This is a genomic window from Weissella koreensis KACC 15510 (assembly GCF_000219805.1).
GTDB classification, from domain to species: Bacteria; Bacillota; Bacilli; order Lactobacillales; family Lactobacillaceae; genus Weissella; species Weissella koreensis.
Genome location: NC_015759.1, coordinates 1,211,098 through 1,422,478 on the forward strand (window position 1 = coordinate 1,211,098; position 211,381 = coordinate 1,422,478).

192 protein-coding genes, 1 other RNA gene and 1 pseudogene (1 of these 194 cut by a window edge) are annotated in these 211,381 nt (G+C 34.7%); 176 read left to right on the forward strand and 18 right to left on the reverse strand.

Annotated features, from left to right (window positions below):
- The 26 genes from WKK_RS05925 to map form a co-directional block, all read left to right on the forward strand.
- A protein-coding gene (locus WKK_RS05925) for a YitT family protein (RefSeq protein ID WP_006845181.1) crosses the window boundary here: on the forward strand, nucleotides 1–879 show its 3' portion. It extends 3 nt beyond the left edge of the window; 879 of the gene's 882 nt are visible here — the last part of the coding sequence; the start codon falls outside the window, past its left edge; the stop codon is at nucleotides 877–879.
- 136 nt (nucleotides 880–1,015) lie between these two features.
- Nucleotides 1,016–1,201, forward strand: a complete 186-nt coding sequence (gene rpsU, locus WKK_RS05930; RefSeq protein ID WP_006845182.1) for a 30S ribosomal protein S21 — start codon at nucleotides 1,016–1,018, stop codon at nucleotides 1,199–1,201.
- Between the two features lie 259 nt (nucleotides 1,202–1,460).
- Nucleotides 1,461–1,904 (forward strand): GatB/YqeY domain-containing protein, encoded by a 444-nt coding sequence (locus tag WKK_RS05935; RefSeq protein WP_006845183.1) that lies wholly within the window; start codon nucleotides 1,461–1,463, stop codon nucleotides 1,902–1,904.
- A 356-nt stretch (nucleotides 1,905–2,260) separates the two neighbouring features.
- The gene (ybeY, locus tag WKK_RS05940) at nucleotides 2,261–2,743 is read left to right on the forward strand and encodes an rRNA maturation RNase YbeY (RefSeq protein WP_013989764.1); all 483 of its coding nucleotides are present in this window, start codon (nucleotides 2,261–2,263) and stop codon (nucleotides 2,741–2,743) included.
- Nucleotides 2,721–3,176, forward strand: a complete 456-nt coding sequence (locus WKK_RS05945) for a diacylglycerol kinase family protein (RefSeq protein ID WP_006845186.1) — start codon at nucleotides 2,721–2,723, stop codon at nucleotides 3,174–3,176. The genes ybeY and WKK_RS05945 overlap by 23 nt, the downstream gene beginning before the upstream one ends.
- An 89-nt stretch (nucleotides 3,177–3,265) precedes the next feature.
- Nucleotides 3,266–4,174, forward strand: coding sequence for a GTPase Era (era, locus tag WKK_RS05950; protein WP_013989765.1), 909 nt, complete (start codon nucleotides 3,266–3,268; stop codon nucleotides 4,172–4,174).
- A 27-nt stretch (nucleotides 4,175–4,201) separates the two neighbouring features.
- Entirely contained in the window at nucleotides 4,202–5,005 is an 804-nt protein-coding gene (recO, locus tag WKK_RS05955; RefSeq protein ID WP_013989766.1) for a DNA repair protein RecO, read from the forward strand.
- Nucleotides 5,006–5,009: 4 nt separating this feature from the next.
- Nucleotides 5,010–5,522, forward strand: a complete 513-nt coding sequence (locus WKK_RS05960) for a tRNA (cytidine(34)-2'-O)-methyltransferase (RefSeq protein ID WP_006845189.1) — start codon at nucleotides 5,010–5,012, stop codon at nucleotides 5,520–5,522.
- 175 nt (nucleotides 5,523–5,697) lie between these two features.
- Complete coding sequence (gene truB, locus WKK_RS05965; protein ID WP_006845190.1) at nucleotides 5,698–6,603, forward strand: tRNA pseudouridine(55) synthase TruB; 906 nt, start codon at nucleotides 5,698–5,700, stop codon at nucleotides 6,601–6,603.
- A 35-nt stretch (nucleotides 6,604–6,638) separates the two neighbouring features.
- On the forward strand, nucleotides 6,639–7,577 hold the full coding sequence (ribF, locus tag WKK_RS05970; RefSeq protein ID WP_013989767.1) for a riboflavin biosynthesis protein RibF: 939 nt from the start codon (nucleotides 6,639–6,641) through the stop codon (nucleotides 7,575–7,577).
- Between the two features lie 51 nt (nucleotides 7,578–7,628).
- Nucleotides 7,629–9,326 (forward strand): NFACT RNA binding domain-containing protein, encoded by a 1,698-nt coding sequence (locus WKK_RS05975; protein WP_006845192.1) that lies wholly within the window; start codon nucleotides 7,629–7,631, stop codon nucleotides 9,324–9,326.
- Nucleotides 9,327–9,516: 190 nt separating this feature from the next.
- Nucleotides 9,517–10,494 carry an ABC transporter ATP-binding protein gene (locus WKK_RS05980; protein WP_006845193.1) on the forward strand — a complete coding sequence of 326 codons (978 nt, stop codon included), beginning with the start codon at nucleotides 9,517–9,519 and terminating at the stop codon, nucleotides 10,492–10,494.
- A gap of 5 nt (nucleotides 10,495–10,499) precedes the next feature.
- A complete protein-coding gene (locus tag WKK_RS05985) occupies nucleotides 10,500–11,327 on the forward strand; it encodes an ABC transporter permease (protein WP_006845194.1) in 828 nt (275 codons plus the stop codon).
- 25 nt (nucleotides 11,328–11,352) lie between these two features.
- A complete protein-coding gene (locus tag WKK_RS05990) occupies nucleotides 11,353–12,471 on the forward strand; it encodes a glycosyltransferase family 2 protein (RefSeq protein WP_006845195.1) in 1,119 nt (372 codons plus the stop codon).
- Nucleotides 12,472–12,745: 274 nt separating this feature from the next.
- Nucleotides 12,746–14,275 carry a gluconokinase gene (gntK, locus tag WKK_RS05995; protein WP_006845196.1) on the forward strand — a complete coding sequence of 510 codons (1,530 nt, stop codon included), beginning with the start codon at nucleotides 12,746–12,748 and terminating at the stop codon, nucleotides 14,273–14,275.
- 46 nt (nucleotides 14,276–14,321) lie between these two features.
- A complete protein-coding gene (locus WKK_RS06000) occupies nucleotides 14,322–15,809 on the forward strand; it encodes a gluconate:H+ symporter (RefSeq protein WP_006845197.1) in 1,488 nt (495 codons plus the stop codon).
- A gap of 105 nt (nucleotides 15,810–15,914) precedes the next feature.
- The gene (gene cls, locus WKK_RS06005; RefSeq protein WP_006845198.1) at nucleotides 15,915–17,372 is read left to right on the forward strand and encodes a cardiolipin synthase; all 1,458 of its coding nucleotides are present in this window, start codon (nucleotides 15,915–15,917) and stop codon (nucleotides 17,370–17,372) included.
- A gap of 52 nt (nucleotides 17,373–17,424) precedes the next feature.
- Nucleotides 17,425–18,684: an EF-P 5-aminopentanol modification-associated protein YfmF gene (yfmF, locus tag WKK_RS06010; RefSeq protein ID WP_013989768.1), complete on the forward strand. Its 1,260-nt coding sequence runs from the start codon at nucleotides 17,425–17,427 to the stop codon at nucleotides 18,682–18,684.
- 1 nt (nucleotide 18,685) lies between these two features.
- Complete coding sequence (gene yfmH, locus WKK_RS06015) at nucleotides 18,686–19,963, forward strand: EF-P 5-aminopentanol modification-associated protein YfmH (protein WP_013989769.1); 1,278 nt, start codon at nucleotides 18,686–18,688, stop codon at nucleotides 19,961–19,963.
- 54 nt (nucleotides 19,964–20,017) lie between these two features.
- Nucleotides 20,018–20,929, forward strand: coding sequence for a helix-turn-helix domain-containing protein (locus tag WKK_RS06020; protein WP_006845201.1), 912 nt, complete (start codon nucleotides 20,018–20,020; stop codon nucleotides 20,927–20,929).
- Nucleotides 20,930–20,947: 18 nt separating this feature from the next.
- Entirely contained in the window at nucleotides 20,948–21,523 is a 576-nt protein-coding gene (gene pgsA / locus WKK_RS06025) for a CDP-diacylglycerol--glycerol-3-phosphate 3-phosphatidyltransferase (RefSeq protein WP_013989770.1), read from the forward strand.
- A 149-nt stretch (nucleotides 21,524–21,672) separates the two neighbouring features.
- Nucleotides 21,673–22,158, forward strand: a complete 486-nt coding sequence (locus WKK_RS06030; protein ID WP_013989771.1) for a nicotinamide-nucleotide amidohydrolase family protein — start codon at nucleotides 21,673–21,675, stop codon at nucleotides 22,156–22,158.
- Between the two features lie 51 nt (nucleotides 22,159–22,209).
- On the forward strand, nucleotides 22,210–23,355 hold the full coding sequence (gene recA / locus WKK_RS06035) for a recombinase RecA (protein WP_006845204.1): 1,146 nt from the start codon (nucleotides 22,210–22,212) through the stop codon (nucleotides 23,353–23,355).
- A 131-nt stretch (nucleotides 23,356–23,486) separates the two neighbouring features.
- Nucleotides 23,487–24,179, forward strand: a complete 693-nt coding sequence (locus WKK_RS06040; protein WP_006845205.1) for a VIT1/CCC1 transporter family protein — start codon at nucleotides 23,487–23,489, stop codon at nucleotides 24,177–24,179.
- A 1-nt stretch (nucleotide 24,180) separates the two neighbouring features.
- Nucleotides 24,181–24,903 carry a VIT1/CCC1 transporter family protein gene (locus tag WKK_RS06045; protein ID WP_006845206.1) on the forward strand — a complete coding sequence of 241 codons (723 nt, stop codon included), beginning with the start codon at nucleotides 24,181–24,183 and terminating at the stop codon, nucleotides 24,901–24,903.
- Nucleotides 24,904–25,005: 102 nt separating this feature from the next.
- Entirely contained in the window at nucleotides 25,006–25,794 is a 789-nt protein-coding gene (map, locus tag WKK_RS06050; protein ID WP_006845207.1) for a type I methionyl aminopeptidase, read from the forward strand.
- A 53-nt stretch (nucleotides 25,795–25,847) separates the two neighbouring features.
- Here map and WKK_RS06055 read toward each other — a convergent pair whose 3' ends face one another.
- Nucleotides 25,848–26,261 carry a DUF2507 domain-containing protein gene (locus WKK_RS06055; RefSeq protein WP_006845208.1) on the reverse strand — a complete coding sequence of 138 codons (414 nt, stop codon included), beginning with the start codon at nucleotides 26,259–26,261 and terminating at the stop codon, nucleotides 25,848–25,850.
- A 105-nt stretch (nucleotides 26,262–26,366) separates the two neighbouring features.
- On the opposite strand from WKK_RS06055, the gene WKK_RS06060 reads away from it, so the two are divergent.
- The 7 genes from WKK_RS06060 to WKK_RS06090 all read left to right on the forward strand — a co-directional run bounded on the left by WKK_RS06060 (nucleotide 26,367) and on the right by WKK_RS06090 (nucleotide 32,988).
- Nucleotides 26,367–27,284: an ADP-ribosylglycohydrolase family protein gene (locus WKK_RS06060; RefSeq protein WP_013989772.1), complete on the forward strand. Its 918-nt coding sequence runs from the start codon at nucleotides 26,367–26,369 to the stop codon at nucleotides 27,282–27,284.
- A 445-nt stretch (nucleotides 27,285–27,729) separates the two neighbouring features.
- Nucleotides 27,730–28,371, forward strand: a complete 642-nt coding sequence (gene plsY / locus WKK_RS06065; RefSeq protein WP_013989773.1) for a glycerol-3-phosphate 1-O-acyltransferase PlsY — start codon at nucleotides 27,730–27,732, stop codon at nucleotides 28,369–28,371.
- 47 nt (nucleotides 28,372–28,418) lie between these two features.
- Entirely contained in the window at nucleotides 28,419–29,405 is a 987-nt protein-coding gene (gene rnz / locus WKK_RS06070; protein ID WP_013989774.1) for a ribonuclease Z, read from the forward strand.
- Between the two features lie 3 nt (nucleotides 29,406–29,408).
- Nucleotides 29,409–31,715, forward strand: coding sequence for a single-stranded-DNA-specific exonuclease RecJ (gene recJ / locus WKK_RS06075; protein WP_013989775.1), 2,307 nt, complete (start codon nucleotides 29,409–29,411; stop codon nucleotides 31,713–31,715).
- Between the two features lie 27 nt (nucleotides 31,716–31,742).
- A complete protein-coding gene (locus WKK_RS06080) occupies nucleotides 31,743–32,270 on the forward strand; it encodes an adenine phosphoribosyltransferase (RefSeq protein WP_006845213.1) in 528 nt (175 codons plus the stop codon).
- Nucleotides 32,271–32,424: 154 nt separating this feature from the next.
- On the forward strand, nucleotides 32,425–32,679 hold the full coding sequence (locus tag WKK_RS06085) for a DUF896 domain-containing protein (protein WP_006845214.1): 255 nt from the start codon (nucleotides 32,425–32,427) through the stop codon (nucleotides 32,677–32,679).
- A 90-nt stretch (nucleotides 32,680–32,769) separates the two neighbouring features.
- A complete protein-coding gene (locus WKK_RS06090; RefSeq protein ID WP_006845215.1) occupies nucleotides 32,770–32,988 on the forward strand; it encodes a YneF family protein in 219 nt (72 codons plus the stop codon).
- A 162-nt stretch (nucleotides 32,989–33,150) separates the two neighbouring features.
- On the opposite strand, the gene WKK_RS06095 is transcribed toward WKK_RS06090, so the two are convergent.
- The gene (locus WKK_RS06095; protein WP_006845216.1) at nucleotides 33,151–33,774 is read right to left on the reverse strand and encodes a lysophospholipid acyltransferase family protein; all 624 of its coding nucleotides are present in this window, start codon (nucleotides 33,772–33,774) and stop codon (nucleotides 33,151–33,153) included.
- 123 nt (nucleotides 33,775–33,897) lie between these two features.
- On the opposite strand from WKK_RS06095, the gene WKK_RS06100 reads away from it, so the two are divergent.
- The 35 genes from WKK_RS06100 to WKK_RS06265 all read left to right on the forward strand — a co-directional run bounded on the left by WKK_RS06100 (nucleotide 33,898) and on the right by WKK_RS06265 (nucleotide 68,308).
- Nucleotides 33,898–34,650, forward strand: coding sequence for a tRNA1(Val) (adenine(37)-N6)-methyltransferase (locus tag WKK_RS06100; protein WP_013989777.1), 753 nt, complete (start codon nucleotides 33,898–33,900; stop codon nucleotides 34,648–34,650).
- Nucleotides 34,651–34,652: 2 nt separating this feature from the next.
- Nucleotides 34,653–34,940, forward strand: coding sequence for a GIY-YIG nuclease family protein (locus tag WKK_RS06105; RefSeq protein WP_013989778.1), 288 nt, complete (start codon nucleotides 34,653–34,655; stop codon nucleotides 34,938–34,940).
- Between the two features lie 143 nt (nucleotides 34,941–35,083).
- Complete coding sequence (rpsB, locus tag WKK_RS06110) at nucleotides 35,084–35,863, forward strand: 30S ribosomal protein S2 (protein ID WP_006845219.1); 780 nt, start codon at nucleotides 35,084–35,086, stop codon at nucleotides 35,861–35,863.
- 149 nt (nucleotides 35,864–36,012) lie between these two features.
- Nucleotides 36,013–36,885, forward strand: a complete 873-nt coding sequence (tsf, locus tag WKK_RS06115) for a translation elongation factor Ts (protein WP_006845220.1) — start codon at nucleotides 36,013–36,015, stop codon at nucleotides 36,883–36,885.
- Nucleotides 36,886–36,907: 22 nt separating this feature from the next.
- Nucleotides 36,908–37,630: a UMP kinase gene (gene pyrH, locus WKK_RS06120; protein ID WP_006845221.1), complete on the forward strand. Its 723-nt coding sequence runs from the start codon at nucleotides 36,908–36,910 to the stop codon at nucleotides 37,628–37,630.
- A gap of 3 nt (nucleotides 37,631–37,633) precedes the next feature.
- Nucleotides 37,634–38,179, forward strand: coding sequence for a ribosome recycling factor (gene frr / locus WKK_RS06125; protein WP_006845222.1), 546 nt, complete (start codon nucleotides 37,634–37,636; stop codon nucleotides 38,177–38,179).
- Between the two features lie 359 nt (nucleotides 38,180–38,538).
- Entirely contained in the window at nucleotides 38,539–40,359 is a 1,821-nt protein-coding gene (gene glmS, locus WKK_RS06130; protein WP_006845223.1) for a glutamine--fructose-6-phosphate transaminase (isomerizing), read from the forward strand.
- A gap of 382 nt (nucleotides 40,360–40,741) precedes the next feature.
- Nucleotides 40,742–41,380 carry a deoxynucleoside kinase gene (locus tag WKK_RS06135; RefSeq protein ID WP_006845224.1) on the forward strand — a complete coding sequence of 213 codons (639 nt, stop codon included), beginning with the start codon at nucleotides 40,742–40,744 and terminating at the stop codon, nucleotides 41,378–41,380.
- A gap of 172 nt (nucleotides 41,381–41,552) precedes the next feature.
- Nucleotides 41,553–42,176, forward strand: a complete 624-nt coding sequence (locus tag WKK_RS06140) for an HAD family hydrolase (RefSeq protein WP_013989779.1) — start codon at nucleotides 41,553–41,555, stop codon at nucleotides 42,174–42,176.
- 15 nt (nucleotides 42,177–42,191) lie between these two features.
- Complete coding sequence (gene murI, locus WKK_RS06145; protein WP_013989780.1) at nucleotides 42,192–43,022, forward strand: glutamate racemase; 831 nt, start codon at nucleotides 42,192–42,194, stop codon at nucleotides 43,020–43,022.
- 9 nt (nucleotides 43,023–43,031) lie between these two features.
- The gene (locus WKK_RS06150) at nucleotides 43,032–43,622 is read left to right on the forward strand and encodes an XTP/dITP diphosphatase (protein WP_013989781.1); all 591 of its coding nucleotides are present in this window, start codon (nucleotides 43,032–43,034) and stop codon (nucleotides 43,620–43,622) included.
- A gap of 162 nt (nucleotides 43,623–43,784) precedes the next feature.
- Nucleotides 43,785–44,309 (forward strand): YfcE family phosphodiesterase, encoded by a 525-nt coding sequence (locus tag WKK_RS06155; RefSeq protein WP_013989782.1) that lies wholly within the window; start codon nucleotides 43,785–43,787, stop codon nucleotides 44,307–44,309.
- A gap of 16 nt (nucleotides 44,310–44,325) precedes the next feature.
- Nucleotides 44,326–44,667: a DUF1831 domain-containing protein gene (locus tag WKK_RS06160; protein ID WP_013989783.1), complete on the forward strand. Its 342-nt coding sequence runs from the start codon at nucleotides 44,326–44,328 to the stop codon at nucleotides 44,665–44,667.
- A 204-nt stretch (nucleotides 44,668–44,871) separates the two neighbouring features.
- Nucleotides 44,872–46,206, forward strand: a complete 1,335-nt coding sequence (purB, locus tag WKK_RS06165) for an adenylosuccinate lyase (protein WP_013989784.1) — start codon at nucleotides 44,872–44,874, stop codon at nucleotides 46,204–46,206.
- 156 nt (nucleotides 46,207–46,362) lie between these two features.
- Nucleotides 46,363–47,025 carry a histidine phosphatase family protein gene (locus WKK_RS06170; RefSeq protein ID WP_006845231.1) on the forward strand — a complete coding sequence of 221 codons (663 nt, stop codon included), beginning with the start codon at nucleotides 46,363–46,365 and terminating at the stop codon, nucleotides 47,023–47,025.
- A 23-nt stretch (nucleotides 47,026–47,048) separates the two neighbouring features.
- Nucleotides 47,049–47,714: a tetratricopeptide repeat protein gene (locus tag WKK_RS06175; protein WP_013989785.1), complete on the forward strand. Its 666-nt coding sequence runs from the start codon at nucleotides 47,049–47,051 to the stop codon at nucleotides 47,712–47,714.
- A complete protein-coding gene (gene recD2, locus WKK_RS06180; protein WP_013989786.1) occupies nucleotides 47,707–50,244 on the forward strand; it encodes an SF1B family DNA helicase RecD2 in 2,538 nt (845 codons plus the stop codon). Before WKK_RS06175 ends, recD2 begins: the two co-directional genes overlap by 8 nt.
- 94 nt (nucleotides 50,245–50,338) lie before the next feature.
- The gene (locus WKK_RS06185; protein ID WP_013989788.1) at nucleotides 50,339–51,559 is read left to right on the forward strand and encodes a CCA tRNA nucleotidyltransferase; all 1,221 of its coding nucleotides are present in this window, start codon (nucleotides 50,339–50,341) and stop codon (nucleotides 51,557–51,559) included.
- A 78-nt stretch (nucleotides 51,560–51,637) separates the two neighbouring features.
- Complete coding sequence (locus WKK_RS06190; RefSeq protein WP_013989789.1) at nucleotides 51,638–52,480, forward strand: YitT family protein; 843 nt, start codon at nucleotides 51,638–51,640, stop codon at nucleotides 52,478–52,480.
- Between the two features lie 48 nt (nucleotides 52,481–52,528).
- Complete coding sequence (locus tag WKK_RS06195) at nucleotides 52,529–53,278, forward strand: DnaD domain protein (protein WP_013989790.1); 750 nt, start codon at nucleotides 52,529–52,531, stop codon at nucleotides 53,276–53,278.
- Between the two features lie 19 nt (nucleotides 53,279–53,297).
- Complete coding sequence (locus WKK_RS06200; protein ID WP_006845237.1) at nucleotides 53,298–53,801, forward strand: MscL family protein; 504 nt, start codon at nucleotides 53,298–53,300, stop codon at nucleotides 53,799–53,801.
- 45 nt (nucleotides 53,802–53,846) lie between these two features.
- Nucleotides 53,847–53,990, forward strand: coding sequence for a hypothetical protein (locus WKK_RS07220; protein ID WP_006845238.1), 144 nt, complete (start codon nucleotides 53,847–53,849; stop codon nucleotides 53,988–53,990).
- 63 nt (nucleotides 53,991–54,053) lie between these two features.
- Entirely contained in the window at nucleotides 54,054–54,773 is a 720-nt protein-coding gene (locus WKK_RS06205) for an adaptor protein MecA (protein ID WP_081461284.1), read from the forward strand.
- Nucleotides 54,774–54,944: 171 nt separating this feature from the next.
- Nucleotides 54,945–55,952, forward strand: a complete 1,008-nt coding sequence (locus tag WKK_RS06210) for a competence protein CoiA (protein ID WP_081461285.1) — start codon at nucleotides 54,945–54,947, stop codon at nucleotides 55,950–55,952.
- A gap of 19 nt (nucleotides 55,953–55,971) precedes the next feature.
- On the forward strand, nucleotides 55,972–57,777 hold the full coding sequence (pepF, locus tag WKK_RS06215; protein WP_013989793.1) for an oligoendopeptidase F: 1,806 nt from the start codon (nucleotides 55,972–55,974) through the stop codon (nucleotides 57,775–57,777).
- 349 nt (nucleotides 57,778–58,126) lie between these two features.
- Entirely contained in the window at nucleotides 58,127–59,053 is a 927-nt protein-coding gene (gene glyQ / locus WKK_RS06220) for a glycine--tRNA ligase subunit alpha (RefSeq protein WP_013989794.1), read from the forward strand.
- Nucleotide 59,054: 1 nt separating this feature from the next.
- The gene (glyS, locus tag WKK_RS06225; RefSeq protein WP_013989795.1) at nucleotides 59,055–61,127 is read left to right on the forward strand and encodes a glycine--tRNA ligase subunit beta; all 2,073 of its coding nucleotides are present in this window, start codon (nucleotides 59,055–59,057) and stop codon (nucleotides 61,125–61,127) included.
- A gap of 157 nt (nucleotides 61,128–61,284) precedes the next feature.
- Complete coding sequence (locus WKK_RS06230) at nucleotides 61,285–61,752, forward strand: MarR family winged helix-turn-helix transcriptional regulator (RefSeq protein WP_242821437.1); 468 nt, start codon at nucleotides 61,285–61,287, stop codon at nucleotides 61,750–61,752.
- Nucleotides 61,753–61,855: 103 nt separating this feature from the next.
- Nucleotides 61,856–62,395, forward strand: a complete 540-nt coding sequence (locus WKK_RS06235) for an NADPH-dependent FMN reductase (protein WP_006845246.1) — start codon at nucleotides 61,856–61,858, stop codon at nucleotides 62,393–62,395.
- Nucleotides 62,396–62,588: 193 nt separating this feature from the next.
- Nucleotides 62,589–63,812, forward strand: a complete 1,224-nt coding sequence (locus tag WKK_RS06240; protein WP_041942391.1) for a multidrug efflux MFS transporter — start codon at nucleotides 62,589–62,591, stop codon at nucleotides 63,810–63,812.
- 151 nt (nucleotides 63,813–63,963) lie between these two features.
- A complete protein-coding gene (gene mreD / locus WKK_RS06245) occupies nucleotides 63,964–64,575 on the forward strand; it encodes a rod shape-determining protein MreD (protein WP_006845248.1) in 612 nt (203 codons plus the stop codon).
- 337 nt (nucleotides 64,576–64,912) lie between these two features.
- Nucleotides 64,913–65,566 carry an amino acid ABC transporter permease gene (locus WKK_RS06250; protein ID WP_006845249.1) on the forward strand — a complete coding sequence of 218 codons (654 nt, stop codon included), beginning with the start codon at nucleotides 64,913–64,915 and terminating at the stop codon, nucleotides 65,564–65,566.
- Nucleotides 65,567–65,578: 12 nt separating this feature from the next.
- Nucleotides 65,579–66,217 carry an amino acid ABC transporter ATP-binding protein gene (locus tag WKK_RS06255; protein WP_013989798.1) on the forward strand — a complete coding sequence of 213 codons (639 nt, stop codon included), beginning with the start codon at nucleotides 65,579–65,581 and terminating at the stop codon, nucleotides 66,215–66,217.
- On the forward strand, nucleotides 66,214–67,017 hold the full coding sequence (locus WKK_RS06260) for an amino acid ABC transporter substrate-binding protein (RefSeq protein ID WP_013989799.1): 804 nt from the start codon (nucleotides 66,214–66,216) through the stop codon (nucleotides 67,015–67,017). The genes WKK_RS06255 and WKK_RS06260 overlap by 4 nt, the downstream gene beginning before the upstream one ends.
- Nucleotides 67,018–67,117: 100 nt before the next feature.
- The gene (locus tag WKK_RS06265) at nucleotides 67,118–68,308 is read left to right on the forward strand and encodes an MDR family MFS transporter (protein WP_013989800.1); all 1,191 of its coding nucleotides are present in this window, start codon (nucleotides 67,118–67,120) and stop codon (nucleotides 68,306–68,308) included.
- A gap of 72 nt (nucleotides 68,309–68,380) precedes the next feature.
- Here WKK_RS06265 and WKK_RS06270 read toward each other — a convergent pair whose 3' ends face one another.
- Nucleotides 68,381–70,729 carry a transglycosylase domain-containing protein gene (locus WKK_RS06270; RefSeq protein ID WP_013989801.1) on the reverse strand — a complete coding sequence of 783 codons (2,349 nt, stop codon included), beginning with the start codon at nucleotides 70,727–70,729 and terminating at the stop codon, nucleotides 68,381–68,383.
- Nucleotides 70,730–70,757: 28 nt separating this feature from the next.
- A complete protein-coding gene (gene recU, locus WKK_RS06275) occupies nucleotides 70,758–71,357 on the reverse strand; it encodes a Holliday junction resolvase RecU (RefSeq protein ID WP_006845254.1) in 600 nt (199 codons plus the stop codon).
- A gap of 360 nt (nucleotides 71,358–71,717) precedes the next feature.
- Here recU and WKK_RS06280 point away from each other — a divergent pair, with 360 nt between their 5' ends.
- From WKK_RS06280 to WKK_RS06370, 20 genes are all read left to right on the forward strand, one after another.
- On the forward strand, nucleotides 71,718–72,278 hold the full coding sequence (locus WKK_RS06280; RefSeq protein WP_013989802.1) for an SLOG family protein: 561 nt from the start codon (nucleotides 71,718–71,720) through the stop codon (nucleotides 72,276–72,278).
- Between the two features lie 74 nt (nucleotides 72,279–72,352).
- Complete coding sequence (gene gpsB / locus WKK_RS06285; protein WP_006845256.1) at nucleotides 72,353–72,688, forward strand: cell division regulator GpsB; 336 nt, start codon at nucleotides 72,353–72,355, stop codon at nucleotides 72,686–72,688.
- A gap of 49 nt (nucleotides 72,689–72,737) precedes the next feature.
- Nucleotides 72,738–73,110, forward strand: an RNA gene (gene rnpB, locus WKK_RS07105) — RNase P RNA component class B.
- A 235-nt stretch (nucleotides 73,111–73,345) separates the two neighbouring features.
- On the forward strand, nucleotides 73,346–74,482 hold the full coding sequence (locus tag WKK_RS06290) for a THUMP domain-containing class I SAM-dependent RNA methyltransferase (protein ID WP_013989803.1): 1,137 nt from the start codon (nucleotides 73,346–73,348) through the stop codon (nucleotides 74,480–74,482).
- A gap of 3 nt (nucleotides 74,483–74,485) precedes the next feature.
- On the forward strand, nucleotides 74,486–76,795 hold the full coding sequence (gene pcrA, locus WKK_RS06295) for a DNA helicase PcrA (RefSeq protein WP_013989804.1): 2,310 nt from the start codon (nucleotides 74,486–74,488) through the stop codon (nucleotides 76,793–76,795).
- Nucleotides 76,796–76,806: 11 nt separating this feature from the next.
- On the forward strand, nucleotides 76,807–78,828 hold the full coding sequence (gene ligA, locus WKK_RS06300; protein ID WP_013989805.1) for an NAD-dependent DNA ligase LigA: 2,022 nt from the start codon (nucleotides 76,807–76,809) through the stop codon (nucleotides 78,826–78,828).
- Between the two features lie 55 nt (nucleotides 78,829–78,883).
- Nucleotides 78,884–80,071, forward strand: coding sequence for a CamS family sex pheromone protein (locus tag WKK_RS06305; protein WP_013989806.1), 1,188 nt, complete (start codon nucleotides 78,884–78,886; stop codon nucleotides 80,069–80,071).
- Nucleotides 80,072–80,285: 214 nt separating this feature from the next.
- Complete coding sequence (locus WKK_RS06310) at nucleotides 80,286–80,933, forward strand: YfbR-like 5'-deoxynucleotidase (RefSeq protein WP_006845261.1); 648 nt, start codon at nucleotides 80,286–80,288, stop codon at nucleotides 80,931–80,933.
- A gap of 193 nt (nucleotides 80,934–81,126) precedes the next feature.
- A complete protein-coding gene (locus WKK_RS06315; RefSeq protein ID WP_013989807.1) occupies nucleotides 81,127–81,708 on the forward strand; it encodes a MarR family winged helix-turn-helix transcriptional regulator in 582 nt (193 codons plus the stop codon).
- 23 nt (nucleotides 81,709–81,731) lie between these two features.
- Nucleotides 81,732–83,498, forward strand: coding sequence for an ABC transporter ATP-binding protein (locus WKK_RS06320; protein WP_013989808.1), 1,767 nt, complete (start codon nucleotides 81,732–81,734; stop codon nucleotides 83,496–83,498).
- Between the two features lie 239 nt (nucleotides 83,499–83,737).
- A complete protein-coding gene (gene uvrB, locus WKK_RS06325) occupies nucleotides 83,738–85,753 on the forward strand; it encodes an excinuclease ABC subunit UvrB (RefSeq protein ID WP_013989809.1) in 2,016 nt (671 codons plus the stop codon).
- A gap of 691 nt (nucleotides 85,754–86,444) precedes the next feature.
- Nucleotides 86,445–86,819 (forward strand): EbsA family protein, encoded by a 375-nt coding sequence (locus tag WKK_RS06330; RefSeq protein WP_006845265.1) that lies wholly within the window; start codon nucleotides 86,445–86,447, stop codon nucleotides 86,817–86,819.
- A complete protein-coding gene (locus tag WKK_RS06335; protein ID WP_013989810.1) occupies nucleotides 86,816–87,736 on the forward strand; it encodes an RluA family pseudouridine synthase in 921 nt (306 codons plus the stop codon). The genes WKK_RS06330 and WKK_RS06335 overlap by 4 nt, the downstream gene beginning before the upstream one ends.
- Nucleotides 87,737–87,739: 3 nt before the next feature.
- Nucleotides 87,740–88,255: a bifunctional pyr operon transcriptional regulator/uracil phosphoribosyltransferase PyrR gene (pyrR, locus tag WKK_RS06340; protein WP_013989811.1), complete on the forward strand. Its 516-nt coding sequence runs from the start codon at nucleotides 87,740–87,742 to the stop codon at nucleotides 88,253–88,255.
- 48 nt (nucleotides 88,256–88,303) lie between these two features.
- Nucleotides 88,304–89,389, forward strand: coding sequence for a carbamoyl phosphate synthase small subunit (locus tag WKK_RS06345; protein WP_013989812.1), 1,086 nt, complete (start codon nucleotides 88,304–88,306; stop codon nucleotides 89,387–89,389).
- Entirely contained in the window at nucleotides 89,386–91,866 is a 2,481-nt protein-coding gene (locus WKK_RS06350; RefSeq protein ID WP_013989813.1) for an ATP-binding protein, read from the forward strand. Before WKK_RS06345 ends, WKK_RS06350 begins: the two co-directional genes overlap by 4 nt.
- 19 nt (nucleotides 91,867–91,885) lie before the next feature.
- The gene (locus tag WKK_RS06355) at nucleotides 91,886–92,809 is read left to right on the forward strand and encodes a peptidylprolyl isomerase (RefSeq protein ID WP_006845270.1); all 924 of its coding nucleotides are present in this window, start codon (nucleotides 91,886–91,888) and stop codon (nucleotides 92,807–92,809) included.
- A 462-nt stretch (nucleotides 92,810–93,271) separates the two neighbouring features.
- On the forward strand, nucleotides 93,272–93,829 hold the full coding sequence (gene amaP / locus WKK_RS06360) for an alkaline shock response membrane anchor protein AmaP (RefSeq protein WP_006845271.1): 558 nt from the start codon (nucleotides 93,272–93,274) through the stop codon (nucleotides 93,827–93,829).
- A 17-nt stretch (nucleotides 93,830–93,846) separates the two neighbouring features.
- Nucleotides 93,847–94,044 carry a DUF2273 domain-containing protein gene (locus WKK_RS06365; protein ID WP_006845272.1) on the forward strand — a complete coding sequence of 66 codons (198 nt, stop codon included), beginning with the start codon at nucleotides 93,847–93,849 and terminating at the stop codon, nucleotides 94,042–94,044.
- A 16-nt stretch (nucleotides 94,045–94,060) separates the two neighbouring features.
- A complete protein-coding gene (locus tag WKK_RS06370; RefSeq protein WP_006845273.1) occupies nucleotides 94,061–94,567 on the forward strand; it encodes an Asp23/Gls24 family envelope stress response protein in 507 nt (168 codons plus the stop codon).
- A gap of 107 nt (nucleotides 94,568–94,674) precedes the next feature.
- Here WKK_RS06370 and WKK_RS06375 read toward each other — a convergent pair whose 3' ends face one another.
- The 5 genes from WKK_RS06375 to mvk all read right to left on the reverse strand — a co-directional run bounded on the left by WKK_RS06375 (nucleotide 94,675) and on the right by mvk (nucleotide 99,386).
- On the reverse strand, nucleotides 94,675–95,226 hold the full coding sequence (locus tag WKK_RS06375) for a TetR/AcrR family transcriptional regulator (RefSeq protein WP_006845274.1): 552 nt from the start codon (nucleotides 95,224–95,226) through the stop codon (nucleotides 94,675–94,677).
- A gap of 105 nt (nucleotides 95,227–95,331) precedes the next feature.
- Nucleotides 95,332–96,375 carry a type 2 isopentenyl-diphosphate Delta-isomerase gene (gene fni, locus WKK_RS06380; protein WP_006845275.1) on the reverse strand — a complete coding sequence of 348 codons (1,044 nt, stop codon included), beginning with the start codon at nucleotides 96,373–96,375 and terminating at the stop codon, nucleotides 95,332–95,334.
- Nucleotides 96,365–97,447 (reverse strand): phosphomevalonate kinase, encoded by a 1,083-nt coding sequence (locus WKK_RS06385; RefSeq protein WP_006845276.1) that lies wholly within the window; start codon nucleotides 97,445–97,447, stop codon nucleotides 96,365–96,367. Before WKK_RS06385 ends, fni begins: the two co-directional genes overlap by 11 nt.
- Nucleotides 97,440–98,432 (reverse strand): diphosphomevalonate decarboxylase, encoded by a 993-nt coding sequence (gene mvaD, locus WKK_RS06390; RefSeq protein WP_013989814.1) that lies wholly within the window; start codon nucleotides 98,430–98,432, stop codon nucleotides 97,440–97,442. Before mvaD ends, WKK_RS06385 begins: the two co-directional genes overlap by 8 nt.
- 18 nt (nucleotides 98,433–98,450) lie before the next feature.
- Nucleotides 98,451–99,386: a mevalonate kinase gene (mvk, locus tag WKK_RS06395; protein WP_006845278.1), complete on the reverse strand. Its 936-nt coding sequence runs from the start codon at nucleotides 99,384–99,386 to the stop codon at nucleotides 98,451–98,453.
- 261 nt (nucleotides 99,387–99,647) lie between these two features.
- On the opposite strand from mvk, the gene WKK_RS06400 reads away from it, so the two are divergent.
- The 33 genes from WKK_RS06400 to WKK_RS06560 all read left to right on the forward strand — a co-directional run bounded on the left by WKK_RS06400 (nucleotide 99,648) and on the right by WKK_RS06560 (nucleotide 138,706).
- On the forward strand, nucleotides 99,648–102,497 hold the full coding sequence (locus tag WKK_RS06400; RefSeq protein WP_013989815.1) for a helicase C-terminal domain-containing protein: 2,850 nt from the start codon (nucleotides 99,648–99,650) through the stop codon (nucleotides 102,495–102,497).
- Nucleotides 102,498–102,663: 166 nt separating this feature from the next.
- Nucleotides 102,664–103,170, forward strand: a complete 507-nt coding sequence (locus tag WKK_RS06405; RefSeq protein ID WP_006845280.1) for a cell wall elongation regulator TseB-like domain-containing protein — start codon at nucleotides 102,664–102,666, stop codon at nucleotides 103,168–103,170.
- Nucleotides 103,171–103,207: 37 nt separating this feature from the next.
- Nucleotides 103,208–104,503: an asparagine--tRNA ligase gene (gene asnS, locus WKK_RS06410; protein ID WP_006845281.1), complete on the forward strand. Its 1,296-nt coding sequence runs from the start codon at nucleotides 103,208–103,210 to the stop codon at nucleotides 104,501–104,503.
- A gap of 340 nt (nucleotides 104,504–104,843) precedes the next feature.
- The gene (locus WKK_RS06415) at nucleotides 104,844–106,748 is read left to right on the forward strand and encodes an ABC-F family ATP-binding cassette domain-containing protein (RefSeq protein ID WP_006845282.1); all 1,905 of its coding nucleotides are present in this window, start codon (nucleotides 104,844–104,846) and stop codon (nucleotides 106,746–106,748) included.
- A gap of 14 nt (nucleotides 106,749–106,762) precedes the next feature.
- Nucleotides 106,763–107,266, forward strand: a complete 504-nt coding sequence (locus WKK_RS06420; protein WP_006845283.1) for a dihydrofolate reductase — start codon at nucleotides 106,763–106,765, stop codon at nucleotides 107,264–107,266.
- 81 nt (nucleotides 107,267–107,347) lie between these two features.
- Complete coding sequence (locus WKK_RS06425; RefSeq protein ID WP_013989816.1) at nucleotides 107,348–107,563, forward strand: YjzD family protein; 216 nt, start codon at nucleotides 107,348–107,350, stop codon at nucleotides 107,561–107,563.
- A gap of 127 nt (nucleotides 107,564–107,690) precedes the next feature.
- Entirely contained in the window at nucleotides 107,691–111,062 is a 3,372-nt protein-coding gene (locus tag WKK_RS06430; RefSeq protein ID WP_013989817.1) for a DNA polymerase III subunit alpha, read from the forward strand.
- A 349-nt stretch (nucleotides 111,063–111,411) separates the two neighbouring features.
- Nucleotides 111,412–113,646 carry a RelA/SpoT family protein gene (locus WKK_RS06435; RefSeq protein WP_013989818.1) on the forward strand — a complete coding sequence of 745 codons (2,235 nt, stop codon included), beginning with the start codon at nucleotides 111,412–111,414 and terminating at the stop codon, nucleotides 113,644–113,646.
- A 420-nt stretch (nucleotides 113,647–114,066) separates the two neighbouring features.
- The gene (locus WKK_RS06440) at nucleotides 114,067–114,240 is read left to right on the forward strand and encodes a type II toxin-antitoxin system RelB/DinJ family antitoxin (RefSeq protein WP_006845287.1); all 174 of its coding nucleotides are present in this window, start codon (nucleotides 114,067–114,069) and stop codon (nucleotides 114,238–114,240) included.
- A 186-nt stretch (nucleotides 114,241–114,426) separates the two neighbouring features.
- On the forward strand, nucleotides 114,427–115,320 hold the full coding sequence (locus tag WKK_RS06445) for a CvfB family protein (RefSeq protein WP_006845288.1): 894 nt from the start codon (nucleotides 114,427–114,429) through the stop codon (nucleotides 115,318–115,320).
- A gap of 35 nt (nucleotides 115,321–115,355) precedes the next feature.
- Nucleotides 115,356–115,745: a hypothetical protein gene (locus WKK_RS06450; protein ID WP_006845289.1), complete on the forward strand. Its 390-nt coding sequence runs from the start codon at nucleotides 115,356–115,358 to the stop codon at nucleotides 115,743–115,745.
- A 13-nt stretch (nucleotides 115,746–115,758) separates the two neighbouring features.
- Nucleotides 115,759–116,505: a pseudouridine synthase gene (locus WKK_RS06455; protein WP_013989819.1), complete on the forward strand. Its 747-nt coding sequence runs from the start codon at nucleotides 115,759–115,761 to the stop codon at nucleotides 116,503–116,505.
- A gap of 179 nt (nucleotides 116,506–116,684) precedes the next feature.
- Nucleotides 116,685–117,746, forward strand: coding sequence for a YpbB family protein (locus WKK_RS06460; RefSeq protein ID WP_013989820.1), 1,062 nt, complete (start codon nucleotides 116,685–116,687; stop codon nucleotides 117,744–117,746).
- Nucleotides 117,747–117,786: 40 nt separating this feature from the next.
- Entirely contained in the window at nucleotides 117,787–119,223 is a 1,437-nt protein-coding gene (locus WKK_RS06465; RefSeq protein ID WP_013989821.1) for a RecQ family ATP-dependent DNA helicase, read from the forward strand.
- Nucleotides 119,224–119,306: 83 nt separating this feature from the next.
- A complete protein-coding gene (locus WKK_RS06470; RefSeq protein WP_006845294.1) occupies nucleotides 119,307–119,921 on the forward strand; it encodes a LysM peptidoglycan-binding domain-containing protein in 615 nt (204 codons plus the stop codon).
- Nucleotides 119,922–120,134: 213 nt separating this feature from the next.
- A complete protein-coding gene (cmk, locus tag WKK_RS06475) occupies nucleotides 120,135–120,827 on the forward strand; it encodes a (d)CMP kinase (RefSeq protein ID WP_006845295.1) in 693 nt (230 codons plus the stop codon).
- 184 nt (nucleotides 120,828–121,011) lie between these two features.
- Nucleotides 121,012–122,310 (forward strand): 30S ribosomal protein S1, encoded by a 1,299-nt coding sequence (rpsA, locus tag WKK_RS06480; protein WP_006845296.1) that lies wholly within the window; start codon nucleotides 121,012–121,014, stop codon nucleotides 122,308–122,310.
- Nucleotides 122,311–122,492: 182 nt separating this feature from the next.
- Nucleotides 122,493–123,803: a ribosome biogenesis GTPase Der gene (gene der / locus WKK_RS06485; protein ID WP_006845297.1), complete on the forward strand. Its 1,311-nt coding sequence runs from the start codon at nucleotides 122,493–122,495 to the stop codon at nucleotides 123,801–123,803.
- A 200-nt stretch (nucleotides 123,804–124,003) separates the two neighbouring features.
- Nucleotides 124,004–124,276 carry an HU family DNA-binding protein gene (locus WKK_RS06490; protein ID WP_006845298.1) on the forward strand — a complete coding sequence of 91 codons (273 nt, stop codon included), beginning with the start codon at nucleotides 124,004–124,006 and terminating at the stop codon, nucleotides 124,274–124,276.
- 312 nt (nucleotides 124,277–124,588) lie between these two features.
- Nucleotides 124,589–125,554 (forward strand): GRP family sugar transporter, encoded by a 966-nt coding sequence (locus tag WKK_RS06495; RefSeq protein ID WP_006845299.1) that lies wholly within the window; start codon nucleotides 124,589–124,591, stop codon nucleotides 125,552–125,554.
- 74 nt (nucleotides 125,555–125,628) lie between these two features.
- Entirely contained in the window at nucleotides 125,629–126,444 is an 816-nt protein-coding gene (locus tag WKK_RS06500; RefSeq protein WP_006845300.1) for a Cof-type HAD-IIB family hydrolase, read from the forward strand.
- A gap of 273 nt (nucleotides 126,445–126,717) precedes the next feature.
- Nucleotides 126,718–127,716: a lipoate--protein ligase gene (gene lplA, locus WKK_RS06505; protein WP_006845301.1), complete on the forward strand. Its 999-nt coding sequence runs from the start codon at nucleotides 126,718–126,720 to the stop codon at nucleotides 127,714–127,716.
- Between the two features lie 13 nt (nucleotides 127,717–127,729).
- A complete protein-coding gene (locus WKK_RS06510) occupies nucleotides 127,730–128,866 on the forward strand; it encodes a thiamine pyrophosphate-dependent dehydrogenase E1 component subunit alpha (protein ID WP_013989822.1) in 1,137 nt (378 codons plus the stop codon).
- A 2-nt stretch (nucleotides 128,867–128,868) separates the two neighbouring features.
- On the forward strand, nucleotides 128,869–129,849 hold the full coding sequence (locus WKK_RS06515) for an alpha-ketoacid dehydrogenase subunit beta (protein WP_013989823.1): 981 nt from the start codon (nucleotides 128,869–128,871) through the stop codon (nucleotides 129,847–129,849).
- Nucleotides 129,842–131,158 (forward strand): 2-oxo acid dehydrogenase subunit E2, encoded by a 1,317-nt coding sequence (locus WKK_RS06520; protein WP_013989824.1) that lies wholly within the window; start codon nucleotides 129,842–129,844, stop codon nucleotides 131,156–131,158. The genes WKK_RS06515 and WKK_RS06520 overlap by 8 nt, the downstream gene beginning before the upstream one ends.
- 4 nt (nucleotides 131,159–131,162) lie before the next feature.
- Entirely contained in the window at nucleotides 131,163–132,569 is a 1,407-nt protein-coding gene (lpdA, locus tag WKK_RS06525) for a dihydrolipoyl dehydrogenase (RefSeq protein WP_013989825.1), read from the forward strand.
- A gap of 272 nt (nucleotides 132,570–132,841) precedes the next feature.
- Entirely contained in the window at nucleotides 132,842–133,642 is an 801-nt protein-coding gene (locus tag WKK_RS06530) for an alpha/beta fold hydrolase (protein ID WP_013989826.1), read from the forward strand.
- A gap of 109 nt (nucleotides 133,643–133,751) precedes the next feature.
- Entirely contained in the window at nucleotides 133,752–134,645 is an 894-nt protein-coding gene (locus WKK_RS06535; protein WP_013989827.1) for an LCP family glycopolymer transferase, read from the forward strand.
- 242 nt (nucleotides 134,646–134,887) lie between these two features.
- On the forward strand, nucleotides 134,888–135,688 hold the full coding sequence (locus WKK_RS06540) for a YveK family protein (protein WP_013989828.1): 801 nt from the start codon (nucleotides 134,888–134,890) through the stop codon (nucleotides 135,686–135,688).
- A 50-nt stretch (nucleotides 135,689–135,738) separates the two neighbouring features.
- On the forward strand, nucleotides 135,739–136,482 hold the full coding sequence (locus tag WKK_RS06545) for a CpsD/CapB family tyrosine-protein kinase (RefSeq protein ID WP_013989829.1): 744 nt from the start codon (nucleotides 135,739–135,741) through the stop codon (nucleotides 136,480–136,482).
- 36 nt (nucleotides 136,483–136,518) lie between these two features.
- The gene (locus WKK_RS06550) at nucleotides 136,519–137,130 is read left to right on the forward strand and encodes a sugar transferase (RefSeq protein ID WP_006845310.1); all 612 of its coding nucleotides are present in this window, start codon (nucleotides 136,519–136,521) and stop codon (nucleotides 137,128–137,130) included.
- A gap of 115 nt (nucleotides 137,131–137,245) precedes the next feature.
- Nucleotides 137,246–138,013 carry a tyrosine-protein phosphatase gene (locus WKK_RS06555; RefSeq protein WP_013989830.1) on the forward strand — a complete coding sequence of 256 codons (768 nt, stop codon included), beginning with the start codon at nucleotides 137,246–137,248 and terminating at the stop codon, nucleotides 138,011–138,013.
- Between the two features lie 24 nt (nucleotides 138,014–138,037).
- On the forward strand, nucleotides 138,038–138,706 hold the full coding sequence (locus WKK_RS06560; protein WP_013989831.1) for a hypothetical protein: 669 nt from the start codon (nucleotides 138,038–138,040) through the stop codon (nucleotides 138,704–138,706).
- Nucleotides 138,707–138,910: 204 nt separating this feature from the next.
- Here the strand turns inward: WKK_RS06560 and WKK_RS06565 are convergent, their stop codons facing one another.
- On the reverse strand, nucleotides 138,911–139,729 hold the full coding sequence (locus tag WKK_RS06565; protein WP_013989832.1) for a LysR family transcriptional regulator: 819 nt from the start codon (nucleotides 139,727–139,729) through the stop codon (nucleotides 138,911–138,913).
- A gap of 124 nt (nucleotides 139,730–139,853) precedes the next feature.
- Between WKK_RS06565 and WKK_RS06570 the strand changes: the two genes are divergently transcribed.
- Nucleotides 139,854–140,870: a YeiH family protein gene (locus WKK_RS06570; RefSeq protein ID WP_013989833.1), complete on the forward strand. Its 1,017-nt coding sequence runs from the start codon at nucleotides 139,854–139,856 to the stop codon at nucleotides 140,868–140,870.
- A 198-nt stretch (nucleotides 140,871–141,068) separates the two neighbouring features.
- Nucleotides 141,069–142,277, forward strand: a complete 1,209-nt coding sequence (locus WKK_RS06575; protein ID WP_013989834.1) for a GGDEF domain-containing protein — start codon at nucleotides 141,069–141,071, stop codon at nucleotides 142,275–142,277.
- Nucleotides 142,278–142,354: 77 nt separating this feature from the next.
- Here the strand turns inward: WKK_RS06575 and WKK_RS06580 are convergent, their stop codons facing one another.
- On the reverse strand, nucleotides 142,355–143,227 hold the full coding sequence (locus WKK_RS06580) for a C40 family peptidase (RefSeq protein WP_013989835.1): 873 nt from the start codon (nucleotides 143,225–143,227) through the stop codon (nucleotides 142,355–142,357).
- A 207-nt stretch (nucleotides 143,228–143,434) separates the two neighbouring features.
- Nucleotides 143,435–143,768: pseudogene (locus tag WKK_RS06585) on the reverse strand (heavy metal-binding domain-containing protein).
- Nucleotides 143,769–144,039: 271 nt separating this feature from the next.
- On the opposite strand from WKK_RS06585, the gene WKK_RS07015 reads away from it, so the two are divergent.
- The 25 genes from WKK_RS07015 to WKK_RS06705 all read left to right on the forward strand — a co-directional run bounded on the left by WKK_RS07015 (nucleotide 144,040) and on the right by WKK_RS06705 (nucleotide 168,689).
- Nucleotides 144,040–144,459 carry a hypothetical protein gene (locus tag WKK_RS07015; protein ID WP_013989837.1) on the forward strand — a complete coding sequence of 140 codons (420 nt, stop codon included), beginning with the start codon at nucleotides 144,040–144,042 and terminating at the stop codon, nucleotides 144,457–144,459.
- Nucleotides 144,460–144,738: 279 nt separating this feature from the next.
- A complete protein-coding gene (gene dnaG / locus WKK_RS06590; protein ID WP_081461286.1) occupies nucleotides 144,739–146,589 on the forward strand; it encodes a DNA primase in 1,851 nt (616 codons plus the stop codon).
- 26 nt (nucleotides 146,590–146,615) lie between these two features.
- Nucleotides 146,616–147,749 carry an RNA polymerase sigma factor RpoD gene (gene rpoD / locus WKK_RS06595; RefSeq protein ID WP_006845320.1) on the forward strand — a complete coding sequence of 378 codons (1,134 nt, stop codon included), beginning with the start codon at nucleotides 146,616–146,618 and terminating at the stop codon, nucleotides 147,747–147,749.
- Between the two features lie 410 nt (nucleotides 147,750–148,159).
- Nucleotides 148,160–149,182 carry a heat-inducible transcriptional repressor HrcA gene (hrcA, locus tag WKK_RS06600; RefSeq protein WP_013989839.1) on the forward strand — a complete coding sequence of 341 codons (1,023 nt, stop codon included), beginning with the start codon at nucleotides 148,160–148,162 and terminating at the stop codon, nucleotides 149,180–149,182.
- 15 nt (nucleotides 149,183–149,197) lie between these two features.
- Entirely contained in the window at nucleotides 149,198–149,788 is a 591-nt protein-coding gene (gene grpE / locus WKK_RS06605; RefSeq protein WP_013989840.1) for a nucleotide exchange factor GrpE, read from the forward strand.
- 42 nt (nucleotides 149,789–149,830) lie between these two features.
- Complete coding sequence (gene dnaK / locus WKK_RS06610; protein ID WP_013989841.1) at nucleotides 149,831–151,654, forward strand: molecular chaperone DnaK; 1,824 nt, start codon at nucleotides 149,831–149,833, stop codon at nucleotides 151,652–151,654.
- A 96-nt stretch (nucleotides 151,655–151,750) separates the two neighbouring features.
- Complete coding sequence (locus tag WKK_RS06615) at nucleotides 151,751–152,671, forward strand: DnaJ C-terminal domain-containing protein (RefSeq protein ID WP_006845324.1); 921 nt, start codon at nucleotides 151,751–151,753, stop codon at nucleotides 152,669–152,671.
- A gap of 231 nt (nucleotides 152,672–152,902) precedes the next feature.
- Nucleotides 152,903–153,175 (forward strand): hypothetical protein, encoded by a 273-nt coding sequence (locus tag WKK_RS06620; RefSeq protein ID WP_013989842.1) that lies wholly within the window; start codon nucleotides 152,903–152,905, stop codon nucleotides 153,173–153,175.
- Nucleotides 153,176–153,185: 10 nt separating this feature from the next.
- Nucleotides 153,186–153,959, forward strand: a complete 774-nt coding sequence (locus tag WKK_RS06625) for a hypothetical protein (protein ID WP_013989843.1) — start codon at nucleotides 153,186–153,188, stop codon at nucleotides 153,957–153,959.
- Between the two features lie 53 nt (nucleotides 153,960–154,012).
- Nucleotides 154,013–154,645: a sugar transferase gene (locus WKK_RS06630; protein ID WP_013989844.1), complete on the forward strand. Its 633-nt coding sequence runs from the start codon at nucleotides 154,013–154,015 to the stop codon at nucleotides 154,643–154,645.
- 84 nt (nucleotides 154,646–154,729) lie between these two features.
- The gene (locus WKK_RS06635; protein ID WP_238530583.1) at nucleotides 154,730–155,932 is read left to right on the forward strand and encodes an MFS transporter; all 1,203 of its coding nucleotides are present in this window, start codon (nucleotides 154,730–154,732) and stop codon (nucleotides 155,930–155,932) included.
- Between the two features lie 209 nt (nucleotides 155,933–156,141).
- Nucleotides 156,142–156,879 carry a response regulator transcription factor gene (locus WKK_RS06640; RefSeq protein WP_013989845.1) on the forward strand — a complete coding sequence of 246 codons (738 nt, stop codon included), beginning with the start codon at nucleotides 156,142–156,144 and terminating at the stop codon, nucleotides 156,877–156,879.
- Nucleotide 156,880: 1 nt separating this feature from the next.
- The gene (locus tag WKK_RS06645) at nucleotides 156,881–158,242 is read left to right on the forward strand and encodes a sensor histidine kinase (protein ID WP_013989846.1); all 1,362 of its coding nucleotides are present in this window, start codon (nucleotides 156,881–156,883) and stop codon (nucleotides 158,240–158,242) included.
- Between the two features lie 23 nt (nucleotides 158,243–158,265).
- Entirely contained in the window at nucleotides 158,266–158,895 is a 630-nt protein-coding gene (gene udk, locus WKK_RS06650; RefSeq protein ID WP_006845331.1) for a uridine kinase, read from the forward strand.
- Nucleotides 158,896–158,960: 65 nt separating this feature from the next.
- The gene (gene pepA / locus WKK_RS06655) at nucleotides 158,961–160,037 is read left to right on the forward strand and encodes a glutamyl aminopeptidase (RefSeq protein WP_013989847.1); all 1,077 of its coding nucleotides are present in this window, start codon (nucleotides 158,961–158,963) and stop codon (nucleotides 160,035–160,037) included.
- Nucleotides 160,038–160,039: 2 nt separating this feature from the next.
- Nucleotides 160,040–160,693 carry a YtpR family tRNA-binding protein gene (gene ytpR, locus WKK_RS06660; protein WP_006845333.1) on the forward strand — a complete coding sequence of 218 codons (654 nt, stop codon included), beginning with the start codon at nucleotides 160,040–160,042 and terminating at the stop codon, nucleotides 160,691–160,693.
- A gap of 9 nt (nucleotides 160,694–160,702) precedes the next feature.
- The gene (locus WKK_RS06665) at nucleotides 160,703–161,008 is read left to right on the forward strand and encodes a hypothetical protein (protein WP_013989848.1); all 306 of its coding nucleotides are present in this window, start codon (nucleotides 160,703–160,705) and stop codon (nucleotides 161,006–161,008) included.
- A 33-nt stretch (nucleotides 161,009–161,041) separates the two neighbouring features.
- The gene (gene murC / locus WKK_RS06670; RefSeq protein ID WP_006845335.1) at nucleotides 161,042–162,382 is read left to right on the forward strand and encodes a UDP-N-acetylmuramate--L-alanine ligase; all 1,341 of its coding nucleotides are present in this window, start codon (nucleotides 161,042–161,044) and stop codon (nucleotides 162,380–162,382) included.
- Nucleotides 162,383–162,478: 96 nt separating this feature from the next.
- Nucleotides 162,479–163,195 carry a Bax inhibitor-1/YccA family protein gene (locus WKK_RS06675; RefSeq protein WP_006845336.1) on the forward strand — a complete coding sequence of 239 codons (717 nt, stop codon included), beginning with the start codon at nucleotides 162,479–162,481 and terminating at the stop codon, nucleotides 163,193–163,195.
- 136 nt (nucleotides 163,196–163,331) lie between these two features.
- The gene (locus WKK_RS06680; protein ID WP_006845337.1) at nucleotides 163,332–163,973 is read left to right on the forward strand and encodes an SDR family oxidoreductase; all 642 of its coding nucleotides are present in this window, start codon (nucleotides 163,332–163,334) and stop codon (nucleotides 163,971–163,973) included.
- Nucleotides 163,974–164,116: 143 nt separating this feature from the next.
- On the forward strand, nucleotides 164,117–164,551 hold the full coding sequence (locus WKK_RS06685; RefSeq protein WP_006845338.1) for a hypothetical protein: 435 nt from the start codon (nucleotides 164,117–164,119) through the stop codon (nucleotides 164,549–164,551).
- A gap of 41 nt (nucleotides 164,552–164,592) precedes the next feature.
- Complete coding sequence (locus tag WKK_RS06690; RefSeq protein WP_006845339.1) at nucleotides 164,593–165,777, forward strand: thiolase family protein; 1,185 nt, start codon at nucleotides 164,593–164,595, stop codon at nucleotides 165,775–165,777.
- A gap of 183 nt (nucleotides 165,778–165,960) precedes the next feature.
- Complete coding sequence (locus WKK_RS06695; RefSeq protein WP_006845340.1) at nucleotides 165,961–166,665, forward strand: EAL domain-containing protein; 705 nt, start codon at nucleotides 165,961–165,963, stop codon at nucleotides 166,663–166,665.
- Nucleotides 166,666–166,707: 42 nt separating this feature from the next.
- Nucleotides 166,708–167,439, forward strand: a complete 732-nt coding sequence (locus tag WKK_RS06700) for an EAL domain-containing protein (protein WP_006845341.1) — start codon at nucleotides 166,708–166,710, stop codon at nucleotides 167,437–167,439.
- Nucleotides 167,440–167,504: 65 nt separating this feature from the next.
- The gene (locus tag WKK_RS06705) at nucleotides 167,505–168,689 is read left to right on the forward strand and encodes a GGDEF domain-containing protein (RefSeq protein ID WP_013989849.1); all 1,185 of its coding nucleotides are present in this window, start codon (nucleotides 167,505–167,507) and stop codon (nucleotides 168,687–168,689) included.
- A gap of 54 nt (nucleotides 168,690–168,743) precedes the next feature.
- On the opposite strand, the gene wecB is transcribed toward WKK_RS06705, so the two are convergent.
- Nucleotides 168,744–169,862 carry a non-hydrolyzing UDP-N-acetylglucosamine 2-epimerase gene (gene wecB, locus WKK_RS06710; protein ID WP_013989850.1) on the reverse strand — a complete coding sequence of 373 codons (1,119 nt, stop codon included), beginning with the start codon at nucleotides 169,860–169,862 and terminating at the stop codon, nucleotides 168,744–168,746.
- Between the two features lie 158 nt (nucleotides 169,863–170,020).
- Here wecB and WKK_RS06715 point away from each other — a divergent pair, with 158 nt between their 5' ends.
- The 6 genes from WKK_RS06715 to WKK_RS06740 all read left to right on the forward strand — a co-directional run bounded on the left by WKK_RS06715 (nucleotide 170,021) and on the right by WKK_RS06740 (nucleotide 178,415).
- The gene (locus WKK_RS06715) at nucleotides 170,021–171,124 is read left to right on the forward strand and encodes a hypothetical protein (protein ID WP_242821438.1); all 1,104 of its coding nucleotides are present in this window, start codon (nucleotides 170,021–170,023) and stop codon (nucleotides 171,122–171,124) included.
- A 75-nt stretch (nucleotides 171,125–171,199) separates the two neighbouring features.
- On the forward strand, nucleotides 171,200–172,633 hold the full coding sequence (wsfD, locus tag WKK_RS06720) for a glycan biosynthesis hexose transferase WsfD (RefSeq protein WP_013989852.1): 1,434 nt from the start codon (nucleotides 171,200–171,202) through the stop codon (nucleotides 172,631–172,633).
- Between the two features lie 3 nt (nucleotides 172,634–172,636).
- Nucleotides 172,637–174,223 (forward strand): hypothetical protein, encoded by a 1,587-nt coding sequence (locus WKK_RS06725; RefSeq protein WP_013989853.1) that lies wholly within the window; start codon nucleotides 172,637–172,639, stop codon nucleotides 174,221–174,223.
- Nucleotides 174,224–174,246: 23 nt separating this feature from the next.
- On the forward strand, nucleotides 174,247–175,500 hold the full coding sequence (locus WKK_RS06730; protein WP_193387218.1) for a glycosyltransferase family 2 protein: 1,254 nt from the start codon (nucleotides 174,247–174,249) through the stop codon (nucleotides 175,498–175,500).
- On the forward strand, nucleotides 175,439–177,568 hold the full coding sequence (locus WKK_RS06735) for a cellulose biosynthesis cyclic di-GMP-binding regulatory protein BcsB (RefSeq protein ID WP_242821439.1): 2,130 nt from the start codon (nucleotides 175,439–175,441) through the stop codon (nucleotides 177,566–177,568). The genes WKK_RS06730 and WKK_RS06735 overlap by 62 nt, the downstream gene beginning before the upstream one ends.
- Entirely contained in the window at nucleotides 177,558–178,415 is an 858-nt protein-coding gene (locus tag WKK_RS06740; protein WP_013989856.1) for a GGDEF domain-containing protein, read from the forward strand. Before WKK_RS06735 ends, WKK_RS06740 begins: the two co-directional genes overlap by 11 nt.
- A gap of 141 nt (nucleotides 178,416–178,556) precedes the next feature.
- On the opposite strand, the gene WKK_RS06745 is transcribed toward WKK_RS06740, so the two are convergent.
- Complete coding sequence (locus WKK_RS06745) at nucleotides 178,557–179,471, reverse strand: LysR family transcriptional regulator (protein WP_006845351.1); 915 nt, start codon at nucleotides 179,469–179,471, stop codon at nucleotides 178,557–178,559.
- A 139-nt stretch (nucleotides 179,472–179,610) separates the two neighbouring features.
- On the opposite strand from WKK_RS06745, the gene WKK_RS06750 reads away from it, so the two are divergent.
- Nucleotides 179,611–181,242, forward strand: a complete 1,632-nt coding sequence (locus tag WKK_RS06750) for a malolactic enzyme (protein WP_278244474.1) — start codon at nucleotides 179,611–179,613, stop codon at nucleotides 181,240–181,242.
- A 15-nt stretch (nucleotides 181,243–181,257) separates the two neighbouring features.
- Entirely contained in the window at nucleotides 181,258–182,529 is a 1,272-nt protein-coding gene (locus tag WKK_RS06755) for a 2-hydroxycarboxylate transporter family protein (protein WP_013989858.1), read from the forward strand.
- 490 nt (nucleotides 182,530–183,019) lie between these two features.
- Here WKK_RS06755 and WKK_RS06760 read toward each other — a convergent pair whose 3' ends face one another.
- Complete coding sequence (locus tag WKK_RS06760) at nucleotides 183,020–184,567, reverse strand: helix-turn-helix domain-containing protein (protein WP_013989859.1); 1,548 nt, start codon at nucleotides 184,565–184,567, stop codon at nucleotides 183,020–183,022.
- 175 nt (nucleotides 184,568–184,742) lie between these two features.
- Between WKK_RS06760 and larD the strand changes: the two genes are divergently transcribed.
- The 10 genes from larD (at nucleotide 184,743) to WKK_RS06810 (ending at nucleotide 199,334) form a co-directional block, all read left to right on the forward strand.
- Nucleotides 184,743–185,456 (forward strand): D/L-lactic acid transporter LarD, encoded by a 714-nt coding sequence (gene larD / locus WKK_RS06765; protein ID WP_006845357.1) that lies wholly within the window; start codon nucleotides 184,743–184,745, stop codon nucleotides 185,454–185,456.
- A 396-nt stretch (nucleotides 185,457–185,852) separates the two neighbouring features.
- Nucleotides 185,853–187,310 carry a glycosyltransferase gene (locus WKK_RS06770; protein WP_013989860.1) on the forward strand — a complete coding sequence of 486 codons (1,458 nt, stop codon included), beginning with the start codon at nucleotides 185,853–185,855 and terminating at the stop codon, nucleotides 187,308–187,310.
- The gene (locus WKK_RS06775; RefSeq protein ID WP_013989861.1) at nucleotides 187,307–188,152 is read left to right on the forward strand and encodes a hypothetical protein; all 846 of its coding nucleotides are present in this window, start codon (nucleotides 187,307–187,309) and stop codon (nucleotides 188,150–188,152) included. Before WKK_RS06770 ends, WKK_RS06775 begins: the two co-directional genes overlap by 4 nt.
- Before the next feature lie 70 nt (nucleotides 188,153–188,222).
- Nucleotides 188,223–191,861, forward strand: coding sequence for a hypothetical protein (locus tag WKK_RS07020; protein ID WP_013989862.1), 3,639 nt, complete (start codon nucleotides 188,223–188,225; stop codon nucleotides 191,859–191,861).
- Between the two features lie 331 nt (nucleotides 191,862–192,192).
- On the forward strand, nucleotides 192,193–194,493 hold the full coding sequence (locus WKK_RS06785; protein WP_013989863.1) for a preprotein translocase subunit SecA: 2,301 nt from the start codon (nucleotides 192,193–192,195) through the stop codon (nucleotides 194,491–194,493).
- Nucleotides 194,494–194,513: 20 nt separating this feature from the next.
- A complete protein-coding gene (locus WKK_RS07180) occupies nucleotides 194,514–194,696 on the forward strand; it encodes a hypothetical protein (RefSeq protein ID WP_013989864.1) in 183 nt (60 codons plus the stop codon).
- 14 nt (nucleotides 194,697–194,710) lie between these two features.
- Nucleotides 194,711–196,153 (forward strand): accessory Sec system glycosyltransferase Asp1, encoded by a 1,443-nt coding sequence (gene asp1 / locus WKK_RS06795; RefSeq protein ID WP_013989865.1) that lies wholly within the window; start codon nucleotides 194,711–194,713, stop codon nucleotides 196,151–196,153.
- Complete coding sequence (gene asp2, locus WKK_RS06800; RefSeq protein ID WP_013989866.1) at nucleotides 196,150–197,661, forward strand: accessory Sec system protein Asp2; 1,512 nt, start codon at nucleotides 196,150–196,152, stop codon at nucleotides 197,659–197,661. Before asp1 ends, asp2 begins: the two co-directional genes overlap by 4 nt.
- Nucleotides 197,654–198,133 carry an accessory Sec system protein Asp3 gene (locus WKK_RS06805; protein ID WP_013989867.1) on the forward strand — a complete coding sequence of 160 codons (480 nt, stop codon included), beginning with the start codon at nucleotides 197,654–197,656 and terminating at the stop codon, nucleotides 198,131–198,133. The genes asp2 and WKK_RS06805 overlap by 8 nt, the downstream gene beginning before the upstream one ends.
- Entirely contained in the window at nucleotides 198,126–199,334 is a 1,209-nt protein-coding gene (locus WKK_RS06810) for a preprotein translocase subunit SecY (protein ID WP_013989868.1), read from the forward strand. The genes WKK_RS06805 and WKK_RS06810 overlap by 8 nt, the downstream gene beginning before the upstream one ends.
- 117 nt (nucleotides 199,335–199,451) lie before the next feature.
- Here WKK_RS06810 and WKK_RS06815 read toward each other — a convergent pair whose 3' ends face one another.
- The 3 genes from WKK_RS06815 to WKK_RS06825 all read right to left on the reverse strand — a co-directional run bounded on the left by WKK_RS06815 (nucleotide 199,452) and on the right by WKK_RS06825 (nucleotide 202,687).
- Nucleotides 199,452–200,969, reverse strand: a complete 1,518-nt coding sequence (locus tag WKK_RS06815) for a helix-turn-helix domain-containing protein (RefSeq protein ID WP_013989869.1) — start codon at nucleotides 200,967–200,969, stop codon at nucleotides 199,452–199,454.
- A 381-nt stretch (nucleotides 200,970–201,350) separates the two neighbouring features.
- The gene (locus WKK_RS06820; RefSeq protein WP_013989870.1) at nucleotides 201,351–201,677 is read right to left on the reverse strand and encodes a hypothetical protein; all 327 of its coding nucleotides are present in this window, start codon (nucleotides 201,675–201,677) and stop codon (nucleotides 201,351–201,353) included.
- A gap of 26 nt (nucleotides 201,678–201,703) precedes the next feature.
- Complete coding sequence (locus WKK_RS06825) at nucleotides 201,704–202,687, reverse strand: VOC family protein (RefSeq protein ID WP_013989053.1); 984 nt, start codon at nucleotides 202,685–202,687, stop codon at nucleotides 201,704–201,706.
- Between the two features lie 275 nt (nucleotides 202,688–202,962).
- Between WKK_RS06825 and WKK_RS06830 the strand changes: the two genes are divergently transcribed.
- The 10 genes from WKK_RS06830 to WKK_RS06875 all read left to right on the forward strand — a co-directional run bounded on the left by WKK_RS06830 (nucleotide 202,963) and on the right by WKK_RS06875 (nucleotide 210,665).
- A complete protein-coding gene (locus WKK_RS06830; protein ID WP_013989052.1) occupies nucleotides 202,963–204,807 on the forward strand; it encodes a heavy metal translocating P-type ATPase in 1,845 nt (614 codons plus the stop codon).
- Nucleotides 204,808–204,830: 23 nt separating this feature from the next.
- Complete coding sequence (locus WKK_RS06835) at nucleotides 204,831–205,061, forward strand: heavy-metal-associated domain-containing protein (protein ID WP_013989051.1); 231 nt, start codon at nucleotides 204,831–204,833, stop codon at nucleotides 205,059–205,061.
- Nucleotides 205,062–205,064: 3 nt separating this feature from the next.
- A complete protein-coding gene (locus WKK_RS06840; protein WP_006844804.1) occupies nucleotides 205,065–205,619 on the forward strand; it encodes a hypothetical protein in 555 nt (184 codons plus the stop codon).
- The gene (locus WKK_RS06845) at nucleotides 205,609–206,253 is read left to right on the forward strand and encodes a Crp/Fnr family transcriptional regulator (RefSeq protein WP_041942379.1); all 645 of its coding nucleotides are present in this window, start codon (nucleotides 205,609–205,611) and stop codon (nucleotides 206,251–206,253) included. The genes WKK_RS06840 and WKK_RS06845 overlap by 11 nt, the downstream gene beginning before the upstream one ends.
- 367 nt (nucleotides 206,254–206,620) lie before the next feature.
- Complete coding sequence (locus WKK_RS06850; RefSeq protein ID WP_242821440.1) at nucleotides 206,621–207,349, forward strand: hypothetical protein; 729 nt, start codon at nucleotides 206,621–206,623, stop codon at nucleotides 207,347–207,349.
- The gene (locus WKK_RS06855) at nucleotides 207,325–207,870 is read left to right on the forward strand and encodes a RusA family crossover junction endodeoxyribonuclease (protein WP_013989048.1); all 546 of its coding nucleotides are present in this window, start codon (nucleotides 207,325–207,327) and stop codon (nucleotides 207,868–207,870) included. Before WKK_RS06850 ends, WKK_RS06855 begins: the two co-directional genes overlap by 25 nt.
- On the forward strand, nucleotides 207,870–208,400 hold the full coding sequence (locus tag WKK_RS06860) for a hypothetical protein (protein ID WP_006844799.1): 531 nt from the start codon (nucleotides 207,870–207,872) through the stop codon (nucleotides 208,398–208,400). The genes WKK_RS06855 and WKK_RS06860 overlap by 1 nt, the downstream gene beginning before the upstream one ends.
- Nucleotide 208,401: 1 nt before the next feature.
- Nucleotides 208,402–209,274, forward strand: a complete 873-nt coding sequence (locus tag WKK_RS06865; RefSeq protein WP_013989047.1) for a hypothetical protein — start codon at nucleotides 208,402–208,404, stop codon at nucleotides 209,272–209,274.
- A gap of 275 nt (nucleotides 209,275–209,549) precedes the next feature.
- Nucleotides 209,550–210,173 (forward strand): hypothetical protein, encoded by a 624-nt coding sequence (locus tag WKK_RS07025; RefSeq protein ID WP_013989046.1) that lies wholly within the window; start codon nucleotides 209,550–209,552, stop codon nucleotides 210,171–210,173.
- A gap of 84 nt (nucleotides 210,174–210,257) precedes the next feature.
- A complete protein-coding gene (locus WKK_RS06875; RefSeq protein WP_013989045.1) occupies nucleotides 210,258–210,665 on the forward strand; it encodes a hypothetical protein in 408 nt (135 codons plus the stop codon).
- Nucleotides 210,666–211,381: the final 716 nt, after the last annotated feature.

A 211,381-nucleotide genomic window follows, 5' to 3' on the forward strand; every position in this document is an offset into this window, starting at 1 on the left:
CAAACAGTAAAAGACTATATGCGAGGCCATGAATACACAAGTCGTTTAACGGCGGCTGTTGTTTACGCAGTGTGTGCGGCGATTGCTTTGAACTTCTTTTGGACTAACGGGCATATTTATTCTTCAGGTTTTACTGGGTTAGCTCAGTTGCTTAACACGGTTTTAACTAAAGCTTTTGGCGTTCCGCTACCAATTTATATTATTTTTGTCCTATTAAATATTCCTTTGTTATTATTTTCAATTAAAAATATTGGAGGACGGTTTACTTTCTTTACAGCTGTGGCTATTTTCCTAGCATCATTTGCGATGCGGTTTGTTGTTGGACCAGAGCACCCTTGGACTCAAGATCCATTGATGGACGCCATTTTTGGGGGATTGATCAATGGATTTGGAACTGGATTTGCTTTACGTAATGGCTTATCAACTGGTGGCTTAGATATCATTGGAATTGTATTGCGCCGTAAATATGGGATTAATATGGGGAATGCCAATTTAATCTTTAATTTCTTTATTTTGTTAGGAGCAGGTTTCTTATTTGGACCTAAATATGCTTTATATACAGCGATTGGATTAGTTGTTAATGCACGAATGATTGATGCGTTATATACTCGTCAACAGAAGATGCAAGTGATGATTATTACAGAACGTCCTCAGGAAGTAGCTGATTCGTTACAGAATAATTTACGTCGCGGAATTACAATTATTCATCACGCAGAGGGTGCATATAATCATCGACCAAAAGAAATTTTGTTCACAGTAATTTCTTTGTATGAAGAAATTGATGCATATCATGCTATTGATCAAGCTGATCCTAAGGCATGGTCATCGATGTGGAAAATTGAACGAACCTTCGGACGGTTCTATGAACCACGATTATAGTAGTTTGGTAAATATCGTTTAATTTGTTACTAGTTATAAAAACCTTGCTTTGAGGGTGAAGGTTTGGTAATATTTATTATTGAACATAGTGTGGGTCTTATTGACTAATTAAACACGAGAAAGGAGGGAATTTATCATGACAAAGACTGTTGTTCGTAAGAATGAGTCTCTTGATGATGCTCTCCGTCGTTTCAAACGTGGTGTGTCAAAAGATGGTACTTTGCAAGAATACCGTAAGCGCGAATACTACATCAAGCCATCAGTTCAACGTAAGTTGAAAGCTGAAGCTGCACGTAAGCGTAAGAACAAGAAGAGCCGTTAATAGGTTCAGGACCGAACTATCAATATATTGATAGTTCGGTTTTCTTTTATAAATTACGCTAAATATGGAATGCTTTAATTAAATTCGCAAGTTGAAAATTAACTAGATTTAATATTTCAATTTCATTTTTGGATTTTGTAATATTTAGCCATTAAGATTAGTGAGATATTTAATTTTTAAATTAGTAGTCGGCAGTATACATTAAGGTGTTATATGCCGTATAATTAAGTTAGAAAGAAAAAGAAATGAGGCTCTAAAGATGACATTGTTAGATACGTTAACTGCTGATATGAAAACGGCCATGAAAGCTAAAGACAAGGCAACTTTATCAGTTATTAGGATGCTAAAGGCATCAGTTTCGAATGAACAAATTAAACTTGGACATGATTTGAGTAATGAAGAAGAAGTCGCTGTGTTGTCTCGTGAATTGAAGCAACGAGTAGAAGAACGTGACTCATATCAAGCAGGCGATCGACCAGAATTGGCAGCTGCAATTGATGAACAAATGGATGTGGTAAAACGTTACATGCCTGCACAAATGTCTGAAGAAGAAGTAGAGGCTATTGTAAAAGAAACGGTGGCTAGTGTTGGGGCTACTCAAAAAAGTGATATGGGTAAAGTTATGGGCGCTTTGATGCCAAAGGTTAAAGGAAAAGCTGATGGTAAGTTAGTGAATGACTTAGTCCAAAAGTATCTCAATTAATTTTGATATAAATAGTGAGTTTGAACGGTTGATTGGCAAAAAGATAAGTTATTTTTCTTGGAGCATAAATGAATCATTCAAACTTTTTTATTAAATCTATAAAAATTGAGCAAACGTTAGGTGTCTTATTTAATGTGCGGTATAATATATAAGATATTGTACGTGATAATGGTTAATTATTTTGGTCGATACACAGAATGTGTGGCCTTTATAAACCAAAATTAAGATAGGATACTTATCTTGATTTCAATGCTGATCTAAATGATGTAGTATATTCACTCGACTATGGGTGCAATTATATGAGAATATAATTGATATGAAATGAAAATTATAAAAGATTCAGGAGATGAATGATAATGGATTTGGCGATTTATGATCAAACGAAGCTAGGGGTGCCTAGTGACCAAATAGATTTGGTTAAAAACGTTTTAGAATTTGCAGGTAATTATCTAGAACTACCCGTAAATACTGAGATGTCAGTAACGTTTGTCAATAATGATGAGATTCAACGAATTAATCGGGAATATCGAGATTTGGACAAACCAACGGATGTGATTTCTTTCGCATTGGAAGATGATGATGATGATTTACCAATTATTATGGATTCGGAAATGATGTCCGAATTACCTAAAAACATTGGCGATATTTTTATTTCTGTGGATAAAGTTAAAGAACAAGCTGACTTTTTAGAACATCCTTTTGAACGTGAATTAGGATTCTTATCTGTTCATGGCTTCCTGCATTTAAATAATTATGATCATATGCGTAGTGCTGAGGATGAAAAAATAATGTTTCGTTTGCAACGGGAGATTTTAGATGACTTTGGACTCAAACGATAATAAAAAAATCAAGCCAATAACACCCCTTGATGAGCAACAAGTGACCAAGAATTCTCATTTCTTGCAATCTTTTGGACATGCTGTGGAAGGAATTGGACAACTATTAGTACGTGAAAGAAATATGCGATTTCATTTTTTTGCGTCAGTTATAGTGATTTATTTAGGATTTCATCTTCGAATCGGGCGTCAAGACTGGCTCTGGACAGCTATGGCTATTTTTGCCGTAGTGATGTCAGAGTTCGTTAATACAATGATTGAGACTATGGTTGATTTGATCGTTGGGTATGAATATCATCCTTTGGCTAAAATTGCTAAAGATGTTGCAGCAGGGGCTGTTGTGTTTGCTGTGATGTTTGCAATGGCCGTTGGTGTTATTGTTTTTTATCCTTACGTGCTTCCAATTATTGAACAATTATTAAATTTAAAATTTTAAAATAAAAATTTAGTTTTTATAATAACTAACTTACGTATAACTAATGACAATGAAAAGTTGTCACTAACAGTGAAAAAAAGAGGAAAATAATGAGCGAGCAAGAATTTAAGTCAGGCTTTATTGCCTTAGTTGGACGTCCTAATGTTGGAAAGTCTACTTTATTGAATCAAATGATTGGTGAAAAAATCGCCATTATGTCACCAAAAGCACAAACAACACGTAACAAAATTCAAGGGATTTATACTACGACGCAAGGACAAATTGTTTTCTTGGATACGCCTGGTATTCACAAACCTCAAAATTCATTGGGTGACTATATGGTTAAAACGGCTATGTCAGCAATTCGTGAATCTGATATGGTATGGTTTTTAGTTGATGCTGAAACACCACGAGGCCGCGGAGATGATTTCATTATTAACCGCTTAAAAGAAACGAAGACGCCAGTTTACTTAATCATAAATAAAATTGATTTGGTGAAGCCTGAAGCTCTGCTAACTATGATTGCAGATTATCAATCTCAAATGGACTTTGCAGAAATATTCCCTATTTCAGCTCGTAATGGAGATGGCGTGCAAAGCTTGTTAGATTTTGCAATGCCAAAGATGGAAGTAGGACCACAATACTATCCAGCTGATCAAATTACAGATCACCCTGAACGCTTTATTATGGCCGAATTAATTCGGGAAAAGGTTCTTCAACTAACACGCCAAGAGGTACCGCATTCAGTAGCAGTCGTTATTGATAAAATTGAACGTAAAGATGAAAAGCATTTGCATATTCAAGCTACAATTATCGTTGAGCGTCCGACTCAAAAGAATATTGTCATTGGAAAACAAGGTGCGATGATTAAAGAAATCGGAATTCGAGCTCGGCGGGATATTGAACGTTTATTGGGGGACAAAGTCTTCTTAGAGACCTGGGTAAAGGTAGAAGAACGTTGGCGTGACAGGCCTCAAGCGCTTCAATCATATGGTTATAAAGAGGATTCTGATATCTAATTAAAATGATTTTTTGAGGGGGCTAACATGGTTGAGACCCGATTAAGTACTTTTCATGGGATTGTCATGTATCAGCGGGAACATAAAGAACGAGATCTACTGGTAAAAATACTCACCCGTGAATTTGGTAAAAAAATGTTTTTTGTCAAAAATGGTAAATCTAAAAAAAATCGCTTAACAGCTGATCTTCAGCCCTTAATGCAGGCGACTTATGAAGGAACAATTAATTATAGCGGTTTGAGTTTCATTGATGATGTTAAGGCCACTCGTTTGGCGCGAATATTTATGAATGATATTGAATTAAATGCCTATGGAACATACATTCTAGGTCTTATTGATTCGGCATTTGTTGATAATAAAAATCTAGTTAAGTGGTTTGACTTGGCACAGTTGGGGTTGGAGAAGCTTGAACAGGGATTTGAACCTCAAGGAATCGCTAATTATTTTGAATTGGCTTTATTACCGTCATTTGGATTAGAGATGACCTGGAATAAATGTGTAATTTGCGGGCGTAGCGATTTACCTTTAGACTTTTCAGACCAGTATAGTGGAGTTCTATGTCAGAATCATTTTAAAGCTGATGAACAACGATGGCATATCGATCCAAGAGCGGTGCTGATTTTATCTAAATTATCACAAACACCACTAAAGCAGTTAGGATCTTTAAAATTAAAAGCCGAAACTAAGCAAGAAATGGCACGTTTAATGAATCATATTTATGATGATCAGGTTGGTGTCCATTTAAAAAGTAAATCTTTTATTCAACAATTAGAAAATTGGCAAGGTCGCTTACAAACACGGCAAGTACCACCATTAGAAAAAGGAATATAAAAACATGACTAATCATATTGTTTTATTTGAGCCTTTAATGCCTGCTAACACAGGTAATATTGCACGGACGGCTACAGGAACTAATACAAAGTTACATCTAATTGAACCTTTGGGGTTTCAATTAGATGACAAGCATTTAAAAAGAGCCGGCTTGGATTATTGGGATACTGTTGATATTACAATTCACCCAGATCTACCTAGTTTTATGGAAAGTTTAAAGGATAATGATGAATTGTTTTTAATTTCAAAATTTGCGGAGCGAAGCTATCATGAGGTCGATTATACTCAGCCAGAACGTGATTATTACTTCATGTTTGGTAAAGAAACGACCGGATTACCGGAAGAATTTATGCGTAAACATTCTGATTTGGCTTTACGTATTCCTCAAAATGATCAACATATTCGTGCTTTGAACTTATCAAACACAGCTGCAATTGTGATTTATGAAGCGTTACGTCAACAAAGTTTTCCTGATTTGGACTTAGTGCACACTTATGAACATGATAAATTAAAGTAGGCAGCAGTGAGGCTGGGGCAAATAATTGTCCTAGCCTCTTTAAAAACGTGCTTCAAAACTTAATATGGTTAGTATTAATGATATTTTCAATGTCTTCCTTGCAAACCAAGGTATGGAAATTTTATTAAAATAACAATTTTTACTACACTCTTATTTATTTATTCGGAGGATCAAGATGGACGGAATTATTGCAGTTAATAAGCCAAGTGGTATGACTTCACATGATGTAGTTTTTAGATTACGTAAAATTTTACAGATGAAAAAGATCGGTCATGCTGGTACCTTGGATCCTTCAGTTGATGGTGTTTTACCAGTTGCATTGGGACGGGCGACTAAAACGATCGAATTTTTACAAAATAGCGGTAAAGTTTATACGGGTGAAATAATTTTCGGATTTTCAACAGAAACGGAAGATTTAGATGGCGAAGTAGTGGAGAAAAAGCCTCTATCTAACCCCTTTGATACGGCGACAATTACTACAGCCATGGAGCAAATGACTGGTGAAATCACCCAGATTCCGCCAATGTATTCAGCGGTCAAAGTGAATGGTCGACGATTATATCAATATGCGCGGGCTGGTGAGACAGTTGAACGACCAGAGCGTCAAGTTATGATATACGACTTTGAGATGACAAATGATCCATCTTTTGATTTAAGTGCTGGGACGCAAACTTTTACATTCACCGCTCGTGTTTCAAAAGGGACATATATTCGAACTTTGGCTGTTGATTTAGGTAAACATTTAGGTGTACCAGCAGTTATGAGCCGTTTGACTCGGGTAGAGGCAGGTGGCTTTAAATTAGAACAGGCTCACTCTTTAGAAGAAATCGCAGCTCAACCAGTGGAAAAAATTATGGAAATAATTTATCCACTTGATTATGCTTTAAATGAATTACCGCATGTTGAATTAACGCATGCCCAATGGGTTGAGGTTAAGGATGGAAAAGGCCTCTCGGCAGAAGAAATGCCATATCAAAGTGATCAATTAGTATATGTCTACGATGGAGAGGTTAAGTCGGTCGTTGCTTGGAACCAAGATAAAAATCAATATCGGCCGTATCGGACTTTTAAGATTCATTAAATTGACGAGAAAGGTTATAAAGAGGTACTAAACGTATGCAAGTTATTAAATTACATCATCCTTATCAAATGGAACAAATTTTATTAGAACCAGTCGTTTTAGCGATGGGATTTTTTGACGGTGTCCACATTGGACATCAAGCAGTAATTAAAAAAGCTGCTCAAAAAGCACGTCAAGAAAATGTAAAGTTAGCGGTGTTAACGTATAATCAACATGCTTCGGTGGTTTTTAGTAAGCAACCACAACCCTTTAAATACCTTACACCAACGCCACAAAAATTAAATATGTTTGCTGACTTAGGTGTTGAGATTGTCTACTTAATAGAATTCACATCAGCTTTAGCTCGACTTTCACCAGTAAAATTTGTTCAACAATATATGGTGGACTTACATGCGGTGGCTGTTGTTGCTGGTTTCGATCATACTTTTGGCCCAGCTAAAACTGCTAATATGCAAACTTTGCCACAATTAGCGCAGAATAGGTTTGAAGTCATTGAGGTTCAGCCAGTTTTAGTTAAAGGAGTTGAAGCTGCTTCCACAGAAATTCGTGCTCTGTTAGATGCGGGTCAGGTAGACTTATTACCACCCATTTTAAATCGACTTTATACGACAACTGGACTAGTGGTGCATGGAGATGCGCGTGGGCGTGAGATGGGCTTTCCAACTTTAAACTTAGTGACACCTAGTGATGAAAGATTACCTAAAGATGGAGTCTATATTGTTGAAGTCCAAGTAAATGAGAAATGGTACGGTGGTATGGCACAAATCGGGTATAATGTTACCTTTGGTCATGGAAGAGCACAGACATTGGAAATCAATCTTTTTGATTTTAAAGATCTAGTTTATGGAGAACACGTGACCGTTCGCTGGCATCGTTATCTTCGAGCTGAAGTTGAGTTTTCTGGCATGGATGCTTTAATTGAACAATTGAACCAAGATCGGCAACAAAGTGAAGATTATTTAAATAATAAATAAAATATTTGAACTAAGAATTAATAAAAAGCTAATAGATAAAGGAGGTGTCTCATGGCATTTGATGGATTATTCACACATGCAATGGTACATGAATTAAATACAACCTTGGCTGGTGGAAGAATTACTAAAATTCATCAACCGTACCCAAATGAAATTTTTTTAGTGGTCAGAAATGATCGTAAAAATTATCCGGTTCTATTGAGTGCTCATCCTAGTTTTGCTCGAGCCCAAATTTCACAAATTAAATATACTAATCCGCAAACAGCGCCTAATTTTGTTATGATGCTTCGAAAACATCTTGAAGGGGCACAGTTATTAGGAGTTGAACAAATTGAAAATGATCGGATTATTAAATTATCTACGACCGGTCGAAATGAATTGGGTGACGAGGAAAAAACTTCATTATACCTTGAAATGATGGGACGCCATTCTAATTTGTTTTTGGTAGATGAAGCAGAACAAAAGATTATTGATTTAATTAAACATGTTTCACCAGATCAAAATCGGGTACGTTCACTTATTCCTGGTGGACGTTATATCATGCCGCCCAAGCAAGATGTTTTAAATCCTTTTGAATCACTACAAGGATTAGCAAAATTAGTGTTAGATATCCCTGAAATTCCGGAATTAGCTAACGCGCTACAACAGCATTTTCAAGGAATGGCTAAGGATTCAGCTTTAGAGTTTGCGACTGTTTTACATAATCCTGGAGATACTTTGGCAAATGCACAAACTTGGCTAAACCAATTTAATACTCCTAAACCACAAATTATTGAACAAGAGCGTGGTATTAAATTTGCACCGTTTGACTGGCAAACTTTGCCAGGAGATGCTACAAATTATGCAACATTGTCTGAAATGCTGGATCAATATTTTTCTGAGAAGTCTGAACGTGATCGGGTAAATCAGCAGGCTAATGTGGTTCTTCGTGTAATTAAAAATGAGTTAAAGAAAAATAAAAATAAGGTCAAAAAATTTCAACAAGAATTAGTTAAGGCTAGTCAAGCCGATGAATATAAGGTTAAGGGAGAACTCTTAACTACCTACATGCATGAAGTTGAACGTGGGATGACAACGATTGATTTACCAAACTACTATGATGATAATCAACCATTAACGATTGAACTATCTAATCAAATTAGTCCTTCACGAAATGCACAAAAATATTTCACACGGTACAATAAATTGAAAGTTTCTGTTAAGTATATTGATGAACAGATGCGTTTGGCTAATTTAGAAATTGACTATTTTGAAAATCTACAGGCCCAGGTTAACCTTGCTGCACCTAAAGATATAGAAGAAATTAAGCAAGAGTTGATCCAAGAAGGATATTTGCGAATTCAAACCAAGAAAAAGCAAAAGCCAAAAGTTAGTGCACCCGAAAAATTCTATGCAACCGATGGAACATTAATCGAAGTTGGTAAAAACAATTTGCAAAATGAACGTTTATCAATGAAGACAGCTGCACGGAATGATATTTGGCTACATACAAAAGATATTCCTGGATCTCACGTAGTTATTCACTCTAATGATCCAAGCGATGAAACTTTACAAGAAGGAGCAATGTTAGCGGCTTACTTTTCTAAAGCCCGTGATTCTTCTAACGTTCCAGTAGACTATTTGCCGATTCGTCGTTTACGTAAACCAAATGGCTCTAAGCCTGGTTTCGTTATTTTTGAAGGACAACAAACTTTGACAATTACACCACAACGTTCCAAAGTAGAAGCATTAAGAAAGAATCACGAATAGTAAATCTAAGTAAAAAAGTATGATATAAATTTATAAGGCAAATTCTAATTTTAAGTATATGCCTGTGCTAATTAGACTATTCATTATTAAGAAGCAGCGATAATTCTGCGTTTAACTTGAAAAGATAAACTTTTTTCGATACCATAGTTAAAGCGATTGAATTGATACTTTAAATATAAAGGTGAAAATAATGCTTGATGAAGCGAAACAATATACGGTGCGAGCAAAGGGAATAACCAAAAACTTTCAATTATTTTCAACTCAATCCGAAAAATTAAAATCAATATTTAAAGGAAACACCGATGGAGCTAATTTTTGGGCTTTGAGAGGTTTAACTTTTGATATTGAACCTGGTGATGTTGTTGGAATCGTAGGAACAAATGGTTCTGGTAAGTCTACTTTATTAAACGTATTGAGCGGTGTTATTCCACAAACTTCAGGTACCTTAGAAATCAATGGATCCATTGGGGTCGTGGCAATTAATGAAGGTTTAAATTGGGATTTAACTGGACGTGAAAATATTCGGTTGAAGCAGTTAATGATGGGGATGAATAATCACCAAATTGATTTGGCAATGCCTGATATAATTGAATTTTCTGAATTAGGAGAATTTATAGATCAACCAGTTAAAGACTATTCTTCTGGAATGCGATCAAAGTTAGGATTTTCGATCGTAACGCATAATGACCCTGATATTTTAGTTGTGGATGAGGCCTTATCAGTTGGAGATCAAAACTTTTCAAAAAAGGCACTTACTAAAATTCGTGAATTTATTGCGGATGGTAAAACGATTTTCTTCGTTTCCCATGATCTAGAGCAGGTTCGTGAATTTACGAATAAAGTAATGTGGATTCAATATGGTCAAATGCTTGATTTTGGTCCAACAAAAAAAGTTGCTGACGAATACCAAGCATTTACTCAAAAATTAGACCATATGGGTGAAGATGAACGGACATCGTTTGTTAATCATGAAAAACAACAACAACAATTATTTACGCTTGAACAATTAAAAGATAAATACATTCAGTCTGGCATGTCAGAAGATGAGATGTATCAAATAACTAAATTACGTAGTTTTGAGGGATTTAGTCGTTTTAGTTTATGGTTCACAATTGTCTTAATCGTAGTACTGGTAGTGCTAGTGATTTGGTTTGGATATGGTAGGTAAATTAGATGTGGATTATTATTAAATCAATGTTTCAACTTATGATGGAACAAATTAAAAATATTGGATTAACTGTCCGGCTAGCTATTTATGATACGCGTGCCAATAACGCTCATAAGTATTTAGGTAGTTTGTGGGAAATTTTGGATCCGTTATTTCAAGTTTTAACGTATGCGGTAATTTTCGGTGGTGGATTTCAAACTCGAGCACCACAAGACGGAATGCCATATTTCACTTGGATGGCGGTTGGATTTTCAGCATGGTATTTAGTCAATCAAGGTTTTTCTGATACAATTCGTTCAATTCAAACTCAGTTGTATATGGTAAAAAATGTTAAATTTCCAGTCGTCATATTACCAATGATTCGAGTGGTTCAGGTTATTCCTGCGGTTCTATCAATTTCTGGGATTGCGATGATTGCGATGATTGTTACTGGACATTTCCATCCAAGTATTTATTGGTTCCAGATTATTTATTACTTATTTGCAGCTTTTGTTATGTTATTCTTTTTGGGAATTTTTAATGCGACGATTAATATTTTGATTCCAGATTATGACTTAGCAATTCGTCAAGTATTGCGGTTACTTTTCTTTGTTTCAGGAATTCTATCGGAGCCAGTACAAGGTAATGGGTTTAATAATTTTATTTACTTTATTTCACGAGTAAATCCTTTTTATTATATCGTGAATGGTTGGCGAGCAACCTTTTTGAATAATCAGTGGTTCTGGGATTCACCAACAATGATGGCTATTTTCTGGTTAGAAATTGCATTTTTTGCAGTGATCGGAACTCACTTATATTTGAAATTTAAAGATCAATTAATTGATTTTGTATAATTTATAATTAAATTTGGAGATTAAAATGACAAACAAGAAGGTCACGGCAGCCATTGTTACGTATAATCGGTTGGCATTGTTGAAAGAATCATTGCAAGCGGTTTTAGATCAAACAGATTATCTTAGTCATGTGATTGTGGTTAATAATAAATCAAATGATGGAACGGCAGAATATTTAGCTACGATTGAAGACCCCCGAGTGGTGGTATACAATTCACCAGACAATCTAGGTGGAGCTGGCGGATTTAATAAAGCGGTTCGTTTATTTGCCGAGGAATTAGATGATAATTATGTATGGTTAATGGACGATGATACGATTGTTGAGCCAGATGCTTTAAAGTATTTAGTTGAGTTCATGGAAGAAAATGAAAATGTTGGTTTTGTTAATTCCGTAGTACGTTGGGGTTCTCGAAATGGAAACCCATCATGGATGAATGTTCCTGCTCCCCGTGGATTCACTTGGCAAAGTCATTTAAATGTTGAAAATAATGGAATAGAAGTTGTTAATTCAACTTTTGTTTCGGTCATGTTTTCCCGTGATATGGTTGCCATGGTTGGATTACCACAAAAAGAGTACTTTATTTGGGGCGATGATATGGAATATACCAATCGAATTGCAGACGTGAACCGTGGATATACAGTTTTGAATTCTATTGTCGTGCATAAGTCAAAAGAAAATTCGATGCCTGGTGATGTTATTCGTGAAAAAGATGAAAGCCGTCTTTGGCGATATGGCTATGAATTTAGAAACCGTATTTTAACTGGCCGGCGAATTAACAAACGTGATGCAAAAAATCTTGCTAAAGGGGCGTTTAGATACGAGCTGCCTCGGGTATTGTTGAAGCGAAATGTTAAATTTAGGATTAAAAAAGCTAAGATGATCATTGGTGGTGTTTTCCGTGGACTAAGTTTTAATCCGCAAATTGAATATGCCAATATTCCGCGTAAACAAAAACGTTCAATCAATGCCATTCTTCGGGCTTATCAATTGGCAAATCCGGAGGAACGAGTGACTTTAGATCGCGAAATTGAAATTATTAAAAGTATTCAATTAGATGATTTGAAGGGAATTACTAATAAGGCAGATAAGTTTATCGCAAATTATGAACGTGAACAAGCAAAAGCACAACAAGATTCAAAATAAGAGACTTTTTGCTAATTGTTAGTTTTTAGCTAATCTGAATTTATTATTAAAAAGGCTGTGGATTTAGTTCCACAGCTTTTTTAATAATAAATTCATGAAAACGCTTGCAATATTAAATCGTTTTAATTATAATAAATCATGTACTTAATTTACTTATGTATTTATATGTAAAACTCTTACATGCAAAACGCTTGCATTGTTAAAAAGATTTACATATAATGGTTAATAATTAATATAAAATAATGCGATTTTTTCATATTGGAGGATTGAGCGAATGGATTATTTAATTGGTGTTGATATGGGTACGACCTCAACTAAGGCCGTACTATTTGATAAGGCAGGACATGTTATTACTTCTGCAAACAAAGGATATAACCTTTATCGGGATGCACCAGATATGGCGGAAGAAGATTTAGATGAAATTTTTGAAGCCTTCTCAGATGCAATTAGAGAAGTGGTGCGGTTTGATCGGGATGCAAACATTTTAGCCGTTTCATTCTCATCAGCGATGCATTCATTGATTGCCTTTGACGGTGATTGGAACCCATTAACGCGAGTGATCACTTGGGCTGACACACGAGCTGTTAAGTATACTGAAGAGCTAAAGGCAAATGGACTAGGAGCTGAAATTTATGCTCATACTGGAACTCCCATTCATCCAATGGCACCTTTGTCAAAGTTACTTTGGTTGAAAAATGAACATGCAGATATCTATAATAAAGCAGAACATTATTTGGGAATTAAAGAATATATTTTCCATCGTTTGTTCGGAGCCAATAAGATGGACATTTCAATTGCATCAGGAACTGGGATGTTTAACATTTTCGATTTAGATTGGGATAAACAAGCTCTTGAAGTTACTGGTGTAAGTCGTGAACAAATGCCAACTCCAGTTGATCCATATACAATGGAAACTGAAATGCTAGAAGAATATTCAGCTTTGTTGGGATTGCCAAAGGATACACCATTTGTTTATGGAGCTGGAGATGGTCCATTATCAAACTTGGGAGTTAATGCTGTTCAACCAGGTGTTGCCGCAGTTACAATTGGAACTTCTGGGGCCATTCGGGTCGTGACAGATGCACCAAAGATTGATCCAAAGGGGCGTACCTTTACTTATGCTTTGGATAAAGATCACTGGGTTGTTGGTGGTCCGGTTAATAATGGTGGAGATGTATTCCGATGGGTCCGGAACAATTTGTTTGATTCAGAGAAGTCAACCGCATCATTGTTGAATATGGATTCATATGATTTGATTACTGAGATTGCAAGTCAAGTACCAGCTGGAGCCAATGGATTGTTGTTCCACCCATATCTAGGTGGTGAACGTGCCCCAATTTGGGATGCTAATGCTCGTGGATCATTCTTCGGACTGACCCACAGTCATACACGTGCCCACATGGCTCGTTCAGTCCTTGAAGGAATTATTTTTAATATTTATATGGTTGAACTAGCTTTGGAAGAAGTTGTTGGTGATTTGAAGTCAATTCAAGCGACTGGTGGATTTGTTCGTTCAGCGCTTTGGCGTCAAATGTTAGCAGACATCTTTGAACAGTCTGTAACTGTTCCTGAGGCCTTTGAATCTGGGGCATTAGCTGCAACTGTTATGGCACAAAAAGCCTTGGGACTTGTTGATTCTTTGGAGGTTATTGGAGATATGGTTGGAGAAGCCAACACATATGAGCCAAATCCAGAAAATTATACTGTTTATCGTGAACTTGCTCCAATCTTTATTCGTTTAAGCCGTCAACTACAGACGGAATACAAGAATATTGCGGACTTCCAACGTTCACACACGAAATAGCTAACCAAATTTATTATGCGGTGAAAAAAATTAGGAGTGTTTTGTTATGTTTAATCTTGCTGCTGGGGCTGCACCTAGCTTTTATTCATGGATGGTTAATGGGGTCAATGTTTGGCCTTTCTTGATTCTAATCCTTGGAATTGCCTTATTATTAGTATTTATTTTGAAGCTAAAAGTTAACACTTTTGTTTCTTTGATTATTATTTCAATCTTGGTTGCTCTTGGACTTGGAATGGGTCCTGCTTCGATTGCCGACGCCTTAAAGTCGGGAATTGGTGGTACGATGGGAGAACTGGTCGTGGTCTTTGGATTCGGTTCAATGATTGGTCGATTGGTTGCTGATTCAGGTGGATCATACCGAATTGCGTCAACGTTAATTACTTTATTTGGTAAGAAACGATTGCAATGGGCTGTGGCTATCGCTTCATTCATCATTGGAATTTCTCTTTTGTTTGAAGTTGGACTTGTAGTTTTGATTCCTATCGTCTTCTCAATTGCCTTGGAAGTTAATGTTCCATTGCTCTACCTTGGAATTCCAATGGCTGCTGCTTTGTCAGCTGCGCAAGGATACTTGCCTCCACAACCATCACCAACAGCTGTTACGAACATCTTGGGTGCTAACATTGGTGTTGTCTTGATGTACGGAGTGATTGTTGCCTTAGTTGCATTAATCATAGCTGGTCCAATCTTTACTCGCTTTGCTCAAAAAATAGAACCAAGTGCCTTTAAAGTTACTAAGAAATTAGATGCTTTGGGTGAAGTTAAGAAATTTGATTTGAAGGATACACCAAGCTTTGCGATGGCCATTGTCACTTCATTGATGCCTGTTTTCTTCATGTTGATTGCTACTGCTTACACGATGATTAAAAATGGTGGAAAGCAAGTTTATGCTGGATCTATTGGTGATACCGCATGGAAGGCAATGACACATGCCGCTCAGAATGGTTACTTGCACAATCCATCAACTTTTGATCAAATTATGGCGATGTTGGGTAACCCAATGATCGCAATGGTTATTGCGATGGCCTTTGCCATCTGGTCAATGGGACCTAAGCAAGGTCGTACGATGACCGAAGTTGGAAAGACAATGTCTGATGCATTGAGTTCAATCGCTAACTTATTGATGGTTATCGGTGGTGGTGCAGCCTTTAAAGGTATTTTGACTTCAGGTGGGATTTCTGATGCCATTGCTCAAGCCTTCCAACACACATCATTGTCACCAATCATCTTTGCATGGTTGATCGCCTTGATTATTCGTGTGTCAGTTGGTTCAGCTACAGTTGCTGGATTGACTGCTGCTGGAATTGTTGCTCCATTAGTTGCCGGACAAACTGCTGTTAATCCAGCATTCGTTGTTCTTGCTATCGGTGCCGGTTCAATTGGTTTGTCTCACGTGAACGACGCTGGATTCTGGATGTTTAAAGAATTCTTTGATTTGACGGTTACACAAACTTTGAAAATTTGGACCGTTTTGGAAACCATTCTTTCAATCGTTGGTTTGATTGTTATCTTAATCTTAAGCGCAATCTTCTAAAAATTAATTGTAAGTTTAAAAGCTCCTTTTGACGAAGGGGCTTTTATGTTAAAATCTAATAAATACTTGCTACTACAGCAACGATAGGAGTATTCATTTAATACTATGCCATTTTTATATCTACATATTAATGTTTTCGCAGATATTGTGGTTTTATTGAACACAATTGCAGCTATTGCCATTGTATTTCGAGGTGAACGAGAAGTTTCCTCGATGTGGGCTTGGCTAATGGTTTTAATTACTTTGCCAGGAATTGGACTAATAATTTATATGTTCTTGGGACGTAATCTAAATAGTAAGAAAATCTTCAGTCTACAAACCCAAAAAGTATTAGGGATTGATAAGATTGTCAAAAATCAAAAAAAGTTGGCGCATGAAATTGATACCGCTGAACATTTGGAAGAAGAAGGTAGTTTTGTACGCTTGTTTTTACAAAATGATGCGGCTCTTTTAACTTTTCAAAATTCAGTGCATATTTTTACAGATGGTCATGATAAATTTGATCAATTGTTTGCAGATATTAAAAAAGCGAAACATCATATTAATCTTGAATATTTTACAATTTATGATGATGAAATTGGTAATCAATTGGTGGATTTGTTAACTCAACGTGCACAAGCAGGGGTCCGAGTTCGAGTGTTATTTGATCAATGGGGTTCAAAAGGACGGCATGATAAAATGTGGCGTCGTCTTCGTGATGCGGGGGGACAAGTTGTTCCGTTTTTATCACCACGTTATGTGGCGATTACTTTTCGAATTAATTTCCGAGATCACCGTAAAATAGCGGTAATTGATGGCAGCATCGGTTACATTGGGGGATTTAACGTCGGTGATCAGTATTTGGGGCGCTTTAAAAAATTTGGTCATTGGCGGGACACGCATGTTCGAATTGAAGGGGACGCAGTTTTGGCCATTCAATCTCGTTTCTTTACTGATTGGAATGCGACAACTAAGAAACAACAATTAAATTTTTCAGATGACTATTTTCCAAGTCAACAAGCATCTAATAATCGAACAACCGCTATTCAAATTGTTTCATCCGGACCAGATGATACGAAAAAACAAATCCAAACTGGTTACTTAAAGATGTTTGCATCAGCTACGGAAAGTATTTATATTCAAACCCCATATTTTATTCCTGATCAAGCTGTTTTAGAGGTTTTAAGAATGGCCGTTTTATCAGGTGTTAAAGTTAAAATTATGATCCCAGCATTTCCTGATCACCCATTTGTTTATCGGGCAACTGAGTGGTATGTAAAACAACTTATACAGGTAGGAGCTGAAATTTATCGTTATGATAAAGGATTTATGCATGCTAAGACTGTGACTATTGACGGCCGCATAAGCTCCATTGGATCTGCTAATATGGATATTCGTTCGTTTATTTTGAACTTTGAAGCTAATGCCTTTATGTATGATCGAAATTTAGCAAAACAGCTTGAAAATATTTACCATGCTGATATTTTAGAATCAACCAAATTAGATTTGGCTTACTTTGAGCATCAATCTGTTTGGAAAAAAGCGCTTCAACGGATGTCACGCTTATTGGGACCAATTTTATAAAAACATTTTTTGAATTGGAATTAATTCAGCATGGATTAAGAAAGAAGGCAAAATGACGGATCAAATAAAATTGACTGATGGGGTTCACCTACAGGTTGAAACAACGAAGCAGTTTACAACAACACAAATTAGTATAAATTTTGCAACGCCCAAATTAAACGCGGATTTAGCTGGGCGTTTTTTAACTTCAAATTTTTTAGAAACAGTTTCTAAAAAATACCCTAGTCAACAAAAATTTGCTCAAATCTTAAATCAATTATATGGGGCAAGTTTTAGTGTAGAAGTTAGTAATATTGGAGGAGTTCATAATTTTTGTGTAAATTTGGAAATTGTAGATCCTAAACTACTGAATAGTAGTGAAGATCTTCTAACAGAAGCCTTTAAATTTTTACAAACGGTAATGTTTGAGCCATTAGGTGATGATATAACAGGTTTTGATCCTACGATTTTTATGCGACAAAAGGAAATTGCTTTAGATGAAATTGAAGGACTTAATGAAGATCGAGAATATCAAATTGTTCGTACAACAATTGAAGATAGTTTTGTTGACCATAAATTAGGTTTAGCTGCCTATGGAAATCAAGCATTAGTCCAAAATGTTACAGAAATGTCAGCGTGGGCAACCTATCAAAAATTATTACAAACAGATCAAATTGACATTGTGGTAGTGGGGGGAGTTACTGCTGATCAAATAAAGCAATTGATTCAAAAATATTTGCCTTTTAATGCCCGTAAAGTTAGTTTACCAGTTAAGCAAACTCCAGTTTTTGTAGAACCCCAAATTAAAGAAATTTATGAACCCGTACAACAGGCACAGATTGTATTAAGCTGGAAATTATCATTAGATTGGTCTGAACGTTTTACAGGCTATGTTTTAAATTCATTACTTGGTGGAACTGGAATTTCACGTTTGTTTTTAAATGTGCGTGAACAGGCCGGATTAGCCTATACAGTTTATTCTGATTTCAATTTCTATACTGATTTAATGTTTGTAGTGGCAGGTGTTAAGGTTGATCAAGTTGAATCAGCACAATCAATGATCTTAGGGGAGGTTAAACGTCTTAAAAAAGAACTTATTACCGATACAGAGTTACAACAAGTAAAACAATTAATGTTGAATGAGTATCGGTTAGGTCAAGATCAAATCAGAACGCGGACTGAACGTGGCTTGAGTCAAGCAATCACACACAGAAGATTAACCTCAGATGAATGGCAAGCTCAAATAGAACAGGTAACCAAAGAAGATATTCAAAGAGCAGCACTTCGTTTAAACTTACAGATACAAATGATTTTACGTCGAAAGGAGGGATGAAATGAACCGACAAATTCCAAAAGGACAACATTATAAACTTGAAAATGGACTACGTGTTCATTTGATTCAACGGCCGGAATTTCATCAAATTGTGAGCTTATTAACGGTTGATTACGGAGCACGTGATTTATATGTTAATCAAATTGATGAAAAATTAAATGTTGGAACACCTAAATTAGGGATTGCTCATTTTTTGGAGCATCAATTATTTAAGCAACCTGGGTATGATGCCATGGTTAAAATTAATCAGGCAGGCGATACGGTGAATGCATATACTTCTCCCACCCGAACTAGTTATTTTACTGTCTCATTAGCTGAACGATATCAAAGTCTTGAAGAATTGTTGACCTTTACTCAGGAACCATACTTTGATCAAACTGCGGTAACCCGAGAAGCTAATATTATTAGCCAAGAAATAGATATGTATCAGGATGATCCTGCCTCACAACTTTATCAATCCATTCTGGGGCAGCTTTATCCCAATGATCCTCTTTCTTTTGATATTGCTGGTACAGTTGAGAGTGTTCATGAAATTACGCCATCAGATTTAGAATCAGCTTATGCCGTAGCTTATCGACCTGATCAAATGGATTTAGTAGTCGTAGGTGCCTTTGATTTTTTAACCGTTCAGAATTTGATTGAAAATTCTCCGGCCGGAAAACGTCCATCTGCCCAAAGAATATCAAAACCATCAGATCAAATGTTATCGAATGTTACACAGGTTAAAGAAGATACGTTATATCTTGAGGCAGATATTCATCGTAATCGGATTGCAGTAGGTCAAAGAATTATCTTACCCCAGGCTACAGGAAGAGCTGGTTTGAAAAATGGTGTGGCGCTAGATTTAGCCTTAGACTTAGTTTTCAGTGAAAATTCCCCTAATTATCGAACATGGTATGATATGGGCTTGATTGATGATAATTTGAGTGTGGAATTAACTTGGGAAAGAAATTTATCTTATCTAGTATTGCTAGGTGAAACACCGGAACCAGAAGAATTAATCGCAGTACTAAAACAAGAATTACAATCTCTTCCGGAACGGTTAGCTGAGTTATCTATAGAATTTGAACAAATTAAACGTGGGGCTATTGGTCGCTTGATTAATAAGTTTAATTCGCTTGAAGAGTGGGCTACTCAATTTGAAGGGACCACCTTTGACGCAGCTTTTTTGCCAGATGAGTTAGACTTGCTGCAAAGTTTAACGTTTGAAGAAATGCAAACGATTACGCAACAAACTAAAACAAGTGAAATAGCGAGCGTAATTATCCAACCGGAATGATAAAATTATGGTAAAATAATCATATAAATATATGTAGTAAAGGGATTAAGTGATATGGCAGACATGGGACAAAAGGGAATTGGTGAGGAACTTCAAGCTGCCCGCATTGATAAAGGGCTAACCTTAGATGATGTACAAGCACAGACGAAGATTCAAAAACGTTATTTACAAGCGATTGAAAATAATCAATTTGATCAATTGCCAGGCAAATTTTACGAGCGCGCTTTTACGCGTCAATATGCAGCAGCAGTTGGAATTGATGCTGATGATTTATTAGAACGATATGATTTAGTAGCGCCAGCTGAAAATCCAAATATGGAACAAGTTCGAGTAGATGAAGATAATGTTACTCGAGTTGGGATGCGTAGCGAAGAAAATTTACAAAAGAAACAATTGGTAAATGCTATGCCTAAAATAATCATGGGTGTTGTTGCTTTGGCGGTTGTGATCGTGGTTTGGGCGTTAGTTGCAAACTTTGCAGGTCATTCGAAATCTTCAACAGAAGATTCACATGTTTCTATCAGTAGCTCTTCTGTAGCAAATAGTTCATCAAAACAATCTTCAGATTCATCAAATGAAAAGTCTTCATCTTCTGAAGATAAGAAAAAGTCCGAAGATAAAAAGAAGTCTGATAATAAGAAAACAGAAATATCAGAACCTGCTATTGCGGGAACCACTACTACTTTTGAAGCTAAGGTACCAGCTGATACTGATCGTAAGTTGACTCTAACTGGTCAAAATGGTGATTCATGGGTATTAGTGAAATCAAATACAGGGGTGGTTTTGTATTCAGGAACCGTTAAGTCTGGTGTGAATCAGGAGTTTAATTTGAATAGTGATGTTACAAGTGTCAATATTCAAACTGGAAATGCTAATAATTTGAAGGTTAATTTCAATGATAATGATCTAAATTTGAGTAATACAACCTTAGTTTGGCATGCCTTGATTAATATCACTCAAAAATAGGAGTAAGTTAGTAAAATTATGAATTTACCAAATAAATTAACCGTTTTTAGAATCATTTTGATCCCAATTTTTGCAATTGTTTTAATGTTACCAGTTGATATATGGGGTGGTTTATCGCAATTACCTATGACGCATTTAGTGGCTGCAATTATTTTTATTGTCGCTTCGTTAACTGATACGGCTGATGGTCAAATAGCCCGTCGACAACATCTTGTAACTAATTTTGGGAAGTTTGCAGACCCATTAGCGGATAAGCTTCTTGTAATGACAGCGTTGATTTTTTTCGTCCAATTTCAATGGTTACCTGCTTGGATGATTGCTTTAATTGTGATTCGTGAATTAGCGGTAACTGGTTTAAGAACGTTAATCGTAGAAAATAACGGTGAAGTTATGGCTGCTGCAATGCCCGGTAAAATAAAAACTACTACGCAAATGTTGGCAATCATCTTTTTCTTATTACATGATTTAGGTTTTAACTTAATTCATGTTCCATTCGCGCAAATTATGATCTGGATTGCGTTATTCTTTACAATTTATTCAGGGATTGAATATTTTTGGAAAGCGCGTTTTGTTTTTAGTGATGGTTTTAAATAATTATAATATCAATTAGATACTAAACGGAGTTATCTAACATTGATTTTTCGTTTATAAAGGACTGGAAGTTTATTCCAGTCTTTTTCTTTGAAAAATATTATAATTAATTTATTAGTTAGGTGGATCCTTATTAGTTAGGAGCAATTAAAATGAAAAAGATTGAACAACTAGGTCGGTTATTAATTGAGAAAAAGCAGAGTATTACGGCTGCTGAAAGCTTAACAGCAGGAATGTTCGCTAGTGAATTAGCCAATGTCAGTGGTATTTCAACCGTTTTTTCTGGTTCCTTTGTTACCTATAGTGCCGTAGCTAAAGAGCAATTGGTGAATGTACCCATGGCTTTAGTTGAAGAATATGGAGTAGTTTCAGCACAAGTAGCTCAAGCTATGGCTAAGGGGGCGCAAGCACGGTTAAAAACAGATTGGGCCATTGGATTAACAGGGGTTGCAGGTCCCGACGGATTAGAAAACCATCCGGCTGGGACGGTTTATATTGGTGTGTCACAACCGAATGGACAAGTTAAAACTAAATTATTTAATTTAGTTGGAGATCGAATGTCTGTTCGACAGCAGGCTGTTGAATGCGGGGCGCAATTAATTTTAGAATTAATTGGGAAAGACGTTACAAAAGATTAAAATTAGGTTATACTTAATATATTGATTTTCAAATGAACGGAGAAATTAAATATGGCAACGAGTGGAAAAAATATTAATCCTAATAAAAGAATTGAAGGCAAAATTACGGATCCAAAAGCGCGACAAAAAGCCTTGGATGAAGCACTGAAAAAAATCGAAAAAAACTTTGGAAAAGGTTCAATTATGCGAATGGGCGATTCTAAATTCTCACAAATTGAAGCTTCTTCTACTGGTTCACTAAAATTGGATATTGCACTTGGAATTGGTGGTTATCCAAAGGGACGAATTATTGAAATTTATGGACCTGAATCATCTGGTAAAACTACTTTGGCTCTACATGCTGCTGCAGAAATGCAAAAAACAGGAGGAAATGTAGCTTATATTGATGCGGAAAATGCGATGGACGTGGAATATGCTAAGGCATTGGGCGTTAATATTGATGACCTTTTACTTTCACAACCAGACACTGGAGAACAAGGTCTATCAATTGCTGATGCGTTGATACAGTCATCTGCGATTGACTTGATTGTTATTGATTCCGTGGCTGCTTTAACACCTAAGGCAGAAATAGATGGTGAAATTGGTGATGCGTCTATGGGATTGCAAGCCCGAATGATGTCATCTGCCTTAAGAAAGCTTTCAGGCTCAATTTTGAAAACGGAAACTACAGTTATCTTTATTAATCAATTGCGGGAAAAAATTGGAGTTATGTTTGGAAATCCTGAGACTACACCTGGAGGTCGTGCTCTTCGTTTCTATTCAACGGTTCGTTTAGATGTTAGACGTCGAGGTGGGATTGATGGAACTAAACAAGACGGTGAAGATGTTAAGTCAGTTGGTAATTTAACTAAGATTAAAGTTGTCAAAAATAAGGTTGCAGCTCCGTTTAGAGAAGTTGAAATTGAGATTATGTTTGGAAAGGGAATTTCTAAAACTGGTGAGATGATTGATCTAGCTGTAGACAAAGATATCATTAAAAAAGCTGGTTCTTGGTTCTCATATGAAGGAGAGAAGATTGGCCAAGGTAAGGTCAATGTGATGCGATGGTTAGATGATCCAGAAAATAAAGCTATTTATGATGAAATTATGAAGCGAGTTTTGGATGAATACTTTAAGAAACCAACGGATGAATCACCTGAAGAAAATAATACAGATACATCAGAATCAGATGAGGCTGAATTAGAGATTGAAGAATAATAAATTATTTTAATCATTGTTGATTAAAGCGGGATGAATTTGTCCTGCTTTTTTTATGTTATTCGTTTTTTAACCCCATTTTTGGTATACTGGTTTTAGTTTAAAATGATTATAAACTAGGAGTGAATAATATGAGTAAGAAAAAACAAAGCTTAGCGCAACGAAGTAATATTGTCCGAGCAGCGGTGATGGGTGCTAATGATGGCATTTTATCAGTTTCTGGTATTGTGATCGGGGTTGCAGGAGCTACAACTAATTCTTTCGCCATTTTTATTGCTGGTTTTGCCGGAGCATTAGCTGGGACGGTCTCAATGGCGATGGGTGAATATGTTTCAGTTCATTCGCAAAATGATGCGCAAAAAAAAGCGGAAGAAACCCAGTCACAACGTTTAGAAAATGATTGGCAATCTGAATTTGATTATGTTCAAAATAAATATGTAGTCGCAGGGATTAAGCCAGAATTAGCTCACCAAGCAACTAAAGAAATGATGGCCCAGGATGCTTTAGGAACAACCGTTCGAGAGCGATATGGGTTTACTTTGAACCAAGAGATGGATGCTATTTCGGCTGGGCTAGCCTCGATGGTTTCTTTTCCATTAGGATCCATTTTACCTATGATAGCAATTACACTTTTACCAGCTAAGATGCATCTTAACATCTTGGGTACGGGTGTAGCTGTGGCGCTTGCTTTAGCTATTACTGGTTCTTTGGCGGCTCGACTTTCAGGAGCTAATTTAAAGCGTGCGACATTCAGGAATGTAATAGCTGGGATTTTTACTATGATTATAACGTTCGTAATTGGAACTTTGATGGGGGAGATTTAATATGAATTTGTCAGCAGATGAAGAACGCCTAATGCAGTCGGGTGTACAAAAACGTGAAAAACTTACATTAGAGGAACGTTTAAACGTGGTTCGAGCTGGAGTTTTAGGAGCTAATGATGGGGTATTGACCGTTGTTGGGGTTTTATTTTCAGTGGGAGCTGCGACTAATAATTCATTTACCCTTTTAATTGCTGGAGTTTCAGACCTCTTGGCTTGTGCATTATCCATGGCGTCGGGAGAATATGCATCAGTGAGCTCTCAATCAGATGCTGAAAAAGTTGTGGTTCAAAAAGAAGCACAACGTATTAAAGAGCAACCCGAACTGGTTGAAAATGATTTGCAAGAATTTTATGAAGGTCGGGGAGTGGCTAAACAAACAGCTAATTTAATTGCTAAGGATTTAATGAATAAACAGCCATTAACAGCTATTTTGGGAACCAAATATGATGTGCAGCTAGGACATTATGTCAATCCATGGGAAGCGGCCTTTTCGTCAATGATCTGTGCAGCTCTGGCAGGTTTAGTGCCACTGCTATCAATGGTTTTATTAAGTCGAACAAAGGGGATGTTAGTAGCTATTTTAGCCACTACGATTGCTTCGGCTATTATTGGCTGGGCTAGTGCTAAATTAGGCAAAGGTTTCGTTAGAAAGTCGGTTATCCGGAATATCATTATTGGACTTTTAACAATTACGATTCATTATGGAATTGGATTGTTGTTCTAATGGTTGGTATGAGCGGAACTAGACAGAATAAAGTCATTGATTTTAACTTAAATTAACCTTTTAGCGTTATAATAATAGTTAGTATAATAACGGAGGAAAATTATGATAACTTTAAAATCAAAACGTGAATTAGTGGCGATGGAGAAATCTGGAGCAATTATTGCTGGAATGCACCAAGGAATGAAAAAATTAATCAAACCTGGTCTATCGACTTGGGAAATTGAGGAATTTGGTCGGCAATATATTGAAAGTCATGGTGGTCGCGCCGCACAAATTGGTTTTGAGGGATTCAAATATGCAACCACTGTTTCTGTCAATGATGAAGTGGCACACGCCTTTCCAAGAAAAGGATTAATTCTTAAAGATGGTGACTTGGTTAAAGTTGACACTGTAGTTGAATTAGATGGAGCTTATTCTGATTCTGCTTGGAGTTATGCTGTGGGGAATGTTTCACCAGAAGTTCAAAAATTGATGGATGTCACACTAGAGGCCCTTTATATTGGAATTGACCAAGCTCAGGTTGGGAATAGATTAGGTGATATTGGGGCAGCAATTAATCACTTTGTTGAAGATGAACATGGTTATGGAAATGTTCGTGATTACATTGGCCATGGAATTGGTCCAACGATGCACGAAGAACCAGCTGTGCCTCATTATGGAGTAGCAGGACGTGGCTTGCGGTTGAAGCCTGGAATGACGATTACAATTGAACCTATGGTAAACATGGGTGGCTTTGAAGTTGAAACTTCAAAGGAAGATGGTTGGACTGTTCGGACGATTGATGGTTCATGGTCAGCTCAGTATGAACATGTTGTAGCAATTACAGAAGATGGGCCTAAGATTTTAACTTCACAAGATCCAATCTTTGATGCTAAATATTTATTAAAATAAATTAAAAAAATCATCTTATCAGTTTTAGTACTGACTAAGATGATTTTTTAATTTTATTCATCCATGTGGGCGGATTCGATAGTCAAAACGGTAAAAATAACTGTGTCTTTGTCGAATTCAACTTGGGCTTCTGCGCTTGAACCAATTTGTTGCTCTGTTTGTTGAGCTAGAAAGCCAGCTTCTAAGAAGAAATCAGGCTTTGATGATTCAGTCATCCGGGTTTCTACTAATGATCCAGTTAAAAACCATTTTTGACTAGTTGCTTTTTGAGATTCGATGTTTAGAGTCCCAAAGCCAGCATCATTGAAGAAATTAATCACTGCACTAATTCCTTTTAGCGGAAATTCACGCGCTAAATTTTTACCAGCCCAGTACGTAATATCACTAAGATCATCGGTTAACAGATCTGGTAGTAAATGATCTCTTAACAACGTAATTGGAAAAATATTATTATTTTGATCAGCCATATGACGCTCCTTTTTATACTTCTTATTATAACGAACAGAATTCAATTTGCCAAATAGGTTGCAAAAATGTTACAATTTTTTAATGGAAAGGATGGGTAATTAAATATGGACTTACCAAATAATCCATTAATTAATAGCACCCTTGGGATGCTTGATGGTGATTTATTAACACAAAAGCATCTACCATTAGAGCAAAGACGTTGGAGTAGTGGTAGTTCGTTAGCCCTTGCAACGATCGATGCTTTATCAATCAGTTATGATATTAATAAGATAATGCAGGCTTTTGAAGCATGGTATGAACACGGTAAGTATACAGTGGATGGTCATATTCAGATTGCAGGTAAGACAACAAAAAAAGCTTTAGATGATTATTTAATTAAACAGGATCCTTTTTCATCAGGTGGATCTTTAGAGGATGATAATGGTAGTGGAGCCTTAGCTCGAATTCTGCCGATGGTCATTTATATTTATAGCCATTATGGGTCAGATTTTGTAAATAACGAAACGGCCATGTTGACATTACATCAAGTAGCGGGTTTAACGCATAATCATCCTCGTGGACTGATGGGGATTGGTTTATATGCTATTTTAGTTGGGCAAATTTTAGATGGGTTTGATTTTGAAAATGCTTTAGATCGAGCAGTTGGAATTTCATATGAATATTATTCAGAACATGGTTTATTTGCTGGTTTCTTAAAGGAGCTAGATAATTTAAATACTCCTGATTTTAGTAGCCAACCGCAAAGCGCCTTAAACGGTAGTGGTTACATTATTGATACACTGGAAAATTTGGTGTGGATTTTATTAAATACTCATTCATATCAAGAGGCGATTCAAGCTGCTGACCAAGTTAAAGGTCCTTCTAAAAAAATTGTACCAATTGTGGGATCAGTAGCAGCTTTGATGTACGGAAGACCTAATGATATTAACGTTATGAAACGCCTTGATGCTGCTTTTGACGTTAAAAATATGCTATTTAAAGCTAATCAAAGTGGTGAATTTGTCATTAAAGTGCATGCTTAATTAAAATAATAGATTAAAACATACATTGATGAGAACAGTTGAAATAATTGTTCTTATCTTTTTTATTTTATAATTATATGTAATCTATTTTAAATAATTTATTATAATCTTTTATTATATATGGTTAAAAAGATTAAATTCATTGCTAGATTATCAGTAAGCCTCAATAAATAATGGTAAATTAAAAAATATTGCTAACTTGATAGCGTTATAATATTGCTAAACAGTCTAATTAATTGATAAACTAGGTAAGAAAATGGTAAAATTATCTAGTTTTTTGAATTTAAACTTATTTTCAATAACGAGCGTTTAATTTTATTAAAAATACAATGTGATTATTATGGATCAAATATTTAAGTGATTTGGTACTTAAAAAGGCTGATACATTGGCATAGTTCAAAGAATTTTAGTTTTATGCCACACATAATAAAGCATAGGAGAAAAAATGCAAATATTTAAAATTATTGTCGGTATTTTGGCGGCTTATTTTTTAGGGTCAATTCCTTTTGGATACCTCATTGGTAAGTACGTTTATCATAAGGATATTATGCAAGTTGGTTCAGGAAATATTGGAACAACCAATACTTTTCGCGTTTTAGGCATGTTTCCGGGGTTAATAGTATTTATTCTAGATGTTTTAAAGGGGACTGTTGGTGGGCTTTTAGCTTACTTAATATGGTCACCATTGCCAGATAATCGTCACTATTTGATTTTGGCAGCTGGAGTGATTGCTGTTTTGGGGCATACTTTTTCAGTTTGGTTAAATTTTAAGGGTGGTAAGGGTGTAGCAAGTTCATTGGGAATTTTATTGGCTTATTCACCCAAGTTATTTGTAATTTCATTAGGTATATTTTTAATTTGTTTATTACTAACCAGTATTGTTTCAATTAGCTCACTTTTGAATTTTTTCTTTAGCACTATTGTTTTTTGGTATTATGATGAAAAATTTTTAGCTTTAGTGGCGGCTATTTTGATGGTCTATGTTACTTATCTACACCGTAGTAATTTAGTACGTATGGTACATGGCAAAGAAAATACTGTTAAATTTGGAATCCCATATTGGATCAGGCAAGCGAAGGTAAAGTAAATCAATTTAAATGATCTAGGCTAATTAGAAAGTAGGCAATAAATTTTATGCAATTGGAATTTTTAGGAACGGGAGCTGGTTCTCCTGCACGTTATCGCAACGTGACCAGTGTGGCTTTAAGGCTATTAGAAGAATTAAATGAAGTGTGGTTATTTGATGCAGGCGAAGGAACTCAACATCAGATGCTTCGTTCAACAATTCGGCCACGCAAAATAACCAAAATTTTTGTTACTCATTTACATGGGGATCATATTTTTGGGTTACCAGGATTATTGTCTTCACGCTCTTTTCAAGGCGGTGATGATCGTTTAGATTTGTATGGGCCACATGGGATTAAGCAATATGTTGAAACCAGCTTGAGGCTTTCGCAAACGCACCTAACTTACCGAATTAACTATCATGAAATTAGCGATGACGGTGGAGTAGTTTTTGAGAATGAAAAATTCCGTGTTTTTGCTTTGCCACTTGATCATCGAATTTTATCATTTGGTTATCGTATCGTTGAAGCTGATCATGAAGGTGAATTATTGGTCGATCGATTAAAGGAGTTAGAAGTGCCAGCTGGTCCTCTTTATGGAAAGTTGAAGCATGGTGAAGATATTACTTTGTCGGACGGAAGAATAATTTATGCTAAAGATGTAGTTGGAAAACCTAAAATTGGGCGGATTGTGACGATTCTGGGAGACACGCGAAGGACACCTAATATTGATGTTTTGATGGATCAGGCTTCAGTTGTAGTACATGAATCAACTTATGGCAAAGATGAAGCTAAATTAGCGCGGTCATACCATCACTCAACGAATTTGCAAGCTGCACAAGCAGCTACGAATCAACATGTAGGGCGTTTATTATTGACTCATATTTCAGCGCGTTACCCTGGACGTTTAGCAAATGAATTAGCTTATTCAGCACAATCAGTGTTTAAAAATACACGGGTAGTTAATGATTTTGATGTCTATGAAATTCCGATGGGTAAGCAAGATAACTCGGGACCAATTAAAATTCAAATTGAACCAGATGAAAAAGAGGAATAAACAATGATTGAACCACAGTATCAGTGGCAGCTTGATCAACTGCCTCAAGATGAGCGGGTGTCTCAATTACAAAAGCAGATTGGAGCACAGCCTTTAATCGCACAATTGTTGGTATCACGAGGATATGAAACGCCAGAGGCAGTTCAAACTTTCTTAAATCCAACTTTGGATGATTTAATTGATCCATACGAGTTACATGACATGCAAAAAGCTGTTGATCGAATTTTTTCGGCCATTGATCAAGGCGAAAAAATTGTTGTTTATGGTGATTATGATGTTGATGGAATTACTGCTACCACAATCATGGTTTCAGCTTTAGAAGTATTGGGAGCTGAAGTTGATTATTATGTTCCAAACCGTTTTAAAGATGGATATGGTCCGAATGTAGAAGTCTATAAAAATTTGGCTGAACAGGGGATGCAACTACTGATTACAGTGGATAACGGAATTAGTGGTAAAGCAGCGATTGAAACGTTGATGCAATATGATGTTGATGTGATTGTAACGGATCATCATGAACTTCCTACTGAATTGCCGTCAGCTTTAGCTATTGTACATCCGCAATTTCCAGAACATCCATATCCTTTTACTGGCTTATCAGGAGCTGGAGTAGCCTTTAAGGTTGCCTCTGCTTTATTAGATGCTCCAGCAGATGAATGGCTAGATTTGGCAGCTTTAGGAACGGTTGCTGATGTAATGCCGCTAACGGGTGAAAATCGAACCATCGTTAAACTGGGCCTAGCTAATCTCAATGAGATGCAACGTCCTGGAATCGCGGCGTTACTTCAGCTAGCTAAAATATCAGTTGATAAATTAGATGCTAAAACAATTGGCTTTCAAATCGCCCCCCGTTTAAATGCGATTGGTCGAATGGATGATGCTAAGCTCGGGGTACAACTATTATTAGCTGAAGCTGAGAAACCGGCGTTAGAATTGGCTCAGACCATTGATCAAGCTAATCAAGAACGCAAAAAATTAGTTGAATCGATCGCTGAAGCTGCTTTAGAACAAGCTAAAAACCAATTTTATTCAGATTCAGTTTTGGTATTAATGGGTGAAAACTGGCACGAGGGTGTACTAGGAATTGTTGCGGCTCGGATATTAGAGGCAACTGGTAAGCCAACGATTGTCCTAAATCAAACAGGCGCAATCGCTAAAGGATCAGGCCGTTCACTTGCTGCTTTCGATTTGTTTTCGGCGATGGATCCTCATCGTGATTTGTATTTGAGTTTTGGAGGACATGCTTTAGCCGCGGGGATGACCATCTCGGTGGACCAAGTTCCTACTGTTCGTAAAATGCTAAATGAAGCCGCGGTTGAACAAGCATTTGATTACCAGCAAAAAAAGGTTATAACATTAGCTGGTAACATTAATAGTAGAAATTTCAATTCTGATTTTTATGAACAATTACAACTACTTGGCCCGTTTGGGGAAGGTAACCCAGAACCAGTTTTTGCATTGGAATTAGATGGTGTTCAGAATGTCAAAACGATGTCAGAGGGTAAACATTTACGATTTACAGGGATGGATAAGCGACAATTGATTCCTGTAGTGGCATGGCAAAAAGGCGCCCTGGCAAATGAATTACAAGGCCATTTTAAGAAAATGACGGTTGTTGGAACCTTAGATCAAAATACATATCGAGGATCAACCAGCTATCAATTAATGTTTAAAGATATTGAAGCTTCTGGGTCAGCATTGATTGATGCAAGGACTACACATTTAACTAAGCCCATGTTTAGCAAGCCTGCTACTTACTTGTTTTTTAATCATAATCTACAAAAACAATTGACTCCTTTAATTTCAAGTGCTGGGCAAGCGATGTGGTGGGAAGATGCTTTCAATGTAACACAAATTGATCGGGCCATTTTTGTCGATTTACCACACACTTTAGATGAATTACATCAAGTTTTGGCATATGTCGAAATTGGTAGCTGGGAAACGATTTTTTATACTAAAAATCCTGCCTATTTACAAAAAATTCCAACTCGAAATGATTTTTCGAAATTCTTCAAATTTATTCAGCAACAAAATTATATCGATCTTAAAAATCAATTTCAGGCGATGGAACAATATTTAAATATGGACGAATTAATGTTGAAATTGTTAATTAAAGTGTTTTTGGACGCAAAATTTGTTACAATTGAAGACGATTTCTTAAAAAAAGTAGAAAAACCGGATAATGTTGATTTAACAACTATGCCGTCTTATCATAATTTTTTACAAAAAAGGGAAGTGGAAGCTAAATTAATTTATAGTACCACGGCCGAATTAGAACAATTGCTAAATGAATTAGCACAAGGTGATTAATTTAAATCATCGACATAGGAGCTTAAAATGACAATGGACTTGCATGAATATATTGCATCTATTCCCGATTTCCCAAAACCAGGAATAACTTTTCGAGATATTACCCCTTTGTTAGCTGATACTAAGGCTTTCAAATTTACAATACATGAATTAGCCGCTTATGCTAAAGAAAAAGGAGCAACCGTAATTGTTGCTCCAGAATCTCGAGGCTTTTTGTTGGGAACCCCAATGGCTTTTGAATTAGGGGTTGGATTTGTTCCAGCTCGTAAGCCTGGAAAATTACCACGTGGAACGGTTTCAGAGAGTTATACTTTAGAATATGGTTCAGCAACCTTGGAGATGAACTCTGACTCGATTAAGCCAGGGGATAAAGTCGTGGTTGTTGATGACTTATTGGCAACTGGTGGTACTATCGCAGCAACTAATAAGTTAATTGAACGTTTGGGGGGTGAAGTGGTAGGTTTAGCTTTCCTCATTGAACTAACTGAATTGCAAGGCCGTGAAGTCCTCAAGGATTACGATATTAAGACCTTGTTAACTTATGAAGGTGAATAATAAAGATACAAATGACCATTTAAGCGAGATAAATCTCATTAATTGGTCATTTTTTTGATAATTTTGATGATAAATATTTATTATGACAATATTTTAATAAAATATAATAAAAATGGTATAATTATAAAAATATTAAAATTGGAGGCCAAATGATATGAGTGAAGATAATCATATGTTAGCAGTGCGCGAAAGAATTAATGAATTAGCAGCTAAGGCTAAAACCCCCGCAGGATTAACGAAGGAAGAAATGGAAGAACGACGGGCTTTACGGGCTGAATTTTTAGAAAATTTCCGGTCATCGTTCCGTTCTCAAGTGGAAATGTTACAAGTCTTTGATAAAGATGGTAAAGAAGTCACTCCCGATAAAGTTAAAAATATTCAACGCGAAAAAGGCTTACGTGATAACTAGTTAATATTTTATGGATCTTAACTAGTATTCTAGGCTAGATTTGATACAATTAAATATGATTAAAAAAATAAGTTAGGTTAAGGTAAAGACATGAGTACGTCAATTTGGATCGTTATTGTTGTTATTGCATTAATTGTAGGAGCCGTTTTTGGTTTCTTCATGGCACGTCGTTCGATGGAAACTTATTTGAAGAAGAATCCACCAATTTCTGAAGAAATGATGAAGTCTATGATGACTTCAATGGGTCAAAAGCCTTCACAAAAGAAATTGGCTCAAATGATGGCTCAAATGAAAAACCAACAAAAATAAGTAAACATATAAAAAAGCTGAGACACTTTTGCCTCAGCTTTTTTGATTAAATTTATTTTCCCGATTGGTGTCGATGATTAATGTGTTAAAACATTGTATGAATTATCAAAAATAAAACGATCAGGCATTGGATATGCAAAGCTTGATCGTTATGAGATTAAATTATTTTTTATGTTGATCGATGTATTTAAAGTCCGGATTAATACTTTGATCTAAGGCGTTGAAAGAATCCTTTAAAATTTGATCAAACTCTTGACTAGCAAGTTCTTTATTTTTTGAAAAACTTAAAGGGTCGATTGGATCACCATATGCTAAAGTGACATTATTGCGCTTGAAGAGTCCGCTAAACTTCAAAGGACCTTGATAAACAAGTGGAACAATGGGCTTTTTTGCCATTCTTGCAATGAGGAGTGCTCCGTCCTTCATGTCAGATGAGTGTCGAGAACCAGAAGGGAAAATGATTAAACTCATATTGCCTTTTTTTAAACCCTTAACTGGAATCTTTATTACAGATGGGCCAGGATTATCACGATCTACTGAGAAACCATTTGCATGGCGGATAATCCAACCAATAATTGGATTTTTGAATAATTCTTTTTTAGCCATAAACATATAAACTGTGGGATAACCCACTGCAGCGAAGAATAGGGGATCCCACCAAGTGCGGTGTGGACCGACGAGAACATATTCGCTATCGGGAACTTTATCCTGATTTAATACGGTGACTTTTCCGTTAATTAACCAAATTAGACCCCGAACAATATGGGCCGCAAATTGATAGAACATATTAAAAATACCTCTTATTTTCTTAAATCATAACTTTTATTATCCCACAAAATGGAATTGGTTGACAATTAATAAATCGAATTGGAAAATAAATAAGACATAAAAATGGACGGAGAAATTAAAATGACGATTGAGTTACGAGCTGATGAGCGATTGGATATGCTATATCGGGATGAAATTCAAATTATTCAAAGCCATTCAGTGTTTTCATTTTCACTGGATGCGGTTTTATTAGCCCATTTTGCTAATCCGCGAAATGGTGGACGTGGAACTACTGTAGACTTAGGTACAGGTAACGGAGCTATTCCATTATTTATGGCTCACAAGGTAACTGGTCAGATCATTGGGGTTGAAATTCAACCACGGTTAGCTGATATGGCTCAACGTTCGGTTCAATTGAATGAATTATCAGATAAAATTAAAATTATTAATAAGGATATGCGTGATGTTTTTTTTGATATTAAACCTGGTTCAGTCGAAAATGTGGTTTCAAACCCACCTTATTTTGAAGCAACGGAAAAATCACATAAGAATCCAAATCAACACTATGCCATTGCACGTCATGAAATTAAGGCTGATTTGAATTTAGTGACCCATACAGCTAAAAAATTACTTAAATCTGGGGGCCATTTTTTTATGGTTCATCGACCTGATCGATTATTTGAAATTTTAGATGCTTTAAGGGACAATAATTTAATTCCAAAAAGAATTCAATTTGTTTATCCTAAGGTGGGAAAGGAAGCTAATATTGTTTTAATAGAATCAATCAAAAATGGTAAATTAACTGGAGCGCAAATTCTACCACCAATCATTACGCATCAAGATAACGATGAATATCGAGATGAAGTTTTAGCTATTTATGAAGGCCGGGCTTAAAAATGCCGGATAAAAAATATTATATGTATGTGCTCCTAACTGCTGATAATACATTTTATGGGGGTTTCACTGATAATGTATTACGAAGATTAGCGGTGCATGAAGCTGGCAAAGGGGCGAAATATACTCGACCCAAAAAAAGACATCCATTACATTTAATTTATTCTGAAAAATTTGAGACTAAAGGGGATGCTTTGAGAGCGGAGGCTGCTTTTAAAAAACTAACCCGGTTAAAAAAAGAGACTTTTTTACTTGATCATGGTGTGGATTGGAAAAAATTAAATAATTGACAACTTTAATGCTTCAGCGTAAAATTTGTTATTGGTTTAATAACCAAAAATACTCACTAAATCTAATAGTTGAACGGGTGCCGTTTCGGTCGTCGAACTACATGCGGATTTAGGTGGAAAAACAATTTGGAGGAATTTTACTCATGGCAGTAATCTCAATGAAGCAATTGCTTGAAGCTGGTGTCCACTTCGGTCACCAAACTCGTCGTTGGAACCCAAAGATGGGTGAATATATCTTTACAGAACGTAATGGTATTTACATCATCGACTTACAAAAGACAGTTAAGATGGTTGACCAAGCATATAACTATGTTCGTGATGCCGCTGCTGATGGTGCAATTGTTTTGTTCGTTGGAACAAAGAAGCAAGCACAAGATGCAGTTGCTGAAGAAGCTACACGTGCAAACATGTACTTCGTGAACCATCGTTGGCTTGGTGGAACTTTGACTAACTGGACAACAATCCAAAAGCGTATTTCACGTTTGAAGGAATTGCGTTCTTGGTCAGAAGATGGAACTTTCGATCGTTTGCCTAAGAAGGAAGTTGCATTGTTGACAAAGCAACGTGAAAAGTTGGAAAAGTTCTTGGGTGGAATCGCTGATATGCCACGCATCCCAGATGTATTGTATATCGTTGATCCACACAAGGAACAATTGGCTGTGCAAGAAGCAAGCAAGTTGAATATTCCAATCGTTGCTATGGTTGATACAAATGCTGATCCTGATCAAATCGACGTTAAGATTCCATCAAACGATGATGCAATCCGTGCCGTTCGTTTGATCACTGCTAAGATGGCAGATGCAATCATCGAAGGTAATCAAGGTGAAGATGCTGTTGCTGAAGAAGCCTTTTCTGAAGAAGGAGCTGAAAAAGCTGCTTCTATTGAAGAATTGACTGAAATCGTTGAAGGCGACAACAAGTAATTATCTGCTTTAAATCAAGCTGAGGACATTAGGACTCGGCTTTTTTTATAGCTTGATCAAAAATCACTGGTGTAACAGTGTTAAAACACTGTTAAATTGTGTATAATTAACTAGATAAAAACTTATATATTTAAAGGAGACCATTTACAATGGCAATCAAAGCTGCACAAGTTAAAGAATTACGTGAAAAGACAAACGTGGGAATGATGGACGCAAAAAAGGCGTTGGTAGAAACTGACGGTGATATGGAAAAGGCAATTGATTTCCTTCGTGAAAAGGGAATGGCTAAGGCTGCTAAGAAAGCCGGAGCTATCGCTGCTGAAGGAATGACTTATGTTGCTGTTAAGGGCAACTTTGCTGCAATTATCGAATTGAACTCACAAACTGACTTCGTGGCTGGCAATAAAGAATTTAATGATTTGTTGCATGCCGTTGCGGAAACAATTGTTGACGCAAAGCCAGCTACTGTTGAAGAAGCGCTTGAATTGCCAATGGCCGGTAAGACTATGAACGAAGAAATCATCCACACTACGCAAATTACTGGTGAAAAGATTACTCTTCGTCGTTTTGCAGTTATCGAAGCTAAAGATGGTCAAGTTTTGGGAGCCTACTCACACATGGGTGGACGTATTTCTTCATTAGTTTTGCTTGATGGAGCAAATGCTGAAGTGGCTAAGGATGTTGCAATGCACGTTGCTGCTATTAACCCACAATATGTTTCACGCGAAGAAGTCCCTGCTGATACTTTGAGTCACGAAAAGGAAATTCAATTAGCTGCTGAAGACTTGAACGGTAAGCCAGATGCAATCAAAGAAAAGATCGTTGAAGGACGTTTGAACAAGTTCTTGTCAGAAATTTCATTGGTTGACCAAGCTTTCGTTAAGGGAGATGGTGAAACTGTAGCAGCTTATGTTGAAGGACAAAATGGTAAAGTTCTTTCATTCGTTCGTTATGAAGTTGGTGAAGGAATCGAAAAGGCAGAAAATGATTTTGCGGCTGAAGTTGCAGCACAAATTAAGTAAGATTTGATAGGGGTGCATAAACATGGCAGACGTAAAGTATAAGCGCATTTTATTAAAGCTATCAGGGGAAGCCATGGCTGGTGATAAGGGTTTTGGAATTGATCCTGAAACAGTTAATAGTATTGCTGCTGAAATTAAAGAAGTTTATGAGTTAGGGATTGAAATTGCTATTGTTATTGGTGGTGGAAATCTTTGGCGTGGTGAAAATGGTGCTCAGCTAGGAATGGAACGTGCCCAAGCTGATTATGTTGGGATGCTTGGAACTGTGATGAACGCTCTTTCTTTGCAAGATTCATTGGAAAATATGGATGTTCCTACACGCGTACAAACCGCAATTGAAATGCGTCAAGTCGCGGAACCATATGTTCGTCGTAAAGCAGTTAGGCATCTTGAAAAAGGGCGCGTTGTTATTTTTGGAGCTGGAACGGGTTCACCGTACTTTTCAACCGATACGACTTCTGCCTTACGTGCCGCTGAAGTTAATGCCGATGCGATTTTGATGGGTAAAAACGGGGTGGATGGTGTCTATAACGATGATCCACGTAATAACCCAAATGCAGTTAAGTATGATAAATTAACGCACATGGACGTTTTGTCGCAAGGTCTTAAAATCATGGATTCAACGGCTTCAACGCTCTCAATGGACAATGATATTGATCTTGTGGTCTTTAATTTGAATACGCACGGCAATATTAAACGCGTTGTTTTGGGTGAGAACATCGGAACAACAGTTGGAGGAAAATAAAGCATGGCAAATCAAATTTTAGAAAACACTAAAGAACGAATGGAAAAAGCCGGTATGGCTTTGCAAACTCAACTTGGTAAAATTAGAGCTGGAGTTGCTAATCCATCAATTTTAAGAGATGTTAAAGTTATGTATTATGGAGCCGAAACACCTTTGAATCAAGTTGCTTCAGTTTCAGTACCAGAAGCACGGATCCTTTTGATTACTCCATTTGATAAGACAGCATTAAAGGATATTGAACAAGCTATTTTTGCTTCTGATTTAGGATTAACTCCTACAAATGATGGTTCAGTTATTCGTTTGGTTATCCCTGCTTTAACTGAGGAAACTCGTAAGGATTTGACGAAAGAAGTTAAAGCTGAAGCTGAAAAAGCTAAGGTTGCAGTTCGTAATGTTCGTCGGGATGCTTTGGATCAAGCTAAAAAAGAAGAATTATCAGAAGATGAGTTGCGTAAGATCGATAAAGATATTCAAGGCTTAACTGATGATGGAGTTAAAAATATCGAAAAAATTGCCGCTTCTAAGGAAGCCGAACTTTTGAAGATTTAATATAACTTGTATGTTTTTATAATTATATTGAATTAATTTATATAATTTAATGCATAAAAATGATAAAATAACCTTACTTTAAATTTAAGTAAGGTTATTTTTTTACCTATAAACTAATAAATTATATGTAAAAAATTGGATAAAGTGAATTGGTTATACTAATAAAAAGTGAGTGTTTATAACATTTCTGAGTTAAAATAGCATTATTTTTATGTAATCAATGTATACCAATTTATACCATTTATAAAAAATAAACATTTTAATTAGTTGACTTGATGCGATCCGAAGGTATAATTATACTTATAATTTAAAAAATAAAAAACTATACCAATTTATAAAAGGTATGAGGGAGAATTTAAATGTATTATTGCGGAATTGTTGGTTATACAGGAACACAAAAAGAATCAGCGCCAATCTTATTAAAGGGCTTGGAGAAATTAGAGTACCGTGGATATGATTCAGCTGGTGTTTTTATCCCTAATCAAGATGCGACTGGTGATGAATTAGTCCGTCAAAAGGGACGTGTAGCTGATCTTGAAGCCTTATTGGCTGACAAAAATGTAAATGGTAAAGCTGGAATTGCGCATACCCGTTGGGCAACTCATGGTGAACCTTCTGTTAGAAATTCACACCCACAATACTCTGAAGATGAAAAATTTTATTTGGTTCACAATGGAGTGATTGAAAACTTCATGGAATTAAAAGAACAATATCTTTCAGATGTAACTTTCCAATCTGATACTGATACAGAAGTGGCTGTTCAATTGATTAGTAAGTTTGCTCGTGAAGACAATTTATCAACTTTTGATGCTTTCAAAAAAGCCATTAATTTATTTGGCGATTCAGCTTACGGTTTCCTTTTGATGGATCAATCAGAACCAGATCGGATGTATGTTGCAAAGCGTAAGTCACCATTGTTGATTGGGGTTGGATCTGACTTTAATGTAGTGACTTCTGATGCGGTTGCAATGTTGGATGAAACACATGACTTTATTGAGTTGCTTGATGGTGAAGTTGCAATCATTGATCCAAAGCAAATTCAACTTTTTAATGCTGACGGAGAAGCGGTTGAACGTGAACCATTCCATTTGGATATTGATGCTTCAGAAACTGATAAGGGAATTTATCCTTACTACATGTTAAAGGAAGTTGATGAGCAACCGGTTGTAATGCGTCGTTTGATGGAACGTTATTTTGATGATCAAGGAAATGCTTTGATTGGAAAAGCTATCTTAGATGAAATTAACGCTGCTGATCGAGTTTACATCATCGCTGCTGGGACTTCATACCATGCTGGACTAGCAGGAGCTCGCTTGTTTGAACAATGGGCTAACAAGCCAACCAGTGTCTTTATCTCATCTGAATTTGCTTATGAGGAACCTTTGTTGTCAGAGAAGCCATTCTTTATTTTCTTGAGTCAATCTGGTGAAACTGCTGATTCACGTGAAGTTTTGCAAAATATCAATGAAGCTGGATACCACTCATTGACGTTGACCAACGTTGAAAAGTCAACGCTTTGGCGTGAAGCAACGTACGCTTTGCCATTATTGGCTGGACCTGAAATTGCGGTGGCTTCAACAAAAGCTTATATCGCACAAATTACTTTGGAAGCAATCTTGGCTTATGCTTTGGCAGGTAAGCAAGACCTTAATTTGATGGAAGAATTATCAAATATTGCGGTTGCAATTCAAGCTATTGTTGATGATAAGGATACTTTTAAGCAAGTTGCTAATGAAATGTTAGTGCCAGCATCGACAAATAGTGCATTTTACATTGGTCGTGGTGTCGATTCAAGCGTAGCCTTAGAAGCGGCATTGAAGTTGAAGGAAATTTCATATGTTCAAGCAGAAGGCTTTGCAGCTGGAGAATTGAAGCATGGAACTTTGGCTTTGATTGAAGAGGGAACTCCTGTGATTGCCTTAATTACTCAACCAAAGACGGCAGGTCTTGTTCGTGGGAACTTATCAGAGACGACAGCACGTGGATCACGTTCTTATACCATTGTTTCGAAGTCTTTGGCAAAGGAAGGCGATGGTTATGTTTTGCCAGATGTTGATCCTTTGCTAGCACCATTAGTTGAAGTTGTTCCAACACAATTATTGGCTTATTACACTTCACTTGGTCGTGGATTGGATGTTGATCGTCCACGTAACTTGGCTAAGTCAGTTACTGTTCAATAGATAAAAAATTTGTATTGAAAAGCCCGATCACATTTAGTTGTGGTTGAGCTTTTTTGCGTTATCTTTTTATTTAAATAATGTTGGATATCATTTAAACGCAATAAATTTGTTATTGAAATTTTAAGTTTATGCTAATAATAGGATTTAATCTAATCTATTTAAAAGTGCCTTATCATGAACTCATATTTATAAATGAAATATTTACAAATGGATATAATGACTGAGGTAAAGCCATTTTAGTACATTCAAACCGTTGGTCATAACATAACTAATTTAATAAATGAAGTATTGTATTTAAAGTTTTATTTGGGTAATATAGTTATAGCAAGTTTCCTAACGCTATGTTAGGTTAAAGATAAAATTTAATGAAAGAAGGACAATCATGGTGATTATTACGGCAGGCATGATTGGGGTTGGTAAGACAACCTTGACAGACTTAATTGCAAAACATAAGGGGACACAAGCTTTTTTTGAGCCAGTGGGAGAAAATCCAGTTCTACCATTATATTATGCTGATCCTAAGCAGTATGGTTTCTTACTGCAAATTTATTTTTTGAATAAGCGTTTTGCCATGATTAAAAAGGCGTTAGTAGACGATAATAATGTCTTAGATCGTTCCATTTATGAAGATGCTCTTTTCACACAAGAAAATCATAGTTCAGGTAATATTTCTGATGCTGAATTAGATGTTTATATGAAATTATTAGATAATATGATGAATGAATTGAGTGGTATGCAAAAAGGTCGTCCAGACTTGATGGTTTTCGCTGATGCTGACTTTGATACGATATTATATCGAATTAAAAAGCGAGGTCGTGATTACGAACAATTTGATGATAATGCTGACTTAAGAGATTATTATTTTAAAATGTGGAGTGCTTACCAACAATGGTATAAAGATTACGATGCATCTCCGAAGATGCGAGTAGATCTTCAAAAGTATGACTTGGAAGATCCAGAGAGTCAAAAAATAGTATTAAAGATGATTGACGATTATTTGGAAGAGTTAGAAGTACAATAAATAATATAAAGCTGGGCCTTAATTTTAATATAAGAGCTACGGCTTTTTTTCATGGAAAAATTTATGATAGCATATCTTAGAAGTGGATCATTACTTATGTATAAATAAGTAAACGCTCTTTTGATTTGATCATGGTAAAATAGAGTTATTATTATAGATGGGGGAATGAAGCATGAAATCTATTATTTTTGATGTTGATGGAACGCTATTATCGACGGAAAGTATGTATATTACGGCCTTAGCGGAAACATTAAAAGATCATAAAATTACACGGTCAGATGCTGAATTGCATCATGTTTTTGGATTGCCTGGGCCAGAGTCATTAGAATATTTAAAAATTCCTAATCCTGAACTCATTCAGGCAGATTGGATCGCACGTTTAGATGATTTTCGCGATAGTATTTTCTTATACCCTGAAGTTCTAAATATGTTAGAGCAATTAAAAAAAGGACAATATAAAATGGGAATTGTGACCTCGAACACACCAGCCGAGTTTGCAGCACACCATGATCGATTTGGAATTGAACAATTCTTTACTGATTTTGTTTTTGCAGGAATGACTAAAAATATGAAGCCAGCCGCAGATCCAATTTTATTAGCAATGAATAATTTAGTGAGTGATCCAAGTCAGACAATTTATATTGGTGATTCTATCCATGACATGCAAGCAGCTCATAATGCTGGAATTGCATATGGAATGGCAGGCTGGGGTGTAAAAGATCGAACTGTCTTTAAAGATCAAGCAGATTATATTTTTGAAACCCCTAATGACTTAGTGGAATGGGCTAAGCAGTAGAAAGTAGGCAGTGTAATGGACAATCGAGCTATCGGTTATATTGATTCAGGTCTAGGCGGATTAACCGTAGTTAAAGCGGCGTTAGCTAAGTTACCGAATGAAGCGATTTATTATCTAGGAGATACCGCCCGGATGCCATATGGACCACGACCGCAAGCAGAAGTAGTAACTTTTACGCGCCAAATGATTCAATTTTTAGTCGACCAACAGGTTAAGATGGTAGTGATTGCTTGTAATACTGCTACTGCGGCAGCATTACCTACAATGCAACAAGAATTTGATATCCCTATTATTGGAGTGATTGAATCAGGAGCAGCAACAGCAGCAACTCTAACCAATAATAAGATCGTTGGGGTAATTGCAACACAGGGAACGATAAATTCAGGTAGTTATGTTAAGGCATTACATCAAAACAATGCTGATTTATCAGTTTATCAATTGGCAGTTCCTGAATTTGTTACTTTAGTTGAAAGTGGAACGACAGATTCAATTGAAATCCAAGCGGTTGTTGATCGAAATATGGCTAATTTTCCAAGTTCAGAAATTGATACTTTGATTTTAGGATGTACCCATTTTCCACTATTAGAAAATAGCATTCAAAAAGGACTTGGAAGTAAAGTTAAGATCGTCGATGCGGGAGCAGAAACGATAACGATGGTAGCAACACAATTAAAATCACTAAACATTATGCATCAAGAAAGTTTGCAAGTTGATCATCATGCTGATCGATATTATACAACTGGTGATGCAGCTCAGTTTAAAATGTTGGGTGAACGTTGGTTAGAACGAGACGATTTACAAGTTAGTACTTTAACGATTGGTGCTGAAAAGTTATATTTAAAATGAGGTTAATTCATGAAACAACTAATTGTTGCTACTAAAAATTCAGGTAAAGTGTCAGAAATAAAGACCTTTTTAGAGCCTTTTTCAATTGAGGTAATTTCATTAAATGATTTACCAGAAATGCCAAAGATTATTGAAAATGGTCATTCTTTTGCTGAAAATGCGTTAATTAAGGCTCGGACAATCTGTCAGGCACTACAAGTTCCAGTTTTAGCGGATGATTCTGGATTGACAATTCCAGCCTTAAACGATGAGCCTGGAATTTATTCAGCACGGTATGCTGGTGACCATAATGATACAGCTAATAATCAAAAAGTTTTGCTGAAGTTAAAAGGTGTACCAATTGATCAACGGCAAGCATCTTTCCATACGGTCATGGTTGGGATAAAACCGGATGGTAGTCAAATTATGGCTGAAGGTCAGGTGGATGGATTGATTTTGGAAACTCCTCGAGGATCTAATGGGTTTGGTTATGATCCATTATTTTATTATGAACCATATCAAAAAACGCTTGCTGAAATGAGCCCATCAGAAAAAAATACCATTTCGCATCGAGGAAGAGCTTTAAAGGTATTATCACAAAAATTTAATGAATGGTGGTAAAAAGCAAGACAAAAATGCTCTATATTTTGCTTTGATAGTTTTGTCTTGCTTTTGCCGAAAAATTGAAAGAAAAAAATATCAGTAGATAAGATTGACTGATTTGTAAAAATGTTTTTATAGAGGACGGTGATATCTTATCCGACCTCTAAGAAGGAGGACAGAATGGATTATTTAATCGTTTCAGATATTCACGGTGATCGCTCTATTTTAGAAAAAATTGTGAACCATTATGTTGATCAAGTGCAGGCAATGTTTTTCAATGGTGATTCAGAATTGAAAGCTGATGATGAACTGTTTCAGCAAATTCAACCAGTTATTGGGAACATGGACTTCGATTCATTGTTTCCTGATGATCGATTATATGGTGACCGTTGGATTAAAATTTATCAAACGCACGGTCATTTATACCATACTGAATCAGATTTAAATCTGATTCGAGAACATGTAGCACCCTTGGATGCCAATGTTGTAACATTGGGACATACACATCAATTAGGGGCCGAAATGATTGATGGAAAATTATTTATTAACCCTGGATCTATTTCACTTCCTCGAGGACCTTATGCCTATTTAAAGGGGACTTATGCTATTTTATCGGTTCAACCAAAACAGTTAGACGTACAATTTTATAATCGAGAATTAGAGCCAGTGGAAGAAATGAGTTTTAGTTTTAATCGTCAAAAGTAAGAATGGAGTAGCTATTATGGCTTTTACAAAAGAGGTAACAATTTTAGGGGATGATATTACATATGAAATCAATCCAACCTTGAAAAAATATGCTCTTACGGATGTTGGGTTTGTTAAAAGTAATGCGGGAACTTATGTTATGCAACGTGCACTGCAACCGGATAAAGGATTAGAAAATTCGGTTAAATTAAAAGTAGCCATAAATGGAAGTGTTGATGGTTTTAAAATGAAGGTTGTGAATGCTTCTGGAAATACCAATATTAATATTTTTAAGTCAAATAATCAGTCCGATTTAGTGGAATTGTTGCGATACTATCTCGATGAATTGGTTAGTCGTGAAATTATAAAAATAAAATAATATAGATAAAGGCCGGAACGTTTTGTTCTAGCTTTTTTTGTAAGCATTAATTAAATTATTATATTGAATTTTTAAGCTAAAAAGGAATGGTTAATACACTTATCTTTTTTAAGTTCGTGATTTAAATAAAAAAGTAAAAATAATTTGCTTTTTGTTAATAAATTGCGGTAAAATTTAAATATAATAAAAAAAGGCGGAACGGAAATGATTGAACGATATACGCGGGCGGCGATGCAGAAAGTATGGTCATTAGAACAACAATACCAATCATGGCTGGAAGTGGAAATTGCAGTTATGGATGGCTTGGTACAAGAAGGTGGACGAGTTTCTGAATTGCGATCGATCCGACCAACAGCTACTGAATTGGCGTTAGTTGAGCAAAATGCAAAATTTAATGTTGAAGAAATCGCTGATTTAGAAAAAGTTACAAAACATGATATGGTTGCGTTTACCCGAAATATATCAGCTTCATTAGGGCCTGAAAAAAAGTGGATTCATTATGGATTAACAAGTACTGACGTAGTAGATACCGCACAAGCTCTTCGTTTGCGAGATGCTAATAAAATTATTCGGAAAGAATTAATCGCATATAGCGATGTCTTACGTCGTTTAACTTTGAAATATAAGACAACGGTTATGATGGGTAGAACTCATGGTGTTCATGCTGAACCAACCACGTTTGGGTTGGTTTTGGCCCGTTACTACCAAGCATCATTACGAAATTTAGAACGTTTTGATCGAGTGGCATCTGAAATGGAAACAGGAAAATTGTCGGGGTCCGTTGGTACTTTTGCAAATATTTCGCCTGAAGTCGAGATGGCAGCGATGAAACGATTAAAGCTGCAACCACAACCGGTTGGTTCACAAGTTTTACCAAGAGATTTGCATGCTGATTATATTTCGACTTTGGCTTTAATTGGAACTTCATTAGAGGAAGTTGCTGTTGAAATTCGAGGACTGCAACGTTCAGAAATTCATGAAGTCGAGGAGGGGTTTGCTGGAGGACAAAAAGGTTCTTCTTCAATGCCGCATAAACGTAATCCAATTGGCTCAGAAAATATTGTTGGTCTTTCACGAGTTTTACGGGGGATGACAATTCCGGCCTATGAGAATGTTCCGTTATGGCATGAACGAGATATTTCGCATTCTTCAGCAGAACGGGTCATTTTACCTGAGGCAACGTCGACATTAGACTATATGTTACATCGGATGACCAATATTCTTGATAATTTACAAGTATTTCCAGAACAAATGAAAAAGAATATGAATAGAACTTATGGTTTAATTTATTCACAACGATTGATGTATTCACTAATGGATGATGCTGATTTTTCAAGAGAGCAAGCATATGATGTAGTACAACCATTAACTGCACGTGCCTGGGATGAACAAATTCAATTTAGAAGTTTAGTTGATGCTGATCCAGTGATTCAAGAAAAATTAAGTAAGAAGCAAGTTGATGATGCATTTGATTATCATTGGCATTTACGTCATGTTGACGATGTGTTTGCTCGTCTTAATTTGAATGATGGTGAGTAAAAAAAGTAATAACGATTATAAAAATAAAAAACAATAAATAAAACTGGGGCATAATTTGTCTCAGTTTTTTTCTATAGGTGGGAATCATAAGTTAAAGTTAACTTTCAAGGTTTTCTTGTTATATAATGTAAGTAACACACAATAAGGGAGTAAGGCATGACAAAATTATATTTTATTCGTCACGGTAAAACAGAATGGAACAACGAGGGACGCTTCCAAGGAGCGCAAGGAGACTCACCATTGTTACCGGAGTCATACGAACAAATTGAAAAATTGGGAAACTATCTACAAGATATTGAATTTAAACATGCTTTTATTTCACCACTAAGGCGGGCACGTCTAACAGCTGAGGGAACATTAAGCCTACTTAAGAATCGACCATCAATGACTTTGAATTCTGGGTTAATTGAATTTAAATTGGGTGCTTGGGAAGGGCAGACTTTTGCTGCTGTGAAGAAAAATCAAGCAGAACAATATGAGGCCTGGCGTAATCATCCCGACCAATATGATGCCACCCAAGTTCCTGGAGCAGAGACATTTGAAGCCGTTCAAAAACGGTTTAAATATGCAGTTGATGAAGCAGTTCGAGCTTACGGCGGAGAAGATGTCAATTTGATTTTCTTTGCGCATGGTATGTTGTTGACAATTGGAATTGAAACTTTGTTAGAAAAGCCGTTAGCCCAATTACGGGCACGAGGTGGCTTAAGCAATACTTCAACATCTATTTTAGAGACCAATGATGGACAGACTTATCATGAAATTTCACGAAACGATACAAGCTATTTAGGAGTCATTGACGATCCAAGTAATACGATATAAATTGACAGGAGGTACAATTACATATGGTAGAAGAAAAAGATGAAGAAAACAAACTACAAGCCGATATGCATCAATTGGTCGAACTAATTCAAAAAGATGAGAATAATTGGCGTGCTTATGTTGATTTAGTCAATTTATTGGCAACAAGTGAAAATTTAGTTGAGGCTGAGGAACTGGGGCTTAAAAGTTTAGCGCTATTTAAGGAAGATCAAGTTGCACAAGACAATTTACATTATACGTTGGGTAACGTCTATTATTTAGCTGGTAGCTACGAACGCGCGAATGAATTCTTTCAATTAGTTACTGATGAGCAATTAAAGTATGATGCTGTTATGATGCAGGCTCAAACTTGGTATAATCAACAAAATTATCAAAAAGCTCTCGTTTATGCACTAACCGGGACGGAAATGCCGGAAACTGATTTAGCTGGTTTTATTTTACTAGGTAATATTTGGTTAAGCTTAGAAAATATGGAACAAGCAGCATCTGCTTTTGAACAGGCATTAAGCTTTGATGAAAATAATTTTGATGCCAATTTTGGCCGGGGATTAATTGCAACTGTTTTAAAAGAGGCCTCGAACCCTTGGTTTAAACGAGCACAAGCTCTTGATGAAAAACATTTTGAACAACAAGCAGGGCAATTAGATGCTTTAACGCAAATTATGATGGGAAATGATACCAATGAATGATATTCGCGATTTAATGGTGGATGATGCACCAGCGATGATTGCTCAGGTTCAAGGAATTATTTTTTCAGCAACAGATAGCTTTTATAAAGTGATTGCAGTTAAGATTGATGAAAAGAACTTTGAATATGATGTGGATGAAATTACAGTCACTGGTTCTTTTGGAGATCTTCAAATTGGATCAAATTATCAATTCACTGGTCAACTTAAAAATCATGCTCGTTTTGGACAACAGTTTGCGAGTGAACATTATCAACGGTTAGATACCAGTTCAGCAGCAGGATTAGTGCAATACCTTTCTGGAGCTGATTTTACGGGAATTGGTGCTAAAACAGCTGAAAAAATTGTCGATAGTTTAGGTACAGATGCAATTGACCAAATTTTAGATAATCCGGCTGTGTTAAATAATATTGGGTTGAGTGAAAAGCAAAGTTCCACGCTTGTAGAACAGTTAAAACAATCCGATGGGATGGAACGTTCAATTATTGCTTTGAACCAATTTGGCTTTGGATCGGCTTTAGCAACTACTATTTATGAGCACTATGAAAATGAAACCTTAGAAATCCTTAAAAATGATCCATATCGAATGGTGTGGGAAATTGACGGAGTTTCATTTAATCGAATTGATCAAATTGTTTTACAAGAAGGTTTGGATCCCCTTGATCCCAGACGCATTCAAGCAGGGGTTGTCGCAGCTATGAATAAAGCGACTTTTGAACAAGGGGACACATATGTTGAATTAAGTGTTCTAAGTTATGCTGCTAAACGGTCGTTAGAACGAAATGACCATACACAAATTGAACCGGAAGTAATACAAAATGCTTTGCTGGATTTAGTAGAGCAAGAAATTGTTGTTGCAGATGATGATCGGTTATTTATGACCAACTTATACTATGCAGAAGTTGGAATTGCTCAACGAATTGTGGAACTAAATTCGCAAAAAGGTATCTTTCCAAGACGTGACGTTGAAAAAGTCCTTAAGCAGGTAGAAAAGCAACATCAACTGCAATATACTGATGAGCAGCATGAAGCAATGCTAGCCGCTTTAACAAGTAAATTGTTTATTTTAACGGGAGGACCTGGGACCGGTAAAACTACCATTATTAATGGGGTTGTCGATGCCTTTGGCCGTTTGTTACAACAAGATGGTTTAGATGAAGATAAAATTGAGTCAGCAATTAAGTTAGCAGCACCTACCGGACGAGCAGCTAAGCGTTTATCCGAAGCGACTGGGAAACCAGCGGCGACAATTCACCGTTTGCTAGGTGTTTCAGGACGTGAAAGTTTAGCCGATTTAGATTTAGATCCATTAGAAGGGCAACTTTTAATAATTGATGAGATGTCAATGGTAGATACTGAACTATTTAGCTTCTTGTTAGAAAACACCCCTAATTCAATGCAAATTATTTTAGTAGGAGATAAAGATCAACTGCCATCAGTAGGTCCGGGTCGAGTTTTCTATGATTTGCTAAGTAGTGGAAAGTTAAATTATCGCGAATTGGCAACAATTCATCGACAAGACGCAGATTCTACGATTATTGAATTAGCTAATGAAGTTAAACGTGGGCAACTACCTAGTGATTTAATGCAGCGTCAGCCCGATCGTTCATTTTTCCCCGCACACGTTCAACAAATTCCGGATGCGATGGAAAAAATCATTATGAGTTGGATTGAACGAGGCAATTCAGTTCGCGATATGCAAATTTTAGCGCCGATGTATAAAACTGATGCAGGAGTAAACCGGTTAAATCTATTAGCGCAAGATCTTTTTAATCCTAAGACAAAACAGAAGCGTGAGATAATGTGGCGTGAAGGCGATTTTGAATTTGGCTTTAGAATTGGCGATAAAGTCATGCAAAAAGCCAATGATCCAGAACACGATGTTTTTAATGGTGATATTGGTTATATCAAAACGATTATGTTTGCGAAAGATCCTGAAAATGAAATGAAAGTTGATTACATTGAAGTTGATTTTGACAATAATTATGTTTTGTATCAAAGAACTGATTTTATGAATCTTACTTTAGCTTATGCAACCACAATTCATAAAGCTCAAGGCGGTGAATATTCATTAGTTATTATGCCGTTAGTACAGGCTTTTAACCGAATGCTACAACGCAATTTGCTTTACACTGGCCTTACACGAGCGAAGGATTCGTTGGTTCTATTGGGCGAACCAGGGGCATATCAACAGGCTGCTCAAACTGAGGGAGCTAAACGGAAAACGATGCTACCTACGCGTTTGGAAAAAGCTTTAGTGGGAATTTTACCTAAAGGCCCAACACAAAAGGTGGAAGTTTCCGATCAAGATGTAGCAGTAGATTGGGATAATAAAGTTATATCAGAAAAGGGTTCTAAAACTGAATCGATCGATGACGTAACTGAGCCTGGTTTAAACCATGAGCAACAATCTATAGCGATTAAAGAGGAAGTACCAGTTAATAAAAATCAGCTTAAACTCGCCATGATTCAAGCACAAACGATAGACCCCAATGTGGGGATGATGGGGGTGTCACCTTATGACTTTATGTAAATTAAATGCAACTCAGCGTAAATTTATTTTAGGGTTGGGGGCGCTGTTAATCGGCTTAAAAGTCCATCATCGGACTGCTGAATAGGAGGATTTTATGCAATTACAAAAATTACCATTAGAATTTGAAAATGCTTTGCCAATCGTACAAAAACTTGAGGATGCTGGATATGAAGCGTATTTTGTTGGCGGTTCGGTCCGGGATACTTTATTAAAAAAGCCAATTCATGATGTCGATATTGCAACTTCAGCCTATCCAGAAGAAGTTAAAACTATTTTTAATAAAACTGTTGATACTGGAATTGAGCATGGGACTGTGATGGTATTAGATCATGGAAATGGTTACGAAATTACTACATTTCGAACAGAATCATCTTACACTGATTTTAGACGTCCAGATGAAGTTAAATTTGTGCGGCAACTGGCTGATGATTTAAAGCGTCGTGATTTTACCGTAAATGCTTTAGCAGTTAAAAGTAATGGTGAAATTGTGGATTTATTTGATGGATTAACTGATCTAAGGCAACAAACTTTACGAGCAGTTGGAAGTGCTGATGAACGATTTCATGAGGATGCTTTACGAATGATGCGTGCTGTTCGTTTTGCTGCCCAATTAGATTTTAATTTGGATCCTGAAACGAAATTGGCTATTAAAAATAATGCAGAATTATTGCAAAATATATCAGTTGAACGAATTAATGTTGAATTCACTAAATTATTGCAAGGTAAGAATGCCCAATTTGGATTATTAGCATTGCTAAGTACGGGTCTAAATGAATATATGCCAGGGCTCAATCATACAGAAATTGATTTATGGGGATATGCAGAATTATTGGCCGTTGATCAAGCACATACGGATGCTGAAGCTTGGACTTTGCTGGCTTTTGAATTAGGATTAACCGCTGTGGATGTGAAGGACTTTTTGAAATTGTGGAAGCAAAGTAATGAATTAATTCAAACCATTCAGCGTTCGTTAGATCTTTTGAATCAATTGCGCTTAGATGATGCAAGTAATTGGCAATTATACGTAACTGGTTCAGCAATAGACAATGCACTATCGGTTCTAAAATTAAGTGAATTGACTATTGATTCAGAGCGATTAAGAGAACGGTATCAAAATTTAGCAATTCATCAACGCAATGACCTAAAAGTGAATGGTAAAATTTTGAAAGATAAACTTAATTTAAATCCAGGACCAATTCTAGGTAAATTATTAACTGTCTTAGAACAAGCGGTGGTTGCGGGACAAGTTAAAAACGATGAGACAATTTTATTGAAATATGCTGCTGATTATCTTCAAAAACATCCAAAAGTATAATTTAACCTAAGTTTAAATTATGGATGGTATGATAAATGATATAAATATAAAATATTAGGAAGATAGTGGGGATAGTATATGAATAGAAAACGACTAACTCAGCAAGGCTGGTTTCGAGTTTTAGCCATGGTAATTGCATTGGAAATGGTAGCTATCGCTATAAATTTCTTTTATGCACCAATTCATGTTGCAGCAGGTGGTGCAACTGGAGTTGCAATTTTATTGGATACGGCCTTTGGCATTAATCGCTCATTAACCGTTTTGATTTTTAATATTGCGATGATTATTTTATCGATTATTTTCTTAGACCGAAAAAGTGTTCGTAATATCACAGTTGGTAGTTTTCTACTGCCACTCTTGATGTACATAACTCCTAGCTATAAATTAGTTAATGACGCTGTTTTAGCGGTTATTATTGGCGGAGGAATTTTTGCAACTGGGGTGGCTTTATTATACCGCTTGGAAGCTTCAGCAGGTGGGACCACTGTGCCACCTATGATTTTAAAGAAATTCTTTGGAATCAATACTGCTGTTTCATTACTTTGTATTGATTTAACTATTACGTTATTTAATTTAATTGTCTCAAGTACGAATGCTTTCTTTTTAGCGGCTTTTTCATTGGTTGTGACGATCATTGTAATGCGTTATATTGAAACTGGGTTTGATTTAAAGCGCCAAGTTCAAATTATGAGCAATGATCATTTATCAGAAATTCACAAAATGTTATTGGATGAGAAATTGAGTTTGACGATTTATGAAGCCAGAGGTGGTTATACTAATGATGCCCGTGAGATGATTATGGTTATGTTAAATGGTAATGAATATGCTCACCTTTTACGTAAAATTCATGATATTGATCCCGATGCTTTTATTACCACCACCAACGTAACAGAAGTTCATGGTGGAAGTTTGGGATATTAATTTGAAAGAAGATAGTAATTCAAGAAAGTTCAGAAAGGACGTTGATTCATGAGCGATCAATATCAATTTAATCAGTATCTTGATGCGGGAAATATTGATATTAGTTTAGTTTTATTGCAAAGATATCATGAAATCGGTTTGACAGATCAAGAATTGATCATATATTTACAAATTAAAGCTATGCTAGATCGAGGGTATGTTGAACCAAGTACGGAAAAAATCGCTAAATATATGGGCTTGCAGCCAACGCAAGTTTTCTCAGGAATTGAAAATATGCGTGCTAAGAATTTAGTAGTTTTTGAAACTAAACGTGATGAAAACAAACGATTGATAACTACTCTGAATTTTCATCAGTTATATCAAAAACTATTGAAATTACCGGATGAATCAGCTGTTCGAGCAGTTGATCGACAGTCGAATAATAATAATAGTTTTCGACAAATTAAAGATGAGCCAACACGAGCAGAAATTTTCACTATGTTGGAACAGGAATTTGGCCGATCGCTTTCACCAATTGATTTAGAAATTGTTAGTAATTGGTTTGATGTTGATCATTTCTTACCAGTATTAATTCAAGAAGCGATTAAGGAAGCTGTGGCGAATCAAGCTTTGAATTTACGATATATTGAATCAATTTTGGTGAATTGGACTAAGCAAAATTATCATTCTAAACAGGATGTTTTAAAAAATTCAAAAAGGCGTAAGAACTTTCAAAATAAGCAAAATGGTATTAAAAAAGACACGCCTAAGATTCCTTTGGATGTTGACCTGTTAAGTTTGGACCCCAAACAATTATAAAAATTAAAGGGAACAATTAATGAAAAAGTGGAAAAAAAGTAAAATAAATGGTGTTTTACCTGAACAATTATCGGCGACAGTAAATCGGGTAAATGATTTAGGCGATATTGTCATGGATAGTGCTCTGGCTGGTGATTTTCGTTCCTTTTTAACAGGTGATCGAGTGACTGGTTTTGCTATTGGTGTGGTCGTTGGAAACGCCTTTTCCAATTTTGTGAAGGATTTTGTTAATTTAATCAGTGGGATGTTACATTTTTTAGGTATTTGGATCCAAAAAGGTATCTGGCAATTTAACGTTATCCCTTGGGCTGATTTTGGCAAATCTTTTTTGACAATGATTTTGATTGCTGGTTCTGTGTTTTTCTTTATTCGGATCCTAAATACTTTCGTTGCAAGAAATCCTACAGAAAAATTTGGATATAATGTTAATTTAATGGAAATTAAAGCTTTACGTAAAGAACAGCAGGAAACAAATCAATTATTGTCAGAATTAATATCGTTAGAGAAAAAACGGCAAAATTAGGTTAAAATGTTATAATGGATTTATTAAATAAATGGGGTTAAAATAATGAAAAAATATGATAAATTAGCAAAAAAGCAAGCAACTAAGATGACAAAAGATATTGAACTACAACTCAAGCGGGGACAAATTCATGTAGAACTGGTTGATTCACCAGAAGAAATGGATGAATTCTTAGCTGGATTACATTAATTTTTTAACAGTAAATCGAAAGATCTTCGCGTTTGCTAAAAATTTAATGTAAAGGAGGTATGCATGATGGAGATGGAACGAATTAATGAGGATACTATTCGGGTTCTAGTTACTAAAGAAGATTTAGATGAACGTAGTATTTCGTTGGTGGATTTACTTAGTAACCAAGACGAAGTTGAAAAATTCTTTTATAGTATTTTAGCTGAGGTCGATGTGGAACATGATTTTGAGCAAAATGAAGCGGTCTCTTTCCAGGTGATGCCTAGTAAAAAGGGATTAGAAATTTTTATTACTAAAAATATGACCGACGATCAGGTACCAAAAGAGATTTTGGATAAGCTGATGGGATCTGAAAAAAATGAAGTTAATGAAACTCGTGATGAAGTATCAGATGATACTTTGCACGAATTGTTAGAAACTGACCAAAATGAGCAACGTAACAAAACTGATGATAGTGCAGCATTGTCTGGCAACGAAAAAGCGGGTCAAATTGCTAAGACTCCACAAAGCTTAACTTTTAAATTTAATGATTTCGAGTCATTGATTCAATTATCACAGGTCTTGGAGATTGAGGCAGCTAATAAGTTGGTTCAATATGATGGTGCTTATTATCTTGAATTACTATTTGACGAAACTTATCAATTAAATGAGATTAAAAATATTACTGCAATCGCCCGCGAATTTGGAAAACTTTCTGCAGTCGCAACGGCAGTTTTGGCTGAACATGGTAAAATTATTTTTGAAACCAAAGCGCTTAGTGAAATTGTAGAATATTTCAAATAAATTATTTTTAATAAACAAAAGCTAAAATTTAATTTAATAGTAGTTAATGTTTTACGTTAAAATGGGTCCTTACTTGTTGTAGGGACTTTTTTTATTGGAGATATAAAAATATTATTCGCAATTAATCAACATACAAACCAAGTTACAAGTGCTAAATGTGCTAATCGAGATATAGAGTATCGATGCTTAGACTGTCATCAGTTGGTGCTTTTAAGATTTGGACAGATTAGGCTACCATATTTTGCACACCAAGCACTAGCATCATGTCAAATTTTTAGCGACAATGAAAGTAAAGAGCATGTTTCTGGAAAATATCAATTAGCTACTTATTTTACTGAACGGGGTTATCAGGTAGAATTAGAACAATATTTACCAAAAATCAAACAACGACCAGACATGATGCTCTTGTATCCTGAGAAAAAGCAAAAATTTATGATTGAATATCAATGTTCACCAATTACTATAGAATATATAAAGGCACGTAATATGGGATATCAACAAATGGAATTGTTAGTCCGATGGATTTTAGGAAAGCCATATCAGAAAAAACAATTACAGGATGGGACTTTGGCTAAATTTGCTCAGCCCATCGGAGCAAATCAAATTGGGATATGTTTTTGGAATACCCAAAAGAAACAGTTATTTAAAATTCCATGGTTAAAATTAGATGGTCAAAGGTCAATAAAAAATTATGTAAAGCTGAAAAAATTAGCAGATTTACAAATCAAGCAATTATTGAGACAGAGCAAATCATTTAATATTATAAATAATCAACTTTATCAAATGCATCGTTCGCTATGGGGAATTCCATGGGAGTTGCATAATTTTAAACATTTAACTGGTGGGCTAAAATGTTCTAATACCTTGGCATTAGTTCAATTATATTTATTTATTGAAGAACAGCGACGATGTACAAAAGATACACTGTTTGATTTTACTAAAACTTTACCTTGGTATGAATTTTGTAGTATGGATCAAGGAGTTGTCCAAAGGCTTTGGTTGGATCAAGTATTAAGTGAGTGGACTAATTTAAAGTTGGTTTCATGGGAATCAAATTATTGGTTTTTATTACGAGAACCAACTTGGTTTAATCATTTAGATTTAAAAATAATGTCATTGCATCAACATAATGAAACCCTTATTGGAAAGGATAGTGGTAGAATTAAATACATAAATTAAAGAGAGATGGAGAAAATTAATGGTAAAAGAAATTCCAATCCGTTCAGAAGTGCCTACAAGCCAAACTTGGGACTTAACAACGATTTTTAAAGATGATCAAGCTTTTGACGCTGCTGTTGAAGATTTGAATCTACGACTTGAATTATCAGATGCTTTGGCTGAAAAGGTGTCTAATTCTGGTCAAGATTTATATCAAGCTCTACAATATGGTTTAAGCTTGATGCGTGATTTAGAAAAAGTATATGTGTATGCATCAATGAAGTCTGATCAAGATACTGGTAATCAATATTATCAAGGCTTAAATGCAATTGCTGGAAATTTAGCGGCACAAGTATCAAGTGCAATTGCCTTCTTTGATCCAGCAGTATTAAGTCTTTCGGATCAACAATTAGCTGAAATGTTTGAGACTGAGCCTAGATTAAAGGACTATCAACATTATTTTGAAACGATTCTAACGCAAAAAGGGCATGTTCTATCACGGGAAAGCGAAGAACTTTTGGCTGGGGCTTCTGAAGTCTTTAATGCTTCGCAAAATACATTTAGTATTTTAGATAATGCGGATATGGAATTTGGAGCAGTTGAAAATGAAGATGGTGAATTCGAACAATTGACGAATGGTGTTTATAGCCGCTTGTTAGAGTCGTCTAATCCAACAGTCCGTAAAAATGCTTTTCAAACTTTCTATCAATCTTATGCGCAATTAGAGAATACGTTTGGAACACTTATTAGTGGAAATGTTAAACAACAAAATTTTCAAGCGCAAGTTCGAAACTATCAATCAGCACGTGAAGCGGCCTTGGCACAAAATCATATTCCAGAAGTTGTTTATGATAATTTGGTTGAAACTACACATCAAGCCTTGCCTCTGTTACATCGTTATGTAGCACTTCGTAAAAAAATGTTGAAGTTACCTGAATTACATTCATATGATTTGTATACACCTATTTTAGGAACACCTGATTTTGATATCGACTATGAATCAGCTAAGGCGATGGCTTTGGAAGCTCTGAAGCCTATGGGTGATGAATATCTATCAATTATGAATGATGCCTTTGATGAACGTTGGATTGACGTTGTTGAAAATAAAGGGAAACGTAGTGGAGCATATTCGGGAGGATCGTATGATACCAATCCTTTCATGCTATTAAATTGGGTGGATAATTTAAATAATTTGTACACCCTGGTTCATGAAATGGGACATTCGGTTCATAGTTATCAAACTCGAAATAATCAACCTTATCAATATGGAGATTACCCAATCTTTTTAGCTGAGATCGCTTCAACTACCAATGAGAATCTATTAACTGATTATTTGTTAAAGACAATTACGGATCCACAAATTCGAGCTTATATCTTGAATCAATACCTAGATGGATTTAAGGGAACTATGTTTAGGCAAACTCAATTTGCTGAATTTGAGCAATGGATGCACGAACAGGATGCAAGTGGGGTACCTTTAACGGCAGAAGTTCTTGATGATGCGTATCTGGATTTGAATCAAGAATATTATGGTCCAGCGTTGACCGTTGATCCAGAAATTGCATATGAGTGGGCTCGTATTCCACACTTCTATTACAATTTCTATGTATTTCAATATTCGACTGGCTTCGCTGCAGCGACGGCCTTAGCAAAGCAAATTTTGCATGGAGGAACTGAAGGAGTGGCTGCTTATATGAGCTATCTACAAGCTGGTTCATCAGATTTTCCATTGGAAGTTATTAAAAAAGCTGGCGTTGATATGGCTAAAACGGATTATTTACAAGCAACCTTTGACGTCTTTGAACAACGTCTAAATGAATTTGAATCTATTATTGATACGCTTTAATAATTATATTTTAGCGATGTTATTCTAATTGTTTTAGATTGAATTAGGTCTTGCTGAAAGATAAGTTTAGGCATATAATTTTCTAGTACGCTAAGATCGTAGAAAAAATAAAGTTAGATGCATTCAGCAAGTTATCGTTAATGTGAGGATAATTGTATCTTTTTATGGGGAGCTACGGGAGCGCTTTAAAATTTAAATGAAGCTGTCAAATGATGATCTTAACATTATCGTTTGGAAGCAGGGTGGAACCGCGTTAAAAACGTCCCTGCATCAATCATGTTTAATTTGATTGGTGCAGGGATTTTTATTTTGAAATCAATCAAAAAACTAGTTGGAGAAAGGAATTAAAATGAGTAATACTTTATCAGTTCAAGATATTATTTTAAAATTGCAAGGCTTTTGGGCCAAGCAAGGGGCGATGTTGATGCAATCATATGACACAGAAAAAGGGGCGGGGACTATGTCGCCGTACACTTTTTTGCGCGCTAATGGTCCAGAACCATGGCATGCCGCTTATGTTGAGCCCTCACGCCGTCCAGCAGATGGTCGGTATGGAGATAATCCAAACCGTCTTTATCAACATCACCAGTTTCAAGTAGTTATGAAGCCTTCTCCTGATAATATTCAAGAACTATATTTAGCTTCTCTTGAAGAATTGGGAATTGACCCACTTGAACACGATATTCGTTTCGTGGAAGATAACTGGGAAAACCCTTCAATGGGTGCAGCTGGGATTGGTTGGGAAATCTGGCTTGATGGAATGGAAGTGACGCAATTTACATACTTCCAACAAGTTGGAGGAATCCAAGTTGACGCTGTGACTTCTGAAATCACCTATGGTTTGGAGCGTTTAGCATCATACATTCAAAATGTTCCAACAGTCTATGATTTGGAGTGGGGAAATGGGGTTTTGTATGGTGATATCTTCAAAGAACCTGAATTTGAACATTCAACCTACTCATTTGAACAATCTGATCAAAAAATGTTATTACGGCATTTTGATGAATATGAAGCAGAAGCACAACGTTTATTGGATCAAGGGTTAGTTCACCCTGCATACGATTATATTTTAAAGTCTTCACATACCTTTAATCTGTTAGATGCTCGGGGAACTGTTTCAGTTACGGAACGAGCTAAATATTTGAGCCGGATTCGTAAGATGGCGCGCCAAGTTGCACGGGCCTTTATTGATGAGCGTAAAAAGTTAGGATTCCCATTATTAAAGGATGAAGTACTGCGAAATAAATATTTACCAGATGAAACGGAGGAAAACTAAAATGGCTGACTTTTTGATGGAAATTGGTTTAGAAGAAGTACCTGCACATTTAGTAACCCCAGCCATTAACCAACTGGTTGAGCGAACCGCAGCTTTTTTTGATGAACATCGCTTAGAACATGGAGAAATTCAACCATATTCTACACCGCGACGGTTAGCTGTTTTGGTACATGATGTTGCAAATCAAGCTTCTGATATTGAAGAAGAAATGAAGGGCCCAATCAAGCGGGCTGCTTTAGATGCAGATGGAAATTTCACCAAGGCGGCACAAGGTTTCGCACGTGGAAAAGGAATGACCACTGATGACATTATTTTTAAAGAATTTAATGGACAAGAGTTTGTTACATTAAGCCGACATGAAGTAGGTAAATCAGCACAAGAAGTATTAAGTCATTTTGATGAAGTTGTGACAAAAATGACCTTTTCAACAACTATGAAATGGTCACGACATACCTTTGAATATGTTCGTCCAATTCGTTGGATGGTAGCCTTGTTGGACGCCGATTTAATCGAATTTGAAGTTTTAGATGTAAAAACTGATCGAACATCTCGTGGACATCGTTTCTTAGGTCATGATGTTGAAATTAGACATGCAAAAGATTATGTAGATAGTTTGAAAAACGAATCAGTGATTGTTGATGCTCAAATGCGAAAAAATATGATCAAAGATCAAATTAAGCAATTAGGAATTGATAATAATTGGCATGTTGTAGTTGATGCTGGATTACTTGAAGAAGTGAATAATATTGTTGAATTCCCAACGGCCTTTGCAGGACAATTCTCTGATGATTATTTGGAACTACCAGATGAAGTTTTGATTACTTCAATGAAAGAACACCAAAGATTCTTCCACGTTCAAAATCAAGCAGGGCAATTACTACCATTCTTTATTTCAGTTCGAAATGGTAATCAAGAGCACCTTGAAAATGTGATTGCTGGAAATGAAAAAGTTTTGGTAGCCCGTTTAGAAGATGCTAAATTCTTCTATCAAGAAGATCAAAAGCATGACATTAATTTCTATAATGAAAAATTAGAAGTAGTCTCATTCCATGAAAAATTAGGTTCAGTTGCTGCACATACTCGCCGAGTACGGGTACTAGCTGATATTATTTCTGCTCATTTATCATTTAATGAGGAGACGAAGCAACTTTTGAGCCGTGCTAGTTCAATTTATAAATTTGATTTGATGACAGGAATGGTTGGCGAATTTGATGAATTGCAAGGTGTCATGGGTGAAATTTATGCTCAACACTTTGGAGAAGAATCAGCTGTAGCCCAAGCCATTCGTGAACACTACATGCCTATTTCCGCGGATGGAGTATTACCAACTTCTGAACTAGGTAAGGTTTTGGCAGTGGCAGATAAGTTAGAATCATTAATGGCCTTTTTTGCTGGTGATATGATCCCATCTGGTTCAAATGATCCATATGCATTGCGTCGAGCTGCTTCTGGATTAGTGGCTATCTTGGCATATAATCAATGGCATCTTGATTTGAATCAAATTTTGGATGAATTTATTGTAGCCATGCAAAAGCAAGATGATCAATCTGGATTGCCAGCACCAATTCTAGATCAATTACCAGCTCAAATTAATAATGTAATCCACTTCTTAACGGATCGAGTAGTTAAAGAATTACAAGATCAACAAATTCGACGTGATATTATCGATGCAGTTACTAAAAATGATAGCTCCGATATGGTATCAATGTTGGCTAATGCTAAAATGTTACAGGTTGAAAGCCAAACTCCAGCTTTCCGAAGTGGGATGGAAGCGTTAAGTCGGGTGGCTCGTCTGGTAGTTAAGAACCCAACATCAGCACAAGTCGATCCTGCTTTATTTGAAAATGAGGTTGAGATGGATTTGAATCGCGGAATGAAGCGATTCCAAGAGGATCAAACACAGGATCGTTTGCAACAATTGCTGAATTTGGAGCCATTGATTTCAGCTTATTTTGATCAAACGATGGTTATGGTCGATGATGAAGCTGTTAAAAATAACCGTTTGGCAACTTTGGCACAGGTTCAAACTGAAACTACTAAAATTGCGAATGTTTTGGAATTACAATTAAAATAATTTACTGTTATTTTAATCATCGATAATTATTATCGAAAAGGTTAGACCGATTTTTTTGGGGTCTAGCCTTTTATTGTGAACTGGTAAAAGTAAAACCAGGATTGGTATTAACGTTATTGACACTTAATCAAAAGCGAGTTAACATAATCTATGTCGCATGCGACCTATATTATGTTATGAGGTAATTATCGATATGATGTTGAACGATATTGGCGGGAAAATTAAGGCAGCATCATTACTGACTGACCGTGAATTTACGCGAAGAGTTGAAAATAAAAAATTATCGGCGACTCAGCTACGATTTTTAAAATTTATAGTATTGAATCGTGATAATAATTTGACAACGAAACAGATTGAACGAGCTAGTTTACAAGGGCATGCCACAGTAAGTGGTGTTTTAAGAAGATTGATTAGAGATGGTTATACCATTGAATCGGTTAATATACATGATCGCCGAGAAAAATTTATCGAACCAACGGAAAAAGGGATACAACTAGTTGTTGCAAATGATAAATATCTTGAAATTATTGATACTATGATGTTAAAAGATGTTTCAGAAGATGAGTTAGAACTTTTGAATAGGATATTAGATAAAATTGTTACGAATTTAAGCAGTCAGATATAGTAAAAGATGTGTTCATATATATTGAATTTTTATTTTATTGATATATATAATATAGGTAAATGTCAGATGTTAAAAAATGAAATAAAGAAAGAAGATTAAGTTCATGAAATATGTTGCTATTGTAGGAAGTATTAGTAAAGATTCTATAAATATGCGTTTAGCTCAATTTGTAGCTAAACGGTATAGTAATGAAAATAATGAAATTGAAGTATTACATCTTGATAAACTACCAATGTACAATCGTGATGATGAACAAAATATGGTTCCAGAAGTTATAGCATTTAAAAATGCTATTAAAGCCGCCGATGGTGTGATTTGGGTAACACCAGAATATAATCAATCAATTCCAGGAGTATTGAAGAATGCTATTGACTGGATATCGCGTGTTGATAACGTGATTAATAATAAGCCATCAATGATGATGGGAACCACTCCAGGATTCTTAGGAACAGTTCATGCGCAATTACATTTGCGGGATATTTTATCTGCACTAGGCTCTCCTGTTTTGATTGGCAATGATGTGTTAATTGGCGGAGGACATAAAAAATTAACGTTAGATAATAATTTAAATGACGAGAGCACAGTTAATTGGTTAGATATAGTTATGAATAATTTTGAAAATTTTGTTAATAATAAAAAATAATGGCTATAAGATGCATTTTTAATAATTAAAAAAAGGCGGGCTTTTAAGCTCGTTTTTTTAATTTCTTATAAAAAAGTATTAACCAACAAGGTTAAAAAATGATAGGCTTGTTTAAGTGGAATTTTAAATTGCAATTATATTATTAAGATATTGCAGAAAATAAAGAGTGATCTAAGAGGAGGTTATTTTAGTTGTGAATAAAATAAAAACAATGCCAGTATGGCAACGCAATATGTATATTTTGTGGATAGGAGTCTTTTTAACCGGAATTGGATTAAGTATGGTAACACCATTTCTTTCCCTGTACATAAACACATTAGGGCATTATTCTAAAAGTATGTTGAGCTTATATTCAAGCCTAGCATTTTCAGGAAGTTACTTAACGATGGCAATTGCCTCACCATTTTGGGGCCGTTTAGCTGATACCAAGGGTCGTAAGAAAATGATTGTTCGTGCAGGTTTGGCGATGGGTGTAGCTTTTTTCTTAATGGGCTTAGTAACAAATGTTTGGCAATTAATCTTGCTGCGTGCTATTCAAGGAGCATTAGGTGGCTTTACTTCTAATGCTAATGCTTTGATTGCTTCAGAAACACCAATTGATCGATCAGGATATAGTATGGGAATTATGATGACTGGTTCTACAGCTGGAACATTGCTTGGACCGTTAATTGGAGGTGTTTTAGCAGACACAGTTGGTTATCGTTTTTCATTTACTTTGACTGGTGGTTTGATCTTAGCGGCAACGGTATTGGTTATATTTTGGGTTAAAGAAGAATTTTCCCCTAAAGCTAAAGAAGAACAGCAAACGTTATCACGAAAAGAAGTATTTGCGATGTTACCATATCCAAGAGTTATGTGGGGCTTCTTTATTACAACCATGATGATTATGGCTGTAAATCAATCAATTAATCCAATTCTGGCCCTCTTTGTGCAAGAATTGACGCACAATGCCAATAATACGGCATTTTTGGCTGGATTAGTGGCTGCAACACCTGGTGTGGCATCTCTTATTTTTGCTCCTCAATTAGGTCGATTGGGTGATAAATATGGAACCTCAAAAGTGATGTTAAGCGGATTTATTTTAGGAGTGATTGTATTCTTACCAATGGGTTGGGTAAGTGCTGTGTGGCAACTAGCAGCATTACGTTTTTTCGTTGGAATTACTGATTCAACAATGATGCCATCCATTCAAACTTTGATTACTAAGACGACACCACATGAGGTGGTGAGCCGGATGTTTGCTTATAATCAAAGTTTTCAATCATTAGGATCCGTTGCAGGTCCAATTATTGGGGCTGTAGCCACTGGATTATTTGATTATCAAGGAGTCTTTATTATTTCCGCTTTGATTATTGGAATTAATGGGCTATGGTTCCATCATAATACCAAAGTTTTGCGACAAGATGGGATTGCTTAAATTGATTGTGTGATTCTGCATAATGAATTAAAATGCCAGCGAAGATAGACTGGTTGAGAACGATGAAGATAAATAGTAAATTGTTTCGTTTGATAGTATAATAATAAAGTTATATGTAAATTAAACTTATTGAGAATGGCTGGTTACAATTATGTCAAAATATTTTAAAATATCATGGGTTCATCCAGTTTTAGTGTTTTTAGCACTAATCTTAGATGGCGTTATTGCTTTAAATTGGGCCCCAGTTTTATATAAATTACCAATGTCGGCTAGTCCGTTATTGGTTTTACTAGTCTTGTTGATGCCTATCCTAGTTAAAGTTGATAATAATTTAAATGAACATATTAATTTATATGTTTTAGCTGGGATTGTCGGATTAGTTTACGATTTTTATTATACGGGGTATGTTGGAGTATCATTGATTGGTTTCCCGTTAATGGTTGGTTTAGCTGTGTGGGCTCAAAAATATTTTGAATATTCATATTTCTGGGAAATGTTAATTTTCTTTGTGGTTATTAGTATCTATTTGATTTTTGATTATCTAGCATTTGGAATTATTAATGTGGCGAAAGCTAACTTACAAGAGTTTATTATTTTTCATATGTTCCCATCAATTTTGATCAATTTAATATTTTTTATTGTGTTTTTTCCAGCATTAAGTATCTTATATCGTTGGCTAGAGTCACCTAATTTAGTTGACTACCAAGTTGAAAATAAGCAAATAAATAATCGCCTGATTTTTAAGCGTTCTGATCGAATGTAACCAAAAATTATTTGACATTTAGTATTAAAACGCTTATTCTTACAACATAAATTAAATTCACATAGAAGAGTAGGTCGTTTAATTTGCTCAGAGAGTTGCGCTGAAGTTGAGAAGCAATCAAATTGATGATTCGAACCACACCTATGTTTGTTTGAAAATTGTAATGATTTTTCGGCTGATCGCGTTATAGATTCCCGCCATTATGTTAATAGTGGTGGCAGAGTGTGCGTTAGTAATAGCGTACAAAAATTGAGGTGGAACCACGAATTCGATCGTCCTCAAGATATGTTAATCATATCTTGAGGGCTTTTTTTATTAATAAAGGATGGGGAGAATTATGGATTATTTATGGTCAATCTTACCTAGTATGTTAAATGGTTTGAAAATGACTTTTGGGGTGTTTGGATTAACCTTAGTTGGTGCCATTCCATTAGGTGTTTTAGTTGCAATGGCTCTACGTTCTGAAATTGGACTATTGAAATTGTTGATGAACTTCTATATTTGGATAATGCGGGGAACACCATTGCTATTACAAATTGTCTTTGTTTACTATGGACTTAGCTTGGCACAGATTGTAACTTTCCCTCGTTTTGAAGCGGCTGTTGTCACCTTTATATTGAATTATGCGGCTTATTTTGCTGAAATTTTTCGAGGTGGATTACAAAGTGTACCTCAAGGACAATATGAAGGGGCTCAGGTTTTAGGATTTTCCAAATGGCAAACTATGAAAAAAATCATCTTACCACAAGTAGTTAAAATCGTGATGCCATCAGTTGGAAATGAAGTGGTTAATTTGGTTAAAGATTCATCATTGGTTTATGTCATTGGATTAGGAGACTTAATGCGAGCTGGAAACATTGCTGCAGCACGGGATGTTACTCTAGTGCCATATTTATTAGTTGGAGCTCTATATTTGATCCTAACTGTTGCTGCAACATTGATTATGCGAAAAATTGAAAATTCATTAGATTTTGATCGTTTGGATCGTTAGAAAGGATTGAATATGTTAGAAATTAAAGATTTACAAAAAAAATACGCTGACCATCTTATCTTTAAAAATTTAGCTTTGACGATCCCAACTGGAAAAATCATGGCGATAGTAGGACCATCTGGAATTGGGAAGACGACATTTTTAAAAATTATTGCCGGACTATTACCAGCTGATCAAGGTACGATGGAATTGAATGGAGAAAGACTGGATTTAACTGGTAATCGTAAAGGTGCTCAAGTTGGAGTTATTTTCCAAGACTTTAACCTTTTCCCCCAGTATACAGTCCAGGAAAATATTACTTTGGCCCCAATTAACGTTTTAAAAGATTCAAAATCGGCGGCAAATAAAAAAGCTGAAGAACTTTTAAAGGAATTAGGATTGTTTGATCAAGCTCATCAGTATCCTAATCAATTATCTGGTGGTCAGAAACAACGAGTTGCGATTGCGCGTGCTCTAGCTATGCAACCGGGTATGTTGGCTTATGATGAACCAACCTCAGGGTTAGATGCAGCTTCAACGCAGCAAGTTGTTCATGTGATGCAACAAATGAAATCCCAAGGGGTTACACAGTTGGTTGTTACTCATGACTTACCATTTGCTGAAGCTGTGGCAGATTTAACGTTTGATTTTGGAAAAGAGGTTCAACGTTGAGACATAAAAAACAAATTTGGGGTAATTTAATTGTTTTTGTAATATTAATAGGAATTATTGGTGGGTTAACTTGGAAAGTTAATCACCCCAAAGACCAATGGGGTAAAACACAACAGAAAAAGGTGATCGTTATTGGAGTCGATGATACGTTCGTTCCAATGGGTTTTCGAAATTCCAAAGGCGAGTTAGTTGGTTACGATGTTGATCTTGCACGAAAAACTTTTCAAGCGATGGGATTAAAAGTTAAATTTCAAGTAATTGATTGGTCAATGAAAGAAACAGAACTTAAATCTAAGCATATTGATGCAATTTGGAATGGTTATACTGAGACACCCGAGCGAGCAAAACATGTTGCCTTTTCAGAATCATATCACCAAGATGAGCAAGTTATTTTAACTTTAAAAGATCATAACTTTAAGCAAGCTAAAGATTTAAAAAATCACGATTTAGGGATTCAAACGGGTTCTTCTGGAGCAGCAAGTTATGATGGACAACCACATATTTTGAAAAGCATCATTCGTGATACCGTTCAGTATGATGATTTTTCAAAGGCGCTGAACGATTTACAAGTAGATCGAATTCAAGGGGTCTTAATTGATAGTGATTATGCGCGTTATTATATAGCTCATTCGACTCAAGGTAATCAATTTCAGATGCTTCAAACGAGATTTCCAAAGGAACAATTTGTAGTTGGTTTCCGGAAATCAGATGTTAAATTAAGATTAGCCGTAAATAAACAGTTGGCAAAATTTGAAAAAGATAGTACTATAAGTGAGTTGACGGAAAAATATTTTAATTAATACGGCAACATCAATCAAATAATATTTACTAAAAAATGAGGTCGTTCACGCGCCTTCATTTTTTATTTTTATAAATTATTTTTAGGGGAGGTAGAATTGGATGCAAACAACAAAAGGTATGTCTTTAAAATGGCTGTTAATAGCGAGTTTTATTAATAATTTTGCTTTAGGGTTTATTTGGCCATTAACTTCTATTTATTTACATAATCAATTAGGTCAAACATTGATTACTGTTGGATGGGTTATGTTAATGAACGCTGTAGGTCAAATGGTCGGTAGCGTTATTTCGGGGCGGCTTTTTGACCGGATGCAACCATTTAACCTCATTCGAATTGGGATTGGAGTCATGGCACTTTCACAAGTTGCTTTTATTCTTTGGCATGGTTGGCCAGCTTACCCAATTATTTTAGCTGTTACGGGAATTTTTAGTGGTTGGAATACAGCAACAATTAATTCATATGGGACTCAGGTTAGAGGTCATGATGGCCGATATGTTTTTAATATGTTATATTTTATTGCTAATTTTGGTATGGTTTTTGCTACTGCCATGGTTGGTACAATTTATAACTATGGTATTGTTTGGCTTTTTATTATTTCATTTATCATGTACAGTGCTCTTTTTATTATTATTCAAAAATTCTTTAACTTTAAGCTAGAACAAGCGCAAGTAGATGATAATCAAAGTATGGAGAAAATTAAATTGCCAACCTGGAATTTACGTATTATTTGGACGGTGATTTTAGGACTGAGCGTTCTTTGGATTTCTTATGCTCAGTGGCAAGGGAATTTGTCTGTCTATATGTCTGATGTTTTACATTTACCATTGTGGCAATATTCAATGCTTTGGACGATTAATGGCCTTTTGGTAGCGGTTGTGCAACTAACCATTAATTTTTTGAATCTTTCCACTAATCGTAAAATGATGTGGATCCAAATTTATGGAGGTATTGCTTGCTTTGGCTTGGCATTCTTGATTTTGCCATTTGTTGATGATTTTAAAGGATTTGCTTTGGCAATGGTTATCACAACTTTGGGCGAAGCAACTGCGTTCCCAATGATCCCTGCCTTGGTAAATGAGTTAACACCATTGAACTTTAAAGGACAATTCCAAGGATTAGTGGCGGCAGCACCATCAGCAGGAAAAGCGATTGGCCCATTGATGGGAGGATTCTTTATTGAGCGTCTCGGATATCATTCAATGTTTTATTTAGCTGCAGGGCTAGTTGCAATAACATTGGTATTTGTTATCTTAATTATTATGATTGGGTTTAAGAAAACGACACTTTATTAAAACATATAAAACGGTAATGATCTTAATTTATGTAAATAAAAAACGTATTCAATATTTGAATACGTTTTTTATTTAGTCATTTTTACTATCTGTACCGCTTGGTTCAGGAGTAGGAGTCGGTGTTTGACTAGTACTTGAAGACGTAGCTGAACTACTTGTGCTTGGCGTTGTATTTGAATTTGAAGTAGTAGTAGAATTAGTACTATTTTGACTCTGTTGTTGTGTTGATGATGATTCTTTAGTCGTTGAGAAAATCGTAGAAGATCGTGCAATGGAAGAAGAAGAAGATCCACTAACAGCAGTAGTTGAACCAAATACACGATGAGCAAACGGATCCTTAAAGTCGGCATCCTTGACCTCATATTCAGTTTGACCGTACTTGGTAACTTTCGTAACTGATGACGGAACTCGCCAGTTAGAACCGTCACCATCATTTTTATCCATAACATATTGCATCAAAGTGTCATAAATTTCACTTGGCAATTGCGAAGTTGAACTTAATGGAGTATCAACTTGCATGGGTTGATCATATCCCGTCCAAACTGAAATAGCAGCAGATTTAGTGAAACCAGTAAACCAAAGATCTTGAGCACTATTACTAGGGAATTTTGAGTCAGAAGGGTAAGCAACGGTTCCAGATTTAGCAGCTTGCTTATAATCAGAATGAATGTACTTGTCATAACCTAAGTTCCAAGGAGCTTTAGCAGTGAATACGGATTGTAGCATATTATTGATCATAAATGCAGTTGATTCTTTCATCGCTCTGGTTCCCTTGCTACTCATATCAGTAACTTTACCTTCTCTTGTTGTAATAGACTTAACATAAGAAGGCTTATAATAAGTACCACCATTAGCAAAGGCAGAGAATGCTGCTGCTTCTTGTTCAGTTGAGATGTTAAATCCAATTGCAGAACCACCAGTTAACTTTTGATTGATGCCTAATTTTTTAAGGAAGTCACCAGCCCGCGTATAGCCAACGTACTCATCTTTTTTACCATTTGGTAGTGTACTTTGTCCCTCTAAGGTATGCAAAGCCGGTACATTCAATGAACGTGAAAGAGCGTTACGCATTGTCACATATTGTTGTCCACTTTGTTTAGAGTAAGGTAAGTTGTTTGTCATACCAGCGTCACCAACATTGAGGTCAGTTCCAGCATATTTAAATGATGAAGAATCGTCTACGGCTCGATAAGTTGGCCAGTTAAATTCTTCAATTGCAGGAGCATAATCAATTAAAGGCTTAACCGTTGAACCACCAGATCGTTGAGTAGAAGTAGCTAGATTGAGGCCTTGCAAACTGTCCTGATTACGACCACCAATTTGTGCAATGACGTCCCCTGATTGTGGATCCGTAATGGTTACAGCAGTTTGAATTTCGTCATCAGGGAAGTTAATCCCATATGAATTACCATTTGATGAATTAATTATATCGTAAGCTTTGTTTTGAACATCACCATCCAAATTGGTTTTAATGGTTAAACCATCACGATTAACATCGTATTTTGCTTTTTTGACTTGAGCTAAAACAGAAGTTACATAAGAGTCTGATATTTTTTCTTTCTCTGCTTCTTCATCATTTTCAGGGTGAGAAGAAACTAATCCATCATCAATTGGGGTGTTTTTATAAGTCTGAGCTTCATTTTTGGAAATTGTGCCATACTCAGCCATCGCATTTAAGACTTGATCTCGGCGATATTTAGCACCTTTTGGATTAGTATATGGATCATAGCCCGAAGGAGACTGAGGTAATCCAGCGATCAAAGCAGTCTGTGGGATGGTCAAATCTTCCATGTCTTTATCATAGTAGAATTTAGCGGCGGTCTTCATTCCATAGACCCCATTACCCATGTAAACTTTGTTCATATAAAGAGTCAAAATTTGAGCTTTTGAATATTGTTTTTCGACTTTAATTGACATCCAAGCTTCTTGAACTTTACGCTTTAGGGTTTGATCACTTGTGGCTGATGAAAAGGCTGTTTGTTTGATCAATTGTTGAGTTAAGGTAGATCCACCTTGTAGACCAAGTGATGAACCAGTTAGATTAGCGAAAGCAGCGCCAACGATTCGACGAATATCAATACCACCATGCTTATAAAATCGTCGATCTTCAATAGCTACGACCGCATTTTTCATGGTATCAGTATATTCACTTTGACGTGCAATTTCACGTCGTTCGTTACCACTTGTCCAAACGGTATTTCCATCTTTATCTAAAATAGTAGATTGAGATGAACCGGCTAAACCGGCATTAGTGACTTTTGGAGCAGTGATGGACCAGTAAGAAACCAAAGCAATCACAATAATGGCAATGATTCCGATCACACTTGCAACAATGAATAAGATTCGCTTTTTAAGCGGATGGTTGGCACGCTTCTTTTTAGGATGTGTGCGATTAGCTCTAGAAAGATTTTGATCAGGCATTTGATCGTTCTCCTTGAATAATATAAATTTAATGTATTGCAATTAATTGATCAACTGCATTGAGATAAGGTAGGGAAGGTCTTAAACCAGTTGGGATTAAGATTCCTTGTTCGACAATTTCGGTATATGGAACTGACTTACGGTTTTCTTGCCGATTTTTCCAATAAGTGATTAAGAGACTACTATCAATCAGGTAGGTTTCATTACGTTTTGTAAAACGAATAATAAAAAAGCTTAGGCCACCAAGCCGTTTAATATCATCTAAATGATCAATTTGATGTTGATGGACATTACTAAGTGGAAATGAGGTTTGGTTGGCTGTTTCCTTGGCATCAAAATCCAGATAGCGTCCTTGATAAATTCCATTATAATCAGTCGTTGAAGCTTGACGAAAGTAAGCTTCTGTTATTTTGGCGGCTGATCTTTTTGGATACTCAACATTTACAATTTGAATAGGGGTTGGCTTTTTATGAATGTTAGCCAAACCATTTTGTAGATAAAATTGATTGGCTTGATTTAATTCGCTTTCTAAAGACATTCCACGATGACCTTGATTAGGACGTTTTATGTCATTTTTTGTTGATCGCGATGGTTCAAATGGTTGTCCATTTGGGTATTTAATGGTCATCGCAACACCTCCATATGAAAGATAATCGTTATTATTATACCAAAATTACCCAGACTAGTCCTATATTGAGGGGATTTAATTTATTAATTGAGGTATATTTTTATCAGCAATTTATAATTTTTGTTTCTAGATGATAGAAATAAACTAGATTATAGGATGATCTAGTTTAGATAAAATAATCTCATAAAATGTGATATGAACCGATTGAATCTTGATTTTCTGCTATAATTAATAGGAAGAATTATCAGCAATTGAGGGATGGATGGATTATTTTTTAATTTTAATCTAAGAAAATTGTGGTTAAAATATTATTGTTTATATAATATTTAGGATTATTACGTTGAAAGAGGAATTTTACGTATGACAAGACTGTGGATCACTGGTTTTAGAAGTTTTGAATTAGGCATTTTTGGAAATCAAGATCCTAAAGTCGCTGTTATTAAATTTGCTCTTGAAAAGTTGCTGAAGAGAGCATTAGATGAAGGATTAGAGTGGGTTATAACGGGTGGACAATTAGGTATAGATCAATATGCATTAGAAACCGCAAATGCGTTGAGATTGGATAACCCGCTGTTAAAAACAGCCCTAATGACTCCATTTATTGATTTTGGAGGACAGTGGAATGAAAACAATCAGGCTCAACTTCAGCAATTAAAAACAGCAGTGGATTTTACACAAAGCGTCAGTCCAGAACCTTATAAAAATCCTCAGCAATTCAAAAATTATCAAAATTTTATGCTAAAGCATACAGATGGAGTAATTCTATTCTATGATCCACAAGCAGATGAAAGTAAGGTTCGTTTCCTGTATGCCGCTATGCAACAATATCAGCAAAATCGTTCATATTCGATTACTTTAGTTGATTTTGACCGTTTACAAGAATATGCCGATGAATATGCTGAAAGTATTCGAGAATGGTAAAAATTATTTTTTCAGATGAAATAAGTTAGATAAACTGGTAAACTTGAAACAAGATTAAATAAAGGAGCTCCACTATGGAACAAGTACGGCACACCGTTGAAGAAATTTTTAATAAAGATTTTAAGAAAACTGCAATTCAAGGTTACAATACTAATGATGTTGATAGTTATCTTGATGAATTAATGGCGGATTATCAAATATTTGAAAGTAATATTAGTGAATTAGAAGAAACCATTGAGAAACAAAAGTTGGAAATTGCTGAGTTAACACGTCGAGCTAATTCAGTTACAGCAACAACCAGTACTAGTAATCCGGCAACTCCTTCAGCAAATGCAAATATGGATATCTTAAAGCGGCTCTCTAATTTAGAACGGCGTGTCTTTGGAACAGCTAATGAAAAAACAGAATAATAAAACACTATAAATTGCGAAGCATTTGGTGTATAATTTAGGATGTTGTGTTAGTGGGTAATTGCGTATCATTTTTATGGTATGAGGAAAGTCCATGCTCGCACTGGCTGTGATGCCAGTAGTGTTCGCGCTAGCTGAAAAAATAAGGCTAGGCAGCCATGTAAATGGTTGACGGCCAACGAATGACCTAAAGGAAACCACGGTTTAATAGTTGTGAAAGTGCCACAGTGACGAACCTTTTTAGAAATGGAAAGGCTGGAACGCGGTAAACCCCACGAGCGGGCAACCCAAACTTTGGTAGGGGCGCTTGATCTAACAAATTGAAGTGATGATCGGGGAGATATTTTTAATATCTGAGATAGATGATTGCCACCAAACAAAGCCTGCCAAGCTCTGTTTGGAACAAAACATGGCTTACAGCTAACACATCCGGCAGCCGACACTTTAGGGTGTCGGCTTTTATTTTTGTATTTTTTATAAAAATAAAAGTAATAAACAAGTTTGCTCACTAAATTGATATAATTTAAATTGAAGTGAGGTTACTTGTTGAAACATATAAAATATAGTTTTTAATGATTTAAAGAAAATGAACTAGCATTAAGTTGATACTCAGTTATTGAAGGAGACAGCTTAATATTTACGAATGAGGAGTATAGGATGACCGAACCAACTTTTAAATTAATGGCTGTCATGGGCGCTGGGATGGAAGCAATTGTTGCTAAAGAACTAAAAAATTTAGGTTATCAAGTTAGAACTGAAAATGGTCGAGTGTTCTTTGAAGGAACTTTGACTGATATTTATCGAGCTAACCTGTGGTTAAGAGTAGCGGATCGAATTAAAATTGTTTTGACTGAATTTGAAGCCAAAACTTTTGAGGATTTATTTCAAGGAGTTAAAGCTTATCCTTTTGAAGAAATTTTGCCTTATGACGCGGAATTCCCCGTCAATGGTCGGTCAAAAGGGTCAATCTTACATTCCGTTCCAACAGTCCAAAGTATTACAAAAAAGGCAATTGTTGAACGTTTATCTGAAACGTATAATACACGAGGACATTTACCTGAAACCGGTGCTCGGTATCTAATTGAGGCAGCAATTGATAAAAATCATGTCATGATTACCTTAGATACTACTGGAGACTCCCTCTTTAAACGAGGTTATCGAACTGAAAAGGGAGGAGCGCCATTGAAAGAAACTATGGCAGCAGCTCTTGTAGATTTGGCTCATTGGTTTACTGATAATCCGTTTGTCGATCCCGTTACTGGATCTGGGACCATTCCAATTGAAGCTGCTTTAATTGGTCGAAATATCGCACCAGGACTTAATCGCGAATTTGATATTTCTGATTGGGAAATGTTTGATCCATCAATTGGGAAAGAATTGAAAGAAACCGCCCGAGGTATGATTGATTTTAATGTTGAATTAAACATCAAAGGTTATGATATCGATGAAAATATGATTGATATTGCTAAAGATAATGCGAATAAAGCTGGCGTTGGGGAAGATATTGAATTTAAGCAATTAGCAGCTAAAGATTGGGTCCCTGAAGATAAAAATGGAATTATTGTCGCTAATCCTCCCTATGGAGAACGATTAGGTGATGAAGAAACCGTCCGTCGTTTATATGGCGAAATGGGTGATATTTATAAAAATATGCCAACTTGGTCAAAATATATTTTGACTAGTGATGAAGAATTTGAAAGGGCATATGGAGAAAAAGCAACGAAGAAACGTAAACTCTATAATGGAGCGTTAAAGGTTGATTTGTATCAATATTGGGGAAAAAAGGAGCGTTAATTAATGAGTCAAGAAATGTTAAGGGGCATGAATCCACAACAGGCTGAGGCTGTGACGACAACGGAAGGTCCGTTGTTAATTATGGCTGGGGCGGGATCTGGTAAAACTCGGGTTTTAACACATCGGGTTGCACATTTAATTAAAGACAAAAATGTGGCGCCTTGGCGGATTTTGGCTATTACTTTTACCAATAAGGCTGCACGAGAAATGAAAGAACGGATTGCTGATTTAATTGGGGCTGAGGATGCTGATCGAGTTTGGGTTTCGACTTTTCACGCCATGGCCGTTCGAATTTTACGACGCGATATTGATAAATTAGGTTATAAACGTGATTTTACGATCATTGATGCCGGAACTCAAAGAACGCTGGTTAAGCGAATTTTAAAAGATCAAAATGTTGATATTGAAAAGTTTGACCCTCGGAGTGTTTTGAGTGCAATTTCAAATGCTAAAAATGCCATGGAAACTCCCGTCGATTATGCTAAAACGGCTAATGACCTATTTGGTAAAATTGTGGCGAAAGCCTATGCTGCTTATCAAAAACAATTAGGCTTATCTCAATCTGTGGATTTTGATGATTTAATTATGTTGACGATCGAGCTCTTAGAACAAGAACCAGAAGTTTTACAGTATTACCAAGATAAGTTCCAATATATTCATGTCGATGAGTATCAAGATACTAATGATGCTCAATATCGATTAATTCAATTATTGGCTGATGGTTGGAAAAATTTAGCTGTTGTAGGTGATTCTGATCAGAGTATTTATGGATGGCGTGGTGCTAATTTAGAAATTATTTTGAATTTCGAAAAAGATTATGTAGGGGCTAAAAAAGTCCTTTTGGAACAAAATTATCGTTCGACTCAAACGATTTTAAATGCAGCTAATGAGGTAATTGCTAATAATAATGGGCGAATTACTAAAAATTTGTGGACTGAGAATGGTGATGGTGAAAAAATAACTTATCATCGTTCAAATTCAGACCGAGATGAGGCTGTTTATATTTTAGGTGAAATTGCGAATCAAGTTAAAAATGAGAAACGACAATATCGAGACTTTGCAATCCTTTATCGGACAAATGCCCAATCACGTGGGATAGAAGAGGCGTTAGTTAAAGCTAATATTCCATATACAATGGTTGGTGGTTCAAAATTCTATGATCGAAAAGAAATTCGTGATATTTTAGCGTACTTCTCACTCCTTACGAATCCTGCTGATGATGAAAGCTTTTTACGAGTAGTCAATGAACCTAAACGGGGGCTTGGTGATACGTCAATTATTAAGTTACGGGCATTTGCTAGTGAGCATAATTGGCCTCTTCTAGAGGCAGCGGCTAATGCTAATTTAATGAATGATTTACAAAGTCGGGCGCAAAATAAATTTATGGATTTTGCAGCATTGATGCAAAATCTAATTCAACAAGAACAATTTGATGTTTCAATTACTGATTTAGCACGGGTGATTTATAAAGAAACGAATTATGTGGAAACATTAAAAGCTAGTCCTACGCCTGAAAACGAAAACCGTTTAGAAAATTTGGATGAATTTTTGACGGTGACCGAACAATTTGATAAAAATTACGTTCCAGATGAAGAAAGCGTTTCTAAATATGTAGACTTTATGAGTGAATTGGCTTTGGTTTCCGATATTGATAATGTTGATGAGGATGATAATAATGTAACCTTGATGACTTTGCATGCAGCCAAAGGGCTTGAATTTCCAGTTGTCTTTTTGGTAGGGATGGAAGAATCAATTTTCCCATCATTCCGGGCTATTATTGATCCAAAACAGTTGGATGAAGAACGTCGTCTGGCCTATGTTGGTATTACTCGGGCTAAGGAAAAACTTTATTTGACAAACGCTTACACACGCATGCTTTACGGTAAGATGAATAACAATATGCCTTCACGGTTTATTGATGAAATTTCACCAAAATATTTGGATCTTTCCACTGTAGGTCAGTTAGATAGTTATAGAGCGCGGGAAGCTAGTTTACCTTTTGCACAACGAACGCAATCAGTAACTGGTACAACCTTTCAAGGACGTCAGGCCCAGCCTAATCAAAGAACAAATTCAAGTACAAGCCGGAATTTAACTTCAACGCGGCAAGTACATCAAGCACCAAATAATACTACATCTGACGAACAATCCAACTGGGCGGTTGGTGATTTGGTTTCTCATAAAAAGTGGGGAACTGGAACAGTTGTTAAGGTTAATGGGTTGGGTGAAAATATGGAATTAGATGTTGCCTTTGCATCACAAGGAATTAAACGACTATTGGCAGCATTTGCACCCATCAAAAAGCAAAGCTAAAGGAGTAATGTATGGTCGAAGATCAATTGACATTAGCGGAAGCAAAAGAAAAGTTAGCTATTCGGCAAGCTCAGTTAAAAAAATGGGCAGTAGAATATTATCAAAACGATGCACCCACAGTGGAAGATAGTGATTACGACCTTGTCTATCAAGAAGTAATTGATTTAGAATATCAATTTCCTGAATTGATTACACCTGATTCAATTACGCAAAAAGTTGGGGATCAAACGAAAGATGATCTGCCAAAGGTTGAACATTTGCAACCTATGTTATCTTTAGGCGATGTTTTTTCTATTGAAGCTTTAGATGATTGGATGAATACAACGCAGCAGAGTACTTCGGATTTTTTGGAATATAATGCAGAATTGAAGATTGATGGATTAGCGATTAGTTTACAATATACAAATGGCCAATTAACACAAGCTTCGACCCGAGGTAATGGGCAAATTGGTGAAGATGTTACCGCGAATGTTTTAAACATTAAGAATATTCCACATCAATTAACCGAGCCTTTAAATTTGGAAGTTCGGGGCGAAATTTATATGCCTAAGGCAGCTTTTGTCAGCTTAAATGAACAACGAGATCGAGATGGATTGGCGCCCTTTGCTAATCCTCGAAATGCGGCGGCGGGTTCTTTGCGTCAACTTGATCCACAAATTACTAAACAGCGTCAATTGGCAGGCTTTATATATCAAGTTGTTGATTTACAGAACCAATTAGAGGTCAAAACCCAATCAGAATTGTTAATACGTTTAGCTAATTTAGGGCTTCCAGTTAATCTTACGAATCAAGTCGTTGATAATATAAATACGTTAAAGAATTATATTGAAGAAAAGACGGCTAAAAGAGACGATTTAGCATATGGAATTGACGGAATTGTGGTTAAAGTTAATAATTTAGATCTACATGAAGCATTAGGCGCAACAGTTAAAGTCCCTAAATGGGCAATTGCTTATAAATTTCCAGCGGAAGAAAAACAAACGATTTTAAAAGATATTGAATGGACAGTTGGACGCACGGGGGCTGTCACACCAACGGCAGTTATGGATCCTGTTCAATTAGCTGGGACGACAGTGTCGCGAGCTTCATTACATAATCCAGAATATTTAAAAGCAAAAGATTTGCGAATTGGTGATACAGTTACATTGCATAAAGCTGGCGATATTATTCCGGAGGTGGGGATGGCCGTTTTAGACCAACGTCCTAAGGATAGTGTCCCATATGACATTCCAAATCATTGCCCTGTTTGTGGGGATGAATTGGTGCATGTAAATGGTGAGATTGCCTTACGATGCTTGAACCCCTTTTGCCCTGCTCAAATTAAAGAACGATTGACACATTTTGCATCGCGGAATGCCATGAATATTGATGGATTAGGTCCTAAAATCGTCGAACAGTTATTGGATCGTGGATTAATTAAAACAATTGCAGATTTATATCAATTGGATGAAGTAGAACTTTTGGAATTGGATAAATTTGGTCCAAAAGCGACCCAAAACCTATTACAAGCTGTGGAACAGTCTAAACAAAATTCGGCTGAACGACTTTTGTTTGGATTTGGAATTAGAACGGTCGGAGCTAAAGTGGCTCGACAAATCATGCAAAAATTTAAAACAATTGATCAATTAGCGAAGGCTAGTGTGGAAGAAATTGCTAACATACAAGGGCTAGGTTTAGTTATTGCTGAAAATGTTGTTCAATATTTTCAAGAATCGCTGGTACAAGAGCTCTTAACTCAGTTGCAACAATTGGGAGTTAATTTTGCTTATCAAGCCGAAGCACCAGTGACAGTTTTGCCTGAGTTTGCTGATCAAAAAATTGTTTTGACCGGTAAATTGACAATGTTTAGTCGATCAGAAGCAGAAAAATGGTTGGAACAACACGGTGCACAAGTTGTGGGAAGTGTTTCTAAAAAGACCAATCTTCTCATAGCAGGTGCTGATGCTGGAAGTAAACTCGCTAAAGCTCAAGATTTAGGCATTACCATCTGGTCTGAACAAGATTTTCAAGATATTATGCAAAAGCAACCGTAATTTGTTAGAATATACAGTATATAAATAATATTAAAAATGTAAAAGGGGCGGACAAATGCGCTATATAAAATGGATTGGGGCCGTGGTTGGTGTAGTGCTCTTGGGCGGCGCTTTAATCTTTTTTGGTAATTTTTATTCTAAAAATTCATCAAAGGTTGAATCTCAAAAAAGCAAAACCACCGTTAATAATAAAATCACCACTAAAAAAGGGATTAAATTAACGGGATCAAACTCCGATGATCAATATAAGTCGGTTATTAAAGATGGAAATTATTTGGTTGGAAAGGCTCGAGGAGTCACAGCAAATCAAAATGGAAATCAATATAACACAGTTAATTTTGAAAATGGATTGTTAGATGTGGCTAGGAAGCATTTCTCGCCTAAATCTTATATTTTTCAAGAAGGTCAATATTTAGATACCAAAACGGCCCAATCTTGGTTAAAACGAAAGTCGCATGATAATCCATCTGGATTAAACCCTGAAGATAATGGTAAAACCGATGATGGGCGGAATCCTTATTATTTACAGTCAATTGAAGAACAAGACTTTATGACTCAAGAAGATAGTACTTTGAAATTAAAGGGAATTGTCTTAGGATTGGCTATGAATACCGAAGATATTTATCAAAAGGAAGAATATGGAGTTAATTTCACTCAAAAAATAGAGGATAGTACTCGAATTGCCAAGGGTAAAGAGATTGCTGCTGAGGTTGTTGCTCGCTATCGTAAAATGGAAGGCATAAGCAACAATACGCCCATTGTTGTAGCTATGTTTAGCCAATCTTCTGATGATAGTCTAGCGGGTGGGAGCTTTTACAGCTATGTAGAATCTAAATCTGGAACTAAATTGGGCAACTTTAAGTCAATTAATGAAAAAAATGTTGTTTTGCCAATGCAAGAGAACACAAAAAATTATCAAGATATGGCAAGTGGCTTGAATACCCAATTTGTAAATTTCCAAAACAATATTCAAGGCTTCTTCCCCAATGTGTCTTATGTGACAGGAACTGCTAAGTATAATGATAAGGATGTTAAAAGCTTAAAAGTTGATATCACTACGCAATTCTATTCACAAACCGAGATGGATAGTTTTTCAAATTATGTAGCACAAACGGCACCAAGCTTTTTGCCAACGAATTTGTCAGTCCAAATCCGCATAAAAACTGTTGAAGGAGTTCAAACGGTCTTGGTTCAAAAATCAAATAGTAAAACCTATGATATTACGCGCTTAGAAAGTGATTAATAAATATTAGGTTGAAGATGTTTATTATATTTTTGGAAGAAGAGTACAACCTATATGGTTGCGCTCTTCTTTTGTTTTTAGATCCAATATTTGATGATGTGATATGAATAAATACATTTTTTTGAAAACCCTTGCATCAAGCAATTGTATTGTGTATAGTTTATATCAATTAAACCGTTGGATTGATTGTTTTCAGAAAATGGAGGATGTTAAGATGGGATTTAATCAGTATTTATCAGGATTAACCGAGTTGGAGATGATTAATCGAGCTCCAGGGTACTTTAAATATTTCCCTCATTCTGTGGCTGCGCATTCATGGAAAGTCACGCAAGTTGCCCAATTTCTAGGCGATATTGAAGAACAGCATGGCGAAGAAGTTAATTGGAAATTGTTATATGAAAAAGCTTTAAACCATGACATCAATGAACGGTTTATTGGTGATATTCGCACACCGGTAAAGTATGCATCTTCTGAATTACGCCATATGTTGGCTGATGTTGAGGAGTCTTTAGCAGATAATTTTATTCGGGTAGAAATTCCAGAAGAATACCGTGATAGTTATCATCGACGACTTACTGAAGGTAAGGATGATACCTTAGAAGGACGGATTTTATCTGTATCAGATAAAATTGATTTATTGTATGAAGCATTTGGTGAATTACAAAAGGGTAATCCAGAACCGGTTTTCATGGAAATATATAAAGAAAGTTTAGAAACTATTTATGCGTTTCGGGATATGAAAAGTACGGATTATTTCATACATGAGGTTTTACCAGAAATGCTAGCGGAAGAATTTCCTGGCTCTGAACGGTTACAAAGAATTTACATCGGTATTTTTAACCGCGGTAGTAATGAAAAATAATTAATGAGATGAAGTATGCTAAAACTGGGGGAACTTAGTTAGGGCGTACTTTTTATTTTGTGATTTATTATAGATTAAGATGTAATTATTTGAAATTTATTTAGTTTTAATTTGACAAAACTAAATAAACATCTATAATTAATATTTGTTAGTTAACTAAAACAAAAACTAAATATTTAACGAGGTATTTCTAATGGAGCAAAAAGATATTTTAATCAACTTAACTGAATTAATGCGACAACCAAGTTTGTGGTTTACAATGATGTCACATGGTCAGGAACACCGTCAACGGCCGAATAACCAGCGCCGTTTATTACGGATTTTAAGCACTAGTAGCCAACCAATTACTGCGGGAACAATTGCGGATATATTAGATATCCGTCCAGCGTCAGTAACCCAAATTATTAAAAAGCTTGAAGAAGGAGGGAGGGTTGAACGAATTAAGGACCAGCAGGATGCTCGGATTGTCTTAATTAAAATTACTCAAAATGGATTAGACTTTTTAAATGAATTAGACTCGACACGCAATAAACTTGAGAATGAAATTTTTGATGTTTTCACTGATTCAGAGCAACAACAATTCGGTGAACAATTGGAACAACTCAATGCTCATTTAAATGATGAAAAATTTAATGAACAATTTGTAAATCACTTGAATCCACAACAACGTGAACAATTTGAGGAGCTTACAAATAGAAGAAATAATATTGGACGGCATTTTAACCATCCACATAATCATCCACGGGGAAACTTTAATGATCCACACTGGTTTTAAATCTAAAGGAAAGAGAAAACATAATGCAACGGAAACAAGGACAATCACAATTTGAAAAACGCCCCCAAGGTGGGACAAAAAGTTTAGTTAAAATCATTAAAATGGCTCACCCACAATGGGGATATATGATCACGGGATTACTATTATCGCTAGTTGGGGTCTTTGCTAATTTGTTAGCACCCAAGTATTCTGGAAATTTGATTAATTCATTCATTGGTAAGCAAGGCGCAGATTATAAATTGATAGGAATCGTCTTAGCTCTTTTCATGGGTGGTGCTTTAATTTCGGCTTTGGGAAGTTTTTTAACATCAGTTGCAGGGGAGCAATTAGTTAAAAACTTACGGTCAATTATATGGGAACGTTTGGCCATACTAAAAGTACGTTATTTTGATCAAACAAAATCTGGCGAGATCACATCACGTTTAACAAATGATACAACACAAGTGAAACGGTTAGTAGCTAATGATTTACCAAATTTTGTGACGAGCTTTTTACAAATGTTGGGAGCAATTGTGTTAATGTTTTCAACCGATTGGCATTTAGCGCTCTGGATTCTTTTGGCAGCACCTGTTACCTTACTATTTCTAATGCCTATTATGATGTTTTCACGAAAAGTGGGACATGCAACACAAGACGCAATGGCCGATTTCTCAGGGGTGGCACAAGAAATTTTAGCTGAAATGAGATTAGTTAAATCTTTTGGTGCTGAAGAACAGATCAAAACAACGGGGAATCAATCCATTGAGCGCCTTTTCCACTTCGGACGAAAAGAAGCAGTAATTGATGGAACAGTTGGGCCAGTAATGAATTTAGTCATGATGGGTCTCTTTGTAGTAATTCTATTTGTAGGAGCCTTGCGAATTGCTCATGGGCAATCAACTATGGGAACTTTATTTAGTTTCTTAATGTATCTATTCCAAATTATGCCAGCATTTATGTCGATTGGAACTTTTTCGACTACCTACGCAAAGACACAAGGTTCAACTCAACGCTTAACTGAAATTTTAGATGAATCGGCAGAAGATTTTGAAAAAGGTCAAGTTGTCGAATTAGAAGGCAAAACTTTATCAATGCAGAATGTTAATTTTGGTTATTCGGACTCTGAAGAAATTCTGCATAATATTACCATGGAAGCAAAGCCAAATACCATTGTGGCCTTTGTTGGACCATCTGGTGGTGGTAAAACCACTATTTTCCAACTCTTAGAAAGGTTTTATGATCCCAATTCAGGAGTTATAAAAATTGGAAATCAATCCATTGAAAACATCAATTTGAAAAACTGGCGTCAGCAGATTGGTTTTGTTTCCCAGGATTCTGCCATCATGGCCGGGATTATTCGTGATAATTTAACATATGGATCAGATGCAACTTACACGGATGATCAGTTATGGCATGTTTTACAATTAGCTTATGCTGATAAATTTGTAAAGAAAATGCCAAATCAATTAGAAACGCAAGTTGGTGAGCGTGGAATTATGATTTCGGGTGGTCAACGACAACGATTGGCGATTGCTCGGGCCTTCCTTCGTGATCCAAAGATCTTGATGTTGGATGAAGCTACAGCCTCACTTGATTCTGAATCTGAAGCCATGGTACAAAAGGCGTTGGAACAATTAATGAAAAATCGAACGACTTTGGTAATTGCTCATCGTTTAGCTACCATTGTTGATGCTGATCAAATTTATTTTGTCGAGCAAGGGACAATTACTGGATCAGGGTCACATGCTGAACTCTTAAAAACACATCCGCTTTATAAAGAATATGTACAAGAACAATTAGTAACACAATAGATAGTAGAAATTATGTTACTTTAAACTGAACTCTTTATCAGGGGATGTATGTAATTTGATAATAATTTTAAAATGAGGTGAGGACAAAGATTGTCCCGACCTCATTTTTATTTAAATATTGATGCCTAAATAAGTTAATATAATCAACTTAAGTTAGTTTAAACTGAACTTCGAATAGCGTATAATAAAAAGGTGGATAATAGAACGGATATTTTAAATAAATATAATGGGGGCTGTTGATGATTACACGACAAGCAGATCGTAAATATGAAGTAGTATCGAAGTATCAACCCACTGGAGATCAACCCAAGGCGATTGATAAATTAGTTAAAGGACTCGCCAACGGTGTTAAAGAACAAATCTTATTGGGGGCGACAGGAACAGGAAAAACATTCACGATTTCTGAAGTGATTGCCCATGCCAATAAGCCAGTTTTAGTGCTTTCACATAATAAAACTTTGGCTGGACAATTGTATGGTGAATTCAAAGAATTTTTTCCAAATAATGCCGTAGAATATTTTGTTTCTTATTATGATTATTATCAACCAGAAGCTTATGTTCCCTCATCAGATACCTATATTGAAAAAGATTCATCCATTAATGATGAGATTGATAAATTACGTAATTCGGCTACTTCGTCATTGCTTTCACGAAATGATACCATTGTTGTGGCTTCGGTTTCATCAATTTTTGGATTAGGAGATCCTTATCAATATCGGGACCATGTGATCTCAATTCGGGTAGGGGATGAATTAGAGCGAAATACATTGATGCGTGACTTGATTGATATCCAATTTCAACGCAATGATATTGATTTCCAACGTGGACGTTTTCGGGCTCGAGGGGATGTAGTCGAAATTTTCCCTGCATCTTCTGATGCGAAAGCTTTACGTATTGAATTTTTTGGAGATGAAGTTGATCGAATTCGGGAAATAGATAGCTTAACCGGAGAAATTGTGGCTGATTTAGATACAATCACCATTTTCCCTGCAACTCATTTTATGACGAATGAGAAAATTCGAGAAAGAGCCTTGAAAACTATTCAAGCCGAGTTGGACGAGCAATTAAAAAATCTAGAAGACTCTGGTAAATTGTTAGAAGCACAGCGATTAAAGCAACGGACTGAATATGATATTGAAATGATTCGAGAAATGGGCTTTACCACAGGAATTGAAAATTATTCAAGACATATGGATGGAAGAAAACCTGGTGAACCACCATTTACTTTAATTGATTTTTTTCCAGATGATTTTTTAATTGTTGTAGATGAATCGCACGTTACGATGCCCCAGATTCGAGGAATGTATAATGGTGACAGGGCTCGTAAGCAAACGTTGGTTGATTTTGGATTCCGGCTACCATCAGCTCTTGATAATCGTCCATTGAAGTTGCAAGAGTTTGAAGAGCATGTCAATCAAGTCATCTATATGTCAGCAACACCAGGTGACTATGAAAATGAACGAGTACCAGAATCAGAGGTTGTTCAACAAATTATTAGACCAACAGGGTTACTTGATCCAACAGTGGAAGTTCGTCCTGTAAATGGACAAATTGATGATTTATTGGGTGAAATTAATGAGCGCGCAGCTAAAGATGAACGGGTCTTTGTAACAACATTGACTAAGAAGATGGCTGAAGATTTAACTGATTATTTGGAAGATGTGGGAGTGAAAGTTAAATACTTACATTCTGATATTAAGACGTTAGAACGTACTGAAATAATTCGTGATTTAAGATTAGGTAAGTTTGATGTGTTGATTGGAATTAATTTGTTACGAGAGGGTATTGATGTCCCTGAAGTTTCATTAGTGGCAATTTTAGACGCAGACAAAGAAGGGTTTCTTAGAAATACCCGTTCGTTAATTCAAAGTATGGGACGAGCTGCCCGAAATGAAAATGGACACGTAATTATGTATGCGGATCATGAGACTGGTTCAATGCGATCAGCAATTGATGAAACGGCCCGAAGGCGTCAATTACAAATTGAATATAATGAGGAACACGGGATAGTTCCTCATACGATTATTAAACCCGTTCGTGATTTGATTGCCGTATCACATGATTCAGATGATACTTCTAATAATGAGGGATCATTCACAGAAGTGGCGTTCCGTGATATGGCTCGTGATGATCAGGAGAAGATGATTAAAAATTTGGAAGAGCAAATGCGAGCTGCTGCTAAACGCATGGATTTCGAAGATGCTGCTAGTTTGCGTGATTCAGTAATGGAGTTAAAATTGCAACTTGGTAAATGAAATTAAAGGTAATTTAATTAAATTAAAATTATGTTCGGACGTTTTTTCAGAATTAAAATTAATAAAGTAGTTTATTTACAATCCAAATATTTCATAAAAAGTCGGAATATTTTCCGGCTTTTTTTGTGAAATAAATTAAAGAAATATTAAGTGATATGATTATTACTTTTGCATTGTAAATCGATTTGTGTATAACAATATTGGGTTTGGTATATACAAACGTGCCTTTTTAGCCTTATTATGAGCTTTTAAAAGATTCGTTTTTTTAAAACATTGTGAAATTGAGAGGCTTAATTTGCTATTTAATAGCTACATTTAAACTTATTAATTTGGAAAAACATTTGAAATTAATTCAGCTATTTTGTTACTTGATAATAATAGACATAAATTATAATTGAAATATTTTTCATGGTAGAAGAAATTTATGTAGTAAATCAAAACATGAAATAATTTAATAGGTCGGATAGTCAAAAAAATTTTAGAACAGATTATAAATATTTGTTAATAAAGTATCAATTTTTTTATTACAGCACAAATTAATTTTATCATCGGTTTAACAACAATCTTATAAGAAGAAGCCATAGTTTGTTTTAAGTTGCTTTAACTGAGTGATATTAACTAGTTTTTTGGCATAAATAGCCATTTCTCTGGTATACTTATGAATAATTATAATGTGAAAAAGGAGGGTATCATGCGAAGCTATTATCAAACAGGAGGCCTATCAGGCTTGGTGATTTGGGCATGGGTCTTAATGATTGGACTTTTAGCATTAACATTACAGTTGGAATTTATTACATTTAATGTTTGGACATACCTAGTAGCAAGTATTTTTGTGGTGGCAGTTGTATTTATGGTTCTTCGCCACAAAGTAGAATTGACTGATGATTATATTCATTTGAAGCAAATTCTTAGTTTCAATCGGTTATCAATTCGTTTGGATGGGATTAAACATGTTCAAATGACTAAGCATGGTATTATCTTTGATTACAATGATAATTCATATGATCTTTTATTAACTAAAAAAATGCGCAGTGCGATTGAACAGAAAATAGGGGCAAAGAAATGACGTTGGAAAAATTTGTGGTAACTGAAACAACCGGACGCTTGGATAAGATTATTGCGGAATATTTACCGCAATATTCACGTTCACAGGCTAATGAATGGATTAAAAATGAGTTAGTGCGTGTCAATGGTGAAATTAAGAAGGCTAAGTATCACGCTAAGCAAGACGAAGTTATTACTATTGAGGTACCAGCACCGGTGACTTTGGACCTTAAACCACAAGATATTCCTTTGGATATTGTTTATGAAGATGATGATGTTTTGGTTGTTAATAAGCCTCAAGGAATGGTTGTTCATCCTTCGCTTGGCCATGAAGATGGAACGCTGGTTAATGCTCTAATGTTCCACACTCCTCTTTCAAATATTAATGGGGTATTTCGCCCTGGGATTGTACATCGGATTGATAAGGACACCTCAGGGCTCTTGATGATAGCCAAAAATGATAAAGCTCATGAAGCCTTATCAGCTAATTTAAAAGCGAAGAAAAATTTGCGTGAATATTTAGTTTTGGTCCATGGTGAATTTAAAGAAAATATTGGAACAATTAAGGCTCCATTAGGACGATCAAGTAAGGATCGCAAGAAACAAGCAGTTGTTTCAGGTGGACGTGAAGCAGTGACTCATTTTAAAGTTATAAAACGCTTTGTTGGTTATACTTTATTATCAGCGACTCTTGAAACAGGTCGAACTCATCAGATTCGTGTGCATTTAGCATATATTGGTCATCCGGTTGCAGGTGATCCATTATACGGTCCAAAGAAAACCTTGCCAGGTAATGGACAGTATTTACATGCCCATACATTGGGACTTACACAACCTACCACAGGTCAAGAATTAGAATTTGAAGCACCATTACCAGAACACTTTACAAAGATGCTTGATCAATTGGAACCATATAGTAATCAGGGGAGTGAGGAATAAGAAATGGCAGCTAAAAAAATTGTTGATGCAATGTCGATGCAACGGGCTTTAACTCGAATTACTTATGAAATTATTGAACGAAATAAAGGAATTGATAATTTAGTTCTCGTGGGAATTAAAACACGTGGCGTTTATTTGGCGCGGCGAATCGGGGAACGATTGCAACAATTGGAAAATGCTCAAGTGCCAGTCTTAGAACTTGATATCTCAAATTATCGCGACGATCGAGATAATACGGCACAAATTGATAATAGTTTTGACCTTAATTTGGATCATAAGCGAGTTATCTTAGTGGATGACGTGCTTTATACCGGTCGGACAATTCGAGCAGCCTTGGATGCCTTGATGGATAATGGACGCCCAGCAGCAGTTAATTTAGCAGTTTTAGTGGATCGAGGTCATCGTGAATTGCCTATTCGTGCTGATTTCGTCGGTAAAAATATTCCAACGGCAGCTTCGGAAAGAATTAAAGTTCATGTACGAGAATTAGATCAACAAGATTCTGTTGAAATTGTTTAAAAAATATATCAAGAAGTTTAAAATTAAAAGCATTAAGGGGATCAATTCATGACCCAGCGATATTTAATACTACAAGACCAAACGGTGTTCAAAGGGGAAGCTTTTGGATCACCCGCAACAACTTTTGGTGAAATTGTCTTTAATACAGCCATGTCGGGGTATCAAGAGATTATTACCAATCCAATTTATCATAATCAAATTGTAATGTTTACAACACCAACTATTGGAGCTACAGGGATTAATCATCGAGCAGATGAGGCAATCGTTCCTACAATTAAAGGAGTCGTTGCTCGTGAAATTTCAGACGTTTCAACCAATCGTCTGCAACAAATGAGTTTAGACTCTTTTTTGAGGCGTCACAATATACCTGGAATTTCACAGATTGATACACGGGCTTTAGCTCGACATTTGAGAAAAACGGGAACACAAAAAGCTAGTATTGTTGATGTTCCAGACGACCACGCTTTTGATCAATTAAGAGCAATGGTTTTGCCAACAAATCAAGTGGCACAGGCTTCAACACCTAAACCTTATGCAAATCCTGGTCGAGGTGCTGATGTAGTCATATTAGATTTTGGTTTGAAGAATGGAATTTTACGTAGTTTAAGAGATTATGATGCTAATATCACGGTTTTACCATACGACGCGACATTAGAACAAATTGTTAATTTGGATCCAGATGGGATTGTTTTATCATCAGGACCTGGGAATCCTTTGAAGCTAAATGAGTCGATTTTAAAATTGATTCGAATGGTTCAAACGGAAATGCCCTTGCTAGGAATTGGACTAGGTCATGAATTATTTGCCCTTGCAAATGGTGCTGAATTAGAACCATTGACTTTTGAACATCATGGAATGAATCATCCAATTCGAGAGCAAATTACAGGTGAGATCATCTTTGCAAATCAAGGGAGTGGTTATGCTGTCAATCGAGAATCTTTGAAAGAAACGGAATTAATGGTCACTCACTTGGATTTGATGGACAAATCAATTTTAGGGATAAGGCATCGAGACTATCCAGCATTTAGTGTTCAGTTTTTCCCAGACGGTGCACCTGGACCGTATGAAGCAACTGATATTTTTGCAGAATTTATGGAAATGGTGACAGCTCGGAAAGGGGGGAACTTACGATGAATGAAAACGTTTTAATCGTTGGTGGCTCCGCGAATGATTTTAACCACGAAACAGAGAGTGATTTTGCTAGCTATCAAGCTGTTTCCGTATTAAAAGCTAAAGGAGCAAATGTCTTTTTAGTTGATGATAATCCTTATAATTTTACAATTGAACGTTCTGATATTACGCCCGTTATTGCTGATTTGACGGTTGAAAATTTAATCGAAATTATTGAAAAATATGATATTGCCAGTGTGATGGCCAATATTGGCGGGACACCTGGGGTACAGATTATTTACCAACTTGTTAATACAATGGGAGATGCTACACCTAAGATGCTCGGTCTTTCAATGGCTGCTTTGGAAGCAACTCAAAACACCGAACTTTTGCGTAGAAATTTGGAAGATTTAGGTGAAACAGGGGTTAAAACAAAGTTAGCTACAAACGTCACTGAAGCCTTTGATGCTGCTCGGGATATTAATTTTCCAGTGGTGGTTAGACCTGTAACTTCAAGTTCTGGAACTCTACGTCTAAATGCAAATAGTCCAGAGCAATTGGAGGAGGCGGTTCAACTAGCATTAGAACGCTCCCCAACGAAACAGGTGAACATTGATCAAGGAATTAGTGGATATCAAGAAATTACATTGGTTGTGCTTCGCGATCATTCAGATCACATGATTTTGGTAGGAGGAATCGAAGATATGGATCCAGTTGGTATTCATACATCAGATTCAATTGCCCTAACACCAATTCAAACTCTGTCTGACCCAGTTTTACAAAAATTGCGTAGATCAGCTTTTAATTTGATGCGAGGATTTAACATTATTGGCTTGGCTCAGGTCCGATTTGCGGTTAATTCCGAGACTGAAGAATATGTTGTAACTCGGTTAAATCCATATTTTGATCGTCAATCAGCATTTATTGCAGTTTCAACGGGTTATCCTTTATTGCCAGTTATGGTTAGCTTGGTAATGGGTGAGAATTTGACTGAAGTGAAGTTACCATCTAACTTCACTGACAATACGGCCCTATTAGAACCAGTTATGGATCATATTGTGACACGTTTTCCAGTTTTTAGCTTTGGTGAGTTTGAAGCCTCGTGGGTGGTTACAGATCATCGGCTAAATACGATTCAAAAATCAGTTGGTGCTACGATTGGAGTTGGACGTAGTGTGGAAGAGGCACTCGAAAAGGCCTTACGAGCAGCGCACTTTAATAGTCGTGATTTCTCACCAACAATTATGAATACGTTATCTGAAGATGATCTAATCGAACGTATTATTCATCCACGCGATAATCGAATACTTGTACTGATGGAGGCGTTGCGTCGTGGATATACTGTTGACGAATTGGCGGAGATGACTAAAATTAATCCGTTCTATTTTTATAAATTACAACGGATCATGCGTATTGAAGAAGATGTTGCCTCTCATCCGTGGAATACGGATATTTTACGGGAAGCCAAGTATTATGGGCTAAGTGATGGATTGATGGCTAAGTTGTGGGATGAAGAGTATGAAAAAATTAGGCGTTTCCGTTGGGACAAAAATATCTTACCAACGTTTAAAGCTTTTGATCCGTCGGCTGGAGAATTTGATGAAAACAATCCACATTTCTATAGCACATTTGAAAAAGAAAACGAAACAAGCCGGCTTTCACAGAATTCCGCATTGGTTGTCGGAACTGGGGCATTTCGCTTAGGGGATGGCGCTGCTGGATCATATACTATGTCGATGGTTAGTTCAGAGCTGCGACGTTTAGGTATTCCAACGATTGTTATGAATAATAATCCTAATGATCTATTATTCATTCCGCAAATTGCTGATAAACATTACTATGAGCCTTTAGAATTATCTGACGTGATGAGTATTCTAGAAGTTGAAAATCCTCAGTATGTTTTTATTCCGGGAAATCGAATTAAATTAATTACTAAATTAAGAGAAATGGGTGTATCAGTTAATGTCATTGCCAAAGATAAATATTTACCAACAAGCTTATCTGAAAACAATGAACAAACAATTGTAAATTATTTCTGGGATGGTCAAATATTGACGCCAATTTCAATGGCACAACAAGATAATTCTCAGATAATTATTGATCAAAAGGTAATGACTGAATCGCTCTATAAATCATTACCACGGCCTAAATTAAAGGTGGCTCATCCAGGCTTATATCAATTGGTTGTTGACCATTGGCCTTTTGAACAAGAAGTGCAGGCAGATGATTTAAGACCAATGCCGTTTACACATTTAGCATTTTTAAATAAAATTACTGGCGTCAACTGGATTAGAATGATGGTAAGATATATGACAGATCAGGTAACCTCAGATGATGAAGTGTTGCTCCAAAATTGGCGAAACCAAAGTTGGGCAATCCCAGCAGGTCGGCTTTCATATTCTAATCCAGATTTTGCAGCCCATCTGAAGATTCGAGAATCCCAAATTGATAATGGTCAATTTGCAATGGGTGCTCGGATGAACAAAATTGAGAACGATTAATAAAGGAGTGTTATTTTTTATGAAAAAAGGTTTATTAGTATTTGGTGGATTAATAATTATTGCAGGTGGTTTGGTAGCTTTTGGATTGTCAAGCGGAAAAAATGTTGCAACTTCAAATGCAGGTTCAATTTCAGAACAGAAATTATATGAAAATTTGAAGAAAACACCAGAGGGTAAGCAAACATTTGCGAACTTGATGATTAAGCAAGTTTTACAAAAAGATTATGGGGATAAGGTAAATCAAAAAGATGTTGATAAGCAATATGCTGATGCAAAGAAGCAATATGGTTCATCATTTGAGACAACCTTGCAAAGTAGTGGAATGACAACTGAATCGTATAAGGATAGCCTTTATCTTTCAGCTTTGGAAAAAGCCGCTTATCAAGCTAATCAAAAATTTACAAATAAAGAATTGAAGCAGACTTATGACGCTTATACACCAAATGTTAGTGCTTCAATCATTAAAACTGATTCAGAAGATGATGCTAAAAAGGTGATTAGTGATATTAAAGACGGTACTAGCTTTGAGGATGAAGCAAAAGATAAGTCAACTGATACCGCTACGAAGGATAAGGGCGGAAAACTAGATAAATTTGATTCAACCGTTAGTTCTTCTGTTGTGAATAGTACAGTGCGTGATGCTGCTTTTAATTTGAAAGTTGGTGATATGTCAGAAACACCAGTGAAGGTAACAGCTGATGGAACTACTAGCACCAGCGATAGTTATTATGTTATCAAATTAAATTCAAAGGATAAAAAAGATAGCTTTGCCAAGTCAAAGGCAAAGATGAAGGATATTATTGTTGAAGATAAATTAAATTCTGATTCAAAGGCAATGCAAACCTTTATTGGAAAGCAATTAGATAAGGCTGATGTTCATATTGCTGATAGTGATTTAAAGACGGCACTTTCGTCTTATACAGAAGCAGCTAATCAAAAATAATTAACAATACAAATGGTGGACATAAGAGAGAATAAAATTCTTTTTTATGCCCATCATTTTTTGTTTAAAATCTTTTATAGACAAATGGAAAAATAATGTCATTTAGGAGTCACAAAAGGTTATATTCTTTTTGATATTTGAGACATTTACATTTTTTAATCTAATTATAATGTAATCGTTTGCTAAATATAATAAAAATTGTTAGAATATAATTATAGCAACAATGTAAACGTATACAAAAAGGAGGTGATTCTATTCGAGTTTAATTATTGGAATGTTAGCCATTAGGATTATGTGGCATTATTAGTATCTTTTATAATATTGTTGGTTTGTGATTAGGATAAATATTTAAGGGCCAACATTGTCTGGTATAGTTTTAATTCTATTGCTATTGAGGGTAATTATATTAGTATTAATTATTTCATTGGTTATTAATAGAATGAAATAAAGGCGGTTGATAATATGAAAAAATGGAAAAAAATATTAATGGCTATTGTTACTATATTGTATATATTCCCTTTCATATCAATGATTAAACCTCATGAAAGTAAAATGATAGGGAATCAAATTAATGCATGGTTAATTCAAAACAATATTAATAATTTTACCGTTGAAACAATTATCGAAATTTATCTGATAATTTGTGTTGTTTTTTTGATTATTATGTTATTTACGATTATTTTCTGGCCATCGGCTAAGAATAATGTTGTATTAACCAATCAGAAGAGTGGAAAATTGGCTCTTGATAATCGCGGGATTAGTAGTTTTATTAATCAAAGATTTAAAGATGAAAATTTGGAAAATATCAATATTAAAATAAAAAACCAAGTTCATTCAATTAAGATTAAGGTATCTGCCGAATCAAAATATCAACAAGATAAAGTACAAAAAATCATAAGATTACAAGACCAAATTAACAAGGATTTAAATGAATTACTTAAAAATACTGATATAAATAAAATTAATACAAATATTGTTATAAATCGCCCAAAAAATAGTAAGAATATTCGCGTCCTTTAGTAGAAGGAGGTAAGGAGATGCAAAATTTAAAATTAGAAGCATCTAAAATTGGACTAGTCATTGGCTTATTACTAGCAATTTTGATTCTAGTTTTTGGATTCTGGAATTCTGTTTTAGTTATTTTATTTGGTGGAATTGGTTGGTTTATTGGTTGGATCATTCAAAATTGGAATATATCATTTGAAAAAATCAAACAAATATTTACTGAATCATAAAAAAGGAGATATTATTATGGAAAAGGGAAGTAATAAAAATCAAGTAATTAAAGGCGATTTAACTTTTGATGATAAAGTTATTCAAAAAATTGTGGGTTATTCAATTGAGAAAATTGATGGACTACTTGGAATTGACGCTGGATTTATTGCAAATGTTAAAAACAAGTTGGTTAATAGTTCAAATCCCACAGAAGGTGTAGAAGTTGAAGTTGGTAAAGAGCAAGTTGCGGTAGATCTCGATATCATTACCGAATTTGGAAAGGATGCTCGTACCATCTATCAAAAGATTCAAGAATTGGTTAAGACTAAAATCATGGAAATGACAGGTCTTGAGTTGATCGAGTTGAATGTAAAGGTAGTAGATATTCAAACTGCTCGTGAATTCAACAAAAATCAAGTAACTTTGCAAGACAAAGCGGGTGATATGGGTCAAACTATTAAGGATAAAACAAAGGATGGCTATGATTCAGTGAAAGATAATTTAGCTGATAATAGCGAAAATCAAGGAGAACGGGTCAAATAAATTAGAATGTATTTACGACAATTACTCAATATAATTAGAATTAAAAAAGATTGAACCTAAACAGAGATGTTAGGTTCAATCTTTTATTTTGGAATGGTATTAAATTTTTATAGAAATGATCCTTGTGCATCTGTCATTTCTTTTGCCATCTCTGCTAAACTTTCAATTGAATCGTGCATTCCTGTTGAAATCCAACGAATCGCAATTGCTAGCATACCAGAAGCAGTGAAGTCTGAAATATAATCGACAATTGCAGCATTAGTAGCATGATTACGTAAAATATCAGAATACAAGTCATGCAAGATATCTCGCAAAGGCGGGTAGAATTGTTCGCGGAGACCTGCATTTAAAAGAATGGCAATCTCAACCGCGTTAGCTTGGATGAATTCAAAAAATGCTTGCGCTACCGCTCTTGAATCTTGCGGGAGGTGCTGGGCATCATGTGAAAAATCATTGGTTAATTGTTCAATGATCGTGTGAATAATATTTTCTTTTGTCCCGAAATGTCGATAGAAAGCCATTCTAGACACGCCTGCCTTACGGGTGATTTCAGTTACCGCAAGTTGGTCATACGACTGGCTTTGAAGTAGTGTTAAAGTTGCATCAATAATTTGATCATCCGTTTGTTGGCGAATGGTTTCAGTTTGTAAATTTCTCATAGCTTAAGTATATAAATAAAAAGCGAACTTGTTTAGCAAGTTCGCTTTTTTGACGTAATAGTTTATTAAATCGCAACTTCTATTAATAAAAATTTAAAAATTAGGCTAATCTAAATGACGTTGTTGAGCATAACTATTTAACTCAGGGCTTAAAATATATGGAACATTTGGTAAATCATTCTGTCCATTTGCACCTACTAGAGCATAAAGTTTAGGCAGATGAGATTGCCATAATTGAATGGTTTCAATTAAGTGATCCGGACCATATTTAAGTAGGTCATGTAAAAAGTAACCGGCAACCCCCACTGCCTTAGCGCCTAAGACCTGAGCCTTAACAACATCAAGGGGAGAGGTGATGCCACCAGTAGCCAAAATCTTAGCATGGCTATCTTTAGTTTCTAATAGCGATTCTGCTGTAGTTTGACCCCAATCGTATAAATATTGATGACTTTGCTTAGTTACAGTAGTGCGGTTTCTTCGATCTTCAATTATTGCGAAATTAGTACCAGAACGGCCACCGACATTAATATATTGAGCACCCATTTGTTCAAGTTGCTTAATAGTTTGTTGATCCATTCCAAAGCCAACTTCTTTAATGATTACTGGAACGTGAATCGTATTAATGATTTCCCCAATTGATTCCATCCAATGAAAATCACGATCCCCTTCAGCCATTACAATTTCTTGGGCTACATTTACATGGATTTCAAGCGCGTTAGCGCCAATCATATCAACTACTTGTTGAGCTTCATGAGCAGTATGTCCTGCTCCTAAGTTGGCAATTAAAAAACCATCAGGATTGGATTTACGAGCAACTTCAAAAGAAGAAATAGCATTATGATCTTTGAGAGCGATACTTTGTGAACCGACAGCCATGGCTAATCCGGTTATTTTTGCGATTTTAGCTAGCTGTTCATTAATCTCACCTGTCTTTTGACTTCCACCGGTCATAGCTTCAATGTAGAAAGGATAATCCCAACCCAAAGCTGAATCTTGAACCTGTAGATTGATTTCTTGGACATTTGTTTCTGGCAAAGATCGATGAATTAAGCGGATTTGCTCAAGTGATGAAATCGGGGGATTTTTTTTAAATTCAGCTTCCGCTAAAGCTAAGTGTTCATCTTTACGATGTGCGTGTTCAGATTCCATAATAAGTTCCTTTCACCGGTGCAATGTTAAGAGGGAGATTTTGAATACCATGAGTTTTCCAAGTATCTAATAGTTTAGGATCGGGAATACGATTTAATGTAAAAGCAATACCGTTGTCGCCATTTCCAGCCCCTGATATTTTACTAGGAAGATTAAATAACTTTGCATCGGATAAAAAGTGCTGTAAAGCTGGTGTTTGATAAGGTATATTTTGATTAATAGTGTAATTAATTAATGTCTTCTGAATTGAAGTTATTGCCAAATTAAAAGCAGACCAATCATTTTGTGCAAGTGATTTTTGTATTTTTAAGACATCTCGATCAGAATCTATTAAAAATTCTGATTCTAATTCTTGTGATTTACTTTGATTGATTTGTTTTAAACTAGTTTGGGTATCAGCAGGACTTTTAGTCCAACCCACAAGAAGGTGCCAATTATTTGGTAAATGGGCATTTTCTAATTTTAATAAAGGCCATTCCATATTAATTAAATTGAGAAGTGAAGTTTGGCGTTTTTCTTTTTCCACCCAAGCTTGATCAAATTTTTGATAAAAGACAATTCCGCCAAAACATGCTGCTGCGATATCACCCATTGATCCTTTTTTGAATTTAGGGAGTTGGAGGAGAGCTAAAGATGCTAATTTAAAAAGCTTTGTTTTAGAGAAAGAGATCTGATGAAATTGTAACAAACTAGCCAATACTCCGACCACCGTTGCGCCAGATGATCCCAAACCGATTTTAATGTGATCGATGCTCAGATGGCTTTCAATTTCTAAACTGAAAGGCTTTAGTGCAGGTGATTTTTCTAAATCTTTCCGAAATTCCTCAAAGATATTCAGTGCTGATTGAATTAGTTGCCATTGTTCATCAAGAGTATTAGGTAAATTTTTTAATTGATTATTAGGAATGGAATATGCTCCTAAGAGATCGCTTTGGATTTCTATTTGTGAAGCTGGTTTAATTTTAAAGTCAATGTATCGATCAATCGCCATCACTAAACTAGAGTGACCACTATGAGTAACTGCAAATTCACCTGCTAAAAATAATTTACCCGGAATCTGAAGCTTAAGCATGTGTGGCCCCATTCTGCCAGATTTTTAACCCTGGGCCCGGCGTAGCTACTTGAATTGTTATTTCAGGTAAGATTGTATGCAAAGCATCTTCAATTTTTTCAGTGTCATCTGGATGTGAGATTATTTTTACATTAGGTCCTGCATCCATAGTCGCATAGACTTTTAGACCATTTTCTCGTAATTCTTGAACCAAATTGATGATCTTCCATGAAATATCAGTTAAGTAAAAGAATGGAGGGTTAGCTACCATATTTTGGGCATGCATCTCTAATGCATTTTGTTCAGCAATTTTTCCTAAGGTGGCTAGGTCATGTTGATTGATCGCTGTTTGCATTGGTTTAACAAGCGCGTTGGAACGTTCAACCCAACTTTGATAAAAGGGAGAATTTTGCATGGCGTTCTGCATTCCACCACGAGAATTTATTTTTTTAGGTTGATCTGAAACAATTACTGTCAAGAGCTGAATGGGCCAATCGACTTGTTCCTGAAGCGGATGGGCAACAGAAGTTTGATGATCAGTTCCTCGATCCCACTGAACGAAGCCGCCAAAGATCGAACGGCTGGCAGAACCTGAACCTTGACGTGCTAAGCGAGAAAGGTCAGCAGGTGTTAGGTCAAGACCAGCGGCTGCAGCAGACGCACCAGCTAAAGCTGCAAATGCAGAGGCAGACGATGCTAAGCCAGCAGCGGTTGGAACATGATTAAATGATTCAACCTTGGCGTATGTATTGATATTGGCTTGTGCGCGAATTAAATCCAGAAAGTTAATGATTTTTTTCTGATCCTTTGCTTTTAAGGATTGGTGATCTAAAGTTATTTGATCATTTGCTAAATCATCATTAAATTCAACGGTGGTTTCTGTATAAAATTCATTTAAAGTTAGGCTAATCGAGGTGGTGGTGGGGATTATTAATTTTTGATCTGCTTTCCCCCAATATTTCAACAGGGCAATATTTGTATGTGCACGCGCTGTAAAAGCCACCATGATTAAGTTCTCCTTTTTTTAATGAGTAGGGTAGGTTTGAGTCCAAACTTCATTGGCCCCCGCAGCCTCTAATGATGCAATAATTTTGTTGGCTACTTCTTGATTGGGCGCCAGAGCTAACATTGTTCCGCCAATCCCGCCACCGGTCAACTTAGCACCAAGGGCTCCGGCTTTTTTAGCAGCATTAATTAGAATATCTAATTTGGGATGTGATACTTCAAGAGCTGTTAATTCTAGTTGGGCTTGATTCATTAAATTACCCAATTCTTTCAAATTATTAGTTTGTAGGGCTTGTTGCGCTTGAGTGGCTAACGAACCCAATTCTTTAATATGTTGCTTAGCTTCAACAGGGTTTTCTTCCAATAGGCTGCGGACTACGGAAACTGCTAAACCAGTTTGACCTTTGATCCCAGTATCGGCTAGGACAATCACCCCTTGTAAATTCAACGAGAACGATTGGGTTATTTTATGTTTAATAAACCAGATGGGAGAATTACTTGAGACTGTTGCGGCATCTAAACCAGATGGTGTTCCATGTGTGATTCTTTCTTCAATGGCCGTCCATTTTTGTAATGTAACAGCATCAAGGCTAGTATCAAAAAAATCGTAAAAAGCGCGAATAATTGCAGTGGCACTAGCGGCTGAAGAACCCATCCCTCGTTCTTGAGGAATATCGGAGCGAAGACGTAAGGTAAATGGTTGCTTGATTGCGTTGAAATTGATAAGTAGTCGATTGACTAACTGTCGAATTCCCTCATAACCTTCAGCCAAACCAGAGAAAGGTCCTTGATACGTTGGAGTAAAAATAATTTGACCAGCTAGTCGTTCTTCAATTGTGGCAGTAAAAGTAATATCGGGAAGCGGTAAAGCAATCGCTGGTTGGCCATAGACGACCGAGTGTTCACCCATTAAAATTACTTTGGCGTGACTTTTACCGATTGATGTTTTTTTCAAGACATTGAACCACCATTTCTAAAAATATTATTAATCAATACATTTTACCAACTTTTTAGCTAATATTGAAGCATTTAAAGATTCTATACCTTAATAATAGCGATAATTTAAGAAAGTCAAATGAATTTATAGCTATTTTATAATTTATGGCAGAATGATATTTTCATGATTTAAATGGGTTAAAACGGTAATTTTAAACCACCTAAAATGTAAACTCATGGTACAATTGGAAGGACATTATGGAACATGTGAGGTTAGATTGTGGATGCAAAAACGATTTATGCCGTCGTTGATTTAGAAACAACGAGTAATCAAAATCAGGCCGGCCGAATAATGCAGGTAGCGGTTGCTTTTGTGCGGAACCAAAAAATTATAAACCATTTTTCAACATTGGTTAATCCGGGACAATCAATCCCGATTGGAATTCAAAAATTAACACATATTAATGATGCAATGGTGAAAAAAATGCCATATTTTGAGGATGTGGCACAAACTTTGCATGCTATGCTCAGCGAGACGGTCTTTGTTGCGCATAATGTTAATTTTGATCTTCCTTTTTTAAATGCTGAATTTGAACGAGTAGGACTAACACCGTTAACAAATCTAGCTTTAGACACTGTAGCTTTAGCACAGATTTTGTGGCCTACTGCTTCAAGTTATCGATTAGGTGATCTTACGCAACAACTAGGAATTGACCATTTGAACCCGCATAGAGCTGATAGTGATGCTAAAGCAACGGGTGAATTATTGATTGCTGCCCAACGGAAAGCATTGGGATTGCCGATGATCACGCTTCAACAACTAAATGATTTACCTTTGGCATTACCACGGGAAACAAAACAAATTTTTGCTTGGGCGTTGGCGGAAAACAGGCGACATCCTCAACCACTTGCTAATAATTTAGAAGTTGTTGATCGTTTGGTTTTAAGACGCTTTTCAGTCCCATCAGCTTATAAGCAACACCAACCGGAATTACATTATCCTAAAAAAGAAGAAGAGCAGAAAACATTATTAGCTCCCGATTTAGACTATCGCCATCAACAAGCACGCCTTATGAATCAGATTTATGAACATTATTGTAGAACTGATGATTTATCAACTAATCCTGGTGAAAATGCAATGGTTGTTGAAGCCCCAACGGGAATGGGTAAAACTTTAGGCTATTTGGTTCCACTTGCGTATTTGGTGCTACAACAAGGGCGTCAAGTTGTCTTATCAGTACCGACTAAGGCGCTACAAAAGCAAGTTAACACTACAATTAATCAAACACTTAAATCTTTACTACCGTTTGAGGTACGTGGGGTTCAACTAAAAGGTCAGCAAAATTATTTGAACTTACAAAGTTTTAAGCGCTCGTTAGTGCGCGATGAAGGTTCGATCGCCATGCAATTTGTGAAAGCACAAATTTTAGTATGGTTGACAGAGACGTTAACTGGAGATTTTGATGAATTGAATTTGAATAACGTTAGTCCTGATTTTTTACGGCAATTGACGCAAACGGCCAATAATCCAGAAGCATCAAAATTTTATCAACATGAATTTGTACATCGCCAATTAATTTTGAGTAGTCAAGCTACGTTCTTAGTTGTTAATCATGCCTACTTGACTCGCCAAATTAACCAAATTACTCAACAAGAGAAGAAACCTTTTTTGGTTATTGATGAGGCCCAGAATTTACCAGATGTTGTTCTGCAACATAGCCGGCACCAAGTTAATTGGTCTAGTTTAATCGCGCAAACGGAATTATTGCAACATTCCTTAACAACTAATAAAAATAATGATTTGCAATTGATATTGGAACGTCTGCCAAAAGGGCATCAATTGGAAAAAAATTTTATAGAAAGCTTTGCACAATTGTTGATTCATCTAACAAATATTCAACAAAGTCTATATCGACAATTTATTTTGAGTGTCAAGATGCCTGCGACGGTAGGAAAAGATGAGTATTTAGTTACATCTGATAACTTAACTCGTTTTTGGGTTGAACATCAAAATGATTTTAGCCAGGTAAAACAGTTAATTCAGACTTTACAAGTGACTTTGAATGAAATGATGGAAGCCTTTATTCAGGTAGGGACGCCTTTTAGTATTAGTGAGCGTCAAAGTTTGGCCGATTTTCGTTATTTAGTGGAAAAAATTGGTCAAACGATAAATACTCTACAAACTTTCCAAGATTCTATGATCGATTATGCTGAGACTAGTGTCTTTTGGTTAACAGACTATCATGGTCAGAATGGACCTAGTATCCAATTAACAGGAGCTTTATTACATACAAAGGACTATTTTAAAAACAATCTTTATCCATCTTTCTTACCACCATTGATGATTGGCGCCACACTATTTAATAGTGCTAAGTCAACTTACTTGTACACGCGTCTGAATTTAGATGCTAAAACTGCACAAGTTGAGAAGTTTAAAGAATCATTCAATTGGTCTAAACAAGCAGAAATGTTATTGATTGAAGATGGTGTAGTTCCTAGTGCACCTGATTATGGTAATTATTTAGCAAAGCAGATTTTAGCAATCTTGGGAAAATTATCAAAAAACACTTTAGTACTGTTTACTTCACTGGAATTAATGGATCGCGTTTATCGCTTAGTAACGGAAAATAAAATTTATCATGAAAGCAAAATGACTGTTTTGGCTCAAGGAATTTCCGGAAATAAGTCGAAAATTTTAAAACGTTTGCAAAATGAAAAAGAATTGATGGTTTTTGGTGCACTTAGTTTTTGGGAAGGAATTGATTTACCTAAACAGCAATTAGAACTTTTGATTCTGACTAGATTGCCCTTTGAACAACCAGATACGATTTTACAAAAGGTTGAAGAACAGCAGTTTACAGCTAGTAAGCAAAGCTTTTTCCATCAGATTACTTTACCCAAGGCTACACTTAAGTTACGTCAAGGAGTGGGACGTCTGATTCGTTCAGATCAAGATTATGGGGCTATTGTTATTTTGGATTCACGTATTGTTCATAAACAATATGGGAAAACGATGCTTAAAATGTTGCCAGATGAATTACCAAGTCAAGTAATTCCAGCTAGTCAGATGGTAGAACAATTAGTTCATTTTTTTGATCAGCAAGATTTAGATAACAAAGATAAAGAATAATAATTCATGTCTGATCTTAATAAAAACAACAATTTTAAAAATGGTTGTGACAATATTTTTAGAATTGAGATCAAACCACGGATCAGGCTTTAAAATTGACTTTAAGTTTGCTACACTTAGCTAAGTGCAAAATGAAAGATTAATAAAAATATTGGGGTAAAATAGCATGCAAATGCGACAACTGAATCGGCGAAAATCACATACTCATTGGGTTTTGTGGATAATTCTAGGTGTAATTTTATTGGCAATTATTGGCTATAGTGTCTTGGTTGCGGCTACAAAACCAATTAATCACGCTAATCAAGAATACAGTAATTTAGTTATTAAAAAGCATAAATTAAAGTCGGTTCAAAATTTTTATTGGAGCAATCGATCAGGTGATTATTATACTTTGATTGGTAAAAACGATAAGAATAAAAAGACAGGCGTAATTGTGAATGCGAAGACTAAAGATATGACGGTTTTGGCGATGAATGAGGGAAAGTCTTATCAAACCGTTAAAAAACAAGTCGAACAAAAATATCAACCAAAAAAGATCACTAATATTGGAATGGGTATTTATAAAAAAGTGCCGGTTTGGGAAGTTAAATTTATTGACCAAAATGGAAATTTGAATTTTATCACCGTTCAATTTACTAATGGTAAAGTGGTACGGTCGATTAATAATTTATAAATGTAACAATGATTAAAATAATTAGAGGAGAAACAAGATGGATACAATTCGATTAGAGGATGTCAAAAACTACGTGGGGCAGGAAGTTAGAATTGGGGCTTGGTTACGTAATAAACGTGGCTCAGGTAAACTACAATTTCTACAATTGCGTGATGGAACGGCTTTTATGCAAGCCGTTGTAGTTAAGGCTGAAGTGGGTGACGAAATTTTTGCCAAAGCTAAAGAGTTAAAGCAAGAAACAAGTATGTACTTAGTTGGAACTATTAAAGAAGATGCTCGTTCTGATTTTGGATACGAAATGGATGTCAAGGATTTGGTAGTAGTTGGTGCTTCTGAAGATTATCCAATTACTCCTAAAGAACATGGAACAGATTTCTTGATGGATCGTCGTCATCTATATCTTCGTCACATCCAACCGTTTGCTGTGTTGCGTATCCGAAATACTATGATTGCAGCAACTTATGAATTTTTCAATAAAGAAGGGTTCATCAAAGTCGATGCACCGTTCTTAACTGGTTCAGCACCTGAGGGAACGACTGAATTATTCTCTACAGAGTATTTTGATACAGAAGCATATTTATCACAGACTGGTCAATTATATGCTGAAGCGGGAGCTATGGCGTTTGGAAAGGTCTTTACTTTTGGTCCAACTTTCCGAGCAGAAAAGTCAAAAACACGCCGTCATTTGACTGAATTCTGGATGATTGAACCAGAAATGGCTTGGATGGATCAAGATGCATCCTTAGAAATACAAGAGCGTTATATTGCTTATCTAATTAATTCTGTCTTAGAACGTAATTCATATGAATTAGACCTTTTGGGACGCGACAAGGAGCTATTAGCTTCGTATACGAAGTTGCCATATCCACGGGTTTCATATGATGATGCTATTAAGTTGCTACAAGAAAATGACTTTGATGTCGAATGGGGTGTAGATTTCGGTTCACCAGAAGAAACATTCTTGGCTAATCATTTTGCTAGTCCGGTCTTTATTACTAATTTCCCAAAGAAGATCAAGGCTTTCTATATGAAACGCCATCCAACACGGGATGATGTGGTTATTTCAGCAGACTTATTAGCACCTGAAGGTTATGGTGAAATTATTGGTGGTTCTGAGCGTGATACTGATTATGATTACTTAGCTCAACGTATTGAAGAGCAGGGACTTGATATGGATGAATATGCTTGGTATCTAGATCTTCGTAAATACGGTTCAGTTCCACATTCTGGATTTGGACTTGGCTTGGAACGAGCTGTTACTTGGATCACGGGTGAAGAACATATTCGTGAAGCAATTCCATTCCCAAGAACTATGACGCGTTTGCGCCCATAGAATGTTATTAAGTCGCTATTGTTGGCTCTATGTCAACGGTTAGCGACTTTTTGTTATTCGTCATAATTAGTCAAAAACGGAAACCATTTGAGAACAATTTAAAAAAACGGGCACCAAATTCGCACCAAATTTATATGATATTATGTAACATATTGAGTGCTTTGGGGATATTGGTTACGAGGATTATTACTGAATGGTTTTGGCAATTAAAATACCAAATAAATAGTGATCGTGTGCTATTTTAAATATCAGTAAAAATACAACGAGGCTAGCTTAAAACAAAAATCTTAATGTTATAATGTTAAATAAAGATATTTTAGGAAATACGAGATAATAATAAATGAAACAGCTACGGGCAATAAAATTGCAGAGTGTGTATGGTGAAAAAACGTTATTAGATAAGATCTCTTTCTTGATTGAAACAGGTGATCGAATTGGAATTGTAGGTGTGAATGGGACTGGTAAAACAACTTTGTTAAATGCTTTAGCCCAGACAGTTCCAGCCGATAATGGTGAAATTGAGACCCCTAATGATTATTCAGTCGGTTATCTAACACAAGATCCAGATCTGGACCCAGAAAAATTAGTTTTGGAGGCTGTTTTTGCAGGAGCTCAGCCGGTTTTCGAATTAATTCGCGATTATGAAAAAGCGGTGACAACATATGCTGAAAATCCTTTAGATGAAAAGGCTCAGGATCGCTATACTAAATTAGAACAACGGATGACCCAAGAGGATGCTTGGACGGCCGAGTCAGAAGTTAAAACGATTCTTTCGCAGCTTCATTTACCAGATTTGAATTTACCAATTAAAGCATTGTCTGGGGGTCAAAAAAAGCGAGTGGGGTTAGCTCAAGTTCTAATCCAAGCACCTGATCTTTTGTTGTTGGATGAACCAACGAATCATCTTGATTTTGATTCCATAGAATGGTTGGAGAAATATTTGGCAACTTATTCAGGATCAGTTATGACGGTCACCCATGATCGTTATTTTTTGGATCACGTTGCTAACCGTGTTTTCGAACTATCCTTTGGAAAGTTGTATGAATATACCGGTAATTATCAAGATTATGTTTTGGCTAAGGCTGAACGTGTGGCAGCAGAGGAAATTGCTGATCACAAGAGTTCCCAGCTTTATAAAAAAGAATTAGCTTGGATGAAAACTTCAGCCCGAGCTCGAAGTACAAAGCAAAAGGCGCGTGAAACTCGTTTTTCTGATTTACAAGAACAGCAAGGTACGCTTCAAATTGATGGGACTGTTGAAGTTAATTTAGGTCAAAAGCGGTTGGGTAAGAAAGTTATTGAAATCAATGAGGCTCAATTGAGTTTTGATGATATGACGATTTTAAAAGATTTTAATGAATTAATTCAAGCAAATCAAAGAATCGGAATAACAGGACCAAATGGGACCGGTAAATCAACATTATTAAATGTAATTAGTGGTAAGACTCCTTTGGATCAGGGAACAATTGATATTGGTGAGACTGTTCAGCTTGGATACTACACTCAACAAACTGAACCTATTCCAGAGGACAAGCGGGTGATTGCATATCTTTCTGAAGTGGCCCAGTCTGTAACTACTAGTGATGGCGAGAAGGTTTCAGTTGCTGATTTACTTGAACAGTTTTTGTTTCCGAGCTTCATGCACGGAACCTTAATTCGAAAGTTATCAGGTGGTGAAAAGCGTCGTCTCTTCTTACTAAAAATTTTATTGCAACAACCAAATGTTTTGTTGCTGGATGAACCGACCAACGATCTTGATATTGGGACATTAACTGTCTTAGAAGAATACTTGAAGCATTTTGCAGGGACGGTTATTACGGTTTCCCATGATCGCTATTTCTTAGATAAAGTTGCTGATCATTTGCTTATATTTAAAGGACAAGGTACCATTGATCGATTTACTGGTTCTTTTTCAGACTATTTAGATCAATATGGTGCTCCAACACTTACGGATTCTGATATTATAAAATCTGAAGAAAAATCAACATTAGTCGAAACTCCATTGGCCGCAACGCCTGTTGAATCGGCTAAAAAGAAGCTTACTTATAAAGAGCAACGTGAATTTGAAACTATTGAAGATCGAATTAATGAGTTTGAATTAAAAATTGATCAAATCACTAACGATATGAATGAAGCCGGCGATGATTTTGGTAAATTAGCAGACTTACAAAAAGAACTCGATGAAAATAATCAAAAATTAGAAGAGACGATGGATCGTTGGGCTGATTTGTCCGAGCGGGCTTAAAAAGGAGTTTGTAAATGGCAGAAAAAGTATTGATTTGGGCGCAAACAAAGGACGGGACGATTGCTAAAGATGGATCCATTCCATGGCACGTTCAAGGAGATATGAAATTTTTTGCGCAAAAAACCAAAAATCAGGTTGTTTTGATGGGCCGAAATACGATGATGTCCTTGCACGGACAACCATTGCCTAACCGAATTAATTTAGTTTTAACACACCAAAAAGATTTGGAAGTTCCTGTTGGATTTAAAAAGGTTTATTCAATTGAAACGGCAGAAGCGATTGCTGATGAAGAACAGAAGCAATTAATGGTGATTGGTGGTAAAGGAATTTATGATTCATATTTGCCGATTGCAGATCGGCTATTAGTTACTTATTTAGCTACTGACTACCATGGTGATGTTATGTTAGATCCAATTGAGGGTGCCTGGAAAAAAGAGCTTTTGACTGAAGGCGAAGCTGATGAAAATAATGATTATGCCTATCAAATTTGGAATTATTATCGGCCAACATTTAGATAAATAAAAGGTGGTAATTATTTAATAAAGGCGTAAAATGAAACTAAGTTAAATTAAAGATTTTTGAAGAGTGGAGAAAAAATAATGAAGTATTTTACGACTTTCTTTTGGACCGCCATTTTAGGGGCAGTAATCGGATATATTGGTAGTGCATTACAAAATGTACCAGCCGATTATACTCAAGCAATGGTTTCGGCCTTAGTTGCTGGATCAATAGGAACTTTTTTGGTTTATTATATTTCTCGTAGTTTTGCTCCTAAAACGAGCCAAGCTGAAGAAGATGAATCAAAAGAGAATTAATGTAATTAATTTAAATTAAGGCTGAGTAACTTACTATGTAGTTATTCGGTCTTTTGTTTTTAAAGTATGTTTTTTAAATTTGTTATACTAAAATATAATTAATTTCTGATGAAAGGGGGGATCTAAAATGGTGCCATTAAATGTTCGAAGTGCGTATAGTTTATTAAAAAGTCCGATGCTACCTAATGTATATACTGAATATGCTAAATATTTAGGTTATTCAGCCGTGGGTCTAGCTGATGAACAAAATTTATATGCAATGGTTAATTTTTATCAACAAGCTAAAAAGAATGGTCTAACACCTATTTTAGGAATAACTATTGAAGCTCAAGGCTTAATCAATAAGGGCATGACTTTTCCTCTGCATGTATATGTTCAAAATGAAGCAGGTTATCAAAATTTATTGATACTAGCTAGTCAACAACGAACACAGCAAAAAGCTTTAGATTTAACAACTTTAACGCAGCAAAATCATTTATCTGGACTTTTAATTGTGATCCCACCAACAAGTGAGTTGTCACTTAATTTAATGAATGATTTTAATCAAGGGCGTCTATTAATTGATCGGTTTAAAATATTACTAAATAGCGCACAACTTTGGCTTGGAATTGATTTACAGATGGATGCTGAATTATTGAGAGCAGAAACTAAACTAAGTCAAGAAATGAATGTGCCATTACTGGCCTTTGATGAAATTAGATATGCAAAATCACAAGATCATTTTGCATATAAGGTTTTAACCTATTTAAAAGCTGGTGAGACCATTACTAATGTGGGTGCGGCTAAAAAAGAATCAGGTGAACAAGCCTTAAGGCAAAGGGATGATTGGTACCAGTCCTATGTTGATTCAGGACTTCAAAGCGCGGCGGATGAAACAGATGTTTTGGCAAAAAAAGTTGACTTTACATTGCCACAAAGAAAAATTGAGTTACCTCGTTTTTACGAAAGTAAGCAAGAAGCCAAACAAAAGTTATTGAAATTAACTCAATCAGGGCTTGAAAGTTTAGCGATTTCATCAATTCAATATCATCAATATCAAGAACGTTTAGAGTATGAATTGAAAATTATTGACGAGCTAGATTTTGATGATTATTTTTTAATTGTTTGGGATGTAATTAATTTTGCAAAAACCCATGAGATTATGACTGGACCCGGGCGCGGATCGGTAGCGGGTTCTTTGGTGGCATATTGTTTAGGCATTACGGAAGTAGATCCGATTGCTTATGATCTATTGTTTGAACGTTTTTTAAATCCTAAACGAGCACAAATGCCAGATATTGATATCGATATTCCGGATAATAAACGAGAAGTAGTCCTAGACTATTTACATACAAAATATGGGCATGATAAAATTGCGCAAATTATTACTTTTTCAACGATGGGGATGAAGCAAAGTTTACGGGATGTAGCTCGAGTGTTCGGACTTAAACCAACTGAGATCGATAAATTAGCACGCAGCTTGCCTAAAGATGCTATTAATTTAGAAGAAGCTTATCAAAAATCACAAAGTTTCCAAAATGAAATTTTAGATCTTCCTGTTGACGGAGATTTATTGTGGAAAACAGCCTTACAGTTAACAGGAATACCGCGAAACAGTTCGTTACATGCGGCTGGAGTAGTTATTGCGAATAATCCTTTAGTGGAGTCTATTCCAGTACAATTAGGTGAGGATGGACGCTTAGTGACCCAATTAACGAAAAATCCGGTAGAGCAATTGGGTTTGTTAAAAATTGATTTTCTGGCATTATCTAATTTGAATATCTTAGCGATCGCATTGCGAGAAGTACACAAAATTGAACCAACGTTTGATTTGAAAACAATTGATTTAAATGATCCAGAAACATTAGCTTTATTTGGCCTTGGTCAAACAAATGGTATCTTTCAGTTTGAATCAAATGGGATGAAACAAATGTTGCAGCAGATGAAACCAGATCAATTTAATGATTTAGTTGCGGCTAATGCTCTATATCGGCCCGGTCCCATGGCCAATATTCCACATTTTATTGCGCGGAAGCATCAACAAGAAATGATTCCTAAAATTGCGGAAACTATTGATCAACTATTAGCACCAACTTATGGGGTAATTGTGTATCAAGAACAGGTGATGCGCGTTGCCGAAGAATTTGCTGGATTTAGTTTGGCTGAAGCCGATTTGTTACGTCGTGCAATTTCTAAAAAAGATACCATTCAGATGGAAAAAGTTAAGAAACAATTTTTGACAGGAGCTCAAAAACTGGGTCAATCTGATTTAGTAGCTGAAGAAGTCTATCAATATATTGAACGATTTGGATCATACGGATTTAATAAATCGCATGCGGTTGCATATTCTAAATTAGCTTTTGAATTGGCCTTTTTAAAGGTACATTATCCGTTGGCTTTTTATAAAGCAGTCTTGAACTTAGAAATTAGTAATCAAGATAAGGTGCGTATTTATATAAATGAGGCTCGAATGCGGGGCGTTAAAGTTTTAGGACCGCAAATTAATCAGAGCTTTTCTGGTTACTCCGTGACAAATGATTATTTACAGATGGGTCTAGCTAGCATTAAAGGTTTGCGTAAGGATTTTCGTGATCATTTAATTTTTTCACGTCAAACGAATGGACCATTTAAGAACTTGGGTGATTTATTATTACGAATTGATCAACCTTTTCGGCAAATGAAATTTTTGGAACCCTTGATTATGGCGGGAGGGTTAGATGCTTTACAACCCAATCGAAGGATGGTAAGTTTCATCTTACCTGGATATTTAGATGCAGTACAACTGGCTGGTAATTCATTGGATTTATTGAATAGATTGAAACCTAAACAAGTAGTAATGGATGATTATACGAAAATCGAAAAATTAAATCAAGAATTTGCAGTTCTTGGAATTTATTTAAGTGGGCATCCTTTGGAAAAAATTATTCAAGAAGTTGATTCTAGTGTTTATACCAATGTAAGTGAGTTGATAGCAGGTCAAAATGGGGTGAAACTTATTTTGATGATCGATAAGGTTAAAGTAATTCGGACTAAAAAAGGAACTCAGATGGCATTTGTTGATACAACGGATTTAACAGGAAAGTTATCATTAACCGTTTTTCCAAAACAATATCAGCAATATCAGACTCATTTAGTTAACGGCGGATTGATTGCTGTTTATGGAAATGTGGAGTATCAAAGAAATCAAATTGACTTACAAGTTGTGGTTGATCAAATGATCCCAGCCAATAGTTTGATTCAAAATGATAAGCAAGCAGGGGTTGAGAAAATTAGTCAAGGAATTTGGTATATTCGGCCCCATGTTTGGCCAATTCCAGAAGCAAGACTTAAAAATCTTGCTCAAATTGCACAAAATCATCCAGGGGCGAACGTAGTAATATTAATAAATCCTAAAAATAAAAAACAGGCCCTTAAATTATCTAGTGGTTATCAATTATCAGCTGGGCTTGAAGTAGAACAAAAATTAGTTCGAATTTTTGGGCAACAAAATATTTCATTTAAAGCAGTGAAGGTTGATTAACATAAACCAATTTGCAATGATCTTTATAGGTTCAAATAGGTTTGAATCTTTAATCCGTTATATTTATTAAGTTGACTTTCAAAATGTTTACAAATTGTTGAAAGAGGCCTTAGTCAAGATATAAGAAATGATTTTAAGACGAAGTTTTTTTGTTTTAAAAGAACAGATCCAACGAGTCTTGATATAAATTTGTAGTATTATAAAAATTATTAATTAGGATTGGTTTTTAAACGTTGCAGGTCGTGGTTTGTCAGGTAGCTTATTTTTAGTTACAATGATATTATCAAAACCGATTAAATGCTGCGGGTGAAAATCCCTATCGGCAATCAATCGAGAAATCAGGTTTAATATGACAGAAGCAAAAGTATATACACAAACAGAAGTACATGATATTTACACTAGCTATATGAATGCAAATCATGTTGCCGTAGTAGATCGTGCCTTTGAGTATGCCAACGGACTACATAAAGAACAACGACGACGGTCTGGCGAACCATATATTATTCATCCCATTCAAGTGGCAGGGATTTTAGCTGATTTACATATGGATCCGGATACAGTTATTGCTGGTTATTTACATGATGTTGTAGAGGATACGCCTGCTGAATTAGAGGATATTGTGGACCGGTTTGGGGAAGATGTCGCAGCCATTGTTGATGGTGTTTCGAAAATTTCTAAAATAGAATATAAATCTGATTCAGAACGTTTAGCAGAAAATCATCGTAAGTTGCTCTTGGCGATGTCCCATGACATTCGTGTAATTTTTGTTAAATTGGCTGACCGGTTGCATAATATTCGAACGTTGGATGCTTTGAACCCAGCAAAACAAAAGCGTATTGCAGGGGAAACTTTGGAAATCTATGCACCATTAGCTGATCGTTTAGGAATTATGACAATTAAATGGGAATTAGAAGATACTTCTCTTCGTTATCTAGATTATGAAGCATATCATGCTATTGCACAGGACATGCAGCTTCGTCGAAATGAACGCTTAGAGATTGTTGCAACGGCTGTTGATGAAATTAAGGTTACAATTGATAATTTGAAATTGAAGAATGTTTCAGTTTACGGAAGACCTAAACATATTTATTCTATTTACCGTAAGATGCAAAAGAAACAAAAAGCATTTGAAGAAATTTATGATTTGTTGGCAATTCGAGTTATTGTAAATTCAATTGGAGACTGTTATGCCGTTTTAGGGGCAATTCATTCCCATTGGACACCGATGCCTGGTAGATTTAAGGATTATATTGCTTTGCCTAAAGCGAATGGGTATCAATCTCTTCATACTTCTGTAATTGGTCCTGAAGGTCGTCCGTTGGAAATTCAAATCAGAACACATGATATGCATGAGGTGGCTGAATTTGGTGTAGCAGCTCACTGGGCTTATAAAGAAGGTAAGTTCGATGGAGCAGATGTTCAAAATTCAGATCAACAACAATTAAATATGATTCAAAGCATTTTAGAATTACAAACAGAGTCGAAAGATTCTGGTGATTTCATGGAAACAGTCAAAAGTGATCTTTTCACAGATCGAGTCTATGCGTTTACACCTTTAGGCGATGTAGTTGAACTGACCCAAGGGGCGGGTCCATTAGATATGGCTTATTCGATTCACACAAAGGTTGGAAATTCTACAACTGGAGCAAAAGTAAATGGTAAGATTGTTCCTTTAGATTATGAAATTAAGACGGGTGATATTGTTGAAATCATTACTAGTGCAATAGCTAAGCCGAATCGTGATTGGCTTAAATTAGTTAAGACGCGAAGAGCACGTAATAAAATACGACAATATTTTAAAAAGCAAAACCATTCAGAAAATTCAATTGCTGGAAAACAGGAATTGATGAATTATTTAATTTCTCAAGGATATAATCTCGATGAATTAATAACAAATAAAAATACTGAACAAGTGATGGAACGTCTACATTATCAATCAATCGGAGATATGTATGCAGCGATTGGCTACGGTGATCAATCAGTCCAAGGGGTGACGAATAAGTTAACAGAAGACCTCCGCAAACGAATGGAAGAACAACGCTTGTCTGAAGAGGAAGCTTTGGTCTTTGAACAACATGAAACAGTTGCAAAAGATGAAGAAGATCATAAAACTAAGCATCATCATGGTGATGATCCAATTGTGATTCAAGGGATTGATTCAATGCTTGTACGCTTAGGGCGCTGCTGTACGCCTGTTCCAGGAGATGATGTTGTTGGATATATTACCAAGGGTCGAGGTGTTTCGGTACATCGAGTGGGTTGCCCTAATTTAGCAAGTGAAGCTGAATTAAGTCAACGATTGGTTGATGTCAAATGGGATGAAGACTCAGATAATAGTAAACGTGAATATGTAACAGATCTAGTGGTAACTGGAGAAAGTCGAGCACGCTTGTTGAATGACGTTATCAGAATGATCGGAAACCATGCACAGACCTTGAATTCAATTAATGGTCGGGTTGATGGTAACAATCAAGCGATTATATCGTTGACGGTTGAGGTGCACAACTTAGCTCAATTAGAACGGGTGATGGATTCGATTAAAAATGTTAAGGATGTTAGTTCCGTTAAAAGGGCATTTAAGTAAGTTAAAATAGTATTACGCTGATACGTGAATCAAAAATAAAAATGGTTCGCGAAATTTTTGATGATATTCAAAGAAGATTGGGGTTTTATTTATCCTGGTCTCTTTTTTTATGGGCTTTAAATTATAAAAAAAGAGATTTAATTTATATTTTAAAATATTTTTGCATGATTAAAAAAATCATAGTATTCAATATTTAAGGCTTTCTTTAAGTTTTAAGTGTTGTAATAGGGCTGTTATAACAGGTAATTTTGAGACTAAATATTAATATTTGATGAAAAATTACGTCATTAAATGCCTCAATTTATCAAAATATCGTGAATTTTGGTAATATAAGTGAACAAATTCTTTTGACAGTCGTAATTTAAGCATGTTAATCTAATAACACATTTGAAATTTATATAAAAACGAGAGGAAGAACTTATGGCAGAAAAATTAATTCAATTAAGAGTTGAAGAGGGTGTTAAAGACGCCGCTGATGAAATTTTTAAGACACAAGGGCTAACTACCCAAACAGCAATTAAAATTTTCCTAACGCAAGTTGCCAATACTGGTGACTCACCATTTTCAAACTTGTTCACAAAAAAAGAACAATAAAAATTTAATTAAAGAATGACTTAAAAAAGACGTGGTTTTTAAAGCTTTTTAGCAATTAATAACAATCACGTCTTTTTTTATGGCATAATAGAGTTTAACCTTAAGAACCAGATGGATTTAAGTTAGTAGACGAATTATGTAATTTGGTTACACGATTTAAATAATAAATTAATGAGAGAGTTTAAGATGGAAAAAAAAGTCGGTATAATTATTACAGCTAAAGTAACTGATGAAAATGAGCAATCTTTCTTTGCACAAATTGATGGAGTTACTTATGAAATTGATAAAAGTGAGCTTCAAAAGCCCCTCCATATCGGGGGATTAGTGACTGGCTTTGCTTATGAAAACCAATCTAATCAGCTTCAAATTACCAAAAACATTCCAGATGTTCGTTTGGGACATTATGCTTTTGGAACGGTCACTGATGTAAGACGAGACCTTGGGGTGTTCGTGGATATAGGATTGCCAAATAAGGACTTAGTGGTTTCTTTGGATGAATTACCTACAATTAAAGAATTATGGCCACAACGTGGGGATCGACTCATGATTACTCTACGGATCGATAATAAAGATCGTTTATGGGGTGAGTTGGCCACTAATGAAATTTTGAATGCAGTTCGAATTCCAGCTAAGACCAGTATGAAAGGCCAAAAGCATGTAAAGGCAACGGTCTATCGTTTGAAGATGGTAGGAACTTTGGTCTTAACAGAAGATTTTAATATGGGATTTATCCATCCTAGTGAACGTTATCATGAACCACGGATGGGTGAACAGCTGGATACACGAGTCATTGGAGTAAGACCTGATGGAATTTTGAACCTATCATTAAAACCAATGGCTTATCAAGCTATTGATGGAGATGCCAAAATGATATTGACACTTCTACAACGATCACGGACAGGGCGTTTGCCATACAATGATAAATCTGAACCAGAGTCAATCACAAATTATTTTGGGATGTCAAAGGGGCAGTTCAAGCGGGCTTTAGGTCACTTATATAAAGAACATCTGATTCAACAAGATGAAGAAGGAATTTTATTAGTAGTTGATCAATCGACTAATGATGAACAAGAAGATTAAAATAATTTGTCAATTAAGATGAGGAGAGCAACAGCATGTTAGTGATGGTTTCAGAAACGCAACCTAAAATTGCGATGGGACTGATGTCACATGTTGATAATCTACCAACTTTTGTGGAGATCCAACGTGAAGTGAATTGGTACCATGCTAATTCGAATAGACATTTAATGTTATGGAAAGATCCAAAAACAAGACATTTCACAGCGGTTATCGGCGTTGAAGAAATGGAAGAAATTCTAATTTTGCAGCTCGTGGCATTTAGCCCAGAAGTCGTAAACTATGAACGTAAATTAGTTGGTGGTGAAATTTACACGGCATTAACTAATTGGTTTCCTAATACTATTTTAATGGGTACTATTCGTACACAAAAGATCTTAAATAAATGGCAAAAACAACAATTATCAGATTTAGATTTATCTGATTAGAAGTGAGGATTAAATGGCAGAAAGATTACAAAAGGTAATGGCACAAGCTGGTGTTGCTTCAAGACGAGCCTCTGAAAAGCTTATTGCTGAAGGACATGTTACCGTTAATGGAAAGACCGTGACTGAATTAGGAACACGCGTAGAACCAGGTAATAAGATTGAAGTCGATGGTAGTCCCATTGAAGGCTCTGAAAAATTGGTTTATTATCTCTTAAATAAGCCACGTGGTGTTGTCACTACGGCTTCAGATGAAAAGGGACGGACTACTGTTATTGATGTTTTAGATGAAGTCAAAGAACGAGTTTACCCTGTAGGAAGACTGGATTATGACACCACCGGAGCTCTGTTACTAACTAATGATGGGGAATTGGCGAACCAATTAATGCACCCGCGTTATAAAATAGATAAGGTTTATGTGGCTAAAGTAAAAGGTGTACCCACTAATGACGAATTGAAAGCACTACGACTAGGTGTGGTTGTAGATGGTAAGAAAACTGCCGAGGCGCGTGCTGATATTCTTCGTACTGATCGAAAAAAAGGTACTTCAACAATTCAGTTAACAATTCATGAGGGCCGTTATCACCAGGTCAAAGAAATGTTAAAAACAGTTGGGCATCCGGTTATTAAGTTACATCGTGAACGTTATGGAATGTTAGAAGTCACTGATTTAGCATCAGGTGAATATCGAGCACTTCGACATGACGAAGTACAATATCTTAAAAACGGACGGCAAATGCGGAAGAGTTCAGGTCGCTTGTAATACTTTAACGGATTTGTAGCTATTATTTCAGATAATAGGTATAGATCTTTTTTTATTTGAGGAATGTATTTATTTAACAAAAACAATAGCTAATAAAGAAGTATAACGGTATATTTGATAAGGACAAATTAGTTGTTGCTAATTTATTAAGTAATTCCATGAAGAGAGGGGCAGATTGAATGACACCAGAATTTTTATTAATGTGTTTTGACATGAAGCAACCTCGACGCCAACGTGTCATTTTTGGCCTATTAACTAATCATTTGACGGTCTCGACATCTTTTAATGGTTTGGCGTATCAATTATTTGCACTGATTAATTTTCAACCGCAATTAACCAAAGAACAATATGATCTTTTAATACAGAAATTAATTAAACAGAATGCTTTACAAGAAGTTGAGCCTGGGATGTTTATCAAAACTGATCAAGGGCAAAAAATTTTAGAAGAAGCACAATTAGATCATTATTATCCGCGATTTTTTTTGTATAGTGGGGAAACGAATTTGTTTGAGTTTCGAGAAATGTTCTTATTGGCTAATCAAGCGGTATCAGAATATTCTTTTCAAAATAATAAATATTATCCCATATCAAATCGTTTAAAATTACGAGGGTTGGTTAAACAATGGTTTCAATCTCAAAAGCAAAACGACTTAACTTTTAACTGGGTCCAAGAATTACAAAGGTTTTTAAGGACATTAACGGATTGGGACGCGGATCGATTGGTTAATACTTGGACAGGGTATCAACAACCTGGATTACGTGCTGATCAATTACAGTTTCCAATGTCTTGGAATGATCAAGATGTATATTTTTGGGAATTAGATCAGTATGCTAAATTAGTTAAATTTTTAGAACAGGCTGGTAATCAGTATTTATTAAAGCAACTTTGGAATTTATTGAAGCAAACTCAACAATTGTTAAGTTCATCGATGTTACAGACGTATCAGGCTTACGAAAATGGCATAGCACTTGATAAAATTAGTCAAATACGCCGTTTGAAGTTGGGGACAGTTCGTGAACATTTACTTTCAGCTGCTATTTTTATGCCCTTTGAGCAATTTGATTATCAACAGTTATTGACGCCAGAATTGATTGCTTATTTTGAAGAAAAGTTAGTCGGTGCGCCAGAATCATGGTCGTTTCAACAGGTGCGAGTTACAGGTGCACCAGATGAGTTCTTTTATTTCAGACTATATCAAATTCAACAAGTAAAAAAAGAATTATTATCTGAAGTAGAATGAATCTGGTATGACTGTGTTTTGTTAGATGAGGATTTTAAGCATGATAGACTTACAAGTAGCATTGAATAAATATTTTGGTTATAGTCATTTTCGACCTGGTCAGGAAGAAATTCTGACGGCTTTGTTGGATCAACGTAATACATTGGCGATATTACCTACTGGTGGTGGTAAAAGTCTTCTTTATCAAATGACGGGGCATTTACGTACTGGTTTAGTTGTAATCGTCTCACCATTACTTTCTTTGATGCAAGACCAGGTTTCTAGCTTGAATTATATGGGCGAGAAACGGGTTGTGGCACTCAATTCTACTTTATCTCGTGCGGAGCGACAACAAGCCTTACAACAATTAAATACATTTAAATTTTTATTTATATCACCAGAAATGTTGGCAGATGAACAAGTTCAATCGCGCTTAAAACAAATCGATTTAAACCTATTAGTAATTGATGAAGCTCATACTATGTTAAGTTGGGGGCCAGATTTTCGACCTGAATATTTGAGATTACCAGAACTATATCAAGGATTGAATAGACCACAATTATTATTGCTGACAGCAACAGCAACACCAAAGATGGGGCAACAAATGCTGAACTTATTTGATATTAATAATTCAGACACATTTGTGTATGAAACTTCGATAGACCGACCTAATATATTTTTGAATACCGAACAATTAGCAAATGAGCAAGAAAAAGAAAGTCGTTTGATACAATTAGTACATGGATTACAAGGGCCGGGCATTGTTTATGTTTCCTCTCGTAAATTAGCAAATTCTTTAGCTCGTAGTTTAACTGATGCAACGGGATTGACCGCGGTAGCTTATCATGCAGGCTTAGATTATTACACGCGTTACCGAATTCAACGACAGTTTATGTTAGATCAAATTGATGTCATAATTGCCACATCTGCTTTCGGGATGGGATTAAATAAATCTGATGTCAGATATGTGATTCATTATCAATTAAGTAGTGATTTAACCAATTATCTACAAGAATTCGGTCGAGCAGGGCGTGACAATAAGGCGGCGGTTGCAATATTATTGTATGCGCCAGGAGATGAATTATTACAATCATATTTGATTGATCTAACTCTACCCGAACCATCAACTGTTGATTTAGTGGCTAAAGAAAGAGATCAGGTATCAGGAATAAATGAAAACCAAGTTAACTTAATTAATTATTATTTGGAGCAAGGACAAACGCCGGATCAATTGAAGATTCAGTTTGATCAACGACGGAAACAAAGATTGAGGGCTTTAAGCCAATTATTAACGTATGTTAAGTTGGAACAAGGACTGCGGAAATTTATTTTAACGACTTTCCAAGATGAAAATCCTTTTGATTCAAAATATGAAGCAGCGAATCAGCCTTTGGATTTGCAAAAATTTGCACGTAAAAATTCAATCGTAAAGGCAAAAAAGGATAATAAAATACCCTCTTGGTCAGATAAAATGCAGCAACTGTTTAATATAAAGTAAAGACCGACATAAAAGGCTTCCCTTTTTATTGAAATTTATGGTAATTTAGTAACATTAAAACTGTTGTGGAGGTTTCCAGCGAAATGGATGATCAAAATAAGCCTTGGGAAACGTCATTTGACAACCAAGAAGAAACTGTTAAAAAATACTCACGTACTGCAAATCGCAAGAAGACTAAGCGAGTTAGTTTTGTTGTGGGATTATTAGTGACATTAATTTTAGTTCTTTCGTTTGTACCTGTTTATAGTTATTTGAAAGAATTAAATAACCCAAATCAAGCTAGTCAAGGTACAGCAGTATCAGGATTGAGTAATAATCAAACAAAAACATCGACTTCTAAGGTGGATGGTCAAACAAAGTCAGAAAAAGATAAATTGAAGAAACAAAAGGCTTCAGAAGCTAAGGCTGCTTCAGAAAAGAAAGCTGCCAAAGCCAAATCTGATTCTGAAGAAAAAGCTGCAAAAGATTCAGAAGAACAGGCTGCTAAGGCCAAATCTTCTTCAGAAGAGGAAGCAGCTAAAGAGTCATCTGATAAGGCTGAGAGTACCGTTAAAATGGAACTACCTTCGAACCGTCCAACTTTGTATGGATTTGCTGCCGCGAATAATATTTCTGTGGATCAATTATATGCATTAAATCCAGGATTAACTGCTGATAATTATACGCAATGGATCGGTAAAGACGTTAAGGTTAAATAAAGCATAATATATTGATGAAATTTTATTTTTATAATTAGTAGGATGGCTTATTAATTTGCTGGAACTAACGGGGTTCCAGCTTTTTTATTTTCTGAAAAATGAAATAAGGTAATTCAGACATAATTGCCTGGTTTATGATAATATGGAAAATTGAAATGGAATTATTTTTTAAATAATAATTCCAAATGATTAAAGATGATTAGGTGAGATATGATGAATGAAATACAAATTGCAATTGATGGGCCAGCGTCAGCAGGTAAATCAACTATTGCGAAGATTTTAGCAAACGATTTAAAATACGTCTACGTTGATACTGGGGCTATGTATCGAGCAATTACTGTGGCTGTTTTAAGATCAGGAATTGCCCCAGAAGATGAGTCGTCAGTTTCAGCGTTGGTTCCAAGCTTGGAAATTAGTTTTGCTCCAGGTGAACCGGTCCAAAAAGTATTCTTGAATCAAAAAGAAATTACACAAGAAATTCGTAGCATTGAGGTTACCGCAAATGTTTCTGAGATTTCATCATATGCTGCTGTACGTGATTTGATGACACAATTACAACGGAAGATTGCCAATAATGGTGGAGTGGTGATGGATGGACGTGATATAGGAACTACTGTTTTACCAAAAGCTGAAGTTAAAATATTTTTGATAGCTTCGGTACATGAACGGGCATTACGCCGTTATAAGGAAAATCAAGCTAAAGGGATGACCGAAAGTTTAGCTGAAATTGAAGCTGCTGTTCAAAAACGCGATTATTTAGATTCTACCCGATTAATTAGCCCATTAAAAAAGGCTTCTGATGCCATTGAAGTTGATACGACAGGCTTATCTATTTCAGAAGTAGTTAAGATTATTAAACAAATAATTAATGAAAAGCATGCTAATAATGAGCTGAACTTAGTCTAATTAAAATCAATGATCGCAAAAAAGAATAAAATAGTGTAAAATAAAGAGGTTAAATGTTTAATAACTTTTGACAGCTTTAAATTAAAAAAATTAAAAAGTCACACGAAAACACTGGAAATTGATGGCTGTTTATTTTATAATGGACTTTATTATCACATTCGTGTGACCAGGAGGAATTATTGTAATGAATGAAGAAAACAACGAGCTATTGGCTGCACTTGACGCACAACCTGATGTGAAGGTTGGCGATGTTGTCACTGGTGAAGTTTTAACGATTGATGATGCTCATCAAGTTGTAGTTGGAATTGATGGTGCTGGAGTTGAAGGTGTAATCCCTGCCCGCGAGTTGACTAGTGATCGTGATGCTGATGTTAACGACCTTGTTAAGGTTGGAGACAAGATTGAAGCTGTAGTTAAGATGCCTATTACTTCAGAAAAAGAAGGATACTCATGGATCCTTTCAAAGCGTCAATTAGAAGCTCGTCGTGCTTGGGAAGAAATCGCAAGCAAGTACAACGAAGATGACATTGTTGAAGCTCCTGTTACGCAAGTCGTTAAGGGTGGATTAGTTGTTGATGTTGCAGGCGTACGTGGATTTATTCCTGCCTCAATGATCGAGAACCGCTTTGTTCAAGACTTGAACCAATACAAGGGACAAACTGTTAAGGCACAAATCATTGAGATTAATGTTGCTGAATCACGTTTGATCTTGTCACGTAAGGCTGTTTTGTCAGCTGAGCGTTCAGAAGCTTTGAAGCGTGTCTTTGAAGAACTTACTGTTGGTGATATTGTTGAAGGTAAGGTTGCTCGTATGACTAACTTTGGTGCTTTCATTGACCTTGGTGGTGTTGACGGATTGGTTCACGTTTCTGAAATTTCATACGAACGTGTTTCACAACCATCAGATGTTTTGTCAGTTGGTGAAGACGTTAAGGTTAAGGTTTTGGGATTGGATCCTGAAAAGGAACGTATCTCATTGTCAATCAAGGCTACTCAACCTGGACCTTGGGACTCAGCTGCTCAAAATGCTCCTGAAGGAACTGTTCTTGAAGGAACTGTTCGACGTGTCGTTGACTTTGGTGCCTTTGTGGAAGTATTCCCTGGTGTTGAAGGATTAGTTCACGTTTCACAAATTTCACACCAACACGTTGAAAACCCTTCAGATGTTTTGAAGGCTGGAGATAAGGTTCAAGTTAAGGTTCTTGATGTTAACCCTGAACGCCAACGTTTGTCATTGTCAATCAAGGCTTTGACTGAAGCCCCTGCCCGTGAAGGTGGAGACAATAACGATGGTGAACAACGTCGTAGCAACAATAACAACAACTCAAATAGCTCAAATAACAACAGCCGTCGTAGTAACAATAACGGTGGTGGTCGTCGTAACAACAGCCGTCGTGAATCAGCTCCTATGAACTATTCAACGACTGAAGAAGAAGGAAATGCAACTTTGGGTGACTTGTTCAACTTGAAGGACTTCGACTAAAATTAATTATATTTTAAAATGTTAGATAGAAAGGCTGGGACTTTTGTTCCAGCCTTTTTTCATTCGACAATTAGTAACTGAATTATATACTTACTATAATATGTCTACAGTTTATCTAAGTTTTAATGGTATAATTGATGTTATTATATGAAAAAGCAAATTAGTAGAAAAGAGGTGGCGAAATGGCCTACCCAGTTGTAGCAATTGTAGGACGCCCTAACGTTGGTAAATCAACGATTTTTAATCGAATTGCGGGTGATAGAATCTCGATTGTTGAAGATACACCCGGTGTGACTCGTGATCGGATATATACACGCGCTGAATGGTTGACTCATGAGTTCCGGTTAATTGATACTGGTGGAATTGAAATGAGTGACGAACCATTCATGAGTGAAATTAAGCAACAAGCCGAAATAGCAATGGATGAAGCTGATGTAATCGTCTTTATGGTTTCTGGTCGTGAAGGCCTAGCTGAAGCAGATGAGCAAGTTGCTAAAATGCTTTATAAGACTAATAAACCAGTTGTTTTGGCGGTTAATAAAGTTGATAATTTTGAAATGCGTAGTGAAATTTTTGATTTTTATGCGCTTGGATTTGGTGAACCATTCCCAATCTCTGGTTCGCATGGAACTGGATTAGGTGATTTACTTGATGAAATCATAAGTAAATTCCCAACTGATGCAGGAGTTCCAGATGATGATACTATTCGATTCTCGTTTATTGGGCGACCAAATGTTGGAAAGTCTTCATTAGTGAACGCTTTGCTAGGAGAAGAACGAGTAATTGTTTCAGATATAGCGGGAACGACTCGTGATGCAATTGATACTAAATTCGTCACTGATAGCGGTGACCAATTTACAATGGTTGACACGGCTGGAATTCGTAAGCGCGGTAAAGTCTATGAGAACACTGAAAAGTATTCTGTTATGCGGGCGATGCGAGCAATTGATGATTCAAATGTCGTATTAATGGTTTTGAATGCTGAAGAAGGAATTCGGGATCAAGATAAGCACGTTGCTGGATATGCACACGAGGCTGGTAGAGCAGTAATTATCGTTGTTAACAAGTGGGATACACTTGAAAAAGATAATCACACAATGCATGAATTTGAAGAGTTGATTCGTGCAGAGTTCCAGTATTTGGCATATGCACCAATTGTCTTCGTATCAGCTAAGACTAAACAACGTTTGGACAAGTTACCTGAGATGATTAAGAAAGTTAATGAAAATCATCAACGTCGTATTCAATCTGCAACCTTAAATGAGGTGGTGATGGATGCGTTGGCCTTGAATCCGGCACCAAATCGCAATGGTAAACGATTGCGTGTTTATTACGCTACGCAAGTTTCAATTCAACCACCAACGTTTGTAGTCTTTGTGAATGATCCAGAATTGATGCACTTTTCATATGAACGATTTTTGGAAAATAAGATCAGAAAATCCTTTGATTTTGAAGGAACTCCAATTCATATTATCAAGCGAGCAAGAACATAAAATTGCTTGAATAATGTATTTTTTAAAATTATAAGTGGATTAAATATTAAAAAAGTGTTATAAAAGGCGCTGTTACGGCATTTGTTTCATGAAAACGCTTGTTATTGCGCTCAAATTATGATAAATTTAATATCGACATAAAGTTAGCTTAACTTTATGATTCAAAAAATTATGATCGAACATATCAGGAGGATAGTCGCATGGCTAACAAGCAAGACTTGATCAACAAGGTAGCGGAAGCTGGTTTCTCAAAGAAGGATGCAACAACTGCTGTTGATGCTACTTTTGCCGCAATTCAAGAAGAATTGAGCACTGGTGAAAAGGTTCAATTAATTGGATTTGGAACTTTTGAAGTACGTACACGTGCAGCCCGTAAGGGTCGCAACCCACGTACAAATGCTGAAATTGATATTCCAGCATCAAAGATTCCAGCATTCAAGCCTGGAAAGGGATTGAAGGACGCGGTTAAGTAAATTAATCCACCTACAAATCTTTAAGAGAGCGAATTTCGATTCGCTCTTTTTTTTGCCATTTTTAAGAAAGTATTTATAAAATTTTTAAGCATTAAATTAGTTAATTTTATATCTGATAAACCAATTTTAAAAAATATAGGATAAATGGTTAAACGATTTAACTATAGACATATGTACCAATTTGCAATTAATTTACAAAAAATATTAAATTTACAAAAAATAATGTAATTAATTTACAAAAAGGTAACGCTTTCATTGTTTTATGTGATACAATTCTTAACATAATATATATTTGGAAATGGGGAAATAAAAATGCAAGCATCATTATTAATTGCATTAATTCCAGCTTTAGCTTGGGGTGCAACTGGAATTGTGACAACCAAAATGGGAGGATCTGCAGGGCAACAAAGTTTGGGTATGACTTTTGGAGCATTGATCTTTGGAATATTAACTTTAGTATTGTATGTTATTCCATCCGCTGGATTTGATTTTGCAATGAATCCACGGTTATGGGTTGTTGGATTTGTTTCAGGTCTTTTTTGGGCGGTTGGAACGGCCGGACAATTTATCGGGTTCAAAAAAATGGGAGTTTCAGTTGGAAATCCTATTTCAACGGGAGGCCAAATTGTTGCTAATGCTTTGATGGCAGCAGCGGTCTTGGGTGAATGGTCAACTGGAAAAATGTGGTTGTTTGGTTCATTGGCTATTTTGAGTGTGGTAGTAGGAGCTATTTTGACGTCGTTACCAGATTCAAAAACTCCTAAGGTAGAAAACCCAGATTATAATTTTAAATCTGGTTTATTAGCAATGCTTGTATCTACATTAGGCTTCATGATGTATTTCGTTTTGCCTAACTTACTATTTAAATTAGGATATATTTCGGATGCAGTTCATGGTGCGCCCAATGGAAATGGCTTGTATTATATGACGGCAGTTGTCGGACCACAATCGATTGGACAAGTTCTAGGTGCATTCATTATTGTTATTTTCTTCTTAAAAGAACGTTCAATTATGTTTGAGTTACCAACTTGGCGTAATATTATAACTGGTTTAGTTTGGGCAGTTGGAAATGTCTTTATGTTCGTTTCAGCTGCAAATCCTGCCGTTGGTCAAGCAGTTGCTACAACGTTGTCACAAATGGGAGTTGTTGTTGGAGTATTTGGCGGAATATTCATTTTGGGCGAAAAGAAATCTAAACGTCAATTAATCTATGCCATTGTTGGATCACTTTTGGTAGTGTTTGGTGGAATTATGATTTCTAATCTCGGATCATTTTAAATGAAATGATATAATATTAACTGGATTAAACTACTTAATAATTTTGTGGTGATGGTAAAGTAAAGGATGACAGTATGAATAATATAAAAATTATATCAATTGATATTGATGGTACTTTGTTAAATGATCAGCATGAGGTTACATCCTCTGTTAAGGCAGCTATTCGCGATGCATTAGATCAAGGCATCAAAATTGTCATCACGACTGGTCGCCCGTTATCAGGTGTTAAGCCTCTGTTGAATGAATTGGGAATTGATGGTGGTGATCAATATGTCATTACGCATAATGGTGGATTAATGCAGACTGCTGATGGTCAAAAGATTCTTTTTTCCTCAGCTTTAACTTTGGATGAATGGACTGAAATTAATCAATTTATGCATGACCAGCGTATTTATCTTCAAGCAGAGGATCAAGATCAAGCTTATACGACAACTACTTTGATTGATCCGTGGGCTAGTTATGAAAATTACCTAGTTAACTTACCACTACATGTTTTGGAAAAAGATATTGATTTAGAAGATACTAACTTAATTAAGGCAATTGCCAATGCTGATTCTGAAAAGTTAGATCGAATTCAGAGGATTATTCCAACATCGATTGAAGAACAAGTTACGGTAATTCGTTCGACTGCAAATAATTTAGAATTTGTTAACAAAGAAACTTCTAAAGGGAATGCTTTACTTGCGTTAGCTGATTATCTTAATGTTGCTGTGGAAGAAACCATGGCGATCGGAGACCAGGCTAATGATGTAACGATGATTAAAGCTGCTGGCTTGGGAGTTGCAATGGGTAATTCAATTCCTGAGATTAAGGATTTGGCTAATGTCATGACGGATGATAATAATCATTCCGGAGTAGCGAAGGCGATTCAAAAGTATGCTTTGAATTAGAAAATTAAAATTATGAAGCCAAGTTAGTTTAAAAACTAGCTTGGCTTTTTTGATTAAAAATAGATGTTTTTATTATTTAAGCATGTAGTGTTTACAACAATAGTTAATATTAAAAACATTAGATATAAAGAAAATGATCAATAAAATTTAATATATAAATTATATAGCTTGAAACGTTACATTTTATCGTAACGTACCTATTTAATATGTGATATACTGAAATTGTAGGAAAGAGTAAGCGCTTTCATTAGTATATGCAAAGGGGTTGAAATTATGAGGTACATCAATTATTTGGGCCAAGATGCCTATGATAATATCGCGATGGATAGCTGGTTATTAGATAATCTAAAGCCAACTGAGCCAGTATTCGCTTTATGGCAAAATAAACGTGCCGTGATTGTAGGACAAAATCAAAATACTTTTGGTGAAATTAATCAAGACTATATTGATAAAAACCATGTTCAAGTTGTTCGTCGCGTTTCCGGCGGTGGTGCGGTCTATCATGATTTAGGTAATATTTGTTTTACCTTTTTTGTTCCAGTCGAAAAGAGTAGTTCCGTTAATTTTAAACAGTTTGTTCAACCAATGTATGAGGCTTTACATTCATTGGGGATTGATGCCAAAATCACGGGGCGTAATGATCTAGAAGTGGATGGTAAAAAAATTTCTGGAAATGCTCAACGTTATGCTGGTGGGTACCTAATGCATCATGGAACCTTACTTTGGAATACTGATGTTGATGCAATGGTGCATGCATTGAATGTTGCTGACGAAAAATTCATTTCAAAGGCAGCTAAGTCAGTACGTGCACGTGTCGGTAATATTAAAGACTATGCTCCTAAAGACCTCACAATTGAAAAATTTATTGATGAGTTACGTTATTTTCTAACGAATAGAGGTCAAGATGATGAAATTGTATTATCACCAGCACAATTAGAAGGAATTAAAAATTTACGAGATCAAAAATTTGCGACTTGGGATTGGAACTATGGAAATAGTCCAAAATTTGATTTTGAAAACCATGCTAAGTTTACGGGCGGTAGTATTGATGTTCAAGTCAATGTGACGCAAGGTATTATCCAAGATATTAACTTTAAAGGTGATTTCTTAGGGGTACGTGATTGGCGTGAAATCAAAGACCTTTTCGTTGGGGTACCCTTTGAAAAAAAAGCGGTTGAAAAGGTCTTAGCGACTAATCAAGATGGTCAGTATTTTGGCGGAATTACAAATCAAGAACTGACAAACCTCTTTGTTGGTGACAATGTAGATTAGAAAGGAGCCCGAAATGGCAAATATAACAGAAAAGAATGCAAAAATATTAGATTTTGATTACCAACTTCAGCAGCAAGATGAGGCTTTTCCGACTCTCCAGTTATTGAATAATGATGGAAAGATCATCGATGAAGAAACATTTCAACAAGCGGATATTAGTGATGAAGATTTAATTGCAATTATGCAACGGATGATTTTGAGCCGTCAATTAGATATTCGCTCAACCAAATTAGCTAAACAAGGACGTTTCGGGTTCTTCGCTCCGACTGCTGGTCAAGAAGCATCACAAATGGCATCTTCGTATGCTTTTAAAGATGAAGATTGGCTTTTCCCAGGATATCGTGATATTCCAGAAATCATTGTAAAGGGTTGGCCAATTTGGAAAGCGATACTTTGGTCACGAGGACATGTTAAGGGAAATGAAATGACCACTGAAGATGGTCAACCAGTTAATGCTTGGATGCCACAGATTATTATAGGAGCTCAATATGTTGAAGCGGCTGGAACGGCACTTGGACTTAAGAAACGCAAACAGGACGCTGTAGCATATGCCTACACCGGTGATGGAGGTTCATCACAGGGTGATTTCTACGAAGGAATTAATTTTGCATCTGCGTATAAGGCTAATGCAGTCTTCTTTGTTCAAAATAACGGATATGCTATATCTACACCACGTAAATTACAAACGGCAGCCCAGCATTTGGCAGCTAAAGGTTGGGCTTCAGGACTACCAAGTATGGTGGTCGATGGAAACGATCCACTCGCCATGTACTTAGCTACTAAGAAAGCCCGAGCCTGGACAGTTGCTGGAAACGGCCCAGTTTTGATAGAAACTTTAACAAATCGTTTGGAGCCACATTCAACGGCTGGGGATGATCCATTACGTTATCGTGATCAATCAGATATTGATGACTGGTGGAAGCGTGAGCCATTGATTCGGATGCGACAGTTTATGACTGAAAAGGGTATTTGGGATGAAAATAAGGAACAGGCTTATGTAGATGAAGTTAATGCATTAATTGATGACCAAATTAAAATTGCTGACAATATTGAAAAGCAAAAAATTTCGGACTTTATTAAAAACACCTTAGAAGTTCCAAGCCAAGCAATGCAAGAACAGATTGAAAAGTTTGAAAGCGAGGGAAAGTAATTATGGCTAATAAAACATATATTGCGGCAATTCAAGAGGCCTTGGATCTAGCCCTAGCAAAGGACGAAAATACATTAATCTTTGGAGAAGATGTTGGTAAAAATGGTGGAGTTTTCCGAGCAACTGACGGACTACAGGCAAAATTTGGAGAGGATCGTGTATTTAATACACCATTGGCTGAATCAGGAATTGGTGGATTAGCAATGGGATTGGCTATACAAAATTATCGACCAATTATGGAAATTCAATTCTTTGGATTCGTCTATGAGGTAATGGATTCAATCGCAGGACAAATGGCTCGAACTCGTTATCGCTTTAATAATACGCGTAATATGCCAATTGTGGTCCGTTCACCATACGGTGGTGGAACGAAGACCCCAGAGATGCACGCAGATAACTTGGAGGGGATGGTTGCTCAGGTCCCCGGAATTCGAGTTGTTATGCCTGCTAATCCGGCAGATGCGAAGGGACTTTTGTTAAGTTCAATCGAATCAAACGATCCCGTTGTTTTCTTGGAAAACCTACACTTGTATCGTTCATTAAAAGGCGAGGTTCCTGAAGGCTATTACACCACGCCACTTGATCAAGCTGCTATTGCACGCGAGGGCGATGACATTACGATTATTGCTTATGGTGGTTCAGTGCCAGTATCATTGAAAGCGGCTGATGAACTAGCTAAGCAGGGGATTAATGCAGAGGTAGTTGATTTGAGGACAGTTTCACCTATTGATATTAAAACGATTGGTGAATCGGTTCAAAAGACTGGCCGCGTCTTGGTAGTACAAGAAGCGCAGCGAATGGCCGGAATCGGTGCAACGGTTATGGCTGAAATTTCAGAAAGATTTATCCTTAGCTTAAAAGCTCCCATTGGCCGTGTTGCAGCACCTGATTCCGTTTATCCCTTTGGGCAAGCCGAGAATGATTGGATGATTAAAGCAGATGATGTAGTAGCCAAAGCTAAGGAGGTAGTAAATTATGACTGAAATTTTTAAAATGCCCGATATTGGTGAAGGAATGGCTGAAGGTGATATTACCAATTGGCTTGTTGAAGTGGGTGATCAGGTCGCAGTTGATGATTCAGTGGCCGAAGTCCAAAATGATAAGTTAATGCAAGAAATATTATCACCATATGCAGGGAAGGTGACAAAACTATTTGTTGATCCCAATACTACGGTTTCCGTTGGAGATCCATTGATTGAATTTGATGGGGACGGAACAGGTGGAAGTTCAGATGTAAAACCAAAACAAGAACAAGTGTCAAAACAAGATGAGGCTACGACAGTTAATGTCACAGAAGCTACGCCAACTTCAAATCAAGTGGAAGTTAAAAGTCCGGTTATGGCATCAAATGGTCAAATTTTAGCAATGCCATCTGTTCGTCATTATGCAGCAGAACATCAAATAGACTTGAACCAAGTGTTAGCAACAGGACGACATGGGCATATTACTTTGCAGGATGTTCAGAATTTTTCTGGATCAACTGTATCTCAAAATCAAACATCGTCAACAGAAACTAAAAATGTTCCAATATCAAATCCTATAGCTGAAGTGGAAGCTAAACCAACTCCGATTGTTCATGCACCTGAAACAAAAGAAGGACGTCAGCCAATGACTGGTGTTCGTAAGGCAATTGCTAAGGCTATGGCACACCAGAATGAAACAATCCCGACTGTTACTAACTTCGATAGTGTTGAAGTTTCTAAGTTGGTCCAGCATCGAAAAGCTTTCAAAGATCAGATGAAGGAACAGGGAATACACCTAACTTATTTAGCTTATGCCGTTAAAGCAATGGCTGCTGTAGGGAAAAAATTCCCTGAATTAAATTCTTCATTAGATATGAATACTAAGGAAATTGTATATCATAACACTGTTAATATGGGAATTGCTGTTAATGCGCCCGCTGGATTATATGTACCAGTAATTGCCCATGCTGAAAGTAAATCAATTCAAGCAATCGCACAAGAAATTAGTGAATTAGCAGAAGCAGTTCGTAATAATTCGATTAAGCCTGCACAAATGCAAGGTGGTACAATGACTATTTCAAATCTGGGTTCTGCTCGCGGAACTTGGTTTACACCAATCATTAATGGACAAGAAGTTATGATTCTTGGCTTAGGTTCAATTTTGAAGGAGCCAATTGTTGACGCAGAAGGTGAACTAAGTATTGGACAAAATATGAAGCTTTCCTTAAGTTATGATCATCGGTTGATTGACGGTATGTTAGCACAAAATGCCATGAATTATTTAAAGCAATTGTTATCTGATCCAGCATTTATGTTAATGGAGGTGTAGTGAAATGGTTGTAGGAGCACAGGCAACAGAAGTAGGAACCGTTATTATTGGTTCAGGCCCAGGCGGTTACGTAGCTGCTATTCGGGCAGCTGAATTAGGTCAAAACGTGACGCTAATTGAGCGGGACCAAATTGGTGGAGTTTGTCTTAATATTGGTTGTATTCCATCAAAAGCGTTGATTAACGTAGGTCATCATTATCGAGAAACACAGGAAGAAAATCCATTTGGGTTAACAATGACTGGTAAATTAGATTGGCAAAAAACACAAGCTTGGAAACAACATCAAGTCGTTGAAAAATTGACAGGTGGTGTAGCAATGTTATTGAAAAAGCATCATGTTAATATTATTAAAGGTGAGGCAAGTTTCAATGATAATGAAACTTTAAATGTGGTCCAAGAAGATGGACATCAACTTTTACAGTTTGATGATTGTATTATCTCAACTGGATCAAGGCCTATTGAGATCCCGAGTTTTAAATTTGGAGGACGTATTGTTGATTCAACTGGAGCATTGAGTCTTCCAGAAATCCCAAAGCATTTAATTGTTATTGGGGGTGGGGTGATTGGTTCTGAATTAGGTGGTGCATATGCTAATTTAGGATCTAAAGTAACTATCATTGAAGGATTAGACCATACGTTAAATGGATTTGATGCTGAAATGACTAAACCAGTCATTAAGGACTTTAAAGAGCACGGTGGTGAAATTTTTACATCAGCAATGGCAAAATCAGCAACACAAACGGATCAAGATGTAACTTTGACCTTTGAAGTTGATGGTCAAGAACAAACGGTGACTGGTGATTATTTGCTCGTATCTGTTGGTCGAAAAGCTAATACTGATACTTTGGGCTTAAATAATACAGATATTAAGCAAGGTGAACATGGTTTATTAGAGACTGATGACAGTATGCGTACCAGTGTTCCACATATTTATGCTATTGGTGATATCGTGGCTGGACCGGCTTTGGCACATAAGGCTAGCTTTGAAGGTAAAGTTGCAGCTGCAGCTATTAGTGGTGCTGATAATGCCCATGATATACATTATTCATTGCCATCTGTTGCTTATACGCATATTGAATTAGCTTCAACTGGAGAAACACCGGATTCTGTTGCAGCCAATCAACTTGATGCGCAAATTATTAAGTTTCCTTTTGCAGCTAACGGGCGAGCTTTAGCTATGGATGCAGGTGTTGGTTTTATCCGTTTGATTACAGATAAAACTACTAAAGCAATGTTGGGAGCACAAATTGTAGGTCCTGGTGCTTCAGATTTGATTTCAGAACTATCATTGGCAATTGAGAATGGCTTGACTTCTGAAGATATTTCACTAACTATCCATCCGCATCCCACTTTGGGTGAGGCGATTATGGATGCAGCAGAAGTCGCAGATGGAATGGGAATTCATATTTGAAGGCTATGGGAAGAGTAAAACCTATTCTTATATAAATTTAAATCTGATATCAAGTGTTTAAAATTAGGGAGCCACTACATCAAAGTTTTGAGATGCAGTGACTTTTTTTATTATCGGATACTTTTAAATAGGTATATCTATAATGTTAATAAATTTAATTTAATACTATTTGTAAGTTTTAAAAATTTAGACTAAGATAATTTTTAGTTTTATAGTTGGAATCAATAATAAAATAAAAAGAACTATGTAATGTAGACTGGGAGGGTTAATTAATGTCATTTTTCAAAACTAATGATGGAATTAGAATTCATTATCAGTGGGATGGACCATTTGATGGTCAGGTTGTATTGCTCCTTGGTGGATATTCTAGTAATATTTCAACTTGGTTACCACAAGTTGAGGCATTAAATACTGCTGGATATCGGACTTTACGGATGGACTACCGTAGCCATGGAAATAGTGATAAAACGCTTCAAGGATTGCGAATTGCTCGCTTAGCTATGGACGTGCAAGAATTGATAAAAACAGTTAATGTTAAAAAATTTCATGTTGTTGGACACTCAATGGGCGCTAGTGTTGCTGAAATTTATGTATCTCTCTTCGGTAACCAAAAGGTGATTAGTTTAACTACAGAAGATCAGCCACCCAAATTGCTCAATGAGGGAACCTGGACGACTGGGTTGAAGGAATCATCTATGACACAATTAGCGAGCTTTACAGACCGTTTTCCACGTATTAAATTAACAAAAAAGCATTTAACAGATGAAATTAAAAGAAATTTATCAGATTACTATACTCCGTTCGATTTTAAGTTAACGCGTCCCTTATTATTAGATGGACTTGTACAAGATTGGCGAGATGTTTTGCCGCTTGAATATCGTCCGCATTTGTTTTTGTCGGGGGATGACTCACCTTTATATCCATCAGATTATCCTGAAGTTGCCTTGAAATTGCAAGGTGATGCTAAATCGATTGGGTATCATTTTATGGGAGTTGGACATGTGCCACATTTAGAATCATTCGATGAATTTAATAAAATTTTATTAGTTTTTTTAAAACAAGGTCATAATTAAATTGTGGCCTTAAAAATATGGTATAGGATCATGATAATGCTAAATTATTTTTGTAATATTTTAACATTAGGTTATAATAAGTCTAATTCAAAAAGAATTGGGGAAAATCATGAAAAAATTTTTGTTAAGTATTTTAGGAATTATTGTAGTCTTAGGAGCTGGATTTGGTGGGTATGCATTCTACCAATTACACAATACAACTTCTAAAATTAATTCCTTAGATAGTGACTTGAGTAAGACCTCCGACAAAAAAACTGGTGCTAGTCAGTCTGTTTCATATTTGTTACTTGGAACTGATACAGGAGCACTCGGTCGTAGTGAAAAAGGTCGGACAGATACAATGATGGTCATGACCGTTAATCCAAAATCACAAAAAACTACCTTGGTTTCTATTGAACGAGATACTAAAATTCAATTAAATGGTCATACAGCTAAGCTTAATGCTGCTTATGCTGAAGGTAACTCAGAATCAGCAATCAGTGCTGTTGAAGATTTATTGGATATTAAACTTGATGGTTACTTATTGGTAAATATGAATGGTTTGAAACAATTAGTTAATTCCGTTGGTGGAGTGAATGTAACTGCACCTTTGACGTTCGATTATGAAGGATATTCATTTGCCAACGGTCAAAGTTATAGCATGGATGGAGCAGAAGCACTGGCATTTTCACGGATGCGTCATGAAGACCCTCAAGGTGATTATGGACGTCAACAACGTCAACAATTAGTGGTTGAAGCAGTTATTAATAAATTAAAGAAAAATCCAACCTCTGTATTATCAAGTGATTTCTTGGCATCTGTTTCAGATAACGTGCGATCAAATATCTCTCAATCATCATTACAAAACCTTGCTTTGAAGTATAACAAGGCAGCTAATACTATTAAAACTGATCAAATTATGGGTCAGGGAATTATGGAAAATGGTGTTTCGTATCAAGTGATTCCACAGAGTGAGATTACACGAGTTCATGATGAAATTGAAACAGCAATGAATGAAAATTAAAATGATAATTTAATGATTCAATTCACTGGAATCGTCTTTAGAATCTAATAAAATGATATGTAAAAATTATCAAAATAACCTAAAAAAGGACAATCATCTTTATGAATGATTGTCCTTTTTCATTTGAATGGGGAAACAGCATTCTAGTTTATTTCTATTTTTATATTGGATTAGATTTTATTTAGTGTATAATTAATATTAATTTTGGTATAAATTATAAAACTATAGTAGGGTGGATTTACATGAATAACACAATTGATTTAACTCGTATTTGGGTAATTATTCGTCGTCATATGGAATTGATGATTGTAATGGGTGTCGTTTTTGGTGCGATTGCATTTGGAGTTTCAAAATTTATGATTCAACCAGAATATAGCTCATCAGCTTCATTGCTGGTTAATCGGAAACAGGATGGTCAGAATGGTGGAACACAATATGCAGACCAGCAAGCTGACGTCCAGTTGATTAATACATATAAAGACATTATTACTAGACCTATCATTTTAAATGAAGTTGTGGACAGTTTAACAAAAACTCAACAAATTCAAACTAAAAAAGGGTCTGATGATACTCCGGATGAATATAAAGAAGTTCCGGGTAAATATACGACAAAAGAAATTAATGCTGATACTTTGGGATCGATGATTTCTGTTTCAAATCAACAAAACTCACAAATTTTCTCAATAACAGTAAAGTCTGATAATGCAAAGATGTCAAAAGATATTGCTAACGCAATTGCTAAAACTTTTAAAAATAAAGTGGCTTCTATTATGAGTATTTCTAATGTTTCGATTGTGTCGAAAGCAACTGTTAAAAATACACCTGTTTCACCTAATGTTAAATTAATAACGTTAGCTGGTTTGATTTTAGGTGTTTTGATTGGATTTATCTGGGGAGTGATTAGAGAATTAACTGATCGAACCGTTAAAGATGTTGATTTCTTAACTGATGAACTTCAATTAATTAATTTGGGAAAGATTAGCTATGTAGAAGGCCGATTAGATATTGAGGATGGAATAGCCATTCAAAATGAGATGCACTAGTGCTTAACTTACATGTAGCTAATTTTTTTGAGGCTTGAAAGGAGTCATTTATGAGTTTTTTAAATTTTAATAAAAATAAAAAAGTAGATAATGAAACGCAAAACAATGGCGCACGATTAATTACCTTCGTGGAACCAAAAAATGTTATTTCTGAACAATTCAGAACGTTAAGAACGAATATTGAATTTTCAGGAGAATTAGTCGACAACTTTCAAATTATTATGATAACGTCCCCTGAAATGTCGGATGGTAAGACAATGGTGTCAAGTAATTTAGCGGTAACTTGGGCTCAGGCTGGCAAAAAAGTCTTATATGTAGATGCTGATTTACGTCGTCCAACGGCTCATTCAACATTTGATCTATGGAATACGAATGGGTTGACGACGATCTTAGCTAAAGGCGATCAACCTCGAGAGATTGTCAAAAAAACTTTCATTGAAAATTTGGAAGTTTTGACATCAGGACCGGTGCCACCGAATCCTTCAGAATTACTAGGTTCTAATCGTATGACTCCCTTAGTTAAATGGATGCGTAATAATTATGATATTATTATCTTTGATGTTCCTCCGGTTTTGGCAGTGACTGATGCTATGGTCTTGCGTCAGCATACTGATGGAGTAGTGATTACTGTTAAGATTGGTAAAACTTTGAAAGCAAATATCAAGCGAACGGTTGAAAATTTAAAAATGGCTGATACTAAAATTTTGGGTGTCGTAGAACGTGTTGACCGTAAAGAAGAGAAAGATAGTGCTTATGGTTATGGTTATGGTTATGGATACGGGGAGACGAAGTAAAATATAAATTTTTAAGGGTTAGGTTGGGAGTTTATTATGTATAGGCGGGCAAAACGTTTTCTAGATACAATAATTGCTTTGTGTATGTTGGTGATCTTGATTATTCCAATGATAATTGAGGCATTATGTATTAAAATGACATCGAATGGACCGGTATTTTTTGCACAAAAGAGATATGGAATAAATTCAAAAATTTTTACGATGTATAAATTTCGTTCAATGAGAGTAGATACGCCTGAGATATCAAACCAAGAATTTAAAAATATTGGTGATTACGTAACTCCAGTTGGACGTTTTTTACGTAAAACGTCATTAGACGAACTACCACAATTATGGAATATTGTTAAAGGTGAAATGAGTATTGTAGGTCCAAGGCCACTTTCTGATAGTGATTTGTATGTAGTTAAGCTTCGTGAAAAAAATGGAGCTAATTTAGTTCGACCAGGTATTACTGGGTTAGCTCAAATTAATGGTAGGAATAATATTTCGGACGAAACAAAAGCAGCACTTGATAATGCTTATGCAAATCATATAACTCTCTTAGGGGATTTAACTATTTTATTACGTACGGTGCTCAATGTTTTGATGGTAAAAGATATTAATAAAGATATTGAAGACGATGTAAATAATGATATTAATAATTTGTAATTAAGTTAACTAACGCTTTTATTAAGTTGATGTAACAGAAATGTATTTTTCATTTCATACTACTTTTTTCTGTCTGAATGTGATATATATAGTAATAAGTTTAAAGGAGAAAATCATGATAGATGTACATAGTCATTTATTACCAAATATCGATGATGGTTCGAAGAGTTTGGCTGATTCTTTGGATTTGGCTAGGGCCGCAGTTGAGGACGGTATTACAGATGCTCTGATGACCCCGCATCACATGAATGGGCGATACATAAATCATGCAAAGGATGTCGTTGATTTAACGGCGCAATTCCAAGTAGCTTTGCAAGAGGCTAATATTCCATTGAATGTTTTTCCTTCTCAAGAGGTTAGAATCAATGGAAACTTACTGAGAGCTATTGAACACAATGATATTTTGTCAACCGATCCAGAAGGACGATATATTTTGATAGAGTTTCCTTCAGATGATGTTCCAAGTTATACGATGGATTTGTTATTTAAGTTACAACAAATGGGTAAAATTCCGGTGGTCGTTCATCCCGAGCGTAATACGCAATTTATGAAAAAGCCAGAACTGTTGTATCAAATTGTTTCTTCGGGTGCTTATGCTCAGGTTACTGCTAATTCTTATATGGGTACTTTTGGGAAAGCAGTCATGAAATTTAGTGAAGATATAATTGATGCTGGTTTGGCTCATGTCTTTGCATCAGACGCACATCATATTTCAGGACGACAGTATCAAATGGCTGCCGCGTTTGAAAAATTAGGTAAAAAATCGGGCGATCAAATGCCTGTTCTATTTGAAAAAAATGCTAAAGCATTGATGAACGGGAATAAGCTGGTTCGCTTTGAAGAATCTAAAATACATAAGAAAAAGTTATTTTCTGCATATTAGCATATTATAGTGAGGTATGTAACATTGAGTATAGGTAAGAAATTTACAATTGGATTGTTAGTTGCAATTATTGTTATTGGTGCTGGTGGTGGATATTTCAAGATTACAAGTGATCGATCATCAAATCAAGATTCAACGGTGGAGACACCAAATAAAGATTTTGTTAAGGTTAATAATACCGAACTATCCTTGAAGGATGGTAAAGCTAAACTAAAAGTAACTTTATCAGCTAATACGTCGGCTAATGTGACTGGTGATGATGATGTGATTAAGCCGATTGATTGGACAACATCTACCGAAGAACGTCGTTACATCTTAGTTCTAAAAAATAATGGTACTTATTATGTTGAAGCTAAGAATGGTAATGAAACTAAGAAAATTAAAATTGTAGTTGGTGATGGTGAAGATGATAATTCGGAATCATCATCTTCAGAGGAAAACTCCAGTGAAGCAGAAAGTGAATCGGAAGTAGAATCTGTGTCTTCATCTACTGTAACGCCAGCATATACTACTAGGACAACAACACCTGCTACTGTTCAACAACCAGTAGCATCATCTACCGCTCCTTCGTCTACAGCCAATAATACTCTAACTGGTAGTAATGATGGAACATCTTCAAATCAAGATGATGTTGACACTAATAGTGGCGATAATAGTGTTGGTGGAACTACAGGCGCAACTGTGGGAAGATAATATTTCACTAAATAGCTTTTATTTATAATTAATGGTAAAAATTGAATCATCTTATGTTAAAGAGGTATTTAGTGATAATACCTCTTTTTCATTTTTATTAAGTTATAGTTGGAATTTAATTTAGGGAATTGAGTCTAAAAGATACAGGCGACATCATGTTTGTTGTATAAATATAATTTTTATATCAAACACTTATATCGGTAATTATATATTTTTGGTTTTCCTAATATCATCGATAATTTTTAATACGAGAGGGTCACGCTCATCTAGATAAGCTAGACCGTAAAAGACACGTTGATATTGAGCATTCAATTCTTGAAAAATAGTATCTTGATCCACGAATCGCTTAGAAATAAGTGAAACACCTAATCCTGCTTTAATATGTGCGACGATCATATCATTGCTATTCATACTAATTAAATGATCAATTTGTAAAGAAGAAGATTTTAGATATTGTTTTGTATAGTGGCTGACTCCAGAACCTTCTTCACGAATAAAGAAATTACCGGTGTTTTGAGGACCAGCCAAAACAAGCTCATCTTGGAACAGAGCGAAACTTTGTGTTTGATCTCCTCGAATAGGCTTTTCAATAATACCAAATTGAATATTATGATTACAGACTAATTTAAAAACCTCTTCTGAATTTTGCATCTCGATGGTTAGATCAAGATTATCTAGATATGGTTCTAGGACTTTGAATATAATTGGCATAATGCTAGTGGCCGCACTGTGTGAAACTGCAATTTTAAAAGGCATTTTATTCGCCGAACGTTGATGCATATTAGCTTTAAATTGCTGCCAATCTTTTAATTGGGCAATGGCTTGAGGATAGAATAAAGTTGCTGCTTCTGTTGGAATAATTTGATGATTTTGATCTCTTAAAAATAGAGTAGCCTTTAATTCTTTTTCTAATTTTTGAATGCGAACAGTTACTGTAGGTTGTGAGATAAATAGATTTTGGGCGGCATGGGTAAAGCTTTTTGTTTCATAAACAGTTATGAATGTTTTAAAAAGATCAAACATGATTTATTTCCAATCGTTATTATAAATATTAATGATAATCATTATAACAATCTATTTTACTAATAGCACTAAGAAGCTTAAAGTAAGTAATGTTAAACAGCATTATTGTGAGGAGAAGGAGTAAATGAGAATTAAACAGAATATGTGGTGGGGAATTTTAGTAACTATTTTGGTATCAATAGTATCAGAATTTTTAAGTACATTTTTGCCAAGTTTAGGGGCAGAAGCAATTGCATTAATTTTAGGAATTATTTTAGGAAATACTTTGTTTAATAAGCCACAATTAGCAGCAGGAATTAAATGGTCCGAGAAATATCCGATTGAAATTGGAATTGCTCTTTTGGGGATTGAAGTCACTTTACAAACTATACAATCTTTAGGTTGGCAAGGAATTTTGTATATAATTATATTAATGCCTGCTACGATCTTGTTTGTTATGTGGATTGGAAAATGGATTTTCAAAGTAGACCAACAGTCGGGAATGTTGATGGGAGCTGGTAATGCAGTCTGTGGGTCTAGTGCTATTGCAGCAGTGGCACCAGAGATCGGGGCTACTGATACGCAGCGTAGAACAGCGGTAGCCACTGTATCACTTTCAGGTGTTGTTCTATTGTTTGTGTTGCCGGTTATTGGACCAGCTATTTTTCATGGCAACAACCTATTAATAGGTGCCTTGATTGGTGGGACAGTTCAATCGGTTGGACAGGTAATTGGAACGGCATCGTTAGTTAATCCGCAGGTAATTGATTATGCAACATTGTATAAAATGTTACGAGTTATTATGTTGGCAGTGGTTGTTTTAACCATGTCAACGATTGTGAAAAGAGATAGTTTAAAGAACCAGTCTAATACTATGAAAAAAGATACCAATCACCTAAAGATATATAAGCTAGTGCCTTGGTTTATTTATACTTTCATCGCTTTATTAATTATTAGTTCTTTAATTAATATTCCTAATTCTGTAGTAACAGGAGCAAAATCAATTACTGGATTCTTTGGAGTAATTAATTTAGCAGGAATTGGTCTCAATCTAAAATGGAAAACGATTGCTAATTCGGGGTTAAAGTATTTAGGATATGGATTTATGACGATTATTTTTCAAGTCTTGCTGGCTTTGTTATTAATTAAAATCATTTATTGATATATTTATGATGATGGGTGAAATTCGCCTGTCGTCATTTTTTTGACTTTAGTTATTACGAAAAGTAAGCTAGTGGCAAAAAATGCATTAATTTATGCAAAAACAGAAAAATATATACTGTTAATTAATTTATAATGAACTGTTGTGTAATTTTTATAATTAAATAAATAAATATAAAAAAGGAGAATAGATAAATGTATGTTGAATAGTATACTAAACACAATTGATCAATTTTTGGATGTGTTTATTCATGTTTTTTATGCTTCTAGTTTTGAAGGCCTTTTTATTGTCTTTGGGCTAATTCTAATTTGTTATATTGCTGTTGGAATGTTAGATGAAAACTTTATTCAAAATCGAAAATTGCAACGAAAGACAGCTGTGATTGCAGGCTTTATTCCATTAATGGCGGTCCTTTCGCTCCAAATGTATTGGAGATTAACAAGAGTTGATAATTTTGGGTTATATGAATCGAATTTACAATTGATACTAATGTTTTATTTTTTGCTAATGTTTAATACTAAGGTTCAAGTTTATGTAGATAGTGGATTGGCCATTGTACTCGCAGTCTTCTTTATATGCGATGGGGCTTATAAATTGCCCATAGCACATTTGATCCTTGGTGTTTTTGGATTAATATTAGCAATTATTGTAATGTTTCTAATTCAACGAAATGCTAAAAAGATTGTTAGTAGTTGGTATTTGAAAATAATATCAGTTTTATGTTTTGCTAATGCTTGGTGGTTAATGTTGATTTTATCAAAAGATTTAACTGTTATGATGTATATAGCCTTAGTTTTGAAATTTATAGTTTTCATAAGTGTAGTTTTGATTATTAATCAAATTGTTTTAAAGCGATGGAATAATTATCATAAAATGATGGATGAAATAAACAGGGACTTTTTAACGGGGACCTTTAATCGTGAGGCATTTAACGAAGATTTTACAACATTATTTATGGAAAGTATTGAAAATAATTTTAGTTTGGCTTTTGTCATGTTCGATATTGATAATTTTAAATCGTTCAATGATACATATGGACATTTAATGGGTGATGAAGTTCTAAAAGAAGTTACTAAGGCGGTACAAGATGAATTAAATCGTAGTTATTTAGGTGGTAAATTGTATCGTTTAGGTGGTGAAGAATTTGGAATGTTGATTCGGAAACATGAGAATGAACGGACAGAGACTCTAGTGAGAAAAATTGGTTCACGTATTCATCAAATAGATATTAAGAAAGATAATTCTGATATACATTTGTCTATCTCGATGGGGATGACGATGGTTCATGTTGATTCGGATGTTAATGCTCGGCAAATTTATGATCGTGCAGATGGATTTGTTTATTATTCTAAGCAGCATGGTAAAGATGCCCTTACAAATGAAGGCGAATTAAGTCATTTTGAATAAAAATGATCATATTAAAATAAAAGCTCTTATCCTAGCGCTAACTGAGGATAAGAGTTTTTTAGTTTATATTTAAGAAACTAAACTTCGCGTTGGACGTAACCTGGTTTAAATAGTTTTTCCCAAGTCAATGTTTTTGAAGTTTTTGGATTAACTAATTGATCTAAACGAGTAATAGTTACTCCATTTTGAGAAGCAGCATCATGCAAAATAAAATTATCACCGAGATAAATAGCTACGTGTTGACGTTCTTCAGGATATCCATCAGGGGTGACTAAAAGGTCGCCACGCTCTTTTGTGTACCAAGTATATGAAGTCCCTGTTGTAGCTAATAGTGAGGTCCTAGTATAGGCTTGAACTACGAGTGGTTGACCTGCCTGACGGTAAAACCAAGAAACAAACGAAGAACAATCAAACCGGTTTTTCTTAATATCAGATTCAGTTCGACCACCACCATAGACGTAGGGACTTTTACCAATTAATTTTGAACCAGAAGAGATAGCTTTTTCGATAATGGGATTATCGGATTTTAAATTATTAGATACATGCTCGTATGCTTGAATGGCATCATCAGAACCATCTTTAGTGAAGTAATAGTAGTTGTTATCAATTTTCTTTAACCCATAAACCATTTCATTAGTTTTAGGATCAAAATAATATTGTTTATTATTTAAAGTTTGAAGTCCAGTGATTTTTTTATTAGTATTGGTTGCAGTTAAATATGTTTTGAAGTTTGTTTTTTGTAATTGGACACTCTGGCCATTGGAGAGCTGATAGGTCTTAGCTTCTCCGTGAATGACGAAAATTTGTAATTTAAATAGGCAACCAACCGTGATGATTATTATTAAGAGGAATCCAAACCATTTAAGTAAAAGATGTTTGTTTTTAGATTGCTTTTTAATTGATTTTTTATTATGTTTTTCGTTTCGTGAGGGAAGTTTTTGATTGGTCATATGTGACCTCCACTAGATTTATAAATGTTATTATGCCAAAGAATAGCCTAAATATGTTAATTAAAGCTTAATTTTAATTGATAATGCCTGATTATACAGTAAAATTGTTACCACTTAAATAAATTATTTTAAGCAACGTATTACAATTTAACGATTTTTTGGTTAAGCGTTATTTCATAATATTACATATTATGATAAGTTGATATTTTATTCGTTGGTTGGTTTAATTTTAACGGCAGTACCATAAGCAATGACTGAGTCGCCAATTGTTGCAGATGAAGAATCAAATCGGAACATAATGATTGCATTAGCACCAAGTGATTGGGCATGGTCACGCATTCTTTGAATTGCTTCTTCACGGGCAATATCTTGGAGCTTAGTATAACCTTTGATCTCGCCATCAATAATTATTTTCATATCTTGGCCGAAACTAGAAAATAAATTTCGTGAACGTGTTGTTAGATCGAATACCTCCCCCTAATGTTACGATTACCTCATAATTTGCGATATTTTCAGATGTAACGACAATAATACTATCCATAAGAGACACCTTTTGTATCGAAGATTGCTGATGTTGAATATTGTAGTATAGCGATAAAAATTTAATGCCAACAATTAGAAGCTTATTATACAGTGATACACATTTTCTGCAATGGCAAATGATACAGGAAACTATTGATTATGATGATATTGTGGTTCGGTTATTTTTGCTGAAATTAGTAAAATTAAAATATTGTTTATTCATAAAGATTGGCTATAATAAAGCCGTATCATATACATAATTATAAAATTTAAATAATGGAGATTAAATAATGAATAAAAGAATTTTAGGGATTGTGATTTTACCAGTTTTATTGGTATCAATGCACACAACTCCGCATATAACACCTCATGTTACTACTCATACGATAAATCATATTAGCTCAAGAAAATCAGTCCGGAGTGGTAATAGTAGAACTAATGATCGTTCAAAAATTAGTCAACATAATAATAATCGCAGACAATCTATACATTATCGCCATAATCAATCCAGCTTTTTCAGAAATTTGATATTTTGGAACTTGCTTACTCATCATAGTCGAAATGATAAAGAGTTTATAAGGGTAAAAGATAAAACCGGAAAATGGCATAAGGTCGAACTGTCAAAAAAACAATTAAAAACAATTGAGCATAAGGATAAATTGATTTATTCTAAAGGCCATGTTTATGAAGGGGAAAAACGCATTAATTAAATGATTAATCCATTCTTGTGCTATGTATATTTTTGTTTGTAATATTGACATATAGTGTAGTATTAATAAACAGAAAGTACCTATTAAATTTCTTGAATTTAGGGTAGAATTCATCAATCATTATTGTTACTTATAACTATAAATAGGAGTGATGATAAATTAAGGTTTGACAACGGATTTAAGCTCTTAAAATCATTGACAAAGTATGATGATAAATGTCATACTTAAGGTTGCTTATTTGGTGTAAAAAAATGAGGAGGGGTCATCATCGCAATCTCAATTCCAGATGAATTAGTCGAAAATATTCGGCAAAGTGTGAATATTGTTGATGTGGTTAGCCCTTATGTGGCTTTAAAAAAACAAGGACGGAACCTCTTCGGCCGTTGTCCATGGCATGAAGAACGAACACCATCGTTTTCAGTTAATGAAGAAAAACAGATTTTTCATTGTTTTTCGTGTGGACGTGGTGGAAATGCTTTTACTTTTTTAATGGAAAAAGAAGAATTATCTTTCCCGCAAGCTGTTGCTAAAGTGGCAAGTATGACAGGGATAGAACTTGACTCAACTTACACAGTGAGTTCAGATGAGAAACGCCAAATTTCACAACATCAACGCGATCTTCTAGCATTGTATGATGAAGCGACTAAATTTTATCATTATTTATTGGTTAATGCCGAAATTGGGGATGATGCCTTACAGTATCTGCATCAACGGGGGCTTGATGATACGACGATTGATGCTTACATGCTTGGATACGCGCCGGAAGGTGATGCTTTATATAATTATTTTAATGAAAAAAAAGTAGATTATCAGTTGATGCGTGAATCAGAACTATTTATTGTTTGGGATGATGGAACGCTGCATGATCGGTTTGTTGATCGCATATTGTTTACGATTAGAAATCGTGAAGGCGCACCAATTGCTTTTTCCGGTCGTCGAATGTCAAACGATACGACGATCGCTAAGTACATGAATAGTCCCGAAAGTGCTTTGTTTGATAAATCAGAAGAGTTATTTAATTTTGATCTAGCTAAGACAACAATTAAAAAAAGTAAGGTTGTCATTCTTTTTGAAGGCTTTATGGATGTTATTGCCGCTTTTCAGGCAGGAATTCATAATGGAGTTGCTTCAATGGGGACAAGTCTTACTAAAACTCAGGTTCGCCGATTAGGTCAAAGCGCCGAAGAAATTAATATTGCTTATGATGCGGATACAGCTGGACAAGCAGCTACTTATCGAGCAATTGACCTAATTAACAAAAATAGTTCATTAAAAATTAAAATTATTAATATTCCTGATGGACAAGATCCTGATGAATATTTACGTAGTCAAGGAATCGACGCTTTGCGAGAAGTTTTGACTCGTAATTTAAAAGATCCGGTTGAGTTTAATTTGAACTATCTTCGTAAGGACTATGACTTAAGCAATCAAAGTGATATTTTCAATTATATTGAGCAAGTTTTACCAGTACTTGCACAAGTGAAAGAACCATTAGTGCGTCAAACCTATATGCAACAGTTAGCAACAGAGTTTAATGTAAGCAGTTCTGGCTTAGAAGAGCAATTGCGCAACTTAATGATGCAGCAACAAGTCTCCAGGCAGACAGAAAATACTCGGGTAAAAGATAATTACGTTCCAATATTAGAAACGCCAAACCTGGTCGAAAAACCGGTTTTATCTCAGGTGGAGCAGGCTGAACAAATTTTATTAACTTGGATGTTAAAACATCAAGATGCTTGGTTAAAGGTTACTAGTAGGCTTGATTTTCATTTTGTTGATGTGGTTTATGAAACTTTGTTTATGCTAGCTGATGGCTATAAACAAAAGAATCAGATTCAAGAAATTGATAATTGGGCTGATTTTATGGATTTTGTAAAGGAACCGGATTTAGTTAGAGTGCTTTCACAATTAGATCAAATTGATGATGCTATGATGCAGGAATTAGATCAAGTGGACGAGTATATTGGTGTGTTATTAAATCGAGCGCCGCTTGAAGAAAAAATTAAACAAAAACAACGTGAGTTGTTGGAGGCTAAGCAAGTTAATAATGAAGTTTTAGCGACTCAATTAAGCTTTGAAGTTTTATCTTTATTACGAGAAAAGCAAGCAGCACAATCTAATCAACAGTAATTTTTAAACAATTAAGGAGCGATAGTATGCCTAAAAAAGTAGAGCAAACTGATGTAGATTTTGATCAAAAAGGTTTTGACAAAGCGATTAAGGATCTTGTAAAAGAATACAAAAAATCAACGACAATTAAAGAAGATGAATTGCATGAAACATTGGTTAAACGTTGGAATTTAAATGCTAACCAAATTGATGAACTATATGATAAGGTCGAAGCAGCTGGGATTGCCATTGTTGATGAACAAGGTGAACCAGCTATGCGTGCTTTGAATAATAAAAAGACGGCTTTAAGTGAAAAAGAATTAAAGCAAGCAGCTGAAGCACCATCTGGGATTAAAATTAATGATCCTGTACGTATGTATTTAAAAGAGATTGGCCGTGTTAGCTTATTGACAGGTCCAGAAGAAGTTGCATTGGCCGAACGTATTGAAGAGGGTGATGCATCTGCTAAGCAAGAATTGGCTGAGGCTAATTTGCGTTTGGTGGTTTCAATTGCAAAACGTTATGTTGGTCGTGGAATGCAATTCTTGGATTTGATTCAAGAAGGAAATATGGGCTTGATGAAGGCAGTTGAGAAGTTCGATTACCGTAAGGGGTTCAAATTTTCAACTTATGCCACATGGTGGATTCGTCAAGCGATCACTCGCGCAATTGCCGACCAAGCTCGTACAATTAGAATTCCAGTGCATATGGTGGAAACGATTAATAAATTAATCCGAATCCAACGATCATTGCTTTCTGATTTGGGACGAGAACCAACTCCTGAGGAAATTGGGGCTGAGATGGATATTGCGACAGAAAAAGTTCGTGATATTCTTAAAATTGCGCAAGAACCAGTTTCCTTAGAAACGCCAATTGGTGAAGAAGATGATTCACATCTAGGTGATTTCATTGAAGACAATGAAGCTGTTTCACCAGCTGATTCCGCCGCATATCAAATGTTGAAGGAACAGCTAGAATCAGTACTAGATACTCTAACTGATCGTGAAGAGAACGTCTTACGTTTGCGCTTTGGATTAGAAGATGGCCGGACTCGAACATTAGAAGAAGTTGGTAAAGTCTTTGGTGTGACGCGAGAACGAATTCGTCAAATCGAAGCCAAGGCGCTTCGGAAACTTCGCCATCCAACGCGTTCAAAGCAATTACGTGATTTCTTGGACTAAAATTAATTGAAAGTTTTTTATAATTAAGATTAACTTTGATAAGTAAAAAGAATTATCTTGTAAGTAATATGATGAATGGGTTTCAAAATCTCATGATTTTTTATTCTTACATTAGATAATTCTTTTTTATTTTTTATTTTAAATTTTAATAATAGTGAATTATTTTATACTTTTGGTACGAAAGCCGATATTGATGATAACTTTAATTTGGTATTTTAATGGATAAAAGCCCTTATTTATCAAGTAAGAACGTTAAAATTAGCATAATATGTATTGAACTATTCTAAGTGTTTTGGCACTCCATAAAATCAAGTGCCAAAATAGTTGACATTTATTTTTTTGAGTGTATTATTATAGATGTTAGCAATAAGAAAGTAAGAGTGCTAATAACCAAGAAAGGAAAAATTGAGATGTTAACAGAACGGCAAAGAATCATTTTAAATGCGATTATTGCTGATTACATCCGATTTGGAAAAGCTGTTGGCTCAAAAGCTTTGTTGGTTGATGTAGATCTACCGGTTAGTTCGGCGACAATTCGAAATGAGATGGCACATTTAGAGGATCAAGGATTGATTCAGAAGGAGCACGCTTCTTCTGGTCGTATTCCTTCTCAACAGGGTTATCGTTTCTATGTTGATTATTTAATGAGAACTCACCGTCCTTCAAAAGAGGAGCGACAACAAATTTATCGCACTTTTAGTCGAAGATTTCAACAAGTTGATGATTTGTTAATTCAGGTCACTAAATTTATGGCAAATATCACAGGATATACAGCCATTGCGTTAAAACCAGCGACTAATGACGTAAAGCTCTCGGGTTTTCAACTAATTCCAATTGATGGACAGCAAATTATGGCAGTGTTAGTGACTAGTAATGGTCAAACTGCCAGTCAAAGTTTCCGTCTTCCTAAGGAAACATCAATTGAAGAACTAAAGATAATTGTCACATATATTAATCATCAATTAGTTGGACGTCCAATTCGTGAAGCTTTACAAAGTCTGAGTGGTGATTTTCCATTAGATTTGGAGCGAACTATTCGGTCACCTCAAGCTTTCTTGCAATTGTTTGGAGATATGCTCTCACAGGCAATTCAGGATAAGGTTTTCATTGGGGGAAGTTTGAATATAATGGACTTTACTACTGATAGTGATTTAGGAGATATTAAGGCCTTATATCAATTGTTAGATGATCCTGAAGAAATGCATAAAATTATTGGTTCTGCGAATGAAGGAGTCTTTGTACAAATTGGCGAAGAAAATTCAGATGAGATTTTAAAACCTTATAGTTTAGTCTCAACGCGTTACCAAATACCGATGCATGGATTTGGAGAGCTAGCGATATTAGGGCCAACTAATATGCCGTATCCTAAGATTGTTACGATTCTAAATGAAGTTCGACAAGCCGTAGTAGAAGAATTACAAGAATATTATTAGAAAAGAGGTGTTGGTATGGCCGATAATAAGGCGGAGCAAACAGAGTCAGTTGACGAAGAGTTATTAGAACCAGTTGATGAAACAGACCATCAAACTGATAGTGAAACAGTTGCAACCGATGCTGATGTTTCTAATGATGAAGATTCAGTGGAAGTGGATCCATTGCAAGAATTGCAAGTAAAGTACGATGCATTAGAAGACAAATATTTGCGTACCAATGCAGAAATGCAAAATATGCAAACTCGTTTCGCAAAAGAACAGGCAACTTCATTAAAGTACGCCAATCAAAAGCTAGCTAAATCAATTTTGCCAGCTTTAGATAATTTAGAACGGGCCATTGACGTTGAAGCCAATGATGAGTCCGCTCAAAAAATTAAGAGTGGTGTAGAAATAGTCTACAAGAGTTTGAACAGCGCCTTGGGAGATAATGACATCAAGGCTGTCGGTGTGGTTGGTGAACCATTTGATCCTGAAATGCATCAATCAGTTCAAACTCAACCAGCGGATGACCAACATCCGGCTGATACGATTGCTCAAGTTTTGCAAAAGGGATACTTACTAGCTGATCGGGTTGTACGACCAGCAATGGTTGTTGTTTATAACTAATTTAAATAAAAAATTAAAAAATATAAGTCGAGGTAAATTAATATGTCAAAGATTATTGGTATTGATTTAGGAACTACAAATTCTGCTGTTGCTGTTATGGAAGGTGGAACTCCAAAAGTTATCACTAACCCAAACGGTGGACGGACAACTCCATCAGTTGTTTCATTTAAGAATGGTGAGAGCCAAGTTGGTGATACAGCTAAGCGTCAAGCAATGACAAACCCAGATACAATTGTATCAATTAAGTCACATATGGGTGAAGATGGTTATAAAGTTACGGTAGCCGGAAAAGATTATACTCCAGAAGAAATTTCAGCAATGATTTTGCAATACATCAAGAAGTATGCTGAAGATTATTTGGGAGAAACAGTTGATAAGGCTGTTATCACTGTTCCTGCATACTTTAACGACGCACAACGTCAAGCTACTAAGAATGCTGGTAAGATTGCTGGGTTGGAAGTTGAACGTATTATCAACGAACCAACGGCTGCAGCTTTGGCATATGGTCTTGATGATTTGACTAAGGATGAAAAAGTCTTAGTTTATGACCTTGGTGGTGGAACATTTGACGTTTCTATTCTTGAATTAGGGGATGGAGTCTTTGAAGTTTTGTCAACATCAGGAGATACACACCTTGGTGGTGATGACTTTGACGAAAAGGTTATTGATTGGTTAGCTGAAGACTTCAAGAACGAAAATGGTATTGATTTGAAGCAAGATGCTTTGGCTATGCAACGTTTGAAGGAAGCTGCTGAAACTGCTAAGAAGACTTTGTCACAAGCTACAGAAGCACAAATTGATTTGCCATTTATTGCTTCATCAGATAATGGTCCTCTTCATATTCAAACAACTTTGACTCGAGCTAAGTTCAATCAATTGACACATGATCTAGTTGAACGTACTAAGGCTTCAGTTGAAACTGCTTTGAAGGATGCCGGACTATCAAATGCTGACATTGATCAAGTTATCTTGAATGGAGGATCTACTCGAATTCCTGCTGTGCAAGAATTCGTTAAGGATTTGACTGGTAAGGAACCAAATCACTCAATCAATCCAGATGAAGCGGTTGCTTTGGGAGCTGCTGTACAAGGTGGTGTTATTACTGGTGATGTTAAGGATGTCGTTTTGCTTGATGTCACACCATTAACACTTGGAATTGAAACGATGGGTGGTGTATTCACTAAGTTGATCGATCGTAATACAACTATTCCTACTTCAAAGTCACAAGTCTTCTCAACTGCTGCTGATAACCAACCAGCCGTTGATATTCATGTTTTGCAAGGTGAGCGAGCTATGGCCGCTGACAACAAGACATTAGGACGTTTCCAATTGGCTGATATTCCAGCTGCTCCACGTGGTGTACCACAAATTGAAGTTAAGTTTGATATTGACCGAAACGGAATTGTAACTGTTTCAGCTAAGGATCTTGGAACTCAAAAGGAACAAAAGATTACTATCCAAAATTCTGGATCATTGTCTGACGAAGAAATTGAAAAGATGATGAACGATGCTAAGGCTAATGAAGAAGCCGACAAGAAGCGTAAGGAAGAAGTTGATTTGCGCAACGATGTTGACCAATTGATTTTCTCAGCTGAGAAGACATTGGAAGATACAGGAGACAAGTTATCAGCTGATGACAAGAAGCCTGTTGAAGATGCTCTTACAGAATTGAAGTCTGCTAAGGAAGCTGATGATCTAGATCAAATGGCTGAAAAGAAGGAAGCTTTGGAAAAAGTTTCTCAAGAGTTAGCAGTTAAGTTGTATCAACAAGCAGCTCCTGAACAAGGTGCTGAAGGGTCTGAAGATAAGGCCGATGATAATACTGTTGATGGTGATTTCGAAGACGTTTCTGACGATAAAAAGTAATTGAAATTACTCTCGTGAGGACGTTTACCATTAAGAATGGGGTTTGTGCCCTTTTCTTATACATAAAAAATAAAAAAATGGAGGCGGGTTTTCCTCATGAACAACACAGATTTATATGAAACGTTAGGACTTGATAAGAATGCATCGCAAGATGATATAAAAAAGGCTTATCGAAAATTGTCGAAAAAATATCATCCAGATATTAATAAAGAACCAGGTGCCGAAGATACCTATAAAAAAGTTCAAGATGCTTATGAAACTTTAGGTGATGAAAAGAAGCGTGCATCATATGACCAATTTGGGACGACTGGTGACCAACAAGGATTTGGTGGTCAAGGTGGTTTCGGTGGTGGATTTGGTGGCCAAGGTGGTTATTCTGATTTTGGTGATATATTTAGTCAAATGTTCGGCGGGGCCTTTGATCCTAATCGGCCTCGACAAGGGTCTGATTTACAATACCGTCTTAATTTAACATTTGAAGAAGCTATTGCTGGTTTAGATACTGAAATCGAATATAACCGCACTGGATCAAATGGTCAAAGTGAACATAAGAAGGTTAAAGTAACAGTTCCAGCTGGAATTGATGACGGCCAACAAATGCGCATGAGTGGTTACGGTGAAGCTGGATCAAATGGTGGGCCTTTTGGAGATCTTTTCGTTGTATTCCATGTGGCTGCATCTAAGGATGGCTTTGAACGAGATGGAGCAGATGTTTACTTAGAACAACCACTTGATTTTGCAACAGCAACCCTTGGTGGTGAAATTCTGGTGAAGACGGTTCATGGGGAAGCTAAGTTGAAAATACCAGCTGGTACAGCGAATGGAAAACGTTTCCGTTTACGTGGAAAAGGAGCCCCTCGCCTACAAGGATCTGGTTATGGTGATCAATATGTTGTAGTTTATATTGATGTTCCGACTAAGTTAACCCGCGACCAACAAGATGCTTTGAAGAAATTCCAAAATGCGATGAATGGCGAAGAAACAAAGTTAGATAAAATTAAGAAAAAATTTCAATAAATCTCTTAATAAAAAATTAATATTTAAAGTTAAAGAAGTAGGTCTAATAGCCTACTTCTTTTTTTAATGTGTGTTTATCGCAGTTCATAATTTATATTTTATAAACATTTAGGTATAATTATTATTAATATATATGTTTTACTTAATTGATATGTTGTAATCAAATGATCAAAATAAGATATTAAAAGATTGACGAGATTAGACAAAAAATAGATAATATGAAGGATAGTTATGAATTTATCACAATTAAGGGCATCAACATTAGCAATGCCTGAACAATATCAAATTATGGTGCGTAATCATGATATCGTTTTACCAGCGATATCACTTGAAATAGATCAAAAACAAATTAAAATTAAAACACAAATGGAAGGCCAACTAATATTGAGGGACTTACGTAATTTAAACGGTTGGGATCAAAGCAAGTTAATATTCGAGGTTGATCAAAAAATGCATTCAGTTTTTGGTTATCGTGTTAATGGAATACAATTAATTTTAGGGTAGGTATTAAAACTTGAAAAAGAAGAGATGGTGGCTGATTGGAATTGCTGCAATTATTTTATTATTAATTATTGGAATTGCTATAGCAAAATTCACTCACAAAAATAATGATAGTCAGAATCAAGGACAAATTAAGACAAGCCAGAAGATAAATGAAGATTCAATTAAACCGTTACAAGATGGGGCTAAGCATAAGACAAATAAAAGGACTTATGAAGTTTCTAAGAACGATAGTAACTCTGACCAATATGTTGCAAGTGGAAATTTAACTAAGCCGGGGCAATATAGTATCAGTCCTGCTGGAAATCGAAGTGAATTACAACAAATAAACGCCAATCCTGATCAACAATTAATGGATTCTGAGGTGAGTTATACTTTAAATAAGATAAAGGTACAATTAAATCAACCAAAAACAGATGAAGCCTTACAAATGGCAAGGATGGCATTGAATGATCGTAGTATTGATGGTGACTATCAGACCTTAATACTTAATTATTCAATCACTAATAAAACTAACCGAATCATTCAAACGGACGGTGTAAAGGAAGTTGAATTATCATCAAACGATGTGGTGACTGTTCAAAGTGGTTTGGATAATGATGCGAAGTTGAGTCAAAAAATGATTCAACCAGGAGAAACTGTAGAAACTTTTGCAACTATTTTAGTTGGAAAAGACGGTCAAGAAAAACAAATCTTAAATCGAGCAACCATCGCTTTTGCACCGGTATTAGATCAAAACCAAAATGTTATTACTAGTGACTCGCAAAAAATGACTGCTAAGTTTTAAAGTAAACTTAACAAGATAAAAAGTTTGAATAGGGAAGGATGATTAGGTAAGTTATGAGAAAAAATTCTTTATATGTTTTTTCAAAACGATTTGTTGATATTTCGGTTTCACTTTTTGCTTTGATTATGTTGTCACCACTTTTTCTAATCGTTACTTGTTTTTATCTCTTTGGACTTAATCGAGGACCAGTTTTCTATAAACAAACGCGAATTGGTGAATATGGAAAACCATTTAAAATTTATAAATTTCGTTCGATGGTTGTTGGTGCTGAAGAACGTCTTTATGAAAATCCAGTTCTTTATAAAAAATTTGTTGATAATGGCTATAAATTACCAATTGGTGAAGACCCTCGAATTACTCGTTTTGGTGCTTTTATTCGTAAAACAAGTATTGATGAGATGCCTCAATTTTTAAATATTTTAATTGGTGATATGACTGTGATTGGGCCACGCCCGATTGTTCCCTCTGAACTTCATGAATATGAGACGGTTGAGCGGATTAATAAATTATTGTCAGTGAGACCAGGTGCAATGGGATTATGGCAAGGAAGTGGGCGTAGTAATATTCAATATCCACAACGTGCTGATATTGAATTACAATATATTGATAATCAAAGTCAATGGTTTGATTTTGTTGTCCTATTTAAAAATTTTGTGGCTATTTGTACAGCGCGTGGAGCACAGTAGGATAAATTAAAAAAATTAATGAATAAAATGGCTTGGATTAATCAAATCCGTGCCCTTTTATTTTAGGAGGAATTCAAGTTGGAAATGGAAACAAAAAAACAGAATTTTAGTTGGCCGTTATTGGGGTCGAATTTTGCCTCAGTTTTTGGCGAAGGGATTTACCGTTTTGCTTTGAACTGGTTTTTAGTAGCTAGTTTTGGTAATGCAAAAATTTTAGGTTGGTTAACAGGTTTTGGATTTGTGGTATTTATGATTTGCGACCTGATAGTTGGGATTTTATTGGATCGATATAATCGTAAAATGTTATTAGCGGGTGCAGATTTAGTTGGTGGTATTATTATATTATTGCTGTCATTTTTCTTGAATCCTGATAATCCGCAAATCTGGCTTTTATTTGCGGTAACCTTTGTCTTGAATGTTGATATATCATTTGCATATCCAGCGGGACGGACGCTTTTACCCGATGTCATTAAGGCCAATCGAGTGCCACGATTTAATGCTATGATTAGTATGGCTTTTACCTTGGGTCAGGCTTTAGGACCAATGGCTGGAGGAGTTTTACTCTCATTAAATTGGATTAATTTTAAAGATTTTTTGTTAATTTATAGTGGGCTTTTGATTTTAACAGCTGGAATTAATTCCTTGATTAAATATCATCCAGAAAAAGTTGCTAAAAATCATCAACCAATGTTTAAAGGGATTGTTGAAGGTTATCATTATGTTTTCAATACACCAAAATTACTAGAATCGATGTTGTTAGCCATGTGGTCAAACTTCTTTTCGGAAGGATTTGTGGTGGCAACTCCATATTTAGTACAAAAAGTTTATGGTGGGGATGCAAAAATTTATTCTGGAATGTTATCTTTGGCAGCAATAGCGGGCTTAATCATGGGGATTTGGTTAGCGCGGGCGCCAAAATTTAATCGATTGCAAACTTTATATCTTGACCTATCTATTTTAGGTGTTGTTTATATTTTAGCAGCGGTTTTCCCATATTTACCGGTTTTGACCGTTTTGGTAATTGCTGCAGGGGCTGTACGAGCTTCTGTCACGATTAAAATTAATACAGTCAATCAACAGGAAAGTAATCCTAAATTCTTAGGTCGAGTGATGAGTATCTCGTTTTTCTCAATTGATTTATGGGTACCTATGATTGTGATTTTAGTAGGTTATATGGTGGAACCATTCGGATCAAAGATTCTTTATATCTTCGGAGGATTGATGTTATTTGGAATCTGGACGATCCATTGGCTCATTAAGCATAAAAAACAAGCAAGCTTAAATTAATTCTTAATTATAAATTGTCATCGTCTTGTGCTTAGCATAAAATGGTGACTTTTTTTGAATATTTAAAAATAGTATCAATATTTTAAGCTTTTATTGTTTAACTTAGCGAAATATTAGTATTTAACAGACTTAAAGTATTGATATTGAACGATAAAATTTGATAAAATGATAAACAGTATATTTATAACATCTAAATGGGGGCGATGTTTATGACAACTATTTTAGTCGTTGATGATGAGCCAGCAATTGTAACATTAATAAAATATAATTTAGAGCAAAATAACTTTAATGTCGTGACTACTGGTGATGGTCAGGCAGTTATCGAACTAGTAGAGGAACATCATCCAGATTTGATTCTTCTTGATTTAATGTTACCAGGTGTTGATGGTATGACCCTCACTAAACAATTAAGGAAAAAGCATAATAGTGTACCAATTATTATGTTGACTGCAATGGATACTGAAAGTGACAAGGTCAACGGATTAGATAGTGGTGCCGATGATTATTTGGCTAAGCCTTTTCAAGTGCGAGAATTACTTGCACGGGTTAAAGCAGTGCTACGTCGCAACACTAAAGCACACAAGAAAGTAATTAAGAATGGTCGTAATGCGCTTTCAGATGGAACAACAATGAATTCGATTCATCTACATAATTTACAAATTGATTTATTTCAACAAAAAGTTTACCAAGATCAGGTCATGTTAAACTTAACGCCTAAAGAATATGATCTATTAGCTTATATGATGCAACATGCGGGGCGGACTTTAGATCGTTCAGAAATGGCAAAAGGTGCTTGGGGAATTGAATTATCTGGTTTAGATACAAGAATGGTTGATATGCATTTATCGAACTTGCGAGACAAAATCGAAGCTAACCCTAAAGACCCTATGCTTATTAAAACGGTCAGAGGTTTTGGTTATCGATTTAGCCAGGAGGAAAGTAAATAATATGCAGAAATGGTGGAAATACATGCGTCAGTGGTTTTGGCGTATGTTGATTGTCTTTTTAATTCTTCAATTCTGTACTTTTATTATTTTAAAATTAAATGCTGATATCAAGGCGTGGCCGCTTTTTATGGGCCTTGAAGTGGAACTTAGCTTGGCTATAATACTAGGATTAATATCAGCTATTATGCAATATAGGCAAGATCAAGCTCTAGCTGAATTTAATAATCGGATAGGTCAGATTGGTGAGCGTGGAAATATTATTTTAGATCCCAGACATCGTTTAGCACCTTTAGCACAAACTGTTAATCGATTGCAGCAAGAGAAGCAAGTTCAAATTCAAATGGCCTTACATAATGAGAATATTTTAAATACGGTTTGGAACGATATGCCTGTTGGAATTATTGAAATTACGACAAGTCGTCAAATTTTGCGTATCAACCCAACAGCAAGGCAAGCACTTCAATTACCAGATGAGGTTATTGGACATCACTATGATGACCTTTTGAATTATCATGATTTGATCGCCTTTATTGAACGTGGAATTTTGAAAAAGGGTAATCATCATAAAATGATTACTTTAGAACAAGGTAGTAAAGCTAAATTTTTAGATTTAACCATGGAGTATTATCGATCTACTATGCAATCAGATACCGTTGTTATTGCTTTTTATGATGTAACTGATCTAATTGAGGCACAGTTCCAACAAACTAAATTTTTGGCGAATGTTTCGCACGAATTAAAAACACCTTTGACCTCAATTATTGGTTTTACTGATACCCTCTTAGATGATCAAACTATGCCAGAAGAAGTTAAGCATGAATTTCTGGATATTATTGCGCACGAATCTAAGCGATTATTAGACTTAACCAATGATATTTTGTCGGTGATTAAAATAGAGGATAAGGTATTGCCACTTGTTAAAATAGATGTAGATCAGGTTGTACAAACTATCTTAAAAGGCCAGGCACAAGCTATTGAGGCTAAAAATTTACGTCTAGAATTAATGATTAATTTAAAGATTGAATATTATTTAGAACCATTGCAACAAATTTTAAGTAATTTAATTTCTAATGCGATTAAATATAATAAAAAGAATGGGTTATTAATAATTAGAGTTGAAAAAATTGGTCAGCGCATTAAAATAAGCGTCAAAGATACCGGATTAGGTATTGCTAGCAACGCCCAAAATCAAATTTTTGATCGTTTTTATCGAATTGATAAGTCACGAAATCAACAAATTCCAGGTACTGGTCTTGGATTATCAATTGTTCACGAGTGGGTTGATAAATTGCATGGTACAATTAATGTTAAGAGTCAAGTGAGTGTTGGGACAACGATTAAAATTGATTTACCAATCAAATAAAAAATAAAGAGAGAATAAATAATATGCTAGGGAAAAAGCCAATTATTATTGGAGTTAGTGGTGGTTCGGGTTCAGGAAAAACTACGGTTAGTCGAGAAATTGTGGAACATTTAGCAGGGGAATCAGTTGTTATGATTGCACAGGATTCCTATTATAAGCAACAAGATCACTTAACCCTAGATGAACGACGGGCTAGGAATTATGATCATCCAGATGCTTTTGATACTGATTTGATGATTAATCAACTACAAGAGCTATTGAAACGAGAGACAATCGAGGAGCCCATCTATGATTATGTTAATTCAACTCGGTCAAAAGAGACGCTAACTGTTCAGCCAGCCGATGTCATTATCGTTGAAGGTGTATTGCTTTTTGTGGATGCACGATTACGAGATTTAATTAACATTAAAGTTTATGTTGATACTGATGATGATATTCGTTTTATTCGCAGATTACAACGGGATATGGTTGAGCGTGGACGTACACCTAAATCAATCATTGATCAATATTTAGATACAGTTAAACCAATGTATCATCAATTCGTTGAACCAACCAAACGTTATGCAGATATTATTATTCCTGAAGGGGGATCAAATAAGATTGCTATCAATATGTTAGAATCACAAATTCGTGGTTTTTTAAGCCAGGAGTAATAATAAAACATACTTTAGAATAGAATTATTTGAAAGATAAAGATGATGTAGAAAGAAGGCTTGAAATGGATACGTCAACATGGGAAAGAATTGTTAAATATACAGAATTACAAGGAACATCAGGACAAGAATTTATGGTCCGTAAAGCTTTTCGAAAAGATTTAACGCCATTAGTTGATAAAGTTGTTCAAAATGGTCTAGGTGGTTTATACGGAATTCGTGAAAATAACGATGAAAAAGCTCCTCGGATTATGTTTGGAGCTCATTTTGATGAGGTTGGGTTTATTGTTAAAGCGGTAACAGATCGAGGATTATTGGAAGTGAAGCCTTTAGGTGGCTGGAATCCATTTGTGGTATCAGCTCAACGATTTACTTTATTTACACGGGAACAAAGTTATCCAGTAATATCATCATCAATTCCGCCACATCTATTACGAAACCAAAGTGGAGTTAATGGTGCACCGAACTTAGATGATATTCTTTTTGATGGTGGATTTACATCAAAGTCAGAAGCATTAGAATTTGGAGTTCGACCTGGTGATTTTATCGTGCCGCAAGTTAAAACAGAACTCTTAGCTAATCAAAAACGCGTGATTTCAAAAAGTTGGGATAATCGATTTGGTCTGGTAACTATTTTGGATGTCTTAGATAAATTACAAGATCAAACTCTACCTAACACCTTAATGATGGGGGCTAATGTTCAGGAAGAAGTTGGTTTACGTGGGGTTGGACCAGCTGTTCATCAGTTAAAACCGGATATCTTCTTTGGTCTGGATAGTTCAACCGCGGACGATTTAAATAGTTCTACCGGACAAGGTCAATTAGATCAAGGAACCATCTTAAGAGTTGTGGACCCAGGGGTTATTATGCCCCGTCGATTGAAAGAATTCATCTTGGATATTGCGAATGATGAAAAAATACCACTGCAATACTTTGTCCCAAATGGGGGCACGGATTCTGCTGGTGCACAATCACAAAATAATGGGATTCCATCAGTTACACTAGGTGTAGCTTCTCGTTATATTCATACACACCAAACGCTTTGGTCAATTGCTGATTTTGAAGCAGCAAAGTCCTTGGTGGAACGCTTGATTTTGCAATTAGATGCGGCCACCGTCAATGATATTATTTATGGAGATTAAATATGTTAATTACAAGTTATAACCCTGCAGCTTTAGGGGATGTTTTAATTGCAATCACAGCACCATCTAGTGAAAAAGATCTAGCTGAGACCAAAAATAATGTGACAGTTATTATGAGTCAATCTGGTGATTTAGTAGGCGTTAATTTTTTGAAGGTCGCTGATATTATTGATGTTAAAGATTTTCAAGCAGGTCAGATATTTTTGACTAATACGCAAATTGATCAACTAAATCAAGCAATTATTAATGCTGGGTTTGAAGTTCAATTGGATAAGGTTCAGGTTAAATTGGTGGTTGGTTATGTTCGAAGCGCTGAAGAACACCCTGATTCTGATCATTTAAAAGTGACTTCGACTGAAGTGGGCGATGATCAAATGGTTCAAATTGTTTCAGGTTCACCAAACATGCAAGCTAATATTAAAGTTGTGGTAGCTCAAGTTGGAACAATGATGCCTAATGGATTAATTATTTGGCCTGGTGAATTACGAGGAGTTACTTCTAATGGAATGATTGTTTCAGGACGTGAATTGAATTTACCTAACGCGCCAACTCAACCGGGGGCATTAATCTTGCCTGATGATTTTGCTCCGATCGGAACGATTTTTGATCCTCAATCTCCTGCTGCTCAAAAGTTATTTCAAGGTCAAGAGGCCTAAGGAGTCACAATGCTAGAGCGACCAGTATTACGTTACCAAGAATATTTTCCTAATTATGATCAAGCTGTGGAACAACTGATTAAACATAAACGTGATTTGGGGTATATTAATTTGGCTCCAGTAAACCTGAAACCTGAGGAATCAGTTGATGTCGATTCAGTAAATGAAATTAAAGCTAAAACTAAAACACCCGATGTGGTAATTGATTCTAATGAGATGCTTGTAAAGAGTAGAGGCCTAGGCTTAAGTTTGGATGATATTATTTCCGAAGAAAATTCGGTGGCACAACAAGTTAATTTGAATTATTTTAAATAAAATTCAAAATAAGTCAGAAGAAGGTAATAAGTAATGGACAAACAGAAATTATATTATTTTATTGGAATTAAAGGATCAGGAATGAGTTCGCTAGCGTTAATTCTGCACGATCAAGGCTATGAAGTGTCTGGATCAGATATTGATCAATATACTTTTACTCAAAAGCCGCTTGCTGCTGCTGGCATTCCGATGTATTCATTTGATGCTCAAAATATTAAGCCAGGAATGATTGTGATCCGAGGAAATGCTTTTGATGATCAACAAGTGGAAGTAGCAGCAGCTTTGAAATTAGGTTCAGAAGTTGAAATGCTAACTTATCCTGAATTAGTTCAGACCTTGATTGGTCAATACACTTCAGTTGGTGTTGCTGGGGCCCATGGTAAAACATCAACAACCGGTCTTTTAGCTCATGTTTTGTCAGGGATTGCTCCAACTTCATATTTGATTGGTGATGGAACGGGAAAAGGGGTTCCAGATGCTCGTTTCTTCGCCTTTGAAGCTGACGAATATCGTCGTCATTTCAAGGATTACACCCCTGATTATGCTATTATGACGAATATTGACTTTGATCATCCTGATTATTATCGAGATATTGATGATGTATTTGATGCTTTCAATGATTTTAGTCATAATGTTAAGAAGGCAATCTTTGCTTGGGGTGATGATGTTAAATTACGTGAATTGGAAACGGATGTCCCAGTTTACTACTACGGTTTGAATGATAAAGATGATTTTATTGCTAAAAATATCAAACGTTCAACTAAGGGATCAAGTTTTGATGCTTATTATCATGATGAATTACTTGGTAATTTCCAAGTTCCGCTCTTTGGAATACATGGAATTTTAAACTCATTGTCAGTTATCGCTGTGGCATACGTTGAAGAAATCGATCTTGATTTGTTGCAGCAAGAGTTATTGAGCTTTAAAGGAGTAAAACGCCGCTTTACTGAAAAGACAGTGGGTGATGTTACGATTATTGATGATTATGCGCATCATCCTTCTGAAATTAAAGCAACTTTGGATGCGGCCCGACAAAAATTTCCTGGTCGTGAACTAGTTGCTGTCTTCCAACCACACACTTTTTCAAGAACGATCGCCTATTTAGATGAATTTGCGGAATCATTAGATCTCGCTGATCGTGTCTATTTGACAGATATTTTTGCCTCAGCTCGCGAGACGCAAGGTAATATTTCTTCAGCTGACCTTGGGGCTAAGATGACAAAGTTTGGAGGAATTATCTCACCTGATGATGTAGCGCCATTAATGCAACATGATCAGAATCCAGTGGTCGTATTTATGGGGGCTGGAGATGTACAACAAACTGAATTTGCATATGAAAAAATTCTCTCAAATCTTACATCAAACCTACAGTAGCAGTACACGTTTCTATTGGACCCATTATGGTTATTTTAAGCATTTTAGTATAGAATGGTAGTTACAATTAGTTAAGGTAAAGGAGTAAGAATATTTATGGATAATTTGCGATCAAAAGGACCACGTTTAGTTAATCCTGGAACTTCGGGTTTGAATTCGTTTTTCCTAAAAGTTTATAGCTATATGGGGATGGCCTTATTGGTAACGGCTGCAACAGTCTTTATCGGCGTAACGATGTTTGCTCAACAGATCTTAGCTTTGACAACGGGAATTGTTCCCACGCTAGTTCTCTTTGCTATTCTCTTTGGAATCAGCTGGGTAGCGGCACGTTCAGCAATGGAAAATCCAGCGCGGTCCTTTGGATTGTTAATGGCCTATAGTGTAATCATGGGACTTTTCTTTACTTCCATCTTGTTATACATGACGCCACAAACAATCATCTTGGCGTTTATTACAACCGCTGCCCTGTTTATGGGGATGGCCTTGTATGGGGCTACAACTAAACGTGATATGTCTAAGATGGGAACGATTGTATTTGGGGCAGTTTTTGCTTTGATTATTGGTGGGATTCTCAATATCTTTATTGGTGGAACAGTCTTATACATGCTAATATCATGGGCTGGTGTAGTAATCTTTGCGATTATTACTGCCTATGACATGAATCGTTTAAAGCAAATGTATTTACAAATTGCTGGTAATCATCAAGCAGAACAAGGTGTAGCTGTATATGGGGCACTTAGCCTATATCTAGATTTTATTAACTTATTCTTATACATTTTAAGAATATTTGGAATGTCATCAAATAATAACTAACAAATAATAACTAATATGAGGCGGTTAGGATATAATATATCTTAGCCGTACTTTTATTTTTTATAAAAATTCCTGATAATTTTGAGATTAAAATTAATGGGATAAGAATAATCATTTATTAGAAAGAAGGAATATTATGCAAGTATTAGTTGTAGGTGCAAGTGGTCGTGTTGGGAAAGCATTAATTCAGGAATTAGAACAAGCAGGGCACCAAGTTATTGGAACTCGAAATAGTACAATTAATGGGGATACTAATAATTTAGTCGCCCTAGATTTGGTACATGCTTCTGTTGATGATATTGCTGATAAAATTAAACAAATGGCGACTTTCGATGCGGTTTACTTTGTAGCAGGTTCACGAGGTAAAGCCTTATTAGAAGTTGATCTGAATGGTGCCGTTAAGTTAATGACAGCTATGGAACAATTAGGTATTAAACGTTATATTCAATTAAGTTCATATAAAGCCGATCGACAAAGTGAATGGCCTGGGGGTTATGAATCTGGATTAACACCATATAATATTGCTAAGTTCTATGCTGATCAATGGTTACAAACGCGAACTAGTTTGGCATATACAATTTTGCAACCAGGTTCTTTGACTGAAAACGATGAAGTCACTGGGGTAAGTTTAAATGAAAATCAATTTGGTGAAAATACCATCCCAACAGTGGCACGAGTTTTGGCTGAGGTCATTAACTACCCAACAACAATTGGTAAAACTATTGTGATGCGTGGTGGTGATGAAAATATTAAAAATGCATTACAAACGCTTCATTAACAAATTAATTAATTGATTAATAGCAATAGAATGCGGTTACAATAGCTAGATGACACTAATGTAAATTTATTTCTTTAATTTAAAGTTTGGTTTATACTTTTTCCGCCATAATGATGATATTGAAAGACGGAGGTACTCAGTCAATGGCAATATTAAAGAATTTTTCAAAGGTGAGCCCAGTTAATCAGGCAAAATTATTTTTGATTAGCTCACTTGCAACGGTAATGGTAACAGTTAATTTTAATTTGTTTCAGCCTGTCGTAGCCAATGCAGCAGTAACAGAGCAAACCGCATCCGTCAGTGATGAAATTGAAAATTTAACGACAGTACGATTAGCAGGGCCATATACTGAAATTAATAAGCAATTAGTCAATTCAAGTCAAAATGTTTTAATCAAAGGATCATATCAAGCTGGTGATTTAGTACAAATGATGTTGAATGGGTCAGCCTTTGTTGGGGTTGTACCAAATGATACAAATTATGGGATTCAAATTGAATTACCAGTACCGGTTAATCAAGCAAATATGAATGTAGCGATTGAAGGTAGCTTATATCGCGGAACGGTTATTTCAAAATAAAATATGAAGATTAAAAGTTATTAGCCATAGGAGAACGGATTATGGAGCGAGTTTATATTATTGGGGCAAAACGAACCCCAATTGGTAAGTTTGGAGGCACATTGTCTTCCTTAACGGCCTCGGATTTAGGCTCATTTGTAATTAAAGGAGCTTTAGATCAATCAGGTTTAGAGGCTGATCAAGTTAGTCAAGTCTTGATGGGGAATGTAGTCCAAGCGGGTCAAGGTCAAAATCCGGCTCGTCAAGCTGCTTTAAAGGCCGGACTTCCGATCCAAGTACCATCAATAACGATTAATGATGTGTGTGGATCAGGACTATCCAGCATCAATATGGGCGCAGCTTTAATTCAAGCACACCAAGCAGATATCGTTGTTGCTGGGGGGATGGAAAGTATGTCTAAAGCCCCTTATATTGTCGATCAAGCCCGTTTTGGAGCCCGTTTGGGTGATGGTAGGATGATTGATGCCTTATTGTCGGATGCTTTGACTGACGCTCAAGGTGGTTATCATATGGGAATTACTGCGGAAAACGTTGCTAAAAAATATGATATTTCACGAGAAGAGATGGATGAATTTAGTTATCAAAGTCATCAAAGAGCAGTGAGTGCACAAGATAAACACCGCTTTGATGATGAAATTGTATCGTTACCAATGATTGATCGTAAAGGTAATTCTTATGTTGTCGATCAAGATGAGGCACCGCGACGGGATACATCATTAGAAAAATTGGCCAAATTGAAGCCAGTTTATCAAGAAGATGGTGCAGTTACGGCGGGGAATGCTTCAGGCTTAAATGATGGTGCAGCTGCAGTCGTATTAATCAGTGAAAGCAAGATGCACGAATTAGGAATAGAACCATTAGCACAGTGGCAAGCGTCTGCATTAGTAGGGCTAGAGCCTGAACTAATGGGAATTGGCTCATACTATGCTGTTGAAAAGCTTTTTAAAGATCATCCTGATTTTAAACAATCTGAAGTTGATTATTTTGAATTAAATGAAGCTTTTGCGGCACCATCATTGGTAGTTGGTGATCAATTATTAGGATTAGATCCAGCGATTGTGAACCCTAATGGTGGTGCGATTGCGTTAGGACATCCTGTTGGTGCATCCGGAAGTCGAATTTTAGTTACTTTAATTTATGAACTTATCCATGATGATAAGAAAACTGGAGTTGCGGCACTCTGTGTAGGTGGTGGAATGGGTGTTTCAGCGTTAATTACACGATAATATCAAAAGTTCTCAATTCATTTGAGAACTTTTTTTAATTCATTTAAATAAATATAATATCATACTCCAAATTTGTTGTTATTAAATATTTGGTAAAAACAATATTTAAATGTTTACAAAATGTTAAATAACAATTAAAATTTAACTAATGTATATTTAATGATTGGAGATCGGTACGTAAAGATGAATGATTTTTATTTTATGGGTCAAAAAATAGTAAATTTATTAAATCCTGAAGGCCCTGAATACGAATTATTATTACGTAGTCATAGTATTCCTGGTTTCCCTGCAGAACAATATGTTGCTTATATGACTTCTGAAGAACTACATCTAGAATATTTATCTTTTTTGGAGCATGAATTAAATCATATTTTAGCATTAAATCCAGGTAATAAATTTGGTCTTAATTTGGATCAGCAAGAGTTAGAATATGATGCAACGCTAGATTTTTTGAAAAAAATAAATCCTGAGTTTAGGGGAAATTTAACAATAGAGATTACAGAATTGCCACCTTTGAAAAGGCATAAAAGTTACCCCAAATCTATTAATGTTGAGGTGATTAAGCAAATTAATCTGTTGGGATATCGAGTAGCGTTAGATGATATTACACAAGGGAATAATTCAATAGGAAACTTGTTACTTGTAATGCCATATATTCATCAGATTAAATGGTCATATGTGCATGTAATAAATCGAATTCCAAATGAAAGTATTGAAGGAATCATTCAATTTTTAAATAAATTAAGTCATCAATTTGATTTAGAACTAGTAATTGAAGGAATTGAAGCATCGGAAATATCAGATTGGTTAGTAAAAAATAATATTACAAATCAACAAGGTTATTTATTTGCTAAACCGGCAGGTGTCGAGCCAATCAAATTAATTTAACTATCATTAGAAAACAATTACTATTTGGAGGAATTACAAAACATGTACGATTTTTATTTTATGGGTCAAAAAATTGTTAATTTAGAGCACGCTGATTATGATGAATATGAGCTATTGTTACGTAGTCATAGTGTTCCTGGATTTCCAGGTGCTTTGTATGCAGAAGCAACAAACACCGAAGAGCATCATCGCAATTATTTAGATTTTTTAGCCCAAGCCTTACCACAAATTTTGGAAATGAACCCAAATAGTCTTTTTTCATTTAATTTGGATCAACAGGAGCTTGAATACGCAGGGACATATCAATTATTGAATTTAATCAAGCCAGAATTACGTGATCGCTTAATTATTGAAATTACTGAAAATCCGGCTACTGATCGACAGTATGAATATACTACTGCAATTAATGTCGAAGCTTTTAAAGCAATTCATGAATTAGGATACAAAATTGCTCTTGATGATATGGAACAAGGGAATAATTCAATTGGTAATTTCTTGTTAGTTAAAGATTATTTGACACGAATCAAATGGTCTTTGGTTCATGTTCGTAATATTTTGGATGATGATCAAGTTACATTAATGATTCAGTTATTAAATACTATTACTATCGATAACCAATTAGACCTTGTAATTGAGGGAATTGAAAAAGAAGAATTGTCTTCGTGGTTGAAGGATCATGATATTATCATTCAACAAGGATATCTTTTTGCAAAACCAAGTGATATTTTGCCTATTCCATTGTTGATTGATGATCGTAAAAAAATTATTGATTAATTTTCAAAGCATCGTCACAATTTTTGCGACGATGCTTTTACTATTTAATTAAAGAAGGAATGTTTATGCTAGATATTTTAAGCCAATTATGGAGTTCAATTTGGCAATCGTTTTCTTATAATACATTACATGATTTCATAATTGTTTTAGGTTTGCTAGTGGTTGATTTTATTTTAGTTTTTTCAAACCGTGGTCGCTTTAATTCTAGAGCGGAGCGAAGAAATATGAACCTCTTGGGTGGATTGATACCTATCATAACTGTTATAAGTTTTCAGGCATATCTGATAGCCATAAATGGAGGTGTGTTTTCTTTACCTCAAACTGATTTACAATTAGTAATTTTATATTATTTTTTGATTATGCTAGATAGTCGTGCTCAAATTTTATATGGGATTATTTTGTCCTTAGGATTATTTATTTATTTTTCAACCCAAACGACATTGAATTATTTTCAATTAGGTCTGGGAATGATTGGTATAGTCTTAATAGCATTATCTACTTATTATGTTAATATGAATTCTAAAAAAATATTGGGTAATATGTTAGTTTATTTATTTTGGCTCATAATTTGGGGAAGTTCATGGTGGATGGTGTTAATTTTAGGCCTTCGCGGTCAAACTATTTATAATTACGTGGCATTAATTGTTAAATTTATACTTTTGATGTCTGTTGTTCACTATTTAAATTATTTTGTACGGACTTCGTTAGACCGATATCTTAAAATTGAAAATGCTTCAAAAAAGGATTATTTAACTGGTGTGTTAAATCGTGAAAGTTTTAATCAGGCCAGTGAAAGAGCCTTTCAGATGTTTCAGCTAAACCATAAAACTTTTAGCTTGATTATGTTTGATATTGATAAATTTAAATCGTTTAATGATACTTATGGTCATACAATTGGAGATCAAGTGCTGCAATTAGTGACCCGACAAACGCAATATGTTTTATCAAAGTCAGATTTAGACGGTCAGGCCTTTCGTCTAGGTGGAGAAGAATTTGGGATACTAGTATATTCATCAAAAGTTGATAAAGCAAAAGAATTGGCAAAGCAAGTTGCTATAAGAGTTAAGAGTAATCCTTTAGTAAATGAAGGAGTAGCCTTAAAACTGACCATTTCTATGGGAGTGACAGAGATAAATAAAACTGATAAAGAATTTAATGATGTTTATCAACGAGCGGATAACGCCTTATATCATTCCAAAAATAATGGTAGAAGCTCAATTACAATTGATCAGGAAATAATAAAAATATAATAGATAAAAAAGGAGCGTATCTCTAATGAGAATACGCCCTTTTTATTTTGCATGTTATTTATTATTAAATTCTTTTTGAATTGCATTAATGATATTAGTGGCAGCGTTACCATCGCCATAAGGATTTTTGGCAGATGCCATTGCCTGATACACCTTGGGCTGCTCTAATAATTCAACCATCGCAGCTAAAACATTACTTTCTTTGGTACCAACTAATTTAAGCGTACCAGCTTGAACACCTTCGGGACGTTCAGTAGTATCTCTTAAGACCAATACTGGTTTACCTAGTGAGGGTGCTTCTTCCTGAATACCACCAGAGTCAGTCATAATAAAGTAACTTTGAGCAGCTAAATTATGAAAGTCTATAACATCTAATGGTTGAATTAAATGTATTCGATCATGATTACCTAGTACTTCTTGTGCATATTTTTGAACTGTAGGACTAAGGTGAACGGGATAGACAACCTCAATATTTGGGAAAGTATCAACAACTTTACGAATCGCCTTAAAAACATGTAACATCGGAGCACCTTGATTTTCACGACGATGCATGGTTACTAAAATCATTTTATGATTAGAATAATTTAATTGAAAGATTTGATTTTTATAGTTACTGTTCACGGTTTGTTTAAGCGCGTCAATGGCGGTATTGCCAGTAATATATATTTTATTAGGATTATGGTTTTCTTTAATTAAATTATCATAACTTTGTTGAGTGGGTGTAAAATAGACATCACTTAGTACATCCGTCATTTGACGATTCATTTCTTCAGGAAATGGACTATATTTATTCCATGTTCTTAAGCCAGCCTCAACATGACCTAATTTTATTTGGTGATAGAAGGCTGCGATGCTAGCCGCAAATGTTGTAGTTGTATCGCCATGGACTAAGATTATATCTGGATGTTCTTGCTCAATGATTACATCTAACTGGGATAAAATCCGACTTGTAATTTGACTGAGTGTTTGGTTAGGCTTCATTATATTTAAATCAAAATCAGGCTTTATGTGGAAAATGTCTAAAAGTTGATCTAGCATTTGACGATGTTGAGAGGTGATAACGGTAATAGTTTCGAATACCTTAGGACGTTTCTTTAGTTCTAAAATAATTGGAGCCATTTTAATGGCTTCAGGGCGTGTACCAAAAATAGACATTACTTTGATTTTGTTCATGTTATAGTTCCTTCCGTTTTGCTTTGACTAAACATATATAACGCTTTAAAATGAATGCGTATATATAAATGATTAAGATTTAAATTTTTAATTATATATTAATTATAATACAATAAGAATATAGAGTGATGATAATGAAAAAACATAAAAATATCGTAATGTTAATTATAATTTTTGCTGTAATTATCATTTTTTTGGGAGTTCGTAGGGAGATTTACCAGAGCCATTTAATAAAAATAGATAATGCTAATTTAGTGAAAAATAAAAAATTCAACAATTATCCAGAACAAACACAAAACTTAGTTGGTTTTATTAAAAGTAATTTATTAATCAAAGAGGGAATTTACACTAATCCCTTCGCTAAAGTTAATGCTCAGAATACTAATTTAGCTACTGGTAAGGAAATGTTAACAGAATCATCAGGAATGTGGTTGCAATACTTAATTGAAATGGATTCAAAAGACTCATTCCAAGATTTTTATAAAAATACCAAAGCAACTTTTTGGAAAAATGATCAGTTCAATTATCGTTATGATCCAAATAATAAAAAATTATCCAATGTAAATGCAACATTAGATGATTTAAGAATTGTTCGAGCATTAATTATATATGATCAAAGATATAAAACCGATTTTTATGAGAAAGATATCTCTGAAATTTATAACCACTTAAAAGGAACGGCGATTAAAGATGGGACAGTGCTGGACTATTATGACCCTGTATTGAAAAAAGGGTCAGCGAATAGTAGCTTGGCCTATTATTATTTGGATACTTTAAGGGGCTTAGAACAAAGTAAGCCTGATCAAAGAAAATATGAACAGCAAATTAAAATTGTAGAAGAAGGTTATTTATCAGATGATTTCCCATTGTATGCCAGTAATTTTAATGTAAAAAGTAGGATTTATAGTTCAAATGATTTAAATACTTCGGAAGCTTTAGAAGTATTATTACATTTGGCACAAGTTGGAAAATTAAAGAATACAAGTCAAAAATGGTTAATTGAAAAGGTAGAGAACAAGACCTTGTTTAATAGTTATTCAACGCAAGGCTCTCCGATTAATCACGATACATCAGTAGCTAATTATGCTTTAGCTGCTCAAATTTTTAAATTAACAAATGATAAAAAGCATTATCAAGATGCCATGACGATCATTTGGCAGAGTCAGATTAAAAATGGTAAATACAAAGGCGGATTAGGGGATGTAAAAAGTAGGCAATTTTATTCATATAATAATTTAAATGCGTTGATTGCTGCTGAATAAAAATATAATTACAAAGGCGTGAGTCTTATGAAAATAAAAGTAGAGACAAAATTTTTAAGATTTATAACACCATCCATGTTGGCAGTAATTTTAACGATATTAATTGTAGGGCCATTGTTATTTAGTAACAATCCTCATGGATATGCTGATAATGGTGATTTCTGGCGAGTGATTTATCAAAACGGACTCTATCCCTCACGTAAAGGGGTTGGTGATACATATCAATATGTTTTACAACATTATAATATCATGCAGTATTTTAATGAGCATCCAACTGTGATACATTCCTCTCAGAATGGTCTAGTAAAAATTGCGATTTGGATAAATGAATTTTTTTATAGTAAAACGGTTTTTGATATTAGATTTATGGGAGTTGTTTACTTTGTCCCATTTTGTGGAACTATTTATTTTTTGACAGAAGCTTTGACGTTAGGTAAAAGGAATTTTACGAATTACTTCATTGCTTTGCTAGTTGTATTTGTTTTTGCAGATTCATCTTTCACATTGTATATGAATTCTTTATTTGCTGAAGCCGGTGGGTATATTTTCATGCTTCTTGCTGCTGCCATGTTACTGTTATGGAGTAGGCGACGTTATAAAAAAAATTGGTTATTAATTTTAACATATTTTATATGTGTGATTTTATTTGTTTTTAACAAACAACAAAATGCTCCGTTAGCGTTAAGCTTTTTAGTTATATCGATGAGTTTGCTTTTAGCTCAAGGTTTGAAAAAATATCGAATTTATATTTTGTCAGGCATGTTAGCTATCTTGGTAACAGGAATTATAACGTTCCTTTTGATTCCAAAAGAGTTTAATGACATTAATATGTACCAAAGCTTTGCAAATGGTGTTGTTTTATACAACGACGCTGATCCAGGTAAACAAATCGAAAAAGAAGGTATTAACGGCCAATTTAGTCTGACACGTGGTGGAGCTTATAATCCTAAGAATTATTCTGATATAATGCCCCCAGAAAAATATACCGAGAAACATTTAACTAATAAAATTAACACATTTTGGATTGTAAAATATTATGTTAAGCATTTTACGCAGTTTAAACGTCTATTAGATTTAGCAGCTGAAGATTTAATGGCTACGCAACCACAGGCAGTGGGTGATTATACTCGTCAGTCTGGAGCTAAGCCGTATAAACAGGTTAAATATTTCACGGGATTTAGAATTTTAATGAGAGCATTATTTCCACAAAAATTTTCCTTCTTAATTTTATTAACATTTACTTTGGCTTTCGTAAATTCTGTAGCGATGTATGATGATTTCAAAAATAAGAAGGTTAATAATCCTGGTACAACAAGATGGTTTATGGTCATGGGACTGATGAGCATGGCCATAGATATTCCTATCATTTCCATAATAGGGGATGGTGATGCAGATTTAGCAAAACACCTTTTCTATGCTGATGTTGCGATTGACTTAATTTTGGTAATAACGATTTCAGATACACTTAATCATCAACTCTGGCATTTTAATACACAAAAAGAAGAATAAGATATGTTCAAAAAAATATGGTTAGTTTTAATCACTTTAATTGTGGAAATGTTTTTATTCAATGCTGCGGGACAGGCTGACACTAAACAACCTGTAGTTTTATTTATGTATGATTCACTTAATATTGATAATAATAAAGCGGAAAATGTATATTCACTTAATCGCCTATTAGTTAGTACAGGCTGTAATGTTCAAATGATGCAGATAGATGAATATCAAGCTGGCGAACTAGATGATGATAAATATGATGGCGTTGTAACATTAATTAATTGGCCTGAGCATGAACAAAGTAATAAGGCGTTAGATGAAGATCGATTAAAATTCAATGGGATTCAGATTCATATTGGAGATAATATGAATTTAAACGAAATGAATGATATTAATGGGGAAACAATTAGCTACCATCAACGAGAGTTTATTCTTAAGGATCCAGATCGAAAAGTTGAACAACATTTACCGCAATTAGATAAATTGACAGTTTTTGATCAATTGTCATCAGATACCACGACGATCGGTTTTTTAAAAATACAAGGTCAGGATCACGAATACCCATATGGAATTATTAGTCGTAATCAAGGATACGTTCCTTATTATGCCAGTGATGATGATAGCACGTTTTTATTAGCAACGTTAATAAAAATAATGTTTAATTTACCTAATAGAGTAAACCCGCCTTTATTTACGATTGGTGGAGTTACTCCGTATACTGATTTAGCTTTATTGAAGAAGATAACCAGATATTTAAAACAAACAAAGCGAACCTTTGCGATTTCAGCAACCATTCCCGACGGTAATTTTGATTTATATGCTTATCAAAAATTTGTAAATGAATTAAATCGTGTAACAAATAGCGGGGGACTCCTATTTATTAAAAATCCATATGTCGGTGATTCAGGTCCTAGTGATAGTAATATTGATAAATTACAAAGGCAAACACAGGATGGAGTTAATCATTTAATTGATAGAAATGTATATCCAATTGGACTTGGACTTGACGAGTACTGGTTACGTGATAATACCTATAAAAAGGGTTATGGGGACTCTTCTAATACACAAATTTTATTTCCAAATCCTAAACAATTTGGCTTTGCTCAACAAGATAATTATAGTAAAACGGTTAAAAATTCGATCTATGCGGTCGAGATGAATCAGATTAATTCCGATTTAAGAGGGACAACATTGAATAATGTTGATTTTCATGCAGATATCCCTTTTGCGATTACATTTGAGATGCCAGATAACACTCAAAAATTAAAACAATTAGAAAATGAAATTAAAAATATCAAATTTAAATTATTTACCAACGATGAAAATGATATTGAAACACAATTCTCAACTAGTGATCATGACATTGCCTACTCTAATCATCAATATTTATTAGATAATAAAATAGCCAATAGGGATAATGTTAAGGTTACGACTAAAAGAGCGCCTAAATATCAACCAGTTGAAAACTGGGGAAATAAGTTTTTTAATAGTCAAAATCGGATAATGTGGTTCTTTTTTGGGATTACTTTTGTAATTTTAGGTATCTTTTTAGTAAAGGGAAGAAAAATATATTTGAAAATGTTCAAGCGCCATAATGATTAATAGCATAGAAAGAGGTGACTAAAATTTCTATTTTAGATATTGCTTTATTTATTGCGATTATTTCCATTTGGGGAATTATGATTGTGAATGTTATTTTGACCATTGCTGGGTATATTTATTATTTAAATTGGACTAATACACCAGCTCCACAACTAAAGAATGAAACTCCTTTTGTTTCTATTATGGTACCTGCGCATAATGAGGGAATTGTAATTGTAAAAACAGTTCAATCACTATTAGCATTTGATTATCCTGCTGATAAATATGAAATCATTGTAATTAATGATAATTCAAATGACAATTCTGCTGAATTATTGAAAACTTTGCAACAAGTTAATCCGGATCGAAATCTGAAAGTGATTAATACCGATGCAGTAAATGGTGGGAAAGGGAAGTCCAATGCATTAAATATTGGATTAAAAAAAGCAAAAGGTTCCGTTATTTCAATTTATGATGCAGATAATACACCAGAACATGGAGCATTGCGCTATTTAGTGGCCGAATTGATGGGACATGATGAATATGGAGCAGTTATTGGTAAATTTAGGACCAGAAATAAAAATGCTTCTATTCTAACCAGATTTATTAACATTGAAACGTTATCATTTCAATGGATGGCTCAGGCTGGAAGACAACAACTATTTCATCTAGGAACAATCCCAGGCACGAATTATGTTATTCGGCGCGAGCTTATTGAAAAAGTTGGGGGATGGGATGAAAAAGCGCTAGCTGAAGATACGGAAATTAGTTTTCAAATCTACGGATTAGGGTATTTAATTAAGTTCCAACCCTTGGCGGTGACTTGGGAGCAAGAACCTCAAACGATGGATGTTTGGTTCCACCAACGAACGCGTTGGGTTAAAGGGAATATTTATGTTGTGTTGAAGAACTTTAAGAAACTTTTTACTAAAGCAGGTAGACACATTCGGTTTGATTTAGTATATTTTGCGTCAATATACTTTCTATTACTGACATCATTAATTTTGTCAGATATTATTTTTGTATTATCAGTTGCAGGAATAACACATTCAACTCTAACAGGGTTTAGTAATGAATTATGGTTTGTTGCAATCTTGAGTTTCATTGTGACAACATTTATTACTATTACCACTGAAAAAGGCGAGATGAAAATAAGTAACTTGTTTATGATTGTTGCAATGTATTTAATATATAGTCAGATGTGGTTAGCAGTGGCGCTATACGGGATGGTGGGATATGTTAGAGAACAAATTTTTCATAAAGAAGCCAAGTGGTATAAGACTAAACGGTATAAGTAAAAAGTTTCAAGGGATATTATTATTAATTGCTTTAATATTGGGGATGATCTATGGATCCACAACAATTGTTTGGGCAGATAATAATAATGAAAACAAAAATTTTAGTCAAAATTTTAATAATTCTAATATGACAATATCTGGTGAAACAGTCCAAGAGGATGTGTTTTTTAATAAAATGGATTATTGGGATGTTAATAAAGGAACAATTAACTTTAATTTTAAGGTATCACAACTCGATGATTATAACGTTTCAGACTTAACATTATCTATGAATGGGATTAAATTCTATTCTTTTCGACCAGATGCAACGGATGATATCCAAAATAAAACGATTGATGTCCCCGTTGATTTATTGCAAGGATCGAATCATTTACAAATTTCAGGACAAACATTTAATCAAAGTGATAATAATACAACGCTTTTGGCAACACCAGCTAATTGGTTGACGGTTTATCAAGATTCAAATATTAATTTGGATTATTCATTATCTGAAGCAGATGATAAAATTAATCAATTTTATGATCATTTTACAGGTTTTGATACAGTGATAAATCAAAAATCGGCTATCCGGATTAACACTAATCTATCTGATCCAGAGTTAGAAGCAAACCTGTATGCTTTATCAGGAATTGATGGTGTAGTATCAGATAAAGGTAAAATATCGTTAATTAATAGTGATGACCAGGCGATAAATAATTATGATTATCAAATCATTATTTCTAAACAAGCACATCTCCCAGAACAATTCAAAGAAGTTGGTAAAGATTTGGGCCAACAAGAAGCGTGCATTAAAGCTATTAATGATCAAGGAAAGCATTACCTAGTAGTAACTGCGAAAACGAATAAACAATTGATTAAGGCCGCACGATTTGTTTCTAATTCAGAGTTAATGAAAGAGACGCAACAAGCGAACAAAAAGATTTCAACAAAAACTGAAACTTACTTGGCTTCACCAACAAATAAATTTGTTCAAGAAATCTCATCAAATGACACGACTTTATCGGGTTCCGGTCATCAAGAGGCAACTTATTCACTTGAAATGCCAAAAGCTCGTAATAATGCGAATGGTTCGACAATTCTCCTCCATACAAAATATGCTAAAAATATTGATTTTAGTAAATCCCTAGTGACGGTTGAACTTGATGGAAAAAAGATTGGAAGTCATCAATTAACTGCCAAAAAAGCAGATAATGACACTTTTGAAATTAAAATACCAAATGGCCAAGCGCTTGGAAAAGGGTTTAATATAAAAGTTATTTTCGATATGGTAAATAACCAATCTTCATTGAATCAAACACCATGGGCCATTATTGAAAAACAATCCAAGGTTACGATCAAAACAGAGCCGATGAATAATTTGTTATTTTCTAATTATCCTAGTACTTTTATTAAGAATAAGACATATGAGCATATCGCGTTGATTCGACCTGAAAAATTGAATAGTATTTATCTTGATACACTTTCTAGTTTATTTAATGGGATAGGTAGTTATGTTGAACAGAATACCGGGCAGATAAAAGTTTATCATAAAACACCCAACAAAACACAACTAGCAAATAGCAGTATTATTACCTTTGGGACACCTAAGGATAATCAATTTATTAGAAATTCCAATAATGATTTATATTTTAAATTTGATCATCATTTTAAAAATATCGTGTCTAATGAAAAAATGAGTTTAGAATCCAACTATAGTCGTAAAATTGGAACGGCACAGTTGTTACGCTCACCCTATAATCAGAAACGGTCAATCTTAATTTTAACGGCTATCCATGAACAAGATGTAGCGATGGCTGCGAACACAGTTAGTTCACAGAGTGGATTATCCCAAGTTGATGGGGATGCGATTGTTATTGATCGAGATAACCAACAAAAGACATATCGTTTTAAAAAAGATATTGCTGCTGACGCCAAATTAGACCTTGACTTAAGATTAAAACGGAATCAAAAATTAATAGTATATCTTGTTGTCTTTACATTGATCCTGATTTCATTGATTGGTGTAATTATCGTCATTTTATATAAAAATGATAATCTGAGATTTGGAAGGAATAATCATGAAAGATAATAAAAGCACCTCAATTTTAAGTGATGTTTATTTATTAATTTTTTTGGCATTGATTTTAACAACAGCGATTATGACAGAGTTATCAGGTCAATTAATGGCAAATGCGATTTATTTATTTGTCACCATGTTATTGATCTTAATAATGTATTTTTTTGGTTTGCTTATTGGGATTGCTTTTAATTTAGTCTTTATGTTTGGGCAGGTTCTCTACATTATTTTTTTAAATTCAATTAATCATGGGGAAATAGAACTATTACAAATCTATTGGCTGATTGTGCCATTAGTATTGTCCATTACTTTTTATTCAATGACTAATAGAGTGCGACAATTACAAAGTGATAATCTAGAGTTACAAAATAGAATCATTGAACAGGGTGCTTTTAATACCAAAACCAATCTAAGAACAACGGCTGCATTTTTAGAGGATTCAAATATATTTACAGAAACCAGTCAACGGTTTAACATTCCGACCAGTGTTGTAGCCATTCAAGTTCGATATTTGGAACAATTAAGAGAAATTATGAGTGAACGACGGATTGATGAATTAATTGATTTAACTACGACAGCCTTAAAACACAGTACTCGTGGTAATGATATTTCCTATTTATTAAATGATGATGAAAGTAATTTAACGTGGGCGACACTTTTATATACTGATCTTGATGGAGCAAAAATAGTTGAGGAGCGAATTAAAGATAATTTTGATCAATTATTGATTAATGCTAAATCTTTAAAGGATATTGATATTAGTTTAAAAACCGGCGCAGTGGAATACGACAATCAAGAAATGAAAAGTGCTAATGCGTATATGGATGCAGCGATTAAAGAATTAGAATATGACGTTTGATAATGTAACAAAATTTTGAAATAAATTAACTATGAATTTAATTAAGATTATAAAAATAAAACTGGTTGGAGGTAGATGACTTAACGTCAAAATACTTCTTTCCAGTTTTGTTTTTTTGATTAATATGGTTAAATTAAATACTTATTGATCACTAATTTCATTTTTTGTGTTCGAATATTTGGAAAGAACTGTGCTAAACATTTGTTCTTCTGGTGTTAAGATGTGATTTCTTCTAAATGCGATACTTCCTATGAATGTTGGCTGATTCTCATCATTTAAGGGGAGTACAACTATATTTGATGAATTTGGGTTGACGATATCAGCTAATAAGGCAATACCTAAGTTTTCTGCAACCATATTCATTAAAAAATTTATATCGGAAGTTTTCATAAAAAAATTCGGTCTAATGTTATTTTCATTGGCGAAAATTGTCATGGCCTGATTATGAACAAAATTAGAATCTAGTGCTATAAATTGTTCTTTTTTTAGATCAGCGAAAGAAACACTTTCTTTTTGCGAAAGGGGATTTTTTTTGGAAACGAAAATTTTAAAATGAGCTTTTACGAATGGCTCTTGATTTAACTCTTCATGAACATTGCTATTTAATGAACCCAATAATGCAATGTCAACATCACCATCTAGTAAAGATTTTTTTAATACATTAGAGCCTGCTTCGTAAATATGCATGTTTTTGATATTAAAATATTTGTCAAATTCTTTGCTGGCGGCTACGATTTTGGCAAAATAAGCATTTTTCAACATTGGTGGTAAACCAATGGTAGTAATATGCGATTTTAAGTGATTCAATTCATGTTGGGCACTACCCAATTCTGTCATAATTGAGCTAGTATGTTTATATAATTGTTCCCCTTCAGGCGTGAAGTGTAATTCAGTTTGAGCATTTCCTCTAATTACTAATTTGCTATGAAAGTACGTTTCCAATCGTTTTAATGCCGTACTAATTGAAGGTTGACTAACACCAAAAGTTTGAGCAACTTTTGTAAAACTTTTTTTATTATATAATTCATTAAAATATTCGAAATCTTCTGTTTTCATCTTAACCCCTTTAATATAGGTACTTTTGGCTGGGTGTATAAATTTATTTTATAGTATATGCTAAGTTTGACTATAAAACAATAAGCGGTGTATAGTCAACCTATTGATAAATAAAAATATTAATTTCACGGAGGAAATAATAATGAATACCAAAGGATACGACATTTTACGTAACCAATTTTTAAATAAGGGTACAGCTTTCACAATGGAAGAACGTGCAGAACTTGGATTGATTGGTGCATTGCCAAGCAAAGTACAAACTCTTGAAGAACAAACTGAACAAGCTTACAAGCAATTCCAATCTAAAAGCCCATTGCTTGAAAAAAGAATTTTCTTGATGAATTTGTTTAATGAAAACGTTACTTTGTTCTATAACTTGATGGACCAACACGTTTCAGAATTCATGCCTATTGTTTATGATCCAGTTGTTGCTGATTCAATTGAACAATACAATGAAATCTACACTAACCCTCAAAATGCTGCATTTTTGTCTGTTGATCGTCCTGAAGATATCGAAAGTGCTTTAAAGAACGCTTCTGATGGAAGAGACATCAAGTTAGTTGTTGTAACCGATGCTGAAGGTATCTTAGGTATGGGTGACTGGGGTGTTAACGGTGTTGATATTGCCGTTGGTAAATTGATGGTTTATACAGCCGCTGCTGGTATCGATCCAGCATCAGTTTTGCCAATTAGCATTGATGCAGGAACTAACAACAAAGCATTGTTGGAAAATCCTTTGTACTTAGGAAACAAGCACGAGCGTATTGCTGGTGACGAATATCTTGCATTTATTGATAAGTTTGTTGCTGCTGAACAAAAGTTGTTCCCAGAATCATTATTGCACTGGGAAGACTTTGGTCGTGCCAATGCTCAAGTTATCTTAGATAAGTACAAGAATAACATCGCAACATTTAACGATGATATTCAAGGAACAGGAATGATTGTTCTAGCAGGTATCTTTGGAGCATTGAACATCTCAAAGGAAAAGTTGGTTGATCAAACTTTCGTTACCTTTGGTGCCGGATCAGCCGGTATGGGAATTGCTAACCAAATCTTCTCAGAATTAAAGCAAGCTGGATTATCTGATGACGAAGCTCGCAGCCACTTCTATCTTGTTGATAAGCAAGGATTGTTGTTTGATGACACAGAAGGTTTGACTGAAGCACAAAAGCCATTCACTCGTTCACGTAAAGAATTTGCTAATGCAGATCAACTAACTGATTTAGAAGCAGTTGTTAATGAAATTCACCCAACTGTTTTGATTGGTACTTCAACACAACCTGGTGCCTTTACAGAATCAATTGTTAAGTCAATGGCAGCACATACTGAACGTCCAATTATCTTCCCATTGTCAAACCCAACAAAGTTGATCGAAGCCTCAGCAGAAAACTTAATTAAGTGGACTGATGGAAAAGCTTTGATCGCTACAGGAATTCCTTCTGACGATGTTGAATACAATGGTGTTACTTATACTATTGGTCAAGGAAACAATGCTTTGATTTATCCTGGATTAGGATTTGGGCTAGTTGCTGCAACAGCTAAGTTGTTGACACCTGAGACTATTTCAGCAGCCATCCATGCACTTGGTGGACTAGTTGATGCTGACGAAGCTGGGGCAGCTGTATTGCCACCTGTTTCAAATCTTACTGAATTCTCACAAAAGATTGCTGAAGTTACAGCGCAAAGCGTAGTAGATCAAGATCTTAACCGCGAACCAATTGCAGATGTTAAGCAAGCAGTTCAAGACGCTAAGTGGTCTGCAGAATACTAATTAGGGTGTAGAAAATTGGAAAAGATAAAAAAAATTAAAATTAGTGGTGTCAGTTTACCATTGTATATACTGATGTTAGTTGTATTGTTTGTAACAATCGCACTAAAGAAATTACCACTAAATATGCTAGGGTTAACATTAATGTTGGTGTTACTTGGTCACCTATTTTACTACCTTGGTAGTATCATACCTGTGGTTAAGTCATATCTTGGTGGAGGATCAGTTTTCACGATCTTCGCCGCAGCTGCTTTGGCAGCAACAGGAATTATTCCAGCCAATGTCGTAGGTGCTACTAAGACCTTTTTAAATGACCAAGGATTATTGGACTTTTATATTGCCGCATTAATTGTTGGATCTATTCTAGGTATGAATCGTAAGTTGCTTATGAAAGCTGCTGTAAGATTCATTCCGGTATCTCTAATCGCCATGGTCGCAGGGTTCTTCTCTGTTGGTTTGGTTGGAAAGTTATTGGGACTAGGATTTGGTCATTCAGTAATGTTCGTTTCTATGCCAATGATGGCTGGAGGAATTGGTGCAGGTGCCGTTCCTTTGTCTCATATTTACTCTCAAGGATTAGGCGTAAGTTCAGCATCAATGTTTTCACAGTTGATTCCTGCCGTTACCTTGGGAAATGTCCTTGCAGTTATTGGGGCAGCCTTGATTTCTAAAATTTGGGCAAATACTAAGTATGATGGACATGGTGTTTTGTTGCCAATTAATGAAGATGAAAAAACTGAACCAATCAAAAACCTTGATGCAACACGCATTGGAGTTGGTATGTTGGTAGCCTTCTCATTCTTCCTAGTTGGTACCATCTTAAACAGCTTTGTACCAAAGGTTCACGCTTATGCTTTTATCATTATTTTGGTTATTTTAGCTAAAGCATTTAACTTAGTTCCTAAGCACTTAGAAGAATCAGTTGTTATGTTCAACAATGTTATTATGGGTAATTTGACACACGCCGTATTGGCTGGTATCGGATTAGCTTTGATCGACTTAAATGTTTTGGCACAATCATTGACTTGGAAGTTTGTTATTTTGACACTAACTAGTGTTATCGTAATGGGTCTTGTAAGTGCTCTAGTTGGTAAGTTGTTTGGACTTTATCCCGTTGAAACTGCAATTGCGTCAGGAATGGCCAATAACAGTATGGGTGGAACTGGTAATGTCGCTGTTTTGTCAGCTTCAAACCGTATGAGTATGATCGCCTTTGCTCAAATGGGTAACCGAATGGGAGGAGCCATCGTGCTAATCCTAGGTGGAATCTTAATTCAATTCTGGCATTAAAAAATGCTACCTTTTCTTAGTAAGATATAATGATTAGAGTTACGATCACTTATGCTCAAATGAGCAAGCGACTGGGGAGCAATTGTTCTAATTCTAGGATAATTCCTAATTAAATTTAGACATTAAAAATATTATATTTTCTCATAAGAACTAAGTAAAAGAGCTGTAAATAATATATTTACAGCTCTTTTTTTATGCAGATATAAGTAAAATAAGGATTAACAATATTATCTCGAAGCTTTATTATTAATTCCTGAAGATTTAAATAAAATTATTATTTAATAGCGGATGTAGTTTTATACAATGATGATAGCGTATTTGGTGAAGATTTCAAACTATGTAAATAAGTACTTGCAATTAAAGGTGTTTTAATCAAAATAAAAACTGATCGGAGATATTTGTCGGAGATATTTGGTATAATACCAAAATGTTTCTGATCAGTTTTTATATAATTGTAAAATTAATAAATTGAGCCAATAGCTTATTAGGTTTATACATCAAAAATTTCTGGATTTTTTTCTTTTGTAATACGTGTCATAAATTCACGTAGATATAAGCTATCATTAAAATCTAGTTGGGGTTTAATAAAGATCTGATGGTCCGGATCGATCGATTTATCAACAAACAGGGCGGTGCTGACTAATACATCAGGTTTTACCACATAGCCCATTGTTTTTTGAGTAAAAATTTCAATATTAAAATAAGGATCTAAGATTTCTTTTACATGAATTGTAAAAATTTGTTCAGCAAAAGATGTCGCGTCCATTTTAACAAGAATATTGATTTTAGGATCAAAATAATGATGTGGGAAAATAAGAAGAAAAGCCATCGCATTAAACATAATGGAGGTATGTAATTCATCCTCAGTTAAATCAGTATTATTGGGACGGGTTAGTTCACTGATACCATGAAATAATCCAGCGTCCATATTATTACCGAAATGATCCATATCAATATTGGAAACGGTTAAGCTTAAATCATGGAAGAGATTTAGATGAAACTGGCCAGCAATAACAGTGGCCAAAAATAATTCACCAGCGGGGGTGCTAAAGTCGATTTTGACATTGGTCCGACCTTCAACAGCCATAATATATTTAACTATCTTTTTGTAGAAAGGATGGTTTAACGCCTTGAGTTTCCCAAAAATAACTTGTGCTCGATTACCTGATGAATAAGCATCACTCATTGCTTTAAACCACAATATGACGAAGTTTAATTCAGTATCATTTAAGTCGAAATTATTATTTAGATAATCGTATAATTCTTGATCTCGGTCATCTAAGATTAATAAATCTAATAAATCTTGATTAATCTCTTTTGGGTCAATGAAATTATTAACGATAATTTGCGAAAGATTAGTTCCAAAAATATACATTAATTCATTTAATTTACCTTCATTAAAATTAATAGAATAAATAGTACCAATTCGTAAAGCTAAATTTCGCATACTTTTTTGAGAGATATTAGCAAATGGCCATTGTAGGCCTCGGTAATTTCGCCATAGAAAGGTTGCTAATCCAAAACGAATTTTAATTGAATCTCCGTTTAGGGTTAATGAACCTTTTGAAATTAAAATAGATACACCATATTTCTTCATGTAACTATTGAATTTAGAGATATTACGTCGAAGGGCGGTCTCACTGATATAGTTGTCGTAACAAAATTGTTTAACGTTGATTTCACGATTAACTAAAAATTGTTTACTAATAATCATTGCAATGGATTTATCGATAATTTTACAAAACAGATATTGAAAGTTGATTTGATTACCAGTAAAGTAATAAAGGTTGTTTTCTTTCTTTATTTCACCATAATGAATATTTTCATCAGTTTCATTTTCTTCTGCTAATTTAGCAACTTCATTGATTGATTCGATGTATTTATAAATTGTTCGGCGACTTAATTGGAAGTATTCTTGAATTGCTGATATGTCCATACCATGATGGTGGTCAGCTATAATTTTTAAAATATACCCCTGATGATGAATGTCACTACTATAAATGTCAGCCGCAAAATGTTTAATAAATTCTTCAGGCATTAAAAACTCCTTAAGTTGATGATTATATAAATATAATTATTGTTTATTTTTGGCTTTAAATCAAGCATAAGGACCTAAATGAAACAAAACGTTAATTTCATTAGACTATTTACTTTATTGAATGTATTAAGATATAATAGTAGGGTTGTCTATATTATACTTTTAGGGAGTTAAAATGATACATAATTTATTAGCTGAGTTTTTAAGCACCGCTTTAATGATTGTTTTTGGGGTTGGCGTCCATTCGGACGTAGTATTGAATAATACTAAGTACCATGGGTCAGGGCATTTATTTGCAATTACTACATGGGCGTTTGGTATTTCAGTGGCATTATTTATTTTTGGTGGGGTTTGTATGAATCCAGCCATGGCCTTGGCACAGAGTATTTTAGGACTTTTGCCTTGGTCTTCATTTATTCCGTATAGCTTAGCAGAATTAGCTGGTGGAATCGTTGGTGCAATTATTGTTTGGATTATGTATGCTGATCAGTTTAAAGCCTCTGAAGGCAAAGTTGATGCAGTAGACATTCGTAATATTTTTACTACATCACCAGCTATTCGTAATTTACCTCGTAATTTTTTTGTTGAAGCTTTTGCAACGTTTATTTTCATTACAGGAATTTTAGCTATTGTTCAAGTTAAAACTGAAGGATTGTCAGCAATCGGGGTTGGATTGTTGGTTTGGGCAATCGGTATGGGAATTGGTGGAACGACTGGGTTCGCGATGAACTTAGCTCGAGACATGGGACCACGTATTGCTCATCGGATTCTACCAATTGCTAATAAAGCGGACTCAGACTGGAAGTATGCTATCCTGGTTCCTGGAATTGCTCCTTTCGTTGGTGCAGCGTGCGCAGCAGCATTTGTAAAATTCTTTTTACATATCTAAAAAGATAATTATTTCAATATTATCTTAGTTAGATTGCAATTTATTCTAAAAATTTAATTAATGCTCCATAAATTATTCTCGTTTTTTAAAAACGTTAATAGTTTATGGAGCTTTTTTGTATAACCATTATTTTTCAAAAAAGTTACAAATATGATATTAAGGTACGATTTATTTGACAAAAGGTCATTAAAATAGTTACTTTTAGTAAGTTTAAAGATTAAGTTAAAGCTGATTTAAAGCCGTTTTGAAGAATAGTATTTCAAAAAATGTAAATAAATATGCAAAGATAGATTAACCAAAAAGGTACAAATAAAATGTAACTTTTAGAAAAAATATATATAAAATTAGGCGTTATACTAATTAATAATAAGAAATAAAGAAATTAGGAGTTTCGTTATGAACTTTTTTATTAATAAAGCGATGGGCCATGGTAATAGTGGAGTAGAACATGCTCAATTTTATAGAGCCGATAGGTTTAGAGAACGTCAAATTCCATTTAAATTAATTTTTAATGAATTGCTGCCAAACCTCCACCAACACATGAAAGAATGGAACTTAAAAGAGTCAGAAGTAATTAATGTATTTGATTTTTTAATGAGTGATAATCCAAATGAATATGCTATAAATGGGTTAAAAGAAACATATGATTCAGACAGTGATGTTCTTTGGGATTTAACTAACACTCAACGGATTATTAAAACAAGGACGAGTTCTGGGTATAAAATGACAACGCTTCGAAATAAAATCTATTCAACAGAAAAAGAAATTTATTTAGTAAGTGATGATCGAATTTTCTTAGAGAATGGGAAACATAAATTAAACTGGAAGGTTCGTGATGATAAAGATTTAGGAAACGTTATGGAGTCTATCCACTTAGATGAATTTAATGGAGCTAACTATTTCTTTAACACTTTTGAAGAAATGCTTTCATTTTTTTATACAGAATTAGAGAAAATATTTGAGAATAATACCTACATTTTGGACCGAGGTTCAGAAAACGAAGAGGCTCTAGTTGATCTACGTATCAAAGGGCATAAATTTCATTTAGTAGAGATTATGCATGCTGCACATTTATCTGATTTTATAGATGGTCATCCAGTGTGGAATCAATATTATCAATATATGTTTGATCATTTAAAGTGGATTGATTATATTGTTGTAGCTACTGAACTACAGAAGAAAGACATGCAAAAACATTTAAAGATGGCTAATTTACCATACGGTAATAAGATCATTAATATTCCGGTTGGTGGTGTAAAACATATTTCACCGGCTAAAAAATGGAATAAGAAACATACCATGAAGCTTGTCACAGCTTCGAGGCTACATGAAGAAAAACATATTTCACATATTATTCGGGCAATTAAAAAGTTAAAAGAAAACGCTTATGATATAACTTTAGATATCTTTGGTGCAGGGGCAGAGCATGATGAATTAGCTGCTTTAATCAAAGAGCTAAAATTAAGCGATATTGTAACGTTAAAAGGCTTAAGCCAAGATGTTGTGAAAGATATTGCTCCTTATGATGCGTTTGTTGGTGCTTCTTACTCAGAAGGCTTTGGATTAACATATATTGAAGCAATCAGCGATTCTTTACCAATTGCATCGTATGCTAATCTCTATGGCGCTCAAGAATTAGTTACAGAAGGTAAAAATGGATATCTGGCTTCATTTGATCGAAGTGCTAGAACTGAAGATGAAGTCCAAAAGAATATTGATAATCTAACTGAGTCAATCGAAAAAGTGTTTAAAAATTACAATAAACTTTCTATTGGCGCGCGTGAAGTTGCGGAGAAGTATCAAGCAAAAATCATTGCAATTAAATGGGACGTTTTAATGGGTGAATTGAAATGATAAAAAAAGTAGAAGTAATTAATTCCTTAGATTATTTAAATTATGAAGGAATTAAATGGCAAATTGAAAATGTTATTAGTGGTAAAAGCGACGAGCTATGGATTGCAACGCCACATGAAAATGCAGCAAATATTTTATCGACATATGGGCTAGACATTAAAGATAAGAAAGTTTTCGATATCTATACTAATCAATATTTAAAACCGATTTCTAAAAAAGATGGAATCTGGTGGACTGATTTAAAGGTACCAAATCAAGCTCAATTAGTTGTTAGTGATAAATGGACTAAATCAATAACAAGTCATGGTGAAAAGTTAGCTGAAATCCGATGGTTTAATGATGGTAGTCGAATTGTTCAAGCAGTAATTTGGCTTAATGAAAATGGCGATATTGACTATAAAGATATTTATCGAAGAGATGGATCTTTATTCGCTAAACAATATTATAGTGAAGGGCATATTTTACAATCTGATTTCTATGATCAAGATGGGTTAGATGTTTCAACAAGTGATTTTTATTTTGAAAATGAAGTTAATATGGTTTTAAATAACGATGAAAAGTATGTGAACCCAAATGATTTTATTAAGACACTGTTGAATAATAAAAAAGGGTATGAATATAACGTAACTCAATTAGGAAGAGAACTTAGCTTTATACCTAATGAGAGCAATTTAACTTTTATTGACACAATAGTTGATGAAGATAATTCAATAAAGGGTAATATCTACGATTTATTAAACAATGAAAATCATAAAATCAAGCAAATTAATTTATCTACTCCAAATTATCGCGAACTTCAAACCAGAGATTTAATCAGTGATAAAGTCACTAAACTAAAATAGCCTTGTCTCTAATTAATTTATATATGTACATGTAATTATTCAAAAAAACATTAAAAAGGGATTATATGATATGAATAGTCGTAATAATAAAGATAAATTAAAAATATTAAAAACCAGTACCATTAAATATCGATTGTACAAATTTGGAAAAGATCTAGTTAACGGCTCTAATAAGACGATTGGTACTAAAGATATAGATCAAATCGCTGCATCTGATCATACGGGCTCTAAAGTAGTATTAGGGGCTTTATTGTCCTTAGGTGCTGTTTCGTCAACAGTTGCAGTCACCAATTCTGCACGAGCTGATAATGATGTTAAAAATAAAGTTAAGAGTTCAGACAAAGATGCCTCAACGTTAGCTAATAAAGATCATTCCATTATCGCTTTAACTAATACGGAAGGTAAAGAAAATAAAGGGATTGATGTAACACCTGCAAAAAAGATTTATAATGAGGAAATTTTTGAATACGAAGATGGAACTGATATTTCTGATCATAATTTTTATGTTGACTCAGATAGTGGTGAAGCAAATCTAATAGCTCCTCCAGAAGTAAAAGGATACTATCCCAATGTTAAGCTTTCTAGATTTAAAATTCCTACTTATGGTTTAGATATTGGATTGCATGAATTCATCAGTGATTTTGAAATAAAGAATGAAGATGGTAGTGAAGTATCTAATTGGAGTGAATTTGTAAGTTCTGTAAATTCAGGATCTATTAAAGGTTTATTTGGTGCTAGCTCAGAAGATAATGTTTTATCTATTAATATAGTATATTCTAAAGGAGAATTCACTTGGGATAAAGTAAAGGATCTAACTTATAATTCTACAGATCCTAATGCCGTTAAGCCAAAAGCTGAAGATTATATTGATGTAAATAGTATTAAAGAACCTGATGATGAACCGACTATTACAGATAATTTAACAATTGATGATTCTAAAGTTAATTATAAAAATCCTGGTACATATGATGTTGATGTTCAATATATTGACCGACAGTTGACTGACCACCATCAAACGGCTCACTTAACAGTTACAGCAGGAGAATTTTCATGGGATAAACCAAAAGATCAAACTTATGATTCATCAGATCCTAAGGCAACGAAGCCCACAGTTGAGGATTACATTGATGTAAGTAGCATCAAGGAACCCGACGATAAACCATACGATAAAAGTAAGTTAAAATTGGATGATAGTAAAGTCGATTACAGTAAAGAGGGTGAGTATCAGGTCACTATTTCTTATACTGATGATCAAGGTGTCGAACACACTACTACAGCTACTATAACTATTGTTAAGACTTATGAATCTAACTCAAATTCAAATTCTGAATCAGAAAGTAATTCAACATCAAAAGATGATAGTATCTCTAAATCAGAAAGTAATTCAACATCAAAAGATGATAGTATCTCTAAATCAGAAAGTAATTCAACATCAAAAGATGATAGTATCTCTAAATCGGAAAGTAATTCAACGTCAAAAGATGATAGTATCTCTGAATCAAATAGCCGTTCAGAATCAATTCATGATAGTAATTCGACAAGTGATTCAACTTCATTATACGATAGTACCTCTAAGTCCAGAAGTGAATCAATAAGTAAGTCGTCTTCATTGTATGATAGTGCTTCTAGTTCAAACAGTGTTTCCAAAGAGGGTTCAATTTCTAAGAGTTTTTCGGACTCATACTCTGATTATTTTTCTAAATCTGCCTCTACTTCTAAGAGCACTTCTGCATCAAATTCAGGAGTGATAAGTGACTCAAATGCTTCTGATAGTAACGCAATTTCTGATTCGAAGAATGACTCAGAATCAACCTCTAAGCTAAACTCTAGTTCAAAGTCAGTTAGTGATGGAGAAGTTTCAAAGAGTATTTCTGAATCAGAATCAACAAGTGATGAAACCTCAGATTCAAATAATTCAAAGAGTGATTCAGAATCGATCTCTGCTTCAACATCTAAGTCAAATTCGGTGCCAAATCCAAATGAATCAGAATCAGCATCAGACTCGACGAGTGATTCTGCATCAACTTCAACGTCAAAGTCGAAGAGTGAATCAGATCATTCAGATAGTACTTCAGTGTCAGATTCAAAGTCGGCATCTGTTTCAAATTCATCAGATGATTCAAATTCAGATCTTTCTAGAAGTGCATCAATTAGTGAATCAGATAGTACTTCTAGCTCAAACTCAAAGAGTAATTCTGAAGGGTCAGTGAGTGCATCGGCTTCAACATCAGATAGTACATCAACTTCGTTGATTAAGCCTGATGATCCAGAACAATCAGAGAGTGCTTCAGATAGTACCAATGATAGTGAATCAATCTCTAAATCAATTTCAGATTCAAACAATGATGATTCAAACTCAAGCTCAAATTCTAAGAATGATTCAGCTTCAAATAGTAAATCAGATTCAAAGAGTGATTCAGATGCTTCAAATTCGGCTTCTGATTCAAAGTCAACTTCAGCAGATGGATCAAACTCAAATTCATTAAGCGATTCAAATGCATCAGATTCAGCATCAAATTCAAGTGCGGATTCAGATTCAAGTAGTAAGTCAAAGAGTACTTCAGCATCAAATTCAGGAGTAATAAGTGACTCAAATGCTTCAGATAGTAGCTCAATTTCTAACTCAAAGGACGACTCAGAGTCAACCTCTGATCTAAACTCTAGCTCAAAGTCAACTAGTGATAGTGAAGCTTCAAAGAGTGCATCAGATTCAGAATCAACAAGTAAGGAAATCTCAGATTCGAATAATTCAAAGAGTGATTCAGAATCAATCTCTGCCTCAACTTCAAAGTCTAATTCGACATCAAATCCTAACTCAAATGACTCAGATTCAGCGTCGGATTCAACGAGTGATTCAAAGTCAACTTCAACGTCAAAGTCGAAGAGTGAATCAGATCATTCAGATAGTAATTCGGTGTCAACTTCAAAGTCAGAATCAAGCTCAGTTTCAAAGAGTGAGTCAGATTCAAATGCGTCTGATAGTAGTTCAGCTAGTCGTTCTGATAGTGAATCATCATCGATCTCAAATTCAAAGGGTGACAATGATGAATCAAAGAGTGCATCGGCCTCAACTTCAGATAGCACATCAAATTCTTTGAATAAGCCAGATGATCCAGAGCTATCAGAGAGTGCTTCAAATAGTACCAATGATAGTGAATCAACTTCTAAATCAACTTCAGATTCAAAGAACGATGATTCAAAATCAAGTTCAGAATCTAATAATGATTCAGTTTCAAACAGTGAATCAGATTCAAAGAGTGATTCAGATGCTTCAAATTCGGCTTCTGATTCAAAGTCAACTTCAGCAGATGGATCAAACTCAAATTCATTGAGCGATTCAAATGCATCAGATTCAGCATCAAATTCAGGGTCAGACTCAGATTCAAGTAGTAAGTCAAAGAGTACTTCTGGATCAACATCAGAATCACAAAGTGATTCAAATGCATCTGATAGTAATTCTGCTTCAAGTTCAAAGAGTGAATCAGAGTCAACCTCTGATCTAAACTCTAGCTCAAAGTCAACTAGTGATAGTGAAGCTTCAAAGAGTGCATCAGATTCCAACAGTATTTCAGATTCTATGTCGTCATCGTTAAGCGATTCAAATGCATCTGATAGTAATTCAATTTCAGAGTCAAATAATATCTCAGAATCAATAAGTAACAATGATACTTCAAATATTACTTCGTATTCAGAATCTACTCCAAAATAAAATATTGATTATAATGATTCAGATACAACATCAGAAAACGAATTGCCAGAAACTTTTGCAGCACCATCTAAATTAAGTAACATTATCCCTAATATAATGGAGTTATTAGGAGCAGGTATGCTTCTTAAAAAGAATAAAAAGAGAGATAAATAGGTACTATAGACTGTACTTATAATGTAAAAGAAAGGTTCTAGTATCAAATCATTTTTGAGTCTAGAACCTTTCTTTTTGTTTATTTTGTTATGCATAAAACCAATAAATATGAGCAAAAAAGTATTACAATTAATATATAAATACTAACTATATAAAATTAAGTAGGATATGAAATAACATGAATAATTTTTTAAGAATATCAAAAAAAGTTCTTATTTTACAAAAAGATCTCGAAGTAAAAAGCAATATTGAATTTAATGAATATGCGCAAAAGATGACTCTTAAATTTTATAAACTTAATAAATTGGATAATGAAATGGAAATTTCAGCCTTAAGTATAATTGTGGAGGCCATCAGGAGAGAAGAAGGATATATTGCTTTCCCTGTTCAAATCATTGGTGCATTAACATTATTAAATGGGAACATAGCAGAAATGAAGACAGGTGAGGGCAAAACTATTACCGCTATAATAGCATTATATTTGGGGTATCTAAAAAATCATCATCAAATTTTATTTACTCAGAATCAATATTTAGCTAAACGTGACTATGAGTTTTCTCGTCCTATCTTTAAGAGATTAAATATCCCCTCTGGTTTGGTTGAAGAGTTGGATAAAAATAGTGATCAGAAATTTAGTTTTAAAATGAAAGAACGACAGGCGTTATATGATAACCCTATTGTTTATACAACCAATGATGTATTCGGATTTGATTATCTACAATCTAATTTAGTATCACAATCAGAAGAAAAATTAAACTTACATTTTGATTGGGCTATCATCGATGAAATAGATTCTATATTATTGGATGATGCGCAAATGCCACTGATTATTTCAGGTAATCCTAAAGCACAATCAAATTTATTTAAAATCACTAATAATTTTGTTAGTCTGTTAGATCCTCTTAGAGACTATCAAATGGATAATCGGAAAAAAACAGTTTGGTTAACAGAACGTGGTGTTCAAAAAGCAAATAAATTTTTCAGAGTTGAAAATTTATTTAGTGAAAATAATTTTGAATTAGTAAAGCATGTAATGTTGGCACTGCAGGCGAATACTATTATGAAGTTAGGTGATGATTATATTGTTACAGATGGAGAAATAAAATTATTAGATTCAACAACTGGACGTATTATGGAGGGATCATTATTTGAATCAGGATTACACCAAGCAATAGAGGCTAAGGAATTTGTTTCGTTGTCTAAAGAAAATAGATCTATGGCTTCTGTTACCTATCAAAATTTATTTAGAATGTTTAATCAACTATCAGGTTTGACGGGAACAGCTTATACAAATAGAAAAGAGTTCTTAGAAATATATAATCTACGTGTGGATAGGATTCCAGAAAACATAAAATCTGTACGTAAAGATCTTAAAGATCACTATACAGTATCTTTGAGTAATAAATTAGAACAAATTATGAAAAGGACGATGGAGCTAATTGAAGCTGGGAGACCAGTTTTATTGGTAACAGAATCTATTTTTACGGCTAACATATATTCTAATTTTTTCTGGTCTAGAAATATATCTCATAATGTTTTGACAGGATCACAAATTGCAAATGAAGCAGAAATCATTAAAATGGCAGGTAAAAAGTCGACGTTAACAATTGCTACTATTATTGCTGGGCGTGGTACTGATATTAAAATTGACAAAGAGGTTCAAGAAATTGGTGGGTTAGCTGTTATAGCTACGGAACATTTCTCTAGTAAGCGAATAGATAATCAAGTAAGAGGAAGGTCAGGACGGCAAGGTGAAAGTGGGACTACTGAATTTTTTGTTTCATTGGAAGACAAGATCTTTGAAGACTTTTACGTCAAAGGGATTGACCGAATTTCTAATAAAAAAACAGTAAAATTAAATTTTTTCCAAAAAGAATATATCAAGCATAAAATTAAGCAGATTCAAACTAAATTTGAAGAAGAAGATTATAAAAACAGATTTAATTCAATGGAAATGGATGAGACATTACGTGTTCAAAGAGAAATTATTTATCATGAAAGAGATAGTATTATAAATCAAAATCAATTTAGTCATAGACATTTTGTAGAATTATTAAAAGGATATGCCAAAGATATCGTTGATAACGAAAACTATGATAAAACAAGATTTATATTTGATTTCATTGATGAATCATATAGTATTGATGATCAAATAAATATAGAAGAAGAGATTAATGATCGATTTAATTACGTTCAAAATCTTCTAGATCAATACCCGGATGCTTTTGAAGAATTTATAAATCAAATATTATTGAAGTCCATAGATACTGAATGGGTATTACATGTAGACAGAATGCAACAATTACGATTATTAATTGATAAGCGTGTAACGGGTCAAAAGAATCCATTGCAAGAATATCAAGAAGACAGTCAAAGATTATATAAATTTTTTAGAAAATCGGTCAATAAAGCTATCTTGAAAAATTTCATGTTAAGTAGGTTAGAAGTAAAAAATAATCTAAAGGTTACTTTCCCTTAAAATAAGGAGCTATAAACATTATGAAGATGGATAAATTAGAGAATAAATCTACTATTGAACTTAATAAATTAGGAGAAGATCGAAGAAGTAGGGGAAATAATAAACGGCAAAAAAGTATACTATCTATAGTTATGGCCTATGCTATGGTCCTTATAGTTATTATTGGACTAATTAGAACAATATTATTAATAATGAACAGTTAAAGAGGGATTTTTAAATGCATAGAAGAAATCTATTGTTTGTTCCAGACTATAGTAATGAAATGAAAGATAAGTCAAATAATAGTATTGTCACACTATTTCATGAATTAGAAGATAAATATAATCTGATATTACTTAATATTGACTTTGACCTATTTTCTCAAGCAAGAATGTTAGAGAATAATATCGATAAAGATCATGTAGAAAACTTTTTTGAAGATACATATGATATAGATCCTAATACATATCATGTGCTAAACCAAGTTGACTTAGAATTACCAGCGGAATATAGGATCATTGAAATTAATGAGCATTGGAATGTATTACGAGATGACGGAACGATGATTTATCGTGGCTATTATGATGATAATCATGGGGTGAATTATCGAATTGATGAATTTGATAGTTCAGGTACAAAATTAACTAAAACTTCTTTATTTAGTGATAGGGGCATTAAGGTAGCAGAAATATTAGTTAATTCAGAAGGACTATTTGATATTAATTATATAAATTATGATGGAAAGGTATTATTTACAAAAAATAATGCTTTGGATTGGGAAAAGGAAATTTTTGAGGGAAATCATTTATTGAATCTTAAAAATCAATGGATTTTAGATAAGGTATCTGAATTTGATGATAACCTAATAATTGCTGAAATCAGCAATCATACTTCTCCTGTATTACATGATTTGTCTAATAAAGTGATATATATAGTTCAAAAAAATGTTTTGAATAATTTGGATGAAATTGCTATTGAAGGATTAAATAGATCTAATGGAATTATTGTTAATGATGAAGATACATTATATCAAATTAAGCAAAAATTAAATGATGGTATTGATGTTATTTTTCTTCCTGAAAAAGAACCTAATATAATTTCAGGAACCTTCATGAAATATTCAGATGACTATATTGGTATCAATTTTGATGATATAAGTAATCAAACAAGAATGAATATTGTAAATGTTATGAAAGATAATATTTTTAAAAACGAAAAATTAAAGATTGAATTCTTTAGTTTGAAAAATGCAGCTGAAAATGAGTTTAAAGGTCTGATATCAAGAGTAGAAGAGGAAGGTTATTCAAAAGAAGAATTAGAAAATATACGAAAAAAAATTACATTTAAATTTTTCGCAAATTATTCGGCAATGGAAAAGTCTTTTAATAAGTATAAAATATATATTGATTTAGGGAAAAAAGATGCAAATATAGCTAGATTGCTGGCTTTGCACAATGGGACTCCACAGATTACCGCTGTTAAAAGAAAGTATGTAACGGATCGTGGAAATGGCTATAAAATAGAGAACGAATCTCATCTATGTGAGGCCGTTAATTACTTCTTAGGCAATTTAGCTAATTTAAATAAAAGTATATATTTTTCTAATAATGAAATTAAAAAAATATTTGATCCTCTGTATAAATTAATAGATAAAAATTATCCTTTGGAGAATATAAAATGAAAAGATATATAGCCAACATCTTACAAATAGGTGATGAAAATTTAAAACCAGAAGTATTAAATGAAAATATTAAATGGGAATATCTGGATATATCCAATGAAAACATAGATGATGAGTTAGAGGAAATTAAAAAAATAAATTATTTTGGTTTTAGTGGATATTTAATAACATCTAAAATTAACCTTAATCAACTTAAATTGATTGATAGTGAGATAAAAATAGAAGAATATAAAGTTTTTAATTTAAACTCTAACCAATCAGAAGAAACTCTGAATTATTTGAAAGAAAAATATCAGTATTATGATATGTCCGATAATGATATGTCAGGAGTTATAAATATTATATTTAATAATTTCTTTAATCAGCAATACGGCGATAGAATGAAAAGAGATATATTAAACATTTCATCTTCTCCAAATACAAAAGTACAGCATTTTGGACACCATAAAATTCAGATCGATACACAAAATAATTATGATAAAACATATATAGCATGGGGATCACATTATCTTTATGTCAGAGAAAATATCATGGAGTTATGGCTTGAATATGAATTATACGGAAATATAAAAATACAATTAGAAATATCCTTAACGACTTCAAGTGATGATGGAAATGTAGAAACAATTTTACTATCTGATGAGCAGATGAAAGGCCCAATTTTGATTGGGCCTTACAATCAAGGTAAAACAGTATCGTTTAGAGTTGTTTTGGAAGGAAATGGTTCTGCTGTAATTGGTAATTTACACTTTAGGCAAAGTAGAGGCAAGTATGGTCAAATGCTACCGGGTGGAGAAAGACTAGTGAACTCTAGTCGAGAGGAGCTATTCGTCTACTTTAATCAAGGTAATTTAAAACCACCTTTGAATGTTTATTTTTCAGGTTATAGAACAGCTGAAGGATTTGAAGGATATCCGATGATGAGGTCCCTGGACCATCCTTTTATATTAATTGGAGATCCTCGTTTAGAAGGTGGAGAATTTTATAGGGATATTCGGGGCGACTTAGAGGAACAACTTGTTACTTTCATAGATAATAAACTTGAAGAGCTAAATTTAAGCCGGCATGATCTTAACCTGATGGGATTATCTATGGGGACAACCGGTGCGATTTACTATTCTAATATTCTAAAGCCAGGAAATGTAATCGTAGGTAAACCATTAATTAATTTAAAACGTATAGCGGAAAATTCAACTGTTAATAGGTCGGAAGACTTTTTGACGGCATTAGATATTCAAAAAGATATGAATATAAGCGATGGAGAATTTATAACTAAAAATATTAAACTAGAAAATATTAAGGACACTACCTTCTACGTAATATATATGGAACAAGATGATTATGATAATACGGGCTTTTATAAATTAAAAGAGCTTTTTGATGGTAATGTCAATTTAATTGGGAAAGGTTTTGAAGGTCGACATAACGATGAGAGCGATAATGTTGTTGAATGGTTTTTAATATATACGAAAGATGCGATTAAAAAGTGGGAAGATAATAATGAATAGAGAATACAAATTTAATATAAGTAATGGTATTCATAACAATGGATTTGATAATTCCGCTTTCAACGTAGAGTTTAATAATACCCCGTTGTATGGTGGAGATTTATTGAAAAATAAAGATGGTAGTATTACGTTAATTAATCCTCGTTTTCCATCGGGAAAAGTGATTGCTTCCTGGGGTAATAATCATAAAAGTCAAGGAATTAATTCTAATATACCGCTTATTTTTCCAGGCGATATTTATAAATTAACATGTGATATTGATATGGTTCCAAGTGACTCATTAATATTAAAAATTAAAATGTATCGTGATACAGAAGAAGAAATAATCATAATGAATTTATACGAACATTTTTTAGAATTTCCTTTAGATTTTAAATTTGATTCTGTTCTTATTGAATTAGTCAATATTAGTAATAATGAATTAACGTTTAGGAAGATGAGTATGGTGAAGGTGGAAAAAAATAATGAATGATGATAATGTGTTTGAAAGCAAGAATAAGACCATTACTAGAAAAACAATCATTAAAAAAATTACTTTTACATTGATTATATTTGCTGTTTTTTTACTAGGAAGACGTATTCCATTATATGGGGTTAATTATAATCAGTTAAGTACTATTGAAATGGGTGTTAAGCCTACGTTATTAGCATTAGGTATGACACCATGGATGACAACAATGATTATTTGGAAAGTTTTTTCATTGGGTAAAAACCCTGATGATATAATATCTTCTGACGCATCACAATATTTCAGGCAAAACATGCTTATGCTCTTTCTATCAATAATACAGGCAATTGGAACATTAACACAATTAGGTACAACTAAATATGTTGGTCATGAAACAATGTTCTTTTTTGAAATTAATGTTATGTTTTTGATTGTAGGAGCCTTCTTTTCAGAATGGCTTTCAAATTTAATTGCAAGATATGGATTAGGTGGTAATAGTCTTTTGATAGTAATTACGATTTTGGGCAATTATGTTCAAGAGATCAATTTGGATATTCACATGGTTTATAACCATTCAAAGCCTATGCTAGTATTATTCTTAATAATATTGATGATTATGTTTTCGATAATTACACTAGTTTATTTTGCTGAATATAAGATCTATTTTATACAAATTTTAGCCTCTAAAGAGCTTAAAAAATATTCATATATTCCTTTAAAGATTATTCCTGCATTAGGAATGCCATTTATGTATTCTATATCTTTATTGACGTTTTTACAGTATGCTTTATTTTTTGGTGGAAGATATAATCATAATTTAAAAATATTGAATGTAGCTGAAAAAACAAATATTAATACTACTCAAGGGTTGATGATCCTATTAGTAATTATCTTTATTATTTCAATCGCATTCTCGTTTTTTAATATAGATGTAGTTCAAACTACTGATAAAATGAAAAAAAGTGGTGATTTCATTGAAAATGTCATACCAGGAAATAATACGCAAAAATATTTAAGTAAAAGAATTTTAATTTTGGGATTTATAGGTGCTTTATTTAATGTATTGATTACGGTTATACCTTTTATGATTAGCCAATATTTTCCAATCACAAATATAAATATTTTTGGAATAGTTGGAGGAACATACTTAATATTGTTAACAGTTTTAATACAATCATACGAACAAGTGTTAACAATAAGAAATAAATATAAATATAATGATTAAAACATGATATTAAAAAAGCTCACAAGTTGTAATTGTTCAAACTTGTGGGCTTTTTTAGTATAGAGTTATTTTTGTTAAAAATTTAATGAAAATGAATAAGATATGATTGTATTTCTTTTAAGTATTAATTAGCTTATTTAAAGCTGATATTACGCTATTTAAATCTTTATTAGTCATATTATTACTTACCATTACATAGTGGTCTAGATTTTTTTCTTCTTTTTCATCAATAAAGGTACTTATTATTAAATCATATTTATCATTATTATCATCATTATATGAAATAGATACATTAAAATATGGAATTAATTTATCTCTTATTTTTTTGGCAAACGCTGCTTCTTCAAAAATAGGAGCATCCATCTGAACTAGAATGTTTATTTTAGGTTCAAAGTAATATTCAGGGAATAATATTAAAAATGCAGATACATTAAAATAAATTAAGGTACCTAATTCATCTTTAGGCAGTTCTTCGTTTATGTTCTGAGTTATATTTGTAATATTTTTAACCAAGTTAGGTACTTTTTCAATATTAAACTTACTTGAGTCTATATTGGCTATGGTAAAATTTAGCTTTTTGAATAAAGATGAATGATATTTTCCAGCAAGTAATGTAGCGATAAATGTTTCACCGTCTAATGTATTAAAATCAATTTTAGTGTTTGTTATATCTTCGATAGATATAATATATTTATTTATTTTACTATAAATAATATGATGTTTACTTGCAAGAATATTAAGTATATTAAGGGGCTTATCATCTATAAAATAAAAGTCACTAATACTTTTAATCCATAATAATATGAACAAGATGTCAGAATCGTATATATTTAAATTATTATTTAAATAATCATAAACTTGCTTATCAGCTACATTTAAAATTGCGACGTCTTTAATATTTGGAGATATTTCATTATCCTTTATAAAGTTATTAGTATAAATTCGCGAAAAATTGGTTGCTAGTATGTACATGAATTCTAGTTTTTTACCTTTAGACATGTTAATACCATATATATTGATGATTTTATTTGCTAAAGCATCTATTTTTGATTTAGAGACATTTTCAAAAGGCCATATAGTTCCACCATAATTACGCCACATAAACGTAACTACTAAAAATCTTATGTTAAGTTTATTCCCATAAAATCTAATGAAACCTTTTTTTATAGATATTGAAACGTCATATTTAGAAATATAATCATTGAAGATGGATATATTTCTTCTTAATGATGTTTCACTTATAAAATTTTCATGAAAAAAAGCTTTAATTTTTATATTATTATTATTTACTAATTTATTGATTAAGCTAAGCGACACGGTTCCTTCTACTATCTTTTTATATAGTTGTTTAAATTGAAAATGATCTCCTGTATAAATATATTTATTGTTTTGCTTATCAATATGTCCATAAAGATTATAGCTTTTATCAGATGAGTTTTTATCTTGTTCAATAATGTCATTAATAGAATCTATGTATTTATGAATAGTTCTTTCATTTAATTGAAGTGCTTCTTTAATATCATATATATCGATACCATCTGAACATTCTGATATTTTTTTAAGTATTTTAATTTTATATTGAATTTCTTTATTGTAAATTGCAGATTCAAATGTTGTATTAAAATCTAATAACATTACATACTCCCATTCTTTTCTTTGAAAAATAAATTAATCATTTAACACATAAGTAACATTATGGCTCAAAAAAAGAATATAGTATAGTGCTAAAGTTGATTATAGTTATAAAAAATAAAGTGGGATAATAAATTTAATAAAAGCTATGAGAAAATACTAGAATAATTTTATTTAAAGCTATTTCAAAAGGTTCAATTATTAAAGCGTTATGGTCTGATAATAAAAGATGCTAATCAAATAATATGAAATAACTATGGCACATTATTATTCTATAATTAATAGAGTGTAAGTTTACTAAAATAAAATTGGGCGAAAATTTTTCGGTATTCTATCGAAAGCTTTTCGCCCAATTAATTTAAATTTATTTCATCAAGCTTGAATTTATTCTTTAATGACTAAGCTTCTAAGAAATTCATGAGATTCAAAACTCACAATTGTTTCAGGACTATAATCAATCATATGAGAATTCAAGCATACTTGGCCAGAAAATTCATTTATTTGTAGATTTGAGACTTCTTTAGAGATCATATCAAAAGTGAATTTAGAACCTAAATCGTATTCTCTAATAACTTTATCATTATGAAGAATCACAATATATTTCACAGACAATAAATCATCAATATTAATTTTCCAAGGACCTCGGATATCTTCCAAACTCAAGTCATTGTCGTCTTGCATAACTTTTAAAACTAAAGTATCTTTTACCATAATTTATAATCCTCTGTATAAAAATCTTATCTATTAAATTTACCATCTATTTTGCTAAAATTTGTTTTAAATTCATCCATGTTTTCGTTACTTATATAAGGCTTTACTTGGTTAAAAGAAACATTTTTCTTTGCGTAATGTTCTAATAATAATTCTCGTTGGCTTTCAAATTTTGGAGGCAGGGCAAAAGTAGTACCTAGTTCTAGAATTGACTCATCAAGAGTGAATCCAGGATTATTTGTAGCTAGTTCAACTCGATTTCCATTGGGCTCAATAAAATAAGCTGATTTGAAGTAGCCACGGTCAACAAATAATTCTTGAGTATATCCTAACTTTTTTGCTTTATTCCAAAAATACTTTAAATCAGATTCACTTTCGACGCCTAGAGCATAGTGATCAGTAGAACCCCAACCAAATTTCGACTTTTCAGTGTTTTTATCAGTCGGAATTAGTTCAAGAGCTTCGCCATCATCAAGTTTAATGATATTGTCATATGTCTTAATTTCAAGTAATTCATCAAAGAATTTAATGGTTTTATCGATATCAGGAACGTGCATTTCAGCACCGACAACACCAGTTATTTGGAAATCAGCATCCACATCGCTCATACGATTAATATGCCAGTCGAAATTCACTTTATTGGTTTCTTGTAGTCTTATCGGAATATTATCATAATCGACAAAATGTAATCTTCCTTTGTCATCCAAATTTGATTTAATGTCAAAATTAGCAAGACGCATTTTCCAAAAATCGATTGATTCCGTGGGAACAGAAAAGTGAATACCACTAAAGAAGTTTAAACCATCAAATCGTTCATGAAAATGATCAATGGGGAAGAAAGTAACTACCGTTCCAGGAGTACCTAGAAAGTCGCCATAATATATATGCCTTCTTAGAGGCTTTGCTTGATTAACAGAGTTCTTAATAAATCTTAAACCTAAAATTTCAGTATAAAAATGAAAGTTTCTGTCAACATTCTCTGTTAACAGAGATATATGATGTGTTCTCATTGTTAATCTCCTTTGATATCAATATGATAATTATATTATAATACGTTCGATTTAACTTACAATATGTAAGTTAAATATTTTGAAAAATATTTTTATTAAGTATTAAATAAGGCTAGTAGGAAGGAAGTAACTAAATGTACTTTTTTACTAGCTTTTCTAAGTATGGATATATTCTTTTTATTAGATGGAGAGGTAAACTTGATACCTATCAATTTATTTTTCAATAAAGCAGCATACAATAAGTTTAATCAATAAATAAAAGAAGGAGGTTGAACATGTACGCAATTCAAAATTTATTTAAAAAATTCCAAAAAGAAAATTTAATAGGAATGACTTTATTACTAATTTTAGCTTTTGGATTCAAGTTTGGTAATTTAATTAATTTATCTCAAATAATGATGTTGTTGACAGCTCTAATAGGGGTGTTACCGATTTTAATACGGGCATTTAGTGCATTAAAATATAAGAGTATTGCAATTGAATTATTAATTTCAATTGCAGTTATCGGGGCCCTGCTAATTCATGAATATGATGAGGCCGGAATTGTTGTTTGGCTTTTTGCTATAGGCGATTGGTTACAAATGATAATGATGAATAAGACACGGCAATCGATCCGTGAATTAATGGATACATTTCCAACAACTGCTTTAAAAATTTCCACACCTGATGACCGTCAATATCAAGAAGTTGATATTGACGAACTAGTTGTTGATCAATATGTTTTGGTAAAATCTGGATCAACAATTCCTGTTGATGGGGTAGTGGTTCAAGGAAGTAGTTATGTTAATGAGGCTAGCATTACTGGTGAGTCAAAACCTGCTCATAAGAAAGTACTATCAAAAGTATTTGCGGGGACTATCGTTAATGATGGCACAATCGTTGTTCAAGTTATTAAAATTGGGGATGAGACCGTATTTGGTAAATTGATCGAGTTAATTGAGGATGCCCAAGATAGTCAGACTAAAGAACAAAGATTTGTCGATAAATTTGCACGATATTACACGCCAGTCATTCTTGTTTTGGGAATTATAGTTGCTCTATGGACTAAAAATATGGAGACTGCTATAACAGTGTTAGTTCTTGGATGTCCCGGAGCTTTAGTGATTGGAGTGCCTGTTTCAACGGTCATGGGTATTGGTATGGCGGCTAAGAATGGAATTATTACTAAAGGAGCTGCTAATTTTAATATTTTGAGTCGAAAGAATTATTTTATTTTCGATAAAACGGGTACTTTGACAGTAGGGGAACCAACAGTAGTTAATATTAAAAACCTATTAGGGGATCGAGAACATAATATTAAACTATTAGCTAGCGTGGAAAATGAATCGAATCATCCTTTAGCTCGTGCAATATTGAATATTCATAATGATGACAATGCTCTTTATTTAGCTCAAGATGTTAAAAGCATTGCTGGTCAGGGGATGCGAGCTCAAATAAATCATAAGTCTATCTTAGTCGGTAATCAAAAAATGATGAAAACAGAAAATATTTCAATTCCATCTTTGGTTATGAATAAGTCTGATTCTCAAGTAATATTAGTCGTTGATCGACAAGTGCATATGGTATTAATGATCAATGATCAACTTCGTCCTCAGATTAAGGAAAACTTAGATCAAATCAAACAGCAAGGAGCTAAAAAATTAATGCTTCTATCTGGAGATAATCAAGCTGCTGTGGATGTTGTCGCAAATAAATTACCTTTCGACACAGCTATCGGTAACCTGTTACCTGCTGATAAACTCGCCATTGTCAAAAAATTACAAGTGCAAGGAGAGTCAGTTGTCTTTGTAGGGGATGGTATTAATGATGGGCCAGCTTTAAGTCAAGCTGATTTAGGAATTGCAATGGGAGGCGGAACAGATATTGCAATTGATGTATCTGATCTAGTGTTAGTTAACTCTGATCCTGTCCAAATTTCTCTAGCTATTAAAATTGCACATGCAACAATGCGTAATATGAAACAAAACATATTCATAGCTTTGGCTACTGTATTGATCTTATTTGTAGGCCTTTTCACCAATTATGTTGATATGTCTATAGGAATGTTAGTACATGAATTAAGTGTCTTGTTAGTAGTTATAAATGCTCTAAGTTTGAACTATTTAAAATCATTATTTTAAAATTAGAAAAGGAAGTAATAAAGATGGCGAATATTAAAGTGACAATGCAATTAGATGATTTATCTTGTCCATCATGTATGATTAAAATTCAAAAAGCATTATCTGGACAATCAGGTTTATCAGATATAAAAGTGCTTTTTAATGCCAGTAAGATAAAATTAAATTTGGATGATACGCTTAATGATGTTGATCAAATTAAAATAATTTTGAATCATCTTGGTTATCCTGTCCAGAGGGTCACAGTAAAGGAGTAATTCATGACTAATCAAGTAAATAATAAGTATGAAAAGGAAATACAAAGAGCGGACTATGAGCATCATCATCCAACGGCAGGGGCTATGATTGGACATATTGTAGCCAATCTAACAATTCATTCTTTAAAGATTAAACAAACGGCTTTATTTGCACCTGATAATACGCAGTTGTTTTTAAATCAATTTGCTAAAGATTGGTATTGTACTGAACAAAATTTCATTTGGGAATTAAGTCAAAGTTTGCGTGATGAGAATGATCTAGTTCCTACCACTCAGAAGGATATGCAAGAATACACAGGTTTGGTCGAAGATGCATCAATAAAATATCAGTCAGGATCAGATCAATTGTTCGACCTAGTTAAAGACTTCGATAGCCAATTGCTTTATGTAACTAAGGGAATTACCTTAGCACAAAAAGAACAACATTTTGGTGAAAGTAAACAATTAGAACAGCTTTATATTTGGGTAAAGGCTCAAATTGCTCAAGGTCAGTTGTTTTTAGGCCATGACATTAAGGAAGGACTTTATATTGAAATCGAGGATGGGGATGATGAGTGAGCATCTATGTGTGCAGTTCGTACCTTTGTTTCAAAAATTAAAGCAAGCTGATCAAAAAGAAATCGAAAAATTAATTAATCATGTTGTGGTTCAAAAAGGTGAGGTAGTTTATGCTCCAAATGATAGTCAACAGTTGATTATACTAGAGTCTGGGCGCTTGAAAGTGGAAAATTTAATGGAGAATGGGGATGCACACTTTCAAGAAATTATGCAGTCTGGTGATTTTATGGGTGAAAATTGGCTATTTGGTGCCGAAAATAATAATGTTTTTCTAACTGCAGAAGAATTATCTCAAGTTTGCCGAATTGATGCAGAACAATTTAGAAGTTTACTAATTGATCTGCCACAGTTGAGTTATGAATTAACTAAACACATGGTTCGGCAGATCAATGAAGTTAATCGCCAAAATTATTATCTAACAATCTACAAAATTAAGGATCGAATTATGGCTTATTTTATGGATTTAAGTGCTGAACAAGAAAGTTATACTATTCAATTGACATTGAGTTTAAAAGATACAGCTTCTTATTTAGGTACAACACCTGAAACGCTGTCTAGAAAAATACAAGAACTAACTCATCAGAACAAATTTGATCGAATAGGAATAAATCAATTTGTATTATTTGAAAAATAGTAACGAATATATAATTAGAATGTTTTAAATTTTAATTATTGATACCATGAATGATTTAATTATAGAATTTAACATTAATATATTAGACTTAAGCTTCAAGAAAAAATTGCTGATGGTGAAGTCAGATTTTTTTTTGAAGCTTCTTAGTTTAACTAAAGAGATTAGTAATAGTATGTGAAATATTTTAATTGAAATCATAATATTAATAAGCAAAGTATATATTAAAAAATTAAGAAGTTGTAGTTAATTATTATCAGAAATAATTTTAGAAAGTGTTATTTTTAATTGTTATAAAGCGTAAAAATCAAAGAAATAATGTACGCTGAATAATGTGTTTAAAGCAATTATAAAGTGTTACAATGAAAATATGAATAAAGTAATTAAAAAAGGAGTTACTACTATGGCTAATGATTTTTTCAAGATAGATGACTCGCGCAAGCGTAAGCATTTAATTGATGTTTTACAAGTAAAAAAACGTAGGGCAGATATTAGCGAAGAAGAGCTTTTAGAAGCTGCTGGGATTTCTAGTAGTAAATTAGAACGGCTTGGTATTAATTTACGCAAGGCAAAGACTGAAGATGAACAAGTTAAAGTTATTGATAATGAAATGACGCACGGAGCGGTAATGGGTGCATTGAAATTAATTGATCAAAAGGGAATGAAGCATGTTCCTGCACCAGCTAAAATTGTTCGTACAAGGGAATCAATAGAGGCTCAACGCAAGGCGTTTGAGGCTAAACGCGCTAAAAGTGAACAAGAAGCTAAAGAATTAGCTGCAAAAAGTGTTGTTAACGTCACAACGCAACCACAAATCGCTATGCCTAGTGCTGAACAAGTGGCAAGAAAGACTGAAGCAGAAGTGGCAAGAGATATTGCACAAGAAAAAGCCAATAGTGAAAGAGAACTTGAGGCTGCTTCACAAGCTAAAAATGTTAATAAGCCGTTTAAATTATCAGATAAATTGATTAGCTTAAAAGAAAGTATAGCGAACACGGATCCAAATGTTGATCCTGATCATTATAGTTACATGGTGAAAATTGCAGATAAACAAGAAGTAAAGGAACGAGACGAATGGACGAAAAATCATCAGAAATAGTGAATAAAGGCTATAGCTTTGTTATCCCCATAGAACCTATGCCCGCACCTCGTGCGCGTTCTAGTAAGAATGGTGGGTATTTCAATGACGATTACTCAATATGGCGGAAAAGAATTGAGTTGTGGTTAACGGAATACTTGAGCCAGACTAAGTTTGAGATGATTTTTTACTTATCAGGAAGCCAAGAAGGATATAAGACTGTTCGAGATATTAAGAGCGGTCAACCACGTGACGATAATGGACGTTTAAGGGGTAAATTACGTTCTGATTTCCAAGGATGGGAATTGGGCTTAACTTTTGTATTAAAGCGTCCAGAGGGCGAAATACGCAGCTATCCCACTAATAAATCCGATTTGGATAACATGGTTAAAGGTGCAGTCGATTCATTGTTTGAGCACCCTGCTTTTAAACAGACAGGTCTCAATGATTCGTTTATTCAAATTACAAAAGCAATGAAAAGATATACGATATTAGATTCAGATGAAGTGCCACATATTGAAGTGACGATGAGGTATTTGTAATGGGGACAACAACAGATCGCATTGAGCGTGAAATGGGCTTGGTCAATGATGTAATGTCACAAGGAACGGAGTTCTTAACGGAACTTGATAATCATAGATTAACCACAAATGCAGTTAGAGCATGGCGACTTAATATAGGACGTTCGTTAGGACGTTTGTCAGGTGATAAGGCTAAAGATTTAAGTGAAGATGAGCTGAATGAACTCAATTCGAAGATTAATGAAATAAATATGGATAAGGAGGATTTAGATGTGGCGGTCATATTAAGAACTGACGATCAAGCGAACGATTATTTGAAGAAGTTAAAAAATCGCAAAAGAGAACTGACTGCTTTAAAAAATCAACTTGGGAAAGTAAAAATTGCCAACAGTCAAGAAATCTTAAAATCGATCAATGATAATTTATCAGCCGTTGAAGCTAACAAAAGTAAAGTATTAGCATGGCAGTTAGATAACCAAAACAAAGCTTCTGAAGCGGATTTGGAAGAATTGAAAGCTATGGTTATAAAAATGAACAGCGAGATTATGTGATATGGAAATATTTAAGCTAGATATACAAGATGGAAAATATGTTATTGATGTAGATATTGATACCCTTGTGGACGAACTTCAATCATATATTAATAACCCGCAATCACGTATACCTGTCAATTCTGAATTAGGTGGTTGGCATGACAAATATCTTGATGATTTGAAAGATGTTAATGGTGATGCGACAGCATTAAGAAGCTTTGATTATTTGGGGCTTATCTTGGACGCTCTATCTAATAAATACGATGATGCTATGACAGTTGATGTTGAAAATAGCATTGAACCATTAACGTTAGAAGACTTACCACCAATAGCGAAAGTTCAATTGGATATGGAAGTTAATGGCTTGCCGTCATTTATTCCGTTCACAGATTTGCCTTTGGCTAATCAACGAGAAAACGATACTATCCCCGATTATGTCATTGATTACTTATTGAGTTATAGCAAGGCGTCAACTTTTAAAGAAACGCTTAGCTACATTGAAGAGATTAATTCTTACGCTAGTCAGTATGGAACTATGCCACTCGTTATATCTACCGTGACAGATGGGCGAATTGAAGTATTACGTAAATTACTTGATGAATTGCTGAGTGTCTCGGCTGAATTTAATGATTCCCACTCTTCACTTGGCGCTAATGTGATAACTAAATTTGTAGAAAGCGCTGAGAATGCGAGAAAGACTATTTCAGGCGAAGCTAAAGATTTACGTATAACTAATGTCAGATCAGCATTCATGAATTTACAGACAGCTTCTGAGCAACTTAGAAGCTGGTTAATGACGTCTTGGGCTCAATATGGTGGAGAACCTGAGAATTTTAAAATGAAATATAATCATGAGACTGCGGAATTAAGTGCGCTGTCAGCTATGTTTTAAAATTCTATCAACAACCATCTTGTAAATTTAGACTAACATTTCAATACAATAATACCCCCTGTAGTCTAGTAAGTAGACTACAGGGGGTATTATGTAAAAATAGTCCATAAAATAAATTATCCATTAACTTTATGACGTTATTCAGTTAATCTTTATTTCATGTTTAAATAGTTTTTTTAAAATTTTATTAGAAAGTTGATTAAAAAATAAAAATTTGCTAATATATACATGTAAACGTTTTCACAATGTAAAAATTATAGAAGGTAGGTCTTTTTATGAAAAAGTTTTTTTGGTTATTTCTTATAATTTCTTCTATATTTGTTGGAGTAACAAATATAGATAAGGCTTATGCATCTAAAAAATATGATTTTGATGTGAATAAGCCTTATGGAGGATTACCTGATTCAGAAAAAATGTTGAAATTACCTGACGGCGGACTACTTTATGGTGAAATGGTTACGTCTGATATGAAGACAGGAAAAGTTTTGCAACGATATAATAGTCATACTGATTCAAATAGTGTGACTATTAGTGAATTAAAAAAGCAGCCTAGCAAGGTTGTTCCTATGCGTATGTCACCTCCCTCAGAAGTACAGACATTAGGGGCTAATGCATTCTATCAGTCTAATTCATTTAGTGGTTCTGGTCTTCGATTTGGTGGGTATTATTTCCAAGCTGCTTCTGGGACAGGTGGTACTTATCTATTGTGGGGTTCTCATGGTGATAGTGGTATGGTTGCAAGTCCATATGAAGCTCAACAGACTTATTTATATTCAGATCCAGCACATGCATTTGGTAGTGTTGTAGGAAATAATCAACAAATTTATAAAAATGGTGAGGCTTGTTACTACAGTTTTAATCCAGCCAATGGATCATATTATGGTGTAGCTAACAGATAATAATATATATTCAAAAGGGATAAGTATGTTGTGTACTTACCCCTTTTTTAGTATATTGATATAAATATAAGAAAGAGGTATTTTATGAATTTAAAAGGTATATTAATTTTTTTGAATTTAGCTTTAATTTCAACGGTTAGTTTTGCAGTATTTACTTTTAGTAATGTTAATGCTGTTAGCTTAACTTCTACAGAATCAAAAAAAATAGTAAAAAATGAGTCAAACATTACAATTAATGCTGTTTTGGACGAAGCGCTTAAGTATGGTAAAGAATACGCAATAAATAAATTTACTGTTGATGGTTTTAATGGAGAAGAATTACCTGTCAATATGCCGATTGAATATGATGGTTCCGGATTTTTATATGGAGACCAATCTTCTACAATTAATGATCTTGAAACTGGTAAGGTCATTAATATTAATAATGCTAAATTCGATAATGGATCAACCACTGTTGGTGAAGTAAAGAATGTTTTAGCTAATATGAAATAGTTTAAACTCTATATGATAAAGATTCATATTTAAATACGTTATCTAATCTGAACCCCGTTAGTTGGAGAAAAATAATGGGGTTTTTATTATGTCTTAAAAAGAGAGTTGAATTTAATTACTACTAAAAATTGTTATATGTGGTCCAGCTACAATATGATTCTGGGAATGTGGTGCATATGAATAAGTCATCTGAAAATAAAATACGCTCATTTAAGATCATAAAAATGCAAATTAGGAATATTTACCTGCTAGAACCTAAAAGTGTGTTCTTGAGCATTCTGAGCGTGATAACGGCATTTTATTATATAACTTTATATGATCTTTCAAATAAACATAAGTATAAAAATGATTATCAATTTATCACTACCCTATCACGTTGTTTTGACTGTATTTTGACAATTTATTGACACAAAAGGCGTTGATTAAACTAAAATTGAACGATATTTTAATGATTTACAGCAAAAATGATGATTTAAATAACGAATATTAAAAACTAATAATAAATATGAATTAATAAATATTACAAAAACTGTTAAAAAACAGCGCGTTTTAAAAATTGTTTTCATTTAATTAATATTTTTAATTTTTAATTAAATCGTAAAAAATTACGAATTAAAACTAATAACAATAATTATTAAATCTAAGCGTAATTTTTTACGAAACCTCAAAGGAAGGAATCTGCATATTTTACGAACTAGTTATAAGGCTACATTATA

Excerpts from the sequence above, each read along its gene's own strand:
- purB (WP_013989784.1), top strand. The coding sequence starts at position 44,872 with ATGATTGAACGATATACGCGGGCGGCGATGCAGAAAGTATGGTCATTA.
- ribF (WP_013989767.1), top strand. The coding sequence starts at position 6,639 with ATGCAAGTTATTAAATTACATCATCCTTATCAAATGGAACAAATTTTA.
- WKK_RS06350 (WP_013989813.1), top strand. The coding sequence starts at position 89,386 with ATGAATGAAAACGTTTTAATCGTTGGTGGCTCCGCGAATGATTTTAAC.
- WKK_RS06315 (WP_013989807.1), top strand. The coding sequence starts at position 81,127 with ATGGAGCAAAAAGATATTTTAATCAACTTAACTGAATTAATGCGACAA.
- truB (WP_006845190.1), top strand. The coding sequence starts at position 5,698 with ATGGACGGAATTATTGCAGTTAATAAGCCAAGTGGTATGACTTCACAT.
- WKK_RS06345 (WP_013989812.1), top strand. The coding sequence starts at position 88,304 with ATGACCCAGCGATATTTAATACTACAAGACCAAACGGTGTTCAAAGGG.
- WKK_RS06135 (WP_006845224.1), top strand. The coding sequence starts at position 40,742 with ATGGTGATTATTACGGCAGGCATGATTGGGGTTGGTAAGACAACCTTG.
- WKK_RS06310 (WP_006845261.1), top strand. The coding sequence starts at position 80,286 with ATGGGATTTAATCAGTATTTATCAGGATTAACCGAGTTGGAGATGATT.
- hrcA (WP_013989839.1), top strand. The coding sequence starts at position 148,160 with ATGTTAACAGAACGGCAAAGAATCATTTTAAATGCGATTATTGCTGAT.
- rpsB (WP_006845219.1), top strand. The coding sequence starts at position 35,084 with ATGGCAGTAATCTCAATGAAGCAATTGCTTGAAGCTGGTGTCCACTTC.
- WKK_RS06105 (WP_013989778.1), top strand. The coding sequence starts at position 34,653 with ATGCCGGATAAAAAATATTATATGTATGTGCTCCTAACTGCTGATAAT.
- WKK_RS06270 (WP_013989801.1), bottom strand. The coding sequence starts at position 70,729 with ATGCCTGATCAAAATCTTTCTAGAGCTAATCGCACACATCCTAAAAAG.
- asp2 (WP_013989866.1), top strand. The coding sequence starts at position 196,150 with ATGAAAAGATATATAGCCAACATCTTACAAATAGGTGATGAAAATTTA.
- cmk (WP_006845295.1), top strand. The coding sequence starts at position 120,135 with ATGAATGAAATACAAATTGCAATTGATGGGCCAGCGTCAGCAGGTAAA.
- WKK_RS06470 (WP_006845294.1), top strand. The coding sequence starts at position 119,307 with ATGGATGATCAAAATAAGCCTTGGGAAACGTCATTTGACAACCAAGAA.
- pcrA (WP_013989804.1), top strand. The coding sequence starts at position 74,486 with ATGAGTCAAGAAATGTTAAGGGGCATGAATCCACAACAGGCTGAGGCT.
- WKK_RS06335 (WP_013989810.1), top strand. The coding sequence starts at position 86,816 with ATGACGTTGGAAAAATTTGTGGTAACTGAAACAACCGGACGCTTGGAT.
- WKK_RS06820 (WP_013989870.1), bottom strand. The coding sequence starts at position 201,677 with ATGGTAAAAGATACTTTAGTTTTAAAAGTTATGCAAGACGACAATGAC.
- WKK_RS06745 (WP_006845351.1), bottom strand. The coding sequence starts at position 179,471 with ATGAAAACAGAAGATTTCGAATATTTTAATGAATTATATAATAAAAAA.
- WKK_RS06160 (WP_013989783.1), top strand. The coding sequence starts at position 44,326 with ATGGCTTTTACAAAAGAGGTAACAATTTTAGGGGATGATATTACATAT.
- WKK_RS06205 (WP_081461284.1), top strand. The coding sequence starts at position 54,054 with ATGATGGAGATGGAACGAATTAATGAGGATACTATTCGGGTTCTAGTT.
- WKK_RS05945 (WP_006845186.1), top strand. The coding sequence starts at position 2,721 with ATGACTTTGGACTCAAACGATAATAAAAAAATCAAGCCAATAACACCC.
- WKK_RS06735 (WP_242821439.1), top strand. The coding sequence starts at position 175,439 with ATGTTAGAGAACAAATTTTTCATAAAGAAGCCAAGTGGTATAAGACTA.
- WKK_RS06020 (WP_006845201.1), top strand. The coding sequence starts at position 20,018 with ATGGCAGACATGGGACAAAAGGGAATTGGTGAGGAACTTCAAGCTGCC.
- WKK_RS06440 (WP_006845287.1), top strand. The coding sequence starts at position 114,067 with ATGGCAGAAAAATTAATTCAATTAAGAGTTGAAGAGGGTGTTAAAGAC.
- WKK_RS05985 (WP_006845194.1), top strand. The coding sequence starts at position 10,500 with ATGTGGATTATTATTAAATCAATGTTTCAACTTATGATGGAACAAATT.
- WKK_RS06715 (WP_242821438.1), top strand. The coding sequence starts at position 170,021 with ATGTTAATTATAATTTTTGCTGTAATTATCATTTTTTTGGGAGTTCGT.
- WKK_RS06445 (WP_006845288.1), top strand. The coding sequence starts at position 114,427 with ATGGAAAAAAAAGTCGGTATAATTATTACAGCTAAAGTAACTGATGAA.
- glyQ (WP_013989794.1), top strand. The coding sequence starts at position 58,127 with ATGAGTAATACTTTATCAGTTCAAGATATTATTTTAAAATTGCAAGGC.
- der (WP_006845297.1), top strand. The coding sequence starts at position 122,493 with ATGGCCTACCCAGTTGTAGCAATTGTAGGACGCCCTAACGTTGGTAAA.
- WKK_RS06040 (WP_006845205.1), top strand. The coding sequence starts at position 23,487 with ATGAGTAAGAAAAAACAAAGCTTAGCGCAACGAAGTAATATTGTCCGA.
- fni (WP_006845275.1), bottom strand. The coding sequence starts at position 96,375 with ATGGAATCTGAACACGCACATCGTAAAGATGAACACTTAGCTTTAGCG.
- WKK_RS06520 (WP_013989824.1), top strand. The coding sequence starts at position 129,842 with ATGACTGAAATTTTTAAAATGCCCGATATTGGTGAAGGAATGGCTGAA.
- WKK_RS06865 (WP_013989047.1), top strand. The coding sequence starts at position 208,402 with ATGGAAATATTTAAGCTAGATATACAAGATGGAAAATATGTTATTGAT.
- WKK_RS06290 (WP_013989803.1), top strand. The coding sequence starts at position 73,346 with ATGACCGAACCAACTTTTAAATTAATGGCTGTCATGGGCGCTGGGATG.
- cls (WP_006845198.1), top strand. The coding sequence starts at position 15,915 with ATGCCATTTTTATATCTACATATTAATGTTTTCGCAGATATTGTGGTT.
- WKK_RS06555 (WP_013989830.1), top strand. The coding sequence starts at position 137,246 with ATGATAGATGTACATAGTCATTTATTACCAAATATCGATGATGGTTCG.
- WKK_RS06280 (WP_013989802.1), top strand. The coding sequence starts at position 71,718 with ATGACAAGACTGTGGATCACTGGTTTTAGAAGTTTTGAATTAGGCATT.
- WKK_RS06370 (WP_006845273.1), top strand. The coding sequence starts at position 94,061 with ATGGAAAAGGGAAGTAATAAAAATCAAGTAATTAAAGGCGATTTAACT.
- WKK_RS06170 (WP_006845231.1), top strand. The coding sequence starts at position 46,363 with ATGACAAAATTATATTTTATTCGTCACGGTAAAACAGAATGGAACAAC.
- WKK_RS06355 (WP_006845270.1), top strand. The coding sequence starts at position 91,886 with ATGAAAAAAGGTTTATTAGTATTTGGTGGATTAATAATTATTGCAGGT.
- rpsA (WP_006845296.1), top strand. The coding sequence starts at position 121,012 with ATGAATGAAGAAAACAACGAGCTATTGGCTGCACTTGACGCACAACCT.
- WKK_RS06055 (WP_006845208.1), bottom strand. The coding sequence starts at position 26,261 with ATGGCTGATCAAAATAATAATATTTTTCCAATTACGTTGTTAAGAGAT.
- WKK_RS05975 (WP_006845192.1), top strand. The coding sequence starts at position 7,629 with ATGGCATTTGATGGATTATTCACACATGCAATGGTACATGAATTAAAT.
- murC (WP_006845335.1), top strand. The coding sequence starts at position 161,042 with ATGGACAAACAGAAATTATATTATTTTATTGGAATTAAAGGATCAGGA.
- WKK_RS06265 (WP_013989800.1), top strand. The coding sequence starts at position 67,118 with ATGCAAACAACAAAAGGTATGTCTTTAAAATGGCTGTTAATAGCGAGT.
- WKK_RS05990 (WP_006845195.1), top strand. The coding sequence starts at position 11,353 with ATGACAAACAAGAAGGTCACGGCAGCCATTGTTACGTATAATCGGTTG.
- wsfD (WP_013989852.1), top strand. The coding sequence starts at position 171,200 with ATGTTGGCAGTAATTTTAACGATATTAATTGTAGGGCCATTGTTATTT.
- glyS (WP_013989795.1), top strand. The coding sequence starts at position 59,055 with ATGGCTGACTTTTTGATGGAAATTGGTTTAGAAGAAGTACCTGCACAT.
- amaP (WP_006845271.1), top strand. The coding sequence starts at position 93,272 with ATGAAAAAATGGAAAAAAATATTAATGGCTATTGTTACTATATTGTAT.
- murI (WP_013989780.1), top strand. The coding sequence starts at position 42,192 with ATGGACAATCGAGCTATCGGTTATATTGATTCAGGTCTAGGCGGATTA.
- WKK_RS07020 (WP_013989862.1), top strand. The coding sequence starts at position 188,223 with ATGAATAGTCGTAATAATAAAGATAAATTAAAAATATTAAAAACCAGT.
- asnS (WP_006845281.1), top strand. The coding sequence starts at position 103,208 with ATGGATACAATTCGATTAGAGGATGTCAAAAACTACGTGGGGCAGGAA.
- yfmH (WP_013989769.1), top strand. The coding sequence starts at position 18,686 with ATGAACCGACAAATTCCAAAAGGACAACATTATAAACTTGAAAATGGA.
- WKK_RS06200 (WP_006845237.1), top strand. The coding sequence starts at position 53,298 with ATGAAAAAGTGGAAAAAAAGTAAAATAAATGGTGTTTTACCTGAACAA.
- frr (WP_006845222.1), top strand. The coding sequence starts at position 37,634 with ATGGCAAATCAAATTTTAGAAAACACTAAAGAACGAATGGAAAAAGCC.
- WKK_RS06675 (WP_006845336.1), top strand. The coding sequence starts at position 162,479 with ATGGATAATTTGCGATCAAAAGGACCACGTTTAGTTAATCCTGGAACT.
- WKK_RS07025 (WP_013989046.1), top strand. The coding sequence starts at position 209,550 with ATGAAAAAGTTTTTTTGGTTATTTCTTATAATTTCTTCTATATTTGTT.
- WKK_RS06855 (WP_013989048.1), top strand. The coding sequence starts at position 207,325 with ATGGACGAAAAATCATCAGAAATAGTGAATAAAGGCTATAGCTTTGTT.
- WKK_RS06685 (WP_006845338.1), top strand. The coding sequence starts at position 164,117 with ATGGCAATATTAAAGAATTTTTCAAAGGTGAGCCCAGTTAATCAGGCA.
- WKK_RS06680 (WP_006845337.1), top strand. The coding sequence starts at position 163,332 with ATGCAAGTATTAGTTGTAGGTGCAAGTGGTCGTGTTGGGAAAGCATTA.
- WKK_RS06785 (WP_013989863.1), top strand. The coding sequence starts at position 192,193 with ATGAATAATTTTTTAAGAATATCAAAAAAAGTTCTTATTTTACAAAAA.
- WKK_RS06860 (WP_006844799.1), top strand. The coding sequence starts at position 207,870 with ATGGGGACAACAACAGATCGCATTGAGCGTGAAATGGGCTTGGTCAAT.
- WKK_RS06255 (WP_013989798.1), top strand. The coding sequence starts at position 65,579 with ATGTTAGAAATTAAAGATTTACAAAAAAAATACGCTGACCATCTTATC.
- rpsU (WP_006845182.1), top strand. The coding sequence starts at position 1,016 with ATGACAAAGACTGTTGTTCGTAAGAATGAGTCTCTTGATGATGCTCTC.
- era (WP_013989765.1), top strand. The coding sequence starts at position 3,266 with ATGAGCGAGCAAGAATTTAAGTCAGGCTTTATTGCCTTAGTTGGACGT.
- WKK_RS06580 (WP_013989835.1), bottom strand. The coding sequence starts at position 143,227 with ATGACCAATCAAAAACTTCCCTCACGAAACGAAAAACATAATAAAAAA.
- pepA (WP_013989847.1), top strand. The coding sequence starts at position 158,961 with ATGGATACGTCAACATGGGAAAGAATTGTTAAATATACAGAATTACAA.
- WKK_RS06100 (WP_013989777.1), top strand. The coding sequence starts at position 33,898 with ATGACGATTGAGTTACGAGCTGATGAGCGATTGGATATGCTATATCGG.
- WKK_RS06490 (WP_006845298.1), top strand. The coding sequence starts at position 124,004 with ATGGCTAACAAGCAAGACTTGATCAACAAGGTAGCGGAAGCTGGTTTC.
- WKK_RS06630 (WP_013989844.1), top strand. The coding sequence starts at position 154,013 with ATGAGAAAAAATTCTTTATATGTTTTTTCAAAACGATTTGTTGATATT.
- WKK_RS06330 (WP_006845265.1), top strand. The coding sequence starts at position 86,445 with ATGCGAAGCTATTATCAAACAGGAGGCCTATCAGGCTTGGTGATTTGG.
- glmS (WP_006845223.1), top strand. The coding sequence starts at position 38,539 with ATGTATTATTGCGGAATTGTTGGTTATACAGGAACACAAAAAGAATCA.
- WKK_RS06500 (WP_006845300.1), top strand. The coding sequence starts at position 125,629 with ATGAATAATATAAAAATTATATCAATTGATATTGATGGTACTTTGTTA.
- plsY (WP_013989773.1), top strand. The coding sequence starts at position 27,730 with ATGCAAATATTTAAAATTATTGTCGGTATTTTGGCGGCTTATTTTTTA.
- WKK_RS06415 (WP_006845282.1), top strand. The coding sequence starts at position 104,844 with ATGAAACAGCTACGGGCAATAAAATTGCAGAGTGTGTATGGTGAAAAA.
- WKK_RS06540 (WP_013989828.1), top strand. The coding sequence starts at position 134,888 with ATGAATAACACAATTGATTTAACTCGTATTTGGGTAATTATTCGTCGT.
- WKK_RS06515 (WP_013989823.1), top strand. The coding sequence starts at position 128,869 with ATGGCTAATAAAACATATATTGCGGCAATTCAAGAGGCCTTGGATCTA.
- WKK_RS06530 (WP_013989826.1), top strand. The coding sequence starts at position 132,842 with ATGTCATTTTTCAAAACTAATGATGGAATTAGAATTCATTATCAGTGG.
- ytpR (WP_006845333.1), top strand. The coding sequence starts at position 160,040 with ATGTTAATTACAAGTTATAACCCTGCAGCTTTAGGGGATGTTTTAATT.
- recO (WP_013989766.1), top strand. The coding sequence starts at position 4,202 with ATGGTTGAGACCCGATTAAGTACTTTTCATGGGATTGTCATGTATCAG.
- mvaD (WP_013989814.1), bottom strand. The coding sequence starts at position 98,432 with ATGGTGGCTTTTACAGCGCGTGCACATACAAATATTGCCCTGTTGAAA.
- WKK_RS06635 (WP_238530583.1), top strand. The coding sequence starts at position 154,730 with ATGGAAACAAAAAAACAGAATTTTAGTTGGCCGTTATTGGGGTCGAAT.
- WKK_RS06460 (WP_013989820.1), top strand. The coding sequence starts at position 116,685 with ATGACACCAGAATTTTTATTAATGTGTTTTGACATGAAGCAACCTCGA.
- WKK_RS06620 (WP_013989842.1), top strand. The coding sequence starts at position 152,903 with ATGAATTTATCACAATTAAGGGCATCAACATTAGCAATGCCTGAACAA.
- WKK_RS06420 (WP_006845283.1), top strand. The coding sequence starts at position 106,763 with ATGGCAGAAAAAGTATTGATTTGGGCGCAAACAAAGGACGGGACGATT.
- WKK_RS05960 (WP_006845189.1), top strand. The coding sequence starts at position 5,010 with ATGACTAATCATATTGTTTTATTTGAGCCTTTAATGCCTGCTAACACA.
- WKK_RS06060 (WP_013989772.1), top strand. The coding sequence starts at position 26,367 with ATGGACTTACCAAATAATCCATTAATTAATAGCACCCTTGGGATGCTT.
- WKK_RS06640 (WP_013989845.1), top strand. The coding sequence starts at position 156,142 with ATGACAACTATTTTAGTCGTTGATGATGAGCCAGCAATTGTAACATTA.
- WKK_RS06825 (WP_013989053.1), bottom strand. The coding sequence starts at position 202,687 with ATGAGAACACATCATATATCTCTGTTAACAGAGAATGTTGACAGAAAC.
- grpE (WP_013989840.1), top strand. The coding sequence starts at position 149,198 with ATGGCCGATAATAAGGCGGAGCAAACAGAGTCAGTTGACGAAGAGTTA.
- WKK_RS06455 (WP_013989819.1), top strand. The coding sequence starts at position 115,759 with ATGGCAGAAAGATTACAAAAGGTAATGGCACAAGCTGGTGTTGCTTCA.
- WKK_RS06575 (WP_013989834.1), top strand. The coding sequence starts at position 141,069 with ATGTTGAATAGTATACTAAACACAATTGATCAATTTTTGGATGTGTTT.
- WKK_RS06665 (WP_013989848.1), top strand. The coding sequence starts at position 160,703 with ATGCTAGAGCGACCAGTATTACGTTACCAAGAATATTTTCCTAATTAT.
- recA (WP_006845204.1), top strand. The coding sequence starts at position 22,210 with ATGGCAACGAGTGGAAAAAATATTAATCCTAATAAAAGAATTGAAGGC.
- WKK_RS06875 (WP_013989045.1), top strand. The coding sequence starts at position 210,258 with ATGAATTTAAAAGGTATATTAATTTTTTTGAATTTAGCTTTAATTTCA.
- WKK_RS05980 (WP_006845193.1), top strand. The coding sequence starts at position 9,517 with ATGCTTGATGAAGCGAAACAATATACGGTGCGAGCAAAGGGAATAACC.
- WKK_RS06845 (WP_041942379.1), top strand. The coding sequence starts at position 205,609 with ATGATGAGTGAGCATCTATGTGTGCAGTTCGTACCTTTGTTTCAAAAA.
- WKK_RS06775 (WP_013989861.1), top strand. The coding sequence starts at position 187,307 with ATGATAAAAAAAGTAGAAGTAATTAATTCCTTAGATTATTTAAATTAT.
- WKK_RS06080 (WP_006845213.1), top strand. The coding sequence starts at position 31,743 with ATGACAATGGACTTGCATGAATATATTGCATCTATTCCCGATTTCCCA.
- WKK_RS06155 (WP_013989782.1), top strand. The coding sequence starts at position 43,785 with ATGGATTATTTAATCGTTTCAGATATTCACGGTGATCGCTCTATTTTA.
- WKK_RS06195 (WP_013989790.1), top strand. The coding sequence starts at position 52,529 with ATGAGCGATCAATATCAATTTAATCAGTATCTTGATGCGGGAAATATT.
- WKK_RS06235 (WP_006845246.1), top strand. The coding sequence starts at position 61,856 with ATGAAATATGTTGCTATTGTAGGAAGTATTAGTAAAGATTCTATAAAT.
- tsf (WP_006845220.1), top strand. The coding sequence starts at position 36,013 with ATGGCAATCAAAGCTGCACAAGTTAAAGAATTACGTGAAAAGACAAAC.
- map (WP_006845207.1), top strand. The coding sequence starts at position 25,006 with ATGATAACTTTAAAATCAAAACGTGAATTAGTGGCGATGGAGAAATCT.
- WKK_RS06095 (WP_006845216.1), bottom strand. The coding sequence starts at position 33,774 with ATGTTCTATCAATTTGCGGCCCATATTGTTCGGGGTCTAATTTGGTTA.
- WKK_RS06690 (WP_006845339.1), top strand. The coding sequence starts at position 164,593 with ATGGAGCGAGTTTATATTATTGGGGCAAAACGAACCCCAATTGGTAAG.
- WKK_RS06645 (WP_013989846.1), top strand. The coding sequence starts at position 156,881 with ATGCAGAAATGGTGGAAATACATGCGTCAGTGGTTTTGGCGTATGTTG.
- WKK_RS06385 (WP_006845276.1), bottom strand. The coding sequence starts at position 97,447 with ATGCTTAAGCTTCAGATTCCGGGTAAATTATTTTTAGCAGGTGAATTT.
- asp1 (WP_013989865.1), top strand. The coding sequence starts at position 194,711 with ATGCATAGAAGAAATCTATTGTTTGTTCCAGACTATAGTAATGAAATG.
- WKK_RS06570 (WP_013989833.1), top strand. The coding sequence starts at position 139,854 with ATGAGAATTAAACAGAATATGTGGTGGGGAATTTTAGTAACTATTTTG.
- WKK_RS06760 (WP_013989859.1), bottom strand. The coding sequence starts at position 184,567 with ATGCCTGAAGAATTTATTAAACATTTTGCGGCTGACATTTATAGTAGT.
- WKK_RS06230 (WP_242821437.1), top strand. The coding sequence starts at position 61,285 with ATGCGACCTATATTATGTTATGAGGTAATTATCGATATGATGTTGAAC.
- lpdA (WP_013989825.1), top strand. The coding sequence starts at position 131,163 with ATGGTTGTAGGAGCACAGGCAACAGAAGTAGGAACCGTTATTATTGGT.
- larD (WP_006845357.1), top strand. The coding sequence starts at position 184,743 with ATGATACATAATTTATTAGCTGAGTTTTTAAGCACCGCTTTAATGATT.
- ybeY (WP_013989764.1), top strand. The coding sequence starts at position 2,261 with ATGGATTTGGCGATTTATGATCAAACGAAGCTAGGGGTGCCTAGTGAC.
- recU (WP_006845254.1), bottom strand. The coding sequence starts at position 71,357 with ATGACCATTAAATACCCAAATGGACAACCATTTGAACCATCGCGATCA.
- WKK_RS06320 (WP_013989808.1), top strand. The coding sequence starts at position 81,732 with ATGCAACGGAAACAAGGACAATCACAATTTGAAAAACGCCCCCAAGGT.
- pyrR (WP_013989811.1), top strand. The coding sequence starts at position 87,740 with ATGGCAGCTAAAAAAATTGTTGATGCAATGTCGATGCAACGGGCTTTA.
- WKK_RS06725 (WP_013989853.1), top strand. The coding sequence starts at position 172,637 with ATGTTCAAAAAAATATGGTTAGTTTTAATCACTTTAATTGTGGAAATG.
- WKK_RS06810 (WP_013989868.1), top strand. The coding sequence starts at position 198,126 with ATGAATGATGATAATGTGTTTGAAAGCAAGAATAAGACCATTACTAGA.
- WKK_RS06770 (WP_013989860.1), top strand. The coding sequence starts at position 185,853 with ATGAACTTTTTTATTAATAAAGCGATGGGCCATGGTAATAGTGGAGTA.
- WKK_RS06150 (WP_013989781.1), top strand. The coding sequence starts at position 43,032 with ATGAAACAACTAATTGTTGCTACTAAAAATTCAGGTAAAGTGTCAGAA.
- WKK_RS06430 (WP_013989817.1), top strand. The coding sequence starts at position 107,691 with ATGGTGCCATTAAATGTTCGAAGTGCGTATAGTTTATTAAAAAGTCCG.
- WKK_RS06840 (WP_006844804.1), top strand. The coding sequence starts at position 205,065 with ATGACTAATCAAGTAAATAATAAGTATGAAAAGGAAATACAAAGAGCG.
- WKK_RS06085 (WP_006845214.1), top strand. The coding sequence starts at position 32,425 with ATGAGTGAAGATAATCATATGTTAGCAGTGCGCGAAAGAATTAATGAA.
- WKK_RS06835 (WP_013989051.1), top strand. The coding sequence starts at position 204,831 with ATGGCGAATATTAAAGTGACAATGCAATTAGATGATTTATCTTGTCCA.
- WKK_RS06740 (WP_013989856.1), top strand. The coding sequence starts at position 177,558 with ATGAAAGATAATAAAAGCACCTCAATTTTAAGTGATGTTTATTTATTA.
- WKK_RS07180 (WP_013989864.1), top strand. The coding sequence starts at position 194,514 with ATGAAGATGGATAAATTAGAGAATAAATCTACTATTGAACTTAATAAA.
- pyrH (WP_006845221.1), top strand. The coding sequence starts at position 36,908 with ATGGCAGACGTAAAGTATAAGCGCATTTTATTAAAGCTATCAGGGGAA.
- WKK_RS05935 (WP_006845183.1), top strand. The coding sequence starts at position 1,461 with ATGACATTGTTAGATACGTTAACTGCTGATATGAAAACGGCCATGAAA.
- WKK_RS06815 (WP_013989869.1), bottom strand. The coding sequence starts at position 200,969 with ATGTTATTAGATTTTAATACAACATTTGAATCTGCAATTTACAATAAA.
- WKK_RS06140 (WP_013989779.1), top strand. The coding sequence starts at position 41,553 with ATGAAATCTATTATTTTTGATGTTGATGGAACGCTATTATCGACGGAA.
- WKK_RS06250 (WP_006845249.1), top strand. The coding sequence starts at position 64,913 with ATGGATTATTTATGGTCAATCTTACCTAGTATGTTAAATGGTTTGAAA.
- gntK (WP_006845196.1), top strand. The coding sequence starts at position 12,746 with ATGGATTATTTAATTGGTGTTGATATGGGTACGACCTCAACTAAGGCC.
- WKK_RS06185 (WP_013989788.1), top strand. The coding sequence starts at position 50,339 with ATGCAATTACAAAAATTACCATTAGAATTTGAAAATGCTTTGCCAATC.
- WKK_RS06695 (WP_006845340.1), top strand. The coding sequence starts at position 165,961 with ATGAATGATTTTTATTTTATGGGTCAAAAAATAGTAAATTTATTAAAT.
- recD2 (WP_013989786.1), top strand. The coding sequence starts at position 47,707 with ATGAATGATATTCGCGATTTAATGGTGGATGATGCACCAGCGATGATT.
- WKK_RS06705 (WP_013989849.1), top strand. The coding sequence starts at position 167,505 with ATGCTAGATATTTTAAGCCAATTATGGAGTTCAATTTGGCAATCGTTT.
- WKK_RS06850 (WP_242821440.1), top strand. The coding sequence starts at position 206,621 with ATGAATAAAGTAATTAAAAAAGGAGTTACTACTATGGCTAATGATTTT.
- WKK_RS06000 (WP_006845197.1), top strand. The coding sequence starts at position 14,322 with ATGTTTAATCTTGCTGCTGGGGCTGCACCTAGCTTTTATTCATGGATG.
- uvrB (WP_013989809.1), top strand. The coding sequence starts at position 83,738 with ATGATTACACGACAAGCAGATCGTAAATATGAAGTAGTATCGAAGTAT.
- recJ (WP_013989775.1), top strand. The coding sequence starts at position 29,409 with ATGATTGAACCACAGTATCAGTGGCAGCTTGATCAACTGCCTCAAGAT.
- udk (WP_006845331.1), top strand. The coding sequence starts at position 158,266 with ATGCTAGGGAAAAAGCCAATTATTATTGGAGTTAGTGGTGGTTCGGGT.
- WKK_RS06495 (WP_006845299.1), top strand. The coding sequence starts at position 124,589 with ATGCAAGCATCATTATTAATTGCATTAATTCCAGCTTTAGCTTGGGGT.
- WKK_RS06465 (WP_013989821.1), top strand. The coding sequence starts at position 117,787 with ATGATAGACTTACAAGTAGCATTGAATAAATATTTTGGTTATAGTCAT.
- WKK_RS06305 (WP_013989806.1), top strand. The coding sequence starts at position 78,884 with ATGCGCTATATAAAATGGATTGGGGCCGTGGTTGGTGTAGTGCTCTTG.
- WKK_RS07220 (WP_006845238.1), top strand. The coding sequence starts at position 53,847 with ATGAAAAAATATGATAAATTAGCAAAAAAGCAAGCAACTAAGATGACA.
- WKK_RS06425 (WP_013989816.1), top strand. The coding sequence starts at position 107,348 with ATGAAGTATTTTACGACTTTCTTTTGGACCGCCATTTTAGGGGCAGTA.
- WKK_RS06190 (WP_013989789.1), top strand. The coding sequence starts at position 51,638 with ATGAATAGAAAACGACTAACTCAGCAAGGCTGGTTTCGAGTTTTAGCC.
- WKK_RS06045 (WP_006845206.1), top strand. The coding sequence starts at position 24,181 with ATGAATTTGTCAGCAGATGAAGAACGCCTAATGCAGTCGGGTGTACAA.
- ligA (WP_013989805.1), top strand. The coding sequence starts at position 76,807 with ATGGTCGAAGATCAATTGACATTAGCGGAAGCAAAAGAAAAGTTAGCT.
- lplA (WP_006845301.1), top strand. The coding sequence starts at position 126,718 with ATGAGGTACATCAATTATTTGGGCCAAGATGCCTATGATAATATCGCG.
- gpsB (WP_006845256.1), top strand. The coding sequence starts at position 72,353 with ATGGAACAAGTACGGCACACCGTTGAAGAAATTTTTAATAAAGATTTT.
- WKK_RS06830 (WP_013989052.1), top strand. The coding sequence starts at position 202,963 with ATGTACGCAATTCAAAATTTATTTAAAAAATTCCAAAAAGAAAATTTA.
- WKK_RS06090 (WP_006845215.1), top strand. The coding sequence starts at position 32,770 with ATGAGTACGTCAATTTGGATCGTTATTGTTGTTATTGCATTAATTGTA.
- WKK_RS06805 (WP_013989867.1), top strand. The coding sequence starts at position 197,654 with ATGAATAGAGAATACAAATTTAATATAAGTAATGGTATTCATAACAAT.
- rpoD (WP_006845320.1), top strand. The coding sequence starts at position 146,616 with ATGCCTAAAAAAGTAGAGCAAACTGATGTAGATTTTGATCAAAAAGGT.
- WKK_RS06375 (WP_006845274.1), bottom strand. The coding sequence starts at position 95,226 with ATGAGAAATTTACAAACTGAAACCATTCGCCAACAAACGGATGATCAA.
- WKK_RS06550 (WP_006845310.1), top strand. The coding sequence starts at position 136,519 with ATGTATAGGCGGGCAAAACGTTTTCTAGATACAATAATTGCTTTGTGT.
- WKK_RS06365 (WP_006845272.1), top strand. The coding sequence starts at position 93,847 with ATGCAAAATTTAAAATTAGAAGCATCTAAAATTGGACTAGTCATTGGC.
- rnz (WP_013989774.1), top strand. The coding sequence starts at position 28,419 with ATGCAATTGGAATTTTTAGGAACGGGAGCTGGTTCTCCTGCACGTTAT.
- WKK_RS06030 (WP_013989771.1), top strand. The coding sequence starts at position 21,673 with ATGAAAAAGATTGAACAACTAGGTCGGTTATTAATTGAGAAAAAGCAG.
- WKK_RS06450 (WP_006845289.1), top strand. The coding sequence starts at position 115,356 with ATGTTAGTGATGGTTTCAGAAACGCAACCTAAAATTGCGATGGGACTG.
- WKK_RS06565 (WP_013989832.1), bottom strand. The coding sequence starts at position 139,729 with ATGTTTGATCTTTTTAAAACATTCATAACTGTTTATGAAACAAAAAGC.
- wecB (WP_013989850.1), bottom strand. The coding sequence starts at position 169,862 with ATGAACAAAATCAAAGTAATGTCTATTTTTGGTACACGCCCTGAAGCC.
- WKK_RS06535 (WP_013989827.1), top strand. The coding sequence starts at position 133,752 with ATGAAAAAATTTTTGTTAAGTATTTTAGGAATTATTGTAGTCTTAGGA.
- WKK_RS06545 (WP_013989829.1), top strand. The coding sequence starts at position 135,739 with ATGAGTTTTTTAAATTTTAATAAAAATAAAAAAGTAGATAATGAAACG.
- pgsA (WP_013989770.1), top strand. The coding sequence starts at position 20,948 with ATGAATTTACCAAATAAATTAACCGTTTTTAGAATCATTTTGATCCCA.
- WKK_RS07015 (WP_013989837.1), top strand. The coding sequence starts at position 144,040 with ATGAATAAAAGAATTTTAGGGATTGTGATTTTACCAGTTTTATTGGTA.
- WKK_RS06405 (WP_006845280.1), top strand. The coding sequence starts at position 102,664 with ATGCAAATGCGACAACTGAATCGGCGAAAATCACATACTCATTGGGTT.
- dnaK (WP_013989841.1), top strand. The coding sequence starts at position 149,831 with ATGTCAAAGATTATTGGTATTGATTTAGGAACTACAAATTCTGCTGTT.
- WKK_RS06510 (WP_013989822.1), top strand. The coding sequence starts at position 127,730 with ATGGCAAATATAACAGAAAAGAATGCAAAAATATTAGATTTTGATTAC.
- WKK_RS06700 (WP_006845341.1), top strand. The coding sequence starts at position 166,708 with ATGTACGATTTTTATTTTATGGGTCAAAAAATTGTTAATTTAGAGCAC.
- WKK_RS06435 (WP_013989818.1), top strand. The coding sequence starts at position 111,412 with ATGACAGAAGCAAAAGTATATACACAAACAGAAGTACATGATATTTAC.
- mreD (WP_006845248.1), top strand. The coding sequence starts at position 63,964 with ATGTCAAAATATTTTAAAATATCATGGGTTCATCCAGTTTTAGTGTTT.
- pepF (WP_013989793.1), top strand. The coding sequence starts at position 55,972 with ATGGTAAAAGAAATTCCAATCCGTTCAGAAGTGCCTACAAGCCAAACT.
- yfmF (WP_013989768.1), top strand. The coding sequence starts at position 17,425 with ATGACGGATCAAATAAAATTGACTGATGGGGTTCACCTACAGGTTGAA.
- WKK_RS06175 (WP_013989785.1), top strand. The coding sequence starts at position 47,049 with ATGGTAGAAGAAAAAGATGAAGAAAACAAACTACAAGCCGATATGCAT.
- WKK_RS06615 (WP_006845324.1), top strand. The coding sequence starts at position 151,751 with ATGAACAACACAGATTTATATGAAACGTTAGGACTTGATAAGAATGCA.